This window comes from Paenibacillus baimaensis, from assembly GCF_025567575.1.
The window spans coordinates 1-230,686 of sequence record NZ_JAOQIO010000095.1; the positions used below are offsets into that span (position 1 = coordinate 1).

Annotated in this window: 218 protein-coding genes, 1 tRNA gene and 2 other annotated features (1 of these 221 cut by a window edge); of the genes, 37 read left to right on the plus strand and 182 right to left on the minus strand. The window is 45.7% G+C overall.

Features of this window, described 5'->3' with window-relative positions; translation table 11 throughout:
• Positions 1–84: 84 nt before the first annotated feature.
• From OB236_RS26245 to OB236_RS26295, 11 genes are all read right to left on the minus strand, one after another.
• Complete coding sequence (locus OB236_RS26245) at positions 85–249, minus strand: hypothetical protein (protein ID WP_177237841.1); 165 nt, start codon at positions 247–249, stop codon at positions 85–87.
• A 191-nt stretch (positions 250–440) separates the two neighbouring features.
• Positions 441–2,405: a hypothetical protein gene (locus tag OB236_RS26250; RefSeq protein ID WP_262686889.1), complete on the minus strand. Its 1,965-nt coding sequence runs from the start codon at positions 2,403–2,405 to the stop codon at positions 441–443.
• A 30-nt stretch (positions 2,406–2,435) separates the two neighbouring features.
• Positions 2,436–3,689 carry an efflux RND transporter periplasmic adaptor subunit gene (locus OB236_RS26255; RefSeq protein WP_262686628.1) on the minus strand — a complete coding sequence of 418 codons (1,254 nt, stop codon included), beginning with the start codon at positions 3,687–3,689 and terminating at the stop codon, positions 2,436–2,438.
• Positions 3,690–3,722: 33 nt separating this feature from the next.
• Positions 3,723–6,839, minus strand: a complete 3,117-nt coding sequence (locus OB236_RS26260) for an efflux RND transporter permease subunit (protein ID WP_262686629.1) — start codon at positions 6,837–6,839, stop codon at positions 3,723–3,725.
• A gap of 155 nt (positions 6,840–6,994) precedes the next feature.
• The gene (locus OB236_RS26265) at positions 6,995–7,519 is read right to left on the minus strand and encodes a GbsR/MarR family transcriptional regulator (RefSeq protein ID WP_262686630.1); all 525 of its coding nucleotides are present in this window, start codon (positions 7,517–7,519) and stop codon (positions 6,995–6,997) included.
• 196 nt (positions 7,520–7,715) lie between these two features.
• On the minus strand, positions 7,716–9,893 hold the full coding sequence (locus OB236_RS26270) for a hypothetical protein (protein ID WP_262686631.1): 2,178 nt from the start codon (positions 9,891–9,893) through the stop codon (positions 7,716–7,718).
• A 154-nt stretch (positions 9,894–10,047) separates the two neighbouring features.
• Positions 10,048–11,526 carry an ABC transporter substrate-binding protein gene (locus OB236_RS26275; protein ID WP_262686632.1) on the minus strand — a complete coding sequence of 493 codons (1,479 nt, stop codon included), beginning with the start codon at positions 11,524–11,526 and terminating at the stop codon, positions 10,048–10,050.
• Between the two features lie 141 nt (positions 11,527–11,667).
• Positions 11,668–12,549 carry an ABC transporter ATP-binding protein gene (locus OB236_RS26280; protein WP_076227280.1) on the minus strand — a complete coding sequence of 294 codons (882 nt, stop codon included), beginning with the start codon at positions 12,547–12,549 and terminating at the stop codon, positions 11,668–11,670.
• A 3-nt stretch (positions 12,550–12,552) separates the two neighbouring features.
• Complete coding sequence (locus OB236_RS26285; protein WP_262686633.1) at positions 12,553–15,492, minus strand: ABC transporter permease; 2,940 nt, start codon at positions 15,490–15,492, stop codon at positions 12,553–12,555.
• The gene (locus OB236_RS26290; RefSeq protein ID WP_262686634.1) at positions 15,492–16,595 is read right to left on the minus strand and encodes an efflux RND transporter periplasmic adaptor subunit; all 1,104 of its coding nucleotides are present in this window, start codon (positions 16,593–16,595) and stop codon (positions 15,492–15,494) included. Before OB236_RS26290 ends, OB236_RS26285 begins: the two co-directional genes overlap by 1 nt.
• On the minus strand, positions 16,555–17,382 hold the full coding sequence (locus tag OB236_RS26295) for an ABC transporter ATP-binding protein (protein WP_408638518.1): 828 nt from the start codon (positions 17,380–17,382) through the stop codon (positions 16,555–16,557). The genes OB236_RS26290 and OB236_RS26295 overlap by 41 nt, the downstream gene beginning before the upstream one ends.
• Before the next feature lie 412 nt (positions 17,383–17,794).
• On the opposite strand from OB236_RS26295, the gene OB236_RS26300 reads away from it, so the two are divergent.
• Entirely contained in the window at positions 17,795–18,463 is a 669-nt protein-coding gene (locus tag OB236_RS26300; RefSeq protein WP_262686635.1) for an ankyrin repeat domain-containing protein, read from the plus strand.
• Between the two features lie 113 nt (positions 18,464–18,576).
• On the opposite strand, the gene OB236_RS26305 is transcribed toward OB236_RS26300, so the two are convergent.
• The 8 genes from OB236_RS26305 to OB236_RS26340 all read right to left on the minus strand — a co-directional run bounded on the left by OB236_RS26305 (position 18,577) and on the right by OB236_RS26340 (position 27,589).
• Positions 18,577–19,674 (minus strand): ATP-binding protein, encoded by a 1,098-nt coding sequence (locus tag OB236_RS26305; RefSeq protein WP_262686636.1) that lies wholly within the window; start codon positions 19,672–19,674, stop codon positions 18,577–18,579.
• Between the two features lie 229 nt (positions 19,675–19,903).
• Complete coding sequence (locus OB236_RS26310; RefSeq protein ID WP_262686637.1) at positions 19,904–21,199, minus strand: aminotransferase class I/II-fold pyridoxal phosphate-dependent enzyme; 1,296 nt, start codon at positions 21,197–21,199, stop codon at positions 19,904–19,906.
• A gap of 104 nt (positions 21,200–21,303) precedes the next feature.
• Positions 21,304–21,981: a DnaD domain-containing protein gene (locus tag OB236_RS26315; protein ID WP_262686638.1), complete on the minus strand. Its 678-nt coding sequence runs from the start codon at positions 21,979–21,981 to the stop codon at positions 21,304–21,306.
• 25 nt (positions 21,982–22,006) lie between these two features.
• Positions 22,007–23,305 carry an asparagine--tRNA ligase gene (asnS, locus tag OB236_RS26320; RefSeq protein WP_262686639.1) on the minus strand — a complete coding sequence of 433 codons (1,299 nt, stop codon included), beginning with the start codon at positions 23,303–23,305 and terminating at the stop codon, positions 22,007–22,009.
• A gap of 165 nt (positions 23,306–23,470) precedes the next feature.
• Positions 23,471–24,682 (minus strand): acetate/propionate family kinase, encoded by a 1,212-nt coding sequence (locus OB236_RS26325; protein WP_262686640.1) that lies wholly within the window; start codon positions 24,680–24,682, stop codon positions 23,471–23,473.
• Positions 24,679–25,551 (minus strand): 3-hydroxyacyl-CoA dehydrogenase family protein, encoded by an 873-nt coding sequence (locus tag OB236_RS26330; RefSeq protein ID WP_262686641.1) that lies wholly within the window; start codon positions 25,549–25,551, stop codon positions 24,679–24,681. Before OB236_RS26330 ends, OB236_RS26325 begins: the two co-directional genes overlap by 4 nt.
• Before the next feature lie 172 nt (positions 25,552–25,723).
• Positions 25,724–26,752, minus strand: coding sequence for a Gfo/Idh/MocA family protein (locus tag OB236_RS26335; protein ID WP_076227306.1), 1,029 nt, complete (start codon positions 26,750–26,752; stop codon positions 25,724–25,726).
• A gap of 57 nt (positions 26,753–26,809) precedes the next feature.
• Positions 26,810–27,589, minus strand: a complete 780-nt coding sequence (locus tag OB236_RS26340) for a sugar phosphate isomerase/epimerase family protein (protein ID WP_262686642.1) — start codon at positions 27,587–27,589, stop codon at positions 26,810–26,812.
• A 127-nt stretch (positions 27,590–27,716) separates the two neighbouring features.
• On the opposite strand from OB236_RS26340, the gene OB236_RS26345 reads away from it, so the two are divergent.
• From OB236_RS26345 to OB236_RS26360, 4 genes are all read left to right on the plus strand, one after another.
• A complete protein-coding gene (locus OB236_RS26345) occupies positions 27,717–28,556 on the plus strand; it encodes an AraC family transcriptional regulator (RefSeq protein ID WP_076227312.1) in 840 nt (279 codons plus the stop codon).
• 195 nt (positions 28,557–28,751) lie between these two features.
• On the plus strand, positions 28,752–29,168 hold the full coding sequence (locus tag OB236_RS26350; protein ID WP_262686643.1) for a YjdF family protein: 417 nt from the start codon (positions 28,752–28,754) through the stop codon (positions 29,166–29,168).
• 150 nt (positions 29,169–29,318) lie between these two features.
• On the plus strand, positions 29,319–30,233 hold the full coding sequence (locus tag OB236_RS26355; RefSeq protein ID WP_262686644.1) for an NAD(P)/FAD-dependent oxidoreductase: 915 nt from the start codon (positions 29,319–29,321) through the stop codon (positions 30,231–30,233).
• Between the two features lie 212 nt (positions 30,234–30,445).
• Positions 30,446–31,303 (plus strand): DUF72 domain-containing protein, encoded by an 858-nt coding sequence (locus tag OB236_RS26360; RefSeq protein ID WP_262686646.1) that lies wholly within the window; start codon positions 30,446–30,448, stop codon positions 31,301–31,303.
• Between the two features lie 115 nt (positions 31,304–31,418).
• Here OB236_RS26360 and OB236_RS26365 read toward each other — a convergent pair whose 3' ends face one another.
• From OB236_RS26365 to OB236_RS26400, 8 genes are all read right to left on the minus strand, one after another.
• A complete protein-coding gene (locus OB236_RS26365) occupies positions 31,419–31,952 on the minus strand; it encodes a nucleoside 2-deoxyribosyltransferase (protein WP_262686647.1) in 534 nt (177 codons plus the stop codon).
• Between the two features lie 33 nt (positions 31,953–31,985).
• Positions 31,986–33,698 (minus strand): adenine deaminase, encoded by a 1,713-nt coding sequence (locus OB236_RS26370; RefSeq protein ID WP_262686648.1) that lies wholly within the window; start codon positions 33,696–33,698, stop codon positions 31,986–31,988.
• 19 nt (positions 33,699–33,717) lie between these two features.
• Entirely contained in the window at positions 33,718–34,803 is a 1,086-nt protein-coding gene (locus tag OB236_RS26375; protein WP_262686649.1) for an ABC transporter ATP-binding protein, read from the minus strand.
• A gap of 16 nt (positions 34,804–34,819) precedes the next feature.
• Entirely contained in the window at positions 34,820–35,608 is a 789-nt protein-coding gene (locus tag OB236_RS26380; RefSeq protein WP_262686650.1) for an ABC transporter permease, read from the minus strand.
• A 4-nt stretch (positions 35,609–35,612) separates the two neighbouring features.
• A complete protein-coding gene (locus OB236_RS26385; RefSeq protein WP_262686651.1) occupies positions 35,613–36,434 on the minus strand; it encodes an ABC transporter permease in 822 nt (273 codons plus the stop codon).
• A gap of 26 nt (positions 36,435–36,460) precedes the next feature.
• Complete coding sequence (locus OB236_RS26390) at positions 36,461–37,393, minus strand: nucleoside hydrolase (RefSeq protein WP_262686652.1); 933 nt, start codon at positions 37,391–37,393, stop codon at positions 36,461–36,463.
• A gap of 28 nt (positions 37,394–37,421) precedes the next feature.
• Positions 37,422–38,516 (minus strand): ABC transporter substrate-binding protein, encoded by a 1,095-nt coding sequence (locus OB236_RS26395; RefSeq protein WP_076227339.1) that lies wholly within the window; start codon positions 38,514–38,516, stop codon positions 37,422–37,424.
• 191 nt (positions 38,517–38,707) lie between these two features.
• Positions 38,708–39,088 (minus strand): DUF2294 domain-containing protein, encoded by a 381-nt coding sequence (locus OB236_RS26400; protein WP_076227342.1) that lies wholly within the window; start codon positions 39,086–39,088, stop codon positions 38,708–38,710.
• A 452-nt stretch (positions 39,089–39,540) separates the two neighbouring features.
• Here OB236_RS26400 and serS point away from each other — a divergent pair, with 452 nt between their 5' ends.
• A complete protein-coding gene (gene serS, locus OB236_RS26405) occupies positions 39,541–40,851 on the plus strand; it encodes a serine--tRNA ligase (protein WP_076227345.1) in 1,311 nt (436 codons plus the stop codon).
• 132 nt (positions 40,852–40,983) lie between these two features.
• Here serS and leuD read toward each other — a convergent pair whose 3' ends face one another.
• Both leuD and leuC read right to left on the minus strand, forming a co-directional pair.
• The gene (gene leuD, locus OB236_RS26410; protein WP_262686653.1) at positions 40,984–41,610 is read right to left on the minus strand and encodes a 3-isopropylmalate dehydratase small subunit; all 627 of its coding nucleotides are present in this window, start codon (positions 41,608–41,610) and stop codon (positions 40,984–40,986) included.
• 31 nt (positions 41,611–41,641) lie between these two features.
• Positions 41,642–43,060, minus strand: a complete 1,419-nt coding sequence (gene leuC, locus OB236_RS26415) for a 3-isopropylmalate dehydratase large subunit (RefSeq protein ID WP_262686655.1) — start codon at positions 43,058–43,060, stop codon at positions 41,642–41,644.
• 263 nt (positions 43,061–43,323) lie between these two features.
• Between leuC and sda the strand changes: the two genes are divergently transcribed.
• The gene (sda, locus tag OB236_RS40170; RefSeq protein ID WP_083688949.1) at positions 43,324–43,491 is read left to right on the plus strand and encodes a sporulation histidine kinase inhibitor Sda; all 168 of its coding nucleotides are present in this window, start codon (positions 43,324–43,326) and stop codon (positions 43,489–43,491) included.
• A 199-nt stretch (positions 43,492–43,690) separates the two neighbouring features.
• Positions 43,691–43,801 carry a sporulation protein YjcZ gene (locus OB236_RS26420; RefSeq protein WP_218638988.1) on the plus strand — a complete coding sequence of 37 codons (111 nt, stop codon included), beginning with the start codon at positions 43,691–43,693 and terminating at the stop codon, positions 43,799–43,801.
• Positions 43,802–44,073: 272 nt separating this feature from the next.
• Here OB236_RS26420 and OB236_RS26425 read toward each other — a convergent pair whose 3' ends face one another.
• The 4 genes from OB236_RS26425 to OB236_RS26440 form a co-directional block, all read right to left on the minus strand.
• On the minus strand, positions 44,074–45,102 hold the full coding sequence (locus OB236_RS26425; RefSeq protein ID WP_262686657.1) for a HoxN/HupN/NixA family nickel/cobalt transporter: 1,029 nt from the start codon (positions 45,100–45,102) through the stop codon (positions 44,074–44,076).
• 274 nt (positions 45,103–45,376) lie between these two features.
• Positions 45,377–45,625, minus strand: coding sequence for a YolD-like family protein (locus tag OB236_RS26430; protein ID WP_256711125.1), 249 nt, complete (start codon positions 45,623–45,625; stop codon positions 45,377–45,379).
• A 159-nt stretch (positions 45,626–45,784) separates the two neighbouring features.
• The gene (locus OB236_RS26435; protein ID WP_262686658.1) at positions 45,785–46,576 is read right to left on the minus strand and encodes a DUF1906 domain-containing protein; all 792 of its coding nucleotides are present in this window, start codon (positions 46,574–46,576) and stop codon (positions 45,785–45,787) included.
• On the minus strand, positions 46,573–46,989 hold the full coding sequence (locus tag OB236_RS26440; RefSeq protein WP_076227354.1) for a phage holin family protein: 417 nt from the start codon (positions 46,987–46,989) through the stop codon (positions 46,573–46,575). Before OB236_RS26440 ends, OB236_RS26435 begins: the two co-directional genes overlap by 4 nt.
• A gap of 171 nt (positions 46,990–47,160) precedes the next feature.
• Here OB236_RS26440 and OB236_RS26445 point away from each other — a divergent pair, with 171 nt between their 5' ends.
• Together OB236_RS26445 and OB236_RS26450 are read left to right on the plus strand one after the other, a co-directional pair.
• The gene (locus OB236_RS26445) at positions 47,161–48,192 is read left to right on the plus strand and encodes a DUF3231 family protein (protein ID WP_262686659.1); all 1,032 of its coding nucleotides are present in this window, start codon (positions 47,161–47,163) and stop codon (positions 48,190–48,192) included.
• Positions 48,193–48,339: 147 nt separating this feature from the next.
• On the plus strand, positions 48,340–49,239 hold the full coding sequence (locus tag OB236_RS26450; RefSeq protein ID WP_262686660.1) for a LysR family transcriptional regulator: 900 nt from the start codon (positions 48,340–48,342) through the stop codon (positions 49,237–49,239).
• Here OB236_RS26450 and OB236_RS26455 read toward each other — a convergent pair.
• The gene (locus OB236_RS26455) at positions 49,236–50,039 is read right to left on the minus strand and encodes a carbon-nitrogen family hydrolase (RefSeq protein WP_262686661.1); all 804 of its coding nucleotides are present in this window, start codon (positions 50,037–50,039) and stop codon (positions 49,236–49,238) included. The genes OB236_RS26450 and OB236_RS26455 overlap by 4 nt on opposite strands.
• Positions 50,040–50,142: 103 nt before the next feature.
• Entirely contained in the window at positions 50,143–50,943 is an 801-nt protein-coding gene (locus OB236_RS26460; protein ID WP_262686663.1) for a class I SAM-dependent methyltransferase, read from the minus strand.
• A 221-nt stretch (positions 50,944–51,164) separates the two neighbouring features.
• On the opposite strand from OB236_RS26460, the gene OB236_RS26465 reads away from it, so the two are divergent.
• The 7 genes from OB236_RS26465 (at position 51,165) to mtnB (ending at position 58,690) form a co-directional block, all read left to right on the plus strand.
• Entirely contained in the window at positions 51,165–52,370 is a 1,206-nt protein-coding gene (locus OB236_RS26465) for a pyridoxal phosphate-dependent aminotransferase (RefSeq protein ID WP_262686664.1), read from the plus strand.
• 323 nt (positions 52,371–52,693) lie between these two features.
• Positions 52,694–53,827 (plus strand): glutamate 5-kinase, encoded by a 1,134-nt coding sequence (proB, locus tag OB236_RS26470; protein WP_076228318.1) that lies wholly within the window; start codon positions 52,694–52,696, stop codon positions 53,825–53,827.
• Positions 53,828–53,849: 22 nt separating this feature from the next.
• Positions 53,850–55,127 carry a glutamate-5-semialdehyde dehydrogenase gene (locus OB236_RS26475; protein ID WP_262686665.1) on the plus strand — a complete coding sequence of 426 codons (1,278 nt, stop codon included), beginning with the start codon at positions 53,850–53,852 and terminating at the stop codon, positions 55,125–55,127.
• Positions 55,128–55,186: 59 nt separating this feature from the next.
• Positions 55,187–56,053: a pyrroline-5-carboxylate reductase gene (gene proC / locus OB236_RS26480; RefSeq protein ID WP_262686666.1), complete on the plus strand. Its 867-nt coding sequence runs from the start codon at positions 55,187–55,189 to the stop codon at positions 56,051–56,053.
• 17 nt (positions 56,054–56,070) lie between these two features.
• On the plus strand, positions 56,071–57,387 hold the full coding sequence (locus tag OB236_RS26485) for a 2,3-diketo-5-methylthiopentyl-1-phosphate enolase (protein ID WP_262686667.1): 1,317 nt from the start codon (positions 56,071–56,073) through the stop codon (positions 57,385–57,387).
• Positions 57,384–58,046, plus strand: coding sequence for a 2-hydroxy-3-keto-5-methylthiopentenyl-1-phosphate phosphatase (locus OB236_RS26490; RefSeq protein WP_262686668.1), 663 nt, complete (start codon positions 57,384–57,386; stop codon positions 58,044–58,046). The genes OB236_RS26485 and OB236_RS26490 overlap by 4 nt, the downstream gene beginning before the upstream one ends.
• Entirely contained in the window at positions 58,043–58,690 is a 648-nt protein-coding gene (gene mtnB / locus OB236_RS26495) for a methylthioribulose 1-phosphate dehydratase (protein WP_262686669.1), read from the plus strand. Before OB236_RS26490 ends, mtnB begins: the two co-directional genes overlap by 4 nt.
• A 160-nt stretch (positions 58,691–58,850) precedes the next feature.
• Here the strand turns inward: mtnB and pyrE are convergent, their stop codons facing one another.
• The 13 genes from pyrE to OB236_RS26560 form a co-directional block, all read right to left on the minus strand.
• The gene (gene pyrE / locus OB236_RS26500) at positions 58,851–59,507 is read right to left on the minus strand and encodes an orotate phosphoribosyltransferase (protein WP_076227383.1); all 657 of its coding nucleotides are present in this window, start codon (positions 59,505–59,507) and stop codon (positions 58,851–58,853) included.
• A 146-nt stretch (positions 59,508–59,653) separates the two neighbouring features.
• The gene (gene pyrF / locus OB236_RS26505) at positions 59,654–60,385 is read right to left on the minus strand and encodes an orotidine-5'-phosphate decarboxylase (RefSeq protein ID WP_262686670.1); all 732 of its coding nucleotides are present in this window, start codon (positions 60,383–60,385) and stop codon (positions 59,654–59,656) included.
• Between the two features lie 124 nt (positions 60,386–60,509).
• Positions 60,510–63,725: a carbamoyl-phosphate synthase large subunit gene (carB, locus tag OB236_RS26510; protein WP_262686671.1), complete on the minus strand. Its 3,216-nt coding sequence runs from the start codon at positions 63,723–63,725 to the stop codon at positions 60,510–60,512.
• The gene (gene carA, locus OB236_RS26515; RefSeq protein WP_076227392.1) at positions 63,712–64,899 is read right to left on the minus strand and encodes a glutamine-hydrolyzing carbamoyl-phosphate synthase small subunit; all 1,188 of its coding nucleotides are present in this window, start codon (positions 64,897–64,899) and stop codon (positions 63,712–63,714) included. The genes carB and carA overlap by 14 nt, the downstream gene beginning before the upstream one ends.
• Positions 64,900–64,998: 99 nt before the next feature.
• Positions 64,999–66,288 carry a dihydroorotase gene (locus tag OB236_RS26520; RefSeq protein ID WP_262686672.1) on the minus strand — a complete coding sequence of 430 codons (1,290 nt, stop codon included), beginning with the start codon at positions 66,286–66,288 and terminating at the stop codon, positions 64,999–65,001.
• A 32-nt stretch (positions 66,289–66,320) separates the two neighbouring features.
• Positions 66,321–67,229, minus strand: coding sequence for an aspartate carbamoyltransferase catalytic subunit (locus tag OB236_RS26525; protein WP_076227397.1), 909 nt, complete (start codon positions 67,227–67,229; stop codon positions 66,321–66,323).
• Positions 67,226–67,756 (minus strand): bifunctional pyr operon transcriptional regulator/uracil phosphoribosyltransferase PyrR, encoded by a 531-nt coding sequence (gene pyrR, locus OB236_RS26530; RefSeq protein ID WP_408638523.1) that lies wholly within the window; start codon positions 67,754–67,756, stop codon positions 67,226–67,228. The genes OB236_RS26525 and pyrR overlap by 4 nt, the downstream gene beginning before the upstream one ends.
• A 323-nt stretch (positions 67,757–68,079) precedes the next feature.
• Positions 68,080–69,687 (minus strand): gamma-glutamyltransferase family protein, encoded by a 1,608-nt coding sequence (locus OB236_RS26535; RefSeq protein WP_262686674.1) that lies wholly within the window; start codon positions 69,685–69,687, stop codon positions 68,080–68,082.
• A gap of 44 nt (positions 69,688–69,731) precedes the next feature.
• Entirely contained in the window at positions 69,732–70,718 is a 987-nt protein-coding gene (locus OB236_RS26540) for a Gfo/Idh/MocA family protein (RefSeq protein WP_262686675.1), read from the minus strand.
• A 21-nt stretch (positions 70,719–70,739) separates the two neighbouring features.
• The gene (locus OB236_RS26545) at positions 70,740–71,717 is read right to left on the minus strand and encodes a Gfo/Idh/MocA family protein (RefSeq protein ID WP_262686676.1); all 978 of its coding nucleotides are present in this window, start codon (positions 71,715–71,717) and stop codon (positions 70,740–70,742) included.
• A gap of 83 nt (positions 71,718–71,800) precedes the next feature.
• A complete protein-coding gene (locus tag OB236_RS26550; protein ID WP_262686677.1) occupies positions 71,801–73,354 on the minus strand; it encodes an extracellular solute-binding protein in 1,554 nt (517 codons plus the stop codon).
• Positions 73,355–73,387: 33 nt separating this feature from the next.
• Complete coding sequence (locus OB236_RS26555) at positions 73,388–74,239, minus strand: carbohydrate ABC transporter permease (protein ID WP_240413785.1); 852 nt, start codon at positions 74,237–74,239, stop codon at positions 73,388–73,390.
• A gap of 15 nt (positions 74,240–74,254) precedes the next feature.
• Positions 74,255–75,208 (minus strand): ABC transporter permease, encoded by a 954-nt coding sequence (locus OB236_RS26560; RefSeq protein WP_240413786.1) that lies wholly within the window; start codon positions 75,206–75,208, stop codon positions 74,255–74,257.
• Positions 75,209–75,406: 198 nt separating this feature from the next.
• Here OB236_RS26560 and OB236_RS26565 point away from each other — a divergent pair, with 198 nt between their 5' ends.
• The 4 genes from OB236_RS26565 (at position 75,407) to OB236_RS26580 (ending at position 80,335) form a co-directional block, all read left to right on the plus strand.
• The gene (locus tag OB236_RS26565; protein WP_262686678.1) at positions 75,407–77,221 is read left to right on the plus strand and encodes a sensor histidine kinase; all 1,815 of its coding nucleotides are present in this window, start codon (positions 75,407–75,409) and stop codon (positions 77,219–77,221) included.
• The gene (locus tag OB236_RS26570; protein WP_262686679.1) at positions 77,209–78,264 is read left to right on the plus strand and encodes a response regulator transcription factor; all 1,056 of its coding nucleotides are present in this window, start codon (positions 77,209–77,211) and stop codon (positions 78,262–78,264) included. Before OB236_RS26565 ends, OB236_RS26570 begins: the two co-directional genes overlap by 13 nt.
• 124 nt (positions 78,265–78,388) lie before the next feature.
• Positions 78,389–79,099 carry a 2,3,4,5-tetrahydropyridine-2,6-dicarboxylate N-acetyltransferase gene (gene dapD / locus OB236_RS26575; protein ID WP_076227415.1) on the plus strand — a complete coding sequence of 237 codons (711 nt, stop codon included), beginning with the start codon at positions 78,389–78,391 and terminating at the stop codon, positions 79,097–79,099.
• A 78-nt stretch (positions 79,100–79,177) separates the two neighbouring features.
• Complete coding sequence (locus OB236_RS26580; RefSeq protein WP_262686680.1) at positions 79,178–80,335, plus strand: N-acetyldiaminopimelate deacetylase; 1,158 nt, start codon at positions 79,178–79,180, stop codon at positions 80,333–80,335.
• Between the two features lie 56 nt (positions 80,336–80,391).
• Here OB236_RS26580 and OB236_RS26585 read toward each other — a convergent pair whose 3' ends face one another.
• The 3 genes from OB236_RS26585 to lspA are packed head-to-tail and all read right to left on the minus strand — an operon-like array spanning position 80,392 to position 83,007.
• Entirely contained in the window at positions 80,392–81,546 is a 1,155-nt protein-coding gene (locus OB236_RS26585; protein WP_262686681.1) for an aminotransferase A, read from the minus strand.
• A gap of 17 nt (positions 81,547–81,563) precedes the next feature.
• Complete coding sequence (locus tag OB236_RS26590) at positions 81,564–82,511, minus strand: RluA family pseudouridine synthase (protein WP_262686682.1); 948 nt, start codon at positions 82,509–82,511, stop codon at positions 81,564–81,566.
• A 4-nt stretch (positions 82,512–82,515) separates the two neighbouring features.
• Entirely contained in the window at positions 82,516–83,007 is a 492-nt protein-coding gene (lspA, locus tag OB236_RS26595; protein WP_262686683.1) for a signal peptidase II, read from the minus strand.
• 120 nt (positions 83,008–83,127) lie between these two features.
• On the opposite strand from lspA, the gene OB236_RS26600 reads away from it, so the two are divergent.
• The gene (locus tag OB236_RS26600; RefSeq protein ID WP_262686684.1) at positions 83,128–83,895 is read left to right on the plus strand and encodes a TraR/DksA C4-type zinc finger protein; all 768 of its coding nucleotides are present in this window, start codon (positions 83,128–83,130) and stop codon (positions 83,893–83,895) included.
• On the opposite strand, the gene OB236_RS26605 is transcribed toward OB236_RS26600, so the two are convergent.
• The 12 genes from OB236_RS26605 to spoIIGA all read right to left on the minus strand — a co-directional run bounded on the left by OB236_RS26605 (position 83,896) and on the right by spoIIGA (position 94,510).
• The gene (locus tag OB236_RS26605) at positions 83,896–84,180 is read right to left on the minus strand and encodes a DUF5665 domain-containing protein (protein ID WP_256223325.1); all 285 of its coding nucleotides are present in this window, start codon (positions 84,178–84,180) and stop codon (positions 83,896–83,898) included.
• A gap of 119 nt (positions 84,181–84,299) precedes the next feature.
• Positions 84,300–87,068, minus strand: a complete 2,769-nt coding sequence (gene ileS / locus OB236_RS26610; RefSeq protein ID WP_262686685.1) for an isoleucine--tRNA ligase — start codon at positions 87,066–87,068, stop codon at positions 84,300–84,302.
• A 44-nt stretch (positions 87,069–87,112) separates the two neighbouring features.
• Positions 87,113–87,372: a binding site (T-box leader), on the minus strand.
• A 40-nt stretch (positions 87,373–87,412) separates the two neighbouring features.
• Positions 87,413–87,892, minus strand: coding sequence for a DivIVA domain-containing protein (locus tag OB236_RS26615; RefSeq protein WP_076228324.1), 480 nt, complete (start codon positions 87,890–87,892; stop codon positions 87,413–87,415).
• A gap of 144 nt (positions 87,893–88,036) precedes the next feature.
• Complete coding sequence (locus tag OB236_RS26620; protein ID WP_262686686.1) at positions 88,037–88,828, minus strand: YlmH family RNA-binding protein; 792 nt, start codon at positions 88,826–88,828, stop codon at positions 88,037–88,039.
• The gene (locus OB236_RS26625) at positions 88,825–89,085 is read right to left on the minus strand and encodes a YggT family protein (RefSeq protein ID WP_076228326.1); all 261 of its coding nucleotides are present in this window, start codon (positions 89,083–89,085) and stop codon (positions 88,825–88,827) included. Before OB236_RS26625 ends, OB236_RS26620 begins: the two co-directional genes overlap by 4 nt.
• A gap of 41 nt (positions 89,086–89,126) precedes the next feature.
• A complete protein-coding gene (locus OB236_RS26630; protein ID WP_240413799.1) occupies positions 89,127–89,549 on the minus strand; it encodes a cell division protein SepF in 423 nt (140 codons plus the stop codon).
• Between the two features lie 97 nt (positions 89,550–89,646).
• The gene (locus OB236_RS26635; RefSeq protein WP_262686687.1) at positions 89,647–90,330 is read right to left on the minus strand and encodes a YggS family pyridoxal phosphate-dependent enzyme; all 684 of its coding nucleotides are present in this window, start codon (positions 90,328–90,330) and stop codon (positions 89,647–89,649) included.
• A 14-nt stretch (positions 90,331–90,344) separates the two neighbouring features.
• A complete protein-coding gene (gene pgeF / locus OB236_RS26640) occupies positions 90,345–91,202 on the minus strand; it encodes a peptidoglycan editing factor PgeF (protein ID WP_262686688.1) in 858 nt (285 codons plus the stop codon).
• A 164-nt stretch (positions 91,203–91,366) separates the two neighbouring features.
• Positions 91,367–91,672 (minus strand): YlmC/YmxH family sporulation protein, encoded by a 306-nt coding sequence (locus OB236_RS26645; RefSeq protein ID WP_262686689.1) that lies wholly within the window; start codon positions 91,670–91,672, stop codon positions 91,367–91,369.
• A gap of 162 nt (positions 91,673–91,834) precedes the next feature.
• A complete protein-coding gene (gene sigG / locus OB236_RS26650) occupies positions 91,835–92,617 on the minus strand; it encodes an RNA polymerase sporulation sigma factor SigG (protein ID WP_076227444.1) in 783 nt (260 codons plus the stop codon).
• Positions 92,618–92,827: 210 nt separating this feature from the next.
• On the minus strand, positions 92,828–93,550 hold the full coding sequence (gene sigE / locus OB236_RS26655) for an RNA polymerase sporulation sigma factor SigE (RefSeq protein WP_076227446.1): 723 nt from the start codon (positions 93,548–93,550) through the stop codon (positions 92,828–92,830).
• A 30-nt stretch (positions 93,551–93,580) separates the two neighbouring features.
• Positions 93,581–94,510, minus strand: a complete 930-nt coding sequence (spoIIGA, locus tag OB236_RS26660) for a sigma-E processing peptidase SpoIIGA (RefSeq protein ID WP_262686690.1) — start codon at positions 94,508–94,510, stop codon at positions 93,581–93,583.
• Between the two features lie 262 nt (positions 94,511–94,772).
• Between spoIIGA and OB236_RS26665 the strand changes: the two genes are divergently transcribed.
• From OB236_RS26665 to OB236_RS26695, 7 genes are read left to right on the plus strand one after another with little or no spacing between them, the layout of a single operon-like run.
• Positions 94,773–95,771 (plus strand): beta-ketoacyl-ACP synthase III, encoded by a 999-nt coding sequence (locus OB236_RS26665; RefSeq protein ID WP_262686691.1) that lies wholly within the window; start codon positions 94,773–94,775, stop codon positions 95,769–95,771.
• Positions 95,761–96,984 carry an ATP-grasp domain-containing protein gene (locus OB236_RS26670; protein WP_262686692.1) on the plus strand — a complete coding sequence of 408 codons (1,224 nt, stop codon included), beginning with the start codon at positions 95,761–95,763 and terminating at the stop codon, positions 96,982–96,984. Before OB236_RS26665 ends, OB236_RS26670 begins: the two co-directional genes overlap by 11 nt.
• Entirely contained in the window at positions 96,981–97,970 is a 990-nt protein-coding gene (locus OB236_RS26675) for an NAD-dependent epimerase/dehydratase family protein (RefSeq protein ID WP_262686693.1), read from the plus strand. The genes OB236_RS26670 and OB236_RS26675 overlap by 4 nt, the downstream gene beginning before the upstream one ends.
• The gene (locus OB236_RS26680; RefSeq protein WP_262686694.1) at positions 97,967–98,887 is read left to right on the plus strand and encodes an MBL fold metallo-hydrolase; all 921 of its coding nucleotides are present in this window, start codon (positions 97,967–97,969) and stop codon (positions 98,885–98,887) included. Before OB236_RS26675 ends, OB236_RS26680 begins: the two co-directional genes overlap by 4 nt.
• Before the next feature lie 27 nt (positions 98,888–98,914).
• Complete coding sequence (locus OB236_RS26685; RefSeq protein ID WP_262686695.1) at positions 98,915–100,264, plus strand: F390 synthetase-related protein; 1,350 nt, start codon at positions 98,915–98,917, stop codon at positions 100,262–100,264.
• Positions 100,239–101,399: a GNAT family N-acetyltransferase gene (locus tag OB236_RS26690; RefSeq protein WP_262686696.1), complete on the plus strand. Its 1,161-nt coding sequence runs from the start codon at positions 100,239–100,241 to the stop codon at positions 101,397–101,399. The genes OB236_RS26685 and OB236_RS26690 overlap by 26 nt, the downstream gene beginning before the upstream one ends.
• Before the next feature lie 18 nt (positions 101,400–101,417).
• Positions 101,418–102,329, plus strand: a complete 912-nt coding sequence (locus OB236_RS26695; protein ID WP_262686697.1) for an SDR family oxidoreductase — start codon at positions 101,418–101,420, stop codon at positions 102,327–102,329.
• 61 nt (positions 102,330–102,390) lie between these two features.
• Here the strand turns inward: OB236_RS26695 and ftsZ are convergent, their stop codons facing one another.
• The 29 genes from ftsZ to OB236_RS26840 form a co-directional block, all read right to left on the minus strand.
• A complete protein-coding gene (ftsZ, locus tag OB236_RS26700; RefSeq protein WP_076227460.1) occupies positions 102,391–103,515 on the minus strand; it encodes a cell division protein FtsZ in 1,125 nt (374 codons plus the stop codon).
• 47 nt (positions 103,516–103,562) lie between these two features.
• Positions 103,563–104,816: a cell division protein FtsA gene (ftsA, locus tag OB236_RS26705; RefSeq protein WP_076227462.1), complete on the minus strand. Its 1,254-nt coding sequence runs from the start codon at positions 104,814–104,816 to the stop codon at positions 103,563–103,565.
• Positions 104,817–105,087: 271 nt separating this feature from the next.
• The gene (locus tag OB236_RS26710; protein ID WP_262686698.1) at positions 105,088–105,951 is read right to left on the minus strand and encodes a cell division protein FtsQ/DivIB; all 864 of its coding nucleotides are present in this window, start codon (positions 105,949–105,951) and stop codon (positions 105,088–105,090) included.
• A gap of 217 nt (positions 105,952–106,168) precedes the next feature.
• Positions 106,169–107,440 (minus strand): UDP-N-acetylglucosamine 1-carboxyvinyltransferase, encoded by a 1,272-nt coding sequence (gene murA / locus OB236_RS26715; protein WP_076227464.1) that lies wholly within the window; start codon positions 107,438–107,440, stop codon positions 106,169–106,171.
• Between the two features lie 15 nt (positions 107,441–107,455).
• Complete coding sequence (gene murB, locus OB236_RS26720; protein WP_262686699.1) at positions 107,456–108,361, minus strand: UDP-N-acetylmuramate dehydrogenase; 906 nt, start codon at positions 108,359–108,361, stop codon at positions 107,456–107,458.
• A gap of 198 nt (positions 108,362–108,559) precedes the next feature.
• Entirely contained in the window at positions 108,560–109,633 is a 1,074-nt protein-coding gene (locus OB236_RS26725; protein WP_262686700.1) for an undecaprenyldiphospho-muramoylpentapeptide beta-N-acetylglucosaminyltransferase, read from the minus strand.
• Positions 109,634–109,642: 9 nt separating this feature from the next.
• Positions 109,643–110,740 carry a stage V sporulation protein E gene (gene spoVE / locus OB236_RS26730; RefSeq protein WP_262686701.1) on the minus strand — a complete coding sequence of 366 codons (1,098 nt, stop codon included), beginning with the start codon at positions 110,738–110,740 and terminating at the stop codon, positions 109,643–109,645.
• Positions 110,741–110,795: 55 nt separating this feature from the next.
• Positions 110,796–112,244: a UDP-N-acetylmuramoyl-L-alanine--D-glutamate ligase gene (gene murD, locus OB236_RS26735; RefSeq protein ID WP_262686702.1), complete on the minus strand. Its 1,449-nt coding sequence runs from the start codon at positions 112,242–112,244 to the stop codon at positions 110,796–110,798.
• Between the two features lie 3 nt (positions 112,245–112,247).
• A complete protein-coding gene (gene mraY, locus OB236_RS26740) occupies positions 112,248–113,210 on the minus strand; it encodes a phospho-N-acetylmuramoyl-pentapeptide-transferase (RefSeq protein WP_262686703.1) in 963 nt (320 codons plus the stop codon).
• A gap of 716 nt (positions 113,211–113,926) precedes the next feature.
• On the minus strand, positions 113,927–115,339 hold the full coding sequence (locus OB236_RS26745; RefSeq protein WP_262686704.1) for a UDP-N-acetylmuramoyl-tripeptide--D-alanyl-D-alanine ligase: 1,413 nt from the start codon (positions 115,337–115,339) through the stop codon (positions 113,927–113,929).
• Positions 115,332–116,825 carry a UDP-N-acetylmuramoyl-L-alanyl-D-glutamate--2,6-diaminopimelate ligase gene (locus OB236_RS26750; protein WP_262686705.1) on the minus strand — a complete coding sequence of 498 codons (1,494 nt, stop codon included), beginning with the start codon at positions 116,823–116,825 and terminating at the stop codon, positions 115,332–115,334. The genes OB236_RS26745 and OB236_RS26750 overlap by 8 nt, the downstream gene beginning before the upstream one ends.
• A gap of 85 nt (positions 116,826–116,910) precedes the next feature.
• Entirely contained in the window at positions 116,911–118,851 is a 1,941-nt protein-coding gene (locus tag OB236_RS26755; protein ID WP_262686706.1) for a stage V sporulation protein D, read from the minus strand.
• Between the two features lie 81 nt (positions 118,852–118,932).
• Positions 118,933–121,296 (minus strand): penicillin-binding transpeptidase domain-containing protein, encoded by a 2,364-nt coding sequence (locus tag OB236_RS26760; RefSeq protein WP_262686707.1) that lies wholly within the window; start codon positions 121,294–121,296, stop codon positions 118,933–118,935.
• A gap of 34 nt (positions 121,297–121,330) precedes the next feature.
• Positions 121,331–121,768, minus strand: a complete 438-nt coding sequence (gene ftsL / locus OB236_RS26765; RefSeq protein ID WP_076227482.1) for a cell division protein FtsL — start codon at positions 121,766–121,768, stop codon at positions 121,331–121,333.
• Between the two features lie 100 nt (positions 121,769–121,868).
• Positions 121,869–122,825 (minus strand): 16S rRNA (cytosine(1402)-N(4))-methyltransferase RsmH, encoded by a 957-nt coding sequence (gene rsmH / locus OB236_RS26770; RefSeq protein ID WP_262686708.1) that lies wholly within the window; start codon positions 122,823–122,825, stop codon positions 121,869–121,871.
• Between the two features lie 173 nt (positions 122,826–122,998).
• Complete coding sequence (gene mraZ, locus OB236_RS26775) at positions 122,999–123,436, minus strand: division/cell wall cluster transcriptional repressor MraZ (RefSeq protein WP_076227486.1); 438 nt, start codon at positions 123,434–123,436, stop codon at positions 122,999–123,001.
• Between the two features lie 115 nt (positions 123,437–123,551).
• The gene (locus OB236_RS26780; protein WP_262686709.1) at positions 123,552–124,622 is read right to left on the minus strand and encodes a DUF4349 domain-containing protein; all 1,071 of its coding nucleotides are present in this window, start codon (positions 124,620–124,622) and stop codon (positions 123,552–123,554) included.
• 233 nt (positions 124,623–124,855) lie between these two features.
• Positions 124,856–126,664 carry an ABC transporter ATP-binding protein gene (locus OB236_RS26785; protein WP_262686892.1) on the minus strand — a complete coding sequence of 603 codons (1,809 nt, stop codon included), beginning with the start codon at positions 126,662–126,664 and terminating at the stop codon, positions 124,856–124,858.
• A gap of 32 nt (positions 126,665–126,696) precedes the next feature.
• Positions 126,697–128,544: an ABC transporter ATP-binding protein gene (locus OB236_RS26790; RefSeq protein WP_262686710.1), complete on the minus strand. Its 1,848-nt coding sequence runs from the start codon at positions 128,542–128,544 to the stop codon at positions 126,697–126,699.
• 347 nt (positions 128,545–128,891) lie between these two features.
• Complete coding sequence (locus OB236_RS26795; RefSeq protein WP_262686711.1) at positions 128,892–132,584, minus strand: dynamin family protein; 3,693 nt, start codon at positions 132,582–132,584, stop codon at positions 128,892–128,894.
• A 63-nt stretch (positions 132,585–132,647) separates the two neighbouring features.
• Complete coding sequence (locus OB236_RS26800) at positions 132,648–132,920, minus strand: NAD/NADP transhydrogenase alpha subunit (protein WP_076228343.1); 273 nt, start codon at positions 132,918–132,920, stop codon at positions 132,648–132,650.
• A gap of 42 nt (positions 132,921–132,962) precedes the next feature.
• Positions 132,963–133,625, minus strand: coding sequence for an endonuclease III (gene nth, locus OB236_RS26805; RefSeq protein ID WP_076227492.1), 663 nt, complete (start codon positions 133,623–133,625; stop codon positions 132,963–132,965).
• A gap of 298 nt (positions 133,626–133,923) precedes the next feature.
• A complete protein-coding gene (locus OB236_RS26810) occupies positions 133,924–136,695 on the minus strand; it encodes an S-layer homology domain-containing protein (protein ID WP_262686712.1) in 2,772 nt (923 codons plus the stop codon).
• A 55-nt stretch (positions 136,696–136,750) separates the two neighbouring features.
• Positions 136,751–137,335: a GerMN domain-containing protein gene (locus tag OB236_RS26815; RefSeq protein WP_262686713.1), complete on the minus strand. Its 585-nt coding sequence runs from the start codon at positions 137,333–137,335 to the stop codon at positions 136,751–136,753.
• A 16-nt stretch (positions 137,336–137,351) separates the two neighbouring features.
• Positions 137,352–139,001, minus strand: a complete 1,650-nt coding sequence (locus OB236_RS26820; RefSeq protein WP_262686714.1) for an N-acetylmuramoyl-L-alanine amidase family protein — start codon at positions 138,999–139,001, stop codon at positions 137,352–137,354.
• A 188-nt stretch (positions 139,002–139,189) separates the two neighbouring features.
• Positions 139,190–140,695, minus strand: coding sequence for an AAA family ATPase (locus tag OB236_RS26825; RefSeq protein ID WP_076227500.1), 1,506 nt, complete (start codon positions 140,693–140,695; stop codon positions 139,190–139,192).
• The gene (locus OB236_RS26830; RefSeq protein WP_076227502.1) at positions 140,688–141,221 is read right to left on the minus strand and encodes a hypothetical protein; all 534 of its coding nucleotides are present in this window, start codon (positions 141,219–141,221) and stop codon (positions 140,688–140,690) included. The genes OB236_RS26825 and OB236_RS26830 overlap by 8 nt, the downstream gene beginning before the upstream one ends.
• Positions 141,222–141,407: 186 nt before the next feature.
• Positions 141,408–141,899 (minus strand): cell wall elongation regulator TseB-like domain-containing protein, encoded by a 492-nt coding sequence (locus OB236_RS26835; protein ID WP_262686715.1) that lies wholly within the window; start codon positions 141,897–141,899, stop codon positions 141,408–141,410.
• A complete protein-coding gene (locus OB236_RS26840) occupies positions 141,896–143,203 on the minus strand; it encodes an amidohydrolase (RefSeq protein ID WP_076227507.1) in 1,308 nt (435 codons plus the stop codon). The genes OB236_RS26835 and OB236_RS26840 overlap by 4 nt, the downstream gene beginning before the upstream one ends.
• Positions 143,204–143,623: 420 nt before the next feature.
• On the opposite strand from OB236_RS26840, the gene OB236_RS26845 reads away from it, so the two are divergent.
• The gene (locus OB236_RS26845) at positions 143,624–144,244 is read left to right on the plus strand and encodes a DUF47 domain-containing protein (protein WP_076227510.1); all 621 of its coding nucleotides are present in this window, start codon (positions 143,624–143,626) and stop codon (positions 144,242–144,244) included.
• 27 nt (positions 144,245–144,271) lie between these two features.
• Positions 144,272–145,270 (plus strand): inorganic phosphate transporter, encoded by a 999-nt coding sequence (locus OB236_RS26850; protein ID WP_076227512.1) that lies wholly within the window; start codon positions 144,272–144,274, stop codon positions 145,268–145,270.
• Between the two features lie 114 nt (positions 145,271–145,384).
• On the opposite strand, the gene OB236_RS26855 is transcribed toward OB236_RS26850, so the two are convergent.
• The 14 genes from OB236_RS26855 to OB236_RS26920 form a co-directional block, all read right to left on the minus strand.
• Positions 145,385–146,011, minus strand: a complete 627-nt coding sequence (locus OB236_RS26855) for a redox-sensing transcriptional repressor Rex (RefSeq protein ID WP_076227515.1) — start codon at positions 146,009–146,011, stop codon at positions 145,385–145,387.
• Positions 146,008–148,860 carry an ATP-dependent DNA helicase DinG gene (dinG, locus tag OB236_RS26860; protein WP_262686716.1) on the minus strand — a complete coding sequence of 951 codons (2,853 nt, stop codon included), beginning with the start codon at positions 148,858–148,860 and terminating at the stop codon, positions 146,008–146,010. The genes OB236_RS26855 and dinG overlap by 4 nt, the downstream gene beginning before the upstream one ends.
• A gap of 73 nt (positions 148,861–148,933) precedes the next feature.
• Complete coding sequence (locus OB236_RS26865) at positions 148,934–149,554, minus strand: hypothetical protein (protein WP_262686717.1); 621 nt, start codon at positions 149,552–149,554, stop codon at positions 148,934–148,936.
• A 65-nt stretch (positions 149,555–149,619) separates the two neighbouring features.
• Positions 149,620–150,003: an aspartate 1-decarboxylase gene (gene panD, locus OB236_RS26870; RefSeq protein WP_076227523.1), complete on the minus strand. Its 384-nt coding sequence runs from the start codon at positions 150,001–150,003 to the stop codon at positions 149,620–149,622.
• 40 nt (positions 150,004–150,043) lie between these two features.
• Positions 150,044–150,913: a pantoate--beta-alanine ligase gene (gene panC, locus OB236_RS26875; RefSeq protein WP_408638519.1), complete on the minus strand. Its 870-nt coding sequence runs from the start codon at positions 150,911–150,913 to the stop codon at positions 150,044–150,046.
• Between the two features lie 14 nt (positions 150,914–150,927).
• Positions 150,928–151,782, minus strand: a complete 855-nt coding sequence (gene panB / locus OB236_RS26880) for a 3-methyl-2-oxobutanoate hydroxymethyltransferase (RefSeq protein WP_262686718.1) — start codon at positions 151,780–151,782, stop codon at positions 150,928–150,930.
• Positions 151,783–152,060: 278 nt separating this feature from the next.
• The gene (locus OB236_RS26885; protein ID WP_262686719.1) at positions 152,061–153,047 is read right to left on the minus strand and encodes a biotin--[acetyl-CoA-carboxylase] ligase; all 987 of its coding nucleotides are present in this window, start codon (positions 153,045–153,047) and stop codon (positions 152,061–152,063) included.
• A gap of 17 nt (positions 153,048–153,064) precedes the next feature.
• Positions 153,065–154,354, minus strand: coding sequence for a CCA tRNA nucleotidyltransferase (locus tag OB236_RS26890; protein ID WP_262686720.1), 1,290 nt, complete (start codon positions 154,352–154,354; stop codon positions 153,065–153,067).
• Positions 154,355–154,374: 20 nt separating this feature from the next.
• Entirely contained in the window at positions 154,375–155,544 is a 1,170-nt protein-coding gene (bshA, locus tag OB236_RS26895; RefSeq protein WP_076227531.1) for an N-acetyl-alpha-D-glucosaminyl L-malate synthase BshA, read from the minus strand.
• 43 nt (positions 155,545–155,587) lie between these two features.
• Positions 155,588–156,286 (minus strand): bacillithiol biosynthesis deacetylase BshB1, encoded by a 699-nt coding sequence (bshB1, locus tag OB236_RS26900; RefSeq protein ID WP_076227533.1) that lies wholly within the window; start codon positions 156,284–156,286, stop codon positions 155,588–155,590.
• On the minus strand, positions 156,286–156,702 hold the full coding sequence (locus OB236_RS26905; protein ID WP_076227535.1) for a methylglyoxal synthase: 417 nt from the start codon (positions 156,700–156,702) through the stop codon (positions 156,286–156,288). The genes bshB1 and OB236_RS26905 overlap by 1 nt, the downstream gene beginning before the upstream one ends.
• A gap of 22 nt (positions 156,703–156,724) precedes the next feature.
• Positions 156,725–157,528, minus strand: a complete 804-nt coding sequence (dapB, locus tag OB236_RS26910; protein WP_262686721.1) for a 4-hydroxy-tetrahydrodipicolinate reductase — start codon at positions 157,526–157,528, stop codon at positions 156,725–156,727.
• Positions 157,529–158,071, minus strand: coding sequence for a tetratricopeptide repeat protein (locus OB236_RS26915; RefSeq protein ID WP_076227539.1), 543 nt, complete (start codon positions 158,069–158,071; stop codon positions 157,529–157,531).
• Between the two features lie 45 nt (positions 158,072–158,116).
• Entirely contained in the window at positions 158,117–158,455 is a 339-nt protein-coding gene (locus tag OB236_RS26920) for a nucleotide pyrophosphohydrolase (protein ID WP_076227541.1), read from the minus strand.
• A gap of 224 nt (positions 158,456–158,679) precedes the next feature.
• Here OB236_RS26920 and OB236_RS26925 point away from each other — a divergent pair, with 224 nt between their 5' ends.
• A complete protein-coding gene (locus tag OB236_RS26925; RefSeq protein WP_262686722.1) occupies positions 158,680–159,549 on the plus strand; it encodes a YitT family protein in 870 nt (289 codons plus the stop codon).
• 1 nt (position 159,550) lies between these two features.
• Here the strand turns inward: OB236_RS26925 and OB236_RS26930 are convergent, their stop codons facing one another.
• The 38 genes from OB236_RS26930 to OB236_RS27115 form a co-directional block, all read right to left on the minus strand.
• Positions 159,551–160,420, minus strand: coding sequence for a sporulation protein YpjB (locus tag OB236_RS26930; protein ID WP_262686723.1), 870 nt, complete (start codon positions 160,418–160,420; stop codon positions 159,551–159,553).
• 125 nt (positions 160,421–160,545) lie between these two features.
• Complete coding sequence (locus tag OB236_RS26935; RefSeq protein ID WP_262686894.1) at positions 160,546–161,202, minus strand: DUF1405 domain-containing protein; 657 nt, start codon at positions 161,200–161,202, stop codon at positions 160,546–160,548.
• Positions 161,203–161,295: 93 nt separating this feature from the next.
• The gene (locus OB236_RS26940; protein WP_076227547.1) at positions 161,296–162,177 is read right to left on the minus strand and encodes a c-type cytochrome; all 882 of its coding nucleotides are present in this window, start codon (positions 162,175–162,177) and stop codon (positions 161,296–161,298) included.
• A gap of 15 nt (positions 162,178–162,192) precedes the next feature.
• Positions 162,193–162,864 (minus strand): menaquinol-cytochrome c reductase cytochrome b subunit, encoded by a 672-nt coding sequence (gene qcrB, locus OB236_RS26945; protein ID WP_076227549.1) that lies wholly within the window; start codon positions 162,862–162,864, stop codon positions 162,193–162,195.
• Positions 162,865–162,880: 16 nt separating this feature from the next.
• Positions 162,881–163,429 carry a QcrA and Rieske domain-containing protein gene (locus tag OB236_RS26950; protein WP_076227551.1) on the minus strand — a complete coding sequence of 183 codons (549 nt, stop codon included), beginning with the start codon at positions 163,427–163,429 and terminating at the stop codon, positions 162,881–162,883.
• Between the two features lie 240 nt (positions 163,430–163,669).
• Complete coding sequence (locus OB236_RS26955; protein WP_262686724.1) at positions 163,670–164,110, minus strand: YpiF family protein; 441 nt, start codon at positions 164,108–164,110, stop codon at positions 163,670–163,672.
• A 163-nt stretch (positions 164,111–164,273) separates the two neighbouring features.
• On the minus strand, positions 164,274–164,462 hold the full coding sequence (locus tag OB236_RS26960; RefSeq protein ID WP_076227555.1) for an IDEAL domain-containing protein: 189 nt from the start codon (positions 164,460–164,462) through the stop codon (positions 164,274–164,276).
• Between the two features lie 46 nt (positions 164,463–164,508).
• Entirely contained in the window at positions 164,509–165,024 is a 516-nt protein-coding gene (locus OB236_RS26965) for a gamma carbonic anhydrase family protein (protein ID WP_262686725.1), read from the minus strand.
• 51 nt (positions 165,025–165,075) lie between these two features.
• The gene (locus tag OB236_RS26970; RefSeq protein WP_262686726.1) at positions 165,076–166,200 is read right to left on the minus strand and encodes a hypothetical protein; all 1,125 of its coding nucleotides are present in this window, start codon (positions 166,198–166,200) and stop codon (positions 165,076–165,078) included.
• A gap of 138 nt (positions 166,201–166,338) precedes the next feature.
• Positions 166,339–166,929 (minus strand): histidine phosphatase family protein, encoded by a 591-nt coding sequence (locus tag OB236_RS26975; RefSeq protein ID WP_262686727.1) that lies wholly within the window; start codon positions 166,927–166,929, stop codon positions 166,339–166,341.
• 64 nt (positions 166,930–166,993) lie between these two features.
• Positions 166,994–167,626 carry an anti-sigma factor family protein gene (locus OB236_RS26980; protein WP_262686728.1) on the minus strand — a complete coding sequence of 211 codons (633 nt, stop codon included), beginning with the start codon at positions 167,624–167,626 and terminating at the stop codon, positions 166,994–166,996.
• Entirely contained in the window at positions 167,623–168,213 is a 591-nt protein-coding gene (locus tag OB236_RS26985; RefSeq protein WP_076227563.1) for an RNA polymerase sigma factor, read from the minus strand. The genes OB236_RS26980 and OB236_RS26985 overlap by 4 nt, the downstream gene beginning before the upstream one ends.
• Positions 168,214–168,552: 339 nt before the next feature.
• On the minus strand, positions 168,553–169,647 hold the full coding sequence (locus OB236_RS26990) for a prephenate dehydrogenase (protein WP_262686729.1): 1,095 nt from the start codon (positions 169,645–169,647) through the stop codon (positions 168,553–168,555).
• 30 nt (positions 169,648–169,677) lie between these two features.
• Positions 169,678–170,778: a histidinol-phosphate transaminase gene (gene hisC / locus OB236_RS26995; RefSeq protein WP_262686730.1), complete on the minus strand. Its 1,101-nt coding sequence runs from the start codon at positions 170,776–170,778 to the stop codon at positions 169,678–169,680.
• A 78-nt stretch (positions 170,779–170,856) separates the two neighbouring features.
• Positions 170,857–171,669: a tryptophan synthase subunit alpha gene (gene trpA, locus OB236_RS27000; protein ID WP_262686731.1), complete on the minus strand. Its 813-nt coding sequence runs from the start codon at positions 171,667–171,669 to the stop codon at positions 170,857–170,859.
• On the minus strand, positions 171,656–172,861 hold the full coding sequence (trpB, locus tag OB236_RS27005) for a tryptophan synthase subunit beta (protein ID WP_076227571.1): 1,206 nt from the start codon (positions 172,859–172,861) through the stop codon (positions 171,656–171,658). The genes trpA and trpB overlap by 14 nt, the downstream gene beginning before the upstream one ends.
• Complete coding sequence (locus OB236_RS27010) at positions 172,842–173,597, minus strand: phosphoribosylanthranilate isomerase (RefSeq protein WP_262686732.1); 756 nt, start codon at positions 173,595–173,597, stop codon at positions 172,842–172,844. Before OB236_RS27010 ends, trpB begins: the two co-directional genes overlap by 20 nt.
• Before the next feature lie 8 nt (positions 173,598–173,605).
• Positions 173,606–174,406 (minus strand): indole-3-glycerol phosphate synthase TrpC, encoded by an 801-nt coding sequence (gene trpC, locus OB236_RS27015; protein ID WP_262686733.1) that lies wholly within the window; start codon positions 174,404–174,406, stop codon positions 173,606–173,608.
• On the minus strand, positions 174,393–175,436 hold the full coding sequence (trpD, locus tag OB236_RS27020; protein ID WP_262686734.1) for an anthranilate phosphoribosyltransferase: 1,044 nt from the start codon (positions 175,434–175,436) through the stop codon (positions 174,393–174,395). Before trpD ends, trpC begins: the two co-directional genes overlap by 14 nt.
• Before the next feature lie 30 nt (positions 175,437–175,466).
• A complete protein-coding gene (gene trpE, locus OB236_RS27025) occupies positions 175,467–177,008 on the minus strand; it encodes an anthranilate synthase component I (RefSeq protein WP_262686735.1) in 1,542 nt (513 codons plus the stop codon).
• A gap of 252 nt (positions 177,009–177,260) precedes the next feature.
• The gene (aroH, locus tag OB236_RS27030; protein WP_076227581.1) at positions 177,261–177,638 is read right to left on the minus strand and encodes a chorismate mutase; all 378 of its coding nucleotides are present in this window, start codon (positions 177,636–177,638) and stop codon (positions 177,261–177,263) included.
• Between the two features lie 3 nt (positions 177,639–177,641).
• The gene (aroB, locus tag OB236_RS27035; protein ID WP_262686736.1) at positions 177,642–178,736 is read right to left on the minus strand and encodes a 3-dehydroquinate synthase; all 1,095 of its coding nucleotides are present in this window, start codon (positions 178,734–178,736) and stop codon (positions 177,642–177,644) included.
• Positions 178,737–178,799: 63 nt separating this feature from the next.
• On the minus strand, positions 178,800–179,963 hold the full coding sequence (gene aroC / locus OB236_RS27040) for a chorismate synthase (protein ID WP_262686737.1): 1,164 nt from the start codon (positions 179,961–179,963) through the stop codon (positions 178,800–178,802).
• A gap of 176 nt (positions 179,964–180,139) precedes the next feature.
• The gene (locus OB236_RS27045) at positions 180,140–180,304 is read right to left on the minus strand and encodes a hypothetical protein (RefSeq protein ID WP_262686738.1); all 165 of its coding nucleotides are present in this window, start codon (positions 180,302–180,304) and stop codon (positions 180,140–180,142) included.
• Positions 180,305–180,463: 159 nt separating this feature from the next.
• A complete protein-coding gene (locus OB236_RS27050) occupies positions 180,464–181,243 on the minus strand; it encodes a CheR family methyltransferase (RefSeq protein ID WP_076227587.1) in 780 nt (259 codons plus the stop codon).
• 15 nt (positions 181,244–181,258) lie between these two features.
• The gene (gene ndk / locus OB236_RS27055; protein ID WP_262686739.1) at positions 181,259–181,702 is read right to left on the minus strand and encodes a nucleoside-diphosphate kinase; all 444 of its coding nucleotides are present in this window, start codon (positions 181,700–181,702) and stop codon (positions 181,259–181,261) included.
• A 78-nt stretch (positions 181,703–181,780) separates the two neighbouring features.
• A complete protein-coding gene (locus tag OB236_RS27060) occupies positions 181,781–182,755 on the minus strand; it encodes a polyprenyl synthetase family protein (RefSeq protein WP_076227592.1) in 975 nt (324 codons plus the stop codon).
• Positions 182,752–183,375 carry a UbiX family flavin prenyltransferase gene (locus OB236_RS27065; protein ID WP_262686740.1) on the minus strand — a complete coding sequence of 208 codons (624 nt, stop codon included), beginning with the start codon at positions 183,373–183,375 and terminating at the stop codon, positions 182,752–182,754. Before OB236_RS27065 ends, OB236_RS27060 begins: the two co-directional genes overlap by 4 nt.
• Entirely contained in the window at positions 183,372–184,244 is an 873-nt protein-coding gene (locus tag OB236_RS27070; protein WP_076228353.1) for a UbiA-like polyprenyltransferase, read from the minus strand. The genes OB236_RS27065 and OB236_RS27070 overlap by 4 nt, the downstream gene beginning before the upstream one ends.
• Positions 184,245–184,269: 25 nt before the next feature.
• A complete protein-coding gene (locus OB236_RS27075) occupies positions 184,270–184,989 on the minus strand; it encodes a demethylmenaquinone methyltransferase (RefSeq protein WP_262686741.1) in 720 nt (239 codons plus the stop codon).
• 11 nt (positions 184,990–185,000) lie between these two features.
• Entirely contained in the window at positions 185,001–185,861 is an 861-nt protein-coding gene (locus OB236_RS27080) for a heptaprenyl diphosphate synthase component 1 (protein ID WP_262686742.1), read from the minus strand.
• Positions 185,862–185,944: 83 nt separating this feature from the next.
• Positions 185,945–186,478 (minus strand): hypothetical protein, encoded by a 534-nt coding sequence (locus tag OB236_RS27085; protein WP_262686743.1) that lies wholly within the window; start codon positions 186,476–186,478, stop codon positions 185,945–185,947.
• A 102-nt stretch (positions 186,479–186,580) separates the two neighbouring features.
• Entirely contained in the window at positions 186,581–186,808 is a 228-nt protein-coding gene (mtrB, locus tag OB236_RS27090; RefSeq protein WP_076227605.1) for a trp RNA-binding attenuation protein MtrB, read from the minus strand.
• 103 nt (positions 186,809–186,911) lie between these two features.
• A complete protein-coding gene (locus OB236_RS27095; protein ID WP_076227608.1) occupies positions 186,912–187,838 on the minus strand; it encodes a phosphatase PAP2 family protein in 927 nt (308 codons plus the stop codon).
• Positions 187,839–188,112: 274 nt separating this feature from the next.
• On the minus strand, positions 188,113–189,243 hold the full coding sequence (locus OB236_RS27100) for a glycoside hydrolase family 88 protein (RefSeq protein ID WP_262686744.1): 1,131 nt from the start codon (positions 189,241–189,243) through the stop codon (positions 188,113–188,115).
• A 43-nt stretch (positions 189,244–189,286) separates the two neighbouring features.
• On the minus strand, positions 189,287–190,162 hold the full coding sequence (locus tag OB236_RS27105; protein WP_262686745.1) for a carbohydrate ABC transporter permease: 876 nt from the start codon (positions 190,160–190,162) through the stop codon (positions 189,287–189,289).
• Between the two features lie 24 nt (positions 190,163–190,186).
• Complete coding sequence (locus tag OB236_RS27110) at positions 190,187–191,074, minus strand: carbohydrate ABC transporter permease (protein WP_076227616.1); 888 nt, start codon at positions 191,072–191,074, stop codon at positions 190,187–190,189.
• Positions 191,075–191,141: 67 nt separating this feature from the next.
• Positions 191,142–192,464 (minus strand): ABC transporter substrate-binding protein, encoded by a 1,323-nt coding sequence (locus tag OB236_RS27115; protein WP_262686746.1) that lies wholly within the window; start codon positions 192,462–192,464, stop codon positions 191,142–191,144.
• A 157-nt stretch (positions 192,465–192,621) separates the two neighbouring features.
• Here OB236_RS27115 and OB236_RS27120 point away from each other — a divergent pair, with 157 nt between their 5' ends.
• The gene (locus OB236_RS27120; RefSeq protein WP_262686747.1) at positions 192,622–194,097 is read left to right on the plus strand and encodes a HAMP domain-containing histidine kinase; all 1,476 of its coding nucleotides are present in this window, start codon (positions 192,622–192,624) and stop codon (positions 194,095–194,097) included.
• A 75-nt stretch (positions 194,098–194,172) separates the two neighbouring features.
• Positions 194,173–194,859 carry a response regulator transcription factor gene (locus tag OB236_RS27125; RefSeq protein WP_076227622.1) on the plus strand — a complete coding sequence of 229 codons (687 nt, stop codon included), beginning with the start codon at positions 194,173–194,175 and terminating at the stop codon, positions 194,857–194,859.
• Positions 194,860–194,918: 59 nt separating this feature from the next.
• On the opposite strand, the gene OB236_RS27130 is transcribed toward OB236_RS27125, so the two are convergent.
• From OB236_RS27130 to OB236_RS27255, 27 genes are all read right to left on the minus strand, one after another.
• On the minus strand, positions 194,919–196,295 hold the full coding sequence (locus tag OB236_RS27130) for a sulfatase family protein (RefSeq protein ID WP_262686748.1): 1,377 nt from the start codon (positions 196,293–196,295) through the stop codon (positions 194,919–194,921).
• Between the two features lie 223 nt (positions 196,296–196,518).
• A complete protein-coding gene (locus tag OB236_RS40175; RefSeq protein WP_408638520.1) occupies positions 196,519–196,653 on the minus strand; it encodes an S-layer homology domain-containing protein in 135 nt (44 codons plus the stop codon).
• 226 nt (positions 196,654–196,879) lie between these two features.
• Positions 196,880–196,953: transfer RNA gene (locus OB236_RS27135), tRNA-Pro, on the minus strand.
• A gap of 224 nt (positions 196,954–197,177) precedes the next feature.
• The gene (locus OB236_RS27140) at positions 197,178–197,435 is read right to left on the minus strand and encodes a YolD-like family protein (RefSeq protein ID WP_262686749.1); all 258 of its coding nucleotides are present in this window, start codon (positions 197,433–197,435) and stop codon (positions 197,178–197,180) included.
• A 411-nt stretch (positions 197,436–197,846) separates the two neighbouring features.
• Positions 197,847–198,122 (minus strand): HU family DNA-binding protein, encoded by a 276-nt coding sequence (locus tag OB236_RS27145; protein WP_076227627.1) that lies wholly within the window; start codon positions 198,120–198,122, stop codon positions 197,847–197,849.
• 191 nt (positions 198,123–198,313) lie between these two features.
• Positions 198,314–199,792, minus strand: coding sequence for a stage IV sporulation protein A (gene spoIVA, locus OB236_RS27150; RefSeq protein ID WP_076227629.1), 1,479 nt, complete (start codon positions 199,790–199,792; stop codon positions 198,314–198,316).
• A 275-nt stretch (positions 199,793–200,067) separates the two neighbouring features.
• On the minus strand, positions 200,068–200,814 hold the full coding sequence (locus OB236_RS27155) for a hypothetical protein (protein WP_262686750.1): 747 nt from the start codon (positions 200,812–200,814) through the stop codon (positions 200,068–200,070).
• 3 nt (positions 200,815–200,817) lie between these two features.
• Entirely contained in the window at positions 200,818–201,153 is a 336-nt protein-coding gene (locus OB236_RS27160) for a 2Fe-2S iron-sulfur cluster-binding protein (RefSeq protein WP_076227631.1), read from the minus strand.
• 33 nt (positions 201,154–201,186) lie between these two features.
• On the minus strand, positions 201,187–201,789 hold the full coding sequence (locus OB236_RS27165; RefSeq protein ID WP_262686751.1) for a nucleotidyltransferase domain-containing protein: 603 nt from the start codon (positions 201,787–201,789) through the stop codon (positions 201,187–201,189).
• A gap of 56 nt (positions 201,790–201,845) precedes the next feature.
• Complete coding sequence (locus OB236_RS27170) at positions 201,846–202,139, minus strand: 2Fe-2S iron-sulfur cluster-binding protein (RefSeq protein ID WP_262686752.1); 294 nt, start codon at positions 202,137–202,139, stop codon at positions 201,846–201,848.
• 19 nt (positions 202,140–202,158) lie between these two features.
• Complete coding sequence (locus OB236_RS27175; protein WP_076227637.1) at positions 202,159–202,338, minus strand: DUF2768 family protein; 180 nt, start codon at positions 202,336–202,338, stop codon at positions 202,159–202,161.
• A 150-nt stretch (positions 202,339–202,488) separates the two neighbouring features.
• Positions 202,489–202,767: a stage VI sporulation protein F gene (locus OB236_RS27180; RefSeq protein WP_262686753.1), complete on the minus strand. Its 279-nt coding sequence runs from the start codon at positions 202,765–202,767 to the stop codon at positions 202,489–202,491.
• A 266-nt stretch (positions 202,768–203,033) separates the two neighbouring features.
• A complete protein-coding gene (locus tag OB236_RS27185) occupies positions 203,034–204,041 on the minus strand; it encodes an NAD(P)H-dependent glycerol-3-phosphate dehydrogenase (protein WP_262686754.1) in 1,008 nt (335 codons plus the stop codon).
• A gap of 14 nt (positions 204,042–204,055) precedes the next feature.
• On the minus strand, positions 204,056–204,649 hold the full coding sequence (gene plsY, locus OB236_RS27190) for a glycerol-3-phosphate 1-O-acyltransferase PlsY (RefSeq protein ID WP_262686755.1): 594 nt from the start codon (positions 204,647–204,649) through the stop codon (positions 204,056–204,058).
• Between the two features lie 12 nt (positions 204,650–204,661).
• Positions 204,662–205,984 (minus strand): ribosome biogenesis GTPase Der, encoded by a 1,323-nt coding sequence (gene der / locus OB236_RS27195; RefSeq protein ID WP_262686756.1) that lies wholly within the window; start codon positions 205,982–205,984, stop codon positions 204,662–204,664.
• Between the two features lie 141 nt (positions 205,985–206,125).
• Complete coding sequence (locus OB236_RS27200; protein WP_262686757.1) at positions 206,126–206,776, minus strand: hypothetical protein; 651 nt, start codon at positions 206,774–206,776, stop codon at positions 206,126–206,128.
• Positions 206,777–206,848: 72 nt separating this feature from the next.
• The gene (gene fni / locus OB236_RS27205) at positions 206,849–207,967 is read right to left on the minus strand and encodes a type 2 isopentenyl-diphosphate Delta-isomerase (RefSeq protein ID WP_262686758.1); all 1,119 of its coding nucleotides are present in this window, start codon (positions 207,965–207,967) and stop codon (positions 206,849–206,851) included.
• Positions 207,968–207,989: 22 nt separating this feature from the next.
• Complete coding sequence (gene rpsA, locus OB236_RS27210; RefSeq protein ID WP_076227649.1) at positions 207,990–209,270, minus strand: 30S ribosomal protein S1; 1,281 nt, start codon at positions 209,268–209,270, stop codon at positions 207,990–207,992.
• Positions 209,271–209,394: 124 nt separating this feature from the next.
• The gene (locus tag OB236_RS27215; RefSeq protein ID WP_076227651.1) at positions 209,395–209,979 is read right to left on the minus strand and encodes a lysophospholipid acyltransferase family protein; all 585 of its coding nucleotides are present in this window, start codon (positions 209,977–209,979) and stop codon (positions 209,395–209,397) included.
• Between the two features lies 1 nt (position 209,980).
• The gene (gene cmk / locus OB236_RS27220) at positions 209,981–210,658 is read right to left on the minus strand and encodes a (d)CMP kinase (protein ID WP_076227653.1); all 678 of its coding nucleotides are present in this window, start codon (positions 210,656–210,658) and stop codon (positions 209,981–209,983) included.
• A gap of 201 nt (positions 210,659–210,859) precedes the next feature.
• Complete coding sequence (locus OB236_RS27225; protein ID WP_076227655.1) at positions 210,860–211,513, minus strand: flagellar brake protein; 654 nt, start codon at positions 211,511–211,513, stop codon at positions 210,860–210,862.
• 134 nt (positions 211,514–211,647) lie between these two features.
• Positions 211,648–213,006 (minus strand): germination protein YpeB, encoded by a 1,359-nt coding sequence (ypeB, locus tag OB236_RS27230; RefSeq protein WP_262686759.1) that lies wholly within the window; start codon positions 213,004–213,006, stop codon positions 211,648–211,650.
• A gap of 107 nt (positions 213,007–213,113) precedes the next feature.
• Positions 213,114–213,275: a hypothetical protein gene (locus OB236_RS27235; protein ID WP_179097343.1), complete on the minus strand. Its 162-nt coding sequence runs from the start codon at positions 213,273–213,275 to the stop codon at positions 213,114–213,116.
• Between the two features lie 47 nt (positions 213,276–213,322).
• Positions 213,323–214,015, minus strand: a complete 693-nt coding sequence (gene prsW / locus OB236_RS27240) for a glutamic-type intramembrane protease PrsW (RefSeq protein ID WP_076227659.1) — start codon at positions 214,013–214,015, stop codon at positions 213,323–213,325.
• A 168-nt stretch (positions 214,016–214,183) separates the two neighbouring features.
• Entirely contained in the window at positions 214,184–215,683 is a 1,500-nt protein-coding gene (locus OB236_RS27245; protein WP_262686760.1) for a DnaB-like helicase C-terminal domain-containing protein, read from the minus strand.
• A 91-nt stretch (positions 215,684–215,774) separates the two neighbouring features.
• Positions 215,775–216,377 (minus strand): genetic competence negative regulator, encoded by a 603-nt coding sequence (locus OB236_RS27250; protein WP_076227663.1) that lies wholly within the window; start codon positions 216,375–216,377, stop codon positions 215,775–215,777.
• Between the two features lie 200 nt (positions 216,378–216,577).
• A complete protein-coding gene (locus OB236_RS27255; RefSeq protein ID WP_262686761.1) occupies positions 216,578–216,883 on the minus strand; it encodes a hypothetical protein in 306 nt (101 codons plus the stop codon).
• Positions 216,884–216,997: 114 nt separating this feature from the next.
• On the opposite strand from OB236_RS27255, the gene OB236_RS27260 reads away from it, so the two are divergent.
• Positions 216,998–217,915, plus strand: coding sequence for a polysaccharide deacetylase family protein (locus OB236_RS27260; RefSeq protein WP_262686762.1), 918 nt, complete (start codon positions 216,998–217,000; stop codon positions 217,913–217,915).
• A 53-nt stretch (positions 217,916–217,968) separates the two neighbouring features.
• On the opposite strand, the gene OB236_RS27265 is transcribed toward OB236_RS27260, so the two are convergent.
• Both OB236_RS27265 and OB236_RS27270 read right to left on the minus strand, forming a co-directional pair.
• Positions 217,969–218,190, minus strand: coding sequence for a hypothetical protein (locus OB236_RS27265; protein ID WP_076227669.1), 222 nt, complete (start codon positions 218,188–218,190; stop codon positions 217,969–217,971).
• Complete coding sequence (locus OB236_RS27270; protein ID WP_262686763.1) at positions 218,190–218,783, minus strand: CPBP family intramembrane glutamic endopeptidase; 594 nt, start codon at positions 218,781–218,783, stop codon at positions 218,190–218,192. The genes OB236_RS27265 and OB236_RS27270 overlap by 1 nt, the downstream gene beginning before the upstream one ends.
• A 66-nt stretch (positions 218,784–218,849) precedes the next feature.
• On the opposite strand from OB236_RS27270, the gene OB236_RS27275 reads away from it, so the two are divergent.
• Both OB236_RS27275 and serA read left to right on the plus strand, forming a co-directional pair.
• On the plus strand, positions 218,850–219,767 hold the full coding sequence (locus OB236_RS27275; protein ID WP_262686764.1) for a hypothetical protein: 918 nt from the start codon (positions 218,850–218,852) through the stop codon (positions 219,765–219,767).
• A 106-nt stretch (positions 219,768–219,873) separates the two neighbouring features.
• Positions 219,874–220,134: a binding site (T-box leader), on the plus strand.
• A gap of 66 nt (positions 220,135–220,200) precedes the next feature.
• Positions 220,201–221,787 carry a phosphoglycerate dehydrogenase gene (serA, locus tag OB236_RS27280; protein ID WP_262686765.1) on the plus strand — a complete coding sequence of 529 codons (1,587 nt, stop codon included), beginning with the start codon at positions 220,201–220,203 and terminating at the stop codon, positions 221,785–221,787.
• A 91-nt stretch (positions 221,788–221,878) separates the two neighbouring features.
• Here the strand turns inward: serA and OB236_RS27285 are convergent, their stop codons facing one another.
• From OB236_RS27285 to OB236_RS27325, 9 genes are all read right to left on the minus strand, one after another.
• A complete protein-coding gene (locus OB236_RS27285) occupies positions 221,879–223,732 on the minus strand; it encodes a cell wall metabolism sensor histidine kinase WalK (protein ID WP_262686766.1) in 1,854 nt (617 codons plus the stop codon).
• 1 nt (position 223,733) lies between these two features.
• Entirely contained in the window at positions 223,734–224,450 is a 717-nt protein-coding gene (locus OB236_RS27290) for a response regulator transcription factor (protein WP_076227680.1), read from the minus strand.
• Positions 224,451–224,821: 371 nt separating this feature from the next.
• Positions 224,822–226,069 carry a cytochrome c biogenesis protein CcsA gene (ccsA, locus tag OB236_RS27295; protein ID WP_262686767.1) on the minus strand — a complete coding sequence of 416 codons (1,248 nt, stop codon included), beginning with the start codon at positions 226,067–226,069 and terminating at the stop codon, positions 224,822–224,824.
• The gene (gene resB, locus OB236_RS27300; RefSeq protein WP_076227684.1) at positions 226,069–227,745 is read right to left on the minus strand and encodes a cytochrome c biogenesis protein ResB; all 1,677 of its coding nucleotides are present in this window, start codon (positions 227,743–227,745) and stop codon (positions 226,069–226,071) included. The genes ccsA and resB overlap by 1 nt, the downstream gene beginning before the upstream one ends.
• Positions 227,746–227,806: 61 nt before the next feature.
• A complete protein-coding gene (gene resA, locus OB236_RS27305) occupies positions 227,807–228,349 on the minus strand; it encodes a thiol-disulfide oxidoreductase ResA (RefSeq protein WP_076227686.1) in 543 nt (180 codons plus the stop codon).
• 71 nt (positions 228,350–228,420) lie between these two features.
• Entirely contained in the window at positions 228,421–229,167 is a 747-nt protein-coding gene (locus OB236_RS27310) for a pseudouridine synthase (RefSeq protein WP_262686768.1), read from the minus strand.
• 81 nt (positions 229,168–229,248) lie between these two features.
• Complete coding sequence (locus tag OB236_RS27315; protein WP_076227690.1) at positions 229,249–229,782, minus strand: spore maturation protein; 534 nt, start codon at positions 229,780–229,782, stop codon at positions 229,249–229,251.
• Between the two features lie 34 nt (positions 229,783–229,816).
• On the minus strand, positions 229,817–230,404 hold the full coding sequence (locus OB236_RS27320) for a nucleoside recognition domain-containing protein (protein WP_076227692.1): 588 nt from the start codon (positions 230,402–230,404) through the stop codon (positions 229,817–229,819).
• Positions 230,405–230,455: 51 nt separating this feature from the next.
• Positions 230,456–230,686 carry the 3' end of a D-alanyl-D-alanine carboxypeptidase family protein gene (locus tag OB236_RS27325; protein WP_262686769.1) on the minus strand. The gene runs 942 nt beyond the window's last position, so the window shows 231 of its 1,173 coding nt (coding positions 943–1,173); its start codon lies beyond the right edge, outside the window; its stop codon occupies positions 230,456–230,458.

Below are 230,686 nucleotides of genomic sequence, written 5' to 3' on the forward strand. Positions count from 1 at the left end.
GTTAATGATGCTCTTGCTCTCTTAGCGACGTTTTCTATTCTACAATAATTCCAAAAGAAAAGTCAAGAACTATTTAAAAATAGCTTACAAGAGATAGCGTACACCGAAGCGACCCTTTTGTGATCGGAACACTTCCACCTCCTGCGGACATTCGTAACCATAGATCCACCAGTCCTCTTCCATTCGTTTGGCTAAGCATCCAGCCTGAAATTTACTCTCGTACAGCTTGACCCAATATACCCAGTTCACGATGATCACCCTACCTGTAATAAAATAGCCTACTAGCCTGTAGCATAACCCAAATAAGCCATCCTTATCTCAAAAAAATACGGTATTATGTTCAGACCTATAGCAAAAAGCCCTGATCCCCACTTCAGATAAGTGGTTATCAAGGCTTTTACATCATTATATAAAGATAGATACAGTTCTAAAGTCAGTGCCTATTGCTTGTAAACACCCAGCAGACGCTTTGAAACTCCTGCAGGTGTAGTGAATGCTTCATAGAGACGGATCGTTAATGGACGATCCAATTGCTCCGTTGTTGCATCAAAGATAAGGTTGTTTTCTCCGCTAACCAGACGATTCGTTCCAGTAAAGCTACCTGATACCGTACCGATCAAACGATCTACCGAATCATAAAGCTCGAATTGCAGCTTGGAGAAGCTGGCATCGATCTGAATTTGTTCCTGTCTCGTCAAATCAAGATTAAAGCGGGTTTTGTAGGAATAGCTATTATTGCCTGTACGATTATAAGTCGGTGTAATCGTCCAATAGGTGACTTTGGCATCGAACGGATACACGCTGAATTTCTCTTCTGTTTCTGCCGGCTGAATCTCCATGCTATAAGCAGCGATGTTCGTTTTGTAGGGAGCTGCTTTCACCATATCGTTAATTTTCAATACCAGGTCCTTACCGCTCTCGGACTGTGGCAGTGTGTAAGAATAGCTAACAACTAATCCCGAGTTAGGTAAAATTCTTTGCGTGGATACTGTTTGACGATTGCCGCTGTAAGTATAACCATCCGTGCTGAGAAGCTCGGTTTGGAATACAGGAACTGCCATTGGAACATCGCTTCTGTTTAAAATCCTGAACTTCGATGTGACATTCTTGGAGCCTTCATCCGTGTTGTCATCAATGTGAAACTCAACAACCGACACCTCAAGATTCGGATGAATCAGCTCACTCAAAGCATCGAAAGTCATCGGATTGCCCAATTTGTAGGCAGGATAAGCAACTCTTGCAGCCGTGCTAGGCAGCAAAATATTAAGTCGGCCCACATTATAGGTAACAACGGTTGGAACACCAGTTGCACTAGCCTGTGAGAATTTTTCCGGAGTCAGTACATTGATACTGGAAAGGACGGTATCATTATTCGTAGAAATAGCAAAGTGGATATACTTTTGCTCTCTCGCTTCCAGAATAACCTCCCCTTGCTCAACCTTTTTCCCATAATACGATTGCGCTTGAGAACTATCCGATGCAGCAGTACCTGAAGCCGGTGTAGTAGAAGTTGAGTTATCAGTGGACGACCCTGTCCCTTCAGCACCGCCGGTATTGGTTGTACCCTCAGATGCTGCAGCATCTGCAGTTCCGCTACCGGATGCTGAGGTACCAGCATTCACTGTAACAGGTACCTGTTGGCCCGTAACAGCCGTTGTAGGTCCCGCCGCGTCTTCTACAACCTTTTGCCCCTCAAACACTTTGGACGACGTCTTACCATCGATAATGAAATCAGGAAGGGTCTCGCGCTGATCTGTCGGGTTGGTCACAAGCAGCTGCAGCACTTGAATCGTGCCTTTATCTGTTACTTCTTTGTCGATGCTTACAGGTGTGTACTCAAGTGGTGAAGTCAAAGAAGGAATTTTGAACTTCTCGCCCCATTTCTTCACTGAAGCGGGGTCCGTAATTTTCATATCGCTGCCCTTCCAGGATTGGCCGCTGATAGGAATGGCAAGAATTCGCGTTTCGGTTTTGGGATACACATAATAGTCCACATCTGTCCAATTCGCTTCTGATAGTGTAACCGTATCGGTACGATCAATTACAGCCAAATAGCTTAATTCTGTCGTTGCCTTAGGTTGAATGGAACGTGGATTGGATGCACTTGATTGCAGTATATATTCAACGCCTTCGATTGTTTTCACACGAAGCTCATACTCCGGAACACGCGCAATGGCGGCTCCGGTATTTTTCATGCGTACGACTACTCCCACACGGGTTCCGCCGTCCACACGCTCGTTCAGGACGGTTTTGATATCAACGCTTAAGCTGTTCGTCAGCTGATAGGTAACTGCAGCAGGTGTTCCTGACTGCGTTCCTGCCAATTCAGCGGCCATTGCCGAGTAGCTTGATGTCATAAGAGATGATGTAATAAGGACGGATACCGCTGTTTTTTTCCAATTCATTTTCACTTTTATTTCCTCCAGTTAGCCAGATTATTTCGCTAGTTGTACTTTTTCTTTGTCTTTCAGTTGGTTCTGACCGGAAACGATCAATTGCTCGCCTTCTTTTATACCTGAAATGACTTCCTGAACTGTCTCATTCAGACGCCCCAGCTGTACTTTACGTTTCTCGGCAACATCTCCAACAAGTATAAATACGGAAGTATCTCCGCCTTCGCGAACCACACTTAACGTTGGAACCGTAATAACGATTTCGTCCTTCTCTTCAGTCAGAAGGATCTGCACCTTGTTGCCTGGCTTAAGCTTGGTATCGGCATTCGCGATTTCAAGTTCTAATGGATACGATTTGGACTGTGAGCTCATTACATCGGCTAAGTAGCTGACCTTGCCCTTCAGCTTTTCAGTGGTGCCTGGTACATAAAAGGTCAACTCTGTCTTGCCACGAACCAGCTGCGCAGAAGCCTCCGTTAATTCAGCTTTGATCTTGATCGGATCCAGCTGCTGCACCTGAGCAGCTTTAAAGCCGGCGGTCAAGCTCATTCCCACTTCTATCGGCAGTTCGGTAAGCACACCGCTCACTGGTGCTTTCAGCTCCAGATTGTTCAGCGTGCGATCTGCTTCACGAATGCTCAGATTAGACGATTCTACCTGAGTTTCGAGCTGGGACAAGGAGTTCGTTGTTTCGATAGTGTTTAGCTTGTTCTTCGCACTTTCCAAATCCAGCTTCAGGTTATTTAATTGCGTCTCTGCTTGATCTAACTGAAATTTTGTGAGCAGACCCAGATCATAGTCATTGCGGGCCTTACTGAAATTTTTCTCTGCATCCTTGACGGCTTGCTCGGTTTTCGTAACTGCATTTTGCAAATCGATCTTAGAGTTGACCAGATCTTCCTTCGCTTTTGTCAGCTGCTGACCCGCGCTTTTCACGCCCAGCACGCCCTTTTGCTTTTGCAGCTCAACATCGGTAGGGTCAAGCTTTACAAGAAGCTCGCCCTTTTGAACCATATCGCCGCGTTTTTTATAAATTTCCTGGACGTCACCGCCTACTTTTGTGACGATATCCATTTGTATAGAGGAAACAACGTCTGCTACCTGCTCCAGCGGGGCACCGATCGATTTCTTCTCTACATTGGCTACCTTGACGGTTTTGATGATGGATTCAGCGGCTGCTGGCTGTTGTGGAGGCGCTGCTGGCTTCGTGCAACCCGCCATGATCGCCGTGCTCAAGATAACGACTCCTACTACTTTTGTACTTTTTTTGACGGTATTGATCATTGTAAAGTTCATTGGCCGATTCTCCCTTTCAATATCTCTGTATGGTTAATGTGTTATCGAAGCTGTTTTAACTTGCGTATCGTTGGCATCATGATCTTTCTTCTTGAACCAACGAGCCATTCTGTCATTAAAGCGAGCGAGCATGGCGTATACAATCGGGACAATCAGCAAGGTAAGCAGCGTCGAAGTCGTTAAGCCTCCGATAACTACAACTGCGAGACCCTTGGAAATAATCGTTCCTTTGGAAAGTCCCACTCCGAGCGGCATCAAGGCCAGAATCGTCGCTCCAGCTGTCATGATGATCGGTCTCAGACGTGTCGTACCCGCTTCAACCAGCGAATCGCGAACTGAATGACCACTCTCCCTCAACTGCTGCACTCGATCCACAAGCACGATCGCATTCGTAACCACGACACCGATGAGCATCAGGAAGCCGATCAAGGAAGTAATATTAACAGATTCATGGGTAACAAACAGTCCGAGCAGCCCTCCGATAGCGGCAAGCGGCAACGAAACAAGAATCGCTAGTGGTGCACTCGCATTACCGAATGCCAGCACCATTACCAGGTATACGATAAAGATCGATGCCCCCATGGCGATGAACATTTGCTGGAAACTGGTTTCAATATCGTCAGTTACACCCTTAACTTCGGTTCTAACATCACTTGGAAGCTCTACAGTTTTGAGTGCTTCACTGATTTTGGCACTAATACCGCCTTTATCAGGGCTATCAATTTTGGCATTGACCTTCACGATTTGCTCTTCCTTCTCGCGAGTAATAGCGACCGGAGCATCAATTTGTCGGATCTTGGCAATCTCATTGAGATTAACTGTAACGCCTGTAGTCGTTTTGATTGGGAAGCTTCCTATTTTGTCAACCGAATTTTTGAATGATTTATCCAGCATAATTTTGGTTTTAAAGGTTGTATTGTCAAATTTCAAATCCCCGATCTTCTCTTCAATCAGCCAGCCTCGAACTGTATTCGTAATTTGTGCCGAGGATAAGCCGTACAGACGGGCTTTGTTTTGATCAACGTTGATCTCTACCTCTGTCTTGGATTCACTGAGTGTATCTTTAATTTCTATTAGCTCAGGGAACTCTCTCATTTTGGCTTTAACACTTTCTGATGCTACCTGCAAGCTTTTCAGATCATCTCCTTTAAGTGCATAGGAGAAGTCTGTATCCGATGAAGGAGGTCCGCCAGCAGACAATGCAGAGCCATCCACTTCTGAGCCTTTTGGCAAAGTATACAGAATTTTTTCTTTGAATTCCTTAACAACGTCTTTGGCATTAGATGCCTTCGAAGCGGAAGCAAAGAACGATGAACGATAAGCAATCCGGTCTGTTCCGTTGTTATAGCCGATCAGCGACTCAAAATAATCAAAAGTCGGTTCGCCTTTGGAATCCTTGGATTCACGAACCATGGCTTCAATTTCCTTGACCTTCGCATCCATTGTTTCTATCGTCGTTTCACGCGGCATTTTTATCGAGAATTGCATCAGCTTCTCCGAATCGCTTTCCGGCATGAACGATGTGGATAGATAAGGTACTGTGGAAACAATCGTTACAATGAATAAAATAAAGGCTAGAAGCAATGTTTTCCAACTATTACCTAATGACCAGATCAAAGTTTTTTTGTACAATCTGGAAAATGCACCCAGAGAGTCAGCTTCATCGTGGGTCTTGATTTTACTGTTCATAACCAACAGCTTGGCTAGCATCGGGATGATCGTCAAAGCGACAATCAAGGAGGACATTAGAGCTACAGCCAGTGTAATGGCAAAAGGTCGGAATACTTCACCTAACACCCCGCTTACAAAGGCAATAGGACCAAAAACACCAACTGTAGTGATCGTAGATGAGGTAATTGCCGAGGCAACCTGCGCAGTTGCAATCTTGATAACCGATTCATTGCGCTGCTGCGCTTTCTCCAGTTCACTGTATATATTCTCGATAACCACGATACTATCGTCGACGACCCGGCCGATGGCTATGGCCATGCCTCCAAGTGTCATGATATTCAGGGAAATACCGAGTGGTCCCATGAACAGGAGCGTTACTATGATAGATAACGGAATCGATACAAGTACAATCAGTGTCATACGTACGTTTCTCAAGAAAAGCAAAATCATCAGTGAGGCCAATACAGCACCCAATGCGCCTTCCTGCACCATACCATTGATCGAATGCTTGATATCTACGGCACTGTTATAAATCGTATGGAAAACGATGTTCGGATATTGTGTTTTCCAACCATCCATCAATTTGTCGGCAGCAGCACCAAATTCAACCGCATTGGCGTTTTTGGTTTTGAACAAATTGACACCAATGGCAGGCTGGCCATTCAGACGGGATAAAAAGGTCGCTTCATTAATAGCTTCAATCTTGGCAAGCTCTTTAAGCAGCAGTGTGGTACCGGAGGGGGTCGTGATCTTCATATTCTCCAGATTATAAACACTGTTCAAGTCAGTTTTTACACGAACCATTTGTGTATTTCCGTTAAAGTCTACGGAGCCTGCAGGACTCGTCTGCAAAGCCGCCTTAATGCTGCTGGATACCTGGTCCGGCGATAATCCATAGTTACTGATCGCATTGGCATCCATTTTCATCGTCAGTACAGCTTCCTGGTTACCGATGGAATCTACGTGGTCGATCCCTTTGATCGATTCATAACCTGGTAGAATAACATCTTTGTACACCTTATCAAGATCCTGCTGACTCATTCCATTCGTTCCGTAAACGGATATGTAGTATACCGGCTCAGAGGCAAAACCGAGGGTCTGCACTTTAGGTTTTTCCGAAGATTGAGGAAGAATAACATTAGAGATTAAGCTTTCCACATCTTTTTTAACATCGTCAGGCTTTTTATCCTGCTCCAGCTCGATAACAATGGATGAAAAGTTATCGCTTGAGGTAGAAGTCAAATTCTTGATTCCATCCAGGCTGGAAATCGCTTTTTCCAGAGGCTTGGTAATGTCATCGAGAACATCCATGGGGGGAGCCGTATATTGGGTGTTGATCAATACAACCGGAAACGAAATATCCGGAAAGCTCTCTACCTTCAAGGTTGTTGCTGTGTAAATACCGCCTCCTAACAGCAGCAGCGTAATAATAATGACAGCCGTAATATTTTTCATTGAAAATTCGGTCAACTTATTCATCTCTCTACTCCTCCATATACATTGGCTGACTTCTTAGACGTCATGCTTCCAGCTATCCCTTCATTTTAAGCCCACATTTCCTTAGTATAGCTTCGAGGCCTGATTATGTAAGGTGACAAATGTCATGAAATCAGCACTTTAACCCTATCCCCCGCCTAGTCAAGATTCAAAAAAAGCTGCTCCCGCCGAACTTTCCATTCCTCCTCCAAGCCATCCAACCGTGCCAATAGGATTTCATGAAGGGCTTGCATTTCCAAAAAACGGCGTTTGGAGGCATGGTGTGAAGGTTTATCCGACTCCTCCAATTCAGACAAATTTGAAAATGCATCTAGGGTAGATTCAATCATCTTCTGAATATCACCTATCTTCATGATCATGATTTGTACGGTAGTCATGCTGAAATCATCGCTTATGTAGTAATAATCCTTACGATTGCTGCTGGTCGGCAGCTTGTGACACATCATATGCTTTTCCAGAGTCCGCGCCTGTACACTGATTGCAGCTTTGGTAACACCCAGATTCTCCGCTATCTCCTGAAGACTCATGGGGCTTGAGGCAAACAGTAATTGGGCAAAAATCTTGCCAACCAAAGGACTGAACCCTTCTGACTCAAAGGATAGCGACATATGATTGCTTATGTTTGTTTTCAAGTCTTCAAAGGACAGTTGTGGCGATTTCATAGCAATCTCCTTAAATCATCGTTGATATCATTAACAATGTTGTTAACGATAATAACATTAAGTCCTTTTGAAAAAACTGTCAATAGTTTTGAGAATATTTAACAAATCGTTCATAATTGAAAAAACCCAAAAACCGCCCTGACCAGCCTGCTCTACATGCTGTTGGACGGTTTGGCTTTTGACCCTTAAACCCCAATTAATCCGTTGTTGTAAACCAATCGATCTTCTTGCTGGCTAACAGCTTCTTTTGACCCTGAAAAGAATCATAGATGCTGAGCTTGTACGTCTTTAATGTATCCAGATGGAAAATCAGGTCCGCATCACGCTCTGTAATCCGGAATTTTTCCTTTTTGCCCAGTCTGATCTTATCATCATTGACTGCCGGATCTGAGGAGACGGCGCCTGCTGCAGCACTGGAGTCTGAGCTTTTACCATCAAAGTCCTTAAAATCAAACTCTTTCGTAAATGTCTTGTTGCCCTTCTCATCCTCAAAACCAAAAATAAGCTTGCGTCCCTCGGTATTCGATTCGATCCGCAGGTTTTTGGTCAGCTCATAATCGAATGTCAGTCTGAGTTCGTCTCGGTTGAGCCACGTATTCACGCCGCCGACATGAAGTGTATACGGAAACAGATCGATTTTTTCAAAATCGTCCTTCGCAGTAAAGTTCTCATTAGGCAACCAAAATGCTGCGGCATTCACATAAGCATCCGGTTTGGCTTCTTTTTCCGTATACTTGTCCTCGGTTACCGCCTCACCGATCATGACATGCATGTTCGTTGTCGGGAAAGTTTTCGGCAGCGTGCTGGATACAAACAACAGAGCGGAGCCGCCCGGACCTACCTTATTTTTGATTTCTGAAATGGCAGCAGGATAAACGGAGCCGTCGATCGTTTTAAATTGCGCGACAAGCTTGGATACGTCCGTAGAACGCTTCTCGAGATTCGTTGCTTCCATCTGTACGGTAAAAACATCGGCCGTATCCCCTGTATAGGTATTCACACCAAGCACTTTGTAGCTGGCGCTTCGGCCCACAATAGCTTTTTTGTACATATCCCCGACATTAATGTAAGGCATATTGAGCAGTTCGGAGCTTTGTGCAAATTTTAGCAGCTCTTCCTTCTCGGTATCGCTGGTTTTCTCCTCAAGTACGAGCTTAATTGTAGAAAACTCATACGTATAAGGCATTTTTCCTATAAACTGAAAATTCGCCTCACTCCCTTTGGGGAGCCCGATCATTTTGTCCGTCTTAATCAGCTTGGCTTCTACTTTGACGTTATCATCCAGTAAATAGTAGCCTACCAAATCCGGTATCGGCAGAGCCTCAACGCCTTGATTAAGCAGCGTAAAATTCGCTGTCAAAATATCCTGATCTTCCCAAGGCAGGCGCTGAAAGGAATTCAGCTTGGAGGTATACGTACCCGCTTTGTTCGTAAAATGATATTCCGTTCCCGCATCGACGCTGTCAGGAGCAGACACAGCAGGCAGCTGGAAGTAGGCAATTGGCAGGTTCAGCTTCAAATCCGCTGCGTTCTGAATAATGACAAGCTGCCAGCCTTCCGTGCTAACCGTGATTGGGACAGAGCCCGTTAATTCGATTTCTTTTTTGATTTGTGGATTAATCGATAAATCCTTTAAGCTCTTCGCGTCCAATGGGTACATATAACCCTCACTTGTGCGCAGCAAAAACTGGTATGCAGGCACAACCGCTGTTCGATTTCCTATATTTTCCATGTTTAACACAACGGTAGGGGAGTAATTCTTTTCATTTTTGGTCATAAACACTTTTTTTATCGAGCCTTTAACCTCAGTACCAGCCATATTAATCGTATGGGATTCATTCACAGGTGTAACCACCGAATACCCAGCGGGAACCGCAACCTCCCCTATCTTTCGCTCAAAATTCGGCTGCGAAAAGTCCCATTTGATCACTTCAAACACAAGATCGCTGAGCTCGGTCGTTTCATTAACTGATGCATAAAAGCTGATATCCTGTACCGATTGCGGCGTTATCCGATTTTTATCTTTATCCTGCGGCAGTACCCTAACAGAGATTTGATTGCCTGATTGCGTCCGCATGCGTACCCAATAGTCGATAAAAAGCAGATCAGTGCTCGTTGTATTATGGACACTCAAAGTAAAGGAAACCGTCTTGCCGCTTTGCTCTGTCAGCATCGTCACATTCTTCAGCTCGAAGTAGCTGCCTCCCTGAATCTCTACCGTACCGAGCGCAGGGGCCGATCCGGTAGTCAGAATGGCGCTGCTGCTGGACGGCGGCGTTGTGCCGTTATCTGCCGCAAAGGCAGGAACAACCGTACTTAAGGTGACAACGGCTGACAACAGCAGGATGGCGGTGGATTGTTTAATCATGATCATGATGGGGTTACCCTCCTTAGAGTTTTCCGTAGGAAAACTATCTTCGTAAGCGTTGCTGAGTTTTCCGTAGGAAAACTGACTTCGTAAGCAAATTCTGTGTTTTCCTAAGGAAAACTGACTTCGTTAGCGTTGTTAGGTTTTCCATAGGAAAACCTTATCTCATCATTGGAACAGCGTTCATCGTGCCAATAGGTCCATTAGGATTATCCTTCATTTGCTGCAGCATGGCGTCGCCGTCGGTTTGCCATTTTTTCAGAGCATCCCTGATTTGAATCTTGTCCTGTGATGCGTCTTCGAACAAACGACGACCAATATCCTGGACCTGGTAAATATTCGGTTTGTCGCGATAAACCTTGTTATCAGGCTGTGGTGCAGGTGTCAAGGTTGTAAAGGCTTCAATGTGGAATTGCACACCGTCTTTGGGCTTAATGTATTTTTTGCGAGTAACGATATTATAAGAGCTGTTTGCTTTCAGGCGTGCCCAATCTTCGCTATTGATGAATTTGATAAACTTCCATGCATCATCTACGTTCTGAGCTTTGGCATTGACTCCCATAATCCCGTTCATACTCATATATCCACCTACATCGGGAGCCTCAGGATGAACCGGTAAGGTGACGACATCCCAATCAATTGGCGAAAAGCTCTTAACATTCTGGGCACTTTTATTGGCGTTCGTAATTTGACTCAGTTGACCATAGTTAATGATCGACATCGCCACACGTCCAGATAAAAAATCGTCGTACTGAAATGGGTTAAAATCGGCACCACCCGGATTCGACATTTTAGCTCTCATGGCTGCCTGATCGAGCTGTTCAGGCAGCACTTTATCCTTTTTCAGCTGCAGCATCGTTTTCCAGATCTTTTCCCATTGATCAGTATCGACCGTCATTTTATCGCCCTTCTCATCGTACATCCTTAGCTGAAGAGGAGCTGTGTACATCTGGATCGAATAGAACAAGTCGCCCATTGATTGGGTCGAGAAGGAAAATCCGTATTTGCGGTTTTCACCCTCGCCTTTACCCAAGCGTCTTCCCAGATCAAAAGCTTCCTCCCACGTCATTTTGTCTTTGGGATAGGCTACTCCGGCTTCATCAAACATTTTTTTGTTATAGACAAGCGCAGAGGAGTTAAAGGTTGGGGCCAAAGCATACAGCTTGCCATCCCCTGATTTTTTCAAACCTTCGATGACAGCAGGAACCATATCGGAGGTATCGAACTTGTCCTTGGTAATCATCGGATCAAGCTGAGTCAGCAAGTTGTTGCTGATCAGTTCAGGCAACTGGTCATAACCGACCATGACCACATCGGGCGGATTGTCACCCTGCATGACTTCCTTGAGCTTATCGAGTGGATCGACCTGCTTTTTACTTGGATCCGGCCGGCCATATCTAGCGCTCTCGTCTATGGTTGATACGATTTCCAGCTTGATATTAGGATTGGCATACTCAAAGATCTCCGTAAATTGCTGGCGGAAATATTCATCCTCGCTACCGCCCATTGTCGTTGCGATTCGTAGAACCCGCTCCGTCTTGTCCGATGCCCCCGGCATTTTTGTGCAGGCCGCCAGCAGCGGAATCGTAAGTCCCGCACATATGGACAGCAGCATAGCTTGCTTAACCCATGGTTTCATTAACTAAAATCCCCCTTTGTAATAGTTGTTGCTTAAATTTGGCTTGCTGTGGTTGTCCTTATGTAATTGCCTTATGTAGTTGTTTGAAGCACTTATGATTTATGTGTATATAATGAAGACGCATGAAGTCATCGAAATACATCAGGACAAACTCTTAGGAGGGCGAATAATGATCTTCTCCCCATCAAACTCCATTGACGCCTTGCTATCAATTTTCAGTGCCTGTAAATAGGCCTTCGGGATTTGCAGCCGTCCGGCGCGATCCAGCACGACATATTCCTCATGCACATCCTGCATCGAATGTAAGCCAGAAGAAACTTCAGATCCGGCCTCATCCAGATTCGGATTGCGCTTAATAAACTCCGTGCTGGTCATCCCATCGCGAATTGCTACAACACGATCCACCTTGCTGGCGAGCTCCATATCATGAGTTACAATAACAATCGTAACCCCCAGCTCGCGGTTCAGCTTTCGAAAAATATCCATGATCATATCCGAGGTTCGTGTATCGACTGAGCCCGTTGGTTCATCCGCCAGCAGCAGTGTCGGTTTGTTGGATAAGGAAATCGCAATCGCTACCCGCTGCTGCTCGCCTCCAGAGAGCTGCTGCAGCTTATTTCCCATTCGCTCCTTGAGGCCAACCCATTCCAGCAGCTGCTTGGCGTAGGCTCTATCGTATTGACCACTCAGCATCATCGGCATTTCGACGTTTTCCAGCGCGGTCAGGTAAGGAACCAGATTGCGGGCGTTATTCTGCCAAATGAATCCGACGGTTTTACGCTTGTATTGGACAAGCTCCTCGTCAGTGATTTTCAGCAAATTCCATTCTCCAACCTGAACCTGCCCTGCCGATGGACGGTCAAGACCTCCTAAAATATTCAGCAATGTGGACTTACCACTGCCGCTGTTGCCGATTATCGCCATCATTTCGCCACTAGCAACAGAAATATTAAGACCTTTGAGAGCGACGACCTCGATCTCGTCGGTTTTGTATATTTTGACAAGCTCTTCACAGCTGATCATCGCTTATTTCTCCTCTCCCAGCTTCACAGCTTGATGAACACGCAGCCTGCGTATATGCAGGAACAACAGTGCAGCACCCGTCAGCATCATGAATGCCACGACAATATATAACTGATCGGTATCACGGGCATTAAATACTACACGGAACGGTGGAACCTGGGTCTGCACGTTTTCTGCCGTCTGCAAGAAGGGCAGGAATAAATAACTGGTCAGCTTCCCAATTCCTATACCGAGGGCGATAGACAGCCCTGCTGTAAAGCCCTGCTCCAACAAAAGCATTCCCGTTAGCTGTCTACGAGAGAGTCCCATCGCCCGTAGTACGCCAAACTGCACAACTCTGCTGGAAAGATTGAAAAACCAATACAGGATATAACCGATTAACGACACAAGCACGGAAACCAGAAATCCAAGACTCAAAATGCCAAATACGCCACCACGGGATGGATGCTTTTTCTGGATAATCAGTTCGTTGCGCACGTCTTTGACACTGGCAATTTCAATCTGTTTGGCTGTCAGTGCTTCGACAATGGGTGTAACCTTCGCACCGTCCTTCATTTTTAACCACACCTCATAAGGAACAATCGGGGCCTGATCATAAATGTATTCCAGATTAGCAATGAAAAATGGGGTTTGATCCGGATATTGACTTGGCCAATAAGGAACCGTGGCAACAACGACAAACTCCACCTGCTGCTGTTGAATGGAAATATTAATGATGTCCCCTTCCTTAATGTGATTCTTCTCGGCAAAGGACGTCGGAATAATGACAGCCTGCTCATACGTGCCAAGCAGATTCAGGTAGGCGTTGGGATGCGCCTTGAACAAGTCCTTGCGAAACCAGGCGACTTTGGCAAAATCCACGTTGTCGATTCCCATCAACATGCCTTGCCCTAACGATTTTCCCGAAACCACGACATTACCTTTGGTCCGTAACACTCGTGCTGCGTGGTCGATGCCTTCCGTCTGCTGAAAAACAATGAATGGAGGCTCCACATATCGCAGCTTGGGAGGAGGTCCTTCCATGCCACTGCCAGCACCACCGGGTGCGCCTCCGCCCTGTTGGCCGGAACCACTATTACCGCCACCTGGAGAGCCACCGTTTCCCTGGGAGCCACCGGCCCCACTTCCGCTGTTTCCACCATTTTGACCTGCACTTTGATCCTGTGGAAGCTCATCGGATACTCCAGTCCAGACCGCCTGCACAATCACATCCGTACCATAGGCATACAGAGTGCGATCCGTGGAGTTCAAATCGATGGTTCTGGCCGCCGATGCATTGTACACACCAAGCCCCAGGGTCAAAATGAGCAGCAGCATCAGCGGGTAATAAGACCCGGCCGAACGTGACAGTTGCGTCAACGTCAAATAAATCGGCACCGGCAGGAATCGCTTGCCTATCCAGCTCCATAAGCGGAGCAACCACGGAAACAGCCGCAGAAAAAATAATCCCAAGGAAATAATCGATAAGGCCGGTACAAAAAACAGCAACGGATGCACCTGTAATTGATCGGTAGTAAGTCCTGTTTGAGCCGTGAGCAGCTGCCGCTGGTCGAACAAGTAGTAACCATAACCTACTAAAGCGATCAATCCCACATCCAGAAACCATTTTTGCCAAAATGGCGACCGGTCGGCACGAGCCAGCTTCTGCTTATAGCTGACAATAGAGGAGCGTGCATATACAATGGCCGGTATAACGCTGGCCAGGATCGCTATGAAGACAGCCGCGCACCCGTACAGCAAAGCTTCGGTCGAGACACCTACCGGTACCGCTTGGCGGTCAACGAAGGTTAGAAAGCCGCTGGAGGAGCCTATGCTCTTGGCCATGAACCAGCCAAGCATAGGACCTACGATTAACGCAGTCACCCCCAGCAGAAACCCTTCAAGCAAATAGATGCCAATAATTTGTCGGGTACTGCCGCCCCGGCTTCGGAGAACAGCAATTACGCTGCGCTGCCGATCCAGAGATTGACGCGCATTCATCACAATGTAATAAAAAACCATCGCAATCATGGGTGCAGCTAATGTAAATAGCAAAATTTGCAGCTGCAGACTCTGCGATCTGAACTCCTGCAGAATAGGAATAAACGATAAATCGACCCGTGTATTTTTCAGCTTTTGAAACAAGGTGATATCCAGACGCTCCAGTTTATTTTGCAGCGGAGACAATTGACTTGTCTGAATCTCCCGTAGGTCAAAAGCATAATACCAATTGGCCAAATTGAGCGGAATTTTTTTCTGTTGAAGTATGTAGGTTTGAAATGACTGCTCGCTCATGAAGAGGGTGTTAACCAACCCCTCCATGCCTTGAAACCAATACGGATCGCCTTCCTTGCCCGCTTTGACCGTACCCACTATCTTGATCTTGAGCGGTGCGATGCCTAAACCCCCGCTAATCGGATAATTGAATACATCACCGATATGCATATCGTTACGGAACATCGCTTCTTCCAGAATAACAGCTTCAACGATACCGTTTTGAATCTGATCCGCATACCATTGTCCCTGTACGATCTCGATTTGCTCCTTCAAACCGCTTTGTGACATCAAGGTCATCTGGCGTTTTTTGCTCGGATCCACGGTTTGGGGGTTATCGGGTGCCAATTGGGAGGATCGGATCGAATAGCTGCGGACATAGGCCTGATTAGGAAAGGCAACGTCCTTAGGAAGTTCGGTTTGGATGTATTGATCCACGTCGGCAAGTGCATCCAGATCCGCTTTCTCACTCCCCGTTGCCTGATAACGAATTAGCAGTGAGCCTGCCGGTAGTCCATTGCTCTTCTCTTCCAGCGATTTGCTGACCACACGCTTCAAGGATCCATCGGCATACATCGGTATGCTTGTCGTAAAAGCAACAGCCATGATCAAGCCGAGCAGTGAGCTTAAGGTTAGCCAGCGCGTGTTCCACATCTTGCGGTATAAAAACCGAAGCATCGGTATCGACATTATCGACCCACAACTTTCTGCCCCGGCGTTAGTCCCTTAAGAATTTCCACATCCGTCGATGTTTGCTGGCCAATCTCTACATCCACTTCTTTTTTGTTACCCTGCTCGTCTACCAACTGCACATAGTTTCGTCCCGAATAAGAACGTAAGGTAGATAAAGGAATCGTGACTGCCTTTTCCTTGCGCTGGATGATGACGGACACACTGAGCCGTGTACCCCGATTCAGTCCTTGCGGAAAAGGATCCAGCTGTACAACCAAATAATTGTCAATCGTATCCGGCGTCTTCGGCTGCCCATTGCTTCCCTGACCACCAACGCCGCCATTACCTGTATCTACTTTAGGATTAGGCAGCTGTAGTACTTTTCCTTTGTGCTGACCTGCAGCATTAATGTCCACGACAACCTCCATGCCGACCGCGACCTTTTTCAAATCATCAGCACTTAAGCTCCCGACAACAGTCAGTTGAGACAAATCAGCAATCGTGGCAACGGCATCATACGCTTGTGCGGTGTCACCCTTTTTCAGAAATACAGAAACAATCGTACCGGCATAGGGTGCCGTCAGTTTCGCCTTGGCAATTGTGTTTTCCAGCTTGTTCAATTCCTCACGTTTCAGTTCAAAATCGATTTTTGCCTGCTCCAGCGACTCCACAGTCATTTCGTCGGCTTTGCGCAAGGTTTCGATCATAACAAGCTCATCCTTGCGTGTTTGCAGACGCTTCTGCTTCAGCTGGCTCTCCTGCTCCGTCACATCAAGCTCGGCAATAATCTGACCTTGCTCCACCTTGTCACCGCTCTTCACCAGAACACTCTTGATTCTGCGGCTGGCTTCATCGGTAAAGTACAGATCTTCCTCCTGAGTAGCCATCAGCTTGCCAGAACCGTGCACCTTGGTTTCCAGTGTATCGGTTTTCACGATGTACTCCGGTTTTTTGGATAGCTTGGGAGCTGTTATGACCGGCAGCTTCTCCTCTTCATCCTCCTTCGGCAGCAAGGAGCAGCCCGATACAAGCACTAGCACAGCCGCTAAACAAGCGATTGCGACAGGCCGCACGGACAGACTACGTGCTGATAAATTTTCCATCCACCATTTCGAATACATGGTCGGCAACCTCCATAATTGTCGGATCGTGTGTCGTCATACATATCGTTACTTGTTCGGTCGTAATAATGTCACGAAACACCGCCATCACCTGTGCACCCATCTGGGAATCCAGCTCTGCTGTCGGTTCGTCGGCCAACAACAGAGAAGGTTTATGCGCTATCGCTTTGGCAATAGCCACACGCTGCTGCTCGCCTCCCGATAACTCGAAAGGACGGTGATGCATACGTTTGGAAAGACCTACCAGATCCAGGCAATGGGCAGCTCGCTGCTTCCATTCTGATCGCGGAACCCCTGCCATACGCAGCGCCAGTTCAACATTTTCCCAGGCAGAAAGCAAGGGCATCAAGGCGTACGATTGAAAAATAAAACCGATCTCCTTACGACGAATCTGTGTGCGCTGATCGTCACTGCAGCGATGAAACGGATGGTTAAGAAACATAATCTCACCCGTATTAGGCTGATCCAGCCCTCCGATCAAATTCAACAGTGTTGTTTTACCTGAGCCTGAACGGCCTTTGAGCATGACGAGCTGCAGCGGATAAAGGGACATGTTGATGCCTTTGAGTACATGCAGTTGACTGCCTCCAACGGGAAAGGAACGCTCTACTCCCGATACGGTAAGAATCGGCTGGGTAATGTCAAAACGCTGCTCAATGATAACCTTTTCCGCCTTCGTAGCCACAGCACCATCATTCATGACAGGTTGTAAATCAGTTTCTGTGTTGAGCTCTCGCCCTTCAGAAACCTTGCTTGTTTGTTTTTTTGGACGAAGCCAACCTATCATTTTGATCCTCCTATAAGTGTTCTTCCAGGTATCGCTACCCATAAGAATAACGAACTATGTAAGATTCCAACTGCACTCTTCATAAAAACAGCCAGCTTCATCATGACTCGCCAAGCTTCCATGAATCAACCTCGTTTTTCCTGATCTGCTAGCATACAGCAGTTTGACCTGCGAATGACAAAATGATCTCCCTAATCTTAGACGAGGCGAATCGGCAAAAGGTTACAGAAACAGGATAAAAATTAGCTAGTCTGATGAATACTATCGAATTTCGTTGAATCTACAACCATGCATTGATAAACAAACCGAATTGTTATATAATTACAGGTCAACATATTTTCACCTTTATCTGCAAAGACGTCATTTTATCAGACTATACCATGCTATAGAAGACTTCGGGAGGTTACTATTCATGTCATCAACACTAATAGAACAGCTCATGCAAGCCATTAAAGCGAAGGATATGGAACAAGCAGCCAACTTACTCAATGAACATCCAGATGTGGCAAGGCACAAGGATTCGGAAGGAAACAGCCCGATCCTGATTGCCCAATACTATGGAGCCAAATCGATAGTCACTTTATTGCTTGACCTCCATGTAAGCTTAAATATCCATGAAGCCGCTGCAGTTGGCAAGCTATCGGTTGTAGTCGATCTGCTTGAGGAGTCACCGGCGCTTATGGATAGCTATTCACATGACGGCTATACACCGCTTGGCCTGGCTGCTTTCTTCGGGCATAGCACTATAGCCGCAGCTCTCCTCGAACGCGGTGCAAAAGTCAATACCGTCTCTTACAACACCATGCGTGTGACACCACTACATTCGGCTGCCGCTGGCAGGCATACTTCTATCGCCGAGGTACTTCTGCTGCATGCCGCAGACCCGAATGCTCGCCAGCAAAGCGGTTGGACGCCGCTGCATTCAGCAGTACACAACCAGCATATCGAGATGGTTACACTTCTGCTCAAGCATGGCTCAAACCCTGAAGCTGCCAACGATGAAGGGGTAACACCTGTCGATATGGCCCAAAATTCGGCTAACGTAGAGCTTCTCAACCTCATCACAACGGACTTGGTATAAGGAGTACAAGCCGTACCTACTGCATGCTCACCACAAAAAGAAACGGCATCCCCTCATCAGAGGCGACTGCCGTTTTTTTCTGATTCCCTATTTCAATTCGTAAGAAGAGCTGCTTAGTGGACCAAGACGGTGAGTTTGGGATACGCAACCTGGATCTCTGCCGCTCTTTTCTCCAGAATATGAAGCTCAAAGTCGGCTGCAAACAGATCCGGATCTGTCTCTACAGTTACACTCGTCCCCGTTTCACCTGTCGCTCCCACGACCCGTACACCCGTTTGCGGAATACCGTGCTTATAATTTTGTCTGTACACATGGCCGTCTCTGCGTATTTCCACAGCTAGTTGATACGATAAAGCATTAACTACAGCAACACTTATCCCTTTTTCACTGCCTGCTGCAAAATACGGTGCACTTAAACCAGGACGCTGAATATCGGTCAGCACAGCCAGTAAATTCGGTTTATCAGGTGCGCTGAGTGCGCTGATCGGAATCCCCCGACCGTTGTCTGCAACAGTCACATTTCGTTGATCGTGCAAATAAATATCGATCTGACTGCAATACCCGGATTGGTGCTCCAAAATGGAATTTTCGATTAACGCCCAAACGAGCAAGTGGGGGTCATACTTCGTCTTTCCTGCACCTAAATATAAACCTGCGTGATCTCTGGCTTCGGCCATATCCATATAATTCCCGGTATCTGCCAAATCAGCCGCAGCTGCGAGCAGCAGCAGAACCGGAAGAACCCGATGTGCCGGCAGGCTGTACTCACCTCCCCGTTCTTCCTGAATGAGTAAGTCTGCTCCCATTAATGCTTTTGTATGATGATACAATTGACCCGTTGTCCCCATATGAAGCCGCTCCACTAAATCCGTACCATTGACGGGGCCTTGCAGAACAGACCTTAATATATCCAGACGCTGCTTGTTCCCAAGCGCTGATAATATCTTGGCCAGCTTCTCGCTATCCTGGTTAAGCAAACTGCTGATTTGCTGCTCCTGGGCTTCCCACTTGTATTTGATTGTGGAATTTCGATACTGACCGGAATAATAAATGAGCCCGGCCCCACCACTCTCTTCGTCATCAGGATATGCCCGATCGTTTATGACCACACTTTTCCGATTGGCATCAATCCCGCTTAGCTGTACGTACCTTTGCAATTCATTCAGCTGCTTCTTCAATTCATCCAATTCCAATCCCAGATCACGAGTCAAACGAACACCTCCGAATCTCATAATTACGTTATTACGTAAATAAATAATAACATAATTAACGAGTGAAGTATATCCGTTGCACGGACTCTCAGATCCTTCAAACAAAATGGGAAAATTAAAGAACCTTCAGGCCCACTCTATGAAAGATAGCCCGACAATGGGGCACTTGTTAGAAGTGCCCTCTTGCGGGTTACCGTTCAGTCTTGTGGAGCTAAAGGTTCCTGTTTATTTAGCTTGCTGTAATTTCCGCCCGAAGCTTCCTAATGCTAACCAGCTGAATGCAAAGACAAAGAACTTCAATGGCTGTTTCCAGCTCTTCTAATGAAGGGAATGTCGGAGCTATCCGAATATTCCGATCGTTGGGATCCTTGCCATACGGATACGTTGCACCAGCCTGAGTCAAGGTAACACCGGCTTCTGCGGCCAGACTGATCACGGCTTGGGCACAGCCATCCAACGTATTCAGACTTATAAAGTATCCGCCGCCCGGCTTTTTCCAGGATGCCAGCTGCTTTCCGCCAAGCTCTGTTTCAAGTTTGTTTAACACCGTATCAAATTTAGGTTTAATTATAGCTGCATGCCGGTTCATATGCGCTGCGATCTGCTCCAGATCAGGGAAAAATCGAACGTGTCGTAGCTGGTTAATTTTATCAGGTCCAATAGTTTGAATAGATAATTGCTTCCGAATATAACCAACGTTAGCGACACTTGCTGCCATCACGGCAACGCCAGAACCAGGGAAGGTGATTTTGGAAGTTGAAGCGAATACGAAGACACGATCCGCATTCCCTGCCGCTTTACACGCTGCCAGCATATTTTTTAACGGATCTGGACGGTCAGTTAAATGATGAACCATATAAGCATCGTCCCAAAAAATTCTGAAATCAGCCGCTTTAGCAGGCATCGCTGCCAATCTGTCTACAATCTCATCGGAATAAGTGATGCCTTCGGGATTGCTATATTTCGGCACACACCAGATACCTTTAATCGAATCATCCTCGCGAACCAGCCGCTCAATCGTGTCCATATCTGGTCCATCATCCAGCATATCGATCACAATCATTTCAATATTAAAAAGCTCGCATATCGCAAAATGTCGATCATACCCTGGACTCGGACAAAGAAATTTCACAACCGTCAGCTTCCCCCAAGGGGTCTCACTGCCGTACACACCATGAATCATCGCTCTGGCTATCGTATCATGCATCAGATTAAGGCTCGAATTGCCACCAACGATAATTTCCTTGGAGTCCACCTCAAGCAATCGGGCAAATAACGCCTTCGCCTCCGGAATTCCGTCAATACCACCATAATTACGCAAATCCGTACCGTCTGCTGCGTTCAATAAACCGGACGATTGTACAGTATCCAGCATTGGCATCGACAGGTCTAATTGCTCTGGAGACGGCTTGCCTCTGGACATATCCAGCTTCAACTTGCGATTTTTGTAACCGTCATATTGTTCCTGTATGTTCAATTCAGCTTCTGCCAATTCGTTGGCGCTCAGATCACTAAGTGCACGCATTCCGATGACTCCTTATCACAGTCGTACCGCTGCTGCGGTCACGATCTGTTTATTAGTATGATGTTTCATCCATCATGGAGGCTTCAATTAAGCGAATACCGCTATCATCTGGAGCGAAATTTCTGTGAATGCTCCTTGGCCTGCTCAACGGTTGTAATCCGATTGCGGCTCCATTCCAGCAAAATCCGGTCAATGTAGCGAAAATGCACCTTGCCTGCAAATACCGCTTCCTTCAGTCCAGCCAATATCAACGGCTCCATATATTTATCTTTGTCCAGCCAACCCGTGATCGATTCGAGCTCCATCGGTGTTAACGGACGGGCAAACTCTTTTTCGAATATCGAAAAAATATCCTTCCGGGTTTCCGGCTCTGCAGGCTCCAACGCTTTTTTGCGCTGCAGTTCCTCCTCATACCAGAAGCCGGCCAACCGTTCCAGCAGCGGATCCAGATTGTATTTCTCTCCCTGTATCCCGCTAATCGGGTCAACCGCTTCATCAATGGTCAAATGGCCCGCCTTCAACAGCTTTTGCAGCGAAGCAATGACCTTTTCTGGCGTTACGGACATACGTCCCTGCAGTTCCTCTAGCGTGGGAAACTCCTTGCGTTCCTTTTCCATAAAAGCCAACACATGAATCATCAGCATCACATCGACTTCCGTCAGCTTCAACTGATGGTAATGCTTGATCAGCAGGTAAGGGACACCGATATGCCCCGCCTTCCAGCCAGCTGCAAAAGCACTCAGCAGCTCCTGCCGCTCACGATCCTTCTCATTTTGTTTCATCGATCCACCTCTTCACGCCAAACCATTAAGGATACAACCGGTACAACAACCGCGGGAATGCAATTGTCTCCCGTACATGATCCAATCCACAAATCCAGGCAACCGTCCGCTCCAGACCGAGACCAAAGCCGGAATGCGGTACTGTACCATACTTACGTAAATCGAGATACCATTGATAAGCTTCCTTGGAAAGCTCATGCTCCGCAAAACGCTGCTCCATCAATTCGGGATCGTCAATCCGCTGGCTTCCGCCAATAATTTCCCCGTAGCCCTCAGGTGCGATCATATCGGCACACAGCACAACTTCAGCACGATTCGGGTCTGGCTTCATATAAAATGCTTTGATTTCTGTAGGGTAATTCGTAATAAATACCGGCTTATCATAGCTAGCTGCTATCGCCGTTTCATGCGGCGCACCAAAATCCTCGCCCCATGCAAATTCATGTCCGTTTGCTTGGAGGAATTCAACCGCTTCGTCATACGATATTCTTGGAAAAGGTGCTGTGATGCTTTCAAGCTTGGTCACATCCCGTTCCAGAACCTCCAGCTCCTTGCGGCAGTTGTGCAGTACCGATTGAACGATATGAGAGACGAACTGCTCTTGTATAACGAGACTTTCCTCATGGGTCACAAACGCCATCTCCGGCTCAATCATCCAGAATTCGATCAAATGACGGCGTGTCTTGGACTTTTCCGCCCGAAAGGTAGGTCCAAATGAATACACACGTCCCAATGCCATCGCTGCCGCTTCCATATACAATTGACCGCTTTGTGTCAAATAGGCATCCTCGTCAAAATACTTCGTAGCAAATAAATTCGTCGTCCCCTCGCAGGAGGAAGGGGTTAGAATCGGAGGATCGACCAATTGAAAGCCGCGTTCGTCAAAAAACTGCTGAATCGCACGTATGATTTGTGCACGAACAACAAGGATGGCACGCTGACGCGGCGCACGAATCCATAAGTGGCGATGGTCCATTAAGTAATCTACACCATGCTCCTTGGGCGTAATCGGATATTCTTCGGTAATCTGAATAACTTCAATACTCGTCACATTCAGCTCATAGCCGCCCTTACTGCGAGTATCCTCCCGAACAGTCCCTGTAACATACAGCGAGCTTTCCTGCGTTAGCTTGGCGGCTGCTTCCCATACTTCTGTCGATACCTCGCTTTTCACGACTACACCCTGAATGTAGCCCGATCCGTCCCTCAGCTGCAAAAACTGGATTTTGCCGCTGGAGCGCTTATTGTGCAGCCAGCAACCCATTTTCACTGTTTCATTAGCGTGCTTCTCAACCTCTCGAATCATCGTTAAATGTGGACTCATCGCTTGATCCCATCCTTCCAGAATCTAATTTACACTGCTATTCCGTAGGCTACATTCTATATCCGCTACATCCATTATATCCGTTTTCCAGCAAAAGTTTGTTCAAAAGTCCACTTTTGATCATGAAGTCACACATAAGCTCGACTTATGAAACGCATATACTTATTATGCTTTCTGCCGAGCCAATATTAAACGATATGTATCACGAGCAATGACCAATTCCTCATTCGTAGGAATGACCAGCACTGTTACACGTGATCCGACGGTCGAAATCACCCGGTCTCCATGCGCGCGCTGACTGTTAGCTTCCTCATCGAGCTCAAGCCCCAGGAACGTCAAGTTCCGACATACCGATTCACGAAGAATGGATGAATTCTCACCGACTCCTGCCGTAAAAACAAGGACATCCAGCCCATTCATAGCCGCGGCATACGAGCCAATATATTTACGCAAGCGATACTCATACATGTCAAAAGCCAATACGGCACTCCCATCACCTGCAGCCATTGACTGTTGGATTTCCCGCATATCGCTGCTTAAACCGGAAATCGCCATTAAACCACTATGCTTATTCAACATGGAATTGACCTCATTCATCGTCAGTTCCTCTTTGCCCATCACATAAGGGACAATGGCCGGATCAATGTCTCCACTGCGAGTGCCCATCATTAATCCTTCGAGCGGCGTCATTCCCATACTCGTGTCGACGGATTGACCGTTAAGTATCGCGGCGCAGCTTGCTCCATTGCCAATGTGGCAGGTCACCATTTTCAGCTCGACAAGCGGTTTCCCTAAGAACCTGGCCGCACGTTCACTCACATAATCATGTGATGTTCCGTGGAAGCCATAACGCCGGACCTGATGCTTTCGGTATAAAACAAGTGGAATCGGATACAGATAAGATTTCGCAGGCATCGTCTGATGAAAGGCTGTATCGAATACAACAACCTGAGGAACATCAGGCATATTCAACTCTACAGCGTTAATACCCAGCATATGCGCAGGATTGTGCAGCGGAGCAAGATCAAACAATCGCTTGATTTCCCGCTTGACCTCCTCATTGACAATCACGGAGCTGGAGAATGATTCACCACCATGCACGACGCGATGACCAACCGCATCAATATCGGATGAAGAAGCGAGAACCCCGTGCTCCTTGTGCACTAGTATATCCAGCACCTTGCGAATAGCCGTAGTATGCTCCAAAATCTCGGCTACCTCGCGAATTTCAGTCCTGCCTGCAGGCTCATAGCTCAGAATCGCAGAATCCATACCGATCCGTTCAACTCTGCCACTGGCCAGAACCTCTTCATTAACCATATTGTACATAAGAAATTTCAATGATGAGCTTCCCGCATTAATAACTAAAATATTCATAAACGATCACCATCCCTATCATACCGGAAAAAGCCCTGCCCAGTCTTGGTGCCGAGCTCCCCTGCCCGAACCATTTGCTTCAAGAGTACGGCCGGTCTATACTTGACATCTCCGAACTCTCGGAACATCCGCTCCATCGCCACCAACACTGAATCCAATCCGAAGCGGTCAGCCAGCTCCAACGGACCATAATGGAAGTCATAGCCCAAACGCATCGCCATATCAATATCCTCAGCGCTTGCCACTCTCTCAGACAACGTATGCATAGCTTCATTAATAAGCACGCAGATCAATCTCGTCGTCACGAAACCAGGAGATTCATAGACCTGAACCCCGTGCTTTTGGATCGTCGTCTCAACGAATTTCTTCGTTTGTGAGAACGTTTCTTCTGAGGTTTTTAATCCTCTAATAATCTCCACCAGATGGATCCGGGATACCGGATACAAATAATGCATGCCAATCACCCGTTCCGGGTGCGCTGTGGATGCCGCAATTTCAGTCAGACTGAGCGTCGAGGTATTGCTTGCCAGAATAACTGGTGCCGGACACAACCTGTCCAGCTGCTGAAACAGCTGCTTCTTTTGTTCCAAATCCTCGCTGATCGACTCTATGACCATGTCGCAGTCCGTTAGCAAACTCATATCGGTACTTTTATGAATGCGGGATAAAATCAGCTTTTTCTCAGCAGCCGTGATCGCCCATTTTTCCATCTGCTTATCCAGACTATTTTCAATATGCTCCCAGGCTTGCTCCAGCTTCTGTGTCGTTTTGTCTATTAAAATTACATCGAGGCCCTGGGCCGCCAGCATTTCCGAAATCCCCTGTCCCATGGTGCCTCCGCCAACAACACCAACCTTGTTCCATTGCATACAACAGTCCTCCCCGGACGCATGATCTCTTTCTCTATAGGAACTCCTATCAGAGTCATTATACACAACATAGGGTCGAAAAAAAAATAAGAAAATCGGTAAACAAACAAAAAGCCCGCGACTGCCACAGCAGCACGAGCTTTCCATAAATCTTCTATATGAAACTAGTCATTTATACACCGTTTATAGCAACAATCTTTTTGGTATCTTGCGATTCAAATGCAGCAATAATAACGTTCAATGATTTCAAACCTTCTTCTCCGGAAATGCGTGGAGGTGTAGATGTCACCAGACTTTCAACGAACTCATCAATAACGCCGCTCGTTACTTGCTTCTCGTTAGTCGCCATGGCTCCTACTCTATGTTTTTCTACCGAACCATCTCTCATCAGAACAATAACTTGATCTTCAGGGTCTGTACCAATTTGCAAGCAGCCATTCTCGCACCATAGAACTGTGCTGTTATCTTGACCTTTGTAATAAGTCCAGCTTGCTACAAGCGTTCCGATCGTGCCGCTCTTCATACGCAGCAAACAAGTTGAGTTATCATCGCAGTCTGTGCCTTCTTTGTGTAAAGTACCTACAAAAGCTGCCACTTCAACAACTTCATCTTCGAGCAGCCAACGGATCAGGTCGGATTTATGTACGCCCAGGTCGCCCATTGCGCCCATAATGGCTTCTTCTTTACGGAAAAACCAGCTGTTGCGTCCATCGATACTCCAGCCCTCCGGACCCGGATGACCAAATGATGTGCGGAACGTTAATACTTTACCCATTTTGCCCGTTTCCAGAATTTCTTTGGCTTTAACATGTGGAGGCATCAAGCGTTGGTTGTGACCTACCATCAAATACACATTGTTGGCTTTAGCCGCTTCAATCATAGCCAGTGCATCGGCTTCATTGGTTGCCATCGGTTTTTCAACCAGTACATGTGCACCGGCATTGGCAGCAGCAATAGAAGCAGGAGCATGCAAGATGTTCGGCAAACAAACACTAACTGCATCCGGCTTCTCGGTGCTTAACATTTCTTCATAATTGGTATAAGCTTTGGCTCCGTATAAATCTGCATAATGCTGAGCACGTTGATTCACAACATCACAAAAAGCAATCAATTCCACATTCGGATTGTCCGCATATTCAGGGATATGTCTTTTTTCAGCAATGGAACCACAACCGATAACAGCTACTCTAATTTTACTCAATTTTCTCAACTCTCCCATTCGACTATGTTGGCTTGAACAATTGATATCGTTAATTTTCTATTGCGAAAATGCAGACAGGTAATGTTCTTTAACCCATTGCAGACTTGTCGCTACACTTTCAATCGGCGGGTTCGCGCAGCGGTCCTGTTCCACGATCAGCCATTCGACACCAGCATCAGAAGCGGCTTGGATTACATTTTGTAGATCAACTTCGCCTTTGCTCAGCTCCACCGTGTCCATTTGAGCCTCAGGGCCTCTTTTGAAATCTTTTAAATGTAATAATGGCAGTCTGCCTGTATAGCTTTTGATATATTGAAGCGGGTCTTGACCGGCGAACTGCACCCAACAAACGTCCATTTCTACAAGCACATTCTCAGGGGTAGTAGCGGTATACATCGCATCAAATACAAACTCGTCGCCGATTTTCATTTCGAATTCAAAAGCATGGTTATGGTAAGCAAATTTAAGTCCTGCTTCACGCACGATTTGACCTGCATGTTCAAAAAATTCGAACAGCGTTTGCCAAGCTTGCGGGCTTTGACGGTCCTCTGCAACAATATGTGGAATGATATAATATTCAGCACCAATCGTTTTCAGGTAAGCGATTTCTTTTTGAATGTGGGCGCGCGTATTGACCAGGCTCACATGAGCACCAATAGCTTTAAGGTTTAGTTCCTGCAACAGATCTCTCAGTTCTTCAGCTTCCAAACCGCCATAACCCGCGAATTCAACACCTTCATATCCAAGCTCTGCCACACGGCGTAAGGTTCCGCGAAAATCCTCTGCCATTGCATCACGAAGCGTATACAACTGTAAGCCAACACCCATTCTTCTCATATCGGTTAGGTCTCCTTCAAAAGTATTTGTATTTGATTCCATTGTAATCAATAATGCCCTATAATAGCTATGAACGATGTGGTTATCACATGAACGATCTGGCTACAAAATCAAACGAGGTGTTATCGTGCACTCCCATATATTAACCTGCGGTTACTCGTATCATTCACAAAAATTCACCAACAGCTATAAAGAAGGCGTAACCACCTATTTGTTCCGGCTGCAAACCGAAGGCTGCTGCTATGCACAGGTCAACGGCAATATGACATTGATCGAAACCGGCGATCTCCTCTTGTTCAAGCCGGGTGATGCATATGATCTAAGGGTCGACGAGCATACAAACAAGCTGCAGCAATCCATTGTCTCAAGTGGTGACTACTATATTATGTGTAAAGGCGACTGGATTGACGAATGGTGGGCCAAGTCGAGAAAACCACAAAAGGTACGGATTGCAGTCAATGAACGTATACTTACGATCTGGCGGCAAATTATTTTGGAAAAACGACGGTTTGAAGAAGATAACAAGGAGCTATCCGATTATTTGCTGCGTGCGCTCTGCCTATACATAGATCGTGCGATTACCGAAAACAATTCACGTCACGGCAGCTCCTTTCTGGCGACAAGAATGAAGAGCTTTATTGAGGAGCACGCCATTTTACCGTTGAAAGTTGAGGATGTAGCTCAGCACGTTGGTATTAGCGTCTCCCGAGCGGTCCATCTGTTCAAGGAATGCTTCAATAAAACGATCATTCAGTACACACAGGAAATCCGCCTGTCCACCTCGGTTGAGCGCATGGCCTACAGCTATTTAACGTTGGAGCAGATTGCAGAAACCTCCGGTTTTGGCAGCTATTCGTATTTTCACCGTGTGTTTCGTGACAAGTACGGCGTATCGCCCAAGACGTTCAGGATCAACATTCAGTCAGGTCAGCTGGAGAAAAAGGAATTAGAATCGATGCATTCGTAGCATAGGCTGATAGGGTGTTACCGAAACATGTTGAAACGCGTACCTTCCATCCTTTATACTGAATTTGGAGTGTAAAATCACGGTCCGGTCGGTAGTCCGGGCGCATAAGGGCTTGCAATAGCAGTGCCTTCTTGTCAGTAGCCTTCCCCCCTCGGGATGTCCGTCACTCTAATCTTTATTAGAGGGGGAAGCTGGATGAAGCTTACCGTATATTTTGATGACCAGCTGAAGTTGTGGGTCGGATTGATTGAAGCCGAGGAACACAACCAATTGAAGGCATGCCGACACTTATTTGGCAGGGAACCTAAAGAAGCAGAGATTCTCGAATTTATTCAATTCCAGATGCTTTCACTGTTGTCAACGACGACACGGTCGATTGATGTGAAGCCACGCCGAGAAGGGTATACCAATCCCAAAAGGCTTGCTCGCCTCGCGGCCAGAGAGCTATCACAACGTGGAGGCTCGACCTATGCGCAGCAGGTAATTCAAATGGAATACGAACATCGGAAGGTGGAACGACAATCACGTGCCAGAGAGCGGCGCGAAGAACTTCAGGCTCACAAGTATGAGCTCAGAACGCAAAAAGCCAAACTCAAGCACCGCGGCAAATAAGAAATGAGGCAACCACTTCCTGTCGGAGGTGGTTGTTTTTCTACTTGCATTCTGCATTCGAATCTTTTATTATAGATATTAAGGATCTTTAATAGATTTTATTTATCATCAAAAATCAGTTACAAATTCAGTTTCGGGAGGATGGTTATAATGGAAGCTTTACATGATGTTGGTATTATTGGTGGCGGACCGGCAGGTCTGAATGCAGCCCTCATGCTGGGAAGAGCAAGAAAAACAGTTGTGGTCGTAGATGAAGATCGTCCCAGAAATCGGGTAACACACGAATCCCATGGTTTTCTGACCAGAGACGGTATCACACCAAGCGAATTTCGGAGAATTGCCAGGGAACAAGTAACCGCTTATCCCTCCGTCCGTTTTGTTGCAGATCGTGCGGTAACGATCACAGGAACCGATGGAGATTTTCAAATTACTACCGCACAAGGGCTCGCCTTTCGAGTCAAAAAGCTGCTCTTTGCAACTGGAATGAAGGATGCCCCCCTCGACATTGAGGGATTAATCGATGTATATGGAAGCAGTGCCTTTGTATGCCCCTATTGTGATGGCTGGGAATTAAGAGATCAGCCCCTGGTGTTGATTGCGAACGGCGCCAAAGCCCACCACATGGCCAAAATATTGCCGGGATGGTCCCGCCAATATACAATCTGCACGAACGGACCTGATGAATGGACAGATGAACAGCGTAACGAGCTGAGGCAGCACAAAGTGCCGTTTTTCGATAGTCCGATCCTGCGCATTGATTCTCAGGATGGTAAAGTGCAGCAGGTTGTCCTGGAGGACGGCAGCGAAATTGCGTGCACGGGGATCTTCTTTGCACCGACGCTTGTCCCAGGATCAGACTTACCGGAAGCAATAGGCTGCCAAATAACAGAAACAGGGGCTGTCCTCGTCGATAGCTTCGGTAAAACCAATGTACCCGGTGTCTACAGTGCCGGAGATTCTGCTTCAGCAGCATATCAGCTGATTGCCGCTGCCGCTGCAGGAGCACTGACTGCGGTTACGATCAATAGCGAGCTGCTTGAAGCGGCCTGGAATAACGAAATTTAAGCCTCATCATCTATGTACGCCTTCCGATAACACTGTGAAATACGGGATAAGGGAGTTGGGCAGTTTCATACAATTCTCCAAACAACTCCACGCTTATGGGTTTTCGATGACGCCGATTTTGTGTAATAATAGGAACTGGCATTATTTTCTTGCCTAAGTTGATATTTAAACAAAATCGGTTTTCCTGTTGAAAACATTGCAGAGGTGAAGTTATGATAAAAGTCGGCCTAACCGGATTTGGCGATCACGAAGAATTGTATGGCAAGCTTACTCAGGCAAAACGGCTGCCTATCTATAGCGAGCATTTCCCCATCGTGGAGCTGGATAGCCCATTTTATGCTGTGCAGCCGGTCAAAAACTATCTGAAATGGGTGAATGACACACCGAAGGATTTTGGATTCATCGTAAAAGCTTATCAGGGAATGACGGGACATCTTCGGGGAAAGAAAAACTTTTTTGACACCACGGATGCTATGTACGAAGCATTCCACATCTCTATCCAACCGGTTATCGATGCCGGAAAGCTGGCAATGGCTTTATTCCAATATCCACCCTGGTTCGAATGCAGTCGTGAAAATGTAGCCATACTTCGCGATACGCGGAAACGGATGGGGACCGTGCCTTGTGCACTCGAATTTCGACACCAGAGCTGGTATGCCCCTGAATTTCGCGAGCGAACCCTCGATTTCATGAGCAAAGAGAACTGGATTCATACGATTGTCGATGAACCGCAAGCTGGAGAAGGCTCCATTCCGATCGTATCCGTAGCGACCTCACCCGAGATCACCTATGTGCGTATGCATGGACGCAATGTGCAAGGCTGGCATCAAAGCAACCATCCAGATTGGCGTAAGCTGCGTTATTTGTACAGATATAACACGCAAGAGCTGACGGAGTGGCGGGACAGGCTGCTTGAGCTGGAGAAGTCATGCAAACACATTTACGTTGTTTTCAATAACAACTCCGGCGGCGACGCAACCGATAATGCGAAGGAGCTTATGCAAATGCTCGGTCTCGAAACCCAAGCACTGCCACCCAAGCAGGCGGATTTGTTTGAGGATATTTTGTAAGCATGGGTTCACAAAAGTAATACACGTTTATAACGCAAAAACGCCGTAGGTTAACGATAAACCTACGGCGCACTATTTTCTTCTATATCTCATGCTAAACTACTTACCCATCTCTCTACACGGCTGCCTCTGCTTGATCCCTTACAATCTGTTTCAGACAATCCTCAAACGTACCGATCACAATATTCACAGGAACACCGAGCATCAAATTGATCGGCATACCCAGATTTTCGATATGCATGCCCTCTTTGTCCACATATCTCCCATTATCTCCGAGACGGACATCTCCCCAGTGTTTAGCTACCTTTTCCCATATAAGAGAATCGTCGCTCATATACCCGTACAGCTTTTTGCCTAAGGCACATGCATAACCTACCTCAAATACGGTCCCTGAATCAGGCTCTGCCCCGCGAAAACTGTTTAAATTAGCGGCAATGATATCCGATCCTTCGATCAGCTTAATATTGGCTTGAAAAATATCGGAAGCAATTTCTCTTTTGCTGCGGCCTGGCTGCTTGTTAATCACGTTGTCCATAGGAAACAAACCGACAAAGCCATGTTCTGCACATTCGGCTTTCAGGTTGGCACCGATCTCAAGTGCATTTGGATAAAAGACTTCAAATCCCGCTAAATAGATACGATTGCCCATGGCAAACACCTCACAACTTGTTCATATTTGGCGCTAGCCCTGAATGAGCAGAGAAACAACCTTGCCTTCATTCACATCGATAAGGCCTAAATCTGTTATTTTCAAAGCCGGACTTACCGGTAAGGAGTGTGTACTGATCGACATAATCGGATTATAGTGTCGGTAACCGAGCGATTCCATAGCCTGGGTAAGCTGATGAACCTCAGCAGCGGTTTGCTCCAGCGGTTCCTCTGTCAAAATCCCACCTACAGGCAGGTGAAGATTCGCCAGCACGGTGCCATTGTCAACCACACAGAAACCACCCTGATTGCGGATAACCTCATTCGCTGCAAGCATCATATCCCGCGGATTGTGACCAACGACCAGCAGGTTGTGATTATCGTGCGAATACGTTGTCGCTATCGCACCGCGCTTGATCGTATCTCCGCCGATTAACCCGTATCCGCGGTTTCCATTTTTCCCGTAACGCTCAAATGTAGCAATCAGGCCGTATGGGCTTTCCTCCCAGCACAGCTGGTTATCTCGAATCTCCACCTCGCCATGGTGCTCCTTCGTGAAGGTCGATCCATCCTGAACTATCATCACCCGGCATGAGTAACGGCTATCTGCTGCTTGTACGGTAACAGCGAAGTCTTGTTCGGTTAATATCGGCAGCTTGACACTCGTGTAATAATGCTCAGGAAATGAGTGCTTACTCGGTTTGGGCAGGTAAGCTTCGTGAATGTCATATACCTTTTGTCCTTTTTTGTACACCTGATCCATAATCATGCTCTGCAGGTCTGACACGAGCAGGAAATCGGCAATTTTGCCGGGCGCGATGGCACCACGATCATGCATTCTCATTCTACGGGCAGGTGTAAAGGTACTGGCATAGATCGCTTTTTCGGCGTCCATTCCCATTCCTATAGCTTTGCGAACCAAGTGATTCAGATGACCACGACGTTGAAACGAATCCGCCATCACATCATCGGTCACAAAACAAAAATGCTCCGATACATCGTGCTCGATCAAATAATTCATGACTTCATCGGTCATCGATTTCTCCTGAATTTCAATAAACATTCCAGCATTAATCCGAGCTTCCATACCTTCAATCGTTTGATGTGTATGATCTGAATCCACGCCGGCATAAATGACTCGGTGCAGATCCAAATCCAGCAGCTTGGGAACATGTCCCTCTATAATCAAATCCGGATAATGACTTCGAATATGCTCCAGAATGTGATTGGTTTTACTGTCCGAGCTGGAAATAATATCCACATAATTCATGATTTCGCCCAAACAAGCGATTCTTTCTGTTTGCAGCAGCTCATCCAGATCGGCAATTTCGATGGACCCGCCAGCCGTTTCCAGAGAAGTTGCCGGGACTGAGCTTGGAACCGCGTAGAACATATCGGCAACACATTCCTCGCTTGCTCTCAGCATCTCTTTAACCCCGGCAAGACCAAATACATTCGCGATCTCATGCGGCTCCGGTACGATCGTCGTCACACCGTTACGTATCAATCCATAGGAAAAGGTTGCTGGTGTTACCATCGTGCTTTCGATGTGCAGATGAATATCGATGAGTCCGGGAAGCAAGTAACGATCCTCACCCTTGACAATCTCGGCGGCTTCGAACGTTTCCTGTCCGCGATCGCCCATATAAAGAATACGGCCATCCAGCACCGCTACATTACCCTTGATAAACTTTTTGGTATAGCTGTTAAACATTCGAACCTGCTCGATAAGTAAATCTACATGCATATGTGCACCTCCTGCTGCGTTAATCGACGATAACTAATTTTTCCGAGGGAAACGAAAGCTGAACCCGGTATCCATTCCCAAAAGGCTCCTCCATTTCCTTATTGACCATAAAATCACCCAGCTCCGTCTTCACGACATACTGATAGCTGCGTCCAAGAAAGGTGCTAACGGTGACGAGGCCTGATACGACATTGGTAATTTCCTGATTTTCACTATCTGCAGCACTTTTTAATGAATCGGCTGTGATGAGAATGTCCTCAGGACGAATGGCGATTTTGCGGCCCGTAGTGTTTTGGGTTCCCTGATGTCTCAGCACGCGGAACTCATAGTCGCTTTCCTTCAATACGATTTCCTCGTCGTGATCAATCCGCTGACTAAAATTAATAAAATTGCTGAAACCTATGAATCGTGCAACAAATTCGGACTTCGGATATTTAAAAATCGTTGCCGGACGATCCAACTGCTCGATAATCCCATTGTTCATAATAGCTACCTGATCGGAGATCGAAAAGCATTCCTCTTGATCATGTGATACATAAACGGTGGTAATGCCCAATTCCTGTTGAATTCGACGTATTTCTACACGCATATGGGTACGCAGATTGGCATCCAGATTACTGAGAGGCTCATCGAACAGCAGCAAATCAGGCTCAATAACAAGTGCCCGAGCGATCGCTACCCGTTGTTTTTGACCACCGGACAATTCTTTCGGAAAACGCTTCTCAAAGCCGGTCAAGCTGACGACTTCCAGAATGCGGCCTACCCGCTTCCCAATTTCGGACTCCGACACTTTTCTGAGGCGCAAGCCGAACGCTACATTTTCAAAAACAGACAGATGCGGAAACAAGGCGTAGCTTTGAAACACGAAACCGAAGTTTCGTTTGCTAACCGGAACCCGCGTATAATCTTTCCCGTCAAAAGTAAACTTGCCATGCTTGGCCTCCAAAAAACCGGCAATCAAACGCAAGGTCGTTGTTTTACCGCAGCCGCTGGGTCCGAGCAGTGAAATGAACTGCCCTTTGTCAATATTTAAATTAAAATCACGTAAAATGTAATGCTGATGATTGTACGCAACCGACACATTTTCCAAAGCGAGCAATGTCATGAGTGAAAAACCCCCGTTATCGTTTTGTAAAGTAGCTTAATCCCAGAAGTCTTTCAATGAGGAATAATAAAACCATAGTCAAGAGCATAAGCAGCACGGAAATCGCCGCGAGCGTCGGATCAAAATGATTTTCCAAATATGATAACATCTGAATGGGGAACGTACTGACTCCCGGTCCTGTCATAAAGACGGATATTTCCACATTATTGAAGGAATCCAGAAAAGCAATGATGATGGCAGCCAAAATACCTGACTTGATATTAGGCAGCACCACTATAAAAAAGGTTTTCAAACGGCTGGAGCCCAGACTTAATGCCGCTTCTTCAATCGAAAAGTCAAAATTGGACAAGCTCGACGCGATAACACGAATCGTAAATGGGAGCATAATAACCGTGTGCCCGATAAACAGCGCAGTCATCATAGGTAACTGGTAAGCGACAATCAAATATTTAAGCATCGTAAAGCCCATTACAATTCCCGGTATTAATATAGGAGAAATGAATAAGGAGTTCCATGCTTCCTTCCCCTTAAAATCGAACCGGCTTAACGCATAAGCAGCAGGAATCCCGATCAGCAGCGCGAACAGGTTACCGACCAAGGAAACCAATATCGAGATTTTGAACGTTTCCATAAACATCGATTGTTTAAAAATATTTTCGTACCATTTCAAGGAAAACCCCTGCGGTGGAAATTTCATGATCGTGCCCGGCTCGAATGAGGTAGCGGCGATAATAAGCAAGGGGCTCAGCAGCAGTATATAAATAAGTAATGTAAATAGGGCTAGCCCTCGATTCTTCTCCTGCATGCCCCTACCCCTTCACACTTAATTTAGTCGAAATTTTTGTCATCAAGCCGATAACTATTAAGGTAATGACCATCATGATCGTCGCAACGACCGATGCCGAATACCAGTCATTCAAAGTAATCGCATTTTGATATAAAAAGGTGGATATGACCCGTTTCTTGCCCCCCAGCACGGATGGCGTAGTGTACGCAGTCATACTTCCTACAAACACCAAGATACTGCCAAGAATCAAACCAGGTATGCTGAGTGGAAAAATGACTTTGCGGAATACAGTAAATCGGGAGGCACCCAGGCTTTCCGCTGCCTTGACCAGATCGGGATCGATATTCTCCATCACTCCGACCAAGGAAATAATGATCAACGGCAGGAAGAGATGAATCAGTCCGATCATCACCGCCGTCGGCGTATACAATATTTCCAGCGGCTGCTGGATCAGTCCAAGTGACATCAGGGAAGAATTAAGCAGCCCGTTTTTGCCCAGTATAATAATCCAGCTGAAAGACCTGACCACTGAGCTCGTAAGCAGCGGGAAGATCGCCAGAGCGAGCATAATGCCCTTGGTTCTTGGGCTTTGTCTGGAAACATAATAAGCAACCGGAAACCCGATGATGATACATAAAATTGTCGTAACCGTACTCACCTGCATCGTGGTGAGCAGGATATTCAGAAAATATTGATCCTGCAAAAAATGCATATAGCCGTTGAACGTAAAATTCCCTTTTTGAAAAAAAGTTGTTCCTATCGTCATGATAATTGGAACGAGCATGAACAGGGTCAGGAATAACAGTCCCGGCAGCATTAATAAATAGACGTATTTCTTTTTCACGGAAGCTACCCCCTTTTCCCGGTTCCCTAAGTACGCAGCGTTTGCACAAACAGCCGCAAAAATGCATCGGCGTCCACATCCGTACATACCCGGACATTAGGCTCCCGCTTCAATCGGTTTTGAAAATCACATATCGTTTGACCGTCGCACAGCTCACTGCGAGTCTCAATATCGACATAATAAGCATGAGTTGTAACCAACTCAGGACGCAAGGCCACACCTACAGCCAATGGATCATGGAGCGCGCAGGCTTGTACCTGGTTTCTTTCAAAATATCGCTTCATATAATCGGAGGTGCTTTCCTTCACATAACGACCGATCGGTGTATCACCCAGCTCTGTAATATGTGCATCACTGAGCAGTGCCTGCCGTGTTACATCCAGCCCAACAAGCGTCAATGAAGGAAATCCCGCATGAAGAACGACTTTGACAGCCTCCGGATCGACATACATGTTATATTCAGCGACTGGCGTCACATTGCCAACCCCTTTAACCACGCCGCCCATAAAAATAACTTCCTTGATTTCGTGAATCAATTGCGGACGCTTCATCAAGGCCAATGCTAGATTAGTCATGGGCGCTGTCATGATCAGCGTAATCTCTCCCGGGTAACGCAGCACCTGCTCGATGATATAATCTGGCGCAAACCCTTCCGTGACCGAAGTATGTACCGGCATGTCGCGGAGTGCGCCGCCAATTCCATCTTCACCATGTACCCGATGCTCGAAAACAGGCTTCCTCAATAAAGGCTTAGCTGCTCCTCTGACAACAGGAATCTGCTGCTCAACTCCGAGCAGTTGCAAAATTTTGCATGTATTATTTGTCGCTGTGTCCACCGAAACATTGCCATTGACAGTCGTAATCCCCACAATATCCATTTCACCGCTTTGGACCGCAAGGATGATGCCTAAGGCATCATCCACACCGGTATCCACATCAAGGATAACCTTTTTGTTCATTGTACTCTTCGCTCCCATGCTTCCAGGTTTATTGTGCAAGCTCACGGTTCCAACGGTCGGTCCATTTTTTCAAGTTATCATTGACAAACTTAACGTCCAGCTTACGCAGCTTGTTGATAACGTCGGCACCATAGGTCAATCCCTTGGCTTCCTCATCTGTCAGTTTCACTTCTTTATTGGTCGGTGACGTAATTTTGGCTTTAGCCACCTTTTCTTGTACCTCTTTGCTCAAATACCAGTTGATCAATTCTTCAGCAAGCTGTTTGTTTTTAGAACCTTTTACGACATTGATTGTGTTCATAACTGCATATCCGCCTTCTTGCGGCGTCACAAATTTGGCATCCGGCACTCCGGCTTGAAGATCCTTAAAGTAGCTGTCCATAAAAGGACCCGCGGCAACTTCGCCTTGCGCAAACATCGTAACAAAGTCCGCTGTCTTCCCGTAATATTTAACGACTGATGGATTCAGCTCTTTTAATTTGGCAAAAGCTTGATCTTCATTGAAGGTACTGTTTCCTGCAATCAGCGAAGCCGCATCGATCATCATCGGACCACTAGTTGTCGTAATACCAGGCAGTGTCAGCTTTTTGGCTAATTCCGGACTCCAAAGGTCTTTCCATGATTTAATTTCTGTTTTTACCAGCTTTGGATTGTAAGCTATACCCAGCTGATTGACTGTGTAGGCCGGTCCATAATCCGCGCCAAGCGGTGCTTTGGCAATATCATAGAGCTGATTCAGGTTAGTCAGCTTTGCAGCGTCGATCTTATCGATAACCCCAGCATCAATCGCCTGCTGTGTGAAATAATCGGATAGGAACAGAACGTCCACTGCCGAGCTTCCTTGCTGCACCTTATTTAAGCGTTCCGCATTATTCCCAATTTCAAACACAACTTTGGCATTAAATTTTTTCTCAAAAGGTACAATCACTTCTTTATTCGTAAAATCATCATTGGCCCATGTTGAGATGACCAATTTGGTTGGCTCGCCGCTTGGTTTGGACGCTTCCGGTGTTGAGGCTGCAGGAGTCCCGCTGCTGCTCTTCCCATCTGTACCACATCCTGCTAAAGCTAATGCCACACATGTAACTGAAATCGCGCTGCTGATCATTTTTTTCTTCATCATCTAATCTCCACCTATCCCTTTTGTTAGTTTGGCAAGCTATAAAAATAAAAAAGAAAAGTACTCCTGGTAGAATAAAAGCTTCTAACAAGAACACTTTTCTTTGTAAACAAAGTAAAGCGATATTTGTTGGGAAAAAAGGTGGCTATCTCTTAAGATAGATCAAAAGAGATCGTTCACATATTCGATTCATTCTAAGCTTGTCTGACAATGATGTTCGTAATCGCCCATTGCGTATGTGGATCGTAATCTCTCAAAACAGCTTCCATGTCCAGCTTAAGCTCTTCTTCCAGCCGTTCTTTTAATTTCTTCTTATAAATCGAAGACATATAAAAATCGACCTCATACTTAAGATTGGGTGCTTCCCCCTCTAATGCTGCGGATCGGGGTGAGCGTCGATGCCTGGCTACAAATGTAATTAATTGATTATCAAAGGTAACCTTTAATAAGGTTGTTCCAAAACCGAATAGCTCCTTGGAAATATCATTATAAATGTGACACAGCTGCTTCTTGCCTTCATTAGTATCTAGTGAAAGAATGTGATCACCTTCTATAACGATTATTGCACTTCTCATCAGCCCAAACCCAATGTTAGGTAATATAACGTCGAATTAGATTTTATTCGTTTTATGTAAGTTAATATTATATGAAGATTGGGTATATATCAAGGGTATTTTCGTTATTTCCTGAAATCCACCTTTCATTTTGGTATTTTCATCCATTTTCGGTGTCTCTATTGAAAAAAATCTTTCTTTTAGGTTATAATCAGACTACATGCTCGTAAATTACCGAACAATAAGCCGATGAAGAGATTCCAACTCGGAGGCGTTCTCGTCAAGGAAATCAAGGTCATTGCATGATGACCTGTTCTCCCTAAGTTAACCGGACCGCCCGTTATCGCGGAACCAGAGAAGATCGGACAGCACTATACTGTCTGGTCAAATTGGGTGGCACCGCGAGAACAACGCTCCTCGTCCCATGGGATGAGGGCGTTTTTTGCATTCTAACTTATAAGGAGCGCGGTGTCATGTTAAATATTCAAACAATCCGGGACAACAAGGATAGGCTGCAGGAAGTAGCTGATCAGAAAGGAATTCACGTATCCATTGCACAATTACTTGAATGGGATGATCAGAAACGAAAGCTGCTTCAACAGGTGGAACAGCTGCGGCAGAGTCGAAACAAGCACACACTGCAATTTCAAGCGATCACTCAGAACCATACAGCCAACGGGAACAACCACGATACCCCGGAAGCCCGGCAATTAAAATTGACGGTTAAGGAGATTAATAACCAAATAACCGTGATGGAAGCCAGACTTGCCGATGTGGAGCAGCCTTATCACAGTCTCCTGCAGCTCGTTCCCAATCTGGTGTCACCCGATACCCCGGTCGGCCTTTCAGATGCAGATAATATCGAAATTCGCGCTCATGGGGAGCCACCGGAATTCGACTTCGAGCTTCGTGATCATGTTGCCTTAGGCGAGCTTCACGAAATCATTGATCTCCCCCGTGGTGTCAAAACAGCTGGAACCCGCAACTACTATTTAAAAGGTGCAGGAGCCATGCTTCATCGCGCTGTACAGCAGCTAGCTCTCGACCTGCTCCTGCAAAAAGGTTTTACACTTTTGGAGGTTCCTCTGCTTGTACGCAGCACCGCACTCACCAACACCGGATTTTTCCCGCTTGGGGAGGATCAGACTTACCGGATTGAAGGTGAAGACAAGTGGTTGGTTGGCACCTCAGAGGTTCCGCTTGTCGCGTTTTACGGCAACGAGATTGTCGATGTATCAGAGCCGATCCGTCTGGCTGCCGTCTCCACCTGCTTCCGTAATGAGGTCGGTTCTTCAGGAAGGGATGTGCACGGTCTATATCGTGTTCACCAATTTGCCAAGGTCGAGCAGGTCATTCTCTGTGAAGCCAGTCTGGAGAAGGCTGATGCTATTTTGCAGGAAATCACACACAATGCTGAACAGTTATTACAGCTGTTAGAGCTGCCTTATCGGGTTATGACCGTGTGCACGGGCGATATGTCACAAAAAACGTATAAACAGTACGATATTGAGACCTGGATGCCCAGCAGACAGGCATACGGTGAAACCCACTCGTCATCCAACCTGCTCGACTTCCAGACCCGACGCTCGCAGATCCGGTATCGGGATGCCGAGGGCAAGCTTGCCTATTGCTACAGCTTGAACAATACAGCCGTTGCTTCACCACGAATTCTTATTCCACTGCTCGAAAATCATCAGCAAGAGGACGGTTCCATCTACATTCCCAAGGCGCTGCAGCCTTATATGAATGGAATCGAGACACTGGTGCCAAGCAGCCCTGTATGATGGATGAGAACTTGTTTAGTTGTATAGCATCAGATTGAGCAAATCATTTGCAGTTGATTCTAGCTCCTCCATACAATAAAAAACAGGCTGTACTGGTAATATACCAGACAGCCTGTTTGTATGAACTTCTTATTATTTGTAGGCTTCTTCATGCTTAACTGTACTTAGGATAGCTGTGTGTGCTTGCTCATAAGCTGTGATATCTGTTTCATGCATAAGCGTCAAGCCGATATCATCCAAGCCTTGCAGCAAAAATTGACGGCGATGCTCATCAATTTCGATATCAATGTCAAGACCTTGATCGTCGGTCAGCTTTTTGCTTTCCAAATCTACAGTCAGCTTATAGCCTTCTTGTTTCGCTGTACGCTGAAACAGTTCTTCGACCTGCTCTTCGCTCAGTTTAATCGGCAGGATTCCGTTTTTAAAACAGTTGTTAAAGAAGATGTCTGCATACGAAGGTGCAATAACAACCTTGAAGCCAAAATCCTGAATCGCCCATGGAGCATGCTCACGGGAAGAACCGCATCCAAAGTTAGCACGGGAAATCAGAACGGAAGCGCCCTGATAACGCGGCTGGTTCAAAGAAAACTCAGGGATAACCTCACCCTTCGGGGTAAAACGCCATTCGAAAAATAAAAACTGTCCAAATCCTGTACGTTCAATCCGTTTCAAAAATTGTTTTGGGATAATTGCATCTGTATCTACATTCACACGGTCAACCGGACCCACAAGGCCCGTATGCTTGATAAATGGTTCCATGGATTTCGTCTCCTCACATCACGTAATTGAATTAAGCTTGCTGCTTCACTTTAAATTTCCAATCGCGAACATCAACAAAATGACCTTCGATCGCAGCCGCTGCTGCCATTGCAGGAGATACCAGATGCGTACGTCCATCGCGTCCTTGACGTCCTTCGAAGTTACGGTTGGAGGTCGATGCGCAGCGTTGGCCCGGTTGTAATACGTCCGGATTCATCGCCAAGCACATGCTGCAGCCAGCATCACGCCATTCAAAGCCCGCTTCTGTGAAGATTTGATCCAGACCTTCTCTTTCCGCTTGCAGCTTCACACGACCGGAGCCAGGAACGACGATAGCTGTCAAAGTAGGTGATACCTTGTAACCTTGAGCAATCGCTGCCGCTGCACGAAGATCCTCGATGCGGCCGTTTGTACAGGAGCCAATAAAGACATAATCAACAGCAAGCTCAGTCATCGGAGTACCCGGTGTCAAGCCCATATATTCAATTGCTTTTTCAGCAGCTTTACGCTCATTTTCAGTTGTAAAGCTTTGTGGATCTGGTACAAGCGCGGTTACATCGGTTCCCATACCAGGACTTGTTCCCCAGGTCACTTGCGGGATCAGGCTTTCCGCATCAAATTCAACAACCCAATCATATTGAGCGCCATCATCGGTAGTCAGCTTTTTCCATCTGTCTACAGCTTCGTCGAAAGCAGCACCCTGTGGTACATATTGACGACCACGCAGGTATTCAAAAGTAATCTCGTCCGGTGCAATCAGACCTGCTCTTGCGCCGCCTTCAATGGACATGTTACATACAGTCATTCTTTCTTCCATAGTCAAACCACGAATCGCTTCACCTGTATATTCAATAACATAGCCAGTTGCGAAATCCGTACCATACTTAGCGATTACGCCAAGAATCAAATCCTTTGCAGTTACGCCAGGCTTCAAATTGCCGTTGATGCGAACTTCAAGCGTTTTGGCTTTGGACTGCTGCAAGCATTGAGTTGCCATAACGTGCTCAACTTCACTTGTACCGATACCAAATGCCAGGGCGCCAAATGCACCGTGAGTAGACGTATGACTGTCACCGCACACGATGGTTTTGCCTGGGTGTGTAAGGCCAATCTCAGGTCCCATAACGTGAACGACACCTTGGTCAATATTATCAAGATCGAACAACGTAACGCCAAAATCCTTACAGTTTTGCGACAAGGTATCGATTTGCTGTTTGGAGATTGGATCCGTAATATTAAAACGATCTTTCGTCGGCACATTATGATCCATAGTAGCGTAAGTCAAATCAGGACGGCGAACCTTGCGGTTAGTCAGGCGAAGCCCTTCAAATGCTTGCGGGGACGTAACTTCATGCACCAGATGCAGGTCGATATAAATAATACTTGGTTTGCCTGCTTCCTGATGAATTACGTGATTGTCCCAAATTTTTTCGAACAACGTTTTTGCCATCAGTATCACCTCATTATCAGGAATAAATATCTCTTGGTACTTCATTATCCAATCCTATCATTTCTATACTCATTGTTCCAAGATATAATAGCTATAATATTGATAGGTAAATCGAATAAGCATAAGAAAAAAAATTACTCTACGTACCTTGTACTCAAGCATTAGAAAAACCAAAAGATTTGTGCAATTTTTAACACCTATATTTTCCCAAATCATTCATACTGCTTATAGGTGTAGGGATAGGAGCCTTCGCTACAGGGAGATTGATTTCAATACTTAAAAAGCTGAATAACGAGGATTTGCTTGTTTACTACAGCATGGCAATCGAACTCGAACATCACGTAGATAAAGAATTTATTGAATTATTGGAAAGGGAATTAGCACGAAGAAATATTAGCATTCAGCCGCGGCAGGAAGACAACCAGAAGTAATCAAGAAATAAAAATTTGAGAGCGAAAGGCATCTAGCCCTTCACCGGTAGGGGCCCGTTAGCTTGTTGCTAGCGGGTCTCGCTTTCACGGCTTTTCAACAAATCAAGCAAGATTAGAATATACATTTCTTTGATAGGTCCAATCCAAGAGCCGCAGGCATTCATAATATACAGAAGGAAAGGCGAGAGGAGGGGGACATATGGGATTAGGAGTTGGTGGTAGTTGCGGAGGTTACGGGCTCGGAACATCTACTGGGGCGATTCTTGTATTGTTCATTTTGCTGGTAATTATTAGCCGTGCCTTTATCTAAAGATTATTCATCCGCCTACCATTACATTGTGGAGGCGGTTTTTCACTAGTAACTATTTACATACTGGATAACGCTAACTTTCTCGACCAATAATAAGCCCATGCCAATTAAGGAGGGACACACAAATGGGTAAGCAACAGGGACATGCAGCTCAAAACACAACCACACGGACATCTGACAAAAAAAGTAACAAAGCTGAAAAGAATAAAGAGAAAGAGTAGAAAATCCTCAACATGAAACCCCCATTAACAAAATCGTTAGCGGGGGTGCTCTCACACATTTCCAGGCCCCCACCGCTCCTCAAGACGCATGCCTTTCCAGATACCAACTGAAATAGCCCAAGCGAGAACAAACAAAATAACCAGCATGTACCCCAGTGATCCAAAATCAAGGTCCTGAATCCAGCTCCAAAAAGCACCGTTCAAGCCCAATTTTTCGGAAAGCACCTGCAAGAGTTCAACCATACCGATGAGTAGTGCCGCGACGACAGCCAGTGAAGTAACGGAAAGATTGTAGTAAAGCTTACGAAGAGGTGTGGAAAACGCCCAGCTGTAAGCCTTGGTCATGAACATCCCATCTGCCGTATCCATTAAGCTCATCCCCGCAGCAAACAAAATAGGGAACGAAAGTACACCGACAAATGGCATGGCCTCTTTAGCGGCTCCAGCTGAAATCGCAAGAAGCGATATCTCGCTTGCGGTATCAAATCCAAGACCAAATAAAAAACCTAACGGATACACGTGCCAGCTGCGGGTTATAAATTTATAAAGAGGTCTTAAGAGCCGAGAGAAAAATCCTCTGGATTCGAGAAGTCTCTCAAATTCATCCTGGTTGTGCGCGCCATTACGAAATTGAACAAATAACTGAAATAATTGAATCAGTACAATAAGATTGATGATACCTATAATAAGCAAAAACAATCCGGACACGGAAGCGCCTATCAAGCCACCAATTTCTTGCATTTGCGGCAGTTCTCTTTGTACCCATTTAACCGAAAAAGCAGTGACAATCGCCATGAGCAGCACCACCGAGGAATGTCCCAATGAAAAGTAAAAACCAACCCCAAGTGAATTCCTTTTTTGCTGCACCAGCTTACGGACGGTGTTATCAATAGCGGCAATATGATCCACATCAAAGGCATGCCTGAGTCCAAGCGTGTAAGCAAGCAGTCCCATCCCCCAGAGGGCTGGATTGTTACGTGCCGCTACATATAAAAACATCAGACCCATAATATGAAGAATAAGAACAGCACCAGAATAACCTATCCAAGACTTACTCTGCCCGAGATTATCTTTGTTCATCATTTATTTTACCTGGCTTTCCTGTTTATTATTTGGTGCTACGAATATATTAGAATGTAACACGATAATTGCTTTTTGAACATATCCATAACAAAAAAAATCGAACCCAAAAGGACTCGATTGGTTAGTATATGTGACTCAGCCGTTTTCCATATGAACCTGCATATGAAGTCAGCCCTAATAATTTCAGATTCTCATATAGCTTCATAGCTAACTTTTCGTATGAAACAAGTTATTCTCGTATCATCGACGCATACACAATGTATTCAAAACCTCAGGCACCGGAGTTTTCAGCCCTCATTATGTCCATGAACGGGATCTTCACCATCTCACCGCCAAATTGGGTTACATGAACCTTTCGGGTGTTGGCATCCAACTCCACAATCCGCCCACGAATTACCTCGGACTTTCCCCATACAGTCAGCAGCATTTCGCTTCTTTCATGCTTCGCTTCACCCAGCTTATCTCCCAATTCTTCCAGATCGGACTCATCTCTTTCTGGTCGCTTTGCTACATTCATCATTTTCATTACCTCCCACTTATAGGAACATTCGTTCTATACATATTTTATACGAACACAACACGAACGCGCAAGAGCCAAAATGAATTTTTTATGTAAAATGAACCGCAGCTTACGCGGTCCTAATATCCTGGGTATCTCGTTACCTATTGGATTAAACAGTTATACCTTAATTCCACGGTCCACCCTACCATCCAATACGGTATTCAGAAATACCAATTCCGTCACCGTCAATGTCTTGTCCACAATCTTCTGCATCCACTCCCAGCTAAGCTGGTCCGCATTGTAGGCAGCACCCAGCACCTGGTACAGCATATCCCATTGCCATTGCTCCAGCTTCATCGGCATATTCATCTCATCCTCCTCGGGAATTTCATTGGTGTTCCACCAGCCCTCTTTACCGTACGATTCGTTCAAATCCACATTGATTCCGTTTAAGGTTATATCATTTTGATACTGATAAATGTTCTTAACCTCCGACTTCTTTCCGCCGCTCCAGGCATAGGTTTGCCAGAATCGGGAACAAACGCCGCGTTTGTTCATCTCTTCAATCACCGCATAGGAGCCATAGACGCCCGTGTAGTATCCTGGCGTTGCCTCAGCTGCAGCAGCTATATAGTCCGCTATTGTATTCATCTGCGCAATGGTGGCATCGAAATCCACGGCAAAATAAATCGCACTTCCTGCCGGTTGCCCGATATCAATGGCAAGCTGTAGAGCTGTTGCCCCATCACTTAAACCGGCTTCCCTACCGTCCAGAGGCCGGTTGGCCGTTGTTTCGAATACGGATACAATTTGCAGTCCACCCCCTGTGATGATTTCCGCTTCTTTCCTACTCAGCGCCTTCCAGCCGCTGGGAACCAGATAACGGGCAACAAACTCAAAATTCTGTGACCGAAAAGCAGCAGTGACAGCTACCGTCAGCGGTGTTGCACAATCAAAGCCCTGGGTCATTTCTTATCCTCCTCCCCTTTCCCTTTATCTTCTAGCTGCTTCAGCACTTTGGTAATAAAGTGTGGTAGAGGCACACCAATAACCCCCAAATTTTCAACGATCGATAATCCTTCTCTACCAACATAAAAATAAATGGCCAGTGTCCTAAATATCGGTGCGGCATTGCCCACCAGCTCATCCAGCATAACTGCAAGTGCCAGAACAACGAGAATCACACTCTTTCGGATCCCCCCCCAGAACATGACCTCACTATTCAAATTACGCTGCTTGATTGCTCCCAGAACGCCCGTTATATAGTCAGCTACCATACAAAAAATCAACAGCTGTAAACCGATATCCCAGCCTCCCAGAAATGCATTTACAATTAGACCTGTTATCGCCACGATACTGCTGAAGGCCGTTTCTCTGGTCAAAAGTGGCTCCCCCCTTTCCTCCGCTGGCAAGGCATGTACGCTCCATACAATATATTCAGATTTGCTAGAGTTCGATTGGACAGCATCAACAATTACTGTGGCGGCAGGGAGCATACTTTCTGAATTTTTGAGAATCCTAGACATACAAATCTACAAATGGAGGACATAGCAATGACCCCTACACAGCTTCAGCCCTCACCTCAAACTGAACAAAAAGTAGAACTGACATCAGCTGAAATCGCCAGCCTTTGGACTTCCTATTTAAGTGATACATTGGCTGTTTGTACCATAGGAGTTTATTTGCAGCATGTCGAAGATCCGGAAACCCAATCCATACTTGAATTCGCGTATCAACAATCCAAAGTGCATGTTCAGAAGCTGCAGGCTTTTTTTACAAAAGGAAAAATTCCTGTACCTGACGGCTTCCAAGAAAGCATTGATACCCACCAAGCACCTCGCTTGTATACCGATGACTTTTACTTGTTCTATATTGAAAATATCGGTAAAGTCGGGATGCGCCAGTATACGATGGCTCTTTCTAATTCTGCACGGGCGGATGTCAGCCAATATTTCACTGACTGTCTGAATGAATCGGTACAAATATTTAACCGGTCCACAGATGCTTTGCTTGCAAAAGGGACTTTTATAAGAGCTCCTTATATTCCAAGCCCCACAGCCAAAGAATATGTTCAGAAAAACAGCTACATGAATACATGGTTTGGCCCGCAAAGAGCACTGAATGTGATTGAAATATCCGGACTCTATTTTAATTTGATCCAAAACCAGCTAGGTCGTTCTCTACTCATGGGTTTCAGTCAAACGGCAGGTACACAGCAAATCCGTAATTATATGCTGCGGGGAAGGAATATTGCAGACAAGCATGTCGAAATTTTCGGCTCGTTGCTGAGTGATGAATTCATTCCATCCGCAAGTGTATGGGACACTCTTCCGACAAATTCAACCATACCTCCATTTTCAGATAAAATGATGATGTTTCAAGTTTCAGCACTGAATGCCTCAGGAATCGCTCATTATGGAACGAGTCTTGGTATGAGTGCCAGAAAGGATTTATCCACACGTTATATTAGTCTGACGGCTGAGGTTCTTGCTTTTGCAGAGGATGGAGCCGAGATCATGATAGAGCATGGCTGGATGGAACAGCCACCACAAGCACCCGACCGCAACAAGCTGGCTACACCTTGAACCGAGTTATCCCTTAGACACAAAAAAAACAGCCTGCTCTCCAATAATGGATAGTAGGCTGTTTAGATTGTTTCCTGTATAATATGAATAAGCTTAATAGGAAACGATTATAAATGTGATAGCTTTGCTATATAAAGGAGCATTCTTATGGAACTCAGACAGCTGCAGTATGCACTGCAAATTTCAATTGACAAAAACTTCTCCAGAGCGGCTGAAAAGCTGCACATTGCCCAGCCATCTCTCAGCCAACAGCTCTCCAAGCTGGAAAAGGAAATCGGCTTGCTGCTGTTTCAGCGGACAACCAACTCCGTCGAAGTGACCTATGCCGGAGCCTTGTTTGTAGAAAAGGCACAAACGATTCTTGACATGATAGAGCAGTTGAAGCGTGAGATGGAGGATATTTCTCAAATGCGCAAAGGGAGACTCGTCGTCGGCAGTTTGCCTATTACCGGAGCCCATGTACTGCCGCTGGTGCTGCCTGTATTCCAAGCGAATTATCCAGAAATCGAAATTGTTCTGATGGAGGAGACATCTGCGCATTTGGAGCAAATGACAGCCAACGGACAGATCGATATTTCCTTGCTGTCGATCCCGCTCCAAGATGAGTCTCTGACCTATGAGCCCATCATTGAGGAAGAAATACTGCTCGCAGTTCCCCAGCATCATCGATTGGCAGCAAGAGTATCCGAACCACAGCAAACCATAGACATCCTGGAACTCCGCGACGAACCGTTCATTGCGCTTAAGAAAGGACAGGGCTTCCGCCAGATTGCTTTGGAGCTTTGTGCAGAATCCGGCTTCAAACCCAACATCGTGTTTGAGAGCAGCAATATCGAGACTGTGCAATCACTTGTAGCAGCAGGAATGGGAATTGCTTTTGTTCCACATATGGTGTCCAGAGGTGGTTGGAGCGAACACGCTCCAGCTTATCTTTCCCTTACTACCAAGCCTACACGCACACTCGTTATCGCTTACCGCAAAGGTCGCTACTTATCTAAAGCCGTAGGCGCTTTTATGAAAACATTCCATGACGTCATCAAAAATTAATATAACGCAGGTCGCCGATCTTCGAAAACCGGAATACGGCTTCGCACCTCATCTACAAGTGCCAAATCAATCTGAGCGCGAATAACCTGCTCCGTCTCATCCCCTTCGGCAAGCGCTTCTCCCCAAGGATCAATGACCATTGAATGCCCAAAAAATTCGGTGGTCCCGCTGATTCCTACACGATTGCAGGAAACGACAAACATTTGGTTTTCTATTGCCCGCGCCATCAACAAAGTGCGCCAATGGTGCAATCGCGGGTTCGGCCATTCCGCAGGTACAAACACAATTTGCGCTCCACCCAAAGCCAGCTTTCTGGAAAGCTCAGGGAACCGGATATCGTAGCAGATCATCATGCCGGAGGATACTCCGTCAAGCTCGAACTGTCCAATATGGCTGCCTTCCTCTAAATACTTTTCCTCATCCATTAAGCGGAATAGATGAATTTTGGAATAATCCGCTACGCGGCTGCCCTCACGATTGTACGCATAAATCGTATTGTATATCTGGCTGCCCTGCTTCTCGGCAATAGACCCCCCGATGATATTCACCTGATGCTTGCGAGAAAATTCCGACAGCAGCGCATGTGTACGTTGCCCTTCTTCATCTGCTAGCTCTTTAATACGATCCAACGCATAGCCTGTGTTCCACATCTCTGGAAATATAATGACATCCGGTTTCGTCTCGCCCTCAACAGCTTGATCCAGCAGCTTCTCAAGCTTCGCATAATTAAGCTCAGGTTCTCCGATTGCAATGTCCATTTGTAGTAAAGCAAGGTTCCATTTCCGATTATTTAATGTCATATCCTTCACCCTTTATGATTTATATGATAACGACTTATGGCGTCATTGTGTGTGGATTCGTAATATAGTCGTGATTTCATCATAGACGATGATGCACTGAACTTCAATCCTTTCGGGCGAACCATATGCTCCATCGATCTTGTTCCACCAATGGTTTGTCGAGAGCCTCCATGCCTTCTGCAGTCAACTGCTGCTGGGTATAGACAATTAAATCTTCCAGTTCCACATCCGACAATTCGTGTAAAATCGAACGTCCAGTCCTCAGCAGCAGATCCTCTCGCAACTCCGCAAAATGATGGTAAGATTTCCTCGCTTCCCAAAGCGAAATCTCCTGCACTTGGTTAAAGCCAGCTGTCCTTAATGCGTCCAGTACATGGTCAGAACTGTGACGTCTACTGCTTTCCTGTACCAATAGACTTGGGAATTTATCAAAGATGTAGCCGCGCACATGCTCTTTACTTCCAGCTAACGCACAGTCCTCAGGTGTCCGGTCCTGCACAATAAGCATACCGTCCCGTTTCAAAATCCGATTAGCTTCCTGCATACAGCCTGCTAGCTCATCTGATGAAAGATGATGAATGAGCGCCCGCTCCAGCACAAGATCAATACTCTCGTCGTCCAAGCCAGTACTCAGCGCGTTTCCTTGCTGAAATCGTATGTTCGGATGACTGGCAGCATAAGCCGTGGCTCCATCCAGCATCACTTGCGAGAAATCCACACCAACGACTGATTCCACACCCATTTCGATTAGAGCCTTGCTATAAATGCCACCTCCACAGCCAACATCTGCAGCCTGAATTCCTTTTAAATCGACCTTACTGGCTATCAATTGCTTCCAGTCGTTATCCACACTTCGGTTGGTATAGCTGGTTGTGTTCTTCGGATCGTGAAAATCAATGGACATCTAGCAAACCTCCTTCATTCAATATGATTTCATCAAATGAAACTAAATACTGTTGAATGAAACTTTTGGTTGGTATCATTTTACCATCAGAGTAACCCAAATAACAATAGCGTAACGCATTATCCATACTTACTTCTATACACTGCTTGCGTTTCATGTTACATTTAGGCTATCTGGGCAATTCACCCTTATCCTATACAATTACTGGAGTGTGACTATAGATGAGTTCAGCTTCTTCATCAAGTAAACCCGCGTTTTCCATTCAGCCAGCACAGCGTATGCAGCAGCTTCCTACCCAGTTTTTCGCCACTCTCGTTAGTAAAGCCAATGCACAAATAGCTGCTGGCCATGACGTCATTAACTTGGGACAAGGCAATCCGGATCAACCTACTCCTGCTCATATCGTCAAGGAATTACAGGTTGCTGCCGAAAATCCACTGTATCATCGGTACCCGCCCTTCAACGGGTTCCCCTTTCTTAAGCAAGCTGTCGCCAAGCGGTATAAAGAGGATTATAATGTTGATCTGGACCCGGATAGCGAGGTTGCCATCTTGTTCGGCGGTAAAACGGGACTTGTGGAAATAAGCCAATGCCTGCTTAATCCAGGCGACGTCTGTCTTGTTCCCGATCCCGGCTATCCGGATTACTGGTCAGGAGTTGCGCTTTCCGGAGCCAAAATGGCCTTCATGCCATTGCGCGAGTCCAACGCCTTTTTACCAGATTACAGCGCTTTGTCCGCAGAGGATATTAACAAAGCCAAGCTGATGTTCATTAATTATCCGAACAATCCTACAGGAGCCTCAGCACCGGCTTCGTTCTATGAAGATACGATTCGCTTTGCCGAGCAAAATGGTATTGTGGTTGCAAGTGATTTTGCTTACGGTGCACTTGGCTTTGACGGTCATAAGCCGGTCAGCTTTTTGCAATTGCCAGGAGCCAAGGAAGTCGGTATAGAGTTCTATACACTGTCCAAAACCTATAATATGGCAGGGTGGCGAGTCGGCTTTGCACTCGGTAATAAAGAGCTTGTCCGTTTAATTAATCTCATTCAGGATCATTATTATTGCAGTCTGTTTGGCGGTATTCAGGCCGCTGCCGCTGCTGCTCTAACGGGTCCACAGGATTGTGTCGCCTCCTTGCTTGCTACATATCAAGGTCGTCGTGATGCATTATACAGCTCTCTGGATCAGATTGGCTGGAAGGCACAACGTTCACAAGGCTCTTTCTTTACGTGGCTGCCTGTACCTAAGGGCCACACCTCCGCATCGCTCGCCGATCTGCTGCTTGAGCAGGCCAAGATCGTGGTAGCACCCGGAATCGGATTCGGTGAAAGCGGCGAAGGCTACGTCCGACTCGGACTTCTGGCACCGGAACCCCGATTGCAGGAAGCCGTCGAGCGGATCGCGAAGCTGCACTTGTTTGATTAATTTGGTTCTGTCCATTAACGGTTTCTAGCGAACGCTTGCTCCTTTACAACCGAATGGCCTCATGCTATGCTATAAAAAGCAAACGTTATGATGGGATTAGTAGAAAGCCCCCCGTGTACAGAGAGTAAATTCCACTGGCTGCAAGAATTTACCGCGAAGACTTATCGAACCCGCCCCGGAACGGCCAGTGACGAGCTGGACGGCCTGCCTTGCTGTTACCTAAGGCCTATTAAGTTGGATGTTCATCATCAATTAAGGTGGTACCGCGGAAGTTCATGCTTTCGTCCTTAGAGGACGGGGGCTTTTTGTGCATTAATCGGGAAATGAGTGATGGAACTGTGCAGTATCAAACCATTGTAGTGAAAATTGGAAGCAGCTCTCTTACCTCCGATGAGGGAGGGCTTAATCGAAGTAAAATCGTATTTTTTGCCGCCGAGCTGGCACGCCTGCATGGACAAGGTTTTCAGCTGCTGCTCGTGACCTCGGGTGCTGTTGCTGCAGGTTTTCGGGAAATAGGTTACACGGCTCGTCCAAAGAATGTTCATGAAAAGCAAGCATCCGCAGCAGTCGGGCAAGCCTTGCTGATGCAAGCCTACAACGAAGCTTTTGCCGCTCATGGAATTGGTGTCGGACAAATACTGCTGACACGTTCGGACTTTTCCAACCGCAAACGAATCCATAACGCAACCATGACGATTGAGGAGCTGTTAAAGCATCGAATACTCCCGATTATCAACGAAAACGATACTGTAGCGGTTGATGAGCTCAACTTGAAATTTGGTGATAACGATGCACTATCCGCTCTCGTCGCTAACCTGGTCAAAGCCAAACAGCTGATCATCATTACGGATACAGATGGCCTTTATACGGAAGATCCACGCAAAAATGCAGATGCCAAGCGAATTGAACGCGTACTGGAAATCAATGAAGAAATGATACGTATTGCCGGAGGCTCCGGCTCGTCTGTTGGAACCGGCGGTATGCGTTCCAAGATTGAGGCAGCCAGGATCGCAATGCGCGGCGGTGTTCCCGTGTTTGTCGGACGTGTCCTCGAGGATGGCGATTTGGAGCTAGCTGCCAGCAACACGGGCAAGGGCACTTATTTTGATACGAGTCAGCACAATTTGCCTATGAAAAAACAATGGCTTGGCTTCCACTCCATGCCGCTTGGCCATATTATGGTCGATGCTGGAGCTGAGATCGCGCTTGTTGACGGTGGCCGAAGCTTACTCCCCGCAGGAGTAACCGAGGTTGAAGGTGATTTTCACCCAGGCGATGTGGTGGAAGTCATCAATAACCAACGACAAATCATTGGCAGAGGCGTTGTGAATTACACGATCTGGCAGCTTAAAGCTGTCGCAGGCCTCAGTACGGAGGAAGTTCAAAAACGAATTGAGGTCCCTCGGATCGAAGTGATTCATCGGGATGAATGGATCACTTTATCCGTCCACAAATAAACTTTCTCAGGAGGAACTCCCTATGGAATCTTTGGATCAACAAACAATCACAACCAGCGAGGTCGTACAAAAAGCAACTTTAGCCAAACAGGCTGCTCCCCGTTTAAGCCTGCTGACAACTGAACAAAAAAATACCGCCCTGCTACTGATAGCTGACGCTCTTATAGAAGAGACACCCTCCATATTAACAGCTAATGCTGAAGATCTGCATCTTGGGCGGAAAAACGGGACTAGCGATTCCCTGTTGGATCGTATTGCTCTGAATGAGCACCGTATTGCCGCCATGGCAGAAGGCTTGCGTCAGGTTGTGGCGCTGCCTGATCCTGTTGGTGATATATTAGAACAAACAACGCGTCCCAACGGCTTGAATATTACAAAAATTCGTGTACCTATCGGTGTCATCGGGATTATATATGAGGCTCGTCCAAACGTCACCGTTGATGCAGCTGCCCTTTGTCTTAAGACTGGCAATGCGGTCGTGCTGCGTGGAGGATCTGCAGCCCTATCCTCCAATCGCCGTATCGTAGAGGTGCTTCATGAAGCACTCACCCGCTCCGATATCCCTGCCGACTCCCTGCAATTAATCGAAGATCCTGATCGGAGCTCGGTAGATCAAATGCTGAAGTTAAATGGCTTGCTGGATGTACTTATCCCTCGTGGTGGACACTCTCTGATTCAGAATGTTGTCAAAAATTCAACGGTTCCTGTCATTGAAACAGGCGCAGGAATTTGCCATACTTATATAGACGAAACCGCCGATTTCCAAATGGCTCTGCAAATCGCTATCAATGCTAAAGTACAGCGACCATCCGTATGCAACTCGATGGAAACCATGCTTGTGCATGAACGGTTTGCAGAACAGCACCTGGCATCGATTGCTGAGCAGTTTATCGCCAACAATGTCGAGCTGCGTGGCAACAAGCAGGCTCAAGCCCTGTTTTCAGCAATCAAACCCGCTTCTGACGAGGATTGGAATACGGAATACAGCGACTATATTTTGAATATCCGAATCGTAAGCTCTTTGGATGAAGCTCTACAGCATATACGTCTCCATGGCACCCAGCATTCCGAATGTATTGTCACTACCAACGAAGCCAACGCGGAACGTTTTCTGCAGGAAGTCGATGCGGCTGCGGTATACCACAACGCTTCCACCCGGTTTACTGATGGATTCGAATTCGGATTCGGCGCTGAAATCGGCATCAGTACACAAAAGCTGCATGCGCGCGGACCGATGGGACTTCCTGCATTAACCTCTACGAAATTCCGTGTTTTGGGCAATGGGCAAATCCGCGGCTAGTAGAACGTGTTCAAGCAGTCTCGACTCGACGAATCGTTTTAATTAAAGGAGAAATTACATTGACGTCTTTATCTACAGCTCGTATTACATTTGTCGGAGCCGGCTCGATGGCCGAAGCGATCTTACGCGGACTCACCGCTGATGAAAACAGCAATAAACAGCGGATTACCGTCCTGAATCGCTCCGATGTAAACCGTCTGCAATTCCTGCAGCAAAGCTACGGGGTTAGCCTTGCAGTCGATGCAGAGCAGCGGGCTGAAGCTATTGCTGCTGCTGATGTTGTTGTTGTAGCTTTTAAGCCCAAGGATGCTATTGAAGGGCTCCTATCGATCAAATCATTATTAAAGCCTTCACAGCTGTTAGTTTCTGTTATCGCAGGTTTGTCCATCACGACTATGGAAATGATCCTTGGTACTTCGGGTCAGCCTATCTCACGTACCATGCCGAACACTTCAAGCGCTATCGGGCTCGGAGCAACTGGCATCAGCTTTTCAAAAAGTGTCACGACTGAGCAGCAGCAGCTCACCACACAAATGTTTGCTTCGACCGGCATCGTCACGATTGTTAAGGAAGCCAGACTGGACATTGTAACCGGTGTGTCAGGAAGTGGACCTGCTTACATTTATTATATGATGGAAGCCATGATCGAAGGCGGTGTTAGGGGTGGTCTCACGCCAGAAGCTGCCAAAGAGCTTACGATCCAAACCGTGCTCGGGGCAGCGCAAATGGTACAACAAACCGGAGAAGCTCCTGCTGATCTCCGTCGGAAGGTAACCTCTCCGAATGGCACCACCCAAGCAGCCATTGAAATGCTGGACCAGCACCAATTTGCTATTGGAGTGACGAAGGCTGTTTTACGCGCTTCAGAACGTGCCAATGAGCTTGGCAAAACGATCAGTGCGCAGGCAAGTGAAATCAAATTCTAATTAAGCAGGTGAACCTTTTGTTTCATTCTTACTGTTCAGCAACTTATCGCTGCTATGACGAAAAGGCTGATTTCAATAAAAAAGCGCTCGGTATCGCCGTCGGCTTGACCGTCGGCAGCTGGACCGATTTACCTGAAGCTAAAAAAGCAGATATGGAGCGGCATCTCGGTAAAGTGATTAGCGTTGACGTTCATGAACCTGATAGCAGCAGCGGAGAAACCGTCTCTGAGCGGTACGCTGATATCCGGATCGCTTATCCGGACTTGAACTTCAGCCGTGACATCCCGGCCCTGCTGGTGACGGTGTTTGGCAAGCTTTCGATGGATGGTCGAATCAAGCTAATCGACTTATCATTCTCAGAGGAGTTTTTATCCGGCTTCCAAGGACCGAAATTTGGTCTCGAGGGCGTTCGCAAGCTGCTTGGAGTCCCAGACCGTCCTCTCCTGATGAGTATTTTCAAATCTGTTATCGGTCACGATTTGCCGACACTCCGTGAGCAATTCTATTTGCAGGCGCTTGGTGGAGTCGATCTGATCAAGGACGATGAAATATTGTTTGAAAACCCTCTTACGCCTTTGGAAAAGCGGGTTGAGGTGTGCATGGAAGCTGCGGCACAAGCCGAACAAGAAACCGGGCAAAAGCTGCTGTATGCCGTTAATCTGACAGGTCCAACCTTCAGTCTGCTGGATCAAGCCCGTAAAGCGATTCAAGCTGGTGCCAACGCTCTGCTGTTCAATGTATTGGCTTATGGCTTCGATGTATTGAATGAACTTAGCCGCCATCCCGACATTAAGGTGCCCATCATGGCCCATCCGGCAATGGCCGGAGCCTTGTATCCTTCAGCATATCATGGAATTTCGGCTAATGTCCTGCTCGGCAAGCTGATGCGTCTGGCAGGAGCCGATATCGTATTGTTTCCATCCCCTTACGGTTCTGTCGTAATGCCGCGTGAAGAAAATATGGCGATCAAGCAAGCATTACTTACTGAGAACAAGGCCGATTATATGTTTAATTTACAAAATGGTGAGCGTACGATCAAAGAAAATACTCACTCATCCTCACATCAGGCACTTTCTCTGCGCAGCAGCTTTCCGGTTCCATCGGCAGGCATTCATCCGGGATTGGTTCCACTCATCCTGAAGGATTTTGGCAATCAAACGATCGTTAACGCTGGTGGAGGTATTCATGGCCATCCGATGGGTACTGTTGCTGGCGGCCATGCATTTCGCCAAGCGATTGATGGATGCTTGGCAGGTCAATCCCTCAAAACATATGCCCTTCAACATCCAGAGCTTAACGCCGCGATTGAAGCCTGGGGGCTTAGAGAATCATGAGTCGTAAACGTATTATCTTTTGCGACTTCGACGGTACGATCACCGTCAATGACAATATCGTAGCTATCATGAAGCACTTTAAACCGGATGGCTGGGAATCATTGGTCGAACAGGTGATTTCTAAGAAAATGACAATCCGGGAAGGTGTCGGGCAGATGTTTGCCTTACTGCCAACCTCACGCAGGCAAGAGGTCATCGATTATGCGATCAACAACGTGACGATCCGTGATGGGTTTGCTGAGCTGTTAGCCTACTGTAAGGAGCAGCGCATTGAATTTTATGTGACCAGCGGCGGCATCGATTTTTTCGTCTATCCGGTATTGTCTGTCTTTCCGATTCCAGATGACCATATTTATTGCAACGCCAGTAATTTCAATGGAAGTCATATTGAGATTGTGTGGCCGCATGCTTGTGATGAGCATTGTCACAATGACTGCGGTATGTGCAAAACGACGATTATACGACGCTATTCCCCTGATGATTACGAACGCATCCTGATAGGGGACAGCGTGACCGATTTCGAAGGCGCAAAGCTCGTTGAAACCGTATTTGCCCGTTCACATCTGATTGATCTGTGCAGCGAACTCGGTTTGAATTATTTCCCATTTAATGATTTTCATGAGGTAATCCAGCGTTTAGAGGAGATGAGCGTGCAATGACAAATCCGGCTGAGCTTCGCTTGGAGGATAAGCAGCAGGCTTTTGCTGAGCTGCGCGAGATTAAAACAACATTGGCCAACAAAGGCTGGTTTCCAGCAACAAGCGGCAATCTCTCGATACGTGTTGGTGATTTTGCACCTGATCAGTTTACCTTTGCGATTTCCGCGAGCGGTAAAGATAAGTCAGTGCATACACCATCCGATTTTTTGTTGGTCAATGAAGAAGGCAAGCCGACAGAGGTTACATGGCTCAAGCCTTCAGCAGAAACTTTGATTCATAAGGAGATATATCGTTTAACTGGCTGTGGCGCTATTCTGCATGTACATACCGTGTTCAACAATATCGTCTCGGAGCTGTTCTGGGAGCGCAAATCGATTCCAGTGGATGGCGTCGAATTGATCAAAGCCTTCAACATTTGGGATGAGGAAGCTCATATTGAAATTCCTATTCTTCCTAACTATGCGGACATCCCACGAATTGCTGAGCTGGTGGAAGGTGCAATCGTACCCAAGGTTCCAGGCATTATGCTGCGCAAGCATGGTATTTACGCATGGGGCGCCAACTGCTTTGAAGCCAAACGCAATCTGGAAGCTTTTGAGTTTTTGTTCGAATACGTCTACCGTATGGAGTTATTAAAAAAATAGTTCCCATCAATCTCCATAGGCACACATGGTCTTAATTAAAAAAAGCCCCAACTTTTGTTGACGCTCAGTGATGACTGGCGGTAACAGAAGTTGAGGCTTTTTCTCGACACTGATGTTATCTAAGGAACCTACTTCTATAGAGAAGTTATGATAAATTCAATTATCTTCCATATTCACTTGGATTGCTGCTCCATGATCTCAAGGCTTCGAGATCCCGCTGCTGAATACTGCCCTGTTGTAACGCTACATCCAGTAAAATGGAATAATTGGTTAAGGTTTCGAATGGAATATTTGCCGCTTCAAATGCTGCGGTTGCTTTCTCGAATTGATAAGAGAAGATACCAAGCACACCCAGCGCCTTCGCTCCAGCATCATTTACGGCGAGCGCAACCTTCAATGAACTGCCCCCCGTAGAGATCAGATCCTCGATAACAACGGTTTTTTGTCCTGGGTGAATGCTGCCTTCGATAAGGTTCTCCTTGCCATGTCCCTTCGCTTTATCACGAACGTAAACCATGGGCAGGTTCAGCTTTTGAGCTACCCATGCCGCGTGTGGAATCCCCCCAGTAGCAGCCCCTGCAATAACTTCCGCATCTGGAAAATTCTCACGAACCAGAGCAGCAAAACCTTCTGCTATCGCCTCACGAATGTCCGGATACGAGATCGTAAGACGGTTATCGCAATAAATCGGTGATTTGAGTCCTGATGTCCAGGTGAACGGTTGGTCAGGCCGAAGTGCTACCGCACCGATCTGCAGTAAAGAACTGGCTACTTGCTCGGCAAGCTGTGGGTTCGTCTTAATTGATTGTGTACTCATAAATACATCGCTCCTTAGATAGTCAATTAGTGGTGAACCGGCTCCATCTATGTCTTGTTACACTGCCATCATTATACAATTGGTACCACACAACTTGTCGATGCAACGTCTTGGCAAGGCCAAGCTGCAATAGCTTTCGATACCATCTATTGGATCGACTCAATAATACTTTCCAGTGCACCACGAGGGTCCTGGGCAGCCGTGATTGGCCTTCCAATTACGATAAAATCCGTACCTTGTGCAAAAGCTTCTGCCGGTGTCAATACCCGTGACTGATCGCCAATATCTGACCCTGCCGGACGAATACCCGGTGTTACAGTTACAAAACCAGAACCGCAGGCTTCCTTGATGCGAACTACCTCTAATGGAGAAGCGACAACTCCAGCCAGTCCAGCTGATTGTGCCATGGCCGCATAACGAAGAACTGTTGCTTCCACGGAGCCTGCAAGCCCTATTTCCTCGTTCATTACCTGCTGGCTTGTACTTGTCAGCTGTGTCACGCCAATAACCAACGGATGTGCGAGAGCATGCGTACCACCCTTTAATGCCTTATCTACGCCTTCCATGGCTGACTCCAGCATTTGCTTACCGCCAGCCACATGCACATTAAACATGTCAACTCCAAGCCTTGTGATGCTTTCAGAGCCGCCTTTTACCGTGTTGGGTATATCGTGCATCTTCAGATCCAAAAACACCTTGTAGCCCTGTTCCTTCAAGCTGAGCACGAACTGGGGACCCGCGCTGTAGAATAACTGCATCCCTACCTTCATGTAGCAAGGAATGCCTTGTAACGCTTCCACTAACTGACGAGCTTGACCGGCTTCCGCATAATCGAGTGCCACCATAATACGTTCTGCTACTTTTGCTGGTACTGTCATTCCCCTATCGCCTCCTGATTCATACTGCGTTCCAGTTGACACCTTGCGGCTCAGCCGCCTTATCATGGGATTAGCACAGCTTCCCTCTGAAGTCTTGGGCTGCTGTGCTAATCGATTTAAGCTGTTATATATGATTGGCTGGCATCGCTTCGGATTGGAAGTTGATGGACTCCAGCATATGCCAAAGCGCCCGCACCGTATCCAGTGATGTCATACAAACAATGCCATTCTCTACCGATTCACGGCGAATACGGAATCCGTCGCGCTCCGGTGTTTTACCTTTGGTTAACGTATTGACAACGAAATGCGCTTCTCCATTGCGGATCAAATCCAGAATGTTTGGAGAACCCTCGCTGAGCTTGTTCACAGTCGTTACAACGACACCCGCTTCTTCCAAAGCTTTGGCCGTACCGCCTGTTGCTACGATCTTATAACCCAGCTTGTAGAAGCCTTTTAAAATCTCAATGGCTTCTTCTTTATCTTTGTCAGCTACGGTTGCGATGATAGAGCCTGTCGGCGGAATTTTCATACCGGAACCGATTAACCCTTTATATAAAGCTTTGGCAAAGCTTTTATCGCGTCCCATTACTTCACCCGTCGACTTCATCTCTGGTCCAAGTGTCGTATCTACACGGCGCAGCTTGGCAAAAGAGAACACAGGCACTTTTACAGATACAAAGTCATCCTCTGGCCATAGGCCCGTTTCATATCCCATATCGGTAAGCTTCTCGCCAAGAATAACACGCGTCGCGACATTCGCCATCGGAATTCGGGTTACTTTGCTTAAGAATGGCACGGTTCTGGACGAACGCGGATTTACCTCAATCACATAAGGCTGATCTTGATAAATAACGAATTGAATATTAAGCAAACCGACAATTTCCAAACCTCTGGCAATTTTCGTCGTAATCTCAATGATTTGCTGCTTGATGGAATCCGAAACCGTTTGTGTTGGGTACACAGCAATCGAGTCACCTGAGTGCACGCCGGCTCTTTCAATATGCTCCATAATACCAGGGATGACGACGGTCTCCTTATCGCAGATCGCATCGACTTCCACTTCTTTACCCAGCATATAACGGTCAATCAATACCGGATGCTCAGGGTTGATTTTTACGGCATACTCCATGTAGCTCAATAGCTCATCATCGGAATAGACGATTTCCATCGCGCGGCCACCCAGTACATAAGATGGACGAACCAATACCGGGTAACCATGGATCGCAGCCATGCCTACTGCCTGGTCAACTGATGTTACTGTACCGCCCGGAGGCTGAGCGATATTCAATCCACGAAGCAGCGCTTCGAATTTCTTGCGATCCTCTGCTGCATCGATGTTTTCCAGATCGGTACCAAGAATGCGTACGCCTGCTTTGGATAATGGTGCAGCCAGGTTGATCGCAGTTTGACCGCCGAATTGAACGATAACGCCGATTGGCTGCTCGCGCTCAATCACGTTCATAACATCCTCGAAGAATAAAGGCTCGAAGTACAAGCGATCGGAAGTATTAAAATCGGTTGAAACGGTTTCTGGATTGTTATTGATGATTACAGCTTCGTACCCAGCAGCTTGAATTGCCCATACCGCATGCACTGTGGAGTAATCGAATTCGATACCTTGTCCGATACGGATTGGACCTGAACCTAATACAACGACCTTTTGCTTCGTAGCTTCCTTGACTTCATCTTCAGTCTCATAGGTTGAGTAGTAATAAGGCGTAGTGGCCTCGAATTCCGCAGCACACGTATCTACCATTTTGTATACGGGCTTCAGACCAATGTTTAAGCGGTAAGCACGAATTTCGGACTCATTCGTAAATTTCAAGCCGCTGTTAGCTGCTGTGCGAATTTCAGCGATAGCACGATCTGTAAAGCCTTTGCGTTTGGCTTCACGCAGAACCTCATCACTTAGCTCAGGCTCAGCGATCTGCTTTTCGAACAGGATCATACCTTCCAGCTTGTTCAGGAACCACCAGTCGATTTTCGTCAAATCCTGAATTTGCTGTAACGTATAACCGCGGCGGAATGCTTCTGCGATCAGGAACATCCGTTCGTCATCGGGTTTTATCAAGCGTGTTTCCAACGTTTCTTGATCGAGCAAGTCGGTTTCCTTAAGGAACAGACGATGAACGCCAATTTCCAATGAACGGATCGCTTTATGAATCGATTCCTCGAAAGTACGACCGATAGCCATAACCTCGCCGGTAGCTTTCATTTGCGTACCCAGCTTACGATTGGCTGATGTAAATTTATCAAACGGCCAGCGTGGGATCTTCGATACGATATAATCCAGTGTTGGCTCGAAGCAAGCGTAAGTTTGACCCGTTACCGGGTTCATAATTTCGTCCAAGGTGTAACCGATAGCGATTTTGGCAGCCATTTTGGCGATCGGGTAGCCGGTTGCTTTGGAAGCCAGAGCGGATGAACGGCTTACACGTGGATTTACTTCAATTACATAATATTGATAGCTGAAAGGATCAAGTGCGAACTGAACGTTGCAGCCACCTTCAATATTCAGTGCGCGAATAATTTTCAGTGATGCGGAACGCAGCATTTGATATTCACGGTCAGATAATGTTTGGCTCGGTGCAACAACGATGCTGTCCCCTGTATGAACGCCAACCGGATCGAAGTTTTCCATGTTGCAGACAACGATACAGTTATCGTTCGCATCACGCATAACCTCATATTCAACTTCCTTCATGCCTGCGATACTTTTCTCAACCAGACATTGTCCAATTGGACTGTAACGGATTCCTGATGCTACCGTCTCTAGCAATTCTTCCATATCGGCGCAAATGCCTCCACCTGTTCCACCCAATGTATATGCAGGGCGAACAATTAATGGAAACCCGATTTCATTCGCAAAATCAACCGCTTCTTCAACAGTCGTTACGATAACACTATCCGGGACGGGCTGCTCTAATTCTCTCATCAGATCACGAAACAGATCACGGTCCTCGGCTTTTTCGATAGCAGTTAATTGTGTTCCCAGCAGCTTAACATTTTCACGCTCCAACACACCTGCACGAGCCAAAGCAACGGCCATATTCAGACCTGTTTGACCACCAAGTGTTGGAAGCAAACCGTCAGGACGCTCCTGACGAATAATTTGCGTAACAAACTCCAGTGTGATGGGCTCGATGTATACTTTGTCTGCCATGTTCGTGTCGGTCATGATCGTTGCTGGGTTGCTGTTGATCAGGACGACCTCCATGCCTTCTTCCTTCAATGCTTGACAAGCTTGTGTTCCTGCGTAGTCAAACTCAGCTGCTTGTCCAATGACAATCGGACCGGAACCGATCACTAATATTTTTTTGAGGCTATTATTTTTTGGCATAGTCTAGTTCTCCTTTTGCTGCAGGTCCGGAAGCACCGGCTGCTTGTAATCCTAGCTTGGAAGCCGCAGAAATTTGCGCTTGTCTAGGGAGCTGCGGACGATCCGCTTTGAACTGGCGTATTTGCTGGATGAAATCATCGAACAAATAGCTGGAGTCAAATGGACCCGGGGACGCTTCAGGGTGATACTGTACGGAAAAAGCAGGATACTTGGTGTGCTTCAAGCCTTCGATAGTACCATCATTGTTATTGATATGTGTAACTTCAAGCTCCGTGTTTGCAACGGATTCATCTTTAACGGTATAGCCATGGTTTTGCGATGTGATGTAACAACGATTGCTTTGCAGATCCTTAACCGGATGGTTACCGCCGCGATGTCCGAATTTCAGCTTGTCCGTGTCAGCACCGCAAGCAAGAGCGAACAACTGATGGCCTAAGCAAATACCGAAAATCGGGAATTCACCAAGCAAATCAGCGATCATGGAAACGGCATGCGGAACATCCTTTGGATCCCCAGGGCCATTGGACAGCAGGATGCCATCCGGTCCCAAACGGCGAATTTGTTCAGCTGTTGTATCATGAGGTACGACGACAACGTCGCAATCACGCTTAACTAAATCACGAAGAATTCCGCTTTTGGAGCCAAAGTCAACCAGCACAACCCGTTCTTTGGGTCCTGGAATGCTGAACACGCTTTTGGTTGAAACTCTGGAAACCTGATCGTTCATTAATGAGCTGCCTGTTAATTGCTCCATCAGTTCAGCAACTGACTTCGTAGAAGTCGTCAGCATGGCTTTCATAACTCCATGATGGCGAATCCGTCGAGTCAGCATCCGAGTATCGATATCGCTAATGCCGATAATGCCGTATTCTTTGAGCAAGCTGTCCAGTGAATATTCCGCTCTCCAGTTGCTTGGAACCACTTCATGCTCACGTACGACGAAGCCATGGATAAAAGGACGAATCGACTCGAAATCGTCACGCGCCATACCGTAGTTGCCAATCAGCGGATACGTCATCGTTACAATTTGTCCACAATAGGAGGGGTCTGAAAGAACCTCCTGATAACCTGTCATACCTGTATTAAAAACGACCTCGCCAACCGAGTCGCCCTCACTTCCAAAGCCTTTGCCTGTAAATAATGTACCGTCTTCCAACAATAATCTTGCCTGCATCGATTTCAACTCCTTATCTACTTGATTCCAGCTCTTTAAATGGTAACTCTGTAATTAACCTGTTTATTGTAGAATTGGCTTCATCGCCAATCGCACCGTTTATGCTTCTGACCAAACGACCTTGCCGCCAACCATCGTATGCGTCGGCCAGCCTTGCAAGCTCCAGCCTATGAAAGGTGTATTGTGTCCTTTGGATAGGAAATCCGCCGGGTCGACCGCTTGTTCCTTATTCAAATCAATAATTGTAATATCTGCTACTTTACCTGCTTCCAACCAGCCTTGTGATAAACCGAAAACTTGTGCTGGCAAGGAGGTCATTTTGTCCACCAAAAATTGCAGTGTCCATTGTCCTGTTGCAACAAACTTGGTATAGAGCAGCGGGAATGCAGTTTCGAATCCAACAATTCCGAAAGGAGCCAAATCAACACCCTTCGCTTTCTCTTCAGCACTGTGAGGTGCATGATCGGTTACGATAATATCGATAGTTCCATCCAGCAAACCTTCGATACAAGCCTGTACATCTCTTGGCGTGCGCAGCGGCGGATTCATTTTCCAATTGGCATCGTCCAGACCCGGGATATCTTCATCGGACAGCAGCAGGTGATGCGGACAAACCTCAGCTGTCACCTTAATGCCAAACTGCTTGGCATGGCGAATCAATCGAACCGATTGCTCCGTACTGACATGACATACGTGGTAATGTGCACCCGTTGCTTCTGACAAAAGAACATCGCGGCCTACATGAATCGCTTCTGATTCATTAGGGATTCCTTTTAAGCCGTGTTTACGTGAAAATGCACCTTCGCTCGCCCATGCTCCCACTGTCAACGTGTCGTCCTCGCAGTGTGCGATAATCGGCAGTCCAATGGATGCAGCCTTCGTCATGGCATCCTTCATCATTTGCGCGTTTTGTACGCCTACACCATCATCCGTAAATCCGATAGCTCCCGCTTCCTTCAAAGCATCGAAGTCGGTCAGCTCGCGTCCCAGCTCATTTTTGGTAATACAAGCATAAGGGAGTACGCGTATAATTCCTTCATTCTCTGCTTTATCCAACACATATTTGACCGTTTCTACGGTATCGATAACAGGCCGTGTGTTCGGCATGCAGGCTATCGTTGTAAAGCCGCCGCGTGCTGCTGAGCGTGTTCCACTCGCAATCGTCTCTTTATATTCAAAGCCTGGCTCACGAAGATGCACATGCATGTCGATCAAGCCTGCTGTAACCAGCTTGCCTGCCGCGTCAATCACTTCGTGCCCTGCGGTATCTGGCAATGTATCTCCTGCTTCGATAATCTGTTCAATCAGTTGACCTTCTACCAATATATGACGTTTTGCAAGCTCATTACCCGAAGCTACCGTCTGTGCATTCAATATCCAAATTCCCATAATGGCCTCCCTGTAATTAAAGTTTATGAAGCTTAGCTCAGTGCCCGCTCAATGACTGCCATTCTTATAGGTACACCATTTCCCATTTGTTCAAAAATTCTTGATCTTCCGCATTCCACCAGCTCGTCATCAATCTCTACATTCCGATTAATCGGCGCAGGATGCATAATGATCGCATGAGCTGCCATCGAAGCCTCGCGCTTTACAGTCATTCCGTAGGCTTCTCTGTAATCTTCCTGGGACTTGAACAACCCCTCTTCATGACGCTCCAATTGAACCCTGAGCATCATCACTACATCGCCTTTTATCGCTTCCTCCATGCTCACATAAGGGGCATGAGCAGCAAGCTCTGGCGCTTGCATCACTTGCGGAGCACAAAAGCTGACGTTGGCTCCAAGAGTCTTCAGCGCCCACAAATTCGAACGTGCAACCCGACTATGTAAAATATCCCCTATAATCGATACATTCAGCCCGCGCAGCTCACCAAAATGCTTACGCATTGTATACAGATCAAGCAAAGCCTGAGTGGGATGCTCGCTGTTGCCGTCTCCCGCATTGATTAAAGGCACTTTAATCTTTTGTGCAATCTCAGCAAGCAGTCCATTAGGTTTCATACGAATCACGCCTGCATCAATACCCATGGATTCCAACGTTTTGACCGTATCGTAGATCGATTCGCCCTTTTGAACACTAGACACAGCAGCAGCAAAGTTCAACACTTCCGCACCAAGTCGTTTCTCGGCAACCTCGAAGGAGAATCTGGTTCTTGTACTGTTTTCAAAAAACATATTGGCAACAAACTTGCCATTTAAATGATTTGACAGCTTGGTGGGAGCTTGCTCCCAATATGCAGCCCGATCCAGTATGGATGTAATTTCTTCAGCGCTCATACCTTGTGTCCCGAGCAAATGCTTATGTGATGCTACCTGAAGCTGAGTCATCTCTGCTGCCTCCTCTGTTGAGTAATAACTACCTGATCGACCCCATCGACTTCATGAAGCAGTACTTCAATCGTTTCCAATCGCGAAGTCGGAATGTTTTTGCCTACGTAATCAGGACGGATGGGAAGCTCACGATGTCCACGATCTACCAGCACGGCGAGTTGTATCATCTGCGGCCGTCCCATATCCATCAGCGCATCCATTGCCGCTCTCACCGTTCTGCCTGTATACAAAACATCATCGAACAGAATCAGCTTCTTATTATGAATATCAATGGCTGCAGGCGGCTCTCCGCTTGCTTTTGAATCCTGTCTGCCAGATCGGTCATCTCTGTACTTGGTAACGTCGATTTCACCGATAGGTGCCGGAACATTTTCGATTTCCAGAATATGTTCCGCAATGCGATTCGCCAAGTAAATACCTCTAGTACGAACACCGATCAGCATACAGTTCTCAAAGCCTTTGTTTTTTTCCAGTATTTCGTGGGCGATCCGTGTCAATGCTCGGCGCATCCCCGTTTCGTCCATAAGCACATGCTCGCGTTCTGCTTCCTGACTCAAGGTCTTCGACCTCCTGCTCCAGTGATAGACAAAATAAAAAACCTTGCTCGTTAGGGCAAGGTTTGCGGACATACGGAGATAACGGACGATAATAGACTTCATAATGAGACTGACCCATTAGTGCCTAATAGCCGTTGTTTCCATTCGTTCACCTTGCCAGTCTCTCTGGACTGAGTTTAAAGGTGCTTTTAAGTTACGAGTATTATCCCATGTTCGACACAATGTGTCAATAGGATGCAAAAAATGATCTTTACAAAACATATATTCATCTATACAAGACATAATTAGTTTCACCAGGATGCTATGCTCGAATCCGTTCTGGGTTCGGTTCCGCCCACCAACACACCATTAGCCATTTTCCAGATGATCTGACCGCGGCCCAAAGTAAAGGTGCCAACCGCTCTTCTTACATCATGTCCTCTGTTGGACAAAGCAAGTGCAAGATGTTCCGGCACTGTATACTCAAGTTCGATCGTTTTGTCTTGTTTCCACTGCCATCTGGGAGCATCCAAAGCTGACTGTGGATTTAATCCAAAATCTATGGTATTGCATACTACCTGTACATGACCGTGCGGCTGCATAAATCCGCCCATTACTCCGAATGGACCGACGGGCTGATTGTCCTTCGTAATAAATCCCGGAATGATCGTATGGTAGCACTTTTTACCCGGTTCGAGACGGTTGGCGTCGTTATCATTCAAAGTAAACCGGCTTCCCCGGTTTTGCATGCCGATGCCTGTTCCCGGAATGACAATTCCTGAACCAAACGCAGCTGAATTACTTTGAATGTAAGAAACCATATTCCCTTCACCATCGGCAGTAGCCAAATAAACCGTATCGCCAAGCACCGGATTCCCTTTCTCCGGCTGCATCGCCGTCGGCCCAATGAGCTTCATTCTATGCCGCGCATAATCCTCAGAGAGCAACTGCTCTACCGTCACACTCATATGATTCTCCTGTGTGATATAATTCACACCATCGGCAAAGGCAAGCTTTAAAGCTTCTAACTGTGTATGATACAAGTCGACGGGACTCATTTTTGTCAGATCATAGTTTTTCAAAATATTCAAAGCCATCAATGGAATGATCCCTTGGCTGTTGGGGGGCATTTCCCAAATGTCATAACCTCGATAATTGATACTAACCGGCTTGACCCATTCAGGAGAGAATGCAGCAAGATCCTCCTTGCGCAAATAACCTCCATGTAATCTTGAATACTGATCGATCTGATCAGCAAGCTCTCCCGTATAAAAGCTGGCAGCATTCGTCTCTGCAATAAGTTGTAAGGTTCTGGCATGATCTGGTGAACGCCACAATTCGCCTATCCCGGGAACTGAGCCACCAGGAGCAAACGTGTCAAATAACGGTTTATACACCTCTCCGATAAATTCCCCTCGATACCTTGCAAACAATTTTGCCCAATCCGATCCAAGTGTAGGGTTGACTGCATACCCCTCTTCCGCATAACGAATAGCGGGCTCGAACAGCTCAGCAAATGGCAGCTTGCCGAACTTTTCAGATAAAGCAGACCACGCTGCGGGAATTCCGGGTACTGTAACAGGAAGCCAACCATGAGAAGGCATTTTGTCGTAACCCGATTCACGTAATTTTTCGACGGAAATACTCTGAGGAGAAGGGCCGCTGGCATTTAAGCCGTGAAGCTCTCCTTGATGCCAAACCAATACGAACGCGTCACCGCCAAATCCGTTATTGGTAGGTTCAACCACTGTCAGACAAGCGGCAACCGCTATGGCAGCGTCTATGGCATTTCCGCCCTTTTTCAGCATATCCAAGCCTACTTGAGCGGCAATTGGCTGAGAAGCGGCAACCATTCCTTTATTTGCGTAGATGATATTCCTTTTGGATGCATGCGGATAGTAAAGTGGATCAAAGTTCAACGTCGACAACCTCCCTACGATTGAATCCTCTAAACAGAAACATTTCAATATGGAATTGGAATTGGCTTGCCTTGCTTAACAGAGTCATAGGCAGCAAGAGCAACCGCAGCCGAATTCAATCCATCCTCACCGGTTACGGGAACCGATTTGCCCTCTTTAATAGAAAGAATAAAATTTTCAATCATATACTGGTCCATACTATCACCCCAGTAGCTCCATTTGGCTTTGGTCTCATGATTGCTGTAAATATCATTTTTCTGGGCAAAGGAATCAATCGTGATAACTCCCTTGGTTCCAATGATTTGCATACCTACATCACCCCACGTAGGGAACGACTTGGGTCTGGACCAGCTAGTGTCAATAACAGCAAATACGCCACTGTCATACTTGACATGAACCATGCCCGAATCATCAACCTGAATATTATGAAATAACGTGCCCATTTCGGCATAGACCTCCGTTGGCCGGCTGTCCAGAAACCAATTGTACAAGTCCATCAAGTGAACGGTATGATCGAGTATCGCTCCACCCCCGGACAAGGCAGGATCAATGAACCATCTGCCTGGCATCGAACCTCGATTGGTTCCTTTGATAGCGATGATATCGCCAATTTCGCCTCGTTTGACAGCTTCTCTTGCCTTAATAACGGGCGGTAAGAATCGGCAAGGGAATGCCGTCATCAGCTCCACTCCACTTTGCTTGCATACCTGTATCATTTCATGCATCTCTTCAACGCTGATCCCGAGCGGCTTTTCGCAAAGAACATGTTTGCCCGCGATCGCGGCTTCTTTGGTAATTTGGGCGTGGTATACATTCTCTGAACAAATTACAACAGCATCCAGATCCTGGTTCAACAAATCATGATAATCGGCATAATAGCTCGTATCGTTGTTAATATATGGCTCGACACGCTCCCTGACTTCGTCGGCAATAGCTGCTACAATAACATCATGTCGAGCCGTCAGTGTATGATAATAACCAATAGCATGAGAATGGGCAAAGCTGATGATACCAACCTTAATTTTGTTCATCCCTTGGATCCTCCAATGATATTAATGGATATCAATTTTCATTCCGGTTTGTGCCGATTGTGCAGCCGCTAAAGCAATTCTCAGTGCTCTCAATGCGTCGGTTGCCGTAACTATAGATTCCGTATCGTTTTCAATACATGCCAAAAAGTGCTTCAGTTCATAGTAATACGGATTATGAAACGCAGGGCTTTGGGGAATGGCCACTGCTGCCGGCTGATTGTCTTCTGCCGATGCTGCCTTTACGATCTTCAATGATAGGGCATCCTCACTGTTAAACCGAATGACACCCTCAGTCCCTGCAAACTCGACAGCCGTCGTGAATGGTCCGGGATATCCCCAGTGAGCCTCCAGATTGGCAATCGCTCCACCAGCAAATCGAAGTGTAACCAAGGCATAATCGTTCTGCTCCGATTGTGTCTGGAGCGCATATACCGATGTCACCTCGCCCATCACGCTGCAAAGAAAATCGATATCATGAATCATCAGATCGATAATGACGCCGCCACTTCTGTCTTTGTACCAGGCTCTTGCTCTCGCTGGATTCGAACCGATCCGTTTGGTATGGATCACGCCTACTTTACCTATGACACCTGCATCCACTTTGGCTTTGATGTCCGCATAGTTGGGAAAGAACCTTACGACATGTCCGACAAACAGCCTGACACCCTCTTCCTTGCAGGTATTAATCATCTCTACTGCGTCCTCTATCGACGGGGCTATCGGTTTTTCACAAATGATATGTTTACCGTACGCAGCCACTCTCAGCACATACTCCTTATGGAGGTAGGTGGGGAGACAAATACTCACTACATCGGGATTTTCCATGTTTATCATTTCATCGAGAGACACGTAGGCTCTTAATTGCCAGTGCTCAGCCGTTTTGTTAACTTCAATCTCGTTATTGTCGCAAATAGCGACCAATTCCACACCTGGCATGGCTGCCAGATTTTCAATATGGCTTTTGCCCATCGTTCCGCAACCGACAACGGCAACTCTCATTCTTGGTTCCTCCTGATGATTGGATTCCGGAAGCCCGCTATCTCAGGCTCCCGGGTTTGTATAAGGATGAAGGATGTCAGCTTTTATTTTTTTACGTTGCTATCATACCACTTCGTTGCTTCCTGAATAATTTGATCGCCCCCGCGCTTCTTCCAGTCCTCAACGAATTTATCAAAATAATCAACGTTTTCCGTTCCTATAATGATTTTTGCTGCTGTCTCCATCCATAGCCCGTTTTTGGCAAGCTCGGGATGTGATTGCATCGTAGGAGGAAGCGGCATATCGATCCCATCATTTTTGCGTCCTTCAGCATTGGCAACATCCAGAGCTGCAGATATGAGTTCCCCTTCATTACGTCCCTTCATGAATACTTTGTTATCCACATAGGAAGGACCCGTTATTCGAATGAATTTTAAGTGCATGTTTTCCTTGTTGATCCCGTCTGGTGTTGTCGGATATTTATACGCAATTTTGCCGTTATTGATCGTGTAATCTTCGCCTTCCAAACCATATGTCATGAATTGTTCAGCTTGATCCGAATAGAACCAATCCAAAAATTTCAAAACGGCTTCCGCATTTTTACTTGATTTGGGGATCGCAAACGCGGAACCAATCGAAGATGCAATACTGGTGCCCCCCTTGCCATCCGGACCGACCGGAGCCGGAATAACGAGAATTTCCGCTTTTGGATCGCCTTGCCTTACTTCAGTTAGCCATTTGTCCGGGTAGCTGGGATCATGCATCCACATACCCACACGCGCGGCTCCTTTAATTTTTGCATCCCAATCCTTGCCTTCCTGTACAAAAATCTCATTGTCGATCAGCTTTTCCTGATAAAGCTTTTTGTACAACGCCAGCGCTTCCTTCATCTCTGGACGCACGTAGTTGGGCACGAGCTGATTGTTCACATATTTCCAGGCTCCTTGCTTGAGATCATCACCTGGACTTACATCATAAGCACCGAAGAAAAGCTCGGCAAATCGGAAATTTTTGCGGCCTGAGAATGGAATTTCGTCCGCTTTACCATTCCCGTTCAGGTCGTTATCCCGGAAAGCTCTCATAACCGTTATATACTCGTCAATTGTTTTGGGCACCTTCAAACCCAGCTTGTCCAGCCAATCTTTTCGTACATAGACGGCCTGGGAGTGCGTAACCTCAGTAAGGTTGGGGATGGCATAGATTTTGCCTTCTTTGCTGAGAGTTGGAGAGTTCCATACCTCCTTGGAAATTTTGGCTTTGAGGTTAGGCGCAAACTTATCAATTAAATCATTCAGCTCAAGGAAAGCTCCATTGTTAACCGCAGGAGCAGCAACCGGGGTGTTGATACCTCTAATCTCCAACAGATCCGACATCTCACCTGAAGCAAGTATCAAACCAAGCTTTTGTTCAAAGTCCGGGTGAGGAATCAGCTCGAATTGAACATTCGTTCCGGATAGCTCGCGTAACTTCTTCACGTACTTGTCCTCATTAATTTTGGGAGAAGCTTCAACATAAGGAAGTGATTTGGAGCTTAAAGCAACTTTAATGGATGGTGCCGGTTTATTGACATCTGATGCTGCATTCTCCGGTTTACTGCTACAGCCGACCGCTACAGCGGTAACAAGTGTGAAACAAATTGCCATTTTGAAATTGCTCACTGATATCCCCACCTTCGATTTTTTTATGATAAATTATCCTTTGACCGATCCCAGCAAGGCACCTTTGATAAAATGCTTTTGGATCATTGGATAAATTAACAGCACCGGTACTGTGGCTACAATAATCGTTGCCATTTTGATTCCTTCTACCGATAGCTGCATCCCCTGTACCATACTCCCGGCATCACTTTCCACTATAAGCTGGCGCAATTTCACCTGCAGCGTGTAGAGATCAGGGTCCCGCAAATACATAATGGCATTCATATACCCATTCCAGTAACCCACGGCATAAAACAATCCGATAGTCATTAAAGATGGCAGCGAAAGCGGTAAAACAATAACCCTGAAAATTTTAAATTCGCTGCAGCCATCTATCGTCGCCGCCTCGGTTAAGCCCTCAGGTATGTTTCGAAAAAAGGAGATCATGATGATCAAATTAAAAGCGCTGATCAGACCAGGTATAATCAAGGCGTTTAATGAATTAAGCATACCCAGTGATTTGATTAGTAGATAAGTAGGAATCAGAGGTGCCGGGAAAACGATCGTAATAATGATTAATATCATAATTACGGCGCGTCCCCGCAATTGCTCCTTGGATAGTCCGTATCCCATCATAGCGGTGAACAACAAGCTGACAAGCGTACCTGCCACCGTCACCCAGACTGTAATGCCAAATGATTGCCAGATCGCCGCATTGCGCAGCACGGAAGCGTAATTATCCAGCGTAAAATTGACCGGAAATATGGTTACCTTCCCCTGGAGGATTGCCTGTCCACTGCTGAAAGAGCCCGCCAATATATTTAAAAACGGGATTAACATGAGAAGTCCTACACCAATGAGTACGAAACCGTTGATATAGGGAAACCACTGCAGCCTCTTGTTCATTGCACTCACCTTCCTTTAAAAAAGGGATTGGCCGGTAAGCTTCTTGCTTATCCGGTTGAAGCCAAGGATCAAAATCAAACCGACAACGGATTTAAAGATGCCAATCGCGGTTGTGTAGCTGTATTGCCCACCCAGCAGCCCGATACTATAAATATACGTATCCAGAATCTGACCCTTGGCAGTCACTATCGGATTGAGGAGGATATATACCTGCTCAAAGCCCAAATCCAATATATGACCAATTCGGATCAACAACAGTACCATGATCGTCGGCAGCAGCGCCGGGAGTGTGATACTGATTATTTTTCTGAGCCTGCCTGCGCCATCCACATCAGCAGCTTCATACAATTCCGGATTAATACTCGCAAGTGCAGCCAAATATATAATGGTGTTCCAGCCGACTTCTTTCCAGATGCCGGACCATACGACAATCGACCGGAAATATTCAGGCTTTTGCATAAAAAAGATGCGCTCAAATCCAAAAAAATCAAGCAAATCGTTAATAATGCCATAATTCGGAGACAGGACATTAATGACCAGCCCCCCTACAATAACCCACGACAGAAAATGAGGAAGATACATAATCGTTTGAATGCTGCGTTTAAACCACATTTTCCTCACTTCATTGAGCAGGATAGCCAGCAGGACCGGTGCGGGGAAGCCAAATACCAATTGATAAATGCTGATGAGGATAGTGTTCGTGAGTATATTGAGAAACTCGGGATACGTGAACAAGGTCTCAAAATGCTTGAATCCTACAAATGGGCTTTTCCAAATACCTGTATACAAGTTATAATCTTGAAAAGCAATGATGCTGCCCGATATGGGGATGTACTTAAAAAGAATAAAATAGATAAAACCCGGAATGATCATGGCGTAGATTTGCCAATACTTGATCCAATAACGGCTCCGCGAACGGTTTCGCGTCTGGCTTTCGGTTAGCTTTACAGGCGGCGAGTGTGTATTCATGACCTTCCTCCAGTATTAGATTTTATCTCATTTTAAGCGGTTACAATTAAATCGTACATGTCATTTCCTGCTAAACCTGTGTTTTTTCAAGTTCAAACTTTTTTCATGTCAGTTAATCCTACATAATAAAAATAAATGAATTGACATCGAAATCAGAGTATCCCAGAATAATAGCTACTACGTTAGAGGGGTGTTGACTTGCGAACCAATTTAATTATTTTGTTTATTGTTTTTCTTTGTCTACCCTTACTTGTGTTAAGCAAGATCTGGTACGACAAAACAACGGATTCCATTGAGCACTCAGCCAAATTATTTAATGAACAAATTGTTAGACAAATGAATGGGCAGTTGAACGCTTATTTTTCTGATTTGGAAAGATCAACGCTTCCATTAATTGCACATCCGCTTATTAAGGAATTCATGTCGATTACCGAGAATGAGGCCTATAACCGCTTTGTCGTTACCCGCAAGATCGAGAGTGAGCTGTTTCAACAGGTAGTTTTTGGACGACCGGAGATTTTTTCCTTCACTCTTTATTCAGAAAATGGGCTTCACGTCTCCAACCAAGGCGCCTATTTAAGTGATGATGATTATGAAACCTATATGCAGTTATCCAATCGAGCCAACTTCAATGTGATGGGCATTCGCTGGATCAACAATACACCACTGCTGACCATAACCCGCAAATTTACAGATACGACTCATTACCAGACCTCAGGATTATTGGTTATCAATCTCCGATTGAACGAGATTTGGAATATTGTGAATCAGGTTCAGCTGGGAAATACCGGATCGATTTGGATAGCCGATTCCAACAACCGAATTATATATGACCGTGACCTGGACAAGCTTGGTTCCCAAATACCGGGTTGGTTTACAACCCAAGCTTCTGGACTGCAAGAAAATGACACGTTTATTCATAAAGAAAACAAAACAGACACAATGGTAATTTTTAACAAATCTACTTACACAGATTGGTCTATCGTCTCGGAAGTACCTATCCAGGAGCTGAATGCGGATCTAATTGAGCTCAGAAATGTGACGATATGGGCTGCACTCATGCTGACTCTCGTCGCAAGCTTTATCATTGGCGGCTACTCTTTGTACATAACAGGCTCCTTAAGCAAGCTGGAGAAATTAATGCGTCAAGTTCAGGATGGGAATTTAGCAGTTAATGCCCCCCTACGTCGAGGCAAGGAACTGAAAAGCCTGTACAGCGGGTTTAACCAGATGGTTTGGGAATTGCGCCGTCTTATTGAGGAAGTTCATACCTCACAGCTTCGAGAAAAAGAACTGCTGCTGAAACAAAAAGAATCCATGCTCCGTGCTCTTCAATCACAAATTAACCCGCATTTTCTATACAACACCCTTGAGATGATCAACTCCTATGCCATTCTCGAAGGCTTTAAGCCCATTAGCAGGATGGCTACCGCCTTAGCCGATATGTTTCGTTTTTGTATGAAGGATTCTATGTATGTCATACCTTTGCAGGATGAGATGGACCATGTTCGTACCTATTTGGACATCCAGAAAGAACGTTTTTCCGATTTGCGGGTAGATATCCATTTGGAGCAGGAAGAAGGCTATCATCGCGTTTTCACAGCCCGTCTGACGCTCCAGCCTTTAATTGAAAATTGCTTTATTCATGGATATGAGGAACATTTATTGAGGCCTTCTTATATCGGAGTTTTTGGACAACGTGTCCATGACAAATACATCATTCGAATCGTTGATCATGGGAAAGGCATGCCTCCGCATATCTTGAGGGCTTACAATTCCGTATTTAAAGCCGTAGATATTGACAGCATCTCTCAAAGAAATCAGCTTTCTGACGAAGAAAAACAACATGTGGGACTGATGAATGTTCATGCGAGGATACGGCTGTTATTCGGTGTTCATTTCGGCCTTTATATCACACAATCGGACGATAGTGGGACCATAATCACACTGACTTTCCCCCTGAACATCTCAGCAGCTGTGTATTCGAAGGAGGATCCGTTATGTACAGCGTAATGATTGTAGATGATGAGCAATTGATTCGTAGAAGCTTGTACAAAATGATATCGGAGAGTCCTATCGGCTTTACTGTGGTTGGTGAAGCAGAAGACGGATTGGCAGCTTTTGAGCAAGCATGCTCCTTAACCCCCGATCTCATTTTGACGGACATTAAGATGCCGGTTATGGGAGGTATGGACTTTATCAGGAACTCCCGAACAGCCAATCTGGATTGCCAGTTTATTGTTCTATCAGGCTATGGAGAATTTGAGTTAGCTCAGGAAGCTTTACGTTACGGTGTTGCCGATTATTTATTAAAACCGATACGACCCGAACAATTGGAATTTACTCTAGTTAAGATGAAAACAGTCCTTGACCATAAACGCAACGCCTGGATGGACTATGATCTATGGCTCGTATACTATCCGAATGCAGCGAAACGCATGGCCGATTGTATCTGGCATATGGACGAGATCGGTATCCATCATGAACTATCACAATTTTACGCCCAATGGATCGAAGGTGCTCATAAGTACCCAAGCTGTAAAGATCGATCTGTGGAATATGTAAGCTGGGTGTTAAAAAATCTGCAAAATTATGGTGGTGCTGAACTGAATCAACCGAATCTGTATGCACTTCGTTCAGCCAAAAATGGTGACACGATCCACAAGCTCACGGAGTCCCTGCTTACGGAATGGATGAATGTGATCCGAACCAAACGAAACCACGGCGCTTATCATACGATTAAACAAGCTGCTGCGTTTATGGAAAAGAATTATATGGATAAGGAGCTTTCCTTACAAAGTGTGGCCGATTACGTTCGATTATCGCCATCTTATGTCAGTCAGATTTTTAAAGAAGCTATGGGAGCCTCCTTCGTACAATATTTGATTCAGATTAGAATGGAGCAATCCAAATGCCTGCTGTCCAATCCCCACTCCAAAACCTATGAGGTTGCTGAAGCGGTAGGCTACGAGGATTATCCCCATTTCACCAAAACTTTCAAAAAGTATTATGGTATCAGTCCACGCGAGTTCCGAAACAGACAAGGTTTGGAGTAATCCCGTCGTAATTTGTCAGTCTAAATATTGCTTGAACATAGCTTTTATGCTATAAAGATTAAGAGAGATTTTACCCGTGTCATGAATGATTACACGGTACACGATATAGGGAGTTGGAATGTGAATGACTGAGATGAACACTTTAGAGATTATTCAATTTATTAAAAACAGCGTAAAGAAAACACCGGTAAAGGTATATGTAAAAGGTGATTTGGAATCCATCGATTTTGGTTCCGAGATTCAATCCTTTATTTCCGGCAAAAGCGGTGTACTTTTCGGTGAGTGGACTGAAGTAAAACGTGTGTTAGACGAAAACCAAAGCCGTATTGAAGATTATGTGGTTGAGAATGACCGTCGTAATTCGGCAATCCCCATGCTTGACCTTAAAGGCATTAACGCACGTATTGAGCCAGGCGCAGTCATTCGTGATAAAGTATCTATCGGCGACAATGCAATTATCATGATGGGAGCTTCCATTAATATCGGTGCATCTATCGGTGCAGGTACCATGATTGATATGAATGTAGTAGTTGGGGGCCGCGCGGTTATTGGAGCTATGTGTCACATTGGTGCAGGTTCGGTCGTTGCTGGTGTTATTGAGCCTCCTTCCGCTCAACCCGTAGTCATTGAAGACGACGTTTTGATTGGTGCCAATGCCGTTATCCTTGAAGGTGTTCGTATTGGTAAAGGTTCAGTCGTTGCTGCAGGTGCTATCGTTACTCAGGACGTTGCCGAGTATACGGTTGTGGCTGGGGCGCCAGCACGAGTTATCAAAATGGTGGATGCCAAAACAAAATCCAAAACCGAAATTTTGCAAGACCTCCGCACCCTTTAAGGTGCTTGGCTTAACGCTCGGCGTATATCGCCGGGCTTTTTTTACTCTTCATTACCTGTTAGGAGGACTGACCACTCAATGACACATTCGACTTCGAGCATTAGCGCGGCACCAAGTCCATTTGTAGAAATCCGCAGACAATTGCATCAAATTCCAGAGCCAGGCTTTGCCGAGTTTAAAACTCAGCAGTTTCTGCTGAATTATCTTCATTCTCTTCCACAGGAGAGACTCGAAATCCGGACCTGGCGGACAGGTATAATCGTGAATGTAAAAGGAACCTCCCCCAAACGTCGCTTTGGCTACAGAGCTGATATGGATGGTCTACCTATCATGGAAGATACCAGCTATGAATTTCGGTCCACCCATCCTGGTCTTATGCATGCTTGCGGACATGATGTTCATATGTCGATCGGGCTTGGTATTTTGAGCCGAATTGTACAGAATCCGATCAGGGACGATATCACGTTTATTTTTCAACCAGCGGAAGAAGGTCCTGGTGGAGCACAGCCTATGCTTGAATGTGAGGAACTGCAGGATTGGATGCCTGACCAAATCGTAGCACTCCATATTGCCCCCGAATATCCGGTTGGCACGATCGCTACAAAGCCGGGTATTTTATTTGCCAATACCTCCGAACTGTTCATAGACCTTACTGGTAAAGGCGGACATGCTGCTTACCCTCACCTTGCCAATGATATGGTGATTACAGCCTGCCAGTTGGTTTCACAGCTGCAAACTATTATTTCACGCAATGTGAATCCACTCGATTCTGCCGTTATTACGATTGGTAAAATTGAAGGCGGCACCAAGCAAAATATTATCGCCGAGAAGTCACGTTTGGAAGGAACCATACGTACCTTATCCGCTGCAACGATGCTGCTAATCAAATCGCGCATTGAAGCGCTGGCCGACGGTATGGAAACCGCCTATGACTGCAAGGTTGATATAGATTACGGAGCTAATTATTTGCAGGTATTCAACCATGCAGAAACTACCCAAGCATTTATGGACTGGGTTCGCGAAACAGATACTATGAAGGTAATCGAATGCTCGGAGGCTATGACTGGTGAGGATTTCGGTTATTTTCTGGAGAACATTCCTGGCTTTATGTTTTGGCTTGGGGTGGATACGCCTTACGGTCTGCATCATTCCAAAATCGAACCCAATGAGCATGCCATCGATCTCGCGATTGAGCTAATTGGCAGCTACTTCAGGTGGTTATCGGAGCAAGATTAAATAAGAAACAACAATAAAGCTCCTTACACCTTAACCGGTACAAGGAGCTTTACTGTTTACAATTTGCGAACGAAATCTTCCATGCGATCTAGCGCTTGTTCCAAAACTTGCCTACTGTAAGCATAGGATATCCGGATGTAGCCTTCTCCATAGATGGAAAATGCATCACCTGGCACAACAGCAACCTTATGCTCATTCAACAACCTCATTGTAAAATCCATCGAGGATAGCTTAAATCTTTCTATTGATGGAAATAAATAAAAAGCTCCCTCCGGCTTTTCCAGTTCGAATCCCATCTGCAGTAAGCGATTGTACACATAGTCTCTACGCTGCATATAAGCTTCCTTCATAGGCAATGCATCATCCACACCGTTCGTCAGCGCCTCCAGCGCCGCATATTGGCTGATCGAGCTTGCACATGTCACATTGTACTGGTGCACTTTAACCATATGCTTAGCCACATACTCCGGTGCAAAAACGAATCCGATCCGCCATCCGGTCATCGAGTGCGATTTGGACAATCCATTAATGACAATCGTTTTCTCCCGCATGGAAGGAATCGTAGCGATGGAGACATGGGGTTGATCGTAAATAAGTTCACTATAAATTTCATCGGAAATGACAAATATCGATTTTTGCTCCAACAGACTTGCGATATCTGCGAGCTCCTGACCACTCACAACCCGTCCCGTTGGATTGGATGGATAACATAAAATGATGCAGCGGGTTTTGTCTGTAATGTGAGGCTCTATCAGCTCGGCTGTCAGTTTAAAGCCATTACTTCGCGTATCGACATAAATCGGTACGCCTCCGCACAATCGAATCAAGGGCTCATAACCTGGATATATCGGCCCTGGAATCAATACTTCACTGCCGGGCTCCAGGATCGTCCTTAACGTAATATCCAGTGCCTGACTTGCCCCTGTCGTGACGATAACTTCTGATTCCGGTGTATAGTGCATCTCATATTTATTCCGTACAAAAGCAGCAGCTGCCTGGCGAAGCTCCAGAAGCCCTGGGTTTGCCGTGTAAGTCGTTTTATGTGCATCGATTGCCAGTTTGGCGGCCTGCAATATATGATCAGGTGTCGGAAAATCCGGCTGACCGATGGTTAAAGAAAGTGCATCCGGAAACTGACTAACCAGATTAGCGATTTTTCGGATTCCCGATATTTGAATATCCTTCACACCGGGATTGATCAAATGTTCCATTGTCGGTTCCCCAATCTTTAGCGATTTTTCAATATGTGGATCAAATGCTGCATATCCGCAGGAATTTCCGCTTCAAACTGCAAATGCTCCCCGGTTCTCGGGTGTGTGAAGCCAAGTATGGCCGCATGCAGGGCTTGTCCATCCATCGTTGCGCCTTTGCCGCGGGAAGGTCCGTATGCCGGATCTCCTACTAAGGGATGCCCTATAAACTTCATGTGCACACGAATTTGATGGGTTCTGCCGGTTTCAAGCCTTAGCTCCAGTAAGGTATGATCACCATAGCGTTCAAGCACAGCAAAATGCGTTACTGCCTTCTTACTGTTGCGCTCTGTTACGGTATACAATTTACGATCGAACGGGTCCCGGCCTATTGGTGCATCTACCGTACCTTGCTCATGAGTCACATTCCCGTGCACAACAGCCAAATATTTTCTGACCACCGTATGTTCCTTCAGCTGCGCGGCCAATGATTGGTGAGCTGTATCATTTTTGGCAGCCATCAGCAATCCCGAGGTATCTTTATCAATTCGATGGACGATTCCAGGGCGCATCACCCCATTAATCCCGGATAAATCTTGACAATGGTACAGTAGTGCGTTAACCAATGTACCGCTATAATGGCCAGGAGCTGGATGAACAACAAGCCCTCTTGGCTTATTGATGACAATCATGTCCCCATCCTCGTAAACCACTTCGAGCGGAATGTTCTCAGCTGTCAGATTCAATTCTTCCGGTTCAGGTGTAATCAGCTCCAGTTGGTCACCTGCGGACAGCTTATAATTCGCCTTAACAGGTGCACCATTGACTTTCAGATGGCCGTCCTTGATCCATTGCTGGACCAGACTGCGGGATACGTCCTCATCCGATGCTTCAGCCACGAATTTATCAACCCGTTCACCTTGATCCTGAGCCTCTGCAATCCATTCTTTCCGATTCTCCAATTCTTCTTGTTCAGAAACAGACATAAGATTACGCGCCTCTCTTTTCTTTTCTCCAGCTGATGATGGAATCGATAAAAATGAGTGCTACACCAATGCAGATCGCTGAATCCGCAATATTAAAAATCGGATAGGTATAGTCAACAGGGCTACCAAAACCATTAAATTGGAAACGAAATTTCAGAAAGTCGACCACTTCACCAAACAAAGCCCGATCAACAAAGTTCCCCAATGCTCCACCCAATAGCAGGCATAGTGCAACGGGCAGCAGCTTTTTACCCTCTTTATAGCTTTTGCGAAGATAAATAATAATACCAGCTGCAACCACCAACGTGATCACAATAAAAAACCACCGTTGGTCCTGCATAATGCCAAAAGCAGCACCCCGATTCCGGTGTGACGTAATTTGAAAAAATTCACCAATAACCGAAACCGCTTCATTCAATTCAAGCCGATTCACAATCAGCCATTTGGTAACCTGATCCAAGATCAGTACCACTAACGCATATAAATAATATCTCAACGCTACAGCTCCTTTTTCGCTTCCTGCTCCTGATTTACGCCTTAGACCCATGATTTACCTATGTAAAAAACTTCGTTTCTGCAAAAAATAGCAGCAATGCTTTCAAAGGAGGCGTACTTAATGACTCATGATCCTCATCCAATCAGCTCTCAGCAATTGCAATCGTTACGCTCAATTTTACTTGAAGAAAAACAATGGCTGGAGAAAGAGAGAGAAAGCAACAGCCATTTTGGTCTCTCCGACTCCCTTCGTGATCAGACGGGTGAGCTATCCACTAATGATAACCATCCTGCCGATTTAGGGTCAGAAATGTTTGAACGCAGTAAAGATATAGCTTTAAACGTTAATCTGGAAAGTCATTTTACCCAAGTTGCAGAAGCACTGGAACGAATCGACAATGGTCAATATGGCATCTGCCAGAGCTGTGGCGCTCCTATTTCTTTTGAACGACTAGAGGCTGTGCCTACTACCTTATATTGCAAAAAACACGTCCCTGATGCTCCTGACATGGAATATCGTCCAGTTGAAGAAGATATTCTGGCCCCGCCGTTCGGCAGAACGAGTCTGGACGAACTGGATAAGGAAACCGAATTTGACGGCGAAGATGCCTGGCAAATCGTTGAAAGCTGGGGCAGCTCCAATTCACCTGCTATGGCAGACAACCCTAACATTTCAAATAACTATAACGACATGGAAATTGAAGCTGACGAGCAGGTTGGCTACGTGGAAGCTTTTGAAAGCTTTTTGGCAACGGATATATATGGTCAACATGTTACTTTGATCAGAAATCGAGCCTATAACGAGTATATCCATAACAATGAAGGTGAAGGTTTGCTAGAGCTTGATCCGCAGGATGGCGAAGATGATACTTATACGGATCTCACTTAGCTAATAGGTTCTTCCCTCCAATTGATACTGGACATGCTTGATGATATCAGCTATATAGTCTCCGATTATCGGCAAATTCAAAGCTCCCAACAATTGAAGAACATACAGAATTGTCGTAGCAAACACAGTAAAGCCAATCGCGATCCCGACACCTCTTGCTAAACCAGCCAGTAAATTCGAGAAAATGAGCTTACGCGGACTGTTGAGCAGATCCACATAATCGGCAATTTGGGTTCGTTCCATCTGATTTGCAATCTTGGTCACTTGCTGGTGGATACTTTCCATAAGCTTCCGGTCCGGCAATGTTTGATGTCCGCTCAAGCCCATTCCTCCAGACTTTCTCATCAGACTCATCCCGGTAGCAGGATCTTTTGCTTTCTGCCGCGGGATGAGTCCCATTCTGATTAAACCTCTACCCTCTGCTTGATAACCTCCGCGCAGCGTTTGCATAAGGTCGGATGATCTGCATCCAGACCCACATCCTTGGTAACATTCCAGCAGCGCTCACATTTTTCACCTTCAGCTATTTTCACCTGTACAGACAACCCTTTGGATGAACGAGCACCCTCTGGTGCCGTCTTTCCAGCCTCATGGACCTCAACAGCAGAAACAATAAACAATTGCTCCAATTGTTCTAAGCCAGCTAACAGCTGCGCTTGCTCCGCATTAGGATATAGATGAACCGCTGCACCAAGCGAATTTCCGATCATTTTTTCCTTACGTGCATCCTCCAAAGCCTTCAGAACATCATCACGAACAACGATAAACTGCTCCCACTTGGATTCCATCTTTTCATCGAACAGCGTCGTATCCACTTCCGGCAGCTCGCTTAGTTGAATGCTGTCCAACTCAGTACCTGGAATGTACTTCCATACTTCATCCGCGGTATGCGGCAAAATCGGAGCAATTAACTTAGTTATTACCGTCAAGGCATCATATAATACGGTTTGTGCTGCTTTTCTACCCGAATCGGACGGGGCGCTTGCGTAAAGTCTGTCTTTAATAATGTCCAGATAAAAAGCACTCATCTCCACGGCGCAGAAATGGTGTACAGACTGATACACAATATGAAACTCATAGGCGTCGTATGCCTTGATAACACGGTCTGTCATCCGGTTCAAACGTGCCAGTGCAAAACGGTCCAGCTCATTCATTTGGTCAGGAGCCACACGATCTGCTGTCGGGTTAAAGTCAGATAAATTCCCCAGCAGGAAACGCAGCGTGTTCCGAATCTTGCGATACACTTCCGTAATTTGATTCAAAATATTGTCCGAAATACGCACATCGGATTGGTAATCAACCGAAGAAACCCACAGGCGTAAAATATCGGCGCCCAGCTTGTCGCATACTTTATTAGGGTCAATGGTATTGCCCAGTGATTTGGACATTTTACGCCCTTCACCATCCAACGTAAACCCATGACTCAAAATTCCTTTATACGGCGATTGTCCGTGCACAGCAACACCCGTAATTAAAGAAGAATTGTACCAGCCTCGATATTGGTCAGAGCCTTCCAAATACAGATCTGCGGGCCATTCCAGCTCGTCTCTTGTTTCAAGAACAGCTACGTGACTGGAGCCCGAATCAAACCATACGTCCATGATGTCGGTTTCCTTACGGAATTCAGTATCCCCGCTTATCGGGCAAACCGTACCTTCTGGCAATAGCTCGGATGCATCCTTTTGAAACCAGGCATTGGAACCTTCACGTTCAAAAATTTGAGCCACATGCTCAATCGTTTCTTTATTGACGAGCGGCACATTGCTGTTTCGTCCGTAAAAAATCGGAATCGGTACTCCCCACACCCGTTGACGTGAAATGCACCAATCGCCACGATCTGCGATCATGTTATGCAGACGAACCTCGCCCCAAGCCGGAGTCCATTTTACCTTTTTGATTTCCTCCAACATTTCTTCACGAAACTTGTCTACAGATGCAAACCACTGCTCGGTGGCACGGAAAATAACCGGCTTCTTTGTCCGCCAATCATGCGGATATTGATGCTGGATCAAGCTCATATGAAGCAAATGCCCTGATTCTTTCAGCATTTCGGTGATCACTTTATTGCCTTTATCGTAGAACATCCCTTCAAAGCCTGGCGCTTCTGCCGTAAAATGACCTTGATCATCCACAGGACACAGCACACCGAGATTGTAGCGTTGACCAATCACAAAGTCATCTTCCCCGTGACCCGGCGCCGTATGTACACAGCCCGTACCCGCTTCCAGTGTGACATGATCTCCTACCATGACAAGTGATGTCCGATCGTAGAACGGATGCTGACACAACACATGCTCAAGCTCACTGCCTTTAATTTGCGACAATACCTTAACATCTGTCCAACCAATTTCTTTGGATACGGCTTCGAGTAAGCCTTGAGCTACCACATACTTCTTACCATCCACTTCGACAAGCGCGTATTCGAAATCAGGATGCAAGGAAATACCCAGATTGGCAGGCAGCGTCCAAGGTGTCGTTGTCCAAATCACAATCGAAGCATCCTCAGGCAGCTTGCCTTTACCGTCTTTCACTTGAAAAGCGACATACACAGAAGTAGACGTTTTATCCTGGTATTCGATTTCTGCTTCAGCGAGTGCACTTTCCGAGGACGGAGACCAATAAACAGGCTTAAGTCCCTTATAAATATAGCCTTTGTTCACCATTTCACCGAATACGCGGATCTGCTGAGCTTCGTATTTGGACTGTAGTGTAATATAGGGATTGTTCCAATCGCCACGAACGCCTAAGCGTTTGAATTGCGCCTTCTGCCGTTCAACCGATTGCAGTGCGTAGTCCTTACAATATTCACGAAACTCGTGAACACTCATTTTTTTACGATCAATTTTATCGTTGTTGGCAACAGCTTGCTCAATCGGCAAACCATGTGTATCCCACCCAGGAACGTAGGGCGCGTCGTAGCCCTGCATCGTTTTGAAACGTACAATAATATCCTTCAGTACCTTGTTCAACGCATGTCCAATATGAATATCACCATTCGCATAAGGAGGGCCATCATGCAAAATAAACTTAGGTTTTCCCTTGCGGCTCTCCTGTACCTTGCTATAAATATCAATTTCTTCCCAATGCTGCTGCATACCTGGCTCTGCTTGCGGCAAGTTGCCTCTCATCGGAAAATCAGTTTGTAATAAGTTTAATGTTTTGCCATAATCCATTAGTGTCCATCTCCTTCGTTATATACAAAAAAACCTCCCATCCCCATAGGGACGAGAAGCCTCGCGTTACCACCCTGATTAAGACTTGCAGCTGTGCGCCAGACTTCTGTTCAGAAATCTTCGGCTTGCAGCCCAATAGCCTTCACTCAATAATCGTTAACGGGATTAGCCGATCCTCTCTACTGCTGTGGTTCAAGAGAATGCTCCTGGGTGATTTTCCATTACTGCAAAGATCGGGCTCGCACCAATCCCCGACTCGCTTTCCTTGCGTACGTAACCTACTCTTCCCACTCATCGCTTTTTGTGATCATTGTAGCAGTTTATTTTGCAATAGGCAAGCCGACTTAAGCTTGTTCAATTTCGATCCGTTCCATAGCATTCCAATCTTCTTGACCGAGCAGTTCAAGCTGTGCTTCCAACAAAGTGCGAAAGCGTGTACGATAGATCGAAGCCTGCTTTTTGAGCTCTTCGATTTCCACAGAGATTTTGCGGGATTTGGTCAAGGATTCATTAATAATCCGGTCCGCATTTTTCTCGGCTTCCTTTATAATGAGCTGCGCCTCTTTTTTGGAATTGCTCCTTAACTCGTCGGCAGCTTCCTGAGCCACGATAATGGTCTTGCTCAAGGTTTCTTCGATACTGGAAAAATGATTAAGACGCTCCTGGATCGCAGCAAGCTGATTCTGCAAGTCCTTATTCTCACGGATATTTGCTTCATAATCTTTGATGATTTGGTCCAAAAACTCGTTTACTTGATCTTCATCATAACCTCGGAATGATCGGCCAAATTCTTTATTATGTATATCCAACGGTGTTAAAGCCATTGCTGCACCTCCTGAAAATTTGACATCAGTCCGGGAATCTCCGAGACTTGCTGTCCGACGCGTATTGCTATATTCGACGACACCTTCGTTATTTCCTTCATTTATCCAAAAAAACCTGAAAATTTTAACAAAAAAAATCGGCAATCACGCATATTTGCCGATTCTTAACCGATATCTTCCTTTTTTCGTGACACCTTCTACTTCCAGCACCTGAAACCGCCCAAAGCCTTGCAAGGATACAACATCACCTGATTTCAAAGGCTTGCTCGGATCCTCTTCCTGCTTCCAGTTCAGCTTGCAGCGTCCCGCTTTAATGGGAATCAGGATTTTGGCACGGCTCAGATGATAAACGTCACTGACAATACCATCCAAGCGAAGCGAAGCCACAGACAGCGTCATTTCTTCGAGCCTCGTAGGGGACACTTGCAGTTGGTCAATCGTTAGCTGCTGGGTCTGAACATGCACGCGATGCACCTGCTGCAAATTGAGTCGCATATAATCAGCTACTTCTGATGCCACGATAAACTGACAGCCCTGATCGGTTACATAAATATCTCCGACTTTCTCACGCTTCATACCGAGCGCAAGAATCGAACCCATGTAATCCCCATGGTCCAGATCCTTCAGCTGATTGTCCAATGATGTAACAGAAATCAGGCTGATTCCCATATCCTCTTTATCCAACGCACGATATTCAGGTGCTACAAAAGCTCTCTTTCGTTCGGATTGCTCATGTCCACCATCAAACCGGATATGAATATCCATGCTTCGATTTGCAAGCGTAGATAAAATGAAAGCCTGCCTGGGGTCCAGAAAATCGGTTAATTTAACCATATGCTGTTCCGCCCGCGCGATCCATTCGGCAGCCTTATCTACAAAACGATGCTCATCCGGATGAAAGTGGGTGTATACTTGCTCCCTGTTCTTCTCCATCATTTAATAAAAAACAACAGAACAGCTGCAATACCTTGCCCAACAAAGCGTAAAGCAATTAGCGCAACGATCGGCGAGATATCGATAACTCCGGCGATAGGTGGAATAAACCGACGAAAAATGGACAAATACGGTTCACACAGCTTGCCCAATATTTCACCAATAAAGCTTTCTTTTGCACTAGGCAGCCATGATAACAGCACGTAGGCGATCAGCATGTATGTATAGATTTCAATAAGTGTGTTAACGTAGCCAACAATAGCAAACAAACGATTCACCTCGATTTAGAATGTGGTTGGAGCTAGCCCTCGTTATTCAGTATTTCCGAAATCGAGCCATGAATTTCAACCGTGTCCGGTGTGCACAGAAAAATATTAGGACCAATTTTGGAAATCGAACCATTGAGCGCATAAACAGTGCCGCTTAAAAAGTCAACAATGCGGGTTGCCTGATCCGGACGAACCAGATGAAGATTGACAACGACTGGGCGGCGTGAACGCAAGTGGTCGGCAATTTCCTGTGTGTCCTCATAGGACTTTGGCTCATTCAGTATGACTCTCACTTGCTTGGCTGAATGTATGCTGACAATGTTTCCTTTATTTTTACGTTGCTCCACGGGATTGGTTTCATGTTCTTCGGCATGCTCAGTGACATGTTCACGTTCCGTGATCTCTTCTTCTTCCTGAATCCCGATAAAATTCATAAACTTATTCATCACACCCATCACAAATCTCCTCCTTATAGTTTTCGTATAAAACTGTCTTCGTAAGCATCACCTTATAGTTTTCGTATAAAACTGACTTCCTAAGCATATTGCGCGGCTATTCTTTACCTACTAATACGGTTCCGAGACGTATCCAGGTCGCGCCTTCTTCGATAGCGACTTCAAAATCATTGGACATGCCCATAGATAAATGCTTAATTTCATAACCCAATACCTGTTCGCGATTTAATTCATCCCGCAATCGACGAAGCTCACGAAATACCGGTCTGGTCGATTCAGGCTCTGCTTCATAGGGCGCCATTGTCATCAAGCCAACTATTCGGATATGCGGCATATCTCGCAGCTTGTCAACAAAAGAGGCCAGTTCCTCAGGAGGCAGTCCATATTTGGTCTCTTCCCCGGATACATTCAGCTGTATAAAGCAGGATACAGTCAGACTCTGAGCGGCAGCCTTCTTTTCAATTTCGGTAGCTAGGGATAGCCGGTCAAGTGAATGAATGTAAGCGAATTTACCAATGACATCCTTTACCTTGTTCGTTTGCAAATGCCCTATAAAATGCCACACTGCCTGATCATGAAAAACTTCCCACTTGGGCTGAACATCCTGCCAACGGTTTTCCCCAATATGGTTCATCCCCAAACGGATGGCCTCACCTGTGGTTGCAAGCGAAACATACTTCGTTACAGCAATGATCTGAACATCTTGACGGTCTCTATTCGCACGGTCACATGCTTCCTTGACTTTATCTTCTACAAATTCAATATGCTGATTCAGCTTCAAACGGGAGGTCACCTCTATTCATACAAACCAATCCAGGCAGCCATTCTGCCTGTTTTTCCCGCTTCTTTGCGATGAGAAAAAAAGATATCGGAGCGGCAGCTTGTGCATAAACTACTCATTTCGATATGGGATGGCATAATTCCTGCTTTTATCATAATTTGTCGGTTCATTTGTTGCAAGTTTAAGTTGTATTTCCCATTCTGTTTGCTTTCATAGATAGGGATGTTTCCATTTGCTTCTGTATTGGATATGTCTAACTTCTGCATGAGCGAGCTAAATTGCGAGACCACAGTATCATTTACCTCATAACAGCACCCTTGAATCGACGGGCCTATTGCAGCCATTACGTGCTCTGCCTTCGTTCCATATTCCTGATGCATAAGGTTCAACGTATGAGTTGCTATTTGAAGTACAGTCCCTTTCCACCCCGCATGAGCTAGTCCGATCACACGCCCCACCGGATCGTAAAAATACAGGGGCACACAATCAGCAAACATCACGTGCAGAAACAGACCAGACTCATTGGTTATAAAAGCATCCGTTGCTTGAATCGCTCGTTCACGCGAATCGATACCTGCCCCAGCATGGGACCGGGTTACTTTAAGCACCTTATTTCCGTGAACCTGCTCCGCATAAGTGCACTGTTGTAAATCGACATGCAGAGCTTCTGCTAATTTATGACGATTGGTTACGACATCCTCATGTATATCCTCAACATGCAAACCGCAGTTCAAGCTGCCAAATTCACCGCTGCTAACGCCTCCATGACGCGAGGTGAAACCGGCTGTAAGTCCGCTGTCGCGTTCCATCCAGCTGCGTATAAACAACAATTCGCACCCATTATCAGCTTGCTCCGGCACGAACGGCTCCATAGTTGTAAGACCCCCTTCGTCAATCTGTCAGTTATCCATTTCGGTGTGTGTAAGTTTCCTGTATGCTTGACAGCTTACTCATATCCGCTTTCTACCAGTATACACGAAGCCGCGCTAAACAGCACCCCTTATGCAGCCCGATCTTGGCATATACATTCGTTTTCTTAGCCTTGTCCCCGATATTGTTTATTAAATTCATGATACGCCTCAGGCTCTTCTTTTTGGCGAAAGCTGCGAACATCATCAATTTTGACCAGAACGACATCCATTCCGATTTTCACGATATTTTTCCAGGGGATAACGACATCAGTTGAGCCCCCAAACCAGCCAAAAAACCGGCCGCTGTTAGGCACAATAATCGACTCAATGGTCCCATTGCGCAGATCCAGCTCCAAATCGCTGATTTGACCTAGCTTCTTTCCGTCCACAATATTGATTACGTCCTTGGTTTGAAAATCTGATATTTTCACGTTGCTACCACCACGTATTCATTGGATTGTTGATCTCTTTTATTTACTATATGTGAGACTTGGGCAAAATGTCATCTTCCACAAAAAAACCTCCCTGCTGATTTCAGCAGAGAGGCCGGCAAGGAAAGTTCCCCTTCCATATTAGGTGATTCGGACAAGCGATTAGTTTTTGACATACTTTTGCATTTGTGAAATCGCCGATTTTTCCAGACGCGATACCTGAGCCTGCGAAATGCCGATCTCGTCTGCTACCTCCATCTGTGTTTTGCCATCAAAGAACCGCATGGACAAAATCATCTTTTCCCGGGTATTCAGCTTGTGCATCGCTTCACGCAGGGCTATTCCCTCAATCCATGACACATCCTTATTCCGATCATCACTAATTTGATCCATCACATAGATCGGGTCGCCGCCATCATGATAGATCGGCTCAAACAAAGATACAGGGTCCTGAATCGCGTCCAGAGCAAATACGACATCTTCCTTTGGAACATTCAAGGCTTCAGATATTTCATAAATAGTCGGTTCGCGCGAATTTTGATTCGTCAGGCTGTCACGTACCTGCAAAGCTTTATAAGCGATATCCCGCAATGATCGGGATACCCGGATTGGATTGTTGTCTCGTAAGTAACGGCGGATTTCACCAATGATCATCGGTACCGCGTAGGTAGAAAATTTAACATTTTGGCCTAAATCAAAATTATCTATCGCCTTCATAAGTCCGATACATCCCACTTGAAACAGATCATCTACAAATTCGCCGCGATTATTGAAACGTTGAATCACACTCAGCACCAGTCTCAGATTGCCATTCACCAGCTTCTCTCTGGCCGATCGTTCATGAAGGGTCTGTAATTTTACGAATAATTCGCGCATTTCTGCATTAGTTAGTACAGGAAGCTTTGCAGTATCTACACCACAAATCTCGACTTTGTTTCGGGTCACCGTGATTACCTCCCAAGGAGAAACATTACTGTTAATTATCTCCTTGAGGTGTATTTTTATTCGTGGCCTAATTTCGATAAATTTATTAGGCAAGCGCTACCAATTTAGGCTTAATAACAAAGGTTCCGCTTTCATGAGTATAAAAAATACTTTTATTACTGCCAAAAAAGCCCCGGATTGGGCCCGGAGCTGCTGAAATCCATTTGAGATCTACACCATCTTGTTAAACTCTTTACGCAGTCGCTTAATAATTCTTTTTTCGAGACGGGATATATAAGATTGGGAAATTCCAAGCATATCCGCAACATCCTTTTGCGTCTTCTCTTCTCCATTCTGTAGACCGAAGCGTAGCTCCATAATCGTTCTTTCGCGTTCGGAAAGCTTATCCAAAGCCTTGTGCAGCAGCTTGCGATCGACCTGCTCCTCTATATTACGGTAAATCGTATCATTTTCGGTACCCAGGACATCCGACAAGAGCAGCTCATTGCCATCCCAATCAATGTTTAAAGGCTCATCAAAAGAAACTTCACTGCGGATTTTGTTATTCCGGCGCAAGTACATCAAAATTTCGTTCTCGATGCAACGAGAGGCGTAAGTGGCCAGCTTGATTTTTTTCTCGGGATCAAAAGTATTTACCGCTTTTATTAGCCCTATTGCGCCAATCGAGACCAGATCCTCAATATTAATGCCGGTGTTCTCAAATTTGCGGGCAATGTACACGACCAGCCTCAGGTTACGTTCAATCAGCATGGCTCGAATGGCCGAATCACCTGTCGTCAGCTTGCCAAGCAAATATTCTTCCTCTTCACGGGTAAGCGGCGGCGGCAAGGCCTCGCTCCCTCCTATGTAGTAAATTTCCTCGCTTTTGAGCTTCAGCATCATCATCAGACGGTAGTAGCTGATTTGCATACGCAGCTTCCATTTTAACAGCATGATCCTTATCCTCCTTACGCTTGTTGTAGGTTATCTCTGCATCAGCATGGGGTGTATGATAGCTTGGTATGAATTATCAGAGCTGAGCTTGCCTCCATCCAGTCCAATGAGCACCTTGTGCGATTCATTTTGCTTGTCCTGATAACTGATAATCACTCGATCCGGCTTAATGGCCAGCATAAACTGGGTGGATTTATTGATCCCACGATAAGGTACAAGCCGCAGCCGGTCCTGCCATATGAAGGGGTCGGTCTCATCGTCGGTCCCGATCGCCGCTATCATTTGATCCACCTCAGCATCACGAATCTTCCTCATCCATGACTCAGAAATGTAGTCCTGACATTGTGAGACTTCCAGCACCATAACCGGTGTACGGGTCAACGGATCGTATAACTGGTTTCCGGTATCAATCAAACCTGTGCAGTGCAGCTGCACCGCACCGATCTCAATGTGAACCTGAGCAAAAAAAGAAGTCAACTCCTCTCGCTGCCTAGCACTTTGGAACACCTTCTTGTAGAATCCAATCACCGCGATCAATGCAATGGCAATGAATGTAACACCAAATTGCAGTTCGTGCGTCAAGCCTCCGGACTGGCTGATCACCATACCGTTCAGCACTTCATTCGAGTTTGCCCACAAATAATGGATCCCCAGAATACCTCCGGCAGCTACAAAGTTAATCAGATAAAAGGCACCCAAATTACGCAAATAATGCTGCAGGCTGGCAAAACCAAAGCTGATGACAATCATGATTAATGCAAAGCACAGTTTAACAACAAAAGTAAACATAAAAGATAATGCCGGAACAAACATAAACACGACATACATCGCCCCGATGCCTGCTCCGATCACAAGTCTCCACCAAACAATCGGAATTTTGCGCATTCGCGCCGTCGTATACAGCAGCAAACCATCAATGACCAAATTCATCAGGAAAATAAGATCCACATAAACGATCATCGTTATTTTCCTTTCCTCGTAAGCGGCTACAGAGACAAGTATATATAACTTTATTTCCAAAGTCTGTCTAACGGTGAAGCCATAATGTGGCTTTTTTTGTTTAACACTGTCGTTATTACAACGTCGGTGATCCATGACTCGCTTTGTTCAAAAGGATTCAATATAACAATGTCGAATTGGGTACTAGATGAATATAGTACTTTTCATTCTCCGGCATTTCTTTACAATATAGGGTAAATGGACATCGGAAGGGAGAATCATCATGAAACCACGTAAAGTGAAGATCGTTGGAAGCGGAATCTATTTACCTAAACAGTTGATTACTAGCGATGACATGGATCTTAAATTACAGGTTCCTTCTGGTTGGGTTCTCAGGAAATCAGATGTCAGAACCCGGCATTTCATTCAGGATGAGACCGCAGCGGAAATGGGTGCGAGTGCAGCATATGGAGCACTCGCAAACGCTGGACTTACTTTTGCAGATATTGATTGCATCGTATGTACGAGTGGAACGATGCAGCAGCCGATACCTTGTACAGCAGTTTTAATCCAAAAGGCCATGCAGCAGGAGCATTCGGGGATACCCTGCTTTGATATCAATTCGACCTGCCTTAGCTTTGTTACTGGTCTAGACACCATGTCTTACCTGATCGATGCAGGAAGATACCGCCGTGTCCTGCTTATAGCCACAGAGATTGCGTCGGAGGGAATTAATTGGACCGATAAAGAAAGTGCTTCCTTGTTTGGGGATGGCGCCGCTGCCGTCGTGATTGAACGGTCAACCGATACCGATAGCTCGGCTATACTCCACGCAGCTATGGAAACCTACAGCTCCGGGGCCCATCTGTCCGAGATTAAAGCAGGTGGAAGCTTGCAGCATGCCAAACAGCATACGACTACCAATGCAGATAACTATTTGTTCCAAATGAACGGTCAAGCCATATTCAGGATGGCCTCCAAGCTGCTTCCCCGCTTTGTCGAGCAGCTGCTCACAAAAGCACAATTGCGTATGGCCGATATAAGCTTGGTTATTCCACATCAAGGCAGTGCCATGGCCATGAGATTGCTGCGTAAACGATTAGATATTTCCGAGGAGAAACTGCTTTACATTACACCAACGTTCGGGAACACTATCGCAGCATCGATTCCTATCGGACTTCACGAAGCCATACGTCTTGGCAAAATTTTAAGGGGTGACCGCATAATGCTGCTTGGCACTTCTGCCGGACTTTCTTTAGGAGGCATTGTGCTTGAGTACTAATACGGGAATGAACATTCTGCTAACCGGAGGACGTGCACCCGTTGCATTGGAATTAGCAAGGATGCTAGCCAAGGCCGGCCATCGTGTCGATCTTGCAGAAAGCATAACTCATCATCTTTGCAGAAAATCCAAAGCCATTGCCCAAAGCTTTCTCGTTCCTAAACCTAATCAAGAGCCTGATGCGTATATTTCGGCTTTGTCTCGAATTATTGGGCAGCGAAACATTCAGGTGCTCCTGCCTACCTGTGAAGAGATCTTTTGGATTGCGCGAGGACTAACGAAGCTTCAAAGCCTTTGCAAGGTCATCTCAGCACCTTTGGAGCAATTGAGGCGTCTTCATAGTAAGTGGGAGTTTATCCGGCGTGCGGAGGCGTTTGGCTTCGCAATACCTCAAACACAAATTTTTCATAATACAAAAGAATGGGCGAATGTATGTAATGTAGAACACTCATGGCTCGAAGCAGGCTTTGTATTAAAGCCGGTTTTCTCGCGTTTTGGTGCGAATGTCCAGTTATTTGGCCCAGATTGCTCGGTTGCAGACAGACTCAGACGTCTACAAACCAACCACGGCATAACAGCCACGTCGGGTCAGCCCTGGATCATTCAGCGATATATAAAAGGGAGACCGCTCTGCACATATAGTGTGGCATGGGAGGGTGTCGTAGCTGCCCATTCCGCTTATGAAGTGGAATATACGGCGAACCAAGGGGCTTGTGTATACTACAAGCAGCTTCAGCACTCACAAGCTTTGAGCTGGGTGCAATCCTTCGTACAAAAAGAGCATTTCAGCGGACAAATCGCTTTTGACTTTGTGGAATCCTATGAAGATGGTATCTTGTATCCAATCGAATGCAACCCACGGGCAACAAGTGGCGTTCATTTGTTTAGCCAGGAGGACAAACTTGTTGAAGCGCTTATCCATCCTGAAGACTTATCCCAACATGCATGTAGGCAGCCGCAGACTAATCAAGCTGCCATGCTGTCCATACCTATGCTGGCTTATGGACTGAATAAGGAACGAACCTGGGCGGCCATCTGTCACTGGTGGGCACAGTTTGTCTCGGCACGAGATGTCATATGGCAAGTCCGAGACCCGTTGCCCTTCCTGGAGCAAATTCCGCTAATGCTGGACGCTTGGCGGCTGAGCCACACGCAAGCAATATCCATCACTGCAGCGATGACTTATGATATTGAATGGAATGGTGAAGCATGAAAGCACTCGTAACAGGAGGAACAGGATTTCTCGGAGGCCGTTTGGCTGAGCGTCTGCTGGACGCAGGTTCGGAAGTGACGATTATTGGACGTAACGCCGCGATAGGCGTCAAGTTCGCAGCCAAAGGTGCGAGATTCATAGAGGCGGATCTTCGCGATGAGCAAGCCATTGTCAACGCATGCCTGGGTCAGGAAGCGGTCTTCCATTGTGGAGCCTTGTCTTCACCGTGGGGAACCTATCGCGACTTCTTTGAAACAAACGTAAAAGGTACTCGGCATATCCTGCATGGATGCCGGATTCATAAGGTGCAGCGGCTTGTACATGTGTCTACACCAAGCGTCTATTTCAATTTTACAGATCGTTTGAACATTTCAGAAGCAGACCCACTTCCGACCCGATTTGCCAATGCTTACGCGGCTACCAAACGGCTAGCCGAAGTGGAGGTTTTGCAGGCTATTTCAGCGGGACTTCAGGCTATGATCATCCGTCCTCGTGCTATCTTTGGTCCGGGCGACAGCTCCATACTGCCGCGAATCATTAGAGCCAATGCTTCACGTGGAGTTCCGATCATTAATGGGGGTCATGCATGGATGGATCTAACCTATATTGATAACGTCGTAGATGCATTGCTGCTCTGCCAACAAGCTCCGGACTTGGCATGGGGACGCATATTCAATATCTCTAACGATGAGCCTGTTCAGTTATCGACAATCATACCTAGATTATTCGCTATGCTCGATATTCCGCTCCGAGCAAAGGCTGTATCCTACCGAGCTGCATATGGATTAGCCGCTATGCTGGAGCTGGCAGCGTATCTACTGCCTGGTAACCACGAACCATTACTAACCCGATACAGTGTCGGAATTCTGGGACGGAGCCAGACGCTGGATATTAGCGCAGCACGCCAGATGCTGGGTTATACACCACAAGTTAGTATCGAAGAAGGCTTGCAAGCATTTGCAGCGGTTTGGAGGACACCCCTTTGAGACCCTTTCAGCTGTCTCCTATCCACCAGATTCACTTCTTACGTGCCGGTTACTGCACACATCGGGAATGGGTGACCATTCGTGGAGGAACTTTCCGCTCCGTTCGCTTCCCAGCTGGCTTTGCTTGTATCGAGCATCCGACAATGGGCCTCATTCTATTTGACACAGGATATTCAGAACGATTTCTGATAGAAACATCCTCCTATCCAGCGAGCCTGTACCGCTATCTGACCCCTGTTTATTTCAGTGAAGCCGATCGTGCTCTTACTCAGCTTCAACGGATTGGCTATGAAGCACAGGATGTCGCTCTCATTATTATTTCTCATTTTCACGGGGATCATATTGCCGGATTGCGTGATTTCCCTCGGGCCCAATTTATGTATGCAGCGGAGGCCTATGAGCAGGTTCGTAACCTGCAAGGTTTGGCAGCCGTAAGGGCTGGCTATTTACCGAATCTGCTTCCTGATGATTTTGAAGAGCGATCTATTGCCATCACCTTCAATCCATCCTTCGCTGTACCATCAAGCAGCTCAATGACCATGAGCGCTTTATCAAAGGGAAGCACGCCAGCCTCTTCTTTCTGGCCTATGCACGCCGCACTCCCGCCAGAAAGTCCGTTTACATCAGGCATCGATTTACTCGGAGATGGCAGTATGATCGCTGTCGATCTGCCAGGTCATGCCGAGGGCCAGATCGGACTATTGGTATCTACGAATCAACAGGATTATTTCCTGTGCGCCGATGCAGCGTGGTCCAGTAAAGCCATCCGCTTCAATTTACCGCCGCATCCATTAGCAGGGCTAATCATGTCCAATCGTCAAGGCTACCGAGCTACCTTTAATAAGCTGATACAATTGTATCAAAGGTTTCCTTCTCTACAAATAGTACCCTCACACTGCACAGAGGTTCCAAAATGATAATCGGGAAAAGGAGTGATGTTAAGGATGCTGAACCGCAAAGCGACTGTCCTCTGGCACTATTTCCTTGATCGTTATCTGCATAGATGGGCAAATCGCCGTGCCTTTGAAGAGTGGCAGGAAGCCAAAGTGATAGCACATTTACAGCTTATTCGAGAGTCCTCAGCCTTTTATCAGGAATTGTGGAACGGCCTCACTACATCCAAGTGGCGGGAGTTTCCTATTATTGACAAGCAGATCATGATGGATCATTTCGATAGCTTGAACACAGTGGGTATCCGCAAGGAAGAAGCCTTTACTTTGGCGCTGAAAGCAGAGAGTACAAGAGACTTTACACCACAGCTGAATGGGATTACGATAGGCTTATCCTCTGGAACCTCTGGAAACAGAGGGTTATTTGTAGTTAGTCCGCAGGAGCAATATGCTTGGGCAGGGAGGGTGCTCTCCAAGGTTCTGCCAGGCTCCCTTCTTGCCTCACACCGTATCGCTTTTTTTCTGAGAGCCAATAGTAACCTGTATGGGTCCGTCAGTGGGACGAGGCTTCGTTTTGAATTTTTTGATTTAATCGAGCCCATGCAGCAGCATATTTATCGCTTGAATACTTATCTGCCCAATCTCTGGATTGCACCTCCCTCCGTACTCCACTTATTAGCGGATGCCTATCGTCAGGGCAAGCTGATAGCCAAGCCGCAGCGAATGGTTTCAGTAGCCGAGGTGCTCGACCCACTGGATCGGCAATATATCGAATCCGTCTTTCAACTGCCCATACATCAGGTTTATCAGTGTACGGAAGGCTTCTTGGCAGCCACTTGCGCTCATGGAACCCTTCATCTGAATGAAGATATGGTTGCTTTTCAAAAAGAATCTGTTGATGGTGAACATAGGTTCGTTCCGATCTTGACCGACTTCACACGTTTCGCTCAGCCCATCATCCGTTACAGGCTGAACGATCTGCTGGTTGAACGTTCAAGACCTTGCCCGTGTGGTTCCCTTATGACAGGTATAGAAGTTGTAGAGGGCCGCTGTGACGATTTATTTTATTTGCCTCATGCGGTACATCAGGAGCTTGTTCCCGTATTTCCCGATCTGATTACTAGAACCATCATGGGTGCTGCTCCCACTGCCGTCGCTTATCATATTGTGCAGCTTGCTCCCGACCGGATCGAGCTTTCGCTGGAATTCGCTGTCGACACTTCTACCACGATGGATTTCATATATTCGACCGTTCAACTAGCATTAGAAACCTTATTTATCCGGATGAATTGCAAGAAACCGAACATCCTCATGACTCCCTACGAGACCATAGTACCTGGAACAAGAAAATTACGCCGGGTGGAAAGGAGATTCTCCATTGAATCCAGCCATTCAAATCTATAATCACGAGACCATTCATCAGCTGCAATGGCCCGATACTGAGCAAGGAAGTTATGCTAAACGGTATCTACTCCCATTACTAAGTCATTCTCCCACAGCTTTCATAGAAAATGTGACAACCGAGCTTTGGGTTCTCCTTATCGATAATATCGTAATTCCCTTTACTGTTAATGATCAGGAATACGATAATTGCTATGTGTGCTCACCTTATACTCACTATGTCACCTATGCCAAGCAAGAGCTTGCCTTGCTGCAGCAGCCTGTAATTGAGACGATTCTGGCAGCCCTATTGAATACAGTAGGTTTGGGATTACGATTAGGACGGATCAATCAAACAGTCCATATGAACAATTGGCTGCTATCTACTAATTTGTACGTAAATTTGACCAGCCTCCAACTTACGACTATTGTCGATTATATGAGTAAACGTTTCCCGACTCATTCACTAGCCTGGCGTTCACTGAACCCTACAACAACTTCTGCACAATTAGAATCATTAGCAAAACAGGGCTGTAAAATGATCCCAAGCCGGCAAATCTATCTGCTGCCTACGGATCAAATGGGTGGCTTACCCTCCAAGGCACGATGGCTCATCAAACGCGATTATAGCTTAATCGAAAAAAATGGATACGAATTGATAAATCCGGATGAACTCAAAAAAGTCGATATGTCCAGACTGAGAGATCTGTACAATGCACTTTATCTGGATAAATATTCACGCTGCAACCCTTGGCTTAGCGAACGTTTTCTGGATTTGGCCAGACAAGAACGGTTGTTAAACCTGTATGCACTTCGGCATATCGAGTCGGGACGCATCGATGCGGTGCTTGGTTATTTTAACCGCGAGGGGATTATGACGACTCCCGTCTTTGGTTACAACACGGAACTGCCCCAAGCAACAGGACTGTACAGGATGCTCTCAGCCCTGCTTATTCGACTGGCTCTGGAACATGGCTATCTGCTGCATGAAAGCTCTGGTGCGGCTCAGTTTAAACGTAACAGAGGCGCAGCTGCCGACATTGAGTACACGGCAATCTATGATCAGCATCTCCCAGGCTATCGGCGTTGGGGCTGGTCCCTGCTCGGTAGTGTGCTTAATAGAATTGGTGTCCCTATCATGAAAAAGTATAAATTTTAAAGGAAGGGGTCTAGAGCTATGAACACCTCAATCCATTCACCTGCTGACCATCCCTCCTCGATTCCTTCGTCTGAGCCTGTTATCCTGATAACCGGTGCTTCGAGCGGCTTTGGCCTATTAATCTCAATCACTATGGCCAAAAAGGGTTATCGTGTCATCGCTTCCATGCGGGACCTGAGCAACCAAAGCCAGTTGATGGAACAAGCAAGAGCAGCCAAAGTAGAACTGCTGATTGACTGTGTACAATTGGATGTAACTGACCATAGGACAATATCAGAGGTGATTAACGAGACTAAGGAGCGCTATGGCCGAATCGATATTCTCGTCAACAATGCTGGTTTGGCGATAGGTGGTTTTATTGAGGAGGTGCCTATCGAGGCTTGGCGGCAGCAAATGGACATTAATTATTTCGGCTTGGTCGCCGTTACCAAAGCTGTACTGCCCTATATGCGCCAGCAGCGAAGTGGGCATATTTTTAATATTAGCAGTGTGAGCGGGCGTGTCGGTTTTCCAGGGTATGCCCCCTATGTTGCCTCCAAATTTGCCGTTGAGGGTTTCAGTGAGGCACTCCGTCTGGAAATGCAGCCCTTCGGCGTGCAAGTCGTACTGGTTGAACCCGGGGCGTATCCAACAAGTATTTGGAAAAAAGGCTTCGATTCGATACACACTTCTCCCCATTCACCCTATCAGGATCAGTTGGACGCCGTGCTGAATTATTCCAAAAGTACTCTCAATAATGGCGCCGATCCTCAATATATTGCTGATGCCATTGCTCGGATTTCGAGATTGCGTCGTCCCAAACTACGTTATGCAATGGGAAAAGGAGTCCATTTCTTGCTGTTCAGTAAAGTACTGCTCCCCTGGAACTGGATTGAGTCATGCATGCTAAAGTTACTGAAAATAAGAAAAGCTCCTGACCGGAGCCTATAGGGGGGGAGGAAACAAAAAAAAAATGACTTCGATCAGCTCGAAGTCATTTTGCACGATAACCTTATTTATCGTTATTGTTTTTCCCACGGTTACGTAAGAAAGTCGGAATATCCAATTGATCACTTGAAGGTTGGGAACCAAATGGACGTAAATTGTTAACACGGTTATCAACGGGTTCGGATGCCTGCGAAGACATTCCCGAAGGCTTACGCACAGGAGGCTGTGCCGTTGCTTTATGCTCAAAACCTGTTGCAATTACAGTTACCATAATTTCTTCCTTGTACTTCTCGTCAATCACGGCACCAAAAATCATATTGACTTCCAAATCCGCAGCTGAGGCTACAATATCCGCAGCTTCATTAACCTCGTACAAGGAAAGATTGGCTCCACCCGTAATATTCATCAGAACCCCACGCGCACCTTCAATCGATGTTTCGAGCAATGGACTTTGAATCGCCTTTTTGGCAGCTTCAGCTGCACGATTCTCACCTGTTGCCACACCGATTCCCATCAAAGCAGACCCACGTTCCGTCATGATCGTCTTGACATCCGCAAAGTCCAGATTGATCAGCCCCGGTACAGCAATCAAATCCGAAATCCCTTGAACACCCTGACGCAGCACATTGTCAGCCTCACGGAACGCTTCGAGCATCGGTGTTTTTTTGTCTACAATTTCCAGCAATCTATCGTTAGGAATAACGATCAGGGTATCAACCTTTTCTTTAAGGGCAGCAATTCCTTGCTCAGCCTGAGCTGCACGCTTTCTGCCTTCAAAAGTAAAAGGACGTGTAACTACACCTACCGTCAGCGCACCGCATTCTTTGGCTATTTCGGCGATTACGGGTGCAGCACCTGTTCCCGTTCCTCCGCCCATACCCGCAGTTACGAACACCATATCGGCGCCTTTCAGTGTATTCATTACATGTTCTCTTGATTCCTCTGCCGCTTTCTTGCCAACATCCGGATTAGCCCCCGCGCCCAAACCGCGTGTCAGTTTATCGCCGATTTGCAGCTTGTGATCGGATTTGGAATATTGAAGTGCTTGCGCGTCGGTGTTTACCGTAATAAACTCTACACCCTTGACTCCGTTTTCAATCATTCGGTTAACGGCATTACTTCCTCCACCGCCAACACCAATTACTTTTATTTTTGCAAGCTGGTCCATGTCCATATCAAATTCAAACATAGCTGTTATTTTCCTCCTCATTGAGCTTCACTAGCTCGAAATCCCATCTAAATAAATTCGCTCAGCCAATTTTTGAAACGCTCCATAACCGAAGGTTTGTTCTCATTATTGCTAGCTGCAGCTGGTTTTTTAGTTACGGATTTCTTAGCCGAGCCTGCCGATTGTTTCGTAGTTCTCAAATATTTGCAGGCATATTGTATGATTCCTACGCCGCTAGTGTAAGAAGGATCACGAACGCCGATAAAATCAGGCACGGCAATACGTACGGAAGTAGCTAGCTCAGACTGAGCAATCGCCAACATACCCGGCATCGAGAGTGTTCCGCCCGTAAGCACATAACCTCCTGGTAACTCCATATACCCAAGACGTTGTACCTCTAAACCAATTAAATGAAAAATTTCTTGAACACGAGGCTCAACGATATTTGCCAAGTCAATTTGCGAGAACTCCTTGTCCACATTGCTTCCAATCCGATTTACCTTAAATACTTGATCAGCAGCTGCATCCTCGATGACAGCACAGCCAAATTTAAGCTTAATTTTCTCGGCAATATCCGCTTGTGTCCGCAGACCTATGGAAATATCATTCGTTATATACTCACCGCCGATAGGCAAGGTCGAGGTAGCTACCAAATTGTTTTGTTCAAAGATAGCAATCGTCGTTTGTCCCGCACCAATATCTACTAGCACGGTACCGACTGCTTTTTCGTCTCTGGATAAAGACAGGTGACCTGCAGCCAAAGACATCAGGATAAGTCCGGAAACCTTTACTCCGGATTTTTCAACTACACGAAGTAAATTATGTATAGCTGTCTTCGCTCCAGTAATGATGGTTGCTTGTACTTCCAAACGAACACCAATCATACTGCGTGGATCATGAATTTCATCTAGACCATCAACCAAGTATTGATTAGGAACGACGCCAATAATTTCCCGTTCAGGAGCTAAAGGAATGACTTTGGCTGCTTGAATCACACGCTCGATATCTTCGTCTCCAATTTCGCGATCTTCATTGGATACGGCTACAACGCCGTGACTGGTTTGCAAAGAAATATGACTCCCGGAAATCCCAACGTAAACCTCTGTTATTTGAATACCTACCATTCGTTCTGCATGATCAATCGCATTGCGAATTGATTGAACGGTTTGGTCAATATCGACAATGGCTCCTTTGCGAATACCTTCCGAGTCGGCTGATCCAACTCCTATTATATTAATGGCGCCGTTAACGACTTCGCCAATAATAGCACGAACTTTGGATGTACCGATGTCCAAACTAACAATGATGTCATTGCTGCTCAACCCCTTGGCACCTCCTGTGGCTTAAAATTGATTTGAGCTTCATTTTTTTGAGTTTGATTTGATAATTAATTGTAAATTAACGAAATGAAATCTTCTGTACTTATTCAACACGATTGGGATTTTCCCTCTTTTTCAAAAAAAATTCATTAGTTAGATTGATAGAGTGTAAAAATACCCATAGAGATCATTCTATCATTAATTGTTCAGAATGAGTAGAGTGAATAGAAGCATTTTCTCTTATTTTCTTAGCCTTAAGTCCTATTTGCTGGCTTTAAGGACGTTTTTGTGTATCTTTAGGTACATCTTTAGGTACATCTTTTTTTGGATTATTTGGAGCAGGTGTAACAGATTGTGTTTTTTTGTCGATTTTACTTGTATCTTTACCTGCTGGCGTATCAAACGGTGCATGAGTATCAGCTTCGAGAAGCTTGAGTACGCCTGTATTGATTTTATTTTCCTTTAGATTTGCAATGTAGGAGTCTAAATATTGAAGCTTGTCCGGTAAATAACTAATAACCGTAATCACTTCAAATTTGGAACGCGTATACATTTTAATTCGATCCGGATAGGATTCTGTAGGATCTGGTTTAATTTCAGAAATATCCGCTAAATAAGATGGATCCAAGCTGGCAATAACCTGACAGAGCTTGAGCTTCAGAGGGTCACTATCAGCCCACCCTGAAAGAATCGGCTTATCCAGAACAAAGTTCGTTTGCGTACTAATACTGACCACACTGCCATCCGCCAAAATAGCCTGAGGTTGATTGTTTGGATCAAACTGATAGGCGACCTTGGGAAACTCATGAACCTGTATATGAATAAGTCCGGGAAAATGTTTACTCACCTCAGCCGACTCTACCATTTTTAAAGCTCTGACCTGCTTCGCAATAGTGGCAGAGGATTGTGAAAAAAAGTGATCGCCGTTCTTAACAGTAATGGCTTGTCCAATAGCTTCGGGAGCTAAAAGCTCCTGCCCTTCTATTTCGATTTTGGTGATTTTGCTCAAGGAGGACTGGAAAAACAAGACGCAGAGCAACGTTATAAAAAACAGCAATAAAAACACCAGCAGCCTTTTACTGCCTCGGCCTCGTACCTTAGGCTTCTTGATGACAGGTAATCTTTCTTCTGCTTGCAAAGGGTAACCTCCTAAGGGCTTTCCTATGGGAAAGCCTGCTTCGTAAGCATAATCTTAGTTTTCCTTCAGGAAAACTGACTTCGTAAGCATTCTTTCTATTTTATCCGAAATCCTATGAGAGGACATGCTTTCACTATGTAAACCGCCGAACATCTCCGTTCTGCTAACAGAAGAGGGATATTTCAGCGGCAATGGTCATAATAATCATAGACAGTGATTATTCCGTTGGTACAGGTGTTGTTCGAAGAATGTTGGCGCCCAGAGAGCTCAACATATGCTCAATCCGATCATAGCCTCTATCAATATGATGAATCTGTTCAATGATCGTAGTTCCATGAGCGGCCAGGCCTGCTATAACGAGCGCTGCTCCAGCCCGTAAGTCGGTAGCTTCTACAGTAGCTCCATATAATCTCGGTACACCCCGAATAAATGCTGAATTCCAATCAACCCGAATATCAGCTCCCATGCGAGCCAGTTCAGCCACATGCTTGAATCTTCCTTCAAAAACAGTTTCCTTGAGGATACTTAAACCATCTGCCAATGAAAGCAGCACCATAATCTGTGATTGCAGGTCTGTCGGAAATGCAGGATAGGGGGATGTAATAATTCGCTCTATCGATTTGGATCTTGCGAGACAGCTTACGTTCATTATATCACCGTTAATCGTGATTTGAACACCTGCACGCTTTAGTACGTGGATGGCTGATGTTAAATGTGCAGGGCATACATTTTCCAATGTGATGTTTCCCCGCGTGACAGCAGCAGCAATCATAAGGGTTCCGGCTACGATTCGGTCGGGAATAATACGATAAGTACATGGGGTCAGCACCGATACCCCTTCAATCGTGATCGTGTCAGTGCCAGCGCCTATAATCTGGGCACCCATGGCGTTCAGGAAATTTTGCAGATCCTGAATCTCCGGTTCTCTGGCCGCATTGGAAATGGTCGTCATGCCCTTGGCCATAGCTGCAGCCATCATAATGTTTTCTGTTGCTCCTACACTTGGAAAGTCGAGTGCGATCTCAGCGCCTATTAACTCTTTAGCCGTACAAATGATGGTATTCCCACCAGTTTCCTCAATCGTTGCTCCTAAAGCGGCAAGTCCCCGCAGGTGTAAATCTATTTTTCTTTCTCCTATGGCACATCCGCCTGGTTGATAGACTTGAACACGACCAAAGCGTGCCAATAAAGGGCCCATCAAAAAAATCGAAGATCTCATCTGGCTCATCTGGCTTTCCGGGATGTGATAGGATTGTGCTGTGGATGAATTTACGGTTACCGTATCACCTTGATGCTCCGTACGACAGCCCAGTGCGCGAAGAATGCTCAGCATGACCTGAATATCTGACAAATCGGGTACGTTCAATATGCTAAACGTTCCTTCTGCCATCATGCCTGCTGCTAATATGGGCAGCGCCGCATTTTTCGCACCATGAATTTTGATGGCTCCCGACAGAGGTCTCCCACCTTCGATAACCAACTTTTCCAAAGTCCCACCTCCGATTTACCGCTCCCCCACCACCAGAACCTCGGTAACCAGCTTTACGCCATAAGCTTCCATGACGCACTGCTGAACATGTTCGATGAGGGTGAGCACGTCATGAGCTGTCGCTTGCCCCGTGTTGACAATGAAATTGGCATGCAGCGGTGAAACCTCGGCTCCACCGATCTTGAATCCCTTGAGACCCGCCTCTTCAATCAATCTCGCTGCAAATTGCCCAGGTGGATTGCGGAACACACTGCCTGCACATGCCAGTTGCAGCGGTTGTGTACGTAAGCGGCGTTCCTTGTAAGAAGCCATCGCTTCTGCAATCTCCTTGCGATCCCCTGTCTTCAGTCCGAATACGGCTTCAATGATAATACCCGGCTGATGATGCAAGATTGAATGTCGATAGGTGTATTCAAAATCGGCCATCTGCATGGTGACCAGCTCTCCTGTCGAAAGCAGCACTTCAGCTCTTAAAAGTATGCGTGACACATCAGATCCGTGAGCTCCGGCGTTCATGTAGATGGCGCCTCCCACTGTCCCTGGAATACCACTAGCGAACTCCAACCCGGTCAGTCCTTCCTTGCCAGTTATGACGGATAGCTTGATAAATGAATAAGCCGCACCGGCATAAACCGTCTCACCCTCAAACCGAAGTGTCTCCAGAGCGGGACCCAGCTTAATAACAACGCCGCGAATCCCTTTGTCGGCAATGAGCACATTGGAGCCGCGACCGAGAATGTTCCAGGGAATCTGATGGGCATGCATCAGCTTCACGGCATCAATTAGCTGCTCACGGTTGCGGGGGATTAACAGAATATCGGCTGGTCCTCCGATTTTCCAAGTGGTATGAGGGGCAAGGGGTTCGTTCAAAAAACATTTACCGAACGCACCGCTTTGCAATAACGAAATGACCTGTTGCATGGGAAAACCTCCTTCACAGAACTCCGGGCTTCGCAGGTAACGGCTAGCTGCCGCATTCGCAAAGAACAATTCAGTAAGCACCTCTGAACCCTATATAGGCTTGCGCTAGCTGTTTGCCGCTTCACCGAGTGTCTGTCACGGTTATAGTGTAGTTTATGTAAGATCGGATAGAGTGTGACAAATGCCCAGATCGTTTTGTCAATCTGCAGCATGAGCGGCCTTCTTGATTAGTTTAATAATAGCGTCGGTCCCATTAATATGCTTCGCTTCTTTAGCTTTTTCTACATATTTCTCTTGATTTAAATGGAGAAGCTCAATACTCTGGATTAATGTATCAGCGGTTAATTGCTCTTCAAACAAAATTTCACCGTACCCCATAGATTGAAACGAGCCTGCATTTAAAATTTGATCTCCCCGGCTTGCTTGCTTTGTCAATGGGATGAGCAGCATCGGTTTTTCCAATGCCAAAAATTCAAATATGGAGGTAGCTCCTGCCCGGGATACGACCAGATTCGTCATGGCGAGCACATCTGGCAGATCCTCATTCAGATATTCAAACTGCCTGTAGCCTCTTCTGCCTTGGAAAGCCTCATCCACATGGCCTTTACCGCACAGATGAACGATCTGATAGCTCTGAAGCAGCACATCCAGTGCAGCTCGAACAACACTATTGATTCTCTGAGCTCCCAGACTTCCTCCCATGACAAGAAGAATCGGTTTTTGCTGATGAAAGTCGCACAGCTGCAGGCCCTTCATCGCATTCCCAAGTAAAATATGCTCACGAATCGGTAAGCCCGTACAAATCGCTTTGTTCCCTTTAATATGCTTGAGAGACTCTGGAAACGTCACACATACCTGATCAGCAAAAGGCAGCGAAATTTTGTTGGCAAGGCCGGGTGTCATATCTGATTCATGAATAATTATAGGAATCCGGTTCAGCTTACTGGCCAATATGACAGGAACGGAAACGAATCCACCCTTGGAGAAAACAACGTCAGGTTTCAACTTTCGTAAAAGCCTGTAAGCTTGACCAACCCCACGAATAACATTAAACGGGTCCTTCATATTTTTGAAATCAAAATATCTGCGCAGCTTGCCGGATGCAATCGGATGAAAAGGGATTCCCTCTTGACCGATAATTTCCCGCTCAATTCCCTGCTGCGAGCCGATATATTGAATATCCCAACCCTGCAGCTTCAGCTTGGCGATAATAGCCAAATTGGGCGTCACATGGCCAGCTGAACCGCCTCCGGTGAATACAATTTTCTTCATAGCTTTCACTCACCTCGCATAGCGGGAAATATTAAGTAAGATACCAATGGAGGTCAGCATCAGTGTCAAGGATGAGCCTCCAGCGCTGATCAACGGCAAGGTAATACCAGTTACCGGGAACATCCCGATCACAACGCCAATATTGATGATCACCTGGACAGCAATCATTCCGACGATGCCCGTTGCAAGCAGGCTTCCAAACATGTCTGGAGCCGTAATCGCAGTACGCATTCCACGCCACAGAAGCAGCAAAAACAAGATCAGCACACAACCGCCACCTATGAAACCAAGCTCCTCGGCAATAATTGAGAAAATAAAATCGGTTTGCGGCTCCGGCAAGTAACTATATTTTTGCCTACTCATGCCAAGACCGAGTCCTACAAAGCCTCCAGGCCCTATAGCATATAAGGATTGAATCGCCTGATATCCTGCCCCAAGCGGATCCGCCCACGGATCCAGAAATGCTGTAATCCGCTGCAAGCGGTAAGGAGCAGCGATAATAAGTCCAACGAAGCCAACAAGCCCAGCCATGCCCAAGTAGGACAAATGCAGCAATCGGGCACCTGACGCATAAATAATGAGCAGCGCTGCACCCATCAGCACGACTCCGGTTCCAAGATCCGGCTGCAGCATAATAAGCCCAAATGCCAGTCCGACCAAGCCTAGTGGAGGCAAAAGTCCTTCCGTGAACAAGGCAATCTTATTTTGTCGATCGGTCAACAGCTTGGACAAGAATAAAATCATACCCATTTTCATAAACTCAGAAGGCTGAATACCAAAAGAGCCAATCCCCAGCCAGCTTCGCGCGCCTCCCCGAACAACACCCACACCGGGTATTAATACCGCAGCCAGCATCACAAAGCACATGATCAGAATCAAACGGGCATGCTTTTTCCACAGTCCATAATCAACGTTCATCGTGAACAGCATCGCCACAACACCAAGAACAGCGAACAAGAGCTGCCTTTTTAAATAATAGTACCAGTCACCGAATTCATGAAATGCCAGCACAGCGCTGGCACTGTAAACCATTACCACGCCAATTGTCAATAGAATCAACGTGCACATAAGCATTAGCATATCCGGAGCAGACCGCGATTTCACCATAAGTGCCACCTCTTACCCAGTAAAATGGTAGGGTAGGCTTGTATACCACCCTACTTTACAGGGTATGCACAGACTGCTTAAACATGCTTCCTCGCTCTTCGTAGGAAGTAAACATATCCCAACTGGCGCATGCGGGTGATAGCAGCACAACATCTCCTGGCTTCGCCATGGCTGCTGCCTCGCGTACGGCTTCCGCAATAGCATCCTTCGCTTGCTTGCCAGTATCGACTATTTTGATCCGACTCATGCCTGCCAGCTTGGCAATTTCCACAATTTTATACTTTGTCTCTCCAATTGCGACTAATCCCTTTACCCGCTCCTGGAAAATCTGAAACAGTTCCATATAATCAGAGCCCCGATCCAACCCACCGGCTATTAGAATGACGTCCTGTTCAAAGGACTCAATGGTCCGGATCGTAGCTGTAGAATTCGTTGCCTTCGAATTGTTATAAAAAAGCACCTCATTGTGCGTCGCCACATGCTCCAGACGATGCTCTACGCCACGGAAATTTCTAAGCTCTTCTTCAATGACAGCAAACGGTACATCGAGTGTCAATGCTGCACATGCGGCAGCAAGAGCATTTTCCACATTAAAGCTGCCCGGAATGCCGATGTCCTTCACCGCAATGATCGGATGAACGATTCCATTACGATCACGATAAACAATATGCTTGTCCTCTGACCCCTTCGATTCATTGTGTAGATTCGTTACTTCTTGCTCAACCGCAGCGTGTGCCTGTACATAGACACCATAATCCAACTGCTCTGTCATGGAAAAGAGCAGCACCGATGCTTTCACCTCAGAAGCCAAACGGCGGCAAATCGGATCATCCCAATTCAATATGGCTGTATCCTCTGCAGTCTGATTAGCGAAAAGCTTGGCTTTGGATGCGATATAATCTTCCATCGAGCCATGATAGTCAAGGTGCGTTTCGTATACATTTAATAAACAAGCGATCTTCGGATGAAAATCCTGTGTACCTTTTAGCTGAAAGCTGCTTAGCTCTACGACCATATGGTTATCCGGCTCGGCCTCAAGTGCGGCTTCAGTCAAAGCACGCCCAATATTACCTGCTACAATCGGCTTTAAGCCCGCTTTCTCCAGCATAAGGCCGATCCATGTCGTAGTCGTCGTTTTACCGTTAGAGCCTGTTATGCAGATCATAGGTGCCGTACATACCTGGTAAGCAACCTCAACCTCTGTAACAACCTCAATTCCAAGCTGTTCAGCCTTTTTCATTGGTTCTATCGTATAGGGAATGCCCGGATTTTTGACAATCAGTCTCACATCCTTATGGATCAAGGACTCGGGATGACCTCCGCAAATAACAGAAATACCCAGAGCCGTTAATTCATCGGCCTCAGGGCACTGGTCACGCTCTTTTTTATCATTGACAGTCACAATAGCTCCAAGCTCATGAAACAGCTTGGCAACAGCTACGCCGCTAAGCGCCAAGCCAAGAATTACTACCTGCTGATTACGATATGCCTGCGGATGCTTCATTTGCTATAACACCTCATTTATATAAAGTCCAATTGCCGCCAATATAATGCCAACTGTCCAAAATGTAACGACTACCCGCCACTCTGACCAGCCAACCAATTCAAAATGGTGATGGATCGGACTCATTTTGAATACGCGTTTTCCCCTTGTTTTAAAGGAAACGACTTGAATAATAACGGACAGCACCTCGACTACAAATACGCCGCCGACCACTATCAACAAAATCTCCGATTTCGTCAGCACTGCCACAAGCGCTAATCCACCTCCGATACCCAGTGACCCGGAATCCCCCATGAACACTTTCGCAGGATGTGTATTAAATACGAGGAAGCCCAGAACCGCCCCAACCATTGCAGCGCAAAAAATCGCTACGTCCGGCAGTGTACTGTTCATGGCTATAATGGCATAAGCACCAAATGCCACTGCACTGGTTCCTGCAAGCAACCCATCAAGACCGTCGGTGAAATTCACCGCATTGGATGTTCCAAGCATCATCACTGCCACGAATGGGAAGTAGAGCCAGCCCATTGAGATTGTATAATGAAGAAATGGAATTCGAACATCCGTGCTGAACCCCAGCTTGTAAAGCAGGATACAGACAATTACAGATACAATCAATTGTCCAAGCAGCTTTTGTCTGGCAGTGAGTCCCAACGAACGTTTCAAAATAATTTTTATATAATCATCCATAAATCCAACCAATCCATACCCTAACGTGGCGACCAGCAGGATGACCATCTCCGTGCTAGTGTCAGCAAAACGCAATACCGCTAACGAGAGCGCCAGCAAAATAATAATGCCTCCCATTGTCGGTGTTCCGGCTTTTTTCAGATGTCCCTGAGGACCATCTGTCCGAATTTGCTGACCGAATTTCAGCCTCTTTAATAAAGGTATGCATAATGGCCCCAAAATGACGGCAAGTAAAAAAGATGCCCCCAATGTAATCATGACCACGTTAAAATCCACAACCATTACTCCTTCCCACCCTCCGAGCGGAGGGCTCCATAGGGCTTTGCCCTCTGGACAACTTTTTTTCATATAAACTAGATAACATAGAGCTGTCGCTCTTTGAACTCACATTTTTTGCTGCCGCAAAGGGGGATTACCCTCCCAAACCCTCCCTATAGGGAGGGCTCCAAAGGGCGCTGCCCTCTGGACTCCCTTGCCGTATGCAGACTGCTCTGTTCTCGGGCCGCTTTGTTCCTATGGAACACGCTTGACTTGGGAGTTGGATTTACGATATTGGCAGACTTTACTTTATTCGGATCGCTTTCGTCCCTTCGGGACACGCTTAACTATTGGAGTTAACCTTGTTCAGAAAGCTCTTAGCTGTGAGAATCATTGTTCATATGCGCCTTAAGAAGATTACTATGTTTATTAACCAATGTAAAGCGTATTCCGTAGAAACGAAAGTCTCTACACCTATCTAATGAACGTGAAGTAGTTTTAACCCCTTTTAATGTGTGATCGAACCCTACTCTCCAACCCAAGCGTGTCCCGCAGGGACGAAAAGCGCCCCGATAAATCCAAAGTTTATATGCCATCGTACCCTACCTACCCAACCCAAGCGTGTCCCGCAGGGACGAAAGCGCTCCGAGAACACAACAGTTCGCGTACCAACCAGGGGAGTCCAGAGGGCCAAGCCCTTTGGAGCCCTCCCTACAAGGGAGGGTTTGGGAGGGTTAAACCTTTGGGAGGGTCAGCTCCGCCACGATTTGTTCCAGCTTCATTCCCCGAGACCCTTTTACAAGCACGACATCGTTCGGTGTGGCGTAGTTTGCAATTGCCTGTGCGAGCTGGCTTTTATCGTCAAAATGTGTTACACCTTCGGGGTTATAGACACGGGCAGCTTGCTCCGCTACATGCTTGGTCAATGTCCCATACGTAAAAACACGATCGATTTTGTTGGGGTCAAGCATTTGACCTATTTCCCGATGAAATTCAACCTCTCGTTCACCAAGCTCCAACATGTCGCCCAAGACAACGATTTTATGAGTGTAGCCCTGAAGCTCTTGCAGTAAATGAAGAGCCGCCTTCATCGAAGACGGACTTGCATTATAAGCATCATTCAAAACTGTCAGTCCTAACGGAGTTTTCGTAAGCTCGATACGCATTCCCGTCATTACGCTTGCTCGCAAGCCTTCGGCAATAACAGCATGCGGAATATCAAAGTACATACCGACCGCTAGCGCAGCAAGTGCATTTACCACATTATGCGAGCCAAGCACAGGAATGTAAAAATCGATGTCTAATCCGCTAATCTGAAAGTGAGTTCCAGTTGCATCCATGAGGACCCGCTCAGGTGTAAAATCATTTTCTGGCCGAGTTCCGAAGGTGACTGTGTTGAAATCTAATCCTTGCTCCGCGCCACGATGCTGCGCCCATTCTGGTAAAACCGCTTCGATCAGCGGATCATCACCGTTATATATCAACGTACCCCCTGTCTGCAAGCCTGCTACGATTTCCGTCTTCGCTCTCGCGATTTCTTCTCGAGTACCCAGCTGCAGCAGATGAGCTTCGCCGATATTTGTAATAATAGCAATTTCCGGTTCGGTAAGCTCAGACAAGAACTGGATTTCACCACGATTACTCATCCCCATTTCGAGTACAACGATTTCGGTATCCTCCTCTAACTGAAGAAGAGTGAAGGGTAACCCGATATGATTGTTATAATTACCAATCGTTTTGTGCACCTTATACGTAGTCGCCAAAACGGATGCCGTCATATCCTTTGTCGTTGTCTTTCCATTGCTTCCAGTAATCCCCACGATTCGCACATTCAACTGCGAGAGATAGGATTTTGCCAGTGTTTGCAGAGATGCCAATGTATCGTCAACAAAAATTAATGGAACGCCAGTTGGAGGATGCTCGTGATCATTTTGCCATAACGATGCAACCGCCCCTTGGCTCATAGCCTCTTCAACAAATCGATGTCCATCGAAAGACTCACCTATTAAAGGCACATAGAGATTACCCCACTGAATAGTGCGGGTATCTTTGGAAACCCCGCTAATCTGCATATCAGTTATGCTGATGTCGCTGCTAGCAATACCTTCACACATCGCTGCGATCTGGGAGTAAGTACGTTTAATCATGGCTTCTTCCCCTTATCGCTTCTTTGGCAACCAGGCGATCATCAAAATCATGCTTGATCCCGTTAATATCCTGATAGGTTTCATGACCCTTGCCCGCTATCAATACAACATCTCCTGGAACAGCGTTGGCAATCGCCAGATCAATAGCAGCTCTGCGGTCAGCTATAAGCTGATAGCGTTCGCCTGGAAAATCAACTTCCAGAAGCCCTGGTACAATATCTAGCAAAATACTTTGCGGATCTTCCTTACGCGGGTTATCAGAGGTCACATATAAATAATCACTGTACCGGGCAGCAACTTTGCCCATAACAGGTCGTTTAAGGCGATCCCGATCACCGCCACAGCCGAAGACGCAATGAATCTGACCTTCTACAAATTGGGAGATGGTAGATAGTGCATTTTCCAAACCATCCGGTGTATGGGCATAATCAACAAGAACCAGAAAGTCTTGCCCCTCATCCACAACTTCCATTCGCCCTTCAACAACAGCAATCGATTCCAGACTCTGCTTGATAGCTTCCAGTGAAATACCTTCTAGCAGTGCTGCTGTTATAGCAGCCAAACAATTATACACATTGAATTCACCAACAAGTGGAGTATGCAAATCAACGGTTCCAAGAAATGTCGTACAGCGGAAACGAGTCCCTTTGGAAGTGATTTCAATGGCCTCAGCCCGTACATCCGCGTTCTGCTTGATCCCATAGGTTATGATTTGTGCAGCAGTCAGCTTGACGAAATCCTCACTTGCCGAATCATCGGCGTTAAGCACCGCGTAATGCTGCTCTTCCGGAGCCGCCGAAAATGCATTGCCAAGTCCCGAGAATAACAACCCCTTAGAGGCCTTGTAGCTTTCCATGGATCCGTGATAGTCCAGATGATCCTGGGTTAAGTTCGTGAATATCGCAGTTCGAAAGCTGGTGCCCTTCACCCTTCCCAAATCAAGACCTTGGGAAGTTACCTCCATGATGCAGAACTCGGTTTCCACTGCCTGCATCTCAGCCATAATACGCTGCAGATTCAAGGACTCCTGTGTATTCGTTCCATTATTCGGTATCGTCCTGTCACCTATTTTTACTTCGATGTTGCTCATGAGTCCAGTCGAATGTCCTTGACTGCTCAAGATTTTTTCCAAAAGGTAGGTAGTCGTGGTTTTACCATTCGTGCCTGTTATACCGATGACTTTCATATTGCGGCTTGGATATCCATAATAGTGATTGGCGATTAATGCCATGGCGTAACGTGAATCCTTAACAATCAGCTTAGGGATATCGACATCGACATCATGCTCAACAACCAAAGCAACCGCTCCTTGCTGAGCGGCCTTGGCTGCAAAAAGATGTCCATCATCAACTAAACCTCGAATGCAGAAAAATAAATCACCCGGCTGTACTCGCCGGGAATCCATTTGTAAGCCGCTGAATACCGTTTCTTCATCACCGTCAATACGGCTAACCGCAAGCTGCGAAGCCAGTTCGTTCAGCTGCATGAGCTTCCCTCCATTTTTTACACATGGTATCTATTATGGACAAAAAAAGTGCTGCTGAAAAGCCTCTTTTTTAAATTGTCGTTATTTAATTACTTACTTGAGGAGGAGGAGCAGTTTCCGATAAATAAATGCGGATCGTAGAGCCTTGCTCCAGCTTGGCACCTGCCTTCGGAACCTGATTGACCACATAGGAGCCAACCCCTGATTTGGCAAGCAGGAAGTTCGAATTCAGATTTTCATATATATCCGTAATGCTCATTCCAATAACATTGGGAACCTCAACCAAACGGGTATCGCCATATACGTATTTCTTCTCCATTTGGTCCTTTCGCTCAGGCACCTGCATATAACGAAGAGTGTCCTCCATAATACTTTTGACAAGAGGAGCTGCTATCAAGCCACCGAACTGAAGTCCTTGCGGATTATCCACGGCGGCATAAACAACAATTTTGGGATCATCGGCAGGTGCAAATCCTATAAAAGAAACGATATGATCCGTTGCGGAATAACGGCCATTAACAACCTTTTGCGCTGTTCCGGTTTTCCCGCCAACCCGATAGCCTTCAATAAATGCATTGCGTCCGGTTCCGTTTGCAACCACACTTTCCAGTGTTTCTCTAACCTGCTTGGAGGTTGCTTCCGATATAACCTGCCTGACCAGCTCCGGTTGTACCTGATCAATCATCTGACTGCTGCCCGGCTGATACCAGCCTCTTGCAACAAATGGCTTGAAAAGCTTCCCCCCATTGATCGCTGCCGAAACCGCTGTAATCTGTTGAATTGGAGTTACCGATACCCCTTGACCAAATGCTGTCGTAGCTAATTCGACCGGGCCGACACGCGACATTTTGAACATAATACCATTCTCTTCGCCACCGAGATCAATCCCGGTTTTGGTACCGAAGCCGAACTTCGAAATATAATCGAACAGCTTTTCCTTACCAAGCCTCTGGCCCATTACAACAAAACCGGGATTGCATGAGTTTTCTACGACTTGCAAGAAGGTCTCGCTTCCGTGACCGCCCCGTTTCCAGCATCGCAATCTCGCACCGGCAACCTCAATGTAGCCAGGATCATAAAAAGATTCATTCAAATTAACCTTTTTCTCTTCTAAAGCAGCTGCCAATGTAATAATTTTGAAAGTCGAGCCAGGCTCATAAGTCATCCAGATCGGCAGATTACGGTCATAGCTCTCTTTGGGAAACTCACGAAAACTGCCGGGATCGTAACCGGGTCTTCCTCCCATCGCCAGGATTTCACCGTTATTCGGATCCATCACGATAGCAATTGCATGCTCCGCCTGATATTTCACCATGGCCTGATCAAGCTCGCGCTCCAGTACGGATTGAATATGGCTATCCACAGTCAGCTGCAGATTCATCCCATCGCGTGGTTTCACATAAGCGTCTGTTGAATTTGGCATTTGCCTGCCTGCTGCATCAGCCAAAAATGATATGCTTCCACCCAATCCGGTCAAAGGTTTATCATATTTTAATTCTATGCCCGTTAGACCTTGATTATCAATGCCGGTAAACCCAAGAATATGTGCGGCAAGTTGTCCAAAAGGATAGTACCGCTTATTGTCCTCTGCAACCACGATACCCGGAAGATTCAGAGAACGAATTTCCTGAGCCTTTTCCTGAGTAATCTTCCGGCCTCCCGGTTGGATACGTACAATTAATTGCCTTTGTGTAATCTGTTTAAGCAGCGCCTCCTCGTTCAGCTGAAGCGTAGAGGCAAGCTGGGCTGCTACAGACTTGGCATCTTTGATTTGTGCCGGAATGGCCATTACCGTTGGTGAACTGATATTATAGGCAAGCTGTACCCCGTTTCGGTCCAGAATCTCACCCCGTTTGGCTGCAAAAGGAATATTGCGGCGCCACGAATCCTCAGCTTTTCCGGATAACTCCGGCCCTAACCATATTTGAACAAAACCAAGCCTTATGATCAAAGCTATGAACAAAAAAGTGCCAATAATAAGTGCCACAAATAGTCGACGACGAACCGTAGTTTGAGTTGCTTTCATGACTGTCCGTTCCCCTCCTGAAATAAATCTGGGACTGCTTCATATCCAGATTATTCAGGACAAACAGTGGTTAGAACAAGCCTACCTCGCTGGAGGGTCGTTTTTTTTGGCAGAACCTTCATTAATCTTGGTCGATTCTGCCGTTTTGACGGGATTATTGGGTTTGACTGATGTTACCTTCTTATCCGTCTTTGCTGGCGTAGTAGCAGCTGGTGCAGCAGGAGCTTCCACATCAGAAGACGGGCCCTGCAGCAGTTCGCTGTATGGCTTAAGCTGTAAAACAAGCTGCCTGGCATCACTGTCTCCAGCTAACGATTGAGATGAAACATAGCCCTCGCCTACGGATTGACACTTCACTTTAATAAATGTACATACTTCCAGAGCATCCCGTAATGATTTGCCTGTCAAGTCTGGAATAGGCAGATCGCCGCCTTCTTGCAGTACCACATAAATTCGTTGAGCAGAGCTGATATCGGTCCCGACCGGTGGTGATTGTGCGATAACTTTACTACCTTTTCCAATGCTTTCGACGATTACACCAAATTTATTCATCACATTTTTAGATTTCTCAACGGTTTGGCCAGATAGATCGGGCATCAACATATCTTCAACCTTCTCCGCTGCTTTCATTTGCTGGGTATTGGAAGGCACGCCCATATAACGCAGGGTCTGCGACACAATTTCTTTAAAAGCTGGAGGTGCTACCTCACTGCCCCGATGATAATCGCCTCCGAGATCTGGTTCATCCGCAATAATCGTTACAAGAATTTTTGGATTTTCCACAGGTGCATACCCTATAAAGGATACAACCCACTTGCCATCCGCATAGCCTTTACCGCCAGGTTCAACCTTGTTGGCTGTTCCCGTTTTTCCTGCGACACGATATCCCTCGATAAAAGCATTACGTCCTGTTCCGATAGCCTGATCGCTAACCACCTGCTCCAGATATTCGCTTACCTGCTTGGCAGTTCGCTCGGACACAACCTGCCGAATCACTGTTGGCTCGAAGGTCTGAATCACTTCCTTGGTCTTCGGGTTCACAATGTCTTTCACTACATGCGGTACCATCAGCTTACCGCCATTGGCAATCGCTGCATATGCCGATGTTTGTTGTATCGCAGTTGTCGTCAAACGTCCTTGACCATAAGTAGCCGTTGCATAATCAGAAGGGTATTTCATCGCTACGATACCAGGAACCTCCCCTGGAAGATCAATCCCTGTTTTAGCTCCAAAGCCAAAATCTTTGATATATTTCTCAAGCTTTTCCTTACCTAGCTTCTCATAGCCAAGCTTAACAAAAGCGACATTACTTGAGCGCTTTAATCCATCCAGATATGAAATTTGCCCCCATCCGACAATATTATGGTCATGTAGGATCCGCCCTGGCACTTGAATAGCCCCCGACTGATACTTATCTTCGGGAAAGAACAAGTTTTCCTCTACGGCTGCAGCCAACGTGACAATCTTGAAGGTCGAGCCTGGCTCGTACTGAGAGGCCACTGTATTATTGATAAAATCACTTTGGTTTTTGTTGTCCCAGTATTTGTTGGGATTAAAATCAGGAGTACTCGCCATCCCCAAAACTTCCATCGTTTGCGGATCAACAGCTATTGCCGTCAAGCTTTTAGGGTGATACTTGGCATTCACTTTCTCGAGCGCGCTTTCAATATAGAACTGGATATTTTTGTCGATGGTGAGTCTAACGTTGCTGCCATCCACAGCAGGCTGGTAATTAACCTTGGCATCCGGAAGTTCGACTCCGGTTCGATCCTTTTCATAGCTCCTGTTTCCGGGAATACCTTTAAGAAAGCTGTCAAAGCGAGACTCCAGTCCTGTTAAAGCTTTACCCTCTTTATCCGTATAACCAAGCACATGAGAGGCAAGCTTGCCGCCTGGATAAAACCGTTTTTGTTCCTTTTGCAGATAGATCCCGACATTCTTTACGTTTGTCTGATTTTTGAGCGTCTCCACAAAGGTTTTAACCTGTTCGGCAACCTCTGTATCAATTTTCCAGCCCTCATTGCGAATTTCTACTTGTGTCATCAGGGTCATCTGTTGTGTCTTTTCATCAAGCCTTTTTTTGTTGAGCAGCGTTCGAATCTTTTCTTCTAAAGCCGAAATAGTTGCCGGATCATCCGATGTTTTCAACAAACCTGCCAAGCCTTTAACGACACTTTGCTCCAATTGGTATTTTTGAATAATAATCGGATTCAAAGCAATCGTATAGGCAGGAGAATCCTCGGCAAGTACCTTGTCATTGCGATCCACAATCGCTCCTCTGACAGGGCGAAGCACATCCTCCTTGGCCCATCTCTCCTGGGCTGATGTCAGTAAACCGGCACCCTGCACGACCTGAACCCAATATAATCTGCCTACTATTGCAACAAAAAAGAGGGTGAACAACCCTCCAATGAGTAATGATCTGAGCTTTACTTTTTTTGTCATTTCGACTCCTCTCTCCCATTCATATCATAAATGATTAAGGGGCGATATCCGTCGTTTTTTGATTCACTGCAGTCGCATTAGATGGAGCTTTTGGTTCTTTAAGGGACACTTTGCTAATCTGTTTGTCTTCAGGTGGGACCAAACCAACTTTGGTAGCTTCAGTTCTTAGACGATCCGGACTCGATAAAGCTTCCACTTTATGCTTTAACACACTATTCTCCGCCTGCAGCTTTTGAATGTCGGTCTCGAACTTCAAAATCTTTGTGTTCATTTCATAGATTTGCGCATAGCGCCAAATAATCAGGCTGGCCACCGCTACGCAGACCAGTACCGTGAATAAATAGAGCAGCTTCTCCTGAACCGGAAGTGATCTGTTACGGTAAACGACCCTCTTGGTTTCCTTAACTGTAACCTTTTCTTTCTGGGCGGGACGTGGTTGAGTTGCCGAACTTCCGTGCATGTATGCAGGCATTGAGATATTTCCTCCTTCACTAAGTAAAGTATTTGATATAGAAAACCTCTATCGAGGCCCATTCGACGTAAATTTGAGCAGCAGCTTTTTCATGTTAACCCTAGCTATGTAGTTTTTCAGCGATTCTTAGCTTGGCTGAACGTGATCTGGAGTTTTCATCCAGTTCTTCAACACTAGCTTCTATAGGCTTACGGTTAATAAGCTTCACAATTCCTTTGGTACCGCAAACACATATCGGAAAATCACCTGGACATGTACAACGCTCAACATATTTGGCAAAGGTTTGTTTGCAAATTCGATCTTCCAGCGAATGGAAGGTGATGACTGCCACTCTACCTTCAGGCGCCAAGCAGCGAATCGATTGCTCCAACGCTTCTTCAAACACACCCAGTTCATCGTTAACAGCTATACGCAAGGCCTGAAAGCTGCGTTTGGCTGGATGAGGTCCATTACGTCTTGCTGCTGCAGGGATACCTTCCTTTATTAGCTCAACAAGCTGACCCGTCGAATCAATAGGACCTTTAGAGCGTGCCGCAACAATCTTTCCGGCAATACGCCTTGCAAATTTTTCTTCTCCGTATTCAAACAAAATACGGATGATTTCCTGCTCTGGCCAGTCATTTACAATGTCTCTTGCAGTCAATTTCGCAGTACGGTCCATTCTCATATCCAGCTCAGCATCATGGTTGTAGCTAAAGCCACGTTCCGCTTCATCGAGTTGAGGAGATGAAACGCCCAGATCAAACAAAATCCCGTCAACCTGCGGTTGACCGCTTTTCGTAACTCGAGGATCGAGCTTCAGCTGTTCCTCCAAAAAACGAAAATTACTTCGCACCAGCTTGACCCTATCCATCAGAGGCGCAAGTCTTTCTTTGGCATTATCCAAGGCTGCATCATCCTGGTCAAAAGCGATCAACAATCCCTCGCTGCTCAAACGAGAAGCAATTTCGTAGCTATGTCCAGCACCGCCTAGTGTGCAATCCACATAAATGCCATCTGGCTTAATATTCAATCCGTCTACAGCTTCTTGCTTCAATACAGTAATATGATGAAACATCGTTACCCTCCTCAGAGTTTTGCGCAGCAAAACTTACTTCGTAAGCGTTACTGAGTTATGCTTGGCAAAACTTACTCCGTAAGTATGACTGTGTTTTGCTAACATAACTTACTCCGTAAGCATTACTGAGTTTTGCATAACAAAACTTCGTAAACATGGTTTGTTTTCAATGGCTAGAGATCGAAGTTAAAATCAACAAGCTTTTCGGCTATTTCGTTGAAGGAATCGCTCGATTGCTGGAAATAGTTTACCCATATTGGCTTGCTCCAAATCTCAACACGATTGGAAACACCGATAACGACGCAATCTTTATCCAATTTGGCATATTCAACAAGGTTATTTGGTAAATTAATTCTGCCCTGCTTATCCAATTCACATTCTCCGGCACCGGAGAAAAAGAACCGACTAAAGGCACGGGCGTCCGACTTCATGAGTGACAAAGATTTCAGCTTTTGCTCAAGCACCACCCATTCTTCCATAGGGTATACAAATAAGCATTGATCCAAGCCTCGAGTGACAATGAAGGTTGTTCCAAGGGATTCGCGAAATTTAGCTGGCACAATGATACGACCCTTTTCATCGATGCTGTGCTGAAATTCGCCCATGAACATATACCTTCACCCCTTTTCACCACTTTACCCCACTTCCCACCACTTTGTATAGTTTAATTCTCTAGAAAAAAGAAAAATCCTGCTTAATAGCAGGATGGCCATAAATTTTTTTTATTTATGATTTATCTTCTACAGTGCTATCCTGTGACAAATCAGGCTGCACTTCCCCATTTTCTTCTGTAAGCTTTTTACGAATTTCCATCATTTTTTTCTTTCTGGAGCGCCTCACAAGGACAATCGGGAGAAGAATCAAAAAGAGAACAAGGGCAACAGGCAGCACCGCGGCTGCAGCAACAATGAGCCATTCAAAAACAACCGTTAGAACAACAGCACTTTCATTTAGTGCGGAAGCCATTCGTTGGAACAACGGTCCGCGGTCATTAGCCTGAATAACGGCGGCTGATCCCAGCTTCTGGGCAAGCCTGACTTCAATCGTTGAGTACGATACATTTTGCTCCAGGTATCTCATCCGGCCCTTAATGCGTTCAATTTCCTCCTGAACTTTGCCCAGCTCATTGGAAAATGCCAATAACTCGTCGGTTTTTGATGCCTTTTCCATAAATGCGATCAATCGGCTCTCTACCACCTGTTTGGCCTTCAATCTGGAGGTCAAATCGACGAATTCCTCGGAAACATCCTGTCCCTGCATATTTTTTTTCGCAGACGGGTTAATTGTTTCCAACTGCTTCATTAAGGATTGAAAGCCGTTCGCAGGTACCTTGATGATGAACATTCCGCTTTTTTCATAATTATTTTCATTCTCATTGAATTGCAAAATGTAACCGCCGGCCTGGCTCACTGCGGACTCGATCTTTGCCTGTGCTTCCTCATATTTATCAACCTGCATGGTTATATTCGCTTTGTAAATAATTTTCCGTTCGACTGCTATGTCACCCAGGGCATTTCCGTTGAAGCTGTCGGCTGGTTTGGCTGTACTCGCTTTTTCCTTTGCCGTCGAGTTCGTATCCATCATGGTTGGTGCCGCCGCGTCACCTGCAGGTTGAGCTGCAAGCATATCCGATTTTTGGTCCGTCAAAGCGCTCGAAGCAGCTCCCGGTGCGGAAGCGGCGGATTCGCCTTTCTCTCTGGCAGCCGAGCAGCCGCTTAGCAGAACAACCAGAAGTGCAGCCATGATCCAGCGTTTGGCCCTCATCTTCTTCAAGCTCTTGTCTTGATTTCGTTCCATTCAGATTCCCCCCATTATTTGTTTTGGAATCAAAGCAACATCACTTCGCAATAAGTACCGCGAGCTTAGTTATCTTCTAAACGTGGGAGAATGTGGGTTTGTTGCACTCTGTTGGATATTCAAAAAAATACATCGAGTTCCAATTAAAAAGAGGCCCGCAGGCCTCCATTTCAAATGTATGAACCATCCAACCTGAAAACTGCTTCCAAACTGCTTACCAAGGATCGTATATCTTAGCCTACTTCCTTCAGAAAACGATACTGTGCTTGAATTAAACCATAATAGATCCCCTGCTGCTTCATTAAATCATCATGATCTCCCTGCTCCATCAACACACCATGGTCCAGCACAATAATGTTGTCGGCGTTACGAATTGTCGAAAGACGGTGAGCGATAATAAAGGAGGTCCTGCCAGCAAGCAGTGTTTTAAGTGCCTCCTGAATTTTCAGCTCGGTTTCGGTGTCAATACTTGCAGTTGCTTCATCCAGAATCAGAATACGTGGGTCGGCAAGCAGCGCTCTTGCAAAGGAGATCAGCTGTCTTTGACCCATGGATAACATATTACCCCGCTCCTGCACCTCCGTATCGTAGCCCTGCGGCATATCAACGATAAAATCATGCGCACGAACAGCCTTCGCGGCAAATTCCACCTCTTCGTCAGTCGCATTCAGCTTGCCAAAACGGATATTATCACGAATCGTGCCCGAAAAAATAAAGGTATCCTGAAGCACAATCCCCACTTGCGAACGCAAGCTCGAAACCGTCACATCACGAATATCGTGTCCATCAATCGTAATACTGCCACCCGTGCTATCATAGAATCGGCATAACAGATTGATGATCGTGCTTTTGCCAGATCCCGTATGACCTACTAATGCAATGGATTGACCTGCTTTTACACTGAGATCGATTCCCTTCAACGCTTTGCGGCCTGGTTCATACTCAAACTCAACCTGCTTCAATTCAATATCCCCGAGAACGTTTGGCAGTTCTTTGGCATTTAATGCTTCAGGTACATTGGGCTCTTCGTCGATAAATTCGAAAATTCGCTCAGATGAGGCCATAGCAATCAGCATTTGTGAATACATTTGCCCCAGACGGTTAATAGGCTCCCAGAAGAATCCAATATAAGTGGCAAAAGCAACGAGCAAGCCAACTGTAATTTCCTGGGATTGAATCAAATGCGCCCCGAACCAGAACAAAATACAATATCCAATCGCTCCCGTTACTTCGATAATAGGGTTAAACGACTGATTGAGCGTTGATGCCCGATTCCACGACTTATGATTGCTTAAATTCATATGATCAAAAAAGGACATGTTCTCTTTTTCCTGCGCAAATGCCTGAGTCACCTTAATACCTTGAATACATTCATTCAAATGAGCATTGATCCGGGACTGCTTGGATTGTACAACCTGCCACGAACGCCGGATATGTACCCGAAGTTTGGTGGAAATGAAAAACATGATCGGAACCGTTACAATAATCGCCGCACCCAGCTTGATATTGAAATACAGCAGTATGAAAATAATACCGACCAATTGTACACAATCCATCAAAAGGTTGACGACACCATTCGTGAATAAATCCTGCAAGGAGTTCACGTAGTTCGTTATACGTACCAGAATCGAGCCAGCCGGACGTTTATCGAAAAACTTGAAGGAAAGCTTCTGGATATGACTGAACAAATCGTGCCGCAAATCATAAATCACTTTTTGTCCAATCTGATTCGTAAATCGAATCCGGTACGTGTTGGCTGCCCACTGAATGATGTAGAGGAGCAGCATTCCACCCACACACTGAATCAGCAGCTTGGGATCGCCTCCCTCACGCAGCGCATTATCGATAGCATAAGCAATCAGTAGCGGATTAAACAGCTTCGTCAGTGCTCCGACAATCATCATCGTGATAATAACAGGAAGAATTTGTTTCGAGTAAGGCTTCAGATATTTGCCCAGCCGTTTGACCTGTCCCCAATCAAATTCTTTATCCAATACTTCATCATCCTGATAGACGAAGCGTTGGCCTGTTTGCTCATCCATCCCGCTTGCCGTTGTTGATTTGCCCTCTTGACTCACTGCGTATACCCCCCATTATGTTGACCCGTTGCGGCTGCCTGGCGAATCCCTTGTGCTTCGTCATGAATATAAGTTGGTTCCAGTTTCGTGCCGCCTTCCGGCTCTACCTCCTGCGGCTGGTCAGCAAACTGGATTTTATACGTTTCTAAATAACGACCTTCCTGCTGCATAAGCTGCTTGTGTGTTCCTCTTTGGACAATAAGGCCTTTGTCCAGCACAATAATTTCATCGGCATGCCTTAATGAGGAAATGCGGTGGGCGATAATAAAGGTCGTACGGCCCTTCATCAGCTCTTGAAAGCCCTGCTGAATCTCATGTTCTGTTTCCATATCCACAGCACTTGTGGCATCATCCAAAATCAGGATTTTAGGATTTTTGAGCAGGGCACGTGCAATCGCAATTCGCTGCTTTTGACCCCCGGAAAGCCCCATCCCCCGTTCGCCAACAATCGTATCGTAGCCGAGCGGCATTTCCATAATAAAATCATGTGCTTTGGCCAGTCGTGATGCCTGGATAATCTGTTCCATGGACACATTTCTGACCCCATAGGCAATATTGTTCAGTATCGAAGAGGAGAACAGAAACGTTTCCTGAAATACAATCGCCATATGCTCACGCAGGCTTTCCAAGGTAAGATCCCGAATATCACGGCCGTCAAGCGTAATGGAGCCTTCTTTGACGTTATAAGCTCTTAGCAGCAGTTGTATGACAGTCGATTTCCCTGACCCTGTTCCACCGAGCAAGCCTATAACCGAGCCTGCTGGCGCATCGACGTTAAAATTCCGCAATGCAGGCTGTTGATCTGTATAAGCAAACGATACCCGGTCAAACCTCACATGTCCCTTTACTTGTTCAGCCTGCAGTGTCACCGCGTTATCCTTGTTCTTCACATGCACGTATTGATGCAGGATTTCCAATAACCGCTCTCCAGCTGCCTTCGATTGGGTGAAGTTATTAATATGAAATCCAATTTGCCACATGGGCCCGATGATATACCACATCAAGCTGAAGAAAGCGACAAGTTCTCCCAAGGTGAGACTGCTGTTAATGACCATCCAACCACCGACACCCAGCAGGATAACCACACTTAAATTCGCAAACAATTCCATTAATGGAAAGTATTTTGCCCAAATGCCTGAGGTCGTCACGTTATTCAGCTTGTAATCTTCGTTACGTTCAGAAAACTTTTCGATTTCATAAGGCTCTCTTGCAAACGACTTGACCGTACGTACACCGGTAATATTTTCTTGTACGGAAGTGGTCATGTTACTCATCGATTTACGTACCGAACGGAAAGCCGGATGAATTTTCCCTTCAAAACGAATAGCCGTAAATACGAGAAAGGGCATTGAAATCATCGTAATCAGTGTCAGCTTCCAATTGATCGTCATCATCATAATGGAGCCAAAGGTAAGCATCATCACCACATTTAATATTTGCACAAAACCAAATCCGATAAAATCGCGCACAGCCTGCAAATCGGCCGTTAGCCGCGACATCAAGTCCCCTGTTCTTGCTTTGTCATAGTATTGAAACGATAAGTACTGCAGTTTCTTGTACAATGCATTTCGGAGATTAAAGGCGGTATGGTTACCCAGCTTTGAGCTAAACACACCATGCATAAATTGAAATATCGCTTTACAGGTAATGACACCGACCACAACCAAAGAAAGGTATGGCACCGCTGAAAACTGCTGTTTCGCAATCACATCGTCGATCAGATACCGCAGCAAATTCGGATAAACCAGTCCCAGTGCCGTGGCTGTCATAAGAGACAAGATCGACGCCACCAAAAATCTTTTTTCTGACCAATAATACTCCTTTAACTGCTTGAAAACTTCCATGTTACCCTCCTCAGGTTGTGCTGCTGCAAAACGGCATTCTAAACAAAGCAGTCCGAGAACGACCACCATTTGTAAAAATGGCCTTCGATTGGACAAGCTTACAATCGAAAGCGTTTGCTTTTTTAAGCATCTTAACACCATCCATAGAGAGCGGCAACAACCCCTTTTCTCATAATAGTCCTTATACTTAGAAAAACCCTCGAATCCCCACAAAATAGGGAAACAATCCACTTATCTCGCCCAAATAATACCTAATTTCGCCATATGTAAACCCTTTCACGAAATAAGCAAATGGTGGCTGTTCTTCTTCGAACAGCCACCATTTGCCGAACCCTTATTTTAACGTATTATTCAAAAAAAGCAGTTAGCTGGGTATGCGTTTTTTGCAGCGCTGCGACATCAACAGGCATTTCCAAAGCATGCAATTGGCCCTGTGCATATTCCTGCAGCTCTTGACGGATATGTTCCGCTAATGCCTCGTACCAGATTTTCAATTGTCCACTATAAGCAGCATACAGCCAGGTCGTCTGTCCTGTCATGTAAGCCGTTAGCGGTGCGTTAAGTGCTGCCTCCAGCTCTTTGCGCAAATTCTGCTTACCGTCACCCTCAAAGAAATGCTTCGCATTTTTGTAAAAGCCAGCAACCCATTTGTGCTGTATAGAATCGGCTCGGAACGCTTCGGCGCCCTGCGGCGTCTCAAATGCGCTTGCCTCATAGTCCGAAGGCTGGAATGCGGCCAGCTCTTGGCCAAGACCCTGCAGCCACTGCTGTCTTCTTTTTGCGGCGCGGTTATGAATGGCATTTTCAATCCTTAAGGTAATAGCCAGTACCTCCTGAGAAAGATCGAATGCAATCATCTGCTGCAAATCATTCCATGCGGAACCGGCAATAACCAAAGCGCTCCGCCCTTCCTCACGAAAGACAGCCGGATTAAAGGCGAGATTAAACAGCTCTCCAAAGCGGTACGTAGCCCGTTGCTTAACATAATATAACAGCTCTTCAATCTCCTTGAGCAGTTCGCGCTCCTCTGCTTCCGTTCCCTGATTTCTCAGCATGACATCCGCTTCACCTAATGCTTTGCGAATCGCAGTCGCACGTGCCTGACGTCCCTGTTCATCGCTCTGTGCGCTCACAATCCACTGCTGGAGCACATCGGCAGCACGCAACAGATCGGCCTGACCGGAACGAATCGCAATATCGGTCAGCTCACCCAATGAGAAACGGACAAAATCCTGTTCAAAAGCAGAGATCCCGGAAGCCTGCACGGTTTCTTGCTCCTGAGCCAGCTTACCTTCCAGCGCATAGTAGCTGGACATTGGATAAATCCGCGGGTGACGAATACCGTGCTGCTGCAAATTGTTAGATACATGCGTAACGACACCCTCCAGCTCTTCTCCCGAAGATGCCAGATCGGCAGCATTGACGATAAAAAACATTTTATCCAGTTCAAAGCTGTCCTTAACACGGCCCAACTGCAGCAAGAACTCCCGGTCCGCATGAGAAAACGCATGGTTATAATAAGTAACGAATAGGATGGCATCGGCATTTTTAATATAATTAAAGGCAACACCCGTATGTCTGGCATTGATCGAATCTGCTCCAGGTGTGTCTACCAGAACGATACCTTGATCTGTTAATGGATTGGAGTAATACAGCTCTATCAGCTCAACAAAGCACGATTTGCTTTCGTCAGCCGCATACAGACCGAACTGATCGGCATCTACGCGCAGCTCACTGCCCAGATCGGACTCGACAGCCCCCCAGCCCTTCTCCACAGCTTTCAGGAACGTATAGTGCGGCTTACCTTTGGCTGAAACGCGGTCCGCGGATAACCCACGAATGGCCGACAGGCTCTCAGGCAGGCTTGTCGTATGAATGCCGAGCATTTCCAGAGAAAAACGAATGTCATCCGCTAGACTATCGCGGCTTTTCATCCGTACCTTGGCCGTACCATGCGGCCAGCCGTTCTCCGGCTCCGGTGGCATGATCTTGTTAATAGCTGCCGTCGTCGGATTCGGCGACACCGGCAGTACACGTTCGCCGATCAGTGCGTTGGCGAACGAGGATTTACCGGCGCTGAAAGCGCCGAACAGCGCAATCGTGAAGCGGTTGCGCTGCAGCCGCTCCGCCTTCTCCTGCAAGGAGCGGCTGATGCTTTGCAGCGGCGCCAAGCCCGCGAGCTCTTGCGCGCCGGCGGTTAGCCGCAGCGCCGCACTCTGCAGGCGGGCGCGATGCCCGCCCTGCGCGAGCGGCGCTGCGCCCTCGCGCGTGGCGCGGCCGCTGGCGGCGGCAACAGCCGCAAGCGCTGCGCGCGCACCGCCTGCGGCGTTAGCTGCAGCCTGCGGAGCTGCTGCTGCGCGGGGCGCGGCCTCGCCTGCGGCCGCCGGGTCCGGCAGCGCGGGCGCAGGCGTGTGTACTGCCGCAAGCGGCGCCGCGAGCGCTGCTGCGTAGGCTGCCTCCGCCGCGGCCAGCCGCTCGAGCTCGCGCAGGCTGCCCAAGCGGCCGTTCAGCGCATCGAGCTGCTCACGCATAGCGAGCAGCTGCGGTCCCTGTGCCGCTGCCAGCATAGCCATCAGCTCATCGATCAGCTCAAATGCCCGCTTACGATAAAGCAGCTTCATTTCCGCAGCAAGCTGCTTCATATAATTTAAGGTATACTCACCGCTGAAGCCTGCCGCTGTATTGACCTGCGAAGCAATCCATTCCGACTCCACCTCAACATGAAGACGTTCTATCGTCTCCCTGATAAGATCCGCACTTACGAGGGTCCGTGTCACCTCCATCGCTTGCTCCATTCCCTTATGAAGCGCCTGCTGCAAATGACGTTCCACCTGAGTAGCTAATTGACCAGCAAAATCATGATGAAGCGCCAACAAACGACGTTCCACTTCCTTCGCTGTTTTCGCTGCCCCTGCAAACAATCCCACCTTAAAACCAGGTTTACGGCTGTTCAGGTATTCTTGAGCCAGATCTCGGGTAACAGCCGGTGTTATATTGGCATTGTCCAATAAAACGGTCGTATCTTTACGTAATACAGTCCGCAGCTCCTCAGGCTTGGCTACAGCAAGCGCAGTTCTTTCACTTATATCCAGCCATTGCAGCTGTGCAGATTCCAGCTCTTCATCAGCAGCTAATTGAGCACGCAGCTGCTCTTTAAGTGTATCGTTTCGTTCCGCTATTTTGGCAGCATGCATGTTGGCCAGATGCTGCGCGGATTTCTCCAGACTGAGCGCCGATAATGCAGCGTGCTGCTCAATAAGTCGTTCAAGCAGCCAATCGAGCTTGCCCCATTCACTATACGGGTGGTCAGGCACCTTAACCGAAGTATACAAAATACCATCAGGCTGAATATGCCAGTTAGCAAATGCCTCAGCTACACCTGTCCGATAGTCAGCGAACGATAACTCCTGATCCCGATGCTTATCCACTTGATTGATCAACAAATAAAGCGGCTTGCCCCACTCCTTCATTTTTTTGGTAAAGGCAAAATTAATTTCAGACTGCACATGGTTATAATCCATCACATAGAACACCACATCTGCCAGATGCAGTGCCGATTCAGTCGCTAAATGATGAGCATCGTCCGTAGAATCAATTCCCGGCGTGTCCAGCAAACATGCATGATCACCTAAGAATGGCAGGGGATACCGCAGCTCTATCGTTTCTATCGCTTCTCCATCGCGGCAGTAGGCGGCAAGCTCGTCAAGCGGCACTTTCTGAACTTTTGGCGGTAGATCCCCCTCATGGACCCGATGGACAACAATCGCCCCAGATTCCCCACTGCTGATCCTTACGATATTCGCACTGGTCGGAATGGGACTTGATGGCAGGAGCTGATGTCCACACAGCTTATTAATCAAGCTTGACTTGCCTGCAGAAAAATGCCCACAAAACGCTATATACAAACTCCCGCTCTCCATCTTTTGCAGAAGCTGTTCAATCTTCTTCCCATTTTCCTTGTCATCGGTCTGTTGCACCTTTGTCAGCAAGGCACGAATCGCACTCTCCATGTTTTCTTCAAGTAAAACTCCGCTGTTCATTCTCTATCTCCCCAATACTAAATGTTCATCTAAACAACAAAAAAAACCGAATGGCTTCGGTTTTCAGTGTACCACACTTTCAGTAGTCGGAATAAAAATTTCGAACAAATTACCATGCTGCAAAATTGTAATATCCCTGTCACGAACCTTCATAACAACAACCTCTAGCTTTGTTTTCATCCGTTCCAGGTAATTATCAGGCACTTCGCCGGACTCCATGACAGTAATGCCATCCACTTGCTTTTCTTCATTGTCAGCAAGCTTCAAATTAATGATCTTCTCATAAATATCAGAAAATACTTCAAAATCATTCGTATACACAGAGATACATTTCATATTAATCCCATCCTTATTTGGTTGCTTGGTCTCATGATTCACTTATATAGATTTCCTATTACTGACTGTTTTCATACGTTTTTTTCCTTCGCGGCATACATCCAATAGCGGACAGATGCTGCATTGAGGATTTTGTGCCTTGCAATGATAGCGTCCAAAAAATATAAGTCTATGGTGCGTATCCGTCCATTCTTCTTTGGGTACCAGCTTCATCAGCTTTTTTTCTACTTCAAGTACAGAATCATCTTCACTAGCCATTCCCAAGCGCTTCGATACTCGCTCCACATGAGTATCAACCGCGATCGCGGGTACGCCAAATGCATTCGATACGACCACATTCGCCGTTTTTCGACCTACACCTGGCAGCTCAACTAGCTGCTCATGCTTTTCCGGGATTAAACCATCATATTTCTCCAGAACCATTCTGCATAGTGCCTGGATATGTTTTGCCTTATTACGAAAAAGTCCAATGCGACGAATATCCTGCTCCAATTCATCCAACGGGACCGCCACATAATCCTCAGGACGTTTGTACTTTTGAAACAAGGAAGCTGTCACCTTGTTCACGGTCTCGTCCGTACATTGTGCTGATAGCAGTACAGCTATCGTAAGCTCAAAAGCATTCGAGTGATTCAGTTCGCAATGTGCATCCGGAAACATACTGGCCATAATATCAAGTATGCTGCGGGCTTGCTTCTTGTTCATGGAGTGGCCAACAGTCCTTTGTTTGATGATATACATTGTAGTGTACCGAATCTCGGGAAAGTAATCAATATTTAGATGGAAGAAAAACCGAACATTTATCGAATTTTTATTTTTTTAATAAAATAATCTGCAAAAACAGCTACTTGTCGAAGCATCGTTTGCAAATAAGAGCGATTACGCGTCAGCTTTGCTTGTTTAGCAGAAAGTTCCATAAGCGCTTAAGTGCTTATGGAACTCTCATTACTCTTTAAGAAAGGAAGATACCCTGCTTATCGAGGTTTATTTAGCTGATCGTGCTTTATTGCTTTTCGATTTCAATAATTTTGTCGTCCAGTACATACAGCGTCACTTCTTCATTTTCGACAAATGCATTGGCCGCTACAGATGCAGTGCCTTTATGCAAGTATGCTTTTGCAAAGAAATTGTAGGTCGATTTATCTCCGGCTGCATTAGGCTTAAGCAGTAGTTGATTCAGCACATTGTCATAAGACGCCACGGTCCGCTTGGAAGCGATAGCCACCGTAATTTGTACCTTATCTCCTGCATCTTTAATAATTTCAACCCGATCATTAGGTTTTATTGCATTGAGGGCAGCCAGCGCTACACCGTTCTGTTTGATCACGAATTGAAGTCCTACGGGAACAACCTGCGTCGTTCCGGTCGCAAGTTCTTGTACCGTCAAGGTTCCAGTAGCTGTATCCAATGCTGTGACTTTGCCTCGAAGCGTATTCAGTATCACGGCTTTTTCAAGTACATTTCCCGTGAGTGAAACCTTGACAAACTCGTCCTGTTGAATATCTGTAAAATTATGCGTCGATTTAGTAGGATTCGTAATTTTATCATTATTGTCAACGGTGAATACATTCAAAACACCACTCTCATCCTTAACACTAATCTGTCTGCTGTCTGCATTTGTTGTGATTACTTTATAGACCGCCGTCTTTTTATACAGTATTTGACTGATTACATCCTGGTTGCCATTAAATCTTCCCTGAATGGTATCTCCCACTTTCAGGTCTGTAAGCAGAGCATTTGTCTTGCCATACATATCAACCCCAATACCACTCTGTACTTTGAAGGTTGTATTTTGGCCTCCACTTGTTCTTAATGTCACTTCACTTGCTGTAGTGTTAAGTTGCGTGATAGTACCTTCTACCTGTATGGTCAGTTCGATCGTAAGCACTTTATCTTTGGATACCTTGAGGTCTACTTTCTTCCCCTTCGTAAACTGTGAGGCAAAGTTGGATAATGGCAGTTCAGAACCCCAAAGTTTAAGTGCTGTATTGTCTGTTAATTTATAAGCATTGTAAGTTCCGCTATCATTAACTACAGTCAATGCCTTTAGATCAGCATCATAATTAACGATAGTGGCCAATGTAATTAAATTAATCGAACGACTGGTCACCGTTACTTTCACGATTTTTTCATTTAACAAATCAAGCTTCAGTTCGTCACCAACTTCAAGATCAAAGAAACCTGCATTAGGCAAACCATCAATCGTGACAAGTGCATTGTCGGCAATAAAATAAGCGCCCAACGAACTCCCCGGTTTATTCACTGTTAAAATCTTTTTGTCTGAACTAAGGCTGGTTAATGTACCTGTTACAGCTGTAGTAATATCAGCCTGCTTACGAATGGTTACTGCTGTTACTTCATTGGTCTTAACCTCAAAACCAACAATATCACCTATCCGCAGCTTACTAAAATCGGATACCGTGGTACCATCAGGTAGCGTGATTGAAGTTTTCGACGAAATCGGGTAGGTTTCATTTTGTCCCGATGTTTGTTCCAGGAACGTAATCGAGTTCTGCTCTTTTTGGATACTAACCACAGTACCTTCAGCTGATTTACTTAATGGTACTTGCTTCACAATAATTTGACTGATTTTGGCATTCGGCAATAGCATATTACGTTTTAATTCAATGAGACTGCCAACCTGGATCGTACCAATGCTTAATCCGCGCCCTTCTTTGTCCGTGACGGTTACGGTAGGGGCAAGCTCCTTGAGAACTTTGGTGCCAGCTTGATTAATGGCAACCGTCATTTGATTTAAAAATAAAGTATCCAGAGTACCTTCAAAGGACTCCATCTTTTCCTCATCATTCGTTAATTCCACATAAGAAGCGACTCCAAGTGATTGAATGATATAGACCTGATTCGTTTCCTTTAGTGTTGTTGATGGGATACGACTGTCATCCTTGGCATTATAAATAACTGTACCTACATTCAACGTATACTCACTGGACTGCCCTTTATCATTTTGAATCGTTAATTTATTATCCTTCATGCCCATTACATAGCCAATAACAACCTTATCAGAGCGTTGTGTTAATTCTTTATCCGCACGACTTAAAAAGGTTGCCATTTGTGCCCGCGTGACACTGCCAGCAGGCTGGAATTTATTATCGTCCATACCGTTAACAATTTTTAATGAGACAGCTGCATTCACATAACCAACGGCCCACGAAGAGAAGTCCTTGGCATCCTTAAACGTGGATGCATTCGCGGCTTGCTGCTGAGCTAATGTTTCTTTGCCAATGGATCTGATAACAATTTTGGCCACCCATTCCCGTGTTGCGGGTCTAGAGCCCCAAGCTGTTTTGTTAGTACCAAGACTTTCCGTTTCTTCCTTGAAGTTGATAAGTCCTTTATCCAGCGCATAGGCGATATAAGGTTTGGCATAGCTGTCAACCACAATTCCACCAAGCACGGTGTCTGTTTTAATTTTTAACACTTCATTTTCAAGACCCATTAAACGTAACGCCATAATAATCGCATCCTGTTGGGAAACAGAATTATCAGCACGAAATTCAGCCTTTTCGTAGCCTTGAATGATTCCAAGCGCGGCTAACTTGGTAATATGCTTAATAGCCCAGTGCTGTGGACTTACATCTGAAAACTGGGTAATTGTTGATGCCGAATTCGAGGAGCTAGATGTAGTTGAAGTTGAAGTTGAAGGTGGTGTGATTACAGGATCGGCAGCATAAGCTGGACTGCTCAGGATTACCGATAATGCCATCAAACCGGCAGTCATTTTTTTAATAGACAAATAATTGTGCTTGTTGTTCATGCAAGTTGTTCCTCCCGGCGTATGTGGATAATAATTCATTCATTATGTTTTATACTTAACGCTTAATAGGATGTGGTAGATCCATATGCCCCATTAAGCTTTCTACCGATTTGCCATCTACCAGAACCTCAATATTATTAATTTCCGAGAATTGAAAAACAGTTTTTTTCAAAGCTTGAAGCAGCAGAGCCTCACCACCTGAGCCAAGTCTGGCCTCGGGAGCCATTGTAACATTGATTGTAAGCAGTCCACTTTTGGCCGCTGCCGAATGGAACGTAAAGCCTTTGAATAGCGCAATATTTTTACTATCAGAGCTCATGCTCAATGCTTTAAGCGCCGCCATATATTTCTCATCATCCTGTTGATAGGATATATTCGTTTCCTGTTCAACAAGCTTTTCTCCAGACTCATCACCATAATAAGCTTTAATTTTCAATTGTTTATTGTTGTCCGGAGCAGGCGTTGCCTGTGGTGTAGCTTGGGATGGTGCCGATATTGGACTACTGCTTGTAACCTGTGGTTTGCTGATTGCAGGACTTGCCAAAGGTTGTTCTGCTGGTGACTTGGCTTGTCCGCAAGCTGACAGCAGCCCCAGCATGCCAATACCAATGATTGTATTCCTGAGTAATCGGTGTTGCATTGTCGTTACCCACTCCCTAATCCAGTCTCAATTGCTGTTTAATACCCGCCACAATCGCTGCTGCCACCTGATTTTGAAAAGTTTCCTGAAACATCGTATTCTCTTGGGCTTTATTAGACAAAAAACCAAGCTCCAGCAGGAGCGAAGGCATGGTCGTATTTTTAATAACATGAAAATCTTCTTGCTTTACCTTACGGTCTTCAAATCCACTAGCTTTCAACAGCTTTTGATGCATTTGTATGGCGAATGGCAGGCTTTGTTCAGTGTAATAATAGGTTTCAAGTCCATTCACTTCTTCTTTGCCTAATATTGAATTTCCATGAATAGACACAAACAGATCAGCTTTGGCATCATTGGCGATAGACACACGGCCAGGCAGCTCAACAAATGTATCATTTTTACGAGTGAGTATAGCCTCAATTTTCGGCTCTTTGGACAGTAAATTATATACTTTTGTTCCAACTCCCAGCACAAATTCCTTCTCATGTCTGCCTGTAAAAGAAACAGTTCCACCATCCTTACCACCATGACCAGGATCAATAACAACCGTATATCGTTCTTTGGCAGGAGATAAAGACCACACCAGTTGGGTACTCGAACTGCTAGCAGAATCCTTGAAATCTATCTTTTTGTTTAAATCTATGATTATTCTAACGATAGATGATTCTTTGGAAAATAGCAAATAGCGAATTTGAGAGACAGCCGCATTTTTCTCAGTAATTGTCCCTTCACCATCGGAATTCAGCTTGAGCCCGGCAGCCAGCTGCCCATTAGGTATATCAATTTGAACTCGGTTTGGATTCGCTGTAGTTGTGACATCAGGAATGGCCTTGCCTCCACTTGTTTTCACAACAAACTGGTCACCCTCCATCGAGATGGATTGGATTACAGTTACAGCTTCAGGCTTTTTGGCGCCAGCCTCTACACTTGTCGTAGTATAAGTAGGCGGTTGATTAGGATTGGCAATTACCGGTTTTGTGCCAGCATTAGTTGAATTAGGTTCAGGTGATTGCGCGGATGGTTTATCCTTGGATGTATCTACTTTACTTCCATCAGTACCTGGTTTTTCTGAAGGCTTGTCGGTCGTTTTACCGTCCGGCTTGCTCGAAGGCTTTTCAATTGTTTTATCATCCGGTTTGATAGAAGGCTTGTCCGCCGCTTTATTGTCCGGCTTATCCTTGGAGATATTGTCAACTGGCGTCGGAGTTGTTGTCGTCCCTTTGTTATCGCTTTCTTGATTGAACAGAAAAACAGAACGCGTCAGGTCATCCCAGGTTACTTTAATTCCCATCTGCTCGCTAATAAAACGAACAGGCAGCATGGCATTGCCATCTACGATCGAAGGCGCTGTATCCAACTGAACAGCTTTGTTATTTACATAAACTTCCTTTTTATCAATAAACATTTGAATACTGATATTGGACTTATTAACAGTCACTTTACGGATTTTCTCTTCCCATTGTACCTTCGAGCCTAGTGATTCGGCAATGATTCTGACGGGTACCATTACTTTATTATCCTTGTTAATAAGCGGTGCCACCTCAGTAGTTAACTGTTTGCCATCGAGAAATAATTGGAGCGGCTGTGACTCCGCAGCAAAGCTCATCATCGGTACAAGAAGGAGAGACAATAGCAGCATGGAAAACAACGCAGTAATAATTCTCATTCTACACCTCAACTCATTTTATGTATGTATATTTGTTCTATAAGGAAATTGGAATTTCCATTGCTACTTTTGGCAATTTACGACACTTAATTAGACTGTGAAAATTTAAAAAAGTTTCGTGAACTGACAAAATAAGCCCAAAGCTGCAGGCAGCGCCTGTATACTTTGGGCTTATGTAATGATTTTGTTTAGTTCGCGATATGAACCTTGGCCTGCTCCAACAGCTGACGAAATTGATCTCCTGAAAGCGTTTCTTCCTTCACAAGAATATGCAAGGACTGTTGAAATACGACTCTATGGTGCTCCAGTAATTCTCTTGTTCTCACATTAAGCTCGTCCAGAATCGCCGAGTTTTCTTTCATTAATTCTTCTTTAGTCACCATTTCACGATCAATGATACCAAGCTTTGTCAGACCTGAATCCATCATGGTTCTAACCAGGTGCAGCGCCTGCTCAAAGTCATTCCGTGACCCCGTGCTGCGCCCACCATAAAACATCTCCTCTGCAACCGCACCACCCAGAGCGATAATAATTTGCTGCTCCAGATTTTCTTTTGTATACAAGTATTGGTCCTGCTGCGGATTATGGCGAACATATCCAAGCGCCTTCCCACGTGGACTAAGTGCTACCTGGGATACCGAGCCTGGACGAACCGCCTCAGCAGCGATCGCATGCCCCAATTCATGGAGGGCAACCCGATCACGCTCTTCCTTTGTTGATTCTCTATCGGTTTTCTCACCGAGCATCACTTTATCCACTGCCTGAGAGAGATGGCTTTGATCAATCGTAATGGCTTCCTGACGCATAGCGTAGATCGCGGCCTCATTCATCACACCTTCAAGCTGAGCCCCTGAGAAATGGAACGTTTCTTCCGCAATCTGCTCCAAATTGACTGTATCAGCAAGAGGTTTATTTTTGGCATGAATATTCAGGATATGCAGTCTACCCTTTTTATCCGGCAAATCCACTTCAATATGACGGTCAAAACGACCAGGACGCAGTAAGGCACTATCCAGCATCTCCTTACGGTTGGTTGCCGCCATAATCAACACCCGAGGCGTAGTCGTCGTATGAATACCATCCATTTCGGTCAGGAGCTGGTTTAATGTTTGATCATATTCACGATGCTGCCCACCATCCCGCTTGCCTCCGATAACATCAATTTCATCGATAAACACGATTGCACTTTCTTTATTTTCTTTAACTGCGCGGGCCCGTGCTTCTTTAAATAAATCACGGACTCTGCTGGCACCCACACCTACATACATTTCAACAAACTCACTGCCGGATGCAGCCATAAATATCGAGTTCGTGTAATGTGCGGCTGCTTTGGCCAATAGCGTTTTCCCGGTTCCGGGAGGACCTGTCAGCAATATCCCTTTCAACGGTCGAATACCCAGCTTGGCAATCTCATCATGCCTGATCAGGAAATCAAGAGCTTCCTGAAGCTCTGTCTTGGCGCGCTGTTGACCTCCAATATCGTCAAAAGTCATATAGCTGGGTGTCACATTACGCGATTTGCGTTCGGAACCACCTATTCCCATGCTGGCACCGCGCATCCGGTTCATATAGAATAGGGCTCCCACTATAATAATCATAAAAATAAGCGGAATTGCGTTTATTCCTATAAAAACGAGGAACAATAACAATACGGGCACAAAACCAATAATGATTTCTTTATATATTTTATCCATTTGTCCACACTCCCATTTTGGCAGACGTACGCGGAAGCATTAAATATTTGCTTTTATCACCATCTGTCAAAGATATATACACATACTTGTCGTCCATTTCCGTAGCAACCTTTAACCCTTCAGAATCGAGGGCACGAGCCTGTAATGTTTTGGGGATTTGTGTATATTGCTTGGTTTCCATAGCCTGAGCAACATCGAACAAAGCGGAAGACCACCATTGATCCATTCGTGGTGTCGATTCATTCGTTACTTTCAGCTTTAATTCTTTTTTTCCGATCAAGCCGGAGCCTTCATTCTGAATTCGGTTATACACCTCGCGAAGACTTGTCCCGGATGCAAGCTTTAATTCTATTAAGGCAGCTTCACTTGAAATACGAGTTTGTACATGCTCTACACCAGGAGTGCTGCTTACAATTGCAGACAAAGGATTTTCCATCGCAAAGCTCTGGTAAGCAAACCATCCGCCGAATAGTAATGTAGCTGAAATTGTAACACTAACTAATAAAGGCAATAAGCGCAGCTTCATAAAAGCAGTCAGTCCCCTTTCCAATCAAGATTCTCAGTCAACCTGTACACTATTAGTATATCACATGTTATATACTAAGTGAGAGCTAAACTAGTTGGAAATTCGAATACATTACTATAAATGTAACAAAAAAGCCGCACTTTATATGATAGAAGTTACCCCCCTATAATTGTGCGGCATGAGCGGTTATTGAATACTTAGACGGTACGTATCGAGCCAGGTACCATCTTTAAACAAATAGTAATCGTAATAATAGCGGTCAGGATTGGTTTCTTCAGCAGCGATTTTATAGAACACTTCCCACACGAGATTGCCATTCCACACACCAGGCACCATACGCTTGATGTTGGCAGTTGGCTGGCGGCTTAAAGTTAGCGCCTTTGCTTTTTCAACATCGATTCCATCAGCAGCCATTTGTGTGAAAATTTGATCCTCGCCTACCCAAACCACCAGCTTTTGGCCTATCTTATCTTCCCCATGGATAATCGTATATGGCTGTTCTCCAACAAATCTCTCCACATTGGTAACTTGTGCCAAAATCGTTTTCTGGTAAGCAGTTTGCACCGCATTACGTTGAATCTGCCATTCTTTTTCTTGAATCGTGTTATAGAAATGTACGCCGAGAAATAACAACAAGGCTGCAACGAACACCGCTGCTGCTGTTATTTTAATTTTCATTGCACCGAAGCTCCAGTTAATCGTTCAAAGCAGCTTTGAGCGTCGTAGAGTATTTTTTCTTCATCAAGGGTTAAGCATACGCCGTCTTTCACAATTCTCTGCCCATCAATCCACACATCGCTGACATCTTTGGCGGAAGCCGAATAAATGACATGAGATACAAAGTTGGTTTTCGGGAAAAAGTGTGGTTGATCAATATCCAGAGCGATGAAATCAGCTTTCATCCCAGGCTGAAGGGCACCAACGTCTTCCAGCCAAATGGATTTAGCTCCATCCAGCGTTCCCATCCGGATAGCCGCTTCAGCAGGAACTGCTACAGGGTCTCCGCTCACACCTTTATGAATCAGAGCCGCAAGACGCATTTCTTCAAACATATCCAGGTTGTTATTGCTAGCAGGACCATCAGTTCCTAACGATACCTTAATTCCCTTACGGAGCAATTCGGGTACACGTGCCACACCGCTTGCCAGTTTTAGATTGCTTCCTGGATTGTGGGATACCCTAACATCATATTGGGCCAATACATCTATCTCTTCATCTGTCAGATGAACTGCATGAGCAACAATGGCCGGTCTGGAGAAAAGTCCAAGCTTGGCCAAATGAGCTACAGGTCTTGCTCCGTATTGTTCGACGTTTTCCTGAACCTCACGTGCTGTTTCGGACATGTGAGTATGGATCGGCAATTGAAGCTCATGAGCTACTGCTACGATTCGTTCAATATAATCTGGAGGGCATGTATAAGGAGCATGTGGAGACATCATCGTTGTGATACGTCCGCCAGCTTTGCCATGCCAATCCAGTGCAAATTGTCTTGCCTCTACCAGCTTAGCTGTTTGAACGTCAGGAGGACACAATCCAATAACACCACGAGTCAGGACAGCACGCATTCCGCTTTCCTCGACAGCTTTCGCGACTTCATTCATATGATCATACATATCTACAAATGTAGTCGTTCCGCCTTTAAGCATTTCCAGAATGGAGAGCAGTGTGCCTGAGCGCACATCGTGAGCTGTAAATTGTCCTTCCATGGGCCACATTTTCTCCTGCAACCACACCTGTAATGCGAGATCGTCACCATAGCCGCGCAGCAATGACATCGCAGCATGGTTATGAGTGTTAACTAAACCCGGCATAAACAGCTTCTTGGACCCATCAATACGCTCGTCATACAGCTCAAGAGGCTGTGGAAGATCTTCTCCTATGTAAGTAATCAAATTATTTTCAATGGTCATATAGCCTTGAATAATTGGTTTTTGCTCATTTAATGTTAGAAATACACCATTCGTTATGATTGTTTTTGTCATTGTCACCCGAATCCTTCCTCGCATTTAGCTTCAACTTTTACTGTACAACTTCAAAGTTTTAAAATCAAGTATTGAAGACCCTCGCAGCCATATAACCGTTTACATAAATGAACTTTCATGAACATATCCTGAATTGGATAAACTATCATTGCATTCCGTTACTGCTATATGGTATTTTTAATTTTGCGTGAATTTTAATCGCCAAAATTCTACATAATGAATCTAAATACTTCGTATATTATTAATTTATTGTTAATATAGAAGTCGGTTCGCTTCGTATCACTCATTTTATGTTCGTAAATTTATTTTTTCTTCATAAAACTCAAGTACATGCTTACGAAGTTAGTTTTGCTTCACAAAACTCTAAGTTCATGCTTACGAAGTCAGTTTTGCTTCACAAAACTCTAAGGAGGCTATTCCATGCTTTTCGCCAAAAAAAATGATGCGGATTTCTTGCAACTGCTCGTGAAATCTTCAGAGAACACGCTTGAGGCCGCCCAAATGTTTCGCACTGCGGTTATGGGAGATCAACCACCCGCTTCATTCTATCCGCAATTAAAGGAATTGGAACACAAAGGTGATCAAATCACGCATCAAATTTACAAAGGTCTTAATAAAGTGTTCATTACTCCCATCGATCGTGAAGATATTATGGAACTCGCATCCAAGCTTGATGATGTTATAGATGGTATTGAAGCCTCCATAGCGCGTTTTGACTATTTGAATATTAATATAAGTGATAATTATATGAAGGAATTTTCAGCCGTAATCGTTTCCAGCTGCCAGCATATTCTCGATTCGTTCAAATTACTGTCCAAGAAAAAATATTTACAAATCAGTGAGCACACCGTACAAATCAACTCACTTGAAAATGATGCGGACCGTTTAATGCGTGAAGGCATTCGAGAAATCTTTATGAACCCCAAAGATCCCTACCATGATTTCAAGCTAAAAGAAATCTATGAGCGTCTTGAAGAAACAACCGATGCCTGTGAGGATGTAGCCAACATTCTGGATAGCGTCATTATGCGTTATTCGTAAGCTGTGTGAAATCGCTAGGAGGAAATTATGTTAACTACATTAATAATCATTGTTGCTTTGGCGCTCATCTTTGATTTTATCAACGGGTTTCACGATACAGCCAATGCGATTGCTACATCTATCTCTACCAGGGCTCTGACACCCAAATTCGCAATCATCTTTGCATCCGTTTTAAATTTTATAGGTGCGATATATTCCTCCGAGGTTGCCAAAACAGTAGGAGGCAAGGTGGCTAATCCGGCAACCATTCCACATGGCGTCGAAATTTTGATCGCTGCACTGCTAACAGCTATTATATGGAACCTCATTACTTGGTACTACGGGATTCCTTCCTCATCATCGCACACCTTAATCGGAGCTTTGGCAGGCAGCGTGATATCCGGTGCGGGCTTTGCAGCTTTAAACTGGAGTGGCTTCAAAGAAATTGTCATTATCCTGGTCCTTTCGCCAATCATCGCCTTCGCTACAGGCTTTCTGATCATGTGGATCATTCGAAAGCTTATCATTGTAAATGGCAATCAATCGCGATCCAAGATGAATCGGATGTTCCGTTTTTTTCAAATCTTTTCTGCTGGTCTTCTCTCATTGTCCCATGGTGGCAACGACGCACAAAAAGCAATGGGAATTATGGTGTTTGGACTTGTTACTCTTGGCTACCAGACTGATCTGGATGTACCCTTATGGGTCAAAATTTCTGCTGCAACCGCGATGGGCTTAGGTACTTCCATTGGTGGCTACAGAATCATCAAAACGATGGGCAGCCGTCTGCTGAAGATTGAACCGATCAATGGCTTCGCATCCGATTTGAATTCATCGATCATCATTCAAACCTCAACTGCCATTGGCATGCCGTTATCGACCACACATGTTATCTCTTCCTCCATCATAGGAACAGGTACGGTCATGAGATTTCATGATGTTAAATGGGCTACTGTTAGTAAGATGGTTATGACCTGGATTATTACCATTCCGATCTCGATGATACTTTCATTTCTTATCTACAAAATCATTGCTTTATTTGTATAAATCCTCTAACTGCTTAAACATCACAAAAAGACCGTTCAAAAGCTTAAAGCTTTTGAACGGTCTTTTTGTGTGTTTTCATTTTCATACAGGAGCTAAAACTCTTGTCTATGACCCTTACTCTTCATCCAGATAATAAGCAAGGCTTTGCAGCTCCGTAGTGAAATCGGCATGATGAACTCGAATCTCATTAGGCACCTTAATAATGATCGGAGCAAAATTAAGAATGGCTTCTACGCCGCCATCCACAAATTGATTAGCTACATTTTGTGCTTCAAAGGCAGGAACGGTAATGATCCCGATCCTCACCTGCAGACTTCTGATGGTTTCCTTCAGTTCTCCCATAGGTTTAACCTTGAGATTGTTAATGGATTCACCAATCTTCGATTCATGGGCATCAAATATAGCAACAATTTTCATATTATCCCTCAGGTAGGCGTTATAATTGCACAGCGCCCTGCCCAAGTTACCCGCTCCAACCAATGCGACTGGAATGACTTTATCCAACTTCAGAATTTGGCGAATTTTTTCTATCAGATAATCTACATCATAGCCGATTCCTTTTTTTCCAAATTCACCAAAGTAAGCGAGATCCTTACGGATTTGAGCAGGATTCAGATCAAGCTTCTGACCCAAATCCTGTGAAGAAACGGTGTGCACACTTTTTTTACTGAGTTCATTCAAATAGCGTAAATACACAGGGAGTCTTCGAACAACTGCTTCCGATATTTTGATCGTTTTCATACTTCGCTTTCTCCCATCCATTGCTTAATTCTACCCACTAGCTGATTCGTAGGCATATGTTCGATTTTGGGTCCGGGTAGCGAATACAAAAAGTATTTTCCGTAGGTCGAATCAATAACACGCGTATCGTAAATAATGACAATACCTTTATCCTTGGCCGTACGAACGAGACGTCCAAAGCCTTGCTTGAAACGAATGACTGCTTGTGGAACCGATAATTTCATAAAAGGATTCAAATTCAGTTTCTTCAGATTCTCCATCTTTGCTTCAACCAAAGGATGGTTCGGTGGTTGAAAAGGCAAACGAACAATGGCCAGACAAGTTAATGCATCACCGGGAATATCCACACCTTCCCAGAAGCTGCTCGTTCCGAGCAATACACTGGAAGGACTATTCTGGAACAGCCGCGTCAGCTTACTGCGGTTGCTGCTATCTACACCTTGGCCTAATACACCTATACCGAATGGACTCAGTTTCTCTTTTAAAGCCGCGTGGGTTAGCTTCAGCATCCGGTTGGATGTAAATAACACCAGCATACGTCCCTTCGTTTCCAGGGCTACCTCCGCCAGGGATTGAGACAAATTGTCCAGAAAATGCTTATCACCAGAGTTGCTGCGTATGCTGGGAAAATCTCTTGGTATCGCAACCAGCGCTTGCTGACGATAATTGAATGGCGATTGCAATTGGACCGTTTTCAGTTTGGCCTCGGGTTCATTGGTATTCAAGCCTAACTGTTCACATGTATAGTCAAAGGACTTGCCAACTGATAGTGTCGCCGAGGTCATAATCACACTATCCTTAGCTTCGAAGAAATGCTCCTGAAGCATCGGACTGACATCTACAGGTACACTAATAAGCTGAATGGACTTACTCTTGCTTGTTCCCGCTTCAAGCCAGTATACATAGTTATCGTCGGTCAAAGCCATAAAAAAATGAAGATTGTCCCTCAGCCTATACAGTTCCTTCACCGAACCGCTAATATCGGTCACCAAACCCTGTACATCCAGCACTTCCTGCTGGTCCTTTACTTCGTTAAGCACTTTATCCAGCTTTTTCAAAATTTCAGTCAGCTTTAAATACATGTTCTCTTCCAGCACCAGAAGCTTATCCCAGCTTGGTGGTTTGTCATCCTTTTTAAGCCGGTAAACCAATTGTCCGCCTTCAGTTTGCTGGGAAGGGTCAGAACGGGTTGATACCAATTGAAAGAGCAAATCTGTCAATTCATCCCATTCCTCTTTAATCTGCAGCAGAACAGGAAGCATCGCATCCAGAATCTGACTCCACGCAAGCCCCTTTTCGCCGTCTGCCCTGCTCAGCCTTGAGCTTAATATGGGAAGTTGTCCATTACGACTATCCTTGTAAAGCCACCACAGAGTACCGACAAAAGCACCGTATACGACTTCGATACCCAGATGCTTGCTGGCCACCTCTTCAAAATGATGCGCTTCATCAATGACCAAATGCTTGTAGCTTGGAAGCAGCCGACTTTCTGCCTTCGTATCTGTAAATAGCATCGAATGATTCGTAATAACCAGGTCTGCATTGCTAGCATTGTTGCGAGCCCGGTGGTAAAAGCATTTTTTAAACCACGGGCAGGCACGATTCAGGCAGGAATCCGAGTCGCTCGCAACCGAATGCCAGAACTGCGCACCTTTGCCGCTAAAATGCAGCTCTTCATCGTCGCCATGTTCGGTTTCACTTAGCCACACCAGCATTTGTCCCGCCGTCAGCCGATCTTCCTTGCCATGCTCAAAATCCTGCTGACCCATCTTGGTCTCAAATTTGCGCAAGCATAAATAATGGCTTCTTCCTTTGAATACGGCAGCACGAAAGCCGACTGGAAATAAATCCATTAACAGCGGAATGTCTCTTTCCCTGATCTGCTCCTGCAAATTGATCGTATGGGTACTAACGAGCATTTTTTTGTCATGCTTTAACCCGTAAAACAAGGATGGTATTAAGTACCCAAGCGATTTACCTGTGCCAGTACCTGCCTCGATCATCAGATGCCGCTCCTGCTCGAACGCAGCTTCGACCTCGGCCAGCATAATCTCCTGTGCTTCACGATCCTCATAAGCTGTAAAGCGTTCCTTGAGCGCTTGTTTCAGCTGAGCAAAAAATACTGCGAAATCATCAGGCAACGTTAATAAGTCTTTCTCTTCCCGAACCGAATCCTCTTCGCCCCAGTCCTTGACCGCAAGAGTAAACTGTCGATAATTTTGACCTGCCGGTTCTTCCTCTCCTGCAAACATTTCCTTGAACATAATCATTTCGCGCACAAACCAGCCAAAGTCAGTCGTAGCTTCATCAAATACCATCGATAAGCGCTGCAGTGTAAGCAGAGACAATTCCTGAAACCGCTGCAGACAGCGTATCCATAATAGCGCTGTAACCTCTGCGTCGCTATCAGCCTGGTGCGGTCGCTCATGCTCAATACCGAAGCTGTTGCATACCATGCTTAACTGAAAGCTGGATAGGGATGGAAACAACACACGAAGCGCATCAATTGTATCCAGTACTTTACCATCAAACGCAAAATATCCATGCTCATCCAAAGCTCGTTGCAAAAATGACAAATCAAATGCAATCGCATGACCGACCAGTACACAATCCTGCAAAAGTGGCACCATACGGGCCATAACCGTATCCAACTCGGGCGCATCTTTAACCATTTCATCATCTATGCCTGTTAAAGATATTATAGAAGAAGGTATACTGACCCCTGGATTTACCAGAGAAGTATACCTGTCCGTGATGGTATCATCTACTATTATGACGAGGCCAACCTGAATAATGCGGTCCGTAGTCTGGCTCCCGGTCGTTTCAAAATCCAAAACCGCGAATTTCATTACTCTTCAGATACTCCTTCGTTCTTGTTTCTTTTAAGCATACCAATACTCATCCAAAAAGGGAATAGAAAAATTACCAATAGAAATCAAGCTGTCCTTTTTTTTCACTGCATAATCCCATTTCGAGAAGAGGCTCTACACTGGATGGGTCCGATTGAAACGCCAAATTGAAGTACTCGGAGGCCTTGTCTACATTCTGCTCATGCATTTGAATACAACCCATCGCACTGCAGGAAATAGCTTTGATTTGATGATTGTGTGTGCATTGGGATAAGAAAATAAAATGACCGTAGCTGTCGGATATGTCACCTTTTTGCAAAAAGCTCATGGCTAAATACAGTCTCGCCAAGGTGAAGTCCGGCTGCTCACGAACCAATACCGTGAATTCCCGGATTGCTTCGCTGAACATCATCAGCTTGTAATAGCCCTGACCCCTTACAAACTCGGCTGAGCGTACGTCACCCAATTCCGTCTTCATTCCGTCGGTTAAAGCCGCTGCTGGCTGCTGATCCCTGTAAAAACATGCAAGCTTCTCCTCAAACAGCAGCCACTCTTCAATAAATGTGTCACTCATCGTTTTGAGCATATGCAGCTTTTCCTCAAGCTCCTGTTTGTGCACACCTGCTGCCGCCTTATAATACACAGCAACTTCATCGAGCATTTCATTCATCGAGGTAAAAAGATGTTTGAACATAAGCGCATCCCACCTTAAGCTTTGAGCATACCCTCATTTTTCGCTCGAAAGCCTCTTTTCATTCGTTATAGCACGGTGGAATGAATTTCTTCCTTAAGAACGCTGATAACCTTATTATTTTCGCCCATAATGGCTATACTCGGCGTATGCTTTCTGGCTTCCTCGTCAGACATCATCACAAAGGATAAAATAATGACTGTATCACCAGGATGTACCAGACGTGCCGCGGCCCCATTCAAACAGATCACGCCTGAGCCGCGTGGACCCGGAATGACATAGGTTTCAAAGCGCGCACCATTGTTGTTGTTCACAATCTGTACCTTTTCATTAGGAAGAATATCGATCATATCAATTAAATCTTCGTCGATGGTAATACTTCCGACATAGTTAAGATTAGCTTCCGTAACGGTAGCGCGGTGTATTTTGGATTTCAGCATAGTTCTGAACATAGTTGTTAACCTCCTGGTTGTTGCCGCTTATCGATGTAAGCTATTCCTGCAACTGGATAATTACATTGTCAATCAGTCTTGTTTTCCCAAAACGGACAGCCAAAGCGATAATCGCTTCCTTCGCATCTTTCATACGTTCTATCGGCTCCAGATCAGGGTAAGCCAATATTTCCACATAATCGATATCCGCTAACGGCATTTCCTCAATTTGCTTACGTATCGCTTGTTGCAGCTCTGATGCGGGCAAATTCCCACCCATTTCGATAACCTTCTGCTCCACCTGCTTTAACGTACGTGAGAGCACGAGAGCTTGCTCGCGTTCCTCAGGCTGAAGATAAACATTGCGTGAGCTCATCGCTAATCCATCCTGCTCACGAATGATCGCACAAGGCACAATTTCGACCGGCATATTTAAATCGGTAACCAGCTGTTTAATAACTGCTACCTGCTGGGCATCCTTCATGCCAAAAAAAGCTGCATCGGGCTGGATGATTTGGAACAATTTCGTCACGACGATGCCAACACCGTCAAAATGCCCTGGACGCGATGCGCCGCATAGCCGTTCAGTAACCCCTGACACCAGTATTTGCGTCTTGCTCGGCCGCGGATACATTTCAGCCGTTGAGGGGCTAAACACAATATCCGTACCTGCTGCCTTCGCCAGCGCCAAATCACGTGCTTCATCCCGCGGATAACGTTCAAAATCCTCATTGGGTCCAAATTGCAGCGGATTGACAAAAATACTGAGCACGACAATATCACATTGCTGGCGTGCCGCTTGAAGCAGACTTGCATGGCCTTCATGAAGAAAGCCCATTGTTGGTACAAATCCGATACGTATGTTGGGCTTCTCATCTCTTAAATTGCTTATTGTATTCCGCAAATGCTGTATTTGATGTATGTGCTCCAACCTGGCACCTCCCTCTATTTGCTGCTGCCATACAGAACAGCGGCAACTTCTTCATCCATATGATAAGTATGTTCGCGTGCAGGGAAGCTGCGGTTCTTCACTTCAGCAACATATTGCTTTAACCCGCTGCGGATCGCTTCGCCTGTTTCCGCATAAACTTTGACAAATCGTTTGGGCGCTATATCCGATCCATAGCCCAAAGCGTCATGGAATACGAGAACCTGCCCATCACATTGTGGGCCAGCACCAATACCGATAGTTGGAATGGACAGCTGCTCCGTGATGTGTGCGGCCAGCTCCTCGGTTACAAGCTCAAGTACAATCGCATAAGCACCTGCTTGTTCCAAAGCTTTAGCTTCATCCAACAGCCTGCGGGCTTGCTCCGAGCTTTTACCTTGAATCTTGTAGCCGCCAATTTGATGGATCGACTGTGGCGTCAAACCGATGTGCCCCATAACCGGGATACCTGCCCTTGTACAGGCTGCTACGGCTTCTGTGATCTCCAATCCGCCTTCCATCTTCACCGAGTTGGCTAACCCTTCCTGCATAATACGAGCTGCATTACGAAGCGTTGTATCCAGGCTGCCATGATACGTCATGAATGGAAGATCCGTCACGACAAACGTAGACGTAGCCGCGCGCACAACAGACCGCGAATGATAAATCATATCGTCCAATGTGACTGGAATCGTGGATTCATATCCCAGAACGACATTACCCAACGAATCACCTACCAGAATAGCATCAACACCTGCTTCCTCTGCCAATCGTGCAGAAGGATAATCGTAAGCTGTTATCACAGATATCGGATTACCGTCTTGCTTCATCTTTTTAAATTTCGTGACCGTGTTCGCTTTACGTTTCTCCATGTTAACACCTGCTTTCCTGTAGCTTAGGTTACCACTATCACAAACAAAAAAACCTTTCAGCCAAGGATAGGCAAAAAGGTCACATGAACTAACATCATATGATCCTTCTGTCTCGGTCCGTTAGGCTCAGAGCAGAATCCGACATATTCCATAAAGCTTTTCAGTTGTTAAAAAATCCCATTCACAATAATTAAAAGTAGCTTTGTGAGTGCAATTCATCACTGATATCGCCTCATATTAGCTCTATTATAACAAATTTTATATCCAACGAACAGACATTATTTTTGCCGAGAACCGAATTCCACATTACTTGAATACCATTTGGTCAGAGACCCATCGGCAAGTCGGACAACGAGGGCTCCTGCATCATCAATGCCTTCTGCCGTTGCCTCAATCACGCCTTGTGGTCCTTGCGAACGAACAGTACAGCCAAGTGATACATTAAGTGCTTCCCACAACAGCTTTACAGGCGCAAAGCCCTGCTCATGATACAGCTCATACAAAGTTTCAAGCTCCAGTAAAAATTGGCATAACAGCTGAGTACGATCAATCTGTTGGGCTGCTTCTATCGATAAAGATGTCGCTACCGACCTTAATTCTTCAGGAAAATCGTCCAAATCCAGATTTACACTAATTCCGATCCCTGCTATGACGTGCTGCAGCTTCTCTTCATCGGCACTGGATTCTAACAGGATTCCACTAATTTTTTTGCCTTCGATTAACAAATCGTTTGGCCACTTGATGCCAACCTGAAGCGAGGTTAGCTTACGAATCGATCTGCATAAAGCGACGGCTACCAGAAGCGTAAGCTGAGGGGCAAACTGGAGTGTAATCTGCGGCTTCAACACCAAGCTCATCCATAACCCTTTTCCTTTGGGAGAATGCCATTTGCGTCCCATTCTGCCCCGACCTGTTGTTTGATGCTCGGCAATGACAAGCGTACCTTCTTCTGCACCTTCAAGTACCATAGCATGTGCCAACGTATTCGTGGATTCAACCTCATCATAATACAGAATCTTGCGCCCAAATATTCGGGTTTGCAGTTGCTCCATAATATGCTCGATATCCAGCTTGTCCGGCTTGCTTATGAATCGATAGCCCTTGCGCGGAACAGCTTCAAAGACATATCCTTCCGCACGCAAACGCTCAATATGCTTCCATACCGCGGTACGGCTGCATGCGAGCCTGTTGCTCAGCTCTTCACCGGACAGAAATACATCCTGATTACTGACAAATAATTGTATCAATTGCTCATTTATATTCATACAGATGTACCGCTTCCCTACAGATTATGATATTTGACGAATTGCTCGGCTTCAGCAATCAGCAAGCAGGTTTCATTCGGCAACCGTCCAAGCGCCGTTTCCTGTAATAAATGATTAAGAACCTCAGTGACCCACGGTCCTGGTGACTTATTATTCATATGTGCAAGAAGCTCCTTACCCCCGACCTGAAGCTGTTTGAGACTGTCTACGATCAATGCATCAAGCCATTCCTTCCCGCGGCTAAGCACGATAGAACCTGCCTCAACCGTAATGCCGTGACTCTCCATCCACCGAGGCTCGACAGCCAGAATATTATAAATTGTAAGCCATGCCGCTTTACCGTAAGTCAAGGCACCGAGCTTCCATAGATGTTCAAGCTTTTTCTCAAGAGCAGGTTCTTGGACATATTCATCCTGATTCAGGAGCAGCCCTTCTCTAAGCATATAGAATGCAGCTGCCGCCTTATAAACCCGTTTTATCTGATCCACAGAGAAGGTGAGCACTCTCATATCTGCTTCGATCTCAGCCGCATTCAGACCGATTGACAAAAATAAATAGGTCCAGCGTGCATCCGATTCCAATAGCAAATGGATAGCAGCTGGCATATGCTGCGGATTCAACTGAGCCAGCTTTAAGGCTTGCTTCGTTTCACGGAGAATGCCGCTCGAAACCAGCAAACCAAGTGCTTTCACCGGATCTGCTCCTGCAATCATCCGTTCCAGCTCCATGCGTACCCGCTCCATTGCGATATGCTTAAGAAGCAGGGAATGCTCACACAAAGCCTTCCACGTTGCTGCCTCCACCTCCAAGCCATATTCAGCGGAAAATCGGATACAACGAAGCATACGCAGCGCATCCTCTGTAAATCGTTCCGAAGCGTCACCCACACAGCGGAGCAGCCCGTGCTCCATATCAGCTAATCCACCAAACGGATCAATTAAATTCCCATGCTGATCCAGCGCCATCGCATTCATCGTAAAGTCACGCCGCTGCAAATCCTCATGCAAACTGTCAATAAACTGCACCTCGGCAGGACGACGGAATTGCTCATATGCCGCCTCCTTACGAAAAGTAGTTACCTCATAATGATGAGCTCCAAGGACAACCGTTACCGTGCCGTGCTGCAGTCCTGTTGGGATTGTGCGTTCAAATAGATCCAGCACCTGCTCGGGCTTGGCAGAGGTGGCAATATCATAATCCTTGACGGGCCGGTGCAGCTGCTTATCGCGAACACAGCCGCCAACCAAATAAGCCTCGTAACCCTGCTTCTGCAGCTTCGTAAGAACGGTATAAGCCCCTTGCTCCATGATTCCCTTCATTCCTTCACTTAACAGTTTATCGGCCTTAGCTTAATCCCATCCGGAATCGGAAGTCCAAGTACACGATAATACATTTCTTCATATTGTCTGGTTATGAGATCATTACAGAACGTGTAGCGTGCCCGATATAAACAGGCTTCTGTGACCTTCTCATATAATGCCGAGTCTGTAAGTAGTTGTTTCGTGTAATGTGCCATTTGATCAATATCACCGATGTCCGCCAAAAATCCGGATTCTCCATGAACGATCAGTTCTGGAATTCCCCCTGTATTGGACGCAACGGTAGGTACCCCACAGGCCATGGCCTCCAGTGCTACCAAACCAAAGCTTTCCTTTTCCGAAGGGAGCAGCATCACATCAGATAATGATAGCAATTGAGCCACATCATCCTGCTTGCCGCAAAATGTAACCCTATCCAGTAAGCCCAGCTCTTTTACCCTGCACAATACTTTTGATAACTCCGGACCTTCTCCGACAAATAACAGACGACTGGGTACATCCTTGGATACTTGGTTGAATATTTCTACAACATCGGTTACCCGCTTCACAGGTCGAAAGTTAGAAATATGTATTAATATTTTTTCATCAGGCTGGGCAAATTCTTTACGCAGCGCCGTCACTTCTCGTGGGTAGTACACTCGTTTATCAACAAAATTGTAAGCCAAATCAATCGGCTTATCTATAGAAAGCAGCCTGCGCGTTTCTTCAATCAAATCCTGCGACACTGCGGTCACAGCGTCACTCTGATTAATAGCATACCGGATTAAATCACTTAACGACTCATCCTGCGCCAGCACAGTAATGTCTGTGCCGTGCAAGGTAGTCACAACCTTCAAATGATCACCGACCATCTGTTTGGCCAATAAAGCACATACCGCATGGGGGATGGCATAATGAACATGCAGCAAATCGAGACCTTCGAGTTGGGCTACCTGCGCCAGCTTACTTGCTAGTGATAAATCATATGGAGGATATTTAAACACATAATAATCGTTAACTTCTACCTCATGATAAAAAATATTCCGATCAAATTTACCGAGACGAAATGGCATACTATGTGTGATAAAGTGGACCTCGTGGCCTTTTTCAGCCAACAGCTTGCCGAGCTCTGTTGCTACAACTCCTGAGCCGCCCAACGTCGGATAACAGGTAATACCAATTTTTAGACGTTCCTTCATGGGACTCCCTCCCTTACGTGTAAATTGCAAGCTTGTGTATGAATTAAAATTGTTGAATGAGATAAGGTACCTTCGTGACGAAACCTTCCGCAAAAGCGACCATGCGCTTCTGGCCTAACATATGATCCTTCGCGATGATTCTTTCCAGATAGCCCTGGTTGAGTGGTGTGTGGACATAGTCATTGTGACTCCCAACCGTTTCAAACTGGGAGCGATAGGCTTGCAGAGCCTTCATTTTTTGCTCATGTACTCCGGAAATGTCAACAAGCAAATCAGCTTCGAAGACATCATTAATAAAGTAAAAATATAGGGCTTCTACTGTATGTGCCTCTGTTTCCGGTTCATAACGTCGAAGCTTTGCATTAAATACCGCCTCTTGAACCAGCTTACTGCAGGCAATATGATCGGGATGACGATCTTCCCAATAAGGAGCAAATACGACCCGCGGCTTATGCTTGCGTATTTCTTGTGTTACTGCTGCAACATTCGATGCATTGACCCATAAACCACGGTCCGGGAGTCCAAGATTACTACGCTCAGCCAGCCCCAGTGCACCCGATGCCAAATTCGCCTCTTGCTGACGAATTTCTACAGTACCGTTGGAGGACATTTCTGCGTATGTCAAATCACAGATACCTACGCGGTAACCTGCTGCTGTATGCTTGCAAATGGTTCCTCCCATTCCGATTTCCGCATCGTCCGGGTGTGCACCAAAGATGAGCATGTCCAAGGATGAACTCATTAGAGTTCACCTGGCTTATATTTGTGTACTAATTCACGCCAAGCAAAATCCCCGCGCTCAAGCGCTTTGACCAAAATTTCCGCGGTCGCAATGTTCGTTGCGCATGGAATTCCTTGCACATCGCACAAACGAAGCAGTGCAGTAATGTCAGGCTCATGCGGCTGAGCCATTAACGGATCGCGCAAAAAAATAATCAGATCCATTTCATTCGTTGCCACCATAGCACCGATTTGCTGATCACCGCCAAGTGGTCCTGACATAAAACGGTGAATGGAGAGCTTTGTAACATCCATAATTCGAGTGCCCGTTGTGCCTGTTGCGTATAAAATATGATTCTCAAAAACCGTCTCATAAGCGATGATAAAGTTCACCATCTCGTCCTTTTTACGGTCATGTGCAATCAATGCGATGTTCATCTCAATAAATCTCCTCTGCGACTTAATCTATAAAATGCTCAAATCCGTAAACAATACCCGTGAATTCCATCACTTTGTTAACCGCTACCTTGACTCCCGGCATATAACCTGCACGATCATAAGAATCGTGTCTGATTTTCAAGGTTTGGCCAAAGGCTCCAAAAATAACCTCCTGTTGGGCAAACACTCCAGGAAGACGTACACTATGTATGCGAAAACCGTCATATAATCCGCCGCGCGAGCCTTCGATCGTTTCTTTTTCATTGGGATTTCCTTGACGTAATTCTTCTCGGCTTTGTGAAATCATCTCGGCTGTTTTAACCGCAGTACCTGAAGGCGCATCCAGCTTCTGATCCCCATGATACTCGATAATTTCCAGATTCGGCATATATTTAGCCGCCTGTGCAGCAAACTTCATCATCAGTATAGCCCCAATTGAAAAATTAGGTGCTATAATACCACCAATTCCTTGTGCTTTACACTGCTTGTCAAACTCTTCAATATCCTCAGGTGTGAAGCCGGTCGTTCCAATAACAGGACGCACTCTATATTTAATCGCCAAGGCCGTATTAGCGACCACGGAATGAGGTGTTGTGAAATCAACCAATACATCAGGCTTACCTTCTACAAGAGCCAACTCCAAATCATTCGTAATCTTAATCCCGCACGGCTCAAGACCGACGGCTCGGCCTGCGTCCATCGACGAGTCTGCGGAGTGGCTAATCGCAGCTACAAGCTCCAAACTCGGATCCTCCAATACCATTTTTACAACCTCACGGCCCATACGGCCGCTCGCTCCGGCTACAGCTACACGAATTTGACTCATCTATATCCAATCCTTTCGTCGTTCATTCGAATCATTATTTTTTTCTTTTAATCGCTGCTGATACTCCAGCAATAATCGTCTTCCCATTTCATGCTGCGGATCCAGCTCAAGTAAGGTGTGAATGGCACTAATGGCTTGGTCATATTCCTTAAGCATAGCGTAACCGTGTCCCAGCAGCAAATAGGCCTCCAAACATAATGAATCCAGCTCTATAGCACGCTTCAGCAATGAAACAGCCAGCCATAGCTGCGCTTCATTTTCAGTAAAATAGCGTTCTGCCTTTACCATAAATGCCTTGGCCTGAAGATTTTGGAGGTGTAACCGATATGGAGTTTCACGACTATCCATTCTGACAGCCTGCCTAGCGTGTTCAATTGCTTTGTTAAGCTTATTGCTCCGGGCATAGGTAATCGATAACTTATAATGAAAGGCAGCGTTGTGAGGATTCATAGCAATCGCCCGCCCAAACCATTCCACTGCTTGCTCAAAATCATGCATTAAAATTGACTCATAGGCCTTCTTGATCTGCTCTTCTCCATCCATGCTGCCCATTCCCTTCTACAAAGGTGATGGTTTAGCATATGATAATCATTCCGTATCGGTGTTTATTTTTGTCCAACGGTCTGCATCTCGGGTACGAAATTTGTGCATAATTTTATCATGTGCTTCTGTAAGATCGAGCCCCAAGGAATTCGCAAAACATATGGTTATAAACAAGATATCACCGAGCTCAAGCTCAATCGAATTATCAGCTTCTGAGGATTTTTTCGGCTTTTCGCCAAACTGGTGATTGACCTCGCGAGCAAGCTCGCCTACCTCTTCAGACATCCGCGCCAGCATGGACAACGGACTAAAATACCCCTCTTTAAACTGTGATATGTAAGCATCTACTTCCTGCTGCAGCTCTGCGAGCGTCCGTTCTGTCATTGCGAAATCGTCACCAACCTTATTCCAAATATACACTATGTTCGGGACAGAAAGGAGTGAGTTGAACCTCGTTATAAGCCCTTCTTACCATGTTATCGCAAACAGGATAGGATGACAAATTTTTTTTGAGTCATTATTAGACATACTAAAGAATAACCACCACTGAATTCGTTGTACATTACCCTGTCACTGGACAATTGTGATTGAGGAGGTCCTGTTCATCCATGCAAATAAAAGCTGGAATCAACTGGCTGCAGTCTATCCTGCCTATACTGATCGGGACAGCGGTATACGCCTTCGGTCTGCACTATTTTATTATACCCAATCGCTTAATGGAAGGTGGAATAACCGGAGTTGCCTTGCTTATCAACTATATTTTTCATGTCCCGTTATCCATAACAACTTTAATCATCAATATTCCTTTGTTTATAGCGGCATGGAAAATTTTCGGAAGAGAATCTATGATTTACACGATTACTGGAACGTTATCGCTCACTTTTTTTTTATGGGTGATGGAGCGGCTAATAGTTAGTGGGTGGATCGTACCTTTTCGAACGGAGCAGGATTACTTTCTCGTCACGGCCTATGCCGGACTCACGCTTGGGGTTGGTTTGGGCATTGTGTTTCGTTATGGGGGAACAACCGGGGGAACCGATATTATAGCGAGAATCGTTCAAAAATGGAAAGGCTGGAGTATCGGGCAGATCATTCTGCTTTTTGATGCCATTGTGATTGGTTCTGCCTTCTTTTTTATTCCAAAGGAACAAATCTTGTATACTTTTGTAGCTGTATTTATTACCAGCAAGGTGATTGATATCGTTATAGAAGGTGCATATGCTGCTCATGCATTTACGATTATTTCCGACCATGCCGACCAACTGGTCAGCATCATCACATCGCAAACAGATCGGGGAGCCACTTTAATCCCTGCATATGGTGGTTATTCCAAGACACCGAAGAACATGGTTTACTGCGTCGTCTATCGACAAGAAATGAAAAGGCTCAAAGACTTGATCCGTACCGTCGACCCGCGTGCTTTTATTATTATCAACGAGGTACATGACGTACTTGGAGAAGGCTTCAAGCCCGAATAACTCAATCATCAGCAGCTTTGTTCACAACCACAAGTCCATTGTCTTTCTTGGACAGTCTCCAGGCTGCGAACGCCAAAACAGCCAAAATCACGGCTCCAAGCACCAGCTTCCAAATAATTGGATTTTGGTCATCTATAATAGGTAAGTAGGCAGTTGCGTCTTTTTTCAGAAACAATACATCAATCGTATTACGCAGGGTAGGCATCACGTTCAGTACTTGTTTGTAGGGCTCCTGCTCAGAACGAACTTGATCAGTCACGAACAGGACCATGGAATCCAGCTTCTCAATCTCTATCGGGTCACGACTAATGAGCAGACTTGGATGAATGATGGCAATGTGCTGACGAAAAGCATTAGCCGCTTGAACCAGTTCAGGCTTTTTCTGTTCTTGTGAAGCCTGCTCCATCTGCTTGAGATCGCTCATCAGTGGATTGTAGTATTGAAGCCACATCGGTTCATTGGAGTGCGTCAAAGCGTCGGTAGCCAGGCGAATCGTCGCAGCAGAGACTTGTCCTTCAGCGGGGGACAAATTGGCCGCATTAAAGGTCCTCTTCGCTTGTGTAATCGTTTCTGTCAGCGCATTTAATCCTTCTAACGTTGTAATTCCCTCGTAGCGGATTAGCGGAATCTGTTCGCTCAGAAGCTGAAGAATAGCTCGTCCACCAGCCAAATCTCCTTGCATGACCTTCTTGTACATGTCATCAGCAGTTTGATTAAGCACCTCTAGCTTTTGCAATTGATCCTTCGCAGGTTTGGGTGTGAGTGCCTGATCCGTGGGCAGCTGTGTCTGGGAACAGGCCGTCAACAATTGAACACCCAGCAATAGGATCATTGCCAGGCAACCTGCTCTCCCTTTTTTCATAAACCACATTGAACATCCCTCCCTAAGAGTTTTGCTATGGCAAAACTTACTCCGTAAGCGCTACTGAGTTTTGCTACAGCAAAGCTTACCACGTAAGCTTCATATATCCTCAAGGTATGGGGGGATGTCCATATTTAGACCTGTCTTTTTTCCATCAATCTGCGAATTTTCATTAGAACCCAGGCAAGTATGACACTCACAAAGCTCAGCTGGACCGTAAATGCAGCTACGATAGGAATATCATCTTCCAAAGAAGCTGGCAACCATGGAAACACACCTACCGTATAATCCATATAATCGTTCCATAGTGTCCAGAGTGCTGCGACAATGATGGCATTAACCCGGTATGTATATAAACGCATATATAGAATAGCTTCTGCAGCCATTCCCAAATGGGACAAGGTCAGCATCCAATCCTGCCAATTCACGGAATCTCCCTGATAAACCCCTGCCCAGATCATACTTACCGCCCATATTCCATATTTAAATGAAGTGATAAGCGCAAGTGCTTCAATCAGACTGCGAAACCAGCTTCTTTTCGGACTCTGGCTGCGATTCTTATAAGAATCAATCAGCAGGTACGTAATCACACCGGTAAAAAAAAGACTTGCCGTTGGACTATCAGGAACAAATGGCAAGTATACAGGGGACATCGTTTGTGCAGTATAAACGAGCTGTTTCCAGTACCATTGGTAACCATAAATCGTACCCAGGAAGTTTACCCAAAATAAGGTCCAGAGCATGAATCTACTGGACAGAAAAGCTTTTGATACATAAGTTCGAATCGACATACTTAACAATTGGGCCCCTCCTGCACGAATTATACTATCTGAAATTTTGAAAAAAGACCTGACCATGCTGCTGACGGTCAGGTCTTGGAAATATTATGATTTTTGTTTACTTAGCCATTCCGCTAATTTGGTGATGTCTGCTTCAGTGAGGCCTTTTTTGATATTATCATCATATTGTGCACCCATGTTGCCGACACCTTTTTTGATAATTCCCAAAATCGCTTCCTGATTGTGCTTGTCTCCTACACCACGAAGTGCGGGGATACCGGAAGCAGGAATTCCTTTAAGCTCAGCACCGTGACAAGTTACACAAGTCGCCTTCTTGTAGATCTCTGCTCCTGGATCATCTGCTGCTACAATAGCAACAGCTGTTGCCGTTTTCTTCGTGCTTGGAGCAGGAAGACCTGCACTTTTGGCTGCATGCATTTCTTCTTCGCGTTTGATGTGCTCAGGAATAATATTTTTTTCCTTCAATTCGTGCTCATAATGAGTCCATGATACGACTGTCAAATACGTACATGCTACCAAAGTTAGTACCATCAAGGTTGAAGCAATCGGACGTCTGTAAAAACGTCTTTCTTTACCTGTGTCCAGAAAAGGAGCAATAATCAATCCACCGAACATGATGCCCGGAACAATAACTGTACCGAACACGACGAATTGATCGGATGTATATGGGTACTTCAGCAATTGGTACATGAATAAGAAATACCAGTCGGGCATTGGAATAAACTGGGTATTAGTTGGATCTGCCGGATAACCAAGCGGTGCTGCTTCCGTCATAACCAATACCAATATACCTACCAAAACAACGACCGCAACCATCCATTCCTTCAGAAGAAAGTTTGGAATAAACACTTCCGATTTTCCCGGATAAGCGGAAAAGTCGGGTTGCGGCAAACGTGAAGTCTTAGCGCGTACTCGTGAATCACCTACATAAACAATTTTCTCGTCAGAATTGTGACCATGTGCCACTTTTCACACCTCCTTCTATAACGGACCGGAAATTCCTTGCTTACGAATCATAAAGAAATGTCCTGCCAATAGGGCAAGCAATGCACCTGGCAAGAAGAACACGTGAAGTGCAAAGAAACGGGTTAATGTTTGCGCACCAACAATTTCTCCACCTTGCAGGAATGTTTTGACGTAATCACCGATATATGGTGCGGAAGCGGCGATTTTGATACCTACTTGTGTAGCAAAGTAAGCTTTGTTATCCCAAGGCAGCAGGTACCCGGTGAAACCAAGGCCCAGCATAACCAGGAATATCATCATGCCCACTACCCAGTTCATTTCGCGAGGTGCCTTGTAGGAACCCGTAAAGAATACGCGAAGAGTATGTAAAAACATCATGACGATAACAAGACTTGCCCCCCAGTGATGCATACCCCGTACAATAACACCAAAAGCGACTTTGTGTTGGAGGTAGTCAACGCTGGCATAAGCATTGATAATATCTGGAACATAATACATGGTTAAGAACATACCGGACAGGATTTGAATAACTGTGATAAAAAACGTCAATCCACCGAAGCAATAGACGAATGCAGAAAAGTGATGCGCCGGATTTACGTGCTCCGGTACCTCATGGTCGGCCACATCTCTCCACATCGGCGTGATATCCAGACGCTCATCAATCCAGTTATACATATTTTTAAACATCTGATGCTACGCCTCCTTATTGTACCCTTTTGTTCGGACCAAGCTGGCCTACGTAAACAAAGCCGTTTTCCGTTTTGAGCGCATACTGGTCAAGCGGCAATGGGGCAACAGCAAGGTTCTTACCGTCAGCCGTGTAGTGCGCGCCATGGCAAGGACAGTAGTACTGATCCTTATAGGCCGGATTGGAATTCCAGTCAACCGTACAACCCAAGTGCTTACAGGTTGGATTCAATGCGAAAATGTTACCAGCCTTGTCTTTGGAAATCCAGGCTTCAAGTTCCGGATCACTTTCCCACCAACCGTCGACCTGATGGACTTTGAATTTGAAAGATGCTGGTGTTTCTGTAATCTTTGCAGCCTCTACTACCTTTACCCAAGCGGCTTCCGTCTTTGGTTGAAGGACAGGATCGACAGCAAAACGAAGCATAGGAACGATCATTCCAGCGCCCATGAATGCTCCGGCTCCACCAAGGGTATAAGAAAGAAATTGTCTGCGAGACATCTCGCGACGCTTGACCGCCGAACCACCTTGGTGATGCCCATCCTGATTATTGTGCTCACTCACTCGTGTTCTACCTCCTTTTGCAACTATATCATGTCGTTCGACATTACTTTACAACACATACTAGGACATTATTAATAATAGCTTACGAGTCAAGGTGCGTCAAGAATTTTGCCTGCATTTTCAGACCCCTAAAGCTTGTCCTTACAATAACTTTTAACGAATTTGTCACATCTCGTCACACATTTGAAATCGAACACTGCATACATAGAATTAACAAAATTGCCACTGATCATACACAAATTATTCTTGATTCTTGCCAGCCCACAAAAGCATCAGTTGTTCTGCTATTCGTTTCTTCTCCACGGGGAGCGATTCCGTTAATAAATCGGGCGTCAGCGTGAACGCAAGATCCGCATTGGACTGTGTTAATACGTCAGCAAGATCCTCTTTCGCACTCACTACAATGACAAAAGCAAATCCGTTTGTTTTGAGCTGTGCGCAGACCGCGTTCACCTGCTCCAGTCCACTATCTTCATTAACATAATGCAGTGCCGGATACGTCAGGACCCTGCCCTTGTAGGGAATTTCGAACAAATCCAGGGCATCCCTCAGATCCTCTAACGCGCAGGTTGCTTCCCATGGCTGCTCGGCTCCTGTAATTCCCGTAACAGGCAGCAGGCACGTATCCACGTACGGACGCAAATCTTCCCATGTTTTTTCATTGACATCACTGAATTTCATTTTGGTTCCCCCTAATTCGTTAACAATTCCTTATGTATTTTCGTAGAAAACGACTTCGTAATCACGCACATTGTTCCAGTTTAACATAGAAAAAGAGACATATGAATGAAATTCACATGTCTTTAACCGGTTGCCATCGATTAGGCCCTAAGGGGCAGTGTTATTATCCAAGCGCATAGAGCGATTTTAGTTCTGTGGTGAGAGTCAGGAAGGTCTCTTCATCCCCTTTAGCCAAAGCTAAATCAATCTCTTTGTACAAATGTTGCTCCTTATATTTGCGGATGGATTCGTCCAGCACCATCTCGGCAAACAAGCCCAGCATCTTATCGTTGGAAATATTCATTTTGCCCATAGAACCTACCTCCAAACTGGGTCGCTTCAGATTTGTATCGAGAATACTAAGGTTTCACCTGCAAACGGTATTCATTGCCTCTGATCACGTAGCTTTCCATCGTACGCTGCATACGAAGCAGGTCAGCCTCTACAAGCTCGCGTACTACCTTGGCGGGCGAGCCAAGCGATAGCGTACGGGATGGAATGTGCTTATTCTCGGTGACCAACGATCCCGCCCCTACTAAAGCATATTCATCAATCACCGCGCCGTTAAGTACAATAGCCCCCATACCAATTAATGTGCCTTTACCTATGCAGCAACCATGGATGATTGCTGCATGTCCGACCGAGACTTCTTCCCCGATCAGCAATGGCTGGTCAACATTCACATGCCCGATACAGCCATCCTGAATGTTGCTTTTGCGTCCGATCCGGATCGGGGCCAAATCACCGCGAAGAACCGTGTTGAACCAGATCGTGGCTTCTGCCTCAATGATGACATCTCCTATGATTTGAACACCTTCTGCCAGAAATGCGGTTGGATGCACCTGAGGAAAAATTCCGTTATAACTATGCAGCAATTGCGTTCACTCCTCTGATCTATCGATATGGGAGTGATTTTAGCAAGCAGACTATGGCTTGTCAAATGGCAGTGCGAGCAAATCCTCGTTGGCTTTGTAAATTCCTTGGATGACACTTCTCCCAAGCTTTGTTAATTGAATGACAGGGCCATGCTCATGATGCTCTCCAATCCGAATCAAGCCCAGATGCATCTGCATTTGCAATATGCGCTGTTCAAAAATAGATTCCGCCGAGTCGTAATAAAAAGGGCGGATCAACGGGATCAACGCAATTTTCAAGGAATCTACGGTCACCCAGGTCAAGACCAGCGTCTCCAGCCAATGCATGATTGACTGTACATTTGGAATAGCCCCTTTATACAGCCTCAGCCAAAATCGATACACCTGAAGTAAGTCCTCATGGCGATCACTCTGGACCTCATCGAGACCTTTGGCAGTCAGAGCCAGCATCTGATTGTGCTCCGTTATCCATTCCTTGTAATAACAGTAGTCGTAAATAAACGAAAACCGGTTCGGATACTCTTTAAACATGCGGCCATATCCAAATCGCCAAGCGGTTTTACCAACAGGCTCTTCCTTAACCGATAACCGATCCAATATCTGCTGCAAATGTCGTTTGTACATATAATGGTCAGCAGAGAGAATCACATCCTGATCTCGTACAAAACTGAGAAAGTTGCGGATATCATCAATGATAAGCCTCTGCTCATCCCGGTATACACCAGGCTCGTCAGTTACCTGAATGTGCTGCTGAAACTGCTTGGCCAAGGCTGCACTGAATCTTTGTTTCAAATCGGCGGGCACCTGAAATACATACCGCGTATCCCTGGAATGACCATTAAATAACCAACCATGCTGCTTAAAGCGAGTAATCATTTCACGTGGATTCCATGCATCCTCCCCATCCTTAACAAAACGGCTCTGCTGAACCCGTGCCACCAGCTCCTCGATACTGAAAGTGCCGCGCTTGTCAAAAATCAACGAATTCAAAAAGCGGATACCCTCAATCGATAGATCGGTTACCTGACGTTCAAAAACATCTTTACGGCTGACGGTGGCAAGAATGGATTGGATCAGCTCGTTTTTGGAATGTCCGTTACAGCTGCAATTATAGGTGCCCGCGATCCGACTTAGATCGTGTATATCGGCGTAGCTTAACATGTCCGCTAAATTCATCGTGAGTACCTCCGATAATGGCTTACTACCATTATTGGAAAAAACACCATATTTAAACGTGAAAGATTAAATTTTTATACCTTGCAGCATTGTGTTATACAGCAAAAAAACTGCCGAGTCAGCTCAGCAGTCCTATCTCTACATATTATTTAATTTATCCAAGTGGGCTGTACAGTTCAATAAGTGACAATTCCACACCGCATCTGCTGTAAGCTCCATCACGGTTATAGAGGTGTTGCTTAAATGAGAGGCTACGGGCTCGCCCATAATCCGCTCCAGCACCGGGGCTATGTAGCCTCCATGGCTAACAACCAGAATTCGTTTCCCACACTGTGCTTGCTCCAGATTAGAAAAAAAAGAAGACCATCTTTCCAATAAGGCCTCATCAGTCTCAAGCCCCAGCTCCTGCTCTCTCCAGCTTTCACCAAATCGTGAAATTCGATCCTCTAAAGTGGTCCCTTCCAGCTGTCCAAAATGCCTTTCTCTAAGTCGAGAGTCATCACCAAGGAAAGGAACTCCTGTTATATTAGAGATCGTATGCGCCGTTTGCCTGGCCCTGATCAAGTCACTGGACATGATTCCATCCCAAAGCTCAGATTTCAGTCGATGCGCCAAAAGCTCTGCTTGTTCAATACCAACGCCTGCAAGCTCTGTATCCATTTGTCCCTGCATCCTGCCCGCAATATTCCATTCTGTCGTCCCGTGACGAATCAATCCTACTGTAATCACTGTAGATTCCACTCTCTTTCTATTCCGATTATCTAAAAAAGCCCCTAAGGGGCTCAGCTTCAAACTACGATTTGGTTCTGGAAAACCAGTTCATCGTCAATAACGTACAAGTCAGTCCCAGAAGCGATAAGAAAAGCAGATAATCCTTGTAAGTATGAATCGGACCTACCTGGTACATGAACGGTTCACTAAAACCCTTTAGGCTTGCTACTGCCGAAGGCATTGTACGTACATTCATGGATTCCGCCTTACCGCCTGCCACTACAACAGGATCACTCATTCTGCCTATAACGGAAGAGTCGCTAGTTAAGGCTACTGTATCTCCACTTGGCTGATTATTTATGGAGTAGACAAATGAGAAAATGAACAATGCGAGGCAAATCGCGATCATAGCTGTCAGGTTTCGGCGCACCTTGAAGGAAAATGCATACATTTTGCCAGTGACAGGGACTCTCCATGATTCATCCTTATAGATACGATCCATAACACTGCGTGAAATTGGAGTAGAATTAGCATACGGTTCTCCCATTTCAGCAGCACATTGAATCAGATCCGTACTCTCTTGCCATATTTGAAACTCCGCAGCACAGCTCTCGCAATGCTTGATATGTTCGTCAACTTTGCCTCTTATGGGATCATTCGCCGGCAAATCCCAGTAAGCACCGAGTAACTCTTGAATCTCTTCACATTTCATCATCGTTTCATCCCTTCATACTCCTCAAAGACTGGGTCAAGAAAGTAAGGTTCCAATTGAAGTTTTACACTCGCCCTTGCCCTGAACAGTAAGGATTTGACTGAACTTACGGTTTGACCGAGGATATTCGCAATCTCCTGATAATCCATCTGATCATATTCGCGCATTATGAGTGCTGAACGCTGCTTCTCTGGTAGATTATTAATGGCATCTCTTACCATCGATACTTTCTCATTCCTTAATATACTTACTTCTGGCATCGAATCGGCATCAGCATGAGGCTCAAAACCACCCTGATCCAAAGACACCTTCACATGATTATTTTTACGCAATTCGCTAAGCACGGTATTTCTAGCAATCGTATACAGCCATGTTGAAAAAGTCGCCTCAATTTCTCGAAATGAGCTTAGGCTGCGATAGGCTTTATAAAAGGTTTCATTGCATAAATCCTCAGCCATCGAATCCATATGCGCGCTCTTTAACATGTGATAGATAAATGCCAAAATTTTACGTTCGTAGCGTCGCATTAATTCGTCGTAAAGTTGTACGTTACCATCCTTGATCTCTCTGATCAACTGGGAATCGGTCATTCAATACGACCCTCCTTGTGATTCCTTGCTACCCCCAGTGATTCTTACTACATTTGACTTTGCGGGAGCAAAAAAGTTGCGCGTTTATTAAAAATTTTTACGGTGTAATATGTATCATTCGGTAATGGTGAGCAAAATTCCTGCTTTTTCGACGACGCTTTAAAATATTTCATAAAAAAAACCACCTTTTCAAAAAAAGGTGGCTGCACATAGTGCAATGATTTCGGATAGGAGTGGAGAGAAACCATACTGTACTTTTATTATATGTATACGGTTACAAATTGTCAATAGTTTTTTGAAAACGCTTTATAATTTTTGTTTGAAGCAAAGAAAAAAGAATTACACATGAACTGTGTAATTCTCTTGTGTCAATAACTCGATCGCCCGATCCATATGTTCAACATCACGGAATGATAATCGCAAATTGCCTGGGACATCCTCACGGCTTTCGATAATATGAATATTGCTCAGGTTGATTTTGTTATTTCCCAGCAGCATCGTAATCTGCCCGATAATCCCGGGGTGATCTGGAACCTCATCCACATATATTTCAAATACGGATGAAAGCACACCTTTACGACGCTCCGGCAGGCTGCTGCGAAACTCATTGGCTTTACGGAACTCGGCCTCAATCCCCTGTCCATTATCATCCTTTAAGAGTTGAATAAAATGGGCAATTTCTGAGTTCCAATCGACCAGCAGCTTCAACAGCACTTCCCGATTATCGCTTAATATATCCCGCCAAATGATCGGGTCTCCAGAAGCGATTCGAGTCAAATCCCTGAAACCGCCAGCTGCCAGGTTCTCGTACAAATTGTTGGATTGATTATAGCCCGCTATTTGATTAACCAGAGCAACGGCGATAATATGCGGAAGATGGCTAATCGCACCCACGATATCATCATGGAGACTGGAATCGACTTTAATAATATGAGCTCTAGTCCAGCGAAGCAATGCAGCAAGCCTGTCATAAGCCTCCCGGGGTGTTTGCTCCATCGGTGTAAGCACATAAAATGCGTTCTCGTACAAATACGGACTGGCTGCTTCCACACCTGTCTTCTCGCTGCCTGCCATCGGATGACCGCCGATAAAATAAGCATCTTCAAAATCAAGCCGCTCCGCACATGCAGTTATGGAAGCTTTGGTGCTGCCCGCGTCTGTAATGATACATCCCGGTTTCAGCTTTAAGCGTGACAATTGATTTAAGTAATCTTCCATATTCCCAACAGGAACACATAGAAAAATAAAATCAGCGTCAGTCGCAGCCTCTTCCATCGACACCGTAGCATGGTCAACCACACCATGCTTCAAATATTTGTCCACGGACCGTGGATTATTGGAATGGCCGACGACATACAACTCCGGTTTTCCTTTAAAACAGAGCGCCAGAGAGCCGCCAATCAGGCCCACTCCAAATATAGCAATTTTTATCATTGAAGCTCAAACCCTCCCAAAACCGTCCGCCTACACACCCGCAGTTACTTCATTAAGCGCTAACTGCAGCGCACCGATAAACTTCTCATTTTGTTCCTGGCTTCCAACCGTCACACGAATCATAGTCGGCAGCTGCCAAGTCGGGTCATGACGAATAATAATGCCCTTGCGAAGCAGTGAATCAAATACCTGCGCACCTGAGCGCTGTACATCCACCATCATAAAATTGCCATGTGCAGGATAAAAGGGCAGCTTAAGTGCTCTGAACTGCTCAGATAAATATACGATACCTTGAGCATTGGCCTCGCGGCAGTCGTTAATAAAGGCTTCATCCTGGATTGCAGCAAGCGCAGCCTTTTGAGCAAATCCGGTCGTATTGAAAGGCTCACGGACTTGATTAATCGAACGGATCACTTCGGGATGTCCAATACCATAGCCAATCCGCAGGGAAGCAAGTCCATATATTTTGGAGAAGGTACGAAGTACGATAGCATTTTTATATTGATTTACGAGTGCAATGCTATCCGGGTAGTCCCCGCTTACATTGTACTCGGCATAAGCTTCATCAAGTACGACCAACACATGCGCAGGTACAGCATTCAGAAAATCAACAACCTCTTGATGAGAATTCATCGTGCCTGTCGGGTTGTTAGGATTGCACAGCCAAATAATTTTGGTGCGATCGTTAATCCGATCCAGCATCGCCTGCAAATCATGCGTACCATCCTTCAAAGGCACCTCTATACTTACAGCGCCTTCAATCTCGGCATTATGCTTATATTGTGGGAATGTCGGGAACGCCATAATGTTCTCGTCCCCTGGAACCAGATAGGCACGCGCCAGCATCAAAATAATTTCATCAGAGCCGGCTCCAAAAATTACCTGATCGGTTCTGACATTGAAGTGCTTGGCAACAGCCGCCGTTAATTCCACAGCGCCGCCATCCGGATAAATGCTGGATTGATCAATATTCGCAATGATGGCTTCTTTTGCCTTGGGTGAGCAGCCAAACGGATTCTCATTCGAAGCCAGCTTAATAACTTCGGTTAAGCCAAGCTCTCTTTTTACTTCATCCATGGGCTTGCCCGGTTTATAAACTGGAAGATGGACAATATTTTTCTTTGGTTGCACGCAGGTCACTCCATTCAAGAATTGATGTTTCCATTCGTAACCACTATTTTAACTTATTTACGGTTCGCTTGCCAATCATTACGATCTTATTAATTTGCTCACAAAATCATCAATCTGCTGCAAAGCTTGCGGTCGAGTCGCTGCATCTGCAAATAAAGGCAGCACTTCTTCAACCTGGCGCACCAGCGCACTGCCGACAACAATACCATCACAGCTTTGCGCAAATTTGACAAATTGTTCGTGAGTGGAAATACCGAAGCCTACCGCAATCGGAAGTGTCGTAGCAGCTCGGACTGTCTCGATAAACTGATCAATTCCGCTATGGAATTGGGTTCTTGTTCCTGTCACACCCAAAGAAGATACACAATAAACAAAACCCGATGCACGGGTGACAATCCGCTCAATGCGTTCCTTGGAAGTTGGTGCTACCAACGGGATGAGATGAATCCCATGGGCTTTAGCCAATGTCTGTACCTCCTGATCCTCCTCCATAGGCAGATCCGGGATAATAAGACCGCTAATATCGCTTTCCTGCAGCAGCGGGAATATCTTGTCCAAGCCAAGCTGCAGCACTGGATTATAGTAAGTAAACAGAATGAAAGGCAATTCACAGCCTTCGCTTCTAGCCACGCGCGCAGCTTCAATACAATCTCTGATCGATATTTGATGGCTGCCTAATGCTCGTTGTGAAGAACGCTGAATGACCGGACCATCTGCGAGCGGATCCGAATAGGGAACTCCCAGCTCCACAATGCTTGCTCCGGATTGCTCCAATTGTTTAATAATATCGATCGAGGTTCTCACATCTGGATCCCCAATCGTTAGAAATGGGATAAAAGCAGGCTTCTGCTGCTCCTTAAGCTCGGCAAATTTACGATCAATGCGATTCATTAGCGTCGCCTCCCAAATACTTCATAATCGCTTCTACATCCTTATCGCCGCGACCTGACAAACTGACGATAATGATCTCGTCCTTGCCCATCGTAGGTGCAACCTTCATCGTTTGTGCAATGGCATGCGCACTTTCCAGTGCAGGAATAATCCCCTCCGTGCGGCTGAGCAGCTGCAGTGCATCCAGTGCTTCCTGATCCGTAATCGGATAGTACTCGGCACGATTGGAATCCTTTAAATAAGCATGCTCTGGGCCAATCCCCGGATAATCCAGACCTGCCGAGATTGAATGTGCTTCTTGAACCTGTCCGAATTGGTCCTGCAGCAAGTAACTCATTGAGCCTTGGAACACACCATGACTGCCCTTCGTCATTGTAGCCGCATGCAGCTTGGTGTCAATCCCTTTACCCGCTGCCTCAGCACCAATCAAGCGGACACTCGTATCCCCAACGAATGGGTAAAAGATTCCGATTGCATTGCTGCCTCCACCAACTGCTGCAATGATCGTATCCGGTAGTCTGCCCTCCTGCTCCAAAATCTGTCTGCGGGACTCATCTCCGATAATGCGTTGAAAATCGCGAACCATCATTGGATATGGATGCGGGCCTGTCGCCGAACCAAGAATGTAGAACGTATCGTCAACATGACTGACCCAATAACGCAGTGTTTCGTTGCATGCATCCTTCAGAGTACGAGTTCCTGATACGACCGGAACAACTTCCGTACCCAGCAGATTCATTCGGAATACATTCAGCTGCTGACGTTTCATATCTTCTTCGCCCATGAACACTTTACATTCGTAACCAAGTAAAGCTGCCACGGTCGCGGTAGCCACGCCATGCTGTCCTGCACCGGTTTCGGCGATCAGTTTCTTTTTACCCATCCATTTAGCGAGTAATCCTTGTCCCAAAGCATTGTTAATTTTATGAGCACCTGTATGGTTCAGATCCTCACGCTTCAAATAAATCTTTGCCCCACCCAAATGAGCCGACAATCGCTCCGCATAAAATAAAGAGGTCGGTCTACCCGAATATTGGTGTAAAAAATGGTTCAGCTCTTGTTGAAATTTATCTTCCTTCACGAAGCTTTTATAGGCTGTCTCCAATTCAATCAGAGCGTTCATCAACGTTTCTGGAACATAACGTCCTCCAAACTTTCCGAACCTTCCTTGCTCATCCGGCACTTGTATCACGATGCTTCACCCTTTCCACAAAACGTGTAATTTTATCCAAATCCTTAACTCCATCTGTCTCCACACCACTTGATACGTCCACGCCATCCGGGGCATACGTATCGAGAAGCTCACCTACATTGTCCGGCAGAAGCCCTCCCGCTACAAAAAGACGCAGATTAACCGCACTGCACCATGCCTGATAAGCAGTAATTGCCTCCCAAGCGAAGGTTTTACCCGAGCCGCCGCCATATTCAGGATCGAATGTATCCAAAAGAATTGCGTCTACTACATACTTATAGGGGGTTAACAAGGCATCTACATGATTCAACTCTTCAGCTGTAGGAACGCCAGATTGACCGTTCGCATCAGACGCTAACGCATTATCACTAAGCGATGGATAACCTTGAACTACAGATACAACCTTCCAAACCTGTACACCCGGGAACGTATCTTTGACCCACTGACACTGCTCAGGGCTTTCCTGACCGTGAAATTGAATGACATCCAAAGGGGCCTCCTGCATGATCGAAGTTAGCTCCGACTGAGAAGGATTCATAAAAACTCCCACTGACAAAGGATGACTTCTGCCTGCCGAACGCTGCTCCGCCAGCACCTCAATCATCCTGGCAGCTTGCTCCGACGTAACTTGCCGTTTGCTCTTGGCAAATAGAAAGCCAATATAATCTATAGGCAAATGGAGAATGGAGCGCACCATCTCCGGCTGCTGCAGCCCGCATATTTTAACACTGCTCATCGCTTGCCTCACTGCCCTTTCATTGCAAATGCACCCATTAAATCATGTACACCCTGCTCAACGCTTGGCTGACGCATGAAATGCTCCCCAATCAGTAGAGCTTCAGCACCAACCGATTGAAGATAAGCGACTTCGGAAGGCAGCGAGATGCCGCTTTCGCTTACAACCGTCACACCAGCAGGCATGTGGGCTATAAGCTGCTCTGTCGTTTTCAAATCCGTAACAAAGGTTTGCAGGTTGCGATTGTTAATGCCAATCAACGATACATCCAACTCCAGCACACGGTCAAGCTCCGCCTGATCATGAACCTCAACAAGCACATCCAAGCCAATTGCTTTGGCTGTCCGGGAAAATTCCCGCATCTGCTCGGTCGTCAGAATAGCAGCAATCAATAAAATCGCATCAGCGCCTATCACTCGTGCTTCATAAATTTGGTGTAGATCAATGGTAAAATCTTTACGTAAGATCGGCACTTGTACCGCTGCACGCACCGCCTGCAGATATTCATTTGAGCCTTGAAAATATTCAACATCCGTCAATACAGAGATACAATCCGTTCCTGCATTGACATAGGCTTGTGCAAGCTGAACAGGCTCAAAATCAGCACGAATCAAGCCTTTGGAAGGTGAAGCCTTCTTCACTTCAGCTATGAGTCCCATTGAGCGCTTGCGGTTTGTAGTTAATGCACGTTCAAACCCAAGGCACGAAGGAAGCAAAGCAATTTGCTTTTCCATGCCTGCGATGGTTTGGTTCTCTTTCAATAGAGCAATCTCTTTATGTTTGGTCGCAACAATTTTATCTAGAAACATGACTTAGCTCTCCTGTACATTGGACTAGTTGCTGCAGCTTGGAAGCGGCCTGTCCGGAATCGATCACATGGGCTGCATATTTGACGCCTTCTTGCAGTGTAGCGCATTTTCCTGTTACATAGAAGCAAGCCGCAGCATTGGCTAGGACGATATCACGACATGCGCCAGGAGAACCCTGGAAAATATCGCGAACGATCTCGGCATTCGTCACCGCATCGCCGCCAATAACTTCCTTTAGACTATAGCTTCTTAGCCCTAGTAAATCGGGAGTAATTTCATAAGTGGTAATATCACCATCTCTGAGTTCCGTCAGTTGAGTAGTATCAGAGATACTGATTTCATCCAACCCGTCATAGCTGGCAACGACCAAGGCTCTCTTTACATTCAGCGCCTGCATCACATGAGCCATCGTTTCCGTCTTGCCGCGGTCGAATATACCAAGCACCTGACGATCTGCACCTGCCGGATTGGTCAGAGGTCCGAGCAAATTAAATACCGTCCTGACGCCAAGCTCCTTACGTGGAGCCGCTGCATGCTTCATCGATTGGTGGTACAACTGAGCGAACATGAAACATATGCCCACCTGTTCCAGGCATTGTGCTGCCTGCAGCGGATCCAGTGTAATGTTGACACCGAGAGCTTCCAATACGTCGGCGCTGCCGCTTTTGCTCGACATGGCACGATTCCCATGCTTGGCTACCCTGACGCCACCAGCCGCTGCAACGATCGCTGCAGTCGTCGATATGTTAAAGGTATCCGCACCATCTCCACCTGTCCCGCAAGTGTCCAGCAATTGGCTTTGCTCCGTCAATACATGGTTTGCTTTGGAGCGCATGGCCTCGGCAAATCCGGTGATCTCCTCAATGGTTTCACCCTTCATCCGAAGAACTGTAAGGAGTCCACCAATCTGTGCCTGTGTTGCCCTGCCGTCCATAATATCTGTCATCACCGCCGATGCCTCTGATCTTGTCAAATGCCCGGAGTCAAGCACCTTCTGTATCGCCTGTTGAACCGTAATTGTAGGATCCATAGCCGTAACTTCCTTTCTTATAGGTATGAACTATTGGTAATAATCATGGTTAATGACGGAAGGTACCAGCGGCTTTTGGGCAAACACGATTTCCGCAGTACGGATCGATTTGAGCATACCCGTTGCTTTATTAATGGTCTCCTGATATTCGCTTTCTGGAACCGAATCCCACACGATGCCTGCTCCAGCTTGTACGTAGGCCTTGCCATTTTTGAAAATAATCGTACGAATTGTAATACACGTATCCAGATTTCCTGAAAAACCAAGATATCCAATAGCACCGGCATAAGCGCCACGTGATTCATTCTCAACCTCGGCTATAATTTCCATCGCCCGCAGCTTCGGTGCACCAGACACAGTACCTGCCGGTAAACACGACAGGAATGCATCAAAAAAGTCCTTATCCTTGGCGATTTTACCAGATACGTTGGAAACGATGTGCATCACGTGCGAGTACTTCTCTATTTGCATGAATGTATCACAATGAACGGAACCAAACTCAGCCACACGGCCAATATCATTACGTCCCAGGTCAACGAGCATCAAGTGCTCGGCACGTTCTTTTTCATCCGCAAGCAGCTCTGCTTCATAAGCATTGTCCTGCTCCGGTGTTTTCCCTCTTGGTCTGGTTCCAGCTATCGGACGCGTTTCGACCTTCTCGTCTTCTACACGAACAAGCAGCTCAGGCGATGTTCCAACGATCACTTCGTCGTCCATCTTGAGGCAATACATGTAGGGTGAAGGATTCAACGTCCGCAGGATCCGGTATACATGCAGCGGGGATACATCGGTCTCGATTTCAAAACGCTGCGAAAGCACCACCTGAAAAATATCTCCAGCACGAATGTATTCCTTTGCCTGCTCTACATTGGCTATATATTGCTCCTTGGTCAAATTCGATTTAACTTCACCCAGCTCCACATCTGTTGGGATGGACTGCTGCGATAAAGTAAGACCTGGTAAAGGACGTCTGAGACGCTCTATCGTTTCTTCGATCTTGGCAATCGTTGCTTCATAGGCCGCTGCAATATCCGCATCTGTTCCTTGCTGTGGAATGTGTACATTAGCAATGATTTTAAGCTGCTGTTTGAAATGATCGAACACAATGACCTGGTCACAGAACATAAATTGAATATCATTCATCTGCAAGTCATCCACCTTGTGAGCAGGCAGCTTTTCATAATACTGCATCAGATCGTAACCGAAGAAACCAACTGCCCCTCCTGTAAACCTTGGCAAATCAGGTAATGCCGGACTTTTGTAATAACGAAGATATGCTTTCAGCACATCAATTGGCTTTTCAATGGTATGCTTCTTCTCCGATTGTGTTTCAACCTCGGTCACGCCATTTTTTGCAGTTATCATCATGAAGGGATCTGTTCCAATAAAAGAATAGCGGGCCCATTTAATGCCACCCTCCACACTTTCCAACAAAAAGGCGCGTTTTTCATGATAAAAATGTTGAAATACACGTATCGGCGTTTCCGTATCCGCCATTAATGTACGAACGATCGGGACCAAATTATATTGCTTGGATAGGCTGATAACTTCCTTTAGTTCTGGTGTGTACATGTACGATCACTCCTCTGCTCATCTCATATAAATAACAAAAAACCTCTACGTCAAGTAGAGGTGGGTATCGCAGATGATATTAACCATACCGAAACAGCACTGCTAATCTTACAGCAGCAGCTATACACGCACACAAACAAGCACCTGTACGGTATTCGGTGTTACACTCGGCTCATCTCAACTCTGCTCAACTACTCACTCTACTCTACTCGTCTGGTATTGCTACTTGCTACCCATACTATACTATTTGTATTATGATTTTGTCAATTTGGATAAATCGGGACGAAGGCGCATAGCTTCCTTCAAATAAATATGAACGATCTCATCCTGTCTCTTCTCGGTGTTCACCATAACCATCAAGCGGATGCATAATGGAAGACTGCCGATAACCGGAACCTCCAATGAACACATTAGCGGTACGAGCTCCCAGCCTTCCATTGCACGAATGGCACGCGCAGGGAAAGTCGCTGTTAAATCGGTCGTTACCGTTACAAATACACTGGCTATTTCATCCGGTACGATACCATTCTCGGCAATAATATGATTCAACATTTCTGTTGTCGCCGCTAAAATTTCATTTTCTTCATTATTTTCTACTGTTGTCGCACCGCGAATTCCCCGAACAAACATGTGCTATACCTCCCGTTTCAGCTGCTCCACGACATCTCTCACCAAAGCCGCGGACACATTCTTGTTAATCTCCACCTTACCAATTTCGGTTGGTACGATGAAGACGATATTACCCTCATCAAATTTCTTGTCATGCATCATAGCACTCATAATCGCATCGGTATCCAGGTGCGCAGGGATGCTTGTCGGCAAACCAAATGCTTGCAAAATACGTTTCGTTGTCGTGTAGATTTCTTCCGAGTAACCCAGACGAACGGCTACCTTGGCTGAACCTACCATCCCAATTGAAATCGCTTCTCCATGCAGCAGCTCATTGTACCCGGCTGTCGCTTCAAGCGCATGGCCGATCGTATGCCCAAGATTCAGGATCGCACGCAAGCCGTGCTCTTTTTCATCCTTGGAGACGACGATTGTTTTTACTTTACAACCTTCGTATAAGCCATATTCCAAAGCCTCAGCGTCAAGTTGTACCAGCTTTTGTGCGTTTTCTTCCAACCATGCCGTAAATCCGGCGTCCCAGATCAATCCATGCTTGATCATTTCGGACAGTCCGGCACGGACATCACGATCTGGCAGTGTCTGCAAGGTCGAAGTATCGTAAAGCACGAGTTCCGGCTGATGAAAGGCTCCGATCGTATTTTTGGCCAGTGGGTGATTCACTGCAACCTTACCGCCCACACTACTGTCATGTGCTAGGATCGTAGTCGGAATTTGCACGAATTTTACTCCGCGCATATAACTCGCAGCCACAAAACCCGCTAAATCTCCAACCACACCTCCGCCTAAAGCGACAACGGCTGATTTACGGTCCAACCCGGCCTGTAGGGCCACGCCAATAATATCCTCCAGAACGCTTAGTGACTTGGATTTCTCACCAAAAGCGACCGTATAGGAGATGGGTTTAAAACCCGCTGCCTCCAATCGGCTGATCACCTGAGGCAAATGATGCTTGGCCACATGATCATCGGTAACAACAAGCATTGGCGAGCCTTTGCTGATCCCGTGTTTGCTGAATAAATCTGCGATTTGTTCAATGATACCTTGTCCGATGTAAATAGGGTAGGAACGCTCACCCAAATCAACCTTTAGCTCTCTCATTCGTTTCAACGCTCCCATCTGCATAACTATTTACGTGCACCTGATTACCAGCCGCAGTCAGCATTAGTAGTTCTTGATCTGCTCCAGGTAGCTGTTGTAGTTGCTGCGAATTTCTTCCAAGGAATCGCCACCGAATTTATCAAGAAATGCATTGGCTACTTCCCAAGCCACAATATTTTCCATAATAACACCTGCCGCTGGTACCGCACACGTATCGGAACGCTCTACTTGAGCTGTGAACGGCTCCTTCGTGTCGATATCAACACTTTGCAAAGCTTTGTACAAGGTTGAGATAGGCTTCATTACGCCGCGCACCACGATTGGCTCGCCTGTTGTCATGCCACCTTCAAAGCCACCTGCACGATTCGACGCACGATAAAAGCCGAGTTCTTCACTATGCATAATTTCATCATGAACCTTGGAGCCTCTGAGCTTGGCTGCTTCGAACCCGATACCAATCTCACAGCCTTTGAACGCTTGTATAGATAATACAGCTTGAGCAATGCGGCCATCCAGCTTGCGATCCCACTGGACATGACTGCCTAATCCAACTGGTACGCCTTCAATAATGCATTCCACAATACCGCCAAGTGTGTCCCCGTCTTCTTTGGCAGCATCAATCGCTGCGATCATAAGAGCCTCAGCTTCTTTATCAACGACACGTACCGGAGATTCCTCTGTAATACGGATCAGCTCATCAATCGCCAAATCCTGACGCTTCACTTCAACATCGCCAATACGGATAACTTGTACGGCTACCTTAATACCGAATGCTTCTAATAGTTGACGAGCTACAGCACCCGTTGCGACACGCATCGTTGTTTCACGCGCGCTCGAACGCTCCAAAATATTACGTAGATCTTTTTGATTATATTTCAAACCGCCGTTAAGATCTGCATGACCCGGACGTGGACGGTTAACTCTTCGTTTGGACTCGTCATTGCCTTCAATCGGTTCAATGTTCATCACTGAAGTCCAGTGTTTCCAGTCATTATTCTCAACCACAAGCGCTATTGGCGCCCCCGTTGTTTTACCATGTCTTACACCGCCAACAATACTTGCGGTATCCTTCTCAATTTGCATCCGGCGTCCGCGACCATGGCCCTTTTGACGGCGGCCCAGTTGAAAGTTCACCTTTTCGAAGTCTATCGTGACATTACTTGGAAAGCCTTCGATAATTGCAGTCAACTGTGGTCCGTGCGTTTCGCCTGCTGTTAAATATCTCACTTGTTTATCCCCTTCCGACATTCTCTTCCGTAGGTATGTACCCGATTCCTTTGCTAATTATAGTATAGGCTTCACAGTTTGACAAGAAACGTGTATACAAAAAAAGAAGCGCAGCAGCGGCATGAAAGCCGAGGTTACGCTTCTTTCCTCCTCTTATGGATGGTGCAAGATCTAAATCATACATGGATCGATTGTTTGATGTATGGTTCCGCATGCACGGTCTGGTCGGGCGTGTCCACAAAACCTAAAATCTGCATAGAATCAATTCCGAGAATCTGTGCACATTCCTGCATGGTAATAAAGCCCTTGCGGTAAGCCATGATAACCTTCCTTTTGTCCATTTGACCCTCCTAAGAGTTTTTGCTTTAGCAAAAACTGACTTCGTAAGCATCTGCTGAGTTTTTGCTTTAGCAAAGACTAACTTCGTAAGCATCTACGTATGCACGAGCACTAATTACTCCTTAGTATGGGCAAGACTGGAAAAGTTTATACATGTATGACTACTCTTTCTTTCGATAGAAAAAAGTTTCAGCCGGCTCCAGCTTATATTGACCCGGTGAAAAAATTTGCTCGGTGCTGCCTACAAACAAAATGCCACCCGGCTTAAGAGAATCCGCAAACTTTTGATACAACAGATGCTTTGCTTCTTCAGTGAAATAGATCATTACGTTTCGACAAATAATCAAATCAAATTGGGTATCGAATTTATCCGTCAACAAATTTTGCTTCTGAAAACGGATACCCTTTTTCAACTCATCGCTCACCAAATAAGTCAAATTTTCTTTTTTATAATATTTATCGAGGTAAGCCTGAGGAACATCCCGGATTGAACGGTCTGAATACACACCATTCTTGGCTTTGGCCAAAGCACCGTCATCAATATCCGTAGCGAGCAGATGGGTATCACTCAATGCATTCAACTTGGCCAAAATCATCGATAACGTATAAGGCTCTTCCCCTGTGGAGCAGGCTGCGCTCCAGCATTTGAGCTTACGGTTTTTACGAAGCATTTCCGGTATAAAAACGCGCTCCAGCACTTCCCAGCGGTTCGGGTTGCGCCAGAACTCTGATACATTAATCGTCATGCGATCCAAAAACTCGTAGAACAGGTCCTTATCCTTGGTCATCGCTTCAAAAAAAGCAACAAACGTAGTATAACCTTTTTTGGTTCTTAATGTGGTCAACCGCCGCTTCATCTGAGCTTCCTTATACTGAGCCAAATCGATCGACGTGTAATCCTTGACCTTTTTTACAAATAGCAAAAAATCCTGATCCTCCATTGCCAACATCCCACCCTAAATCCACGTTTGTATAGACTTGGTGTATCTCACTAATCCTTGTTCGGTAAAAAAGTTATTGATTTCCCGCTCAGCACTCTCAGGAGAATCAGAGCCATGTATTAAATTAAAATTGGTATGTATCGCATAATCCCCACGGATGGTCCCGGGCGCAGCATCTACAGCGCTTGTTTTACCAATCATGGTTCTGGATAATGCGATAATTTGATCGCCTTCCCAGACCATAGCAAACACCGGACCTGAGGTAATGAAAGAAACGAGCCTTTCAAAAAAATCTTTACCTGTATGCTCCACATAGTGAAGTTCTGCTTGCTCCTTCGACATTTGAATCAGCTTGGCCCCAATCAACTGGAAGCCTTTCTGTTCAAAGCGTTTTACAATCTCACCAATCACACCACGCTGCACGCCATCCGGCTTTACCATCAAAAAGCTGCGTTCCATATTCCCATCCTCCTTTTAAATCCCAATATAACATAGTTATTGTATTATGATAACCATTCCATGGGAAAAGCTAACATTTTAATACGAACGATTCCCGATAAAATGTGCTACACCGACAAAATCCTTCTTAGCTTGAATGTCCGGCAAGCCCTGAAGAGCTGCTATCGCTTTATCAATATAACTTGAAGCCAACTGCTCTGACCGACGAATACCCTCACTGCTGCGGATCAGCTTGATAAACGTACTAATATCGGTTTGACCGTCAGCTTCCTTGATCTGCTGCATTTGTTCTAATAATACATCCCTGAGCTCAGGCTGCTGCAAAGCAAAGATGATCGGTACCGTAATATTCCCCTGACGAATATCGCTGCCAGGCGGTTTACCAATCTCCTTCTCAGAGCCGCACAAATCCAGTAAATCATCACGAATCTGAAAAGCCATCCCAACATTGTAACCAAATCGATACAACCGCATGGACAAATCATCCTCAGCACCAGCGGTAATCGCACCTAACTGGCAGCTTATCGCAATCAGCAGGGCTGTTTTACGCTTTATTCGCAGCAAATAGTCCCGTAACGTTTGCTCGGTGTTGAAAAAGAATCGAATTTGCTCCATTTCACCGATACTCATCTCGACGATCGCCTTCGACATAATCTGATGAATGGTTGCATTCGGCAGCTTGGTGACGACCGTTAGGGCCTTGGCAAATATGTAATCTCCGGTATGCATAGCAATCCGATTGTCCCATTTGGATCTGACGGTCTTTTGACCTCTGCGTGTCGAAGCATCGTCAATCACATCATCATGAACCAATGAGGCCATATGAATCAATTCCAAAGGAACCGCGATATGCTTGATCTGTTCCAGATCGTAATGGCCAAACTTGGCCCCAAGCAGAACGAAAACAGGCCGGATTCTTTTGCCGCCCGCCTTTAACAAATGAAGCGAAGCCTCACGAAGCAGTGCATGCTCACTGTCGATACTGCGCTCCAGCTCTTTCTCGATATAAGTAATATCCTTTTTCATTTTGGCGTACAATTCGATCAGTTTCATTCCGTCACCTGCGTCACAGATTTATCTCCCTGTGAACCCCATCTTTTGAACAGTTCGTGCTCCACCTGCATCGCATCCAATATTTTACCTACGACAAAATCAATCATGTCAGCTATCGTCTGAGGTCCTTGATAAAATGCCGGCATAGCCGGAATCATTCGGACGCCCATTCGGGACAGCTTAAGCATATTTTCAAGATGTATCGCATGCAATGGAGTTTCGCGAGGAACGATGATTAGCGGCCTGCCTTCCTTCAGCATCACATCAGCCGTCCGCTCCAGCAAATTATCCGAGGTACCGTTTGCAATACTTGACAAAGATCCCATTGAACAAGGAACAACTACCATCCCAGCCGTCCGAAATGAGCCGCTTGCCGTACTTGCCCCGATATCTTGAATCGGATGATAATGAAAGCTTCCTGGATGGGAACCAAAATGTTGTTGAAGTGTTGCCTTTCTGTTGCTAGAGTCCCACCCGAGCTCTTCCTTTAATACCCGCCAGCCGGCATCTGTAACCAGCACATGCAGTTCCATTCCTATAGAGAGCAAATAGGTGCACAAACGTGCACCATAAGCTGCTCCACTAGCTCCGGTTATACCAATTACCCAAGGTCGACTCATTTATGGAGCACCACCAAGTCTGCCAGGGAAAAGATGAATACGACTGAGCTTAATGTACTGTTTAAGGTAAAGAAAGCCATGTTCACGCGGCTTAAATTCGTAGGTGTAACTATCTTATGTTGATAAAACAATAACAGGTTCGCGATAAGAATACCGATCAAATAGAGCCAGCTCAAATCTGTTAAATAAAATAAGACAATGAATCCGATAGCTGTAACCAGATGGAACCAACGGGCAATTCTTAGAGCCTTCGCAACACCAAATCGTTGTGGTATCGAATGCAGCCCTTCCTTCTTATCAAACTCTGTATCCTGACATGCATAGATGACATCAAACCCTGCTGTCCAAAAGGAAACCGACACATAAAAAATGATAGCCGGCAGTGAGATATCGTTCGTCACCGCGACCCAGCCTCCAAGCGGAGCTAATCCAAGCGTTAAACCAAGGATTAAGTGACAAGCCCAGGTAAAGCGTTTTGTATACGAATATAACACAAGAAAAAAGACCGCAATAGGCAGCAGCTTCATGGAAAGCGGGCTTAAATTAGAGGCTGCCCAAAATAACAGTGTGAATGAAATCACAATAAAAATGATAGCTTCTTTCGAGGAAATCAATCCGGCAGGAATCGCTCTGGCAGCCGTCCTCGGGTTCTTCGCATCAAATACCTTGTCGATAACCCGGTTCAAACCCATTGCCGCGCTGCGAGCACCTATCATCGCCAGAATGACCCATCCAATTGCGGCCCAACCCGGCAAATGATTAGTCATGACAATAGAGCCCAATATGGCTCCCATAAATGCGAATGGCAGTGCAAAAAGCGTGTGTTCAATTTTGATCATTTCCAAAAAAATCTTCGTCTTTTTCAACAGCATCTAAATCCACCACTCCCGTTTCTCATTCCGCCGCCTGCCTCTTGATGCCGATATGAAGTGCTGCGATGCCTCCGGTTAGCGGATACGCCTGGACTTGAGTCAACCCTGTTGTTTTGAAAATTTCGGCAAGCTGCTTATGATCAGGGAAGTTTATCAAGGATTCCGGCAGCCACTTATACTGCTCATAGCTTTTGGCAATTAATTTACCCAGTAAAGGTAATATAGTTTGGAAATAAAAATAGTATATCCCTTTGAATGGCTGCCATGTAGGCTTGGATAATTCTAAGGAAACGACCCATCCGCCAGGCTTAACCACGCGCTGCATTTCCTCAATCACCTTCACAAGATCAGGCACATTACGCAGAGCGAATCCGATTGTCGCGTAGTCAAAGGTATTATCCTCGTATGGCAGCTTCATGGCGTTGCCTTGTACCAGCTTAATCTGCTTGTCCAATCCGCCTTCGCGAATTTTGACCGCGCCATAATCGAGCATATTCTGGCTAAAATCAAGACCGACCATCTCCCCGGTCCCGCTTGCTTTAGCCATGCTGATCGTCCAGTCACAGGTCCCACAGCACAGATCAATAGCCGTACTGCCCGGCTGCATATTCATCTTCTTCATTGTAAAATTCCGCCATGCCTTGTGTCTGCGGAAGCTGAGAATGTCATTCATGAGATCATATTTGGGAGCTATACTTTCAAAGACGGAATGAACAAATTCTTCTTTAGATTTGGACTGCACTTCGATTCACCTCAAATTTCTTCCAATACTTTTGGAGTCGACAGGTAGCGATCAAACGGCTCTCCTATCAACTTGAGCTCTTCACTCAACTCTTTGCTTTCGAGCGTTCGCAGCTTGTCCTGTAGCTGACGTGTCGTTGTTTCTAGCAGTTGATATAATTGTGATGATATCTTGTATTTCATCCATATGGAACGAATTTTACCTGGATCAGGTTCCTCGAGCTGCATGTTCCTGCGCTCTTCTTTGGAAATCTGCTGCAGCATATACCCAAAGCTCCAGCTGTCCGGTTGCTGCTGTTTCTCCGGCTTGCCAATTTCTTGAAGCAGCAGCTCACATAATGTGAATAAACGCAATATTTCTGGCCAAACCTTATAGAGCGACCCTTCCATGAACTGAGAAAAGGCTTTATAAATCCGCGATCTGATTTCTACTGATTGAGCTACATACTCTTCCGAGGTTAGGTTCACGCTTTTTAATGTTTGATAAAAAACGATTTTCAAGCGGTTTGCTTCACAAATAGCATCAGAAAGTGTTCCTATCATAGCAATGTGTCCAGCCTCTGCGAGCAGAAAGTAGAACCGGGCACTGAAATAATCACCTGCCAGCACCTTGATTTGTCTTGATCTGGCTGACTTCATATCCTTGGCCTGATTCGTAATGCTGACCGTATCATGAGTGTCGAGTCCCAACTGGACCAGACTCGTTACCAGACTGAACAACTCGCTGTAATCGTGCAATTCGCTATGTCTATTGAGAAATGCATATAGAATCCGTGTTCGAAATTCGGGGAAATCCGGGAGTTCCGTGTATTTCTGTATCATGTCATAATCTATATATTTTTGGGCCATCTCTGGTATCCGATAACAATTCATCATTAGCCTCCGAACCGGTACAAGAACATCTCTTGATCATAATCCAAACTATTATAGCACAATCAAAGTGTTGACGCACAATATCAATTTGAACTTTTTGCTTCAAATTTCTCTCGCCAGTTAGGCGTAAAGGTCATACGATAATGGGACTGCAAATATTGCTCCATTTCCTCCGCAGTCTTCGTCTCCAGCCTGTAATCCGTTCTAACCATTTTCTCTCGTCGTGCATCTGCCGCTATAAGTAATGAAGTACTGCCACCCACCTGCTTGGAACCATCCAAAACTCGAACCAGAACCTGATTAATGTTGGAAGAATGGCTGAACAATAATTGCGGGATTCCGCTTACATCCTTGAGAACCTCTAGCCTGTCTGATGACGGAGAAGCCAACAGGTCAACCGAAACGATAGCATGACTGACCTCAACCTTGCGTATGCGCATGTGAAGCTGTAGTTTGCTCATAACATCCACAACGTTTAATTCTGTTAAAGGTTCTGCTCTTACCAAGTTGAAAACAGGTGAATCCCAATCGTTTTCCAACTGCGGTAATAATGAAATTGACAGCACGACACAGACGGTCAAAATCGAAGTGGCAAGCAGTCGAATCAACCATTTCATTGTACAACCCCCAATCTTCATTCGGGCGCGCAGAACGACTATCCTGCTCTTATCATTGTACAACAAAAAAAAGCAGGCTATGCCTGCAGGATCCAAGAAAAATTATTCCTCCGTATCCATAACACCGTGCTTCGTCATCACTACGGCTTTGCCTCTGATCTTCACAGCCGAGGTATGAGCGGTAAACTGGGCGATCATGATCTCGCCTTTATCCAGCTTTTCGGTATGGTGAAACTTCGTATCCTGTCCACGGGTCAAGCCGATAACCTGTACGCCGTTCTCCTTGGCTTTAACAACAAAATATTCTTCTTGACTTTGCTTGTCATCCATTTGTAATCTTCCTTCCTGTCCATGCTTACTTACTAGTATGATGCAGAAAATCAGCGATAATGTCAACTCTTTAATGACATTGAGACAAGAAAAATGGCCGCCATCAGGCAACCATCGTCGTATCGGGATATTTCTTTTTCTGTTTTTTGTTGTAATAGCCTTTTAACCACTCTGGCAGCCTGTCCGAGCATATGCGAATTAGTAAATCTGCCAGCTTGACAGTACCATATGCAAAGGCCATACCCGCAAATACGTCCAGAACCCAGTGAATTTGCAAATACATGGTCGATATAATAATCAATGAACAATAAGTGACCATCATATATTTGAAAATTCGATCCTTCTCACGAAGGGCCAGCAGCAGCATAGCAAATGAAATTGATGTATGCATACTCGGAAAACAGTTCATCACATTGGTCAGCAATTCATTCTCGCTTGTAAATACACGTCCAAGCAAATCCCGCTGGCCTTTCACAAACCAAACCTCACGCAGCATAATCAGGTTGTAGAAGGGCAAAATCAATGGAAATTGCAAAACGTGACCCGACAATGCATAGGACAGCATCTTTTTGATGCTTCGGGTCCAGAAGCTGCGAACGATACAAAGCCACAGCGATAATACAAATCCGTAGTTGTATACCCAAACCATTGCCTGATCCAGTGCAGGTGAATTATAAATCCGCATCCAGGCTGCATTGTTGAGTGGAATACTGTTCATCGCATCATCCCAGGTCCATGGATGTCGATTGTTTTCAAACATCCAGTTTGCGATGTTCCACCATAAGCTGTTACCTGAACCGTAAAAATAATAGAATAAATATAGCAGGGGTAATCCAAACACAAAAAAACGTTTCCAATCAACATCAATCTGGTCCGTTCGAACACCCAGCAAGCATATCAGGAGCAGCATCCAGCATGCAGTACTCCAGCCTCCGCCCTCACCGATTCGCCATATCAGATAGATTGATGCAATAATCCCATAATGGGTCCAATCCAGGGAAGCGAGCCATCCCCTTGCTCGGTTGTACATAGTCTAGTATTTCCCCTTTGCAACAGTGATATGACACATGAATAGCCGTCGGCTAAGTATATCAAAAGTTAGCCTATTTTGCTTCATAAAATTTTAACATATCAGGAGGTAGTTCTCAATCCATACACAGAAAAAGACATCGACATGTCGATGTCCTATCATGATGAGAATAACACGATTCAAACGTGCAATCTGTATATAATATGAAGCGGAAAATGGTGGAATGTTTCGGATGTCTCTTCACTTAATTACATCACCGCGTTAATTTATGAAATCAAGGTTCATACCAGTATCCCTTCATTCCTCGATCCAATCTAAGAAGAGCCTCCAAATAGTAGTAATCCCCCCATATCATAAAATCATCCGGTGCATTACCGCCTCTTACGCTGTAAGAGCCGTGTTGAAGTAAACCTTCGGAATCCTTCATTCCAATAGTCGCATACTTCGTCACAAGCGATGTCATGGACCGCTCCAAGCCTTGCCGCAATTCATCACGATCTGAATCATATGGAGGCAGCTGCTCCAAAAGCTCCAATAAACCGGCACAGACGATGGCTGAGGCAGAGCTGTCACGATAGGGTTCAGGGTGAGTCGGAACATTCATATCCCAGAGCGCGACCTGATCCTCCGGCAAATGCTGTAGGAAGTATTTCGCCATTCTTTTGGAAGTTTCCAAAAACTTCGGATTACCCGTGTATCTGTAAGATAGCGCAAACCCATATACGCCCCAAGCCTGCCCTCTTGTCCATGTCGATCCGTTGCGATAGCCTTGTGCTGTTGAACCACCGATAGGTTCTCCGCTTTCTTGATCGAAATAAAAGGTATGGTAGCTCGAATCATCTCCTCGAACCAGATAACGTCTGCTTTTCTCCGCATGGATCGCTGCTACCACAGCATAGCTCTTATCACCTGTTGTTAGAGAAGCCCAATACAAGAGAGGTAGATTCATCAAACAATCAATGATGATCCTTCCCCCCTGCTCCTGATCCCCGAGAGGTCCCCAGGCTTGAATGAGCTGCCCCTTCTCCCTCCAACGGGTCATCAGCTTGTCAGCCGCCTTCACTGTCAGGTCCTTGGCAGCCTCATCCTTCTCGATGATCCATTGTGCTTTGGACGAGAGGGAATATAGAAAACCAATATCATGATGTTCAATAGAATCGTTAGTTTCCAGCCTATTTCGGAAGCTCCCCACAGTTTTGACAGCCGCATCACGATAAACCCGATCATTCGTATACTCGTATGCCAGCCAGAGCATCCCTGACCAGAACCCTGAGGTCCATTCCTGATTAGCATTCAAATGGCCACTGTAGCTGCCTTGTTGACTGACATGGGGATATGCATCTCCAAACCTGGCAATATTGCTTTTAATTGTATTCATCGCATCTTCTATAGCTGTCTTCCACATGACTGTGCACTCCTTCATTTCGATCGTATAGTTTTACGCGGGGTCATCCTTTTATAGCGCCAGCAGTTATACCCTCCACAAAATGGTCTTGAGCAAAAAAGTAGATCAGAATCGTAGGAACAATTGCAGATACGGCTGCAGCCATCAACGGTCCGTATTCAGTCGCATGCTCAGATTGAAAATGCTGCATCCCAAGCTGCAAAGTAAACAAATGATCCGAATTAATATAAATCAGCGGTCCCAGAAAATCGTTCCAGGCATGCATAAACGTAAAAATCGTCAAGCTGGCGATAGCTGGCCTCATCAATGGCATAATAATACGTAAATAAATACCAAATTCGCTTAAACCGTCAATTCTGGCCGCTTCTGAAAGCTCCTCTGGAACCGATATAAAAAATTGGCGGAACAAAAAAACACCAAACGGACTGAAAGCTCCAAGCAAAATCAACGCCCAATGCGAATCCATCAGCCCAAGCTGCTTCATCAGCATAAATTGCGGAATCATCATTACCTGAAAAGGGATCATCATTGTAGCTATATACAAAAAGAATAGCTTATCCCGCTCAGGAAAACGCACCTTGGAGAAGGCATAAGCCGCCAGCGAGCAAGTAATGACCTGCAGGATCGTAGTAGAAACAGCAATTTTAATAGTATTTAAATAATAAGTGAAAAATGGAAGCTTCAACCACACCTTCTCATAGTTACTCCAGTAGAATGTGCTTGGAATCCATTGAATAGGGTAAGAAAAAACTTCCGCCTCCGACTTCACAGAAGCAGAAAGCATCCATATAAACGGGGCAATCATAGATAATGATACGGTGATGATGACGGCATACAGCAGTATTTGACGCATTATAGACGACAACCGATAAGACTTCGAAGCGGAATAGGATGCCCTTGGCTCCACAATAGTGCTCATGAGAGTTCCTCCTTGTTGACTTGCTTAATAATTCACCCATTTTTTTTGCCCTTTGAATTGAATCCAGGTAATCACCAAAATAATTGCAAAAAGCACGTATGCCATTGCCGATGCATAACCGTATTCATATCGTTGGAAGGCCGTGTAATAAATATCGTATACAAGCACATGCGTCGAACGCCCTGGTCCACCCTTGGTCAGCACGTAGACCATATCGAAAACTTTAAACGAATTGATAATGCCGATAATGACTGTAAAAAAGATAACGGGTGATAGCATCGGTATAGTAATATTCCTGAATTGCGAGGTTTTCCCGGCTCCGTCAAGAGAAGCTGCTTCATACAGATCTTTGGGTATGCCTTGTAATCCAGCCAAATACAGAACCATGTAATAACCTACAGAATGCCATATGCTTACGATGATCACAGAGGGAAGCGCCCATGTGGTTGACGCCAGCCACATAGGGGGCTGCTCGACACCTAAACTTCGCAGCAGTCCGTTAATAGGTCCCATCGAAGGATTGTATAGCAATTGCCATACAACAGCGACAGCAATCGTTGCGGTAATGTGGGGCATGAAGATCGCTGTGCGGAACAGCTTGACGCCCTTGACACCTTTATTCAGAGCCACTGCGGCCAATATGGCCAGAAACAAGGTTGCCGGTACAGACACAATAGTCATAATCAAGCTGTTCATAAGCGAAATCCGGAAGGTTTCATCCCCCCAAAGTCGGGTATAGTTGGACAGGCCTGCAAACTCGATTTGTCCGAACCCGTTCCAATCCGTAAAGCTCATCAAAAACGAGGCTATTACCGGGAAGCAGATGAACACCAGAAAGCCAATCATGTTAGGCAGCAAAAAGGTGTATCCCACTTTGCGATCTCGGGTGAAGAAGGTTCTGTTCGTTCTCATCACGGTTCAACTCCTATTCTTAGCAATCGAACTTCACTCGGCTCAAGTGAAGTTCGATTGGAATTCATTATTTTTTCGCTGCTGCTTTGAAATCCTTACCGTATTTGTCCGCCCATTCCTTCTGAATGCGCTCGCCTATTTTTTGAATAGCCTGGTCTGCAGTTTGAGCTTTGGTCAGTGCCATTTCTCCTTCCTGCTTGTAAATATTGTTGAGTACAATATTTTTAATACCAGGCAGCAGTGGATATTCCGGATACTCCTTTTGCTCGACAAAGTAATGAATATTTTTGGGTTTCATACTTCCGTCCCCTATATAGGCTTTGCGAATATCATCATTCGTGTAGCCTGTAAGAAAGCCTTTAGCTGCGAATATCTTAGCGCCCTTGGCGGTGGTCATAAACTGGAGAAGCTTAAATGCTTCTTCTTTGTGCTTGGAAGACTTGTTCAGCATCAAGGATACGGGAGTCGCCAGACTGGTGTTCGGAGCCACTCCAGCTGGATGCGGTACAGGAACGACATCCCAATCAAAATTAATTTTCTTCTCTTGCTCAGCTGTTCGCAGTTGGGCAATATGCCAATCTCCAATCAGGTTCATCGCTACATTCCCTTTTTGAAAGGCGGAATTGTAATGAGCCGAGGTCGTAATTTGCTCTGCCCAGGACATAATCGAACCATCTTTCTCCATGTCCATGCGGAACTGGAGTGCATTCTTAAACGGGGTTAAATCCTTGTCAATTATAGAAGCTCCCGTTTGTACAGCCTGGATATACCAGGTTTGAGCCCACGGATGGAGAAATGCACCGTACATTTTGTTGGCGCCTTCGCCTTGGGTCATTTTTTTGGCTAACTCACGGAAGTCTTCCCAGGTCATATCTGCTTTCGGATAAGGAACATTCATTTTATCGAACAGTGTTTTATTGTAATACAACATCCAATTCGATTTCCGGTAAGGCAAACCATACATTTTATCATTCACCTTCAGGTTGTCATACAGCGGTCCGAAACCGGAGACATCCACATTGCTTTTCTTAATGTAATCATCAAGTGGCTCCAGAATTCCAGTATCCAGGAATACGTCCATATTTCCACCAATCAAATCGATGTCATCCCCCGAGGATAGTTGAAGACGCAGCTTGTCATAATACTGCTGTTGGGGAATCGTATCCAGTTGCACGGAGATGTTCGGGTTCTCCTTTTTAAATTCGTCAAATACCAGCTTGAAGGTATCGAGGTCGTCCGGAAGTACAGTCATTTTTAAAGAAACAGGCTTAGCGCTCTCTCCAGCAGGCTTTGCTGTCCCTTCCTTAGAGGTCTCTTTGACTGGAGTACAACCAGCTGCAAGTCCTGCAACCAGTGTTCCTGTAAGGGCCAGATTCATTATTTTTTTCATTTTACAACCACCTTTTGTTTTGTTATGCTTTGAATGCGCTTTAATAATTTCATTATATTTCGGAAAAGGAACGCCCGACAGTTGAAAGTTTTATTCCCCCAAGGTGTGGTGCGAACGCTGCTGGATTCGGGTGTTAATCAGTCAAGAGGTAGCCTATATGATCTTCGTAACCCTGTTGTTTCTTATCTCCTCTATCTTATTTACCTATAAAAAACTGAACAACTCTTCTACCCGTTTTTTGTATGGTATTATCGTCGGATGGGTGCTCTCATTCATTTCGTTTACTCTCTACTTAAGCAAATTTAATTATTATTACAATATTATTCACTCTTTCTTTAACTTCAGTCCGGGAACCTGGAACTATCTGGTGCTAACTAAATTTAACCCTAACCTGCTCATCCGTATGTTGAATGGGGGGGTCATTATTTTTTACAGCTCCCTGCTTCTATTTGCTGTATCCTTCACACGCAATATGAAACCGAAGATACAACGTACGGTGTATGTTGTAGTAGGAATGCTGATGGTGATCCAGCTCCTTGCCTTTGATCCTGCACTTAATATTGTGTGGCAGCAGCAATTGAGCTCTATTCCCATTCTGGAAGCTCTGGATTTTGTATTAAAAAATATAAAATACGTCATGGTGTTGCTCGCCTTTGGTTTATTGCTGCACTATTACATCAACTATCCCAAAATTAAATTCATTAAAAATCTGACCGCATTTCATATCCTTGCTTTGATTCCGGTAGTTATCATTCATTTGCTGCTATTTTCATGGGCTCCCAAAAACCTGGTCAAAGCTACCTATATGGAAGGCTATTACAACTATTTGCAGCCTCCTCTCGACTCGCATCCGATTGTTCTGTATGTACTTCCATACAGCGTTTATTTGGCCTTAACGTTCATCATATTTATTGTGTACAAATTCAAATCCATTGAATCGTATCGTAAAAACCGCGATATTCAAATTAATAAAAGTATAGATACAGCAACCTTGGGGACAAGAGCTTTTACGCATGCTTTAAAAAATCACTTAATCGCAATTCAATCGGAAGCTGAATATGTGAAGGAGCGGAGTAGCGGGGACGAAGAAACAGTTTATAGTTTACAGCTCATTTTAAATTCGTGCGGTTCCGCCATGGAAAGCATTGACCAGGCAGCTGACAAGCTGAAGAACATTGAATTAAATCTGCAGCCACTTTCTCTCGATCAGCCTGTCAAGCAGGTCTTGTCCTTCTTCAAGGCAAGCGAAAGCAAGGCCGATATACAGGTGAAATTGGAAGACCCGCAATCGTTAGTCTATATGGATCTGCATCATATGAGTGAGACTTTGTATAACCTGCTGGAAAACGCCACAGATTCTCTGTCCCGGCAGGAAGATGGACTCATCCTGATTGAAACCTATCACCATAACGGCTGGGGAATCATTCAAATCACTGACAATGGACCAGGCGTTCCCGAAGACCACCTGGATATGATTTTCGATCCTTTTTTCACTACCAAGTCCTCGGTGAATAATTGGGGAATCGGCCTTTCTTACTGTCACAAGATCGTTACCGGCCACGATGGTAAAATTCAGGCGGAAAGCCAGATAGGTCAAGGCACTAAATTCACCATCTTTTTACCTTTAATTTAGACGACAAGGGGGAATACTTTATTCACCCTAAGCTCTACCCAATTATTATGATAGTTAGAACAAGGGGGATCCTCCATGCCAGAAAAAAAGATTCGCATATTGATTGCAGATGATATGGAAGCCCATCGTAGAAGATTGGAACGAGTCATAGCTCAATCCGACCAAATGGAATGTGTGGCCAAAGCATCCTCCGGATATGAAACCATCATGCATGCAGCAATCGAGCAGCCGGATATCATTTTAATGGACATTGAAATGGAAAGCTCCTATGCAGGGATTGATGCGGCCCGACAAATCAACGAAAAGCTGCCTCATATCAAAATTATCGTACTTACCGTGCACAAAGATGAAAATTTTATCTTTTCTGCTTTTCAAACGGGAATAATCGATTATTTGCTCAAGACTTCGACAAATGAGGAGGTAATCGAGGCTATTCTTTCCGCTTATCATAACCGTTCACCTATTCGCCCAATGATCGCTGAGAAAATCAGGGAGGAATTTGCCAGAGTAAAGCGAACCGAAAGCAGTCTGCTTTACATCATCCAGATCATCTCCGAATTAACGCCAAGCGAGCTTCAGGTGCTTCGTTTGTTATGCGAAGGTAAGTCCAGAAAGCAAATTGCGGAAGAACGCAGTGTTGAATACGAAACGATCAAGAAACAAATCAACAGCTTATTAAAAAAATTCCACCAATCCAGCATCGCTGAAGTGATACGGTCCGTCAACGAATTACGTATTTTCGAAGTGTTGAGAAAGCTGTAAGTCATATAGCCCCTGCTTTGGCTTCACAACCAAACAGGGGCTATCTATGTCGTACATTCTCAGATTAAAGAAAATTCATCATCAAGTTTGGTCAACCAGGATTGAAGCTCATTCTCCAGCTCCAAGGCAACCGAATCATCAGGAACCCCATTAAATTCGATTGGAAACATCTGATACGGATCCTGCTCATTATCATACAACAACCGCTTGGCGCATTGATCATGGATAGATTTCTGGACGACATAGGTATAGCGGGAAGTACGTACACCTCGCCAACCGTAAGCGTTGATATTGTCTCCCTGCTGCTGCGCCAGCTCGTGCTCATTTACAGCTCCTGGATAATGACAAATAAATGTCGAGGCAGGTCGATTTCCTTCCTTACCGCGAATAATTCCAGTATGGTCGATACCCTGAATGTGCGTCGGTACTGATATCCCGATTAAGCCAAGCAAAGTCGGAACGATATCGGCACTGTTGAACAATATAGAGTCTTGGCGTGGTTTCAACTCACGAGGATAACGGATAAAAAAGGGAACAGCTATAGACTCCTCATACCATACATTTTTGTGTTCAAGCCATCCATGGCCCCCCATCATTTCGCCATGATCCGATGTAAGGACAACGATCGTATCTTCGGCAAGGCCCTCCTCTTCCAGCACGGCAAGCAATCGGCCAAATTCGTAATCGGTTCCTGTCACAGCAGCATAATAATCTCGTATATGCTGCTGCGCTTGTTCTGTGCCTACCCCAAGAACATTGGGACGAAGATGAATAGGTTTATCGGTATACAATGCTTTATACGAATCCGGCACCTGTTCAAAAGGCTGATGAGGCGGATTCCACGATACAAACAGGCAAAAAGGCTGTTCTGAATTGTGCTCTCTTATGAACTCAATCGCTACATCTGTTTCATGCTTGGTCGACCACTCATGGGGTACAATCTGGTGGTGCGAATCCGTCCAATAATGGGGTGCCATATGCTGATCATTGGCATTGTACGCATACCAATAATCGAAACCAAATCTGCGGGGGCCCGGAGGGATGTAAGCATCCCAGTGTTTTGCCCCTGACTCCGGCTCAGGCACGAAGGATTGCTCAGGCAAGTCCAGATGCCACTTCCCAATATATCCGGTACGATAACCTGCGTTGCTCAATATATTACCAATCGTAATCTCATCATCATGAAGCTTTACAGGAAGCCCCAGCTTACAGTTCGTCGTTACCCCTGTGGATAGAGGGAACCTTCCCGTCATCATGACAGAGCGATTCGGCGAGCAAAGCGGGAAACAACTGATCGCGTTATCCAAATCAACACTTTCCGCAGCAAACCGGTCAATGTTGGGTGTGTACACTTCATCCTCGTTTCGAAAACCTACTGCCTGTTTTCGCCACTGGTCCGGAAATACAAACAGAATATTGGGCTTTTTTATCGACATGGTTATAACCTCCCTATACTACTTCTATTTATAAATAAATCCTGCTGTTGAGCATGTGAAACCCTAGGTATCTGCATAGGCTATTTACCTAGTTCCAAGATCAAATTCAACTTTATTTTACTTTGAATCCTGCTTATCTCACAGTTGAATGTTTTATTCACCTTGCGATTCACTGGTCAATCATTTTACTTATTGTTTACTCTGTACTGTATGAAGCGAGCACTTATTCGCTTGATTCGCCTATTATCAATCCAGCTTCTACCGCTGCCGCAACAGCTTGAGCATACCAAGCGTGCTGAGGGACATCATCAAAATACATTTGGCCACTTGCTTGCAGACGCAAATTCCGAGTAATCATAGTTACAAACTGTTATATAGAGGTCGAATCCGTAGGAGCAAACCTGCCAAGGCTTCTATGGCCCGCACGCAGCAAAAAACCTTAGATTGTCTCTTTATAAAAGAGCTTATCTAAGGCTTTTTTAATATGATATAAGTTATAAGGCCTCTGCAGGCCTTGAAGTTGTTTAGATCAATGAATATTCTCATAAAAGTAGACCCCACATAAGCAAGGTCTACTTCATGTATCGGATATGCCGGATTTGAACCGACGACCTCATCCACCCCAAGGATGCGCGCTACCAAGCTGCGCTAATATCCGTTGTTCCCTCGGTTCCTTGCGGGCATAAACGCTTGCCGGACGTGGTGTTTTGGCTCAAATGGAGAACCGATCTTTACTGTTTGTTGGACTATATTATATCACGTAGCCGCGGATCCTTGCAACCTAAACCGATACAGCTTGTGGTTCACTTAGCTATTTATAGAAGCAATTCAAATACATCTGCAACCACCTTTTGGATCGATTTCGTGCAACACCGAAAGCTTTCATTCAAACTCAACCTCAACCACATTCGCGAAGTCGATGAGATGCCAATCCCACTTTGTTCCCGTTGTCTCGATTTTAATAAGATGAAGCCGTGGATCCAGTCCTGTGACGATGCCAGTTATTCGACGGTCCTCATATTCTCCGAATAACGTAATCTTCACACTCAAATTATTAGACCTTGAAGACGATAATCGTTCGATTAACTCCAATTGCTCACTTTCCGTTAATTCCGGTCTAGGGCACTTACTCAATGTCATATGTATAACCTCCGTCGACAAGAACATTTGTTCTTATTATAGCAGATGAGATAACAGATTAGTCAAGGGACTTTTGGACGATTAACGTAAAAAGACTCCACTTGTCGATTACGAGCCGAAAGCTTTCATATTTGAGCGCATACGTGTACGTTCTAAGCGACTTACCCTGCGTATGTAGGACGACACACGTGTGGACGCGTTAAACCACTCTAAAACTCCATTTCTGGCGATCTGACAGCACTTATATACAAAGGATACTCAAAGGATCCACGTTACCGAGTTGTGCTAATACCCATGATGTCGGGCTGCCGTAACAAAAAAAGACACCTTAACCAGTTCAGGTTAAGATGTCGCTCATACCATCAGTTCATACAATGGAAGTATGTAGAAATGAGTATGTAGGAAAAAACATTATGATTGAATTCCATCTTTCAAAGCTTTGCCTGGTTTGAAAGCAGGGATTTTGCTAGAAGGAATTTCGATTTCTTCGCCTGTTTGCGGGTTACGTCCTTTACGAGCGGAACGTTCACGAACTTCAAAGTTTCCAAATCCAACTAATTGCACTTTATCTCCACCTTGTAGGGCTTCGGAAATTGCTTCAAATACAGCTTCAACCGCTTTAGTCGCATCCTTCTTGGAAAGCTCGGATGTTTCTGCTACTTTGTTGATCAATTCAGATTTATTCATGCCATTCACCTCCCCCCAAGATTAATTTATACCGTTACTTTCTTTGTTAACTGAAATGTTCAAAAATATACATAGGAAATTAAGGAAACCGAACAAATCAAGATTATATTAATACACCCACAGCACTTTATCAAGTACAAACCAAAAAATGCACCCCTCGGAGTGCATTTTTATCACTATTATTTGTTATTTTACAAAATTATGGCAATTAATCCGCCTGAGCCTTCGTTAATGATACGACCGAGTGTTTCTTGAAGCTTGTATCGCGCATTGTCCGGCATCATGGCGAGCTTGCCTTGAATACCCTCTCGAACGATGGAATGAAGCGATCTTCCGAATATATCCGACTCCCATATTTTCAATGGATTATCCTCGAAATCCTGCATCAAATACCGAACCAGCTCTTCACTTTGCTTCTCGGTCCCGATAATCGGCGAGAACTCGGATTCTACATCGACCCTGATCATGTGAATCGAAGGCGCAGTCGCCTTCAGCCTAACGCCAAAGCGTGAGCCTTGACGAATGAGCTCCGGCTCATCCAGTGCCATATCCGCAAGTGACGGAGGGGCAATGCCATACCCAGTCGTTTTCACCATTTCCAGCGCTTCCGCAAAATGATCGTATTCCCTTTTGGCATGACTGAATTCCTGCATCATCTGCAGAAGATGATCCTTGCCGCGAATCTCAACGCCGACGACCTCCATCAAAATCCGGTCATACAGCTCATCAGGCGCATACAAATCGATCTCAGCCACACCTTGGCCCATATTCATTCCCGCTAAGGCAGCTTTATCAATAAATTCATATTCCTCGAAATGGCTGACAACACGATCCACATCACGAAGCCTGCGAATATCCTGAACCGTCTCCCTTACCGAATTCTCGAAGTGGGAGCGCAGCCAGTGACTATCTGACAGAACCATAACCCAACTCGGAAGATTGACGTTAACTTCATGTACAGGAAATTCGTAAAGCACCTCGCGCAGCACAGACATCATGTCATCTTCATTCATATTGGCTACACTCATCGACACTACCGGTATATCATGCGTTGCCTGAAGTTGGCTTCTTAGCTCCTGAGCAATCTCACCATTAGGCTTGGTTGAGTTCACAATTACAATAAAGGGTTTACCTACTTCTTTCAGCTCATTAATAATCCGGTCTTCAGCATCTACATAAGAGGAACGCGGAATTTCCGCGATAGAGCCGTCTGTGGTAATAACCACACCAAGCGTTGCATGCTCCTGAATAACCTTTCGGGTACCGATCTCAGCCGCTTCCTGGAACGGAATGGCTTCATCAAACCACGGTGTGTTAATCATTCTCGGCCCATGCTCATCCTCGTAGCCTTTGGCACCATCTATGACATAGCCGACACAATCAACCAATCGAACGTTTACATTCAAACCTTCTGCTACATGCAGCTGCACAGCTGTATTCGGTACAAACTTCGGTTCAGTCGTCATGATTGTGCGTCCCGCCGCGCTTTGCGGGAGCTCATCCGTTGCACGTGCCCGATCCGCTTCATTTTGAATATTCGGCAGCACGATGGATTCCATGAAACGTTTGATAAACGTCGACTTCCCCGTACGGACCGCCCCTACGACCCCCAGGTAAATATCCCCGCCCGTACGCTCTGCAATGTCTTTAAAAATATCCACTTTTTCCAATGAGAATCCCTCCTACAGGTGGTATAAAGCGAAACTCGTACTATTCTTTTAGATTAGTAAAATATATGTACGAGTTAGCCAATTATGATAAATTGTTTAACCGAACTTTCTTGCTATCACTCCTTGCTCATAACGGCATAGCGAGCCGCTGCATCATCTCTCTGAAACTATATGAACAGGACGCGCCAATTATTCTGCAACGACGCAAAAAACCTCTATCTCCCTTCAATTTCAAGGTGATAGAGGCTAACAAGCAGGTTCAGTGTACCAAATGCTTACATAGGCACTCCCATAACAGGTGTTGGTTGTCCATTAATCCAGTGGTACGCGTAGGAGCGAGCAGGTACATAATAAGATTCCCTGACTAGTAATTCTCTCAGGTCCTGCTTGTCATTCAAACTGGTCTGAAGCGACTTTTTATCGATGAGCCGCATCATTTCCTCAGCGTAATCGATTGCTACCTGCCCCATATCATTCATGAGAAAAGGAAGCTGTACCTGTCGGGTATACATACTTTGCGCCACAATCGGCTTTTTGTTCATTTTTGCAAAATCAATCCGGTAAAAGGCAGAAGAAACCGCTTCTCCTTTAGGAATTTGTCCATTATTTTTGGATTTGTATTCGTCTACAAGCTTCTGAACCTCAACCGTTTTTTGAAAAGAAGTGAGGTCCATCATTTTAACCGTCGGCTTGGCTTCCACATCAACCAGGACATAGATCACACTGCCGCCATTTTCAAAAGCATTCGCCGGCACATTGCTGATCAACGAACGTTCTTTAAGTTTTTTAAAATCAATCGGATACTTTTCATAGATCGGAGTCGTTTCTTCACTGTTTTTAATCGGCAACACATGCGTCTTGGCCTGAAATTGGTCAATCGCGCTTTGAACAACAACAACAAATTCACCTGTAGCAACCTGCTGTTCCTTACGCATCTCCTGTGGATACATACAGCCTGTCAGCAGCAGCATACACAAGCCCAACATGAATAAGGCCACAGCTGACTTTTTACTTTCTCTCATCACCTAATCGTCCTCTCGCTGTGCTTCCAGCTGCTTGCGAATCGCGGCCTTGAGCGGGTCTTCAGGAATCGTTACCGTAACATCCCCGGTCACCTTGGCTTGGCAGGCAAGCCGGTACCCCTGATCCTGCAGTCCTCCCAGCTTTAATCGTTCGTTCGTATTGAGCGGAGCGAGACCAGACTGATCGGACACGATAACCTTGCACATTAAACAAGCTGCCTTACCGTCACAGCGCGTTCGAATATGAACTCTGGCCTTGCGGGAAACTTCCAGAATCGACATTCCCGGCTTGGCCTGGAACGACTTGTTATCCGGTTCGAAACTCACATTAGCTCCCATATCATCTTCACTCCTTAATCCAACCTCATCGGTTTATGTCAGCAGAAGTCTTTGGAGCTCATGAATAAGGGATTCACTGCAAGCATTACGCTCTACCAAAGCCTCCATAGCATGACTCCATGCCGATTGTCGACTTTTCATAACCGCCGCGATAGCCTCATAGCGGTCCGGGCGATTGCGAAGAACATTAAAGATAAGCTCGTGCTCCAAGGGCATTACATGCAGCGTCTCCAAACTTTCCCTTGTGGAAGCCTCTCCTGTTAAATGAATCTTTGGACTGTAGTGCTTGTGTAAAAAGTCCACTTCCACTTTATATAAGCTATCCTTGCTCGTAACTTCAAATCCTCCTACGAGTTCAACCTTGGCCCCTTCAATCCTGTAATGACTCAGAATAGAGCGATAGATGGAGGAACGGTCTTCAACCTGGGAATCTGTAGCATAGTCGGACAAAGCTTGATGAAGCTCAAGTGCTCCCTCAGTGTCAACATACAGGTCCAGATCACGAGGAGCAGCGGTCAGAGCAACACCCTGCAGCAACAGCCCACAGCTGCCACCTACAAGCCACGACGTCTTAACCTCCCGTAAGCAGCTCTGAATCGTTCTGAGCGGTCCTGCCAGCGTTTCCCATGCGTACATCTGACTCCCCCCTGCAAAATTTGTCATTCCTGTATCTGGAGATCAGGACCTTTTGTTCAAAAATAAGGTTTGTGCGTTATCGTTACAGGTCCATCTTCTTTTATAACTGCCTGACAAGCAAGACGGTATCCCGCATCCAATTCCTCCGGCTCCAAACGATCCCATTCCGCATCCGTCACTTCTTTAAGATGCTCCCGTCCTTCTGTTACCAGACAACGGCAGCGTGCACAGGTTCCTCGAGTACAGGCAAACCCCCAATCCACTTCATGCTTGAGAGCCAGGTCCAGCACGGTCAATCCGCTTTCCCCTTCTACATGCTTCTGTATCTTACGTCCGTTAAGTAAAACCATAACGAGTTTAATCCTCCATTTACAAAATAGACACTACCATATACAGCAAAATGGGTACAAACATCAGAAAAGCAATGATAGACAAAATAATCCGTATAACACCCCTTGTACGGTTTCTTGCGTATGAAATCAAGAAGGACGCTCCTGCCATCAACCCGATGGCCACGAACGATGCCCACATTTTATCCATTGGACTCATTTATTCGCTGCTCCTTATATAAATCAAATAGGCCTAAACATGCCCTATTATACCATAATTCACACAGCAACGTGACTTCAAGCCGTGAAGCCTATGTGACAGAAAAAAAGCACAAGCCATTCCCCAAGGAATGTCTCATGCCGGAACCGATCACTTTTTGGAAATCATTTTCACCATTTGTTCCATGTTGCCTACGCTCATCTTGCTGCTTTTGATAGCATGAATCAATTCATTAACCGTTGCCTCCGATACGGGTACATTCACAAGACCGGATACCTGCTTAATGAGCTGCTTCAATTGTGCATCACTTTGCAAGGTGGAAGGCTTGACTGCGCTAGCGAGTTTATGAATGTCCTTCTCGCTGACACTTTTACCGGTTTTTTTCTTGACAGCGTTGAGTACATCCTTGGATACATCCTTATTAGCCATTTTATCCCTCCTACAAGCTTTCCTTTAGGAAAGCTATCTTCGTAAGCAATTGCCAGCTAAAGCTTCTCATGCGGAAAGCTAGCATCGTAAACAATCGCTGAGCTACTTCCAGATATGCTAACTTCGCGAGCATCCTCTGAGCTTTTACAGCAAAGCAGCTTGGTAGGCTGTTCCTAGTCCTACTGAAGTATTTTATGAAGGAGGGCTATCAACCGTGTAGGCGGCTGACTAAAAGGGTTCAGAATGTTTACAGAGGCTTGTCTGACTCAGTCTATCTCATCTTTACGTCCACGACCCATCAGGTCGTCTGCAGCCGCTATCGGCTCTTTCCCATTAAACAACACCTCATACAGCTGTTCAGCAATCGGCATGGTGACTTCATACTGTCGGGATAACCTGTAAGCTGCCTGCGTCGTTTTGACACCCTCTACAACCATTCCCATTTCCTGCAGCACCTCAGGGAGCGGTTTACCCTGAGCCAACAAATAACCGGCCCGCCAATTACGGCTGTGCTTGCTCGTGCAGGTAACTACCAGATCACCGATACCTGCCAAACCAGCAAAAGTAAGAGGATTCCCCCCCATTGCCGTTCCGAGACGGGATATTTCAGCTAACCCCCGGGTCAGCAAGGCCGCCTTCGCATTATCCCCAAATTCCAGTCCGTCAGTTAAACCGGCACCCAAAGCAATAATATTTTTTAAGGCGCCGCTCACTTCCACACCAACGACATCCGAATTCGTGTACACACGAAAATAAGAATTGATCAATAGATCCTGGGCGGCCTCAGCAGCAGCCATACTTTCCGAAGCGACAACGACGGTGGTCGGACACTGTTTAATTACTTCCTCCGCATGACTCGGACCGGATAACACGACGATGGAAGCCGCATCATAATCGGGCAGCTCATCAGCTAATACCGTGCTCATCCGTTTCAGGCTGTCTGCCTCGAAGCCTTTGGTCGCATGAATAAGAAGCGTTTCTTTTGACAAGAACGCCCTCATTTGTGAAGCCACACTCCGCAGAGCAGAGGAAGGTGCAACCACGATTACCGCATCGGCTTGAAGTAATGCTTCTTCCATCGAGGTTGTTGCGCGAATCTTATCAGACAGCACCGTATCCCCCAGAAACCGGTGGTTGCGATGCTCCTGATTAATTTCCATTACCTGCTCTTCATTACGTGACCATAAGGTGACATCCAGCTGGTTTTCCGCCAGCACGGAGGCAATCGCGGTTCCCCAGCTTCCAGCTACAAGCACAGATACTTTTCGAGGCATGAGCCCACCTCCGATTATTTTTTTGCACCCAGCTTATTCTCTTTTCCATTGAGGAGCTTTACGATGTTGCTGCGATGACGATACCAAGCGAATACGAACAGGATTAAGCTCACGATAAATATTTCCATAGGGAAACCCATTGACCAGATAAGGATAGGTAAGAGTGCGGTAAGAAGCAGGGACCCCAAGGAAACATATCGAGTAATCGCAATAACTAGTATAGCGGCTGCACCAGCAATTAAGACAGGAACAAAAGCAAGCGTGATCATTACACCGATCGTGGTGGCAATCCCTTTGCCGCCTCGAAAACCATAAAATATTGGCCAGTTGTGCCCTGCGATAGCAGCGACACCACACAACACCAATAATAACGAGCTGCCGTCACCTAACCAGCTTCCGAGCATGACGGCAATAACTCCCTTTAAAGCATCCAAAAGCAGCACCGTAACCCCAGGTCCTACACCAAGAACCCGTAACGTATTGGTTGCTCCCGCATTACCGCTGCCATGATTTCGGATATCAATTCCTTTGAGCAGTTTTCCTGCCAACAAACTAAAGCTGACCGAACCGAGCAAATATCCGATCAGGATGGGTATGACATACCACACCGCGCACCGCCCCTATTCATCATCTGATTTTTTCCGCGAAAACAGCCTCATCGGTGTTCCAACAAATCCAAAAGCAGCACGAATTTTATTTTCCAGGTAACGCTCGTAAGAGAAATGCATCATTTCCGGATCATTGACAAACACAATAATTGTCGGCGGTTTCACTGTAACCTGGGTCGCGTAGTTGATTCTTAGTCTTCTACCTTTGTCTGTCGGCGGCGGGTTAATAGCTACCGCATCCGATATCACATCGTTCAAAACATGGGTCGCAATACGAAGCGCATGCTGTTCAGCTACCTGAACGACGACAGGAAGCAGCTTATGTAACCGCGACTTGGTTTTGGCAGAAAGAAACACTATGGGCGCATAGGTCATGAACAGAAAATGATCACGAATCTTTTGTGAAAATTCCTTCATCGTTTTCTCGTCCTTCTCTACCATATCCCATTTGTTGACGACGAAAATAGCTGCTTTACCCGCTTCATGCGCGTAACCGGCAACATGCTTGTCCTGCTCAATAATGCCTTCTTCACCATTAATCAGCACAAGAGCCACATCAGCTCGCTCAATGGCTTTCATCGCACGCATAACACTGTATTTTTCCGTGTTTTCATATACCTTACCGCGTTTACGCATACCTGCCGTATCGATAATGACATATTTCTGTCCATCCCGTTCAAACGGGGTGTCAATCGCATCACGGGTAGTACCCGCAACATCACTGACGATAACCCGATCCTCGCCAAGAATCGCATTGACAAGTGAGGATTTGCCCACATTCGGTCGGCCGATAAGCGCAACACGAATAACATCCTCCCCATACTCCTCTTCCTCGTTCTCCGGAAAGCTACCGACAACCGCATCCAATAAATCTCCAAGTCCGGTACCGTGAGAGCCTGAAATCCCATATGGAGTTCCGAAGCCTAAGCTGTAAAACTCGTATATATCATCCTGACGCTTGATGTTATCGATTTTGTTAACGGCAAGCACAATTGGCTTCTTGGCACGAAATAAAAGCTCTGCTACCTCAGAATCCGCCGCAGTAATCCCTGCTTTGCCATCAACCATAAAAATAATAACATCGGATTCCTCGATAGCCAGCTCTGCCTGGGCACGAACCGATTTTAACAGCTCGCTATCCCCTTCTATCTCAATACCGCCGGTATCGATAACACTGAAATTGTGATCCAGCCATTCCCCAACTCCATACAAACGATCCCGGGTTACTCCGGGCATATCCTCTACAATTGCAAGCCTGTCGCCAACGATACGGTTAAAAATCGTCGATTTCCCGACATTCGGTCGGCCAACAATGGCTACTATAGGTCTCGCCACTAAACTTCATTCCTTTCTTGGGTGAAGCAAAATTCGCAACTCGAAAAATTCCACAACTTACATCATAGCATTTGACTTATACGAAATCAATGTAAATGCTAACCATGTATTTAAAATGATCGGACCATCCGATAAACACGGCTAGTCATCCTTACTGCTTATTTTTTTGACCCCTGCCTTAATTACGTTCGTCATGCTGATAATACCGTGCTTTCCTGCCAAAAACGCATACATCAAACCAATGGATAAGCTTCTTGTCACCACAAGGGTCAACCACCATCGATCCTGCAAGCGTAAGGAACCCAACTCAATACCAACATGCCTTTTGTTAATATAGATGATGTAACCCTCACCAAGCAGCAGACCAATCGAAATAGCCGCTATCTGTGCAGAAGGGTGCTTGATGGTAATTACAGCCAAAATTCCGATTGACAGCGCCATAGCAAGCTCCAAGTTTCCGTATATGGAAGCAGGCATCAGTTGAACCGTCTCCTGCATAAAAAACGATAATGACCCCATCAAAGCACCAACCGATATAATATGAAGCTTATGATACAGCGCTCCCGGCAGCCTCCACAAAATGCATATCACCATAATTAACAAAACAGGAACCCAGACAGCCAAGGTACCGAACGGTAGCGAGATGACCAAGCAATTCCCGATGATCCACAAAACAAAAAAAAGAAGTATCACTCTGGAAGTTATACCTCTCAACAAAAAATCCTTCCAGCCGCTGACAAACAAAATTATCGTGATGATCATTAGCAACCATGATAAATACCCTGGATTCATTGGCACCCACCTAAAAGTTTTCCTTGGAAAACTAACCTCGTAAGCATAGACCTAAAACTTTATAGCAACGCTTTACTTGACCTTAGTATGGCTATAAGCAGGTATATTTATCAATCCAGTTCGACTTGCATAGCTTCTGATATCTATGCCTCTTGCTGTGCACCACTCAGCAGTCTCGCCCCTAATGACAAGAGGGACGTTCCATAAATCTTCTATAGTGCCAGCGCCCAGAGCTGTCATTAACAACTTTAATTCCTGATGCATGTCATCCATTTTATTTATCAAAGCATCCGTTCCCTCGGTTCGCTGTATGTGCAGAAAGGCCCCTGCAATCCCCACAGCTGAGGCCCCTAATGAGAGGGCTTTGCAAGCCTCCAGACTCCCTCGTACGCCTCCAGAGCCGATAACGGTCAGTTTTTTATGAGGTGCAGTATGTACTCTCATTAACTTGACAGCCTCGATTACCTCCAACAAGGCTATAGTGGTTTTGCATCCCCAGTCATTCAGCCAGTCCATTTGCACATTTCGCCGTGCATTCTCAATGGCTGCAAAATTGGTGCCACCATAGCCCCCGACATCGATTGTACTTACACCTGCCTCCAGTAAGGCAGCAGCGCTTTCACGCGCCATACCAAAGCCGACTTCCTTTACGATAACAGGTACGTGCAACCGCTCTACAATGGTTGAGATTCTTTCCAGCATCCCTGTAAAATCACGATCACCTTCGGGCATAATGAGCTCTTGCATGACGTTCAAGTGAATCTGAAGCGCATCAGCCTGAAGCATGTCAACAGCCCTTTCGGCTTGTTCGAGAGTGGCTTCACTTCCCAGATTACCAAACACGATTCCGTTCGGATTCACTTGTCTTACGATTTGATAGCTGGAGGACACTTCGGCATTTTTAATTGCCGACATTTGAGAACCAACGGCCATAGCCAAACCACATTCTCGAGCTGCGATAGCTAATTCTCGATTAATTTCTTCTGTCTCTTGGGCCCCACCTGTCATCGCATTAACAATAATCGGCGAACTCAGTTTGAGTTCGCCGATCTGGGTTTGTAATGAGATTCGTCCTAATGAGGTTTCCGGGAGACAGTTATGGATCAGCTTAAGGTCAGAGAAACCTTGTTCTCCACTTTGCCCAAGCTTTAGCGCATGATGTACATGCTCCAACTTTCTCGGAATACGCAACGTGACTCCTCATTTCAATCTATTATTTAAATTTGCTTAATTTTTCGCCAAGAAGCTCGCCCAAAGTCGTGTTTAATCCTTGGTTTTGGTATTCCTCAGCAATAACTGTTTTTTCTCTTGGTGCTCTAGAAGGTCTGTCCCCTCTGTCTCCACCTTTATCATTTCTTGCAGCAGGAGTCGCTGAAGCAGGAGCTTCTTCTGTTTCCTTAATGCTCAAGCTGATACGTTTCTCATCCAGGTTAAGATCCAAAATTTTCACTTGAACCTCTTGACCTTCCTTCAATACTTCAGAAGGAGTAGCTACGTGACGATGAGCGATTTGGGAAATATGTACCAAACCTTCAACACCTGGAGCCACTTCTACAAACGCACCGAATTGAGCCAGGCGCTTAACTGTTCCTGTGATGATATCACCAACGTTAAAGCTGCTGGTTCCTTGCTGCCATGGTCCCGGTTGAGTTGCTTTAATACTTAGGCTGATCCGCTCGTTAGCTGGGTCCAACTTCAGAATTTGCACCTTAACCTGATCACCTTCTTTTACAACTTCCGAAGGTGTTTCAACATGATGCCATGCCATTTCGGAAATATGAACCAAGCCATCAATACCACCGATATCAACAAACGCGCCAAATTGAGTTAGACGTTGAACAGTTCCCGTCAGCTCTTGACCTACTGATAGTTGGCCGATAATTTCTTTCTTTTTCACTTCAAACTCTTCATCCAGAACGTCTTTTTGCGAAAGGATAACTTTGTTTTTCTCACGATCGATTTCTTTGACACGCAGCTTCAAAGTGCGTCCTTTGTAATCGCTGAAATCTTCAACGAAATTACGTTCAACCATAGAAGCAGGTACAAAACCTCTCAAACCAACATCAACAACAAGTCCGCCTTTTACAACTTCAGCAACTTTTGCTTCCAGAATGGTTTTGTTGTCAAGATCAGCCTGAAGTTGATCCCAAGCCTTTTCGCTGTCAACTACACGTTTGGAAAGTACAAGCTTTTCCTTGTTGTCATCGATAGTCAGAACCTTCAACTCAACTTCCTGTCCCACTTCAACACCTTCACTAGCACTTCCTAATTGTACAGAAGAAAGCTCCTTAATATGAACAACACCATCATACTTGTAACCTACATCAACGAATGCTTGGTCATCCTCAATTTTAATGACTTTACCTTTAACAGTGTCACCTTTTTTGAGAATGGATACGTTACCCATCGATTCCTCTTGGGAAAGCTCTTGCTCTTGTGTGGATTGCTGCTCTGTTTGTTCTACTTGAATTTCTGCTTTAGTTTCTTCGGACATGGTTCAATTCCTCCTATGTTAGCAACCTCAACCAAATAAATTAGTTACAATTGCTGCTTTCTAATATAATTTACCAACGCAAAAATTACGCGGTTAATTGTTTTTCTAAGTATTCCACTAATTATCATTTTGATTCGTATTTCTTAACCAGATCACGAATGGCTTCCATGATACGGTTTGTTGCTTCTTCCACGCCCGAACTTCCGCTATCAGCAAACTCACTGATATCGAGAGGTTTGCCATACACAAGCGTCATTCTGCGAAAAGGCTTGTAGCCACCCACTATAGCAGAAGGAATAACAACCGCTCCTGATTTTAGTGCCAAGCTTGCCGCACCTTTCTTCCCTATTCCGCCCGCATTACTGCGAGATCCTTCTGGAAAAATCCCAAGGATCTGGTTGCCTTGTAAAAGCTGAAGCGATAAGCGGATCGATTCCTTGCTCACACCACCGCGTTTTACAGGAAACGCACTAATTCTTGGAAGTACCCAGCCCAGTACCGGCAAATCGAAAAGCTCAGCCTTTGCCATGTAATGTACACGTCTTGTGACAAGCGGACTCCCCAACAATGGCGGATCCATATTGCTTGTATGATTTGCACATAGGATAACAGGTTTGTCCTCAGGAATGTTCTCGATTCCAATTACTTTCAAACGGAATATCAAACGGAATATAAAATGAAATAGAGCACGTAAGGTAGAATAAAGCATATTACTTCCCTCCGCCGACTTTGGTTCTGCACAACTCCAAAATTCGCTCTACTACAAGAGGAATGGTTAAGTCGGTCGTGTCCAGCAATACAGCATCAGCGGCCTGAATCAAAGGAGCGTGTGTTCGTTGCGCATCCATCTGGTCGCGAGCAGCAATTTCCTGCTCCAGCTGTTCCAGAGTTACCTCTGGACGATCTCTGGTTTCATTGAATCTTCTCTCAGCTCTTACTTTAACACTTGCTGTGAGAAAAAACTTCAGCTCTGCATCAGGAAGAACATGAGTACCGATATCTCTGCCATCCATCACAACGCCTTTGTCAATTGCAAGAAGCTTTTGTTTATCTGTCAGAATGTGACGTACTTCTGCAATTCTGGCAATTTGCGAGACATTGCTCGTCACTTGAACAGTACGGATATCCAAGGTCACATCTCTTCCATTAACAATGACCTGCTGACCACTCGGGCCTGGTTCAAGACGAATGTCAAGTTCACGAGTCATAGCAATAACTTCAGATTCCTGCTCTGGTATAAGGCCGGCTTGCAGTATACTCCAGGTGACCGCGCGGTACATAGCCCCCGTATCTACATAAATAAATCCTAATGTATTGGCAACGAGTCGGGCAATTGTGCTCTTTCCTGCTCCCGCCGGACCATCTATAGCAATGTTAAATTTCTCCAAAACAAGGGCCTCCCAGAAATAAAAGTCATGCATGTGACAACAGACCCCGCCTGTAACCAATGAAAATTATACCATAGGTGAAAGTGGGATTGCAAAGCTGTCTCATACTTATTAACAGAAAGGTGAACCTTTCTGTTGGTTTACGGTCGTAAAATCGCATCCGGGATGCGGATCATCCATAGACTATTTTCATAAAAATAATTACATTTTGCGAAATTCAAGCTGCCTTTCAAAGCAGTACCTGATGATCTTCTGTCGATCTCTGTCGGTGATTTCGGCAAAACGCATCATAACCTGCTGTCTGCCCGATTCGAGCATTTTGATCCGAACCATCTCACCTTTGAAGGGAATGTGCTCAATTTGTCCATTTTTGTAATTCGCCAGCAGCCAGCAGCTGACCATTTGCTGTGCAGCAAGAGGAATATAACCGTCACACAAAAATGAGATACCGCCTCCACCAACATCATCGGTAACCGCAATAAACTGTAATTGATCGGAATATTTCACTGCCATTTCGAGCTCTGCCGGTACACGAAGAAAGCTGCGACGCTGAATCTTCGTAATCGTTTCGGGAGCCGGCTTACGAATCTGTATCAGACGAATCACATCATCGGTAAATCCCAGCACAGAGGTAGTAAAATAGTTTTTTACACCGCCATCCAAAATAAAATAAGCCGATATTTCATCACCGATATAGAGTTTCTTCAGACGTCCTGTTTTCTCATTTATCGGGATTTCCATAAAAATCGAATTGTCATCCTGATCAGCAATCCTGGATTTATATTCCTGTTTCGCTTCTTCCTCATCGATTGAATTAATTTGTATATGTAAAATCTGGTTCACCTTTGGAAGCAATATGTGCACCCCCCACTATTTGATCTAAACCAGAATTTCATTCTGGAGTCTAGCCCTTATTATAACATGCGAATAACAGATGGGAAGCAAAAAAAGAAGAGTCTTGTCGAAGACTCTCCCTAAATATTATAAAATTATACTTGACTCGCAACTTGCTCTTCCTTGCGTAAATGTTCAACTTTTTCCTCAACGCCTGTCTCTGCGTTAATATAAATACGATAAACCCCACCGTTAATGCGTCCGGTAAACTCGTGACACAGCACTTCCTCCTGCAAGTCATTGCGAATCAAGGCCAACGATTGATGATCCACCTGCATTTGTGAATTCAGTACCTTGCGGGCCTCTTCAGCGCTAAGCTTCGGCGAATTCAACTGCCGCTCTTTGTGATTGTATACATAATCAGTAGCCTGAAGCCCTGTCACATCGCCATTATCCATTGCTATCTTAACAGCAACCTTATCGATAAAATTGATAACATCATTCATGCGACTCGCAAATGTTATATTGGCCACATTGTTATATTCATCATAGGAAACAGCGGTCATATTCGGGTAACCGTGTGTATCGAGAAATTCGGCTGCCGCATCACGAGCGCCTCTTATATCAAGCTTCTTATCTGGTACATCCCTGGCTGCCGAATACCATAGAAGCTCGCCTCCCTTATGACTGTAATCCATTTGTGTACCATCCGGTATATTATCCTTGGGTGCGGTAACGCTGTACGATTCGAACTCGGTTCCGGCTCCATTCTCAACGACCTTAACCGCGGATGAATCAGCAATGTTCAAAAACTTTGCCGCTTTTTGCCGCACGTCCTCTGCAGAAACATCATTGCCTGTCAGCATTTTCGCATCATAGGCTTGATACGTGCTCATGACAGATGGACTCCACTTGACATCCGCGTAGTCTGCAACTTTTTTATCTACGGTTTGAAACCCGTCAATAATCGCGTTATCCAGTGGCTCCTTTTGTGTAGCCAGCGCTGTTTCAACGTCCATCCAACGCAGATTATTCGCCAAAACCTTACTTTGCATACCGCGGAGATCTGTAGATATTTCATTGGCATGCTGGTAAAGAGCGTTCAAGGTTTGCATTTCCTGTTCGTTGAGTGGCTGCTTCCCAAGGTCGCGTAAAGCTGCCCGATATGAGAAGTTGGACATGTTGGCCAAAAATTCCTCTGTTTTGTTAAAAGGAAGCAATGTCAAAGGCAGTTGATTGATCTCATTCTGCGCCTCGCTTGTAATTCGCCATACATTGATCAAGCCCTTTTTATAGGAATCCTGTGACGCTGTGTTTAAAGCCAATGTGTTGCCAAGCTCAGTATGCAAACTATCCACATGGAACGACAGATCGTGAAACGCACGCTGATACTGATTTTCAGCCTTGATTAAAATCGCATTTTTCTCCTGATGCTCGAGGTATCCCCACATTCCGGCACCAATCAGGACGACTAGCAAAATCGGAAACATAACAATGCTCAAACGGCTGTACATGGTTGCATATCCCCCTTCATCACCCAATATTGGTTTTAGCTTTTGTTGAAGGAAGCGGTCTTATTCATGCATAAAAAAAAGCCTGTCAAGGCTCCTTAAGAGGATGTTCAAAAACATCGGGTTTCTATGAAAAAATCTTTTTCGTTGCTGCACAGACATTGCTTGAAGCCTGTGTCTATCTTCCCTTTATCTTGCTTGCCTTTCAACACAAACCGCTCACCGCACAGGTTGCAGCGAATTAACACCTTGATTCGATCTTTAGTGATCATACCTTCCCTCCTGCTTGTCTTATGTGTTATAAGTATGGACAAGCAATTTACATTTCAACCCGTTCTTCCCGCCTAAGTACACGAAGCGGTGACCTGGCATTCGCTCTTTTAACATTCCACAGACTTCGTCCCCACAGGAAGGCCATCAATGGGAGCATGATCCAGATCCAGTAGGTTTTCGCGGTAAGCAGGACGTAATCAAAAACTCCATGCCATAATATAGGCATAAAACAGGAGTAGAACAGCTGCCTTGTTCGCTGCTCGGGATTAAACTTGGCTTTACCCAAGTGGTAGCCCATCATGACGCCAAACATCGCATGACCGGAAACAGGCAGGAAGGCTCGCATTAGCAGCGTGGAGATGGAAGCCGAATTCAGCAAGGCATAAAACACATTCTCAAGCGTCGCAAACCCGAGCGAAACCGCTACTGAATATACAATTCCATCATAAGGCTCATCAAAGGTCGCGTGCCGGAAAATGAGGAAATAAACCAAAAACCATTTCAAGAATTCCTCAACGCCCGCTGAAATCAAAAAGGAAAACACCAGTGGATCATCACCAAAGCCATGAACAAAAGCTCGCTGCAGCACCATCACAGGGAATACAAGCAAAATACCGAACAAAAACATCTTGCCAACGAGATGAATCGGCTCGGTATCATATCGATCCTTTAAATAAAAATAAGCAAGCAGAGCGACACCTGGCGCAATTGCTGCCAAGATGACTGAAACAATGCTCAAGGTGCCACCTCCTGAGAGTTTTCGAAGCATACAGACGCGTATCGATATTTTTCACTTTATGAATATTATAGACATTTTCAAAGCTTTTTTCCATCACTTCTTGCAATTTGGCATGCACTTCCGCTTCCATCCAGTCTTAGCCTTTCTTTTTGTGCACCTTTCAGCATTTTATTGTGAAAAAAACGCTTTTTGATGCTGGAACACGAGCGGAATTTGCACAAGGGAGCCGTTTCTGTTTTTCAACAGCTGGAGGGCAATATGTTGTTCCTCTCCGTTTACGGACAAGCCTTGTGGATTGAGCAGCATAATCACATCAGCTGATGCTTCCACACCCTCAGGGATAGATATCGGAATATTATCGCCCACAGGCATAGCGGCAATGACAGTCACGTTAGCTTCCTTGGACCATTGTTTTAATGCATACGTAATCATCGTATTTCTTTCGGCTGCTGTTGCCGGAAGTGATTTTCCGCCTACAATCGGCACACGCTGCAGATGATCGATGAACACGACTGGCATTTTGCCTACGACCATCGCAATTTTACCTATGGAGGCAATTACTTTTTCCAGTGTCGTTTCCATGGAGCATTCGAGTGTCCACAACATTTTGCTGATCGGGATATACTGGGCATTGGCCGCGCCGATTTGATCAGGGTCGATTTTACCGCTCATCACAAGCTGTGGTTCCACGCCAAGAATACGCGCAATGCTTCTTGCCCACAGCTCAAAACCAGTCATATCCCACGACACATAAATGACAGGAGTCCCGTCAAGTGCAATATGATCGGCCATTTGCTTCATCAGCATGCTTTTTCCGATGGACGCAGCCCCTGTCAACAAATATAGCCCACAACCAAATCCGCCGAACAAGGCTTCATCCAGCTTCGCAATACCGCTCGGCGTGCCGGAAACTTGTCCACGATAGCGTTTCATATATTCCTCGGTATAAATCGTGATATGATTCGAGTCCGGTGCCACGGGTACCATCATCGTATCCTCCATCGTTTGATTGAGAATTTCGATGAACGTTTCCAACGGGTTTTGCGCTCTGACAAAAAAGTCATTCACATCACGGATCGTTTCCGGTAAATGGACGATATAGGTTTCCTTGGCTGCTTGCTGAAGCATCGTTTGAATTCTTACACTTTCCCGCCGTCCCAACTCATCGTTACCTATGCAGATAAATACACGTTTATCTTTTAAGAGCTCGACATGTGTTTCTTTAAATCCGAGCCAATAAGGGACGCTCACCCCTGGCAGCCTCGCTTGTGCGAGACTTAACACATCAAATACGCCATTACACAAAATGACGTCCTCTGTGTCCTCCAGTATCTCCTCGTTGAACATAAAATCCTCACCGGTCAGTGATTTGTACTTCGGCTCCCGATGGTCGATGGATCTTCCAATCAAATCAACTGTTACCTCTTGCGCATTCGTCACGGGAATAATAATCCGGTTTTCAAAATAATCGCCCCATTGATGGGGACTCACATAAAAACCTATTTTGCCAGGATCAAAACCGATCCGAAACATTTCAATCGTTTCCTGCTCGATTCCTCGTTTGCCAAGATAGTATAACGCATCCTCACGAAGCTGTTTTTGATAATACACGACCATTTCTTCCAGATTCAAGGCTGATTTGGACGTCCCCATTTGGTTGATAGACATGATGCCCCTCCTGTATTGTAAGCAATAAAAAAAGCACTCACAAAAACAATACTGTTTTTGAGAATGCGTCGTACAGTTTAACCCTTTGACACTATTTGAAATGCGTGCACAGCACATTGATGGCATCGGCCGCTATCACCGTTTTGCCATAAACCTCAAGAACAGATCGGGTTACCGAAGCAGCATCGCCATATTCGGACAAGACGGCGATAATGGATTGATACCCACTCTCTTCCATATCGACAGCATCAAGCTGCAAATACCATTTCTCTTTATAAGAAAATAAAATGCCTCCATCAGTGAGCAAGGGTTGAATAACCTTTGCCATACGCAGCAAATCTTCAAAATCGTGAAACACATAAGAGATCTGATCCGTTTGTTCAAGAGTCACTTCAAGCTCATACATTTCTTCTACTTCTTCATCAAACGATTCCGAAGTATGATGAAATTCCATCTTGCCGCGTGTCACAATGACGACCATCCCTTGAGCGGGTAGGGCAAGCACTTCAACAGCTAATGGCCCTGTAGGGTCAAAGCCCAGTTCAGCGTATGCTTGATCCATCATGTCACTGAACAACTCATGAACTCTGGGAATTTCTCTCCACATGTCGTCCTTTTGAATACCTCGCTCCGTCAAGTCGTCGAAAGTGAGAAAAATCCGTATCTTGTCCTGACTCAAACGCTCCATTTTCATACAGGATTCCTCCCTTGCCGCCACTATTAATAACAGCTTATGAAGTAAGCTTAAAAAGGTGAATAAGCTTCAAGCTTGTATTCAATTATATGAGTATTATATCACAACATAACAATAAATCTATTGTGGCTATAAAAAAAGAAAGGCACGAACAGGAAAATCCCCGTTCATGCCTTACAATCCCTTATTTAACGCCTGTTTTACTGCGTCTGATACTGCTCTTTATGCTTGCTATCGCGCAAAATTTCATCAACAGTTGCCTTCAAAGCAGGCTCTTTGTTAATGATTTCCTCAACGCGTCCTAACCCGGACCTCTCCGTGCTGCCGGATTTATTCGCATTATGACTGGCAGACTGTTGGTTGCTGCCATTTTTATTTACGTTATTGCCTATAGACTGGTTATTGCTGCTAAAGGAGGACATCAACATCGACCTGCTCTTGCCGCTCAAATAGACAACTGCCGCTGCACCTACAAGTCCGCCAAGTAAAAAAGACCCTACTCTCATAGTCATCCCTCCATCTATTTAGTTACGATACTTATTTTTCACTATGTACTTGCGTTCCATGCATGATAAAATCAGGAAACACCCAAATTCACATAGAACAGGAGTACTTCTACCATGATAAAAAAAACGCTGATGGGCCTCACGGCAGCAGCACTACTGGCTTCAGCCACAGCTTGCGGGTCCACTACGCAGCCTGCTGCATCAGCCACCCCGCCAACCAGCAGTGTCAGCCCAGCTCCCACAACTCCCAAGCCTGCTGAGAATAGCAATACGCCACCAGTCACGCCAGCAGAGCCTGCTAAACCTATACAAACAGCACCAGGAGGTACGACGCCAGCACCACAGACACCTTCCACACCACCTCCGGCAGCAGTACCACAAGCAACTGCCAAGCTGTACAAATTAAATCCCAAATCCTATGATATTGTGCCGATTGATTCTGCCGCGGCAAATAAAAACGTTGTATTGTTAACCTTTGATGATGGCCCCAAGGACAAGGACATGCTTGAACCCTTGCTTGAAACATTGGACAAGCATCATGCCAAGGCGATTTTTTTTGTAAATGGATATAGGGTCAAGCAAAAGCCCGAGTTGATCAAGCTCATCACAGACCACGGACATATGATAGGCAATCATTCCTGGGATCATATTGATTTGAAAAAAGAAAATAAAGACAAGATCAATCAGCAAATCGGAGATGTGCAAAAGCAGATTACGGAGCTGACCGGAAACGCACCCCAATTTTTCCGACCCCCTTTTGGATCAGGTGGAGATCTGGTCCGGGAAAAGGTGAAGCAGGAGAATATGCTGTTCATGACATGGTCCAACGGCTCATTGGACTGGGAAATGACCACCAAGAACAACAATCCGGACAAAGTAGTCAGCAACGTGCTTGAGCAGCTGCGGCCAGGCAGCAATATTCTGATGCACGAGCTGCAATGGACCGTCCAAGCCATGGATAACCTGCTGACACAGCTGGAACAGAAAAATTATGGCTTCGTAGACCCCGCAACGATCGATACAACGTTATAAGCTTAACAAAAAGGTGAACCCTCAGCATCATCGCTGCTCGGTTCACCTTTTTGTTAAGACTCTCCTTTTACACGCTGCCAGCCCCATAACAATAAACCGGCTACTAACAATATAAACACCCACAACAATGACAAGTAAAAAATTCGCAGCCATCTGTCGCTTTCCGCCGGGTGAACCACTTTTCTAGGGGGCAGAAACGTTTCATCCTCGTCTGTCTCTGTTAGAGGTGTTGTATCCTCCTGGGCTTGCTGATTCGGTTTTATGCTGGAACTCATTATTTCTCTCTCCTATAACGAATGATACAACCCATAATCAAATCAATCATAAAATGCGCAATAATCGGCGTCCATAGCGAACCTGTTTGTATGTAAATCCATCCAAGTCCGTAGCTGATCCCGAATACCAGACCCGTCATCAGCCAGTGCTGCAGGTACCGTATATGAATCGCGGCAAATAAAATACTGGTCCAATAAGGCCCCCACGACGCTTGAATCGCACCCCTGAATAACCATTCTTCACAAAAAGCGACAACAAATGACAGCACGATAATATGCCACAAGGGTCGATTCTTAAATATCAGCTCATTGATGCCCCCATCATCCGTAACCTCCGGAGGAACCCAATTCGAAATCAGCACATCAACGATCAGGACAACAACAGCAAATGCAGCCCCCCATACAAGCAAAAGCATTCCCTGATTTAGTGAAAACATTTGCTGAAACCAAGGTTTTTGAAAAAGCATGATGATACAACCCGCCGCAAATACGAGAAACTGCGTGATATATACATTGAGTACGACGGTACGTTCATCAATAGTCGTTATATCCAGCTTCTGAAACTTAAATTGCCTGAAATTAAATTTTTTCATCTATTATTCCCTTTTTCGACATTATCACCTATACTATCATTAGAAAATAAACGAGGTGCCTTGGCTATGAACAAACGATTGTCACGTTATGATTACTTGTTTGCATTAACCTTTATTTTTATGCTTGTTTTAGCTTTAGGGACTTTTTTCTTCGGTCTTCGAATGGGACAAGAACGTGCCACAGCCAAGTATGAGGAGCTTCTATTCAAAAAAACAGAAGTCCAGAATGGGTATTCCGCTTATCATCAACAGTATCTGGTGTCCTACTATCATACCATTTATCAGCCTTACAGGGAATTTCACATGAAATGGTTTGAAAAAATGAACGAGCTTGAGACGAACCGTTCCTCAGACGCTTCAGCAATTCTCAAGGACCTCGGCTTGCTTGCCAAAGAAAAGTATAGCGAGCTCAGCAATAAGTCAATGCCAGATTCTTCCCCACTATTGCAAGAAGGACTGCAAAATTATTTGAAAAGCTTAAAACTGTTCAGTGAGGCGCTGGGTAACATCCAGGGAAAAGCCAACAGTACTCCCAGTTATGATCTTGTTGCCGAAATGAATAAAGATGCTTATTTGGTTGAAGCCAAAAAATTCTCACTGTCTGCTCAAAAAGATTATTACGATTCCATCATCAAATGGAATTTGGCTGATAATCCGCAGCTGAAGCAGGTCGATGTTAGTAAACCTTTGTCTCTCAAGGATTGGACCCCTCTGAGTTTAAGCATGAAGAATGAATACATATCCAATGCATTATTGAATGGCAAGTTGTTCAAACTATATACACCTCAGGACCTTTCAAGCCGAATTGATGAAATGGTAAGCTCGGGACAATCGAGCAAATTAAACCTGGCAGATGTTCAGCAGGTTATTGATCTCCTGAATGCTACAGATGCCGTCCGCTCTGGAGATTTTATCCGCAATAAAAACCGGTTATATCCGAATGAAATCTTACCGCAGCTCCCGTTCTTTTTTACACAAAATTAAAAAAAAGGACACCGATCTGAAAGCTTTTGAACAAGCTGTGACAACCCCATTACCCCTATTGACATCGCCTTTGGGGTCATGTTACGCTTATGAAAATTCAATTTGTTACAAAACGTTGACGGAGAACCTGTAACACCTTTAATGCACAGAGAGCCGATGAACAGGTGCAAATCGGACATTAGGGTTTACAAGAGAGCACTCCAGAGTTGCTGTTCTGAATGCCGCCTGAATCTCGTGATTCCAGACGTCTGTAGGTGCAGCCGGTTAGAAACCGTTACATTTCTGAGTCCTTGCGGCTCATGAGGCTGTTTGTGCAATCAGACAGTGAATTAGGGTGGTACCACGAAAGTAACTCTTCGTCCCTTGTATACGTTTAACGTACGAGGATGGAGAGTTTTTTAGTTTGTCTAGAAAAAAGTGGAGGTTGGCGTACATGTACAAAGTATTAGTAATGGATGGAATCAGTGATTTGGGAATTCAACTGCTTAATGATGCAGCAGACGTGACAGTGGACAAAAAAATCGGCTTATCGGAAAGCGAATTAATCGAGATTATTGCTGATTATGACGCATTGATGGTAAGAAGCCAAACCAAAGTGACCGATAACATTATGGCTGCTGCTCCTAAGCTGAAGGTTGTAGGACGCGCAGGCGTTGGTGTAGATAACATCGATCTTCAAGCAGCTACCAGCCGTGGTATTGTTGTCATCAATGCTCCTGATGGAAATACAATTGCAACTTGTGAATTGACATTTGCTATGATGATGTCTGTAGCACGCTCCATTCCACAAGCCTACAGAAAAACCGTCAGCGGTGAGTGGGATCGCAAAACTTTCGTTGGTGTTGAGCTGCGTAATAAAACGCTGGGTATTCTTGGCATGGGTCGTATCGGAAGTGAAGTTGCCAAGCGCGCCAAAGTTTTTGGTATGAACGTGATTGGCTATGATCCTTTCCTGACTGAAGAACGTGCTGAACAAATGGGTGTTAAGCTCGGAAGCGTGAATGAAATCGCAGCGCAAGCTGATTTTATTACGGTGCATACACCATTGACTCCAGAAACGCGTCATATCATTGCCCGTCCTCAATTCGAACTGATGAGAAAAGGTGTACGTATTATTAACTGTGCGCGCGGCGGCATAATCGATGAAGCTGCTTTGGTTGAAGCTATTGATGCCGGTATCGTTGCTGGAGCTGCTTTTGACGTATATGAGCAAGAGCCGCCTCAAGCCGATCACCCATTCCTGAACAATCCCAAAATCATCGTCACCCCGCATTTGGGTGCATCTACGGTTGAAGCTCAAGAAAATGTAGCTATTGACGTATCCGAAGAAGTGCTTCATATTTTACGTGATGAGCCTTTCAAAAATGCTGTTAACATGTCTCCGGTTCCACCAGCGGTGTTAAGCAAACTACAGCCTTACTTCAACCTTGGTGACAAGCTTGGCAAATTTATCGGTCAAACTACCGAAGTTGCGATCAGAGAGATCGTGGTTAATTACTCCGGAGATTTGGCTGATGTAGACACAGCACCGTTAACTCGTTATATCGTACGCGGTATCCTGGCTAACCAACTGGAAGGTGTTAATATCGTAAATGCGATGCACCTTGCCAAAACTCGTGATGTGAATATCGTGATTCAAAAATCAGCAGCTACACAAACCTTTACTAATCTGGTTTCGGTTACGCTGAAAGCCAAAAACGAGGTACGTGTTGTTGCTGGAACCCTGCTAGCAGGATATGGCGAGCGAATCGTACAAATTGACCAGTACCCGGTCGATATCGCACCAAGCGGCAATTTGCTGCTCATTTCTCATAACGACAAACCCGGCATCATCGGTAAAGTAGGAACCCTGCTTGGCAACAATGATGTTAACATCGCTACGATGCAGGTTGGCCGTAAGGTTGTTGGTGGCTCGGCCATTATGGTCCTGTCAACGGATAAAAAGACGCCTAAGGAAGTTCTTCAACAGCTTATCCAATTGCCTGAGCTGACCCATGTGAATGAGCTCACACTGGATTAAGATCCTGTTCGACTGTTTCACGAACAACAAGAATAATCTTGTTCGTTCAACATAAAAAGAGAGCTTCCGATACGTTATCGGAGCTCTCTTTTTATGTTGTTATCATTTTAACGGGAAGCAGCACAGAAAATGTCGTTCCTTGCCCCACAGTACTTTTAACCGCGACAGCGCCTTGATGCGCCTCTACCAGGTTACGAACAATCGATAAACCGAGTCCGGTTCCCCCTGTTGCACCGCGTGTACGGGCCTTGTCCGCTTTGTAAAAGCGTTCAAATACATAAGGCAGATCACCCACAGGAATCCCGATACCTTGATCGATAATTTCGATCAGAACCGCAGCTTCATCCTTGTAAGTGTGCCGCTCAGCACGCATGACGATTTCTGCTTGAGCAGGCGTATGCCGTATGGCATTATCCAATAAATTCGTCAGCACCTGTTCTAACCGATCTTCATCGGCTTGGTACAGAATCAGCTCTTCTTCTGGCAGCTCATAGCTCATCAGAATGCCTTGTTCCTTCGATAGTGCAGCAAACTTGCGATGCATGCGCTTGATAAAGCTCCGTACCTCCACCACTCGAAAATGCAGCTCGATATTACCGGTCTCCATCCGTGCCAAATCCAATAGGTCTCTGACCAGTCTGCCCATTCGAAGCGATTCCTCATGGATGACCTGAGCCAGCTCCTGTCGTTCTTCAGCGGAACCTGCGATATCATCAAGCAGCGCCTCGCTGTAGCCCTGAAGCATCGATAATGGCGTACGAAGCTCGTGAGATACATTGGCTACAAAATCCTTGCGCAGCTTGTCCAGCCTGAACTCCTCTGTAACATCCCGCAAAACCGCAACCACACCGCGCACGGCCGCACGAGCATACAATGGGGTCATGACAACGGACCATACCTCGTTTTGAACATGCAGCTTGGAAGTAATTTCTTTGGCTCCTGTAATGACTTCGTCAAACAACATTCTCATCGGCTCGGGAATGACCGAGCTGTGCTGTTGAAGCACAGGTAGCATGGATTGCTCTGATTCGCCATCGATCCAGTGGATCTGATTCCAGTCATTGACGATTTTATCGCCCTGAGGATTAGCCAGAATCACACTTCCATCCGAATCAAACGTAATAACAGCGTCTGTCATACTGCGTAATATACTGGATAAATGCTCTTTTTCATGGCTGAGCGCCTTAATCGTATCCGATAATTCCTCACCCATGCGATTAAATGTTTTACCCAGCTCACCGATTTCATCTGATGAGGTGATAGGTACCCGGGTCCCATATTCCCCAAGCGAAATTAAATCGGCTGCTTTTTTGAGCTTAAGTAAAGGCTGAGTAATCTTCGTCAGCAGAAAAAAAGCAAAAAAAGTAGTCATTAAAAAACCGATCAAGGATACGTATGCAAATAATCGAATGACATAAGCCTGTGTCGCTTCTACTGATTGAGCCGCCTGATACAGTATGGCTGCTCCGATAATTTTTTGCTGTGTCGAGTCCATCAAAGGAACCGCTACAGCTGAGTATTGGCTGTTCATCTGCTGTCTGCTGCCAGTACTGTTAACAGTTTGATTATCAATCGTTTCTCCAGCAAACACCCGCTTCAGCATGACAGCCGAAAAAAAATCATCATATTGCAAATTCATGGAGTTCGGCTTCTGGGACGATAACTTCATCGGCTTCAAGTCAACATCAACGACAAACACCGTTGCATCCTGGGCACTTAATAGGTCATTGACCAAATCGATATAACGCTCATCCTCATTGTGTAAAGCAATGCCGCTGGTCACCTTCTGGCCCAGCTTTCGTAAATTCTCGATCTGATCCTGAGATTTGGGAAAAGACGTTTCCAGATATTGACTGAGAAACAAGCCAAGCACGAGCAGAACAACAGCAACAAGTCCGATTATAGTCAGCCATAGCTTACCTACGATACCTTTTAAGCTAAACACGTTACTTTGGCACCTCAAGCTTGTATCCGACGCCCCACACGGTTGTAATCATGGAAGCAGCCTCCGGCGACACTTTATTCAACTTTTCACGCAGCCTCTTGACATGCGTGTCCACCGTTCTCAGATCCCCAAAAAATTCATAATTCCATACGTCCTTCAACAGCTCTTCCCGTGAAAATACTTTGTCTGGCGATACCGCCAAGTAATGAAGCAGCTCGTACTCCTTGGGAGTCAGTGCAACCTCTTGTCCACCCGCGCTTACCCGATGCGCATCATGCTCAATGATGAGGTTAGGAAATACAATATTGTTGCTCGAATTAACTTCCTTGGATAAATAAGCCGTCACCGAGGATCTTCTCAGGATCGCTTTGACCCGATAAATCACCTCACGTGGACTAAACGGTTTTACGACATAGTCGTCTGCACCCATCTCAAAGCCTTGTACCCGGTTCGTTTCCTCACCCTTGGCCGTAAGCATAATGACCGGAGTTGATTTAACTTGCCGCAGTCTTGCACACACCTCGTTACCATCAATACCTGGCAGCATGACATCAAGCAATATTAAATCGTAATCGGTTTCAAGTGCTTTTTTCAAAGCCGTTTCGCCATCTTCCGCTTCATCGATAATGAAATTTTCTTTCTCCAGATACATGCGCAGCAAACGGCGAATCCGCTCTTCATCGTCGACTACCAAAATTGTCATTTTAACATCAGACATCGGCTTTTCAACCCTCTCTGTTCTATTGTTATATATCCTTAATTACGCGTTCTTCGCGGCTTGATTAATATTCTTTTTACTATGAAATGAGTTTACAAACATAGAGTTTTTTGAAGTTGGTTTACGTGAATTTTATTCATGCAGGGGTATGTAGGGAAAGGGAATGGTATGGAAAGTGAAACGGCCGCCTTTGAAGTTCAATTGGTTACCTCATAAAATAATATGCCTTTCACGGGGTCCCCGCAAAGTATTCGGAATTCGCTTCGAAGGCTTTTCTTCACTTTGTGGGGTGGAGCCGCGGTGGAATACCATCCCTTTCTCGGAATAACCGATAGCCTGAATGAAAACCACGGGTACTTTCAGAAATCCCTCTAAGCCCCCGAATACGAATGCAATCCTGCGATAACCAGATTAACCCCAACCAGCGTAAACATAACGACCATAAAACCGATCACGGCGAGCCAGGCTGAACGTTTACCCTGCCATCCTTTTGAAAACCGTAAATGCAAATATGCAGCATAATACAAGAAGACGATCAGTGCCCATACTTCCTTGGGATCCCAGCCCCAGAATCGGCCCCATGCCTCAGCAGCCCAGATCATAGCAAAAATCAAAGCACCCAGTGTGAAAATCGGATAACCTATCGCAATCGCCCGATAGCTGATTTCATCAATGTCTTCAAGATCAATGCCTTTCAGCAATGGACTGATTGCAGCCCCTAACGGCTTACGGGCAATCAGACGAAGTAATCCATAAAGAATCAAGCCTCCAGCAATAGACCAAACCACAGTATTGAGCTTGCGACCGGCGTTCGATCCCTTCATCCATGATGGAGCCTCGAATGGCGCCTCAGTCATGCCAAGAAATGGCTTCATCTCCACCTGTTCCCCTTCAAAAGGCTTGAAGATCGGTGGCAGCACATAATCAACATTTTGCTTAATGGTCTGCTCCACGCCATCCTTACCCGTGTAGAGCACATCGTTAGCGAATCTGGCATGATAGCCGGATGCATTAAAACCAAATATGGAAATGACAAAAGCAATGATCATGACCAAGGAAAATATCGTAACCTCAACTCCACGCTGCTCCTTGCGATCACCTTTCTCCTTGCTATCAAAATTAACACAGCGCAGCAGATACATCAAACCAGCAGCAAAACCGACTGCAAAAAATGCTTCTCCAAATGCCGCTGTCGTGACGTGAATCTTCAGCCAGTAGCTTTGCAGAGCCGGGATAAGCGGTTGTACGTCCTTGGGAAATACAGATGCGTAACCAATAATAATGATTCCGATCGGCACTGCAAATACCCCGAGCACAGGCGCACGATATATAAAGTACACCACGATAAAAGCAACAATGATCATCATTCCAAGAAATGTCATAAACTCATACATGTTGCTTGTAGGTATATGTCCCGCTTCATACCATCTTGTAAAGAAGAATCCCGCATGACCGGCAAGTCCGATAATAGTGGCTCCTATCGCATAATTACCCCATTTTCGCGTATGCTCGATAGGATTATCCTGAGCCCACTTCCTGCCGAGGATGGCAATAACGAACATCAGAAAAGCCAGGTTATAGACGATGAAACCGATTAGTAAAAACGAACTGCTTGTCATTATGTGACCACTCCTGTTTCCAACGATTTGGGATCGGCTTCAATTCCCGATTTATGAAGAACCTGGGCGACTTCCTGACGAATGCCAAACCAGTTTTTGTTTGTATGAGCGCCAAGAGACAGCCGTCCGTCATCGATTCGAAGCCAGATACGACGATGATGCCAGTAAAAGCCCATAACCAGCCCTATCATGGATATCGCAGCCCCCACCCAAATATATGGCATTGCACGATCCACACGAATATTCAAATAACTGATGTATTCTGAAAACTGCACATCGGCCATAGAATTAACAGAAAGCTCCAGCTTGTTTCCAATCTCGCCATTGATGTCATCCTGACGGAATGTAACCTTGTCTACCTGTCTTGGAAAGTAAAGGTAGGGCACACCCTCCGCTGCTACTTCGGGACCTGTAATCGAGAATATAAATGCCGGCATCTTGGGGTCCTTGGACTTCGTCATCGGAACCCCTTTTTCATCCAGTCCAAAATCCGGGAAATATGCTTTTACCTTTAAAGTATAAGGTCCAACCTGATAGCTGTCTTGAGGCCTTGTCATCGACAAGTCCAGGCTGCCGTATGCAGTACCGGTTTGTTTGTCCTTGAGCGTAGGCTTTACGGAAATCAGCATCGGTGATTCCTTGAAGTCAAATTGGTAAGCCATTAATCCTTTATACTCAAGCGGTTCATTCACAATAATATTTTGACGGTGAACCTCCTCAAGCACAGGCTGCTTGAAAGGATCATCACAATCGGCTTTACATGTGTATAAGACCGCGTTCGTTTCGTATATTTTGGGTACTGCCTGATCTTTGGCACGAAATCCTTCAGACATCTCATTCGCATCATAATATTCCAATGTGAATTTTTCATTTTTCAGGTAATACGACGTTTCAGGAATTTTGACAACTTGTCCCTCAGGAAAAGCGACATGCTGGTCCATATGCCAGCCTGGTATACTTCTCATCAGAATGGCCAGCAAAAAAATAATGAGTCCGATATGGTTGATATAAGGTCCCCAGCGGCTAAACCGATTCTTTTCCGCCAGCAGTGCGGTACCTTCTGTATGTACTCGATAGTGCTTTTTCTTCAATTGCTCAGCAGCTTGTTGAACCCAGGCTTGCTCCTCTGCCTCAGAAGATGCGACCTTGTGAGGAAGATCACCGCTATAGGAAACCTTTTGACGTAAAATGAATTTAAGATGTTTTCGGATTTGCTGCTTGGATAGAGCTCTGTAAAGCGGCAGTACCCTATCTAGGCTGCAAACGACAAGCGAGGTTCCTATCATTAATAGGAGCCCGATAAACCACCAGGATTCAAAGGTATGCGACAATCCCAGTAAATAATAAATCTTCCCTAACGTCCCGTACGTATCTTCATAATAGGTCGAAGGGTCAAAATTAAGAAATGAATTTTCCTGCGGATAAATCGTGCCTACTGCTGAGCCCAGCAACGTAATGATGATCATATAGATTGCGATCTTAACGGAAGAGAAGAAATTCCATACCTTGTCAATTACATCTGGATTGGCTTTTTGGGAGCGTCTCGCCACTCCATCATAACGCATTTCAAGTGGCTCCGTGCCAGCCTCTTCATAGAGAGGCTTTCCACAGGCTTCGCAAAGTACGGTCCCGACATGATTCAGGTGACCGCATTCACATTTTGTGTTTTGAATCATGGGGCGCCTCCTGAGCTTTCTTTCTTACTGTCTAGCAATGGGTTCTCATTGTAATGATCAATTATTTGGGAGCAGCTTGGGTTGAAGCTTTGATCGATTCAAGTGTCTTTTCAATAAAAGCCTCACTCATCTCCCCGACCATAATCTTGGCAATCTTGCCGTCTGGAGAGATAAAGAACGTTGTCGGATAATTGCTGACACCGTATCGCTTGCGCGTTGCTTCGTTGTCATCCAGCAAAATCGGAAATGTGATTTTATATTGGTCAACAAAGCTTTGCACGGTTATTTTACTTTCACCGAGATTTAAAGCAAGAAACTCTACATTTTGTGTGTCCCGCTTGTCAAATTGATGTTGAATGGCAGGCATTTCTTCCTTACAAGGCGGACAGAAGGTGCCCCAAAAGTTAACCATCACCGTTTTCCCTTTATAATCAGACAGTGTATGTTTCTTACCATCCAATCCGGACAAAGTAAATTCAGGCGCCTTGGAGCCTTCGACCGGTCGTTTATCCGTGGCATACAAATTATTGAACAGCGTCAATGCACCGATCACTATGGCAATGGCAAAGATCGCCAACTGTATCCATCTTTTATTTTTGCCCATTGATGTTCACTCCAAACGGAAGCTAGTCAGTTTAGCTTTATTTTCATTATAGCTAACTTTAATGCCAACGCTTATTTGTCTTTTTGAATTTTATGTGTCCTTAGCGCTTCCTCGGTCAACTCTTTGATTTCTTTGGCTTCGAGATGGCGGAATTTCCCCCGTGGAACTCCGGTCAAAGCTATAGGTCCGAATTGTACACGCTTGAGCTTGATTAAAGGAAATTGGATGGCATCGAACATACGGCGAACCTGGCGATTACGTCCTTCATAAATAGTAATGGAAACAATGGTTTCCTTTTTAGCCGGATCAATATCGTAATAATCCACTTCTGCAGGTGCTGTCATCCCATCTTCGAGCTCGATTCCATCACGCAGCTTGTCCAATAACGAACCATGTGGAACCCCTTTTACCGTGGCATGGTAAGTACGCGGCACATGATGCCTTGGATGCGTAAGCAAATTGGCGAATTCTCCATCATTGGTCAGCAGCAGCAAGCCCTCAGTATCATAGTCAAGCCGACCTACCGGGTAAATCCGTTCCTTGATATCCTCCAGAAAGTCGGTTACGATTTTCCGTCCGCCCGGGTCCGAAGCACTCGTAATAACCCCTTTTGGCTTATTAAATAGCACATATACTTTTTTCTCCTGCCTGATCTTGCGGCCATCTACGGTAATCACATCTTTGCTGGCGTCAACCTTAACTCCAAGCGTTGTCACAACCTCATCGTTAACCTGAACACGTCCAGCCGTTATCAATTCCTCACACTTACGACGGGAGGCTACTCCCGCTTCTGCCAATACTTTTTGTAATCGTTCCATTAGTCTCCATTCACCTCAAACCTAATGATACTCATCCTACAGAGAAATCACAAGTTGCTCAGGCGAAAATCTGTGTCAGTTCTAAGCAAATACCAGATAACAAATAAAAATGGAAGCAGCGAAACCGACTGCATCCGAGATCAATCCCACTTTTAGCGCATAGCTTGCCTTACGGATGCCTATCGCTCCAAAGTAGACAGTAATCACATACATCGTAGTATCGGTGCTCCCCTGAATCGTGGATGCTATACGTCCGACCATGGAATCGGGGCCAAACTGCTGCAGCAGATCTGTGGTAAAGGCGAGTGACCCTGCCCCCGTAATCGGACGTAAAATAGCCAGCGGCAGCACCTCGCTTGGAATACCTATCATTTCGCAAAAGGGTTTCACCCAATTGGTCATCAGCTCCATGGCACCCGAAGCTCTGAATATGCTGATTGCTACCATCATGCCTACCAAATGCGGGATGATTCTGATCGCGGTATCAAAGCCATCCTTAGCCCCGTCCACAAAGGATTCGTAAACGGGTACCTTACGATACAAGGCATAGAGGGGTATAAAAACAATGATCATTGGAATCGCCCAGGCTGATATCAGATTAACGAAGGCGTACATAACGGAATCATCCCTTCCCTATCGGTTGTTAACATTAGTGCTGTATGGAGTTACGTGCGCGGTACCATCTATCTACAAAAATAGCCGCGAGGGTTGACACAAAAGTAGCCATTAAGGTTGTCCCGACAATCTCGGCCGGGTTTAAGGAATTGAAGTTCATTCTGATCGCGATCAGTGTTGTCGGGATCAAGGTAATGCTCGCCGTATTCAGAGCCAGCAGTGTGCACATAGCCGGACTCGCTGTCTCTTTATTGCTGTTCAGCAGCTGCAGCTCTTGCATCGCTTTGATCCCCATGGGAGTTGCTGCATTACCCAAGCCCAAAATATTTGCCCCCATATTGGACATGATGTAGCCCAGAGCCGGATGGTCCTTAGGTACACTTGGAAACAGGAACCGAACGATCGGACGCAGCAAAGAAGCCAGCAGCTTCAGTAATCCCGCATCCTCGGCAATACGCATGATCCCAAGCCAGAATACCATGATACTAATCAAACCAAAGCATACGGTGACCCCGCTTTTCGCACCATCAAAGGTCGCCTGTGTAACCAGCTCGATATTCCCTTGCGCCGCGGCGACGCCAACACCAGCAACAATAAAAAATAACCAGATAAAATTTACCATAGGTCAACTCCCATCTCGGATGATTATCCAACAGTATCCGCTAGACAATGATTACCCAACACGTCCCGTAAATAGGGTACGGACTATAAATTGAACGATAAACAGCCATTTATCTGCGTATGAGGCTGTATCCGACTGCGACTGATCAAACGAAAATGCAGAACGTTCCTTCAGCTTCAATCTCGGGCTATCCTTCGGGAACAATGGAACACCTCCGATTTCCTGTCCGTTTAATGTATAAACCAGCCTGCCCACATCACCCAGACGGAAGCTTGCCGAATT

What these genes read in the sequence shown, in the direction of transcription:
- OB236_RS26250 (WP_262686889.1), bottom strand. Translation starts at nt 2,405, where the DNA reads ATGAATTGGAAAAAAACAGCGGTATCCGTCCTTATTACATCATCTCTT.
- OB236_RS26255 (WP_262686628.1), bottom strand. Translation starts at nt 3,689, where the DNA reads ATGAACTTTACAATGATCAATACCGTCAAAAAAAGTACAAAAGTAGTA.
- OB236_RS26260 (WP_262686629.1), bottom strand. Translation starts at nt 6,839, where the DNA reads ATGAATAAGTTGACCGAATTTTCAATGAAAAATATTACGGCTGTCATT.
- OB236_RS26265 (WP_262686630.1), bottom strand. Translation starts at nt 7,519, where the DNA reads ATGAAATCGCCACAACTGTCCTTTGAAGACTTGAAAACAAACATAAGC.
- OB236_RS26270 (WP_262686631.1), bottom strand. Translation starts at nt 9,893, where the DNA reads ATGATCATGATTAAACAATCCACCGCCATCCTGCTGTTGTCAGCCGTT.
- OB236_RS26275 (WP_262686632.1), bottom strand. Translation starts at nt 11,526, where the DNA reads ATGAAACCATGGGTTAAGCAAGCTATGCTGCTGTCCATATGTGCGGGA.
- OB236_RS26280 (WP_076227280.1), bottom strand. Translation starts at nt 12,549, where the DNA reads ATGATCAGCTGTGAAGAGCTTGTCAAAATATACAAAACCGACGAGATC.
- OB236_RS26285 (WP_262686633.1), bottom strand. Translation starts at nt 15,492, where the DNA reads ATGTCGATACCGATGCTTCGGTTTTTATACCGCAAGATGTGGAACACG.
- OB236_RS26290 (WP_262686634.1), bottom strand. Translation starts at nt 16,595, where the DNA reads ATGTATTCGAAATGGTGGATGGAAAATTTATCAGCACGTAGTCTGTCC.
- OB236_RS26295 (WP_408638518.1), bottom strand. Translation starts at nt 17,382, where the DNA reads ATGATAGGTTGGCTTCGTCCAAAAAAACAAACAAGCAAGGTTTCTGAA.
- OB236_RS26300 (WP_262686635.1), top strand. Translation starts at nt 17,795, where the DNA reads ATGTCATCAACACTAATAGAACAGCTCATGCAAGCCATTAAAGCGAAG.
- OB236_RS26310 (WP_262686637.1), bottom strand. Translation starts at nt 21,199, where the DNA reads ATGCGTGCACTTAGTGATCTGAGCGCCAACGAATTGGCAGAAGCTGAA.
- OB236_RS26315 (WP_262686638.1), bottom strand. Translation starts at nt 21,981, where the DNA reads ATGAAACAAAATGAGAAGGATCGTGAGCGGCAGGAGCTGCTGAGTGCT.
- asnS (WP_262686639.1), bottom strand. Translation starts at nt 23,305, where the DNA reads ATGAGTCCACATTTAACGATGATTCGAGAGGTTGAGAAGCACGCTAAT.
- OB236_RS26325 (WP_262686640.1), bottom strand. Translation starts at nt 24,682, where the DNA reads ATGAATATTTTAGTTATTAATGCGGGAAGCTCATCATTGAAATTTCTT.
- OB236_RS26330 (WP_262686641.1), bottom strand. Translation starts at nt 25,551, where the DNA reads ATGCAATGGAACAAGGTTGGTGTTGTTGGCGGAGGCACCATGGGACAG.
- OB236_RS26340 (WP_262686642.1), bottom strand. Translation starts at nt 27,589, where the DNA reads ATGAGAAGAATGGGTGTTGGCTTACAGTTGTATACGCTTCGTGATGCA.
- OB236_RS26350 (WP_262686643.1), top strand. Translation starts at nt 28,752, where the DNA reads ATGAAGCTTACCGTATATTTTGATGACCAGCTGAAGTTGTGGGTCGGA.
- OB236_RS26355 (WP_262686644.1), top strand. Translation starts at nt 29,319, where the DNA reads ATGGAAGCTTTACATGATGTTGGTATTATTGGTGGCGGACCGGCAGGT.
- OB236_RS26360 (WP_262686646.1), top strand. Translation starts at nt 30,446, where the DNA reads ATGATAAAAGTCGGCCTAACCGGATTTGGCGATCACGAAGAATTGTAT.
- OB236_RS26365 (WP_262686647.1), bottom strand. Translation starts at nt 31,952, where the DNA reads ATGGGCAATCGTATCTATTTAGCGGGATTTGAAGTCTTTTATCCAAAT.
- OB236_RS26370 (WP_262686648.1), bottom strand. Translation starts at nt 33,698, where the DNA reads ATGCATGTAGATTTACTTATCGAGCAGGTTCGAATGTTTAACAGCTAT.
- OB236_RS26375 (WP_262686649.1), bottom strand. Translation starts at nt 34,803, where the DNA reads ATGACATTGCTCGCTTTGGAAAATGTGTCGGTTGCGTACAATCATCAG.
- OB236_RS26380 (WP_262686650.1), bottom strand. Translation starts at nt 35,608, where the DNA reads ATGCAGGAGAAGAATCGAGGGCTAGCCCTATTTACATTACTTATTTAT.
- OB236_RS26390 (WP_262686652.1), bottom strand. Translation starts at nt 37,393, where the DNA reads ATGAACAAAAAGGTTATCCTTGATGTGGATACCGGTGTGGATGATGCC.
- OB236_RS26395 (WP_076227339.1), bottom strand. Translation starts at nt 38,516, where the DNA reads ATGATGAAGAAAAAAATGATCAGCAGCGCGATTTCAGTTACATGTGTG.
- OB236_RS26400 (WP_076227342.1), bottom strand. Translation starts at nt 39,088, where the DNA reads ATGAGAAGTGCAATAATCGTTATAGAAGGTGATCACATTCTTTCACTA.
- serS (WP_076227345.1), top strand. Translation starts at nt 39,541, where the DNA reads ATGTTAAATATTCAAACAATCCGGGACAACAAGGATAGGCTGCAGGAA.
- leuD (WP_262686653.1), bottom strand. Translation starts at nt 41,610, where the DNA reads ATGGAACCATTTATCAAGCATACGGGCCTTGTGGGTCCGGTTGACCGT.
- leuC (WP_262686655.1), bottom strand. Translation starts at nt 43,060, where the DNA reads ATGGCAAAAACGTTGTTCGAAAAAATTTGGGACAATCACGTAATTCAT.
- OB236_RS26420 (WP_218638988.1), top strand. Translation starts at nt 43,691, where the DNA reads ATGGGATTAGGAGTTGGTGGTAGTTGCGGAGGTTACGGGCTCGGAACA.
- OB236_RS26425 (WP_262686657.1), bottom strand. Translation starts at nt 45,102, where the DNA reads ATGAACAAAGATAATCTCGGGCAGAGTAAGTCTTGGATAGGTTATTCT.
- OB236_RS26430 (WP_256711125.1), bottom strand. Translation starts at nt 45,625, where the DNA reads ATGATGAATGTAGCAAAGCGACCAGAAAGAGATGAGTCCGATCTGGAA.
- OB236_RS26435 (WP_262686658.1), bottom strand. Translation starts at nt 46,576, where the DNA reads ATGACCCAGGGCTTTGATTGTGCAACACCGCTGACGGTAGCTGTCACT.
- OB236_RS26445 (WP_262686659.1), top strand. Translation starts at nt 47,161, where the DNA reads ATGACCCCTACACAGCTTCAGCCCTCACCTCAAACTGAACAAAAAGTA.
- OB236_RS26450 (WP_262686660.1), top strand. Translation starts at nt 48,340, where the DNA reads ATGGAACTCAGACAGCTGCAGTATGCACTGCAAATTTCAATTGACAAA.
- OB236_RS26455 (WP_262686661.1), bottom strand. Translation starts at nt 50,039, where the DNA reads ATGACATTAAATAATCGGAAATGGAACCTTGCTTTACTACAAATGGAC.
- OB236_RS26460 (WP_262686663.1), bottom strand. Translation starts at nt 50,943, where the DNA reads ATGTCCATTGATTTTCACGATCCGAAGAACACAACCAGCTATACCAAC.
- OB236_RS26465 (WP_262686664.1), top strand. Translation starts at nt 51,165, where the DNA reads ATGAGTTCAGCTTCTTCATCAAGTAAACCCGCGTTTTCCATTCAGCCA.
- proB (WP_076228318.1), top strand. Translation starts at nt 52,694, where the DNA reads ATGAGTGATGGAACTGTGCAGTATCAAACCATTGTAGTGAAAATTGGA.
- OB236_RS26475 (WP_262686665.1), top strand. Translation starts at nt 53,850, where the DNA reads ATGGAATCTTTGGATCAACAAACAATCACAACCAGCGAGGTCGTACAA.
- OB236_RS26490 (WP_262686668.1), top strand. Translation starts at nt 57,384, where the DNA reads ATGAGTCGTAAACGTATTATCTTTTGCGACTTCGACGGTACGATCACC.
- mtnB (WP_262686669.1), top strand. Translation starts at nt 58,043, where the DNA reads ATGACAAATCCGGCTGAGCTTCGCTTGGAGGATAAGCAGCAGGCTTTT.
- pyrE (WP_076227383.1), bottom strand. Translation starts at nt 59,507, where the DNA reads ATGAGTACACAATCAATTAAGACGAACCCACAGCTTGCCGAGCAAGTA.
- pyrF (WP_262686670.1), bottom strand. Translation starts at nt 60,385, where the DNA reads ATGACAGTACCAGCAAAAGTAGCAGAACGTATTATGGTGGCACTCGAT.
- carB (WP_262686671.1), bottom strand. Translation starts at nt 63,725, where the DNA reads ATGCCAAAAAATAATAGCCTCAAAAAAATATTAGTGATCGGTTCCGGT.
- carA (WP_076227392.1), bottom strand. Translation starts at nt 64,899, where the DNA reads ATGCAGGCAAGATTATTGTTGGAAGACGGTACATTATTTACAGGCAAA.
- OB236_RS26520 (WP_262686672.1), bottom strand. Translation starts at nt 66,288, where the DNA reads ATGGGAATTTGGATATTGAATGCACAGACGGTAGCTTCGGGTAATGAG.
- OB236_RS26525 (WP_076227397.1), bottom strand. Translation starts at nt 67,229, where the DNA reads ATGACTCAGCTTCAGGTAGCATCACATAAGCATTTGCTCGGGACACAA.
- pyrR (WP_408638523.1), bottom strand. Translation starts at nt 67,756, where the DNA reads ATGGACGAAACGGGGATGCGCCGAGCATTGACACGGATCGCCCACGAA.
- OB236_RS26540 (WP_262686675.1), bottom strand. Translation starts at nt 70,718, where the DNA reads ATGAACAAAATTAAGGTTGGTATCATCAGCTTTGCCCATTCTCATGCT.
- OB236_RS26545 (WP_262686676.1), bottom strand. Translation starts at nt 71,717, where the DNA reads ATGAGAGTTGCCGTTGTCGGTTGCGGAACGATGGGCAAAAGCCATATT.
- OB236_RS26555 (WP_240413785.1), bottom strand. Translation starts at nt 74,239, where the DNA reads ATGAACAAGAGGCTGCAGTGGTTTCCCTATATCAACGGTTTCGTACTC.
- OB236_RS26560 (WP_240413786.1), bottom strand. Translation starts at nt 75,208, where the DNA reads ATGAATACACACTCGCCGCCTGTAAAGCTAACCGAAAGCCAGACGCGA.
- OB236_RS26570 (WP_262686679.1), top strand. Translation starts at nt 77,209, where the DNA reads ATGTACAGCGTAATGATTGTAGATGATGAGCAATTGATTCGTAGAAGC.
- dapD (WP_076227415.1), top strand. Translation starts at nt 78,389, where the DNA reads ATGACTGAGATGAACACTTTAGAGATTATTCAATTTATTAAAAACAGC.
- OB236_RS26580 (WP_262686680.1), top strand. Translation starts at nt 79,178, where the DNA reads ATGACACATTCGACTTCGAGCATTAGCGCGGCACCAAGTCCATTTGTA.
- OB236_RS26585 (WP_262686681.1), bottom strand. Translation starts at nt 81,546, where the DNA reads ATGGAACATTTGATCAATCCCGGTGTGAAGGATATTCAAATATCGGGA.
- OB236_RS26590 (WP_262686682.1), bottom strand. Translation starts at nt 82,511, where the DNA reads ATGTCTGTTTCTGAACAAGAAGAATTGGAGAATCGGAAAGAATGGATT.
- OB236_RS26600 (WP_262686684.1), top strand. Translation starts at nt 83,128, where the DNA reads ATGACTCATGATCCTCATCCAATCAGCTCTCAGCAATTGCAATCGTTA.
- OB236_RS26605 (WP_256223325.1), bottom strand. Translation starts at nt 84,180, where the DNA reads ATGGAAAGTATCCACCAGCAAGTGACCAAGATTGCAAATCAGATGGAA.
- ileS (WP_262686685.1), bottom strand. Translation starts at nt 87,068, where the DNA reads ATGGATTATGGCAAAACATTAAACTTATTACAAACTGATTTTCCGATG.
- OB236_RS26615 (WP_076228324.1), bottom strand. Translation starts at nt 87,892, where the DNA reads ATGGCTTTAACACCGTTGGATATACATAATAAAGAATTTGGCCGATCA.
- OB236_RS26620 (WP_262686686.1), bottom strand. Translation starts at nt 88,828, where the DNA reads ATGATGGAGAAGAACAGGGAGCAAGTATACACCCACTTTCATCCGGAT.
- OB236_RS26630 (WP_240413799.1), bottom strand. Translation starts at nt 89,549, where the DNA reads ATGGGTGTGATGAATAAGTTTATGAATTTTATCGGGATTCAGGAAGAA.
- pgeF (WP_262686688.1), bottom strand. Translation starts at nt 91,202, where the DNA reads ATGGAGCCGTTCGTGCCGGAGCAAGCTGATAATGGGTGCGAATTGTTG.
- sigE (WP_076227446.1), bottom strand. Translation starts at nt 93,550, where the DNA reads ATGCTGTTAAAATGGAAGCTGCGTATGCAAATCAGCTACTACCGTCTG.
- spoIIGA (WP_262686690.1), bottom strand. Translation starts at nt 94,510, where the DNA reads ATGATCGTTTATGTGGATCTTATTTTCCTGATGAATTTGGTCATTGAT.
- OB236_RS26665 (WP_262686691.1), top strand. Translation starts at nt 94,773, where the DNA reads ATGAAACCACGTAAAGTGAAGATCGTTGGAAGCGGAATCTATTTACCT.
- OB236_RS26675 (WP_262686693.1), top strand. Translation starts at nt 96,981, where the DNA reads ATGAAAGCACTCGTAACAGGAGGAACAGGATTTCTCGGAGGCCGTTTG.
- OB236_RS26685 (WP_262686695.1), top strand. Translation starts at nt 98,915, where the DNA reads ATGCTGAACCGCAAAGCGACTGTCCTCTGGCACTATTTCCTTGATCGT.
- OB236_RS26695 (WP_262686697.1), top strand. Translation starts at nt 101,418, where the DNA reads ATGAACACCTCAATCCATTCACCTGCTGACCATCCCTCCTCGATTCCT.
- ftsZ (WP_076227460.1), bottom strand. Translation starts at nt 103,515, where the DNA reads ATGTTTGAATTTGATATGGACATGGACCAGCTTGCAAAAATAAAAGTA.
- murB (WP_262686699.1), bottom strand. Translation starts at nt 108,361, where the DNA reads ATGCAACAGGTCATTTCGTTATTGCAAAGCGGTGCGTTCGGTAAATGT.
- OB236_RS26725 (WP_262686700.1), bottom strand. Translation starts at nt 109,633, where the DNA reads ATGAAGAAAATTGTATTCACCGGAGGCGGTTCAGCTGGCCATGTGACG.
- spoVE (WP_262686701.1), bottom strand. Translation starts at nt 110,740, where the DNA reads ATGGTGAAATCGCGGTCTGCTCCGGATATGCTAATGCTTATGTGCACG.
- murD (WP_262686702.1), bottom strand. Translation starts at nt 112,244, where the DNA reads ATGAAGCATCCGCAGGCATATCGTAATCAGCAGGTAGTAATTCTTGGC.
- OB236_RS26745 (WP_262686704.1), bottom strand. Translation starts at nt 115,339, where the DNA reads ATGATTAAACGTACTTACTCCCAGATCGCAGCGATGTGTGAAGGTATT.
- OB236_RS26750 (WP_262686705.1), bottom strand. Translation starts at nt 116,825, where the DNA reads ATGCAGCTGAACGAACTGGCTTCGCAGCTTGCGGTTAGCCGTATTGAC.
- OB236_RS26755 (WP_262686706.1), bottom strand. Translation starts at nt 118,851, where the DNA reads ATGAAAGCAACTCAAACTACGGTTCGTCGTCGACTATTTGTGGCACTT.
- OB236_RS26760 (WP_262686707.1), bottom strand. Translation starts at nt 121,296, where the DNA reads ATGACAAAAAAAGTAAAGCTCAGATCATTACTCATTGGAGGGTTGTTC.
- ftsL (WP_076227482.1), bottom strand. Translation starts at nt 121,768, where the DNA reads ATGCCTGCATACATGCACGGAAGTTCGGCAACTCAACCACGTCCCGCC.
- rsmH (WP_262686708.1), bottom strand. Translation starts at nt 122,825, where the DNA reads ATGTTTCATCATATTACTGTATTGAAGCAAGAAGCTGTAGACGGATTG.
- mraZ (WP_076227486.1), bottom strand. Translation starts at nt 123,436, where the DNA reads ATGTTCATGGGCGAATTTCAGCACAGCATCGATGAAAAGGGTCGTATC.
- OB236_RS26780 (WP_262686709.1), bottom strand. Translation starts at nt 124,622, where the DNA reads ATGGAACGAAATCAAGACAAGAGCTTGAAGAAGATGAGGGCCAAACGC.
- OB236_RS26785 (WP_262686892.1), bottom strand. Translation starts at nt 126,664, where the DNA reads ATGGATGAGCAAACAGGCCAACGCTTCGTCTATCAGGATGATGAAGTA.
- OB236_RS26790 (WP_262686710.1), bottom strand. Translation starts at nt 128,544, where the DNA reads ATGGAAGTTTTCAAGCAGTTAAAGGAGTATTATTGGTCAGAAAAAAGA.
- OB236_RS26795 (WP_262686711.1), bottom strand. Translation starts at nt 132,584, where the DNA reads ATGAACAGCGGAGTTTTACTTGAAGAAAACATGGAGAGTGCGATTCGT.
- OB236_RS26800 (WP_076228343.1), bottom strand. Translation starts at nt 132,920, where the DNA reads ATGAAATGTATCTCTGTGTATACGAATGATTTTGAAGTATTTTCTGAT.
- nth (WP_076227492.1), bottom strand. Translation starts at nt 133,625, where the DNA reads ATGAACAAGAAGCAAGCCCGCAGCATACTTGATATTATGGCCAGTATG.
- OB236_RS26810 (WP_262686712.1), bottom strand. Translation starts at nt 136,695, where the DNA reads ATGAACAACAAGCACAATTATTTGTCTATTAAAAAAATGACTGCCGGT.
- OB236_RS26815 (WP_262686713.1), bottom strand. Translation starts at nt 137,335, where the DNA reads ATGCAACACCGATTACTCAGGAATACAATCATTGGTATTGGCATGCTG.
- OB236_RS26820 (WP_262686714.1), bottom strand. Translation starts at nt 139,001, where the DNA reads ATGAGAATTATTACTGCGTTGTTTTCCATGCTGCTATTGTCTCTCCTT.
- OB236_RS26825 (WP_076227500.1), bottom strand. Translation starts at nt 140,695, where the DNA reads ATGGATAAAATATATAAAGAAATCATTATTGGTTTTGTGCCCGTATTG.
- OB236_RS26830 (WP_076227502.1), bottom strand. Translation starts at nt 141,221, where the DNA reads ATGAAGCTGCGCTTATTGCCTTTATTAGTTAGTGTTACAATTTCAGCT.
- OB236_RS26835 (WP_262686715.1), bottom strand. Translation starts at nt 141,899, where the DNA reads ATGAAAATTAAAATAACAGCAGCAGCGGTGTTCGTTGCAGCCTTGTTG.
- OB236_RS26840 (WP_076227507.1), bottom strand. Translation starts at nt 143,203, where the DNA reads ATGACAAAAACAATCATAACGAATGGTGTATTTCTAACATTAAATGAG.
- OB236_RS26845 (WP_076227510.1), top strand. Translation starts at nt 143,624, where the DNA reads ATGCTTTTCGCCAAAAAAAATGATGCGGATTTCTTGCAACTGCTCGTG.
- OB236_RS26850 (WP_076227512.1), top strand. Translation starts at nt 144,272, where the DNA reads ATGTTAACTACATTAATAATCATTGTTGCTTTGGCGCTCATCTTTGAT.
- OB236_RS26855 (WP_076227515.1), bottom strand. Translation starts at nt 146,011, where the DNA reads ATGAAAACGATCAAAATATCGGAAGCAGTTGTTCGAAGACTCCCTGTG.
- dinG (WP_262686716.1), bottom strand. Translation starts at nt 148,860, where the DNA reads ATGAAATTCGCGGTTTTGGATTTTGAAACGACCGGGAGCCAGACTACG.
- OB236_RS26865 (WP_262686717.1), bottom strand. Translation starts at nt 149,554, where the DNA reads ATGTTCAAACATCTTTTTACCTCGATGAATGAAATGCTCGATGAAGTT.
- panD (WP_076227523.1), bottom strand. Translation starts at nt 150,003, where the DNA reads ATGTTCAGAACTATGCTGAAATCCAAAATACACCGCGCTACCGTTACG.
- panB (WP_262686718.1), bottom strand. Translation starts at nt 151,782, where the DNA reads ATGGAGAAACGTAAAGCGAACACGGTCACGAAATTTAAAAAGATGAAG.
- OB236_RS26885 (WP_262686719.1), bottom strand. Translation starts at nt 153,047, where the DNA reads ATGAATATAAATGAGCAATTGATACAATTATTTGTCAGTAATCAGGAT.
- OB236_RS26890 (WP_262686720.1), bottom strand. Translation starts at nt 154,354, where the DNA reads ATGGAGCAAGGGGCTTATACCGTTCTTACGAAGCTGCAGAAGCAGGGT.
- bshA (WP_076227531.1), bottom strand. Translation starts at nt 155,544, where the DNA reads ATGAAGGAACGTCTAAAAATTGGTATTACCTGTTATCCGACGTTGGGC.
- bshB1 (WP_076227533.1), bottom strand. Translation starts at nt 156,286, where the DNA reads ATGAGTTCATCCTTGGACATGCTCATCTTTGGTGCACACCCGGACGAT.
- OB236_RS26905 (WP_076227535.1), bottom strand. Translation starts at nt 156,702, where the DNA reads ATGAACATCGCATTGATTGCACATGACCGTAAAAAGGACGAGATGGTG.
- dapB (WP_262686721.1), bottom strand. Translation starts at nt 157,528, where the DNA reads ATGAGTCAAATTCGTGTAGCTGTAGCCGGAGCGAGCGGCCGTATGGGC.
- OB236_RS26915 (WP_076227539.1), bottom strand. Translation starts at nt 158,071, where the DNA reads ATGGATGGAGAAGAGCAGATCAAGAAGGCCTATGAGTCAATTTTAATG.
- OB236_RS26920 (WP_076227541.1), bottom strand. Translation starts at nt 158,455, where the DNA reads ATGACAGAACGGACGCTCGCAGAGCTGCAGCAGGAAGTAGATGCTTAC.
- OB236_RS26925 (WP_262686722.1), top strand. Translation starts at nt 158,680, where the DNA reads ATGCAAATAAAAGCTGGAATCAACTGGCTGCAGTCTATCCTGCCTATA.
- OB236_RS26930 (WP_262686723.1), bottom strand. Translation starts at nt 160,420, where the DNA reads ATGTGGTTTATGAAAAAAGGGAGAGCAGGTTGCCTGGCAATGATCCTA.
- OB236_RS26935 (WP_262686894.1), bottom strand. Translation starts at nt 161,202, where the DNA reads ATGTCGATTCGAACTTATGTATCAAAAGCTTTTCTGTCCAGTAGATTC.
- qcrB (WP_076227549.1), bottom strand. Translation starts at nt 162,864, where the DNA reads ATGTTTAAAAATATGTATAACTGGATTGATGAGCGTCTGGATATCACG.
- OB236_RS26955 (WP_262686724.1), bottom strand. Translation starts at nt 164,110, where the DNA reads ATGAAATTCAGTGATGTCAATGAAAAAACATGGGAAGATTTGCGTCCG.
- OB236_RS26960 (WP_076227555.1), bottom strand. Translation starts at nt 164,462, where the DNA reads ATGGGCAAAATGAATATTTCCAACGATAAGATGCTGGGCTTGTTTGCC.
- OB236_RS26970 (WP_262686726.1), bottom strand. Translation starts at nt 166,200, where the DNA reads ATGAATTTAGCGGACATGTTAAGCTACGCCGATATACACGATCTAAGT.
- OB236_RS26980 (WP_262686728.1), bottom strand. Translation starts at nt 167,626, where the DNA reads ATGATGAAATGTGAAGAGATTCAAGAGTTACTCGGTGCTTACTGGGAT.
- OB236_RS26985 (WP_076227563.1), bottom strand. Translation starts at nt 168,213, where the DNA reads ATGACCGATTCCCAGTTGATCAGAGAGATCAAGGATGGTAACGTACAA.
- OB236_RS26990 (WP_262686729.1), bottom strand. Translation starts at nt 169,647, where the DNA reads ATGATAAAAATTGCTATATTTGGAGTGGGCCTGATTGGCGGCTCTCTG.
- trpA (WP_262686731.1), bottom strand. Translation starts at nt 171,669, where the DNA reads ATGAATCGCATTGATCGTAAATTTGCCGAGCTTAAGGAGCAGCAGAAG.
- OB236_RS27010 (WP_262686732.1), bottom strand. Translation starts at nt 173,597, where the DNA reads ATGAGCAGTGTTAAAATATGCGGGCTGCAGCAGCCGGAGATGGTGCGC.
- trpC (WP_262686733.1), bottom strand. Translation starts at nt 174,406, where the DNA reads ATGTTTCTAGATAAAATTGTTGCGACCAAACATAAAGAGATTGCTCTA.
- trpD (WP_262686734.1), bottom strand. Translation starts at nt 175,436, where the DNA reads ATGGATCCTACAATTACGGTTCAACAGGCGATACAGAAGGTGCTTGAC.
- trpE (WP_262686735.1), bottom strand. Translation starts at nt 177,008, where the DNA reads ATGTACACACCAGAACTAAAGGAAGTTATCAGCCTATCCAAGCAATAT.
- aroH (WP_076227581.1), bottom strand. Translation starts at nt 177,638, where the DNA reads ATGTTTGTTCGGGGAATTCGCGGTGCGACAACAGTAGAAAATAATGAA.
- aroB (WP_262686736.1), bottom strand. Translation starts at nt 178,736, where the DNA reads ATGAGAGAGCTAAAGGTTGATTTGGGTGAGCGTTCCTACCCTATTTAC.
- OB236_RS27045 (WP_262686738.1), bottom strand. Translation starts at nt 180,304, where the DNA reads ATGGACAAAAGGAAGGTTATCATGGCTTACCGCAAGGGCTTTATTACC.
- OB236_RS27050 (WP_076227587.1), bottom strand. Translation starts at nt 181,243, where the DNA reads ATGGAGGATCAGGATTTTTTGCTATTTGTAAAAAAGGTCAAGGATTAC.
- ndk (WP_262686739.1), bottom strand. Translation starts at nt 181,702, where the DNA reads ATGGAACGCAGCTTTTTGATGGTAAAGCCGGATGGCGTGCAGCGTGGT.
- OB236_RS27060 (WP_076227592.1), bottom strand. Translation starts at nt 182,755, where the DNA reads ATGAAACTGATCGAATTGTACGCCAAAATGAAAAAGGATATTACTTAT.
- OB236_RS27065 (WP_262686740.1), bottom strand. Translation starts at nt 183,375, where the DNA reads ATGAGTCGACCTTGGGTAATTGGTATAACCGGAGCTAGTGGAGCAGCT.
- OB236_RS27080 (WP_262686742.1), bottom strand. Translation starts at nt 185,861, where the DNA reads ATGAATTGTTATCGGATACCAGAGATGGCCCAAAAATATATAGATTAT.
- OB236_RS27085 (WP_262686743.1), bottom strand. Translation starts at nt 186,478, where the DNA reads ATGAAATGGTTGATTCGACTGCTTGCCACTTCGATTTTGACCGTCTGT.
- mtrB (WP_076227605.1), bottom strand. Translation starts at nt 186,808, where the DNA reads ATGGATGACAAGCAAAGTCAAGAAGAATATTTTGTTGTTAAAGCCAAG.
- OB236_RS27095 (WP_076227608.1), bottom strand. Translation starts at nt 187,838, where the DNA reads ATGTACAACCGAGCAAGGGGATGGCTCGCTTCCCTGGATTGGACCCAT.
- OB236_RS27100 (WP_262686744.1), bottom strand. Translation starts at nt 189,243, where the DNA reads ATGTGGAAGACAGCTATAGAAGATGCGATGAATACAATTAAAAGCAAT.
- OB236_RS27105 (WP_262686745.1), bottom strand. Translation starts at nt 190,162, where the DNA reads ATGAGCACTATTGTGGAGCCAAGGGCATCCTATTCCGCTTCGAAGTCT.
- OB236_RS27110 (WP_076227616.1), bottom strand. Translation starts at nt 191,074, where the DNA reads ATGAGAACGAACAGAACCTTCTTCACCCGAGATCGCAAAGTGGGATAC.
- OB236_RS27115 (WP_262686746.1), bottom strand. Translation starts at nt 192,464, where the DNA reads ATGAAAAAAATAATGAATCTGGCCCTTACAGGAACACTGGTTGCAGGA.
- OB236_RS27120 (WP_262686747.1), top strand. Translation starts at nt 192,622, where the DNA reads ATGATCTTCGTAACCCTGTTGTTTCTTATCTCCTCTATCTTATTTACC.
- OB236_RS27125 (WP_076227622.1), top strand. Translation starts at nt 194,173, where the DNA reads ATGCCAGAAAAAAAGATTCGCATATTGATTGCAGATGATATGGAAGCC.
- OB236_RS27130 (WP_262686748.1), bottom strand. Translation starts at nt 196,295, where the DNA reads ATGTCGATAAAAAAGCCCAATATTCTGTTTGTATTTCCGGACCAGTGG.
- OB236_RS40175 (WP_408638520.1), bottom strand. Translation starts at nt 196,653, where the DNA reads ATGATTACTCGGAATTTGCGTCTGCAAGCAAGTGGCCAAATGTATTTT.
- OB236_RS27140 (WP_262686749.1), bottom strand. Translation starts at nt 197,435, where the DNA reads ATGACATTGAGTAAGTGCCCTAGACCGGAATTAACGGAAAGTGAGCAA.
- OB236_RS27145 (WP_076227627.1), bottom strand. Translation starts at nt 198,122, where the DNA reads ATGAATAAATCTGAATTGATCAACAAAGTAGCAGAAACATCCGAGCTT.
- OB236_RS27155 (WP_262686750.1), bottom strand. Translation starts at nt 200,814, where the DNA reads ATGAGAGAAAGTAAAAAGTCAGCTGTGGCCTTATTCATGTTGGGCTTG.
- OB236_RS27160 (WP_076227631.1), bottom strand. Translation starts at nt 201,153, where the DNA reads ATGGGAGCTAATGTGAGTTTCGAACCGGATAACAAGTCGTTCCAGGCC.
- OB236_RS27165 (WP_262686751.1), bottom strand. Translation starts at nt 201,789, where the DNA reads ATGTACGCATGGGAAACGCTGGCAGGACCGCTCAGAACGATTCAGAGC.
- OB236_RS27170 (WP_262686752.1), bottom strand. Translation starts at nt 202,139, where the DNA reads ATGGTTTTACTTAACGGACGTAAGATACAGAAGCATGTAGAAGGGGAA.
- OB236_RS27175 (WP_076227637.1), bottom strand. Translation starts at nt 202,338, where the DNA reads ATGAGTCCAATGGATAAAATGTGGGCATCGTTCGTGGCCATCGGGTTG.
- OB236_RS27180 (WP_262686753.1), bottom strand. Translation starts at nt 202,767, where the DNA reads ATGGCTAATAAGGATGTATCCAAGGATGTACTCAACGCTGTCAAGAAA.
- OB236_RS27185 (WP_262686754.1), bottom strand. Translation starts at nt 204,041, where the DNA reads ATGCCTCGAAAAGTATCTGTGCTTGTAGCTGGAAGCTGGGGAACCGCG.
- OB236_RS27200 (WP_262686757.1), bottom strand. Translation starts at nt 206,776, where the DNA reads ATGAATCCAGGGTATTTATCATGGTTGCTAATGATCATCACGATAATT.
- rpsA (WP_076227649.1), bottom strand. Translation starts at nt 209,270, where the DNA reads ATGTCCGAAGAAACTAAAGCAGAAATTCAAGTAGAACAAACAGAGCAG.
- OB236_RS27215 (WP_076227651.1), bottom strand. Translation starts at nt 209,979, where the DNA reads ATGCTTTATTCTACCTTACGTGCTCTATTTCATTTTATATTCCGTTTG.
- ypeB (WP_262686759.1), bottom strand. Translation starts at nt 213,006, where the DNA reads ATGTACAGCCGTTTGAGCATTGTTATGTTTCCGATTTTGCTAGTCGTC.
- OB236_RS27235 (WP_179097343.1), bottom strand. Translation starts at nt 213,275, where the DNA reads ATGATCACTAAAGATCGAATCAAGGTGTTAATTCGCTGCAACCTGTGC.
- OB236_RS27245 (WP_262686760.1), bottom strand. Translation starts at nt 215,683, where the DNA reads ATGTCTATCAACCAAATGGGGACGTCCAAATCAGCCTTGAATCTGGAA.
- OB236_RS27250 (WP_076227663.1), bottom strand. Translation starts at nt 216,377, where the DNA reads ATGAAAATGGAGCGTTTGAGTCAGGACAAGATACGGATTTTTCTCACT.
- OB236_RS27255 (WP_262686761.1), bottom strand. Translation starts at nt 216,883, where the DNA reads ATGAGAGTAGGGTCTTTTTTACTTGGCGGACTTGTAGGTGCAGCGGCA.
- OB236_RS27260 (WP_262686762.1), top strand. Translation starts at nt 216,998, where the DNA reads ATGATAAAAAAAACGCTGATGGGCCTCACGGCAGCAGCACTACTGGCT.
- OB236_RS27265 (WP_076227669.1), bottom strand. Translation starts at nt 218,190, where the DNA reads ATGAGTTCCAGCATAAAACCGAATCAGCAAGCCCAGGAGGATACAACA.
- OB236_RS27270 (WP_262686763.1), bottom strand. Translation starts at nt 218,783, where the DNA reads ATGAAAAAATTTAATTTCAGGCAATTTAAGTTTCAGAAGCTGGATATA.
- OB236_RS27275 (WP_262686764.1), top strand. Translation starts at nt 218,850, where the DNA reads ATGAACAAACGATTGTCACGTTATGATTACTTGTTTGCATTAACCTTT.
- serA (WP_262686765.1), top strand. Translation starts at nt 220,201, where the DNA reads ATGTACAAAGTATTAGTAATGGATGGAATCAGTGATTTGGGAATTCAA.
- OB236_RS27290 (WP_076227680.1), bottom strand. Translation starts at nt 224,450, where the DNA reads ATGTCTGATGTTAAAATGACAATTTTGGTAGTCGACGATGAAGAGCGG.
- ccsA (WP_262686767.1), bottom strand. Translation starts at nt 226,069, where the DNA reads ATGACAAGCAGTTCGTTTTTACTAATCGGTTTCATCGTCTATAACCTG.
- resB (WP_076227684.1), bottom strand. Translation starts at nt 227,745, where the DNA reads ATGATTCAAAACACAAAATGTGAATGCGGTCACCTGAATCATGTCGGG.
- resA (WP_076227686.1), bottom strand. Translation starts at nt 228,349, where the DNA reads ATGGGCAAAAATAAAAGATGGATACAGTTGGCGATCTTTGCCATTGCC.
- OB236_RS27310 (WP_262686768.1), bottom strand. Translation starts at nt 229,167, where the DNA reads ATGGAACGATTACAAAAAGTATTGGCAGAAGCGGGAGTAGCCTCCCGT.
- OB236_RS27315 (WP_076227690.1), bottom strand. Translation starts at nt 229,782, where the DNA reads ATGTACGCCTTCGTTAATCTGATATCAGCCTGGGCGATTCCAATGATC.
- OB236_RS27320 (WP_076227692.1), bottom strand. Translation starts at nt 230,404, where the DNA reads ATGGTAAATTTTATCTGGTTATTTTTTATTGTTGCTGGTGTTGGCGTC.